The sequence below is a fragment of the Streptosporangium nanhuense genome (assembly GCF_059358815.1).
Window position 1 is genome coordinate 284,188 of sequence record NZ_JCADBG010000002.1, and the last position, 230,686, is coordinate 514,873.

Below are 230,686 nucleotides of genomic sequence, written 5' to 3' on the forward strand. Positions count from 1 at the left end.
GCTGGCACAAGTCCTACCTGGGCCAGCTCTACAACCCGATCTTCTTCAACGGGGGCATCGCCTTCCACGGCGCGCTCTCCGTGCCGCTGGCGCCCGCCTCCCACGGTTGCGTACGGCTGCCGATGCACGTGGCGGAGGTCCTTCCCGGCCTGCTCGGCGCGGGAGTCCCGGTGCACGTCCGGGGCAGGTTCGTCCGTTAGGGCGGTGGAACCGGCGACGCGGCGGGACTGAGCCCGCCGGTCGTGAACCGGGCCCCGGGAGGCGGTGATCTCCCGGGGCCTTTCGTGTTGACTCATGTGCCGATCTCTCCGGGCCTCACGCGCCCTCACGCGCCCTCACGCGCCCTCGCGTCCTCACGTGTCGGCCTTCCGATGGCCCTTCGCACGCTCCCGTGCCGATCTCCCGGGGCTTCGTGTGTCCTTACGCGCCTTCTCCCGGGGCCTCGTATGTCCTCACGCCTCGATCTCCCGGTGCTCCTTCGTGCGCTCACGCGCCGATCTCCCGTGGGGTCTTCCGCGCGCTCACACGTCGATCTTCCGACGGCCTTTCGCGCGCTCACACACCCGAAGATCGAACTTTTGTTCGCCGTTTTACTTGACAGTATTAGTGATCGAATTTATGTTCGATGTGATGACACGGGGCTCGCGGCTCGTGTCCAAGGGCGGCCGATCAGGTTCACGTCGTCGGCGGAGACGATCGGGCCAGGTCAGGACGGGCGGGGAGAGGGGAAGCTCCTCGTCCGGCCGTCCGGTGGATTTGTCGGTGGGGTCTGCGAGTGTGATACCGCCGGTGAAAACGCCGGAGCCGCTTGCGACCAAGGAGGCTGAAGCACTATGACCCCTCGGCTCAGCGATTCCGGTGGGCCCCGGTTGTCCCCCACGGTGCGGGCGCACCTCACAGACGCGCGCGACTGCCTCGAAGAGGCCGCCGCCGCCCGGACCTCCGCCGCGCGTTACGTCGCGGCCCACCTCGCCGCGCTCAGGGCGGCCGCTGCCGTCCTGGCGGCCCGTCCCCGTCCCATGCAGGGCCGCAGGCGCAGGCTGCGCAGCGCCTGGGAGCTGCTGCCCGAGGCCGAGCCCCGCCTGGCCGAGTGGGCACCCTACTTCGAGACGAGCGCGGCCAAGCGGGCCGCCGCCGAGGCGGGCCTGACCCGCACGGTGTCCTCGCGCGACGCGGAGGAGCTCCTCTCCGAGGCGGAGCGTTTCGTCACCACCGTCGAGAAACTGCTCGGCGTGCCGAGCCAGCCCATGCTCCCCGGCCAAGTCCCTCTAGCCGGTTAGAGCCGGAGCGGCCTCCCGTTCGGGGTCGCCGCCCGGGCTCACCGGCGCCGTCCCCGTACGTCCCGGTGCCACCGGTCCTCCCGGTCAGGCACGGGACGTACGGGGACGTTTTTCGCGTCGCCCGCCCCCAGGCCATTCGTCCCCGGGCCGCCCGTTCATGCGCGGCTCGTCCCCACGCCGGCCGTTCCCGTGCGGGCCGCTCTCACGCCGCCGTGGAGTTCTGGCGGGCGGCGCGGTGGCGCAGGAGGAGCATGGCGGCGTCGTCGCCCAGCGGCCTGCCCACGTGGCCGAGCAGGTCGGCGCGGAGGGCGTCCAGCGAGCCCTGGGGGTCGTCGCCGTCCAGCAGGTGCGCCCGCTCCAGCAGCGGGTAGAACTCGCCCTCCCCGTCGCGCGCCTCGATGACCCCGTCGGTGTAGAAGAGGACCTGGTCGCCCGGCTCGAACGGGATGTGGTGCGGCTGCGGCTCGCTGGCCTTGAGGGCGCTCATGCCCAGCGGGAGCGCCTCGTCCGGCGGGTCGGCGAACCAGATCCCGCCCTCGGCGTCGAGGACCATGGGCGCCGGGTGGCCGCAGTTGATGACGGTGATGGTGGAACCGCCGCTGATCTCGGCCAGCACGGCGGTCACGAACTGCTCGCCGGACAGCTCGCGGGTCAGGGCGTTCTCCAGGCGCGCCACGACGCCCTGGAGCGTTCTCTCGTCGTGGGCCGCCTCCCGGAAGGCCCCGAGCACCACGGCGGCCGTCTCCACGGCCTCCAGGCCCTTGCCCTGGACGTCTCCCACGATGATCCGCACCCCGTGCGGGGTGGTGACGACCTCGTACAGGTCGCCGCCGATCCTGGCCTCGGCCGTGGCGGAGGTGTACGAGACGGCCACGCCGATGCCCGGTCCCGCGCGGCGGGGCACCGGGCGCAGCAGCACCCGCTGGGCGGCCTCGGCCACCGAGCGCACGTCGGCGAGCTGCTGCTCGTGGCGCAGCCGCCCGGCGCTGGCCAGCACGCTGGCCACGGTGACGCCGAGGATGGCGAGGAGGGTGATGTCGGTGCGGGGCATCCAGAGGATGTCGTTGTAGAGGCCGAGGGCGAAGCACAGCACCAGGGCGACGACGCCGACCACCGTGGTACGGGCCAGGCCGCACGCCACGCTGGCGAAGGCCGGGCCGAGGGCGAGCAGCGGCAGGAGGCCGGCCGTGGGGCCCGAGCCGAAGTCGATCAGGGCGACCACGGCCATGACGACGAACGGCAGGAGTTTCAGGGCGTCCTGGGTCTTGGTGGTGCCGATCGAGGTCAGCAACCGCAGGAAGGCGCGAGTCTTGGTCGATCCCAGGGACGCCATGACGGCGCCGAGGCGGTTCTTCCGGCTTGATCGAGAGTGATCGAGCCGATCATCTCCCGAAGCCATGACCACCACATCTCGCTAAACGCATGTTTGCCTTTTCCTACCACAATGGCGGTGGCCAGGGGCGGGACGAAGAGCACGTTCTGCTGAGAGTCGGGAATCTCTGCGGGGTGGGCACGCCGGTTCCGGCGCACCCACGACCGGTCAGGGGTCGTCAGAAGGACTCGACGGCTCGGCGAGCCTCCGGGTCCAGGACGCCCCAGCTGATGAGCTCCTCGGTGAGCTCGCTGGGGGACTTGTCGTAGATCACGGCGAGGGAGCGCAGGTCCTCCTGGCGGATGGACAGCACCTTGCCGTTGTAGTCGCCACGCTGGCTCTGGATGGTGGCCGCGTAACGGGCGAGCGCGCCCGCCTTCTCCTTGGGGAGCTGGGCGAGACGCTCAAGGTCGATCACAAGCTTCGGTGTCGGGCCCAGGGGGCTGGGAGCGGCACCTCCCGGCAGCAACTCCGAGACCGGCACCCCGTAGAAATCAGCCAGTTCGGCAAGCTTCTGCACGGTGACGGCACGGTCGCCACGCTCGTAGGAGCCGACGACGACCGCCTTCCAGCGCCCGCGGGACTTCTCTTCGACTCCGTGCAGGGACAGGCCCTGCTGGGTGCGGATGGCGCGGAGTCGTGCACCCAGCGACTTGGCGTACTCAGACGGCATGGTGTGGCCCCCCGGCTCTGTTATGTGGTGCTCTCAACTTGATTGTGCTACCTCGCAACTTATGCCCCGTTCACCGGGTTGGCGCCCGGGGTAGGCACCTTCGGTGACCGATGCGTCGGGGTTCGCCCGATAACGCCACGAGGTGTGGTTACGGACAGTGACGGTAAAGCTGTGGGCGCCTAAGGTCAAGCTGATTGGAAAAAAGATGTCGAATCCGGTCCGGTGGGATCCGCCTCAAACGCCGCACTTGTCCTACCCCACGTCGCGAAACCTCAGGTTTTTCCGGCACTTCCGCGGGATTTCCGCCTCTTATCCGGGATCCGAGGGGACGTCGTTCCCGGCCCCCGCGACAGGCGTATGATCTTGAAAGGCGCGGCGGCGAGCGATACCCGGCGCGACGGTCTCGTATGGCCGCGAGCGTGCCCGCGCGCCGGTTCGAGCCGCCCGCCGGGCCCCGGTCACCGAGCGCCCCGGCCGAGGCGCGAGTGGCGGTGGCCGTGGAGGAAGCAGGCGAGCAGGCCGGCCGCCGTCCAGATCCCGAAGGCCGGCCAGGTGACGCCGGCCAGGCCGAGGATCACGAGGACGCCGGTGCCGAGGGTGACGCCGGCGCCGAGCAGGGGCAGCTGCCACAGGGTCATGGTCCTGCGCAACTCGCCGCCCTCGCCGTGGCCGCCCTCGGCGACGATCTGCTCGGCGGGCTTGGTACGGAGCAGGCGGCGAGTCAGGGAGGCCATCCGTTCCTCCCCCTCCACCGGGCCTGTGCGGTGACGGTCCGCCCCAGCGGGGGAGGGGCGTCGTGCTTCCCCGCCGGGTTCCGGCTTCCGGTCGAGGGTCCGCCCCGCGGGAGGAGGGCGTCGCGTTTCCCCGCCGGGTTCCGGCTCCCGGTCGAGGGTCCGCCCCGCGGGAGGAGGGGCGTCAGACGCCGTCGCGTTCGAGCGGGCAGCTCATGCAGCGCGGGCCGCCCCGGCCGCGGCCGAGCTCGCTGCCCCGGATCGTGATGACCTCGATCCCGTTCTCGCGCAGGTGGTTGTTGGTGGTGGTGTTGCGCTCGTAGGCCACCACCACGCCGGGACGCAGGGCCAGCACGTTGCAGCCGTCGTCCCACTGCTCCCGCTCGGAGGCGTACACGTCCTGCTTCGCGCTGAGGACCTTGATGTCGTCCAGCCCGATCGCCCGCGCGATGGCCCGGTGCATGTCCTCCGGGGGATGGTCGGTGATCTTGAGTTCCTTCTCGTTGTCGCCGGGCTCGACCGTGTAGGAGGGCAGCATGCCCAGCCCCGCGAACTTGGTGAAGACGCCGACGTCGACGTTGGTCATGACCGTGTCCAGGTGCATGAAGGCCCGCGCCTTCGGCAGGTCCAGCGCGACGATCTTCGTCGCCGCCCCTCGCTTGAACAGGCTGCGCGCGAGCATCTCGACCGCCTGGGGCTGGGTGCGCTCGCTGATCCCGACCAGCACCGCGCCCCGGCCGATGACGAGCACGTCGCCGCCCTCCATGGTGGCGGGAGCCGCGGGGATGCCGGGCATCCAGACGTTGTAGCCGCCCTCGCCGGGCCGGTCGTAGCCGGGCGCGAAGGCCGGGTGGTAGCGGTAGATCGCCTCCATGTTGACGGTCTCGCGGCGGCGGGCCTTCTTCCGCATCGCGTTGATCGAGACGCCGTCGTAGATCCAGCAGGAGGTGTCGCGGGTGAACAGGTGGTTGGGCAGCGGGGGCAGGACGAAGTCGTCCGGTTTGAGCGTGTGGAAGGCGAGGCTCTTGGGGTCGGTGCCCATCTCCACCATCTCGCGCTTGGTGATGCCGCCGGTGAGATAGCGCTGGAGCACGACGGAGTCCATCGAGTCCAGCGCGTTGCGGATGGCGTCGACGGCCATCGGGCCGAAGTAGCGCTCGTCGGCGACGCCGTCCAGGATGTGCTTGCGCGCCTCGGGGATCTCGACCGTCTCGCGGAGCAGGTCGGAGAGCATGTAGACGGTGACGCCCTGGTCGACCAGGAGCCTCTGCCACTCCTCGTGCTCCTCCACGGCGCGCTGCACCCACAGCACGTCGTCGAAGAGGAAGTCGTCCTTGTTCGACGGCGTGAGCCGTTTGAGGGCGAGTTCCGGCCTGTGCAGCAGGACCTGGCGGAGCCGGCCGACCTCGGAGTCGACGTGAAAGGCCATTTCTCTTCCTTCGCGGCTGGTACGGCTGGTGCGTCCGGTGACGGGCGCCTCCGGCGGCGGGACCGGCGACGAGGCCGCCGGACCGGCCGCGCCCGGGGCGTGATCGTCACGCTTCGCCTTGGTACGGATGTAAAGCGCATACCCGAAAGAACCAAGGGGAAGTCAGCGAAGATCGTGATATTTATCCTCTTTTGAGAAGATCGCCGGGCGGATCTTCGGCGTTCGCGGGGCGGACCCCTGTTCGGGCGAGTTTTCACCCGGCTGGTACCGTGAGGGCGTTGACTTCCTTTAAGACCCGTCCCGTGAGGCGGGAAAGGTGGTGTTTCTCCTTGGCCGAGGCCATTTCGCGTTCGCTCCCGCATGCGCCGGGCAACGCGCACGCCGTGCTGGAGGGGCCCGACATCAACAGGGCCCTCATCCGCATCTCCCACGAGATCCTCGAACGCACCAAGGGCGGCGAGAACGTCCTCCTCCTGGGCATCCCCACCCGCGGCGTCCACCTGGCCCGCCGCCTGGCCGCCCACATCAAGCAGTTCGAGGACCGCACGGTGCCCGTCGGCTCCCTCGACGTCACCATGTACCGCGACGACCTCCGGCTGCGCCCCGCCCGCGCGCTGGGCCGCACCGAGCTGCCCGCCGAGGGCATCGACGGCAGGGTGGTCGTCCTCGTCGACGACGTCCTCTACTCGGGCCGCACCGTCCGCGCCGCCCTCGACGCCCTCAACGACCTGGGCCGCCCGCAGGCCGTGCAGCTCGCCACCCTGGTCGACCGGGGGCACCGCGAGCTGCCCATCCGCCCCGACTACGTGGGCAAGAACCTGCCGACCTCCAAGTCCGAGAGCGTGAAGGTCTACCTGGAGGAGAACGACGGCCGTGACGCGGTCCTGCTGCTGAAGGAGGACGACCGATGAAGCGGCACCTGATCTCCGCGGCCGACCTGACCCGCGACGACGCCCTGCTCATCCTGGACACCGCCGACGAGCTGGCGAAGATCTCGGAACGTTCCATCAAGAAGCTGCCCACCCTGCGGGGCCGCACGGTGGTGAACCTCTTCTTCGAGGACTCCACCCGGACCAGGATCTCCTTCGAGGCCGCCGCCAAGCGCCTGTCGGCCGACGTCATCAACTTCTCCGCCAAGGGCTCCAGCGTCTCCAAGGGCGAGTCGCTCAAGGACACCGCGCTCACCCTCGAGGCGATGGGCGCCGACGCCGTCGTGATCCGCCACGGCGCCTCGGGCGCGCCGCACCGGCTGGCCGGCTGGGTGCGCGGCAGCGTCGTCAACGCCGGCGACGGCACCCACGAGCACCCCACCCAGGCCCTGCTCGACGCCTTCACCATGCGCCGCCGCCTGGGCCCGCTGGACGGCAGGAAGATCACCATCGTCGGCGACGTGCTGCACAGCCGGGTGGCCCGCTCCAACGTGCTGCTGCTGGCCACGCTCGGCGCCGAGGTGACCCTGGTCGCCCCGCCGACCCTGTTCCCGGTCCAGGTGGGCTCCTGGCCGTGCGAGGTCTCGTACGACCTCGACGCGGTGCTGCCCAAGTCCGACGTGGTGATGATGCTGCGCGTGCAGCGCGAGCGCATGAACGCGGCGTTCTTCCCCACCGAGCGGGAGTACAGCCGCCGCTACGGGCTCGACCGCGACCGCGTCGCCAAGATGCCCGACCACGCCATCGTGATGCACCCCGGCCCGATGAACCGGGGCATGGAGATCGCGGCCGAGGTGGCCGACTCGCCGCGCTCGACGATCGTCGAGCAGGTCGCCAACGGTGTGACCGCACGCATGGCCGTCCTTTATCTGCTGCTCGGCGGCGCCGACCTCGGGGGAGAGATCTGATGAACGACCGCATCGGGGCCACGCGTGACGGCATCGTCATCAGGGGCGCCAGGATCCTCGGCGGCGAGCCGGCCGACATCCTGATCCGCGACGGCCTGCTGGTGGAGATCGGCCGGGGGCTGACCGGCGGCGAGACCGTCGAGGCCGAGGGCCTGATCGCCCTGCCCGGCCTGGTCGACCTGCACACCCACCTGCGCGAGCCGGGCCGCGAGGACGCCGAGACCGTCGACACCGGCACCCGCGCCGCCGCGCTCGGCGGTTACACCGCCGTGCACGCCATGGCCAACACCGAGCCGGTCGCCGACACCGCGGGCGTCGTCGAGCAGGTCTGGCGCCTGGGCCAGGAGGCGGGCCACTGCGACGTGCAGCCCGTCGGCGCCGTCACCGTCGGCCTGGGCGGCGAGCGCCTCGCCGAGCTCGGCGCGATGGCCGACTCCGCCGCGCGGGTCCGGGTCTTCTCCGACGACGGAAAGTGCGTCTCCGACGCGGTGCTGATGCGCCGCGCCCTGGAGTACGTCAAGGCGTTCGACGGCGTCGTCGCCCAGCACGCCCAGGAGCCGCGCCTGACCGCGGGCGCGCAGATGAACGAGGGCGCGGTCTCCGGCAGGCTGGGCCTGACCGGGTGGCCCGCGGTCGCCGAGGAGGCGATCATCGCCCGCGACTGCCTGCTCGCCGCCCACGTCGGCTCGCGCCTGCACATCTGCCACGTCTCCACGGCCGGTTCCGTGGAGATCATCCGCTGGGCCAAGTCCAAGGGCTGGGACGTCACCGCCGAGGTGACCCCGCACCACCTGCTGCTCACCGACGACCTGGTCGAGGACTCCCCGGTCGGCTCCTACAACCCGATCTACAAGGTGAACCCGCCGCTGCGCACCCGCGCGGACGTCGAGGCGCTGCGCGAGGCCCTGGCCGACGGCACGATCGACTGCGTGGCCACCGACCACGCCCCGCACCCGGTCGAGGACAAGGAGACCGAGTGGGCCGCCGCGGCCATGGGCATGATCGGCCTGGAGACGGCGCTGGCCGTGGTCCAGGAGGCGATGGTGGACACGGGGCTGCTCGACTGGGCCGGTGTCGCCGAGCGGATGTCCGTCGCCCCGGCCAGGATCGGCAGGCTCCAGGGACACGGGCGGCCGATCGAGGCCGGGGCCCCGGCCAACATCACCCTCTACGACCCGTCGGTGCGTGCCGAGGTCGACCCGGCGGGCTACGCTTCCAAGAGCCGGAACACGCCCTACGAGGGCCTGACGCTGCCCGGCCGCGTCGTGGCGACCTTCCTGCGCGGCAGGCCGACCGTCCTGGACGGAAAGCTCACGTGAGGGCTCCCGTCCGCCGCCCCCGGGCGACCGCCGCGACCCCTGCGGCCCCCGGGACCCCCTCGGGACGCGGAGGTGTCCCGCTCGCCGGGGGGACGGCGACCCAATATGCCGGATATTTCATACTTTGCGGAGCTGTAACCGAGATTGATCGGGGTGTGTGAGTGACCGCAGTGCTAGTGCTGGAAGACGGCCGCGTCTTCCGCGGGACCCCCTACGGCGCCGAGGGCGAGACCTTCGGCGAGATGGTCTTCAACACCGGGATGACCGGCTACCAGGAGACGCTGACCGACCCGTCGTACCACCGCCAGATCGTCGCGATGACCGCGCCCCACATCGGGAACACCGGGGTCAACGACGAGGATCCGGAGTCGTCGCGGGTGTGGGTGGCCGGATACGTGGTCCGCGAGCCCGCCAGGACGGCCTCCAGCTGGCGCTCCAACCGTTCCCTGGACGACTACCTCAGGGAGCAGGGCGTCGTCGGCATCGCCATCACCGGCACCCGCGCCCTCACCCGCCACCTGCGGGAGCGGGGGGCGATGCGGGCCGGGGTGTTCTCCGGCAAGGCCCTGGCGCCGGTCGAGGAGCTGCTGGAGCGGGTGCTGGACAGCCCCGCGATGGAGGGCGCCGACCTGGCCGGGGCGGTCTCCACCCCCAAGCCGTACGTCGTGCCCGCGATCGGTCCCAAGCGGTTCACCGTGGCCGCCGTCGACCTCGGCATCAAGGCGATGACGCCGCACCGGATGGCCGAGCGCGGCTGCGAGGTGCACGTGCTGCCCGCCTCCGTCACCGCCGAGGAGATCCTCGCGCTCGGTCCCGACGGGGTGTTCTTCTCCAACGGCCCGGGCGACCCGGCCACCGCCGACGGCCCGGTCGAGGCGCTTCGCGGCGTCCTCGACGCCGGCGTGCCGTTCTTCGGCATCTGCTTCGGCAACCAGCTCTTCGGCCGGGCGCTGGGGCTGGGCACCTACAAGCTGCGCTACGGCCACCGGGGTGTCAACCAGCCGGTGCAGCACCGGGGCACCGGCAAGGTGGAGATCTCCGCGCACAACCACGGCTTCGCCGTGCGGGCGCCGCTGGAGGGCGCGTTCGACACGCCGTACGGGCGGGCGGAGGTCAGCCACGTCAACCTCAACGACGACTGCGTCGAGGGGCTGCGGCTGCTGGAGCGCCCGGCGTTCAGCGTCCAGTACCACCCCGAGGCCGCGGCGGGCCCGCACGACTCGGCCGGCCTGTTCGACGACTTCTGCGCGTTGATGGCGGGCGAGCGGGGAACGGTCGGTGGAGTGAGCGCTAACACCAGCGCGAGCGCGAGTACGAGTACGGAGGGAAGCAAGGGTGCCTAAGCGCACGGACATCCAGTCGATCATGGTGATCGGCTCAGGGCCGATCGTGATCGGCCAGGCCTGCGAGTTCGACTACTCGGGCACCCAGGCCTGCCGCGTGCTGCGCGCCGAGGGCTTCCGCGTGATCCTCGTCAACAGCAACCCGGCGACGATCATGACCGACCCCGAGTTCGCCGACGCCACCTACGTCGAGCCCATCACCCCCGACATCGTCGAGAAGATCATCGCCAAGGAGCGGCCCGACGCGCTGCTGCCCACCCTGGGCGGGCAGACCGCGCTCAACACCGCGATCTCCCTGTACGAGGCCGGGGTCCTGGAGCGCTACGACGTCGAGCTGATCGGCGCCGACGTCGACGCCATCCAGGCGGGCGAGAACCGCGAGCTGTTCAAGGGCATCGTGGCCAAGGTCGCCGCCGAGCGCGGCCTCAACGCCGAGTCGGCCCGCTCGTTCGTCTGCCACACCATGGACGAGTGCCTGGCCGCCGCCGGCGAGCTGGGCTACCCGCTGGTGGTGCGGCCCTCCTTCACCATGGGCGGGGTCGGCTCGGGCTTCGCGCACGACGAGGAGGGGCTGCGCCGCATCGCCGGCGCGGGCCTCGACGCCTCGCCGACCACCGAGGTGCTCCTGGAGGAGTCCATTATCGGCTGGAAGGAGTACGAGCTGGAGGTCATGCGCGACCGGGCCGACAACGTGGTGATCGTCTGCTCGATCGAGAACATCGACCCGATGGGCGTGCACACCGGCGACAGCGTCACCGTGGCCCCCGCCCTGACGCTGACCGACCGCGAGTACCAGAACATGCGCGACGTGGCCATCGCGGTCATCCGCGAGGTCGGCGTCGACACCGGCGGCTGCAACATCCAGTTCGCCGTCGACCCGCGCACCGGCCGCATGGTCGTCATCGAGATGAACCCCCGCGTCTCGCGCTCCTCGGCGCTCGCGTCCAAGGCCACCGGCTTCCCGATCGCGAAGATCGCCGCCAAGCTGGCCATCGGCTACACCCTGGACGAGATCCCCAACGACATCACCAAGGAGACCCCGGCGTCCTTCGAGCCCTCGCTCGACTACATCGTGGTCAAGGTGCCGAGGTTCGCGTTCGAGAAGTTCGCCGGGGCCGACCAGACCCTCACCACCCACATGAAGTCGGTGGGCGAGGCCATGGCGATCGGCAGGTCCTTCCCCGAGGCCCTGCAGAAGGCGCTGCGCTCGCTGGAGAAGAAGGGCGCCTCCTTCACCTGGGCCGGGGAGCCGGGCGACAAGGACGAGCTCCTGGCCGCCTGCCGGGTCCCGCACGACGGGCGCCTGTTCACCATGCAGCAGGCCGTCCGCGCCGGGGCCACGCTCGCGGAGCTGTCGGAGGCGACCTCCGTCGACCCCTGGTTCCTCGACCAGCTCATCGAGATCGACGAGGTGGCCGCCGAGCTGCGCGACGCGCCGCAGCTGACCGCCGAGGTGCTGACCCGGGTCAAGCGGTTCGGCTTCAGCGACGCGCAGATCGCCGAGCTGCGCGGCATGACCGAGCCGCGGGTGCGCGACCTGCGCCACGCGCTCGGCGTCCGCCCGGTCTACAACACCGTCGACACCTGCGCCGCCGAGTTCGCCGCCCAGACCCCCTACCTGTACTCCACCTACGACGAGGAGACCGAGGTCCCCTACGGGGAGCGTCCCAAGGTCCTCATCCTCGGCTCGGGGCCCAACAGGATCGGCCAGGGCATCGAGTTCGACTACGCGTGCGTGCACGCCTCCTTCGAGCTGTCGGCCGCCGGCTACGAGACCGTCATGGTCAACTGCAACCCCGAGACGGTCTCCACCGACTACGACACCTCCGACCGCCTCTACTTCGAGCCGCTCACCCTGGAGGACGTCCTGGAGGTCGTCCACGCCGAGCAGCAGACCGGTCCCGTGGTGGGCGTCATCGTCCAGCTCGGCGGCCAGACCCCGCTCGGCCTGGCCCAGTCGCTCAAGGACGCGGGCGTCCCGATCGTCGGCACCTCGCCCGAGTCGATCCACCTCGCCGAGGAGCGCGGCGCGTTCGGCAGGGTCCTCGCCGAGGCGGGCCTGCCCGCGCCCAAGCACGGTGTCGCGGTGACGGAGGACGAGGCGCTGGCCATCGCCGCCGAGATCGGCTACCCGGTGCTGGTGCGCCCCTCCTACGTGCTGGGCGGCGCCGGCATGGCCATCGTCTACGACGACGACACCCTGGCCGCCTACATGGCCAAGGCGGGCGCGGCCAGCGACCACCCGGTGCTGGTGGACAAGTTCCTCGACGAGGCCGTGGAGATCGACGTCGACGCCCTGTTCGACGGCGAGGAGCTCTACCTCGGCGGCGTGATGGAGCACATCGAGGAGGCCGGCATCCACTCCGGCGACTCGGCGTGCTCGCTGCCGCCGATGACGCTGGGCGGCCACGACATCAAGCGCATCCGCGCCGCCACCGAGGCCATCGCCAGGGGGGTGGGCGTGCGCGGCCTGCTCAACGTGCAGTACGCCATGTCGGCCAACATCCTGTACGTGCTGGAGGCCAACCCCCGCGCCAGCCGGACGATCCCGTTCGTCTCCAAGGCCACGGCGGTGCCGCTGGCCAAGGCGGCGGCCCGGGTGATGATGGGCGCCACGGTGGCGGACCTGCGCGCCGAGGGCCTGCTGCCCGCGACCGGCGACGGCGGCACCATGCCGCTGGACGCGCCCATCGCGGTCAAGGAGGCCGTGCTGCCCTTCAACCGCTTCCGCGGCGTGGACATCGTGCTCAGCCCCGAGATGCGCTCTACCGGCGAGGTCATGGGGATCGACGAGTTCTTCGGCACCGCCTACGCCAAGTCGCAGGCCGCCGCCTACGGCTCGCTGCCCACCAAGGGCCGGGCGTTCGTCTCGGTGGCCAACCGCGACAAACGCGCGATGATCTTCCCGGTGAAGGCCCTCGCCGACCTCGGGTTCGAGATCCTCGCCACCGAGGGCACCGCCGAAGTACTGCGCCGCAACGGCGTCCATGCCAAGATCGTGCGCAAGCACAGCGAGGGGACCGGCCCCGAGGGCGAGCAGACCATCGTCCGGCGCATCCTGGACGGGGAGGTGGACCTCATCGTCAACACCCCCTTCGGCAGCCCCGGCCAGGCGGGGCCGCGCCTGGACGGCTACGAGATCCGCACCGCCGCCGTGCTGCGCGCCATCCCCTGCATCACCACCGTCCAGGGACTCGCCGCGGCCGTACAGGGCATCCAGGCGATCGTCCGCGGCGACATCGGCGTACGGTCCCTCCAGGAGCACGCGAAGCGTTTGCGGAGCGGCTGAGGAGCGGGGCCGGTGCCTTAGCGGAGGTGAGGGAGACGCCTGTTACTCCGGTACAGGTGACCGGCACGGTGCTGACGACGCGCCGCGTCGACGCCTACCATGCGCTGACCGTGGTGGCGCCCGGCATCGCCGAGCGCTTCCGGCCGGGCCACTTCGTCGGGGTGGCCGTCGGCGGGGCGCGGACGTCGATGCTGACGCGCCGCGCCTTCTTCGTCCACGACGTCAAGCCCGACTACGGCGGCACGGTCGAGTTCGTCTTCTCCGTACGGGGTCCGGGCACGGCCTGGCTGGCCGAGCGCCGCGCCCGCGACACCCTCGACCTGGTGGGCCCGCTCGGCCGCCCGTTCCCGCTGCCCAGGGATCCGGTGACCTGCGTCCTGGTCGGCGCCGAGCACGGCTCGGCGACGCTGTTCACCGTGGCCGACGCCCTCCAGGGGCGCGGCTGCCGCGTCGACTTCGTCCTCGGCGGGGTCTCCGCCGACCGGGTGTTCGGCGCCCTGCGCGCCAGGAGGATGGGGGAGACCACCACGCTGACCACCGAGGACGGCTCCCTTGGCATGCGCGGCCGGGTGACCGACGTGCTGCCCGGGGTGATCGCCGACGTGCGGGCCGACGCCGTCTACGCCTGCGGCCCGATGCCGGTGCTGCGCGGCGTCACCGCGGTGGCGGTCGAGTTCGACATCCCCGTCCAGGTGGCCGTCGAGGAGGGCATGGCGTGCGGGATCGGCGTGTGCATGACGTGCGTGCTCCCGGTCATCGGCGACGACGGTGTAACCCGGATGGTGCGCTCGTGCGTCGAAGGACCGGTCTTCAGGGGCGAGCGCGTCCGCTTCGACGACGTCGGGACGATCCCGTTCGACGCGCTGGGAGCGCCCGGTGGGGGAACGCGGAATGCCGGTTGACATGCGGACGTACCTGGGGCACGTGGAGCTGGTCAACCCCGTCACCACGGCCGCCGGGTGCGCGGCGTCGGGCTCGGAGCTGGCCCAGTTCTTCGACCTGGCCAGGATCGGCGCGCTGACCACCCGATCGATCACGATGGCCCCCAGGGCGGGCCGCCCGACCCCCAGGATGGCCGAGACGCCCTCGGGCATGCTCAACGCCGTCGGGCTGCAGGGGCCGGGCGTGGACGCCTTCCTGGAGCGCGAGCTGCCCTGGCTGGCCCAGCGGGGCGTGCGGACCGTGGTGTCCATCGGCGGCGGCACCGTGGCCGAGTACACCGCGCTGGCCCGCAGGCTCACCGACGCGCCCGGCGTCACCGCGGTGGAGGTCAACCTGTCGTGTCCCAACATCGAGGACCGGGGCAGGGTCTTCGCCCGCGACGGCGCGGCCTCCGCCGAGGTGATCGCCTCGGTGCGCTCGGTCATGCGCTACGACGTGCCCGTGGTGGCCAAGCTCTCGCCGGACGTCGTGGACATCGTGAGCGTCGCCCGCGCGTGCGTGGACGGCGGCGCCGACGCGCTCTCGATGATCAACAACCCGCTCGGCATGAGCATCGACACCGAGGCCATGCGCCCCGCCCTCGCGGCCGTCACCGGCGGCCTGTCGGGACCGGCCATCCGCCCGCTGGCCGTACGCTGCGTGTGGCAGGTCCACGCGGCCCTGCCCAGCGTGCCCATCATCGGCATGGGCGGCGTGCTGACCGGCAGGGACGCCTTCGAGCTCATCCTCGCCGGCGCCTGCGTCGTCGCCGTGGGGACGGCGCTGTTCCACGACCCCTACGCCTGCCTGCGCATCCTCCGCGAGCTGGAGGAGATCCTGGCGGCCCGGGGGTTCCACCGGCTGGCCGACGCGGTCGGACTGGCCCACCGCCCGCCGGGGGCGTCCTCCCGGCACCGGATAGATCTTGAGGAGAGTTCCCTGTGACGCCCGCACCCATCGCCGTCGCCCTCGACGCGCCAGACCTCGAGACCGCGGCCCACTGGGCGAGCTTGGTGACCCCGCACGTCACGACCGTCAAGGTCGGGCTGGAACTCTATCTCCGCTACGGCCCCGACGTGATCGCCTCCGTCCGGGGGGCGAGCGGGGTGCGGGTCTTCCTGGACCTGAAGCTCCACGACATCCCCAACACCGTCGCGGGCGCCGCCAGGGCCGTGGCGCGCCTCAAGCCCGCCATCCTGACCGTGCACGCCACCGGCGGCCCCGCGATGATCCGGGCGGCCGTGGAGGCCATGCCCAACACCCAGATCGCGGCGGTGACGTTGCTCACCTCGCTCTCGGAGGCCGACCTGGAGCAGATGGGCGTCAACGGCCCCGCCGAGGACGCCGTGCGCCGCCTGTCGGCGCTGGCCGTCGCCGCGGGCGCCCAGGCCCTCGTCTGCTCGCCGCGCGAGGTCGCCGCGGTGCGCGCCGAGGTCGGGCCCGGCATCACCCTCATCACCCCCGGCGTCCGCCCCGCCGGCGCCGCGAGCCAGGACCAGGCAAGAGTAGCGACTCCCGAGCAGGCGCTGGCCGACGGGGCCGACCTTCTCGTGATCGGCCGCCCGATCACCGGCTCCGCCGACCCCGGCGCGACGGCCGCGGGCATCGCCGCCGCCCTCAGGCGCGTCTCCGCCGCCTCGGGCCGGAGTGCCTGACGCGGTCCGGAAACCCGCCGGGCGCCGCGCGTGGCGCGCCCCGGAGAGCCGCGTGGCGCCACGGGGCGCCACGGGGCGCCGCGTGTGAACCTGTCGGGCGTCATGTCCGGTGCGGCCCGGAAGCCGTAGGGCGCCGCACGTGGTGCTTGCCGGGCGTCGCGTGTGACGCGGTCCGGAAACCTGTCGGGCGCCGCGCGTGATGCGGTCCGGAAACCCGTTCGGCACCGCGCGTGATGCGGTCCGGAAACCCGTTCGGCGTCAGGTGTGGCGCGCCCCGGAGCCGTGGAGCGCCGCGCGTGGCACGGTCCAGAGGCCGCGGGTGTCGCGGGTGGCGCGCCCCGGAGGCCCGTGGGGCGCCGCGCGCGGCGCGGTCCGGGGCCGCGGGCGTCGCGGGTGGGGTAACGCCGGGAACCACCCGGTTTCGCGTGTGAGGGGACGCCGGGGAGCGCCGGGCGTCGCGGGTGAGACAACCCCTGAAAACTCGGCGTTGAGGGCAGTTTCGTCAACGTAGAGCGATGTGGCAAGCACGGAAAGTCACGAAGTAGATTTTCTAGGGGGATAAAGTGGCCTTGACGTTGCTTGAAGCGCCATGACCAGCTAGTTTCCCTTCCCGTCCGAGTACATCGACAGGAAATTCGAGGTGACCCGGCGTGGCTCTTCCTCCCCTTACCCCTGAGCAGCGCGCCGCAGCCCTAGAGAAGGCTGCCAAGGCCCGCCGAGAGCGTGCCGAGGTGAAGAACCGCCTGAAGCACGGTGCGGTCTCTCTGGCTGAGGTGCTCAAAGACGGGCAGGCCGACGACGTCATCGGCAAGATGAAGGTTTCGGCCCTTCTCGAGTCGCTTCCCGGCGTGGGCAAGGTCCGCGCCAAGCAGCTCATGGAGCGGCTTGGAATCGCAGAGTCCCGCCGCGTGCGGGGCCTGGGTACGAACCAGCGAGCTTCGCTCGAGCGTGAGTTCGGCGGGGCCGAGAGCTAGTCTCGGTTCATACGACCACGCTCGCCCCGCATGGGGGACGGCATCACGGGGGGTTTGGAGTGACCGCAACGTCGTGGTCCGGCGAGAGCCGGACTCCGGAGGCAACCGCCGAGGGCGGGGCCGGTCGCTTCACATCCCCAGCCGGAGGTCCGGAGGGGGCGCGAGCCTTCCCCGGACTCCCGGCCGGCAAGCGCCTGACGGTCCTGTCCGGGCCGTCGGGCGTCGGCAAGTCCACGGTCGTCGCCGAGCTTCGGCGGGCACACCCCGAGGTGTGGCTGTCGGTCTCGGTGACCACCAGGAAACCCCGTCCGGGGGAGACCCACGGCGTCGAGTACTTCTTCGCCGACGACGAGGAGTTCGACCGCCTCGCCGCCTCGGGCGAGCTGCTGGAATGGGCCGAGTTCGCCGGCAACCGGTACGGAACCCCGCGCGGCCCCGTGATCGAGAAGCTCGACGCCGGGGTGCCCACGCTGCTGGAGATCGACCTCCAGGGCGCCAGGCAGGTCCGCGCGACCATGCCCGAGGCGCTGCTGGTCTTCCTGGCCCCCCCGACCTGGGGAGAGCTGGAGAAGCGCCTGCGCGGCCGGGGCACCGAGCCCGAGGACGTCATCGCCCGCCGCCTGGCGGCCGGCCGGATCGAGATGGCGGCCGAGCAGGAGTTCGACCTGACACTCGTCAACACGTCCGTCCAGGGCGTATGCCATCGGCTGATAGCCTTGTTGGCTGATGCTCCCGAGGATTCGCGCCTCGGACGTTCACCTAGCTAGGGGAAATCACACGTGGCAACCAGCGCCGCCTACTCCGAAGGCATCACCAACCCATCGATCGACGCCCTGCTCGACATCGTCGACAGCAAGTACAGTCTCGTGATCTTCGGCTCCAAGCGGGCGCGTCAGATCAACGCCTACTACTCCCAGCTCGGCGAGGGCCTGCTGGAGTACGTCGGCCCGCTCGTCGAGACCCACGCGCAGGAGAAGCCGCTGTCCATCGCGCTGCGCGAGGTCAGCGAGGGCCTGCTGACCTCCGAGCCGATCGAGGGCTGAACCACCTCGTGCGGGCCCCAGAAGAAGCCGGGTCTCCCGGCAGACCCAGGGTCGTCCTCGGTGTGAGCGCGGGCATCGCCGCCTACAAGGCGTGCGAGCTGCTGCGCCTGTTCACCGAGTCGGGCCACGACGTGCGCGTGGTCCCGACCAGGGAGGCGCTCCGTTTCGTCGGCGAGCCGACCTGGGCCGCGCTGTCCGGCAACCCGGTCACGACCGACGTCTGGGAGTCCGTGCACGAGGTGCCGCACGTCCGCATCGGGCAGGGCGCCGACCTGGTGGTCGTCGCGCCGGCCACCGCCGACGTGCTCGCCAAGGCCGCCCACGGGCTGGCCGGCGACCTGCTGACCAACACCCTGCTCACCGCGCGCTGCCCGGTGGTGTTCGCCCCGGCGATGCACACCGAGATGTGGGAGCACCCCGCGACCCGCGCCAACGTGGCCACGCTCCGCGAGCGCGGCTCGATCGTCGTCGACCCCGCCGTGGGCCGCCTGACCGGCGCCGACACCGGCCCCGGCCGGCTTCCGGACCCGAAGGAGATCTTCGAGGTCTGCCGCCGTGTCATCGCCGGACGCCCCGCCGACCTGGCGGGGCGGCGCCTGGTGATCTCCGCGGGAGGCACCCGCGAGGCCATCGACCCGGTCCGCTTCATCGGCAACCGCTCCTCGGGCCTGCAGGGCTACGCGCTGGCCCGCACGGCCGTCGCCCGCGGTGCCGAGGTCACCCTGGTGGCCGCCAACGTCGCCCTGCCCGACCCGGCGGGGGCCAGGGTCGTCCGGGTCGAGTCGGCCCTGGAGCTGCGCACCGCCGTGCTCGACGCGGTGGAGGGCGCCGACGCCGTGGTCATGGCCGCCGCCGTCGCCGACTTCCGGCCCTCGGCGCGGAGCGGATCGAAGATCAAGAAGACCGCCGGCGAGCCTGACGCCATCCATCTCGTGAAAAATCCCGACATCCTGGCTGAGCTGGGTGAGCGGCGCCGCGAAGGTCTCAAGCCGTACCCACGGGTGATCGCGGGATTCGCGGCCGAGACCGACGACGTGCTCGCCAACGGGCGGGCCAAGCTCGCCCGCAAGGGCTGCGACCTGCTCGTGGTCAACCAGGTCGGTGACGGCCTCGCCTTCGGCACGCCCGACAACGCGGCCGTGGTCCTGGTCGCCGACGGGGAGCCGGTCGACATCCCCCGCGGCCCCAAGGAGGCCCTGGCCGACACGGTCTGGGACCTCGTCGCCGCGCGCCTGGCCTGACCACTCGCCGCGGGCGCCTCCCGGCGGGTCCCGGCCATTTCTTGCGGTGGGCCGGCTCCGGCGGGTCCTGGCCGCTCGCCGCAGGTCGTCCTTCGACGAACCCTGACCGCTTGCCGCAGGTCGTCCTCAACGGATCCTGACCGCTTGCCGCAGGTCGTCCTCAACGGATCCTGACCGCTTGCCGCAGGTCGTCTCCCGGCGGGTCCCGACCACTCGCCATGGGCCGGATCCGGTGGGTTCCCGGCACTTGCCGCGGGCCGTCTCCCGGCGGATACTGCCTCCGAGATGACCTGCGTTGTCGCGGCTGGGAGGGGTTCCGATCATGCCGGTCGCCGCCGCCGTCAGGGCTCGATGCCGGGCGCTGCTCCCTCCGGGTGAAGAGATCCACTACGTCCTGCCCGCGCTGTCGGTGGGAACCCCGGTCATGGCGACCTTCCTCATCGTGGTCACCGACCGCACCATCTGCGTGCTGTCCACCAAGTTCTTCGACCGCGACGCGCCGACCTCGGTGTACGCCACCCACTCCCGGCGCACCCGGCTCGGCCCCCTGGAGTTCTCCGCGGGCGCGGCCATCGAGTTCGGCGGCATGGTCTTCGAGATCGACGAGGAGTACGCCGCGGTGGTCGCCGCCGCCGACGCCGAGGTCTTCGCCCCCGAGACGCTCCCTCCGGACCCTCTGCCCGATTTGTGAGCTAATTTCCGCTTTAGTGTGATTTTCGTTTGTGCCGCGTTCGAGCCCTCCTCGCGTCGCGGGCACACGCGGCCCCGGCCCGGATCTCGGTGAGCGGAGGTTCTTTCCCGTACGTGATCTGAGACTTTAAGGTGACATGATCTGAGACGATTTCGCGGCTCCACATCAGGTGGGGCTAGAATTCGCGGAGCGCTACTGGCGTCCGCCGACGCCAGAGCCCCCAGACGCCAGCAGCCGCTGCATGAGGAGCCACTGACTTGTCCCGTCGCCTTTTCACCTCCGAGTCGGTCACAGAGGGCCACCCGGACAAGATCGCCGACCAGATCAGTGACGCGATTCTCGACGCCATGCTCAAGGGTGACCCCAAGAGCCGTGTCGCGGTCGAGACACTGATCACCACCGGCCAGGTCCACGTCGCCGGAGAGGTGACGACGGAGACCTACGTCGACATTCCCGGTCTCATCCGGGAGAAGATCCTTGAGATCGGCTACGACGCCTCGCACAAGGGCTTCGACGGCGCCTCCTGCGGCGTGTCGGTGTCCATCGGGGCGCAGTCGCCCGACATCGCCCAGGGTGTCGACGACGCCTACGAGAACCGCGAGGGCGAGGCCGGCGACGAGTTCGACCGCCAGGGTGCCGGCGACCAGGGCCTGATGTTCGGCTACGCCTGCCGCGAGACCCCCGAGCTGATGCCGCTGCCGATCCAGCTGGCGCACCGCCTCGCCGAGCGCCTGTCGCAGGTCCGCAAGGACGGCACGGTGCCCTACCTGCGTCCCGACGGCAAGACCCAGGTCACGGTCGAGTACGACGGCGACAAGCCCGTCCGGCTCGACACCGTGGTGGTCTCCACCCAGCACGCGGCCGAGATCGACCTCAAGGAGATGCTCGCTCCCGACATCAAGGAGCACGTGGTCGACCCGGTCCTGGCCGGCCTGGAGATCGCCACCGAGGGCTACCGCCTCCTGGTCAACCCGACCGGCCGCTTCGAGATCGGCGGCCCCATGGGCGACGCCGGCCTGACCGGTCGCAAGATCATCGTCGACACCTACGGCGGCATGTCCCGCCACGGCGGCGGCGCCTTCTCCGGCAAGGACCCGTCCAAGGTCGACCGCTCGGCCGCCTACGCCATGCGCTGGGTCGCCAAGAACATCGTGGCCGCCGGTCTGGCCGACCGCGCCGAGGTCCAGGTCGCCTACGCCATCGGCAAGGCCCACCCGGTCGGCGTGTTCGTCGAGACCTTCGGCACCGAGAAGACCGACGTCGAGAAGATCCAGCAGGCCGTGCTGGAGGTCTTCGACCTGCGTCCGGCCGCGATCATCCGCGACCTCGACCTGCTCCGCCCGATCTACTCGGGCACCTCCGCGTACGGTCACTTCGGCCGCGAGGGCTTCTCCTGGGAGTCCACCGACCGCGCCGACGCCCTGCGCAGCGCCGCCGGTCTCTGACCCGCACCGCGTCTTTCCCGAACGGCCCCCGTGATCTCCTTCACGGGGGCCGTTCGCGTTTCCGGCCTCATCTCGCCCGGCGGGATACCGGATCACGACCGCCGAAGTGTGTCCCTCGACAATGGGTGATATCTTTCAAGGCTTTGATTGATATCGTCGATGACGATCTTCATCAACGTATAACGCGAAGGGCCCGCCGCACCGGCCGCTCCATCAACGCGACCGCCGGGGAGATCCTCGCCCACGGCGTCTCCGACGAGGCGCTGGACGCCCGGGCGGAACTTCGCGCCCGAGCGCGAAGGCTCGGGGTGCTTGCCGAGCGCCGCCCCTCTCCTCCCGTGACCGAAGCCGACCGGGAGCGTGCGCTCGCGGCCACCGAGGGCGTGGGACCGGTCCTCGGCGACCTCTGGGCGGAAGGCCGCTGACCCCGTGCTCACCTACGTCGACTCCTCGGTCCTGGCCTGCGCCTACCTCCGCGACGAACCCGGTCACGACCGGGCCAGGAACCTCCTCGAAGACCCCGAACACCTCCTCGTCACGAGCACCCTGACCGTGGTGGAGGTGACCGGGGTGCTGGTCCGTGCCTCTCGTGCCAGGCGACTGCTGGAACTGGACACCAGGCTTGCCATACTGGCGGCAGACCTTGGAGAGAACGGCCCGGTCACGTTGCTGAGCGCTCCGCGTGACGCCGTGGAACGCCGGGCGGTGGAGATCGTCCACACCCATGCCATTCATGCGCTCGACGCCATGCACCTCGCCACCGCAGGACTTGGTTTCACCTCCGTCTAGAAGACCGGGGAACGTGCCCCGAGGAGACATCACAGCAAGGTCTTGACTGGGCTTCTAGGGCCCGGAGGCCATGCTCCAACCCGGTTGCAAATCATGTCCAAGGGGTGTCGCCTAACGTCTCCCTGGACGTTAGGCCGGGGGCGTCCGGGTATCGAGACGCGTACGCAATACGCGCCTCGGTTCCCCCCGGCTTTCCATGGCGAAGTATCAAGGAGCATCCCATGCAGATCGGATATACAGTCCCGCAGTACGGCGCCTTCGCCGACCCGGATTTCATCCGGCAGGCCAGCACGGATCTGGAGGCCATGGGTTACAGCAGCCTGTGGGCGGGGGATCGGATCATGGTGCCGCTCGCACCCAGCGATCCCTACCCGGGAGGAGACGGCGAGATCCCTCCGGCCTTCGCGACGTTCTTCGACCCGCTGACCGCATTGACGCTGGCCGCCGTCAGTACTCGGGAGGTCCGGCTGGGAACCAGCACGCTCAACGCGCTGTGGCAACCGCCGGTCCTGCTCGCCCGCATGCTGACCTCGCTCGACCTGCTCAGCCACGGACGGCTGGACGTCGGCATCGGTCTCGGATGGCTGCGTGACGAATACACCGCGACCGGGGTGCCCTGGCAGGGAAGGGGAGACCGGCTCGAAGAGACGCTCGACGTGATGGAGGCCGCCTGGAGCAGTGAGGTTGTCGAGCACAAGGGCACGCTGTGGACCGTGCCGCCGTCGCACATCGACCTCAAGCCCTTCCAGCGGCCGCGCCCCCCGATCCTGCTCGCCGGTTACACGCCCTCGTCCATGGAGAGGATCGGCAGGCGGGCCGACGGCTGGCTGAGCGCGGCGATACCCATGCCCTATCTGACCTCCCTGTGGGATATGGCGCTGCAGGCCGCGGCACGCGTCGAGCGGGACCCGTCGGCCCTGCGAATGGTGGTGCGCGTCAATCCGAAGATCACCGATTCTCCCGCGCCCGACGACCAGGTACCGCACGCCGGAACCGTGCGGCAGATCGGTGACTACTTGCTGACCCTCGCCGAGGCCGGTGCCCACGAGGCGTTCGTCGACCTGCAGACGACGACGTCCTCGCGCGATCAGTTCATGGACGTCGCGCATGAGCTCATCACCAGGCTGCACGCCGGCTGAGCTCGCCCGTCCAGCCCACGCTGGCACCGTGGCACCGCAGGCGCATCCGCGTCCCTTCCTTGTCAGGCCGTTTTCGACAAGACGCCGGAGAGCCGGCCGGCGGAACTCCGTCCGTGCGGCCCGCCCTGTGGATCCGGAGCCTCCGACCAGCTGAACATCCGAACTTCGAGCAGGCCCTGAGTGCTCATGACGGCCCGTTCGTCATGAGCACTCGGGGGATGCGGGGTGCTTCTCGCCGGTGAACTGGGCCCAGACGGCGTGGCCGTGGGACCGGGTGCCCTGGCAGCCGACCCGGGAGGCGAGGGCGACGACCAGGGGAAGCCCTCGGCCGCCCTCGCGGAGAAGGGTGGGGTGGAGGAGGGTGGGAACGGCGCCCTGGCCGGAGTCGTAGACCGTCACGCGGGTGACCTCGGGCCTGCGGACGACCTCGACGACGAACGTGCCGTACGGCCGTCCGCTCGCGGTGTGGCGGATCGCGTTGGCGGCGAGCTCGGCGACGACCTGCTCCGCGTCCTGGCCGAACGGGGAGTCGACCAGGAGAAACCGGACGAAGCGTCGAGCCTCGGGAACCTGGGAAGGGCGGCCCGGGAAGGTTCGCCGCCAGGTCATGCCGCCGGGGCGGAGCCGCACCATCGCCTCGATCAGCTCCGGGGCCACGCCGTCGTGGGTGGTGGTCATATGGCCTCCCCTGGTCAGGGGAAAATCGTTGACAGAACAGTGGCCCAGCGCTCCCGTGCGGTAGCCCTCCGGGACGCCGACGGCCAGATGCTCCGCGCACAGCGGCTCTGACCTGCGAGAACGCCACACCCGACGGTCGAGGATCCCCACTTCCCCCACGGTCTGTCATTCTCCGTGATCGTGCGCATACGATCCGTGTGTGCTCGGAGAAGGGGGTCGAGGATGCCCGGAGAGGGACACCGGATCCTGCTGGGATGCAGACGGCGCAGTGAGGCATTGCGGGCCTGCCGCCTCACGTTCGACCAGATCGCCGACGTGTTCGCCCTCGATCACCAGGTCAGCCCGCTGCGGCTGCACCGCTATGCCCAGGGGCGCACGGCGGGCGACGTGGTGGCCGCCTACAACGACCTTGACCCGGCGGGCACCGCAACCCTGCGTGCCGCGCGCTTCTACGACTACGAGGCCTGGCCGCAGGCCGGGCGGCGTCCCGGCGCCGGGGCGGTCGCCATCTTCGCCCGCGTCTACCAGACCACCGCCCGCCGCCTGGTCACCGACGAGGTCTACGCCTCCTACGGGGTGCGCGACCGCGACCTGATCGACCAGACGGATCACCGTCACCTCGACGCGCACTACCGCCGCGAGGTGTCCGCACCGGCCGTCCCGGGCACCAAGGGAACGAAGGCACTTCCCCCACTCGTTCCCGCGCCCGCCCGCTGTGCCGACCTGCTGCGCGCGGTCGGCGCAGAGGAGGCCGACGTGAAACGCCGCGAGCTGCTCTTCGAACTCGCCCTGCTGCTGGGCGGGACCCCGGCCCTGGGCCTGCTGCGCCACCTCACCCCGCCGGAACGGGAACGCCTGGCCGCGGCCGCCCGGCACCAGAGCCCGATCGACGCGGCCACCGTCGACGTGCTGGAACGGCTCACCGCCCGCCTGTGGACCATGGACGAGTCATCGGGCCCCCGGCGGATCCTGCCGGTCGCCGAGGCCAAACGCGCCATGGTCGACGACCTCCTCAAACGGGGCTCCCTCACCCCGGCCCTGCGCGAACGCCTGCTCCGCGTTTATTGGAGCCTGAGCCACATGACGGGCTGGTGTCACTACGACCTGATGGATTACGCGAATGCCACCCGTCGCTACGGAGAGGGGCTGGCGGCAGGTCATGAATTGAGTGATCCAGCACTCTTGGCCCATCTACACGGGCTGATGGCTGACATGGCGATTTTTCAAGCCAAGCCGACCATGGCAATGGATCATGCCTTCGCGGCCGAGGGGTGGGCCAAGAACAGCGGCAACGGACTGCAGCAGGCGGCGACCTTCTCAATCGTCGCCCGGGTGCTCTCGAATACGCGACGTGACGGGGAAGGGCTTCGGATACTCGATCGTGCCGTCAGGCTGGCGGACGGAAGCCGGAGCGGAGCGGAACTCCGGCACCTTTTCTGGCTCGAACCGGATCGCATCGCTCGCCACGCCGTGTTCTGCTTCATCAAGGCCGGACAGTTCGATCGGGCGATAACCGAAGTGGAGCAAAGACTCGCGAAGATGAGGCCCGGTTTCGTCCTGGGCAAAAGCATGCTTCAGCTCGAATATGCGACCGCGCTCATCAAAAAGCAGGAGATTCCGGCGGCCACCATCATGATCGACAAGGCCGCACAGTTCGTCGTGGGGCACAGTTCCGCCCGTTTGGTCCACTCCGTACGGCAGACTCGTGCTCGGCTTCAGCCGTGGGAGGGCAACAAGCACGTCCGGGATCTGGATGAACGGTTGCGGTTGCTGTCCATCCCCGTTTGACACATTCCGGCACTTTTCCCGGTGATCGCTTGATTATCGGACATCATTGAACCTGGGCGAGGTTGGCCGACGTGAACGGAGATTTCCACGATGCATCTTGCTTCCGCTCGTGCCGGATCAGTTGTGATCGCCGTCTTGGGGACCCTGACTCTGGGCGAGTGTTCGTCTGATCCGCCTGGGCCGACGGCGGCTCAGGCGGAGGCGACGTTGAAGACCGACGTCGACTGGCTGATGAAGCTGCTTCATGCGAAAGACGTCAAAGTGACGGATGCGGGGGGAAGGGACATCCCCTGCGGGGAAGGGAAGGCGAAGAGAACCTATGCCGTTAACGGTGTCAATACTTCTGGAATAGACGGTTCGGTCAACACGCTCAACATGTTGGCCGGCGGTCTGGGCAGGCGGGGCTACAAGGTTTCTTCCGTTGACTGGAACGCGCCGAGGGACGAGCTGGTGAAGAAGGAGGCGTACGTCAAAATAGTGGCTACATCTTCCCGTGAAAAAGATTTCGTGCTTTCAGGGGAAACGGAATGTCTGAGAATAAGTTGATGTCGGTCTCATCCGAACGGGACGGGTGTGTTCTGGGTCTTGTCCTTGGCGCCTCCGAAGGAAACGTCGAGCAGCGTTGCTGCTTCTCCGGCGGTGCTCAAATCGCCGCTCCCGGATCCGTTGCGGATCATCCAGTCGGCGAGGTTCTTCAGCGCCTTCGGGTCCTTGGCCAGCTTGTCGAAGGGGAGCAGGTTGCCGTCCTTCCCGGTGATGGGGGGCCGGCTGAAGGCCGGATCGTCCGGGGGCACCGGGTAGGAGAACCCGTAGCGCTTCAACTCGTGGAAGATCCAGTATTCGCGCCCGAGGGTGGCCAGGCGATTACGTTCCTTGAGAGTGTCCAGGCGGGTCTTGTCGAGGTCCTTGTGCGAGTCGACGGTTTCGCTCGCGGACTTGCCGATCAGCATCCAGATCAGCTCGCCGGCCGGGTCGAACGCCATGCTCGCGCCCGAGGCGTCCAGCGTCGCGGCGGCCAGTTGTGAGCCGCCGAATCCCGTGAAGTCGACTCCCAGGCCCAGGAGGAGGAAGAGCCGATCCCTCATCTTCTGGTCATACTCATCCATTTCCCCCTGAACCTCGTTCGCCGCGGCGAACTGCACGCCGGAGACGTAACCCAGGCTCGCGAAGGTTCTTCCGAGGTGCTTGATGCCCGCCCCGCGGTCCTTGGCTCCCGCCGCGTCCATGAGATGCCTGGAGAACCGGCCCATTCCCGCGTCGAACGGTTTCATCCGTTCCACCGAGTCGGCGAAGGTCTTGATGAAACGGTAGGTGTCGCCGGGGCTGAGGCGGAACTTCGGATGCAGGCCGGCGGTGAGTGTGGCGGTCTTCTCGAACGCGCTGTCCTTCGTCCGGTTGGCGTCCCCGGCGTCGGCGCCCTCGATGATCTCGGCGGCGTAGGCGCCCGCGAGCATCGACATGAAGATTCTCGCGCCCTTCGCCACTTCCAGCGGCTGCCCCTCCGGGTTGCGGAAGTCCGCTTCGGTCCGAAGGTTGCCCATCATCGTCATGGTGTTGAAGGCGAATCGCACCGCCTCGGGGCCGGGGGAGCGCTTCTCGAAGACACCGGATCCGGCCGCGAGCATCCGGCCGAACTCCTTCTCCAGGTCGAAGGCGATCGCGTCGTGTTCGTTGGGATAGAGCGAGACCTGCTCGTTGAGTCCGGAGAACAGGTCCCTGAGATCTCCAGGAGACAGGTCGTTGAACAGCGCCCTGGCCGTTTCCGGATTGTTGGCCAGAGCCGACAGGAAGTGGCTCAGGTCGGCGGTCCAATGTGCCGGAACCCTGCCCTCGGAGGCCTTCTGGACGCGAGGACGGACCACCTCGGCGAACCACCTGGCAGGGAACCTGCCGTGGCCGAGCACCAGGCCCAGGTCGGATCCCCGAATCTTTCCGAGGAGTAAGGGGTCGGGTGTCCCGAAGCGATGAGGGTCTCCGCGAGCTTCTCGCCCTCGTCGGTGGCGAGAGCACGCGTCGCGAGAGCCTTCTCGTCGAATACCGTGAACCCCTCGCCGCCGGGCCCAGGGGTGAGTCCCGGCAGGCCCGGTCCTGTCGGGCCCGCGGCCCAGTCCTCCAGGAGATCGGGCTCCTGGATCAGCTGGTTACGCCTGCGCAGTCGCGGTATCTCCTGGTCCAGCCAGCCTTCGATCTCGCGGATCCGCAGGGCCGCCGATCGGTCGACGTCCACCGAGGAAAGCGCGTTGAGGATTTTCGGGAGCTTCTCGCCCAGTGTCTTCCGCGCCTGCTCCAGCGACGCGATGAATCGCTCCATCAATTCCGGGTTGATTCCCGAGTATTCATCCGGAGATGACCCGTTTTCCGATGACGCGGGCGGTGTCGACCCCATATTGAAAGTCTCCTGCCGAAGGCGATCCACGTTTACTTTAAGCACCCGGATCGCAGTCTGATAGGAGTTCGATCGCCTGGGAACGTGGGCCACAGGTTCCGGCCTCTCGTACGGGCGACGGGCGCGGTGCGTGACGATGCGGGGAAACGGTGGCCGGTACAGGAGAAGCGCCGGTACAGGAGAAGCGTCGGTACGGGAGAGGAACGGTGGCCGGGAAAATCCGGTACGCGGGAGAACGCACGTCGGCCAGCCGCCTAATCTCTGCGTCATGTCCTCACCGTCTCCCCGCCTGCTGCTGCGCAACGCGCGGCTGGGCCCCGGCGGCCCGCTCCGCCACGTCCTGATCACCGGCGGCCGGGTCGCGGAGGTGGCCGTGGAGCCGCCCTCCTGCGACGAGTCGGTCAACGTGGCCGGCGGCACCCTCCTGCCGGGCCTGTGGGACGCGCACGTGCACTCCGCGCAGTGGGCGCAGGCCCGGCGCAGGATCGACCTGTCCTCGGCGCGGTCGGCGCGGGAGGCGGTCGACCTCGTCGCGTCGCCGCCCGGCGGGTCCGGTTCGTCCGGGGTGTCCGGCGGGTCCGGGTTCACGGTCGGCTACGGCTTCCGCGACGGCCTGTGGCCGGACACCCCCCACAAGTCGATGCTCCAGGTGGCGGCGCCCGACCGGCCGATCGTCCTGGTCAGCAACGACCTGCACACCGCCTGGTTCAGCCCGGCCGCGCTGGCGGCGATCGGCAGGGGCGAGCACCCGACGGGAGTGCTGCGCGAGCGCGACTGCTACGACGCGATGGCGGAGATGCCTCCGCCGCCCCGGGCGGAGCTGGACCGCTGGGTGGCCGAGGCCACCACCGCCGCCGCGGCCAGGGGCGTCGTCGGCGTGCTGGACTTCGAGTTCGCCGACAACGTCACCGACTGGACCCGCCGGGTCGGGTCGGAGCGGATCGACGTCCGGGTCGGCTGCTCGATCCCGGTGAACCGGCTGGAGGAGGCGATCGGCCGCGGGCTGCGCACCGGCGATCCCGTCGCCGGTTCGGGAGGCCTGCTGGAGGTCGGGCCGGTCAAGACGTTCGTGGACGGGTCGCTGAACACCAGGACCGCCTACTGCGAGGACCCCTACCCCGGCGACGGCGCGCGCGGGCTGCTGGAGACGGCGCCGGAGGAGTTGTACGGCGTCATGACCCTGGCCACCCAACACGGGATCTACCCGGCGGTGCACGCGATCGGCGACCTGGCGGTGGACATCGCGCTGGACGCCTTCGAGCGGGCCGGCTGCCCCGGCCGGATCGAGCACGCGCAGCTGGTCCGCCCGCAGGACTTCGGGAGGTTCGCCCGGCCCGGCCTGGTCGCGGGCGTGCAACCCGCCCACGCGCCCGACGACCGCGACGTGGCCGACCTGCACTGGCCGGGGCGGACCGCCAGGGCCTTCGCCTACGCCGACCTGCTGGCGGCCGGGGCCGTCATCGAGCTGGGCTCCGACGCCCCGGTGGCGCCGCTCGACCCGTGGGACGGGATCGCCTCGGCGGTGGCCAGGACCGACGACGAGCGGCCCCCGTGGCACCCGGAGCAGGCGATCCCGCTGCCGGTGGCGCTCGCGGCGGCGGCCAGGGGACGCGCCGGCGTACGTCCCGGCGACCCCGCCGACCTGATGGTCACCGAGTACGACCCGGCCGGGCTGGACGGCGACGGCCTGCGCGGCATGCCGATCCTCGGCACCATGCTCGGCGGCCGCTGGACCCACCGCCGCTCCATCTGATCCGCCCGGCCCGCTGCGGTGGCGATTCCGGCGGGCCCGGCCCGTGCCCTCCCGGCGCGGGAGCCGCTCACCTTCCCCGCCGCAGTCTGGGCGGGTGCCCGGGTCTGGTAGGACAGGTGGGTGACCCACGCCAGCCCCTCGCCGGACGACGACGCCCTGCTGCCGCTCGACGCCGTCCGCGAGCGGCCCGCGCCCGGTGGTCCCGCGAGGGCGCGGGCCGGGCGCGCCAGGGTCGTCAGGGCCGCGGGAACGGCCAGGACGGCGGAGGTGGCGGCGTCGGTCAAGGGGCCGGTCAAGCGGCCGATCAAGGGGTCGGCCAAGGGACCGGTCGAGGGGCCGGCCAAGGGAGTGCCGGAGCCGGCCGCCGAGCTGCCGGTCGCCCGGATCGTCGTCGACACGCCGCTGTCGCACCTCGACCGGTTGTTCGACTACCTCGTCCCCGCGCCCCTGGACGCCACCGCGGTGCCGGGCGTCCGGGTCCGCGTCCGGTTCGCGGGCAAGCTCGTCGACGGCTTCCTGCTCGAACGGGCGGAGAGCACCGAGCACGAGGGCAAGCTGACCCGCCTTGAGCGGGTCGTCTCCGCCGAGCCCGTGCTCACCCCGGAGATCTCCGCGCTGGCCCGCGCCGTGGCCGACCACTACGCGGGGACCATGGCCGACGTCCTGCGCCTGGCCGTCCCGCCCCGCCACGCCAGGGTCGAGGCCGAGACCCCCGCCATCGTCCCCCCGGACCCGGCACAGGCGGCGGGAACGGGAACGGGCCCTGGACCGTGGGCCGACTACCCGGAAGGGGAGGCGTTCCTGGCCGCCCTGGCGAAGGGCGGCTCCCCCCGCGCGGTGTGGACCGCCCTGCCGGGAACGGGGGAGAGCGGGCCCGGGTGGCCGGAGGCGGTCGCGGTCGCCGTACGGGAGACCCTGCGCGGGGGCAGGGGGGCTCTCGTGGTGCTTCCCGACGGTAAGGACGTGGCCCTGCTCGACGCGGCCCTCAGCGCCGTCCTGGAGCCCGGCGCGCACGTGGCGCTCACGGCCGACCTCGGGCCCGCCGAGCGCTACCGGCGGTGGCTGCGGGTGGCCAGGGGACAGGTGCGGGTCGCCGCCGGGACCAGGGGCGCGGCGTTCGCCCCTGTCAGGGACCTCGGGCTGGCGGTCATCTGGGACGACGGCGACGACCTGCACTCCGAGCGGCTCGCCCCCTACCCGCACGCCAGGGAGGTCCTCGCCCTGCGCGCCCACCGGGCGCGGGCGGGCCTGCTCATCGGGGGGTACGCCCGCACGGCGGAGGCCACCCAGCTCATCGCGGCGGGTTGGGCCGGGCCCATCGCCCCGGCCCGCGGGACGGTCAGGACCAGGGCGCCGAGGGTCCGCCCGGCGGGGGAGGACGCGGAGCTGGCCAGGGACGAGGCCGCCAGGGCCGCCCGGCTGCCCAGCCTCGCCTGGCGGACCCTGCGCGCCGGGCTGGAGAGCGGCCCCGTGCTGGTGCAGGTCCCCCGGCGGGGCTACCTGCCCGCGCTGGCCTGCCAGAGCTGCCGGGCGCCCGCCCGATGCGGGCACTGCGGCGGCCCGTTCGCGCTGCGCGCCGGCCACGTGGCCCCGTACTGCCGCTGGTGCGGCCGGATCGCGGGCGAGTGGCGCTGCCCGTCCTGCGGCGGTGCCCGGGTGCGGGCCCTGGTGATCGGTGCCCGGCGCACCGCCGAGGAGCTGGGACGGGCCTTTCCCTCGGTGCCGGTCAGGACCTCGGGCAGGGACGGGGTGCTCGCCACGGTCGGCGCGGGCCGCGCCCTGGTGGTGGCCACCCCGGGGGCCGAGCCGGTGCCCGAGGGCGGGTACGCCGCGGCGGTGCTGCTGGACGGCTGGGCGCTGCTCGGCCGCCCCGACCTGCGCGCCGCCGAGGAGACGCTGCGCCGGTGGATGAACGCGGCGGCCCTGCTGCGGCCCTCGGCCGAGCTGGTCGTGCTGGCCGACTCCTCGCTGGCCGCCGTGCAGGCTCTGCTGCGCTGGGATCCGGTCACCCATGCCGAGAGGGAACTAGCTGACAGGACAGAACTCGGTTTCCCCCCGGCGGTGAAAATGGCGACGCTCACCGGATCCCCGGCGGCGGTCAGGGAAATGCTCGGCGAGATGGCCCTGCCCCCCGAGGCACAGGTGCTCGGTCCCGTCCCGGTGGCCTCTCCCAAGGGGGACCAAGTGCGAGAACGCGCCATGCTGCGGATCACGCGAGGCTCCGGATCGGCACTGGCCGCGGCGCTGAAAGGGGCCGCCGGAGTACGCTCCGCGCGCAAGGCTCCGGAGGTGGTCAAGGTATGCATTGACCCTCTAGACGTGATTTGAGTTGTTTCCCCGATTCGCGGTGCTGGCAGTAAGCCGTTAATTTTCCCCTGTGTCGATCGAATGGGTGAATCGGGCCGTAGACGACCTGCGCGCGTGGGGGCGTGCGCACGGCCTGGACGTTGACGTGGACGAGGTACGGCTGCTCTGCGACTACGCGAGCGACTATCTGGACGTGAACGAGCTGGGTGACTTCACCCCCGTCGCCTTCGAGGAACTGCTGCTCAACATCTATCCGCGCAAGGTCATCGCCCCCCCCGGAGAGCGCCCCGGAGACCGTCGCCGCCGCCCGTACCCTGGTCGACTTCCTGCTCGCGACCGAGGAGATCGGCGGCAAGATGGCGGTCCGGATGAGGAGCGTCCTCGACCGGATCGAGCCCGAGATGCCCATCGCCCTCGCCGACACCTCCCGGTTCGGCATGGCCAAGAGCCTCTTCAGCGCGATGGGCGCCGACTCGCTGGAGCGGGCCACCGAGGGCGCCGAGAGCGCGATCCTCTCCGTCTCCGCGGCGACGGAGGAACCCGCGGTCGAGCACTGCGACTGCCCCGGCTGCTCGCCCCTGCCCCCCGTGCGCCTGGCGCCCCGCGAGGCGCTCGGCCACAGCGCCCTGCGGGTGCCGCTGCTCACCGACGCGCGCAGGCTGGTCCAGTGGATGCTCGCCGGGGGCCGCACCCCGACCGTCAAGGGCCGGCTCAGGGTGCGCGACGCCGCCGAGGCGACCGCCCAGCTCTCGGTGGCCGATCCCGGCCTGCTGTGGGAGCTCGCGGTGCACACCGGCCTGGTCACGGTCGAGGGCACCGCCATCTTCGACGGCGAGGACTTCGACCCGCTCGACATCTGGGCCGCGACGGTCGAGTTCGTCGTCGAGAAGGAGACCGGCGGCGCCGTGACGGGCGACGTCTCCCTCGACGAGGAGCTCTACGGCCTGTGCGACATGCTCTACCGCCTCCAGGCGCCCGTGCCGATCTCCCTCGTCAGCGACTACCTGGAGGAGATCGGCCTGGTCGAGGACGGCGAGATCGACATCCCAGAGGCCGTCAGGCGGCTCGCCTACTGCGGGATGGCCGAGGAGAGCGACGAGCTGCTGGAGCTCACCCCGCTGGCCCTGTGGGGGCTGCACGAGCTCTACACCGACCTGGGCATCGAGGCGCCCGAGGCGCCCGACCTGACCACCGCCGACGCGCCCGAGCTCATCGAGGGACTACTTTCCGGCATGCCCGCCGAGATGGCAGAGGCCGACATCGGGGGCTGGCTGGAGAACAGGACCCCGGTGCAGGCGGTCACCGAGCTGCTCGGCTCCGTCTCCGGCGCGCCCTCGGTCGCCAGGGGCGTCGCGGTGACGATCGTCGACCGCCTCGGCCCCGACGCCGAGGAGGCGGTGCGCGCCTTCCTGGAGGAGCCGGAGCTGCGCCCGCACGCCATCCACTGGCTGAGCACGCGAGGCCTGGCGGCCCCCGTCCTCACCCAGGAGGAGGTGCTCTGGATGAGCGTGGACATGCTCGCCCTGGCCATGCCCGCCGCCGAGGAGGATCCGGAGACGTTCGCCGAGAACATGTCCGCCTCCGGCCCCCCGTCACATGTGATCGAGGAGATGTGGCGGGTCGACCATCCCGAGGTCGTCGACGTCCTTGAGCTGCTCGGACGCTCCCTGAGAGATCACGGAGCGGCCAAGGCGGCCCGCAAGGCGGCTTTCAAGGCACGTTCCCGCGCCATCGGCTGAGCCGTGTATGCGTGAGGCGCGAGTGCAGTAAGTTTCACGGGTGGCAAAGAGCGGGAACAGTGGGAACGTCTTCGACATCGGCGAACTGCGCAGGCTGGTCGACGAGCTGGGAACGGCGCCCCGCGAGCTGCGGGCGGCCGTCCTGGAGGAGTCCGTCACCGCCGCGGGCCGCGAGTGCCCCCCGCGCGGCGACGCGCTGAGCTTCCCCCCCGTCGACCTCGCCCCCGACGAGGAGCTGGCCTCGTACGTGCCGCACGTGCCGCTGGTGATCGACGCCCAGCGCCTGGCCGCCTGGACCGGCGCCCGCCAGGTGACTCCCGAGGGCCTGCTGCCCGACCCGTTCGCGCCGTGCGCCGAGCTCGACCTGCCGGGCCCCGCGCGGCTGCACCTGCTGTGGGTGGTCGCCGTCAACACCGGCATGCTCCGCATCTCCCGGGGCCGGGTGACGCCCGGCCCGCTCGTGCTCTCCCCCGACCTGCCGCCCCGGGCGCTGCTGGGGTTCTGGGACGGCGTGGTCATGGACGTCCTCGACCGCGCCGACGACGACCTGACCGGCTCCCCGGTGATCGACGACCACCTGGCCGAGATGCTCGCCACGCTGTACGCCGTGCGCGAGGGCCTGTCCACCGCGACCCTCGTGAAGGGCGTCCTGCAGTCGCACCAGGTGGCCTGCGGGGCGCGCCAGGCGGAGATGCGGGTGCTGGCCCGCGAGCTTCCCGCCCGGCTGGAGTCGGCCCTGTCGCTCCTGGCCTACTGCGGGCTGGTGGAGACCTCGCGGGCGGGCCGGCCCCGGCTCACCCCGCTCGGCGTGTGGGCCGTCCGCCAGGACCTGATGCGCGAGGGCCACGACGCGCCGACGGGCGCCGAGGTCGCCGTCTTCACCGACCTCGGCGCGGCCGAGCTGGTCGAGGCGATCATGAAGGGCTCCGCAGCGCCCAGCGCCGTCACCGTGTGGCTGGAGTCCCGCCACCCCGAGGCCGCCGCCCGCGAGCTGGTCAAGGTCGCCGCCTCGGGCACGGCCGGCCGCCGCGGCGCCGCGGGCACGATCCTGGAGGAGCTCGGCCCCGAGGCCGAGGCCCCGCTCAGGGAGGCGCTCTCCGAGCCCGCCATGTGGCGCTACGCGGCCTCCTGGCTGCACATCCGGGACCTGCCCGCCCCCGCCCTCACGCCCGCCGACAACACCTGGCTGGCGGTCGACTCGCTCGCCTCGCTGCTGGAGCGCGGCGACGCCTCCGAGGCGATCTGCGAGTTCGACGCGCTCGAACCCGGCGAGGACCTCGTCCGCGTGATCGAGGAGATGGCCCTGGTGGACCACCCCGACACCTTCGCCGTCCTGGACCTGCTGGGTTCGCGCCACGGCGACGCGGCGGTGGCCAAGTCCGCCCGCAAGGCCGCCATGAAGGCCCGCTCCCGCTGACCCGCCCCGGGCCGCTCTTCCGCTGACTCGCCCCGGGGCCGCTCTCCCGCCCGGTCCCCGCCCGCTCTCCCGTCCGGTCCGGGAGAGGCCCGGCCTCCGCCCGCTCTCCCGCCCGGTCCTCGCCCGGTCCGGGAGAGGCCCGTGCCCCGCGGCCGGAGAAAGGCTCGGGGCCGGGGCGGGGGACGACCCGTGTCCCGGTCCCGGAGAAGGCTCGGGGGAGGCGGCCGTCGCCCTTAGACTGGGGCAATCCCCTGAAGCGTGAGGAGATCCCTGTTGGCCATTCAGCCGATCCGCCTTTTCGGCGACCCGGTGCTGCGCACTCCTGCCGAGCCGGTCAAGGACTTCGACAAGGAGCTCCGCAGGCTCGTCAAAGACCTCACCGACACGATGATGGACGCGCCCGGGGCCGGGCTGGCGGCGCCGCAGATCGGGGTCGGCCTGCGGGTCTTCACCTACTACGTGGACGACCAGCTCGGGCACCTGATCAACCCTGATCTCGACCTGTCGGACGACAAGGACGAGGAGGGGGAGGAGGGCTGCCTGTCGTTCCCCGGCCTGTCCTTTCCCACGCCCAGGTCGCTGAGGGCCGTGGCGACCGGTTTCGACATGCACGGCGAGCCGGTGACCCTCGAGGGCACCGACCTGATGGCCCGGTGCTTCCAGCACGAGACCGACCACCTGGACGGCGTGCTGTTCATCGACCGGATGGACCTCAAGCAGCGCAAACTCGCCATGAAGGCGATCCGCGAGGCCGACTGGAACGGCATGGCCGCCCCCACATTCAAGATCTCCCCGCACGTCACCCAAGGGAAGGCTCTGTAGGAACCTTGCGCCTGGTCTTCGCCGGAACCCCGGACACCGCCCTGCCCTCGCTGCGGGCACTGATCGACTCGACCCGCCACGACGTCGTCGCCGTCGTCACGCGCCCGGACGCCCAGTCGGGCCGGGGCCGCAAGGTCCATCCGAGCCCCGTCGCCGAGCTCGCCGAGGAGGCGGGCATCGAGGTGCTCAGGCCGCCCAAGGCGGGTGACCCGGAGTTCCTCGACCGGCTCAGGGAGATCGGCCCCGACTGCTGCCCGGTGGTCGCCTACGGCGCGCTCCTGCCGCAGGCCGCCCTGGACATCCCCCGGTACGGCTGGGTCAACCTGCACTTCTCGCTGCTGCCGGCCTGGCGCGGCGCGGCACCGGTGCAGCACGCCGTGCTCCACGGTGACGCGATCACCGGCGCGGCCACCTTCCAGATCGTCAAGGAGCTGGACGCGGGCCCGGTCTACGGTGTGGTCACCGAGGAGATCCGCCCCGCCGACACCAGCGGGGAGCTGCTCGCCAGGCTCGCCGAGTCCGGCGCCGGGCTGCTGGCCGCCACCCTCGACGGGATCGAGGACGGCAAGCTGGAGGCCGTGCCGCAGCCCGCGGAGGGGGTGAGCCTCGCCCCGAAGATCGGCGTCGACGACGCCAGGGTCGACTGGGCCGCGCCCGCCATGCGGGTCGACCGCCTGGTCCGGGCCTGCGCCCCCGCCCCGGGGGCGTGGACCGAGTTCCGCGGCCAGCGCGTCAAGATCGGCCCGGTGCGGCCGGCACCCGACGCCTCCGGACTGGCCCCCGGCCAGATCGCGGCGTCCAAGAACTCCGTCCTGGTGGGCACCGCCACCTACCCGGTCGAGCTGGGCGAGGTGCAGCCGCAGGGCAAGCGCCTGATGGGCGCGGGAGAGTGGGCCCGCGGCGTGCGGCCCACCGACGAGGATCGGCTGGCCTGAAGATCATGAGCAGTGGTAACGGCCGTAACGCCCCGCGTGGCGGCAATCGGGGCTCGGCGGGCCGCCCGCGCGGCGCCGGAGGCGGGGGCAGGGGAGGGCGCCCGCCCAAGCCGGTCCGCGACGAGGCGCGCAACGCCGCGTACGACCTGATGCGCGCCGTCGACGAGCGGGACGCCTACGCCAACCTGCTGATGCCCGCGCTGCTGCGCGAGCGCCGCCTGTCGGGGCGCGACGCGGGCCTGGCCACCGAGCTGGCCTACGGCACCCTGCGCGGCCTCGGCACCTACGACGAGATCATCGCGGCCTGCAGCGACCGGGCGCCGGAGGACGTCGACCCGCCGCTGCTCGACGCCGTCCGCCTGGGCGTGCACCAGCTGCTCAAGACGCGGGTCCCCCCGCACGCCGCCGTCGGCACCACGGTCGACCTGGTGCGGCTGCGGGTGGGCATCGGCGCCTCCAAGTACGCCAACGCCGTGCTGCGCAAGGTCTCCACCCGCTCCCTGGAGCAGTGGATCCCGATCGTGGCGCCCGACCCGGCCGACGACCCGGTGGGGCATCTGGCGGTGGCCCACAGCCACCCGAGGTGGATCGTCGACGCCCTGCGCGACGCCGTGGGCGGCGACTTCGACGAGACGGCCGCGCTGCTCGCGGCCGACAACGAGCGTCCCAAGGTGACCCTGGTCGCCCGTCCCGGCCGCTCGTCGGTCGAGGAGCTCCTCGACGCGGGCGCCGAGCCCGCCAGATACTCCCCGTACGCGGCCTACCTGCCCGAGGGCGACCCCGGTGCGGTCCTCGCCGTGGCCGAGTCGCGCGCGGCCGTCCAGGACGAGGCGAGCCAGCTCGTCGCGCTGGCCCTGACGCGGGTCCCGGTGGAGGGCTCCGACTCCCGCTGGCTCGACCTGTGCGCGGGCCCCGGCGGCAAGGCGGGCCTGCTCGACGCCATCGCGACCCGCGGCGACGAGGCGGGCCTGGGCGGTCCCGGCGCGGGGGAGCCCGTGCCGGTCGCGGCGCCCGCCGCGGGGGCGGGCACGGCCGCGGGCACGCGTACGGGCACGGTCGCGGGTTCCGGTCCGGGTGCCGGGCCGGTGGCCTTCCCCGGCGGGGCGCGGCTGCTCGCCGCCGAGCTGCAGTACCACCGGGCGCGGCTGGTGTGGCAGACGACCCGGCAGGCCGCGGTGGTCACCGCGGACGGCACCGTGCCCGCCTGGCGGCCCGGGGCCTTCGACCGGGTGATGCTCGACGCCCCCTGCACCGGCCTGGGCGCGCTGCGCCGCCGCCCCGAGGCCCGCTGGCGCCGCGACCCCCGGAGCCTTCCCGAGCTGAGCGGGCTCCAGCGCGCCCTGCTCGACTCGGCGGTCGAGGCGGTCCGGCCCGGTGGCGTCGTCGCGTACGTGACGTGCTCGCCGCACCTGGCCGAGACCGTCGCCGTGGTCGGCGACATCCTGCGCCGCCGGGACGACGTCGAGGCGCTGGACGCCCGCGAGCACCTCCCCGAGGTGGAGGGGCTGGGCGAGGGGCCGTACGCGCGGTTCTGGCCGCACCGGCACGGCACCGACGCCATGTTCCTGGCCCTGCTGCGCCGTCGCTGATCGGGTTCCGGCCCCCTCCCGGCGGAGGGCGGCCGGGGGCATTGTCGCAGGTCAGGGCGCGTGCCCTGGGCATATATGGGCGGTTTGTGCTGTTCGACTGGATATAACTGCTTCCGACGGGACGCGGGGGTGTCCAGATGTGCGGAATCTGTGGGTGGGTGGACTTCGAGCGCGATCTTCGGCAGTCACGGGCCGCCGCGCAGGCCATGACCGACACCATGGCCTGCCGCGGACCCGACGACGAGGGGCTGTGGATCGCCCCGCACGCCGCGATGGGGCACCGGCGCCTGGCCATCATCGACCTCGAGGGCGGGCGCCAGCCGATGATCGCCGACGAGGACGGGCAGCCGCTCGCCGTCCTCACCTACAGCGGCGAGATCTACAACTTCGTCGAGCTACGCGCGGAACTGACCGCCCACGGCCATCGCTTCCGGACCCAGAGCGACACCGAGGTCCTCCTGCGGGCCTACCTCGAATGGGGGGAGGACCTCGCCGAACGGCTGAACGGCATGTTCGCCTTCGCGATCTGGGACACCCGCCGCGAGGAGCTGCTGCTGGTCCGGGACCGGATGGGGATCAAGCCGCTCTACTACTACCCGCTCCCCGACGGCGTGCTGTTCGGCTCCGAGCCCAAGGCGATCCTCGCCAACCCGCTCGTCGGGACGCCCACGATCGACGCGGACGGACTGCGCGAGCTGATCGCCTTCGTCAAGACCCCGGAACGCGCCGTCTACCAGGGCATGTACGAGGTCCGCCCCGGCACCACCGTCCGGGTGACCCGCGAGTTCCTGTGCCGCCGCCCCTACTGGCACCTGGAGTCCCACGAGCACCCCGACGACCTCGCCACCACCGTCGGGACGGTACGCGAGCTGCTGGACGACATCGTCACCCGCCAGCTCATCTCCGACGTGCCGCTGTGCACCCTGCTCTCCGGCGGGCTCGACTCCAGCACCGTCACGGCGCTCGCCGCGCTCGGCCTGGAGGGGCAGGGGGCCGGGAAGATCCGGTCGTTCTCCGTCGACTTCACCGGGTACAGCGAGAACTTCAAGCCCGACGAGATGCGCGACACTCCCGACACGCCGTACGTGCACGACGTCGTGCGGCACATCGGCTCCGACCACACCGACATCGTCCTGGACTCCGCCGATCTCATGGATCCCGTGGTGCGCGCGGCGGTCCTGAGGGCGCGCGACCTGCCGATCGGCATCGGCGACATGGACACCTCCCTCTACCTGCTGTTCCGCGCCATCCGGAGCCACTCCACGGTGGCGCTGTCCGGCGAGTCCGCCGACGAGGTCTTCGGCGGCTACCGGTGGTTCTTCGATCCCGAGGCGGTCTCGGCCGACACCTTCCCGTGGCTGGTGTCCCCCGGGTTCGGTCGGTTCGCCGGGGTGGGGGCGCTCCTCGACGAGGACCTGACCCACAAGCTGGACATCCCCGGCTACCGCGCGGACAGCTACCGGCAGGCGCTCGACGAGGTGCCCCGGCTGGCGGGCGAGGAGGGCCTGGAGCGGCGCATGCGGGAGATCTCCTACCTGCACCTCACCCGGTTCGTGCAGATCCTGCTGGATCGCAAGGACCGCATGAGCATGGCCGTCGGGCTGGAGGTCCGGGTGCCGTTCTGCGACCACCGGCTGGTGGAGTACGTCTTCAACGCCCCCTGGGCGATGAAGACCTTCGACGGGCAGGAGAAGAGCCTGCTGCGCGCCGCCGCCGCGGACGTCCTGCCGCCCTCGGTCGTCGGGCGCCGCAAGAGCCCCTACCCCTCGACGCAGGACCCCGCCTACGAGGAGGCCGTCCGCGCCGAGGCCGCCCGGCTGCTCGGCGACGGGAACATGGCCGCCGCGCCGCTGGTCGACCAGGCCAAGGTGCGGGCCATGATCGACCGCCCCGAGGCGGCCGGTGGCCCTCCGGGCAGCCGGGCGTCGCTGGAGGGGCTTCTCCAGTTCAACTCCTGGCTGGAGAGGTACCGCGTCCGGGTCGACATCTGACCCGCGCCCCCGCCTCCCGGGCCCCCGGCCGGCCGGTCGGCCGGGGGCCCGCCCCGTCTCCGGCCTCCGGCGCGGGGAAGATCCCATCGGAAGGAGGTCGTCCCATGGCCGACCTGGGACTGCCCGAGCTGCTCATCATCGTGGCGGTGTTCATCCTGCTGTTCGGTTCCGCGAGGCTGCCCGACGCGGCCAGGTCGGTGGGCCGCTCCCTGCGCGTCTTCAAGACCGAGGTGAACAGGCCCGACGAGACCCCACCGCCTCCCGGCGAGACCGGCGGGACCGGCGGACGGGACGAGCCACCGCCCGTTCCGCCCGCTTCCCCCAGATGACCCCAGATGACCCCAGATGACCCCGGGTGACCACGGATGCCTCGGATGGCTCTGATGACCACCGATGGTCTCGGTCGTCAGCGCGGCCGGGGCGTGTAGAGGAGTCTCGTCCCGTCCTGGCCGGGGGAGCCGCCCCGGGCCAGGTCGGTGAGGATCCAGCCGTGGAGATCCATCACGCTCGCCGCGTGGCCCCCGCCGTGGCGGCGCCACACCAGCAGATGGTCCTCGTCGTACCAGCGGATCGGATACTCCAGGCTCGCCTCGATCCGGACGAGCGGGGTCCCGGTGGCGGCGTCGTGAACGCAGAGATCCTTGGGACGGTCCGGGCACCACCCGGCCAGCCGCCGTCCGCTGGGGGAGTACGGATCGAGGATCCTCTCGTCCGGCCTGCCCAGGCCGGGCACGACGGACAGCGGGGCGCTGCCGACGCCGAACGTGCGCAGCTCGTAGGAGTCGTACCCCTCGCCCAGGCGGGTGTAGGAGTCGCCGAGGCCGAAATGACCGCTCACCCCGGTCCCGTCGGCGTTCCACCGGTACGGGGGCTCGTGGGGCAGGTCGTTCCCGACGAGGGTGACCGCGAACGTCCTCCGCACCGGATCGACGACGACGAACCCGCGCGCGGTCGCGTAGTCCCGCTCGTCGGTGTGCCACAGGGTCAGCAGCACGCGGCCGTCGGGGGACCAGACGGGGGCGGTGTTCGACCAGGGGCGCCGCACCGTGGTGATGTGCCGGACCCCGCCGTCACGCCGGTCGAGGAGGACGACGCCGTCACGGCCGCCGACGTGGTCACCGAAATCGCTCACCGCCCACCGGCCGTCCCGGGAGACGGCCTTCACACGCTCCCGGCTCACGGTGAAGCCGTCGCCGATCCCGAGATAGGTGGGACCGTCCTTCCCGGGCTCGTACGCGGAGAGCGAGAGCGGCGAGCCGGGGGCGTCGCGCACCTGGAACCGGGCCCCCGGCAACCCGCGGATCCGGCCGGACGGCGTCGCGCCGTACTCCGGCGGGGGTGACCAGCTCGGCGGCACCGCCCATCTCAGCGCGCCGAGCCGCCTGGCGAGCACGCGGGCGACGGGGACCAGCCTGTCGCGCACGGTGAGGTACGGTGACCGGATCCGGAGAAGATCGCGACCGGCGCGCACGACGACCGCCCGCCCCCGGTCGTCCAGCAGCCGGGCCTCGTCCCCCACCCCGGGGACGGCCGCCCCTCCGCTGTCCGCGCCGAGTTCCGTCATGACGCGGGCGGCCTCCGCCTCCGTGGGCAGGCGCCAGAACTCGGCCGTCATCGGCTCCCCGCGCGCCTCGCCGAACTCGCAGCCGGTGAACGGCGGGACCGCCCGCCCCCGGTGCCGTACTCCGCCGAGCACGGTGAACCCGGCCGCGCGGAGCGGGCCGCACAGGTCGGCCCCGGGCACCACGACGGGCTCGGTCACGGGGGAGGAGGCGGTGAACCGGTCGGGGACGCGCAGCGCGGTGACTTGCAGCCGCGCGGGCAGGGCGGCCGGTCGTACCGTCCGGGTGAAGTAGAGCCGGTCGCCGTCGGCGCCGAACAGCGAGCCCGACACCGGGATCATCGTCCGCCGTAGCAGTCCCGTCGGCGCCTGGATCACGTCCAGGACCATGCCCAGGTCGTCGCTGTACGGCGTCACGTAGACCGCCGCGCCGAGGGGGACGAGCCGGTCGTAACGCGGCCCGTTCCGCTGGACCCTCCGCCACGCGACCGAGCCACGGGCCGAGCCGTGGGCCGAGCCACGGGCTGAGCTGCGGGCCGAGTCATGGGTCGAGGTACGGGCCGAGCCGTGGGCTGAGCCGGGGGTCGAGGTACGGGCCGAGTCATGGGTCGAGCCACGGGCTGAGTCGCGGGTCGCGTCACGGGTCGGGCTGGGGGTCGAGTCGCGGGCTGAGTCATGGGCCGGGCCGTCGTGGGTGAGGTCGATCCCCTCGACGGACGTGGCGCCGTCCTGGTCGCGGGCGACCACGATCCGCCCGCCGGCGTGCACCGGCACGCACCCGTCCCAGCATTCCCCGCGTTCGGTGACCACGCGCCCCGTCGCGGCGTCGTGGACCGTCAGGTTCTCGGGGCGGGAGACGACGACCGTGCCGCCCCCGACGTACAGGGCGGAGAAACTCGGGAGCCTCGTGCCCCACCGTTCGGCGCCTCCGGCCGGGTCGAGCGCGACGACCCGGATCTCGTGCTCGCAGAGCGTCGCGATCGCCGCGGTCCGCGCGTCGGAGTCCGCCCCGATCATCCGATCGCACGACGGGGAGAGCGGGAGGGTCCACCGGGTCCGCCCGGTCGCGGGGTCAAGGCCGAGCAGGGCCCCGGAGGAGGGATCCCGGGCGAGCCCGACGGGCGGGGCCTCCTCCGCCCCCGCATGGGCCGACATCGGCGCGCCGAGTCCGAGGCCCTCCCGGTGCCAGAGCACAGCGCCGGTCCGGCGGGAGAGGCCGGTCAGGGCGGTGACGTCCCCGGACGGCGTCGGGCGGCGGGTTTCCGCGACCACCGCGGATCCCGTCGGCGCCCACTCCCGTACGGCGGCTCCGGCGGGGGCGTACCTCCACCGCTCGGCGCCGGTGGCGGGATCGTGGACCCGCAGCGCCGTACGGGTGGGCACGATGAGGTCCCCGCCGAAGAGCCTCACCGCGGAACCGTCCAGCGGGCCGGGTGCCTCCAGGCTCCACACCTCGGGAAACCCGGTGCGGGCCGGGCTGCCACCGGGGAGGGCGGCGCGGGGCACGGCGACGAGCAGGACGAGGACGGCGAGGATCGCCGCCCCCCTGCGACCTCTCCCGGGTCCCGTCAGCATCTCTTCACGTTCCTGCCGATCTCGCGGAAACGGGTGAGCGTGGGATTCCCGTAGCCGATGGCGTATCTGCGGGCGGGGCCGGTGAGCCGGAAGGGCTCGCCGTCGGCGGTGAAGTGGTCGCGCTGGACCTCGGAGGAGTCGCCGTAGACGTAGGAGACCTCGATGTCCCATGCGTAGCTGCGCTTCCGCGCCGTCACGGTCAGCTCCACCGACGCCCGTTCCCCGTAGACGAGGTCGAGGTTTCTCTCCAGGAGCCGCCCGGAGGAGCCGCGTCCGGAGGCCAGCCGGTCGAGGTCGGCCTTCACCGGGAACACGGGCGAGTCGCCGGCGTTGGACAGGTAGAGGCAGGTGCCGGCCGCGACGGGTCCCGAGGACAGGATCCGGGGGCGGACGTCCAGCACGCGGATCGGGTCGTTGCGCCGCCCCCGCAGCACCAGGAGGATCTTCGTCTCGCCGACGCGCGCCCCCTTGCCGGACCTGAGCACCTTCTCGTGGTCGCCGGAGAGCAGGCGGCGGCGGTCGGGGCCGGAGGTGACGGCGCGGGGGAGGGCGAACATGATCCCGTGCTTCTCCGGGGAGTAGACGATCGCGCCGATCCGGGGCTCCCGGTGGAAGTCGCGCCATTGGTCCTGCGCCCACGACCAGCCGGTCACCACGGCACCCGCGATGATCGTCGCGAGCCCTCCGGCAATGGTGAGCCCGAGCCACTTGAACGGCCGTGCGGCCTTCGCCAGGGGCGTCTCCTCGGCGGCGTCTCCGGCGGGTCGCTCGTCTCCGGCGGGTCGCTCGTCTCCGGCGGGTCGCCCGTCCCTGACCGGTCGCTCGTCTCCGACGGGTCGCCCGTCCCCGGCCGGTTCTCGTTCTCCGGTGGGCTGTCCGTCTCTGGCGGGTTGCCCGTTCTCGGCGGGTCGCCCGTCCCTGACCGGTCGCTCGTCCCGGGTCGGTTGTCCGGCTCCGGCCGGTCGTTCGTCCTCGGCCGGTTGTTCGGAGGATGTCCGTGTCGTCACGAATTTTCCCTCCCCGCCGGGCTCTGCTCGCGCAGGCGCCCGCTCACGATCCGTCCGGCGTGCCGGAGCAGGGTACGGTCGCCGAAGGCCTCCACCGTGACGATGACACGGCCCTCCCTGAGGGTGACCGCGTCCTCGTCCGCGTCGAAGTAGGTGGCGTGCTCCGCCACCTCCGGGGCGTGCTCCTCGCTGGAGAGCTCCTCCATCCTCTTCGCCGCCTTCCTCGCCGACGCGTACACGCACACGACGGTGACGGTGACCGGGGTTCCTCCTCGCGCCGGAGTGAGCTCGCAGGACATGGGGGTGGTCAGTCTCATCTCGGGGGGCGCGGGGATCGGGGTGGCGGCGTACGGGCCGGTGCCGGCGCGCGAGGCGAGTCCGGCGGGGGGCAGCAGCGCGCAGGGGTCCGGCCAGGCACCCGCGGGCACTCCGCCGCGCTCGCCCCAGCCGGGCGGGGCGGCCAGGGCGGCCTCGACGTCCTTCTCGGTCAGCGGCGCGGAGATTCGCACGAGCGTGCGCCCGTCGGCGGGTTCGAGGACGGTCAGCCCCTCGCCGAGCCAGGGGTTCACCCCGTCGCCCCTCACGTAGATCTTTCCCGTGGTGACGCCCACCTCGCCCGACACCTCGGGACGGGACCACAGGACCCGTCCCGACGACCGGCTGATCGACCTGACTCCCACGCGATCGCCCAGCCCGTCGTCCGAGAGGATCACCGCCTCGTCGGTGATCGCCCAGGAGGGGGTGTGGCGGACGAGGGTGTCGGCGAGGACCAGGCCGCTCCGGTCCACGACCGTGATCGCGCCGGGGAACGTCACGAAGGAGACGCCCTCGTCCAGGACCAGCTCCGGGTCGCCGGGCGGGGGGAGCCGGTGTCGCCAGCGGACGCGTCCGGTGGCGGGGTCGAGGCCGGTGAGCGAGGTGTGGCGGTCCTCGCACCGGCCCATCGCGACCGCCAGCCTCTCGTCCGCGAGCGAGTACGACTGGACGTCGTCGTCCTCGCCGGTCCCGGGCAGGGCGGCGCTCACGCAGTCGCCGGGCAGGGCGGTCTCCCAGACGACCGTCCCGTCGCGCGGGTCCAGCGCGCGCATTGTCCGCAGGGCGGGAACCTCGACGAGGACCTTCCCCGCCGCCGCGCCCACCAGGTGGAAGAACGGCCGTGCCGGGCCGTCCCCGGCGTAGCCCGAGAGGAGGCTCCAGGTCCGCAGGCCGGTCAGGGCGTCGATCACGGTGATGCGCCGCCGGTTGTCGGGGCGGTGCGGGTTGCCCGACTCGGACGTGGTCTCGATCACGAGGTGGCGGCCGGTGGAGGCGGTGCTCGGCTCTTCCGCCCAGCGGTCGTGCCCCGAGTTCATGGACTTCCCGGAATTCCCCACCAGTACGTCGAACGCGCCCGGAGACTCGCCTTCCCACGTGCTTTTCCAGAGGACCCGGCCGGTGCCGGAAACCGTCGCGCTGACGATCCCGTCCTTCTCGGAAACGCGGATTCCGGCGATCGGTGACGGTTCGACCGTACGGGGCCGGGACGCCGGGGCCCCGGCGGGCACGGAGGCGGGCACGGCGAGGACGGCGACGGCGACGGCCGCGAGGGTGAGGGCCGAGCGCGGGGGGCGCCGGGAAAGCGGGTGGTGTCGGGAAAGGGGCATTGCCGTCCGGTTCCGTTGGGCGAGACGAGATGGAGGCCGCCGGACCTCGCGCCCGTCTCTTTCGATGGCTTTCGGATAATCCGGAAGGGAAATTACCCCAGTGGTTCGCGGCCCGCCGGGAAAGTTGTCAAATCGCACCTGGCGTAATTTCCGGCCACGAGTTAATTCGGCAAGAAGAATGTCTTGATTATGCTTGTTTCAGGTAAACAAGAGATTATGGGACACGGTCGTCCACCCGCCGCACCGCCCGGCCCGCAAGCTCCCCGCCCCTCGGCACGGCTCCGTCCCGGTGGGGTCTTCGCACCTCGCCCGGCTTCGCCCCGGCAGGGTCTCCGTTCCTCGCCCGGCTTCGCCCCGGCAGGACCCTCGCGCCTCGGCACGGCTTCGTCCCACGGGCCGGACGGGCGGCGGGCCCTCGCCGCTAGAATCGGCCAATCATGGCCGTACAGATCTCGCCCAGCATCCTGTCCGCCGACTTCGCCCGCCTCGCCGAGGCGGCCGCGGCGGTGCCCAACGCCGACTGGCTGCACGTGGACGTCATGGACAACCACTTCGTGCCCAACCTGACCCTCGGGCTGCCGGTCGTCGAGTCCCTGCTCAAGGCGACCTCGACGCCACTCGACTGCCATCTCATGATCGAAGACCCGGACCGCTGGGCCCCCTCCTACGCCGAGGCCGGGGCCGGGAGCGTCACCGTCCACGTGGAGGCGGCCAAGGCCCCGGTCCGCACGCTGCGCCAGATCCGTCAGGCGGGCGCCCGCGCGGGCCTGGCCCTGAACCCCGCCACCCCCGTCGAGCCGTACGAGGACCTGCTCGGCGAGCTCGACATGCTGCTGCTGATGACCGTCGACCCCGGTTTCGGCGGGCAGCGGTTCCTCGACATGGTCCTGCCCAAGATCCGCAGGACCCGCGAGCTCGTCGACCGGCACGGTGGCCAGGTGTGGCTCCAGGTCGACGGCGGCGTCTCCGAGGCGACGATCGAGCGCTGCGCGGAGGCGGGCGCCGACGTCTTCGTGGCGGGCAACGCCGTCTACGGCGCCGAGGACCCGGCCCGCGCGGTCGACGCCCTGCGCGCCCTGGCCGCCAAGGGCTGACCGGAGGACCGGTCGTCCGACGCCGAGACGAAGAGACGCCGAGACGACGACACCACGACATGACGAAGGGCGGGCCCGGACGGGCCCGCCCTTCGGCGTCGGAGACTCACCGTGGCCTTCGACGGCCGCGGGGGAGAGGCGGAACGGTCAGCCCTGCAGCGCCGGGTCCAGCACCACGTCCTGGCCGTGCACGGTCGGCTGCTCGGGGAAGTGGCAGGCGGTCAGGTGACCCTCCTTGTTCCCCTCCAGCCTGACCAGCGGGGGCTCCTCGGTCGCGCACTTGTCCTGGGCCTTCCAGCAGCGGGTGCGGAAGCGGCAGCCGGACGGCGGGTTGATCGGGGAGGGCACGTCACCGGCCAGGCGGATGCGCTCGCGCGGCTCCTCGTCCTCCAGCACCTCGGGCACCGCCGACAGCAGCGCGTGGGTGTAGGGGTGGCGGGGGCGCTCGTACAGGGAGGCGCGGTCGGCGACCTCGACGATCTTGCCGAGGTACATGACCGCGACCCGCTGGGAGAAGTGCCGCACGATCGCCAGGTCGTGCGCGATGAACAGGAACGCGATGCCCATGTCCCGCTGGAGCTGCTGGAGCAGGTTGACGACCTGCGCCTGGATGGAGACGTCCAGGGCGGAGACCGGCTCGTCCGCGATGATCAGCTTGGGGTTCAGGGAGAGCGCGCGGGCCACCCCGATGCGCTGCCGCTGGCCGCCGGAGAACTCGTGCGGGAAGCGGTTGAAGTGCTCGGGGTTGAGCCCGACGATCTCCAGGAGCTCCCGGACCCGGTTGTCCCTGCCGCCCGGCGGGTTGATGCCGTTGATCTCCATCGGGCCGCCGACGATGGTGCCCACGGTGTGCCGGGGGTTCAGCGACGAGTACGGGTCCTGGAAGATCATCTGGATCTCGGCCCGGATCGGCTTCAGTTCCTTGCGCTTGGCGTGGCCGATCTCCCGTCCGGCGTACCTGATGCTGCCCTCGGTGGGCTCCAGCAGCCGGGAGGCCAGCCGCCCGGCGGTGGACTTGCCGCAGCCGGACTCGCCGACCAGGCCGAGCGTCTCGCCCGCGTGCACCGTCAGGTCGATGCCGTCCACCGCGTGGACCTTGCCGACCTGGTGTTTGAAGACGACACCGCCCATCACCGGGAAGTGCTTCTTCAGGCCGGACAGCTCCAGCAGCGCCTCGCCGCGGGGTTCACCGGTTGTCTCGCTCACTTTTGGATCTCCCTCTTCTGGGCGAGGGTCAGGTAGCACGCGTCGCCGTGGCCGCGGTGCGGGGACAGTTCGGGCCGCTCGGAGCGGCACAGCCCGGGACCGGCCAGCTCCATGAAGTCGCACCGGGGGTGGAAGGGGCACCCCGGCGGGACGTTGATCAGGCTGGGCGGGGTGCCGCGGACCGGCCGGAGGGGGATGTCCACCGGGGCGTTCAGGCGGGGCATGGAGGCCAGCAGGCCCCAGGTGTAGGGGTGGCGGGGCTCGTGGAGGACCTCCCTGACGGTGCCGCGCTCCACCGCCCGCCCGGCGTACATCACCAGCACGTCGTGCGCGGTGTTGGCGACCACGCCGAGGTCGTGGGTGATCAGGATGATCGAGGCCCCCGTCTGGTCCTGGAGCTCCTTGAGCAGGTCCAGGATCTGGGCCTGGACGGTCACGTCCAGGGCGGTGGTGGGCTCGTCGGCGATCAGCAGGTCCGGGTCGCACACCAGTGCCATCGCGATCATCGCGCGCTGCCGCATGCCGCCGGAGAACTGGTGGGGATAGTCGTCCACCCTGGTCTTCGGCTGGGGGATGCCGACCCGCGTCAGCATCTCGATCGCGCGGTCCCTGGACTCGGCGCGGCTCGCGCCGGTGTGCTTGCGGTAGACCTCGGAGATCTGCTTGCCGATGGTGTGGTACGGGGAGAGCGAGGTCAGCGGGTCCTGGAAGATCATCGCGACCTTGTTGCCGCGCAGCTTCTCCATGGTGGACCGGGAGGCGCCGATCAGCTCCTCGCCGTCCAGCCGGATCTCCCCGCCGATCTTGGTGGTCTCCGGGTTGTGCAGGCCGAGCACGGTCAGGTTGGTCACCGACTTGCCCGAGCCCGACTCGCCGACGATGCCCAGCGTGGTGCCCTTCTCCACGTCGAAGGAGAGCCCGTCCACCGCGTGGACGACGCCGTCCTCGGTGTGGAAGTCGACGGTCAGGTCACGGACCGAGAGGAACGGAGTTGACACTTTCTTCAAGGCTCCTAGCTCAGCCGCACGCGGGGGTCGATGAAGGCGTACAGGATGTCGACGATGATGTTGAAGACGACGATCGCGGCGGCCGCGACGAGCACCGTCGCCATCAGCATGGGCAGGTCGGAGTTGGTGACCGCCTTGACCGACAGCTGGCCGAGCCCCTGGAGGCCGAAGGTCTGCTCGGTGATGATCGCGCCGCCGATCAGCGCGCCGAGGTCCACGCCGAAGATCGTGATGATGGGGGTCAGCGTGCCGCGCATCGCGAAGCGCATCACCACGCTGCGGCCGGACATGCCCTTGGCCCGCGCGGTGCGGACGTAGTCCTCGCTGAGCTGCTCCACCATCGTCGAGCGGGTCATGCGGGTGTAGTTGGCGGTGAAGATGATCGCCAGCACCAGCCACGGCAGCAGCAGGCCGGTGGCCCAGCCGACGGGGTCCTGGGTGAACTCCACGTACTTGGGCCGCCAGAAGATCTGGTTCTGGTAGACGAGGAAGTACAGGGCGAGGGTGCCGATGAAGTAGATCTGCACGGAGGCGCCGATGAGGGACGACACGCTGGCGATCTTGTCCAGCGGCTTGCCCTGCCGGAGCGCCGCGATGATTCCGGTGGCCACGCCGAAGGTGAGGAAGACGGCCGCCGCCCCGATGGTGAGCGAGATGGTCAGCGGGAGCCGGTCCAGGATCGTCTCGAACACCGGCGCGCGGTTGACGAAGGAGAAGCCGAGGCAGGGGGCCGGGCAGTCGCCCAGGCCTCCGTAGTCGCGGCCGACGAAGATTCCGGCCAGCCAGGCCACGAACTGGGCGAACAGGGGCTGATCCAGTCCCAGGTTGTGCCGCGCCTGCTCCAGCAGCTCCGGCGGGCAGACCTTGCCGCAGGCGAGTCTCGCCGGGTCGGCGGGCACGGCGAAGAAGAGGAAGAACGTGACCGCGGAGATGATCACAAGTGTGACCGCGGCGCCGAGCATGCGGCGAGTGATGAATGGAAGCATTGCCTGTTTTCCCGAGGTGGCTGGGACCGATGGGGCCGGTGAGGCCCCTGGCCGCGGCCTCGCGGGGATGTCGTCATCCCCGCGAGACCACGGCCGCCGGTTCTCCTACGGTTTCGTGGGCCGCTACGGCTTCACGAAGATGCTGTTGGGCGAGACGACCCAGGACTGCGGGTCGATCTCGGCGCCACCGACCTTGGAGCCGTGCAGGGTGTTGGCGATCCGGTTCTCGGCGACGACCAGCGGGGTGATCGTCTCCTGGATCTTCTTGTCGAGCGCCATCCACGCCTTGTTCTGGGCGTCGATGTCGGTCAGGGCGGTGATCTCGTCCATCTCCTTAGTGATGGCCTCGTCCTTCAGGTGCGAGTAGTTCGGCGCACCGTCGGCGACCGGGCCGAAGATGACGGGCAGGACCGTCGTGCCGGACGGCCAGTCGGCGCCCCAGCCACCCCAGTAGAGGTCGAACTCGTTCTTCACCTTGCCGATGGAGTCGTAGTAGGTCTTACGGTCCAGGGGCTTGACCACGACCTTGATGCCGGCCTTCTCCAGGGCGTTCTTGATCACGACGGTGACCTGCTCCTGGACGGGCGTCTGGTTGTAGGCGTAGACGATGGTCGGCGTCGCGTTGCTCGACTCGGCGAGCAGCTGCTTGGCCTTCTCGACGTCGCCCTCGGGCTTGGCCTCCTTGCCGAACAGGTCGTAGGACTCGTAGCCGACCGTGGTGTTCTCGTTCAGGATCGTGGTGGGCAGCGCCGCCGCGGCGGGTCCGCCCATGACCTGCTGGATCTGCTTGGACGGCCACACGTGGTTGATGGCCTGGCGGATCTTGACGTCCTTCACCCGGTCAAGGTTGAAGTAGTAGTAGTTGCCGTACGGCGAGGGGCTCTTCATCAGGCGGGGGGCCAGGCTGGCGTCGCCGAGGACCTGCTGCAGACGCTCCGGCGGGACGGTCGCGTAGAAGGTGAACGCGGTCTGGTCCGGGCCGGTGTCGGCGATCAGACGGTCGGTGATCTGCAGGTTCTCCTGGCCGAACTCCAGGCGCCAGTTGTCGGGGTAGGCGCCGCGGATCGGGTCGGTGGCCGGGTCCCAGTTCGGGTTGCGCTCCAGCTCCATCGACTTGTCGACGACGTGGCTCTTGATGATGTACGGGCCGCTGGAGACGGGCTCCTTGTCGTACTTCTCCTTGGTGTCCTTCTCCTTGGGCACGATGCCGTAGCCGCCCATGGCGAAGGCGTAGTTGGCGTCGGCGTGCGGGGTCTTGAACTTGTAGACGATCGTCTTGTCGTCCGGCGTCTCGATGTTGTCAAGGCGCTTGCCGTCGTACGGGCCCTGGTAGGCCTTCTTGTGGTCGACCTCGGTCAGCCACTGCTGGATGTAGGTCGGGCCCTGGGTGACGAACGGGGCGAAGGTCCGCTCCATGCTCCACTTCACGTCCTCGGACGTGATCGGGGTGCCGTCCTGCCACTTCACGCCGTCCTTGAGGGTGAAGGTCCAGGTCTTGCCGCCCTCGGAGGAGGTGCCCGAGTCGGTGGCCAGGTCGCCGACCAGCTTGTAGTCGCCGGGGCCGACGCGCTTGTAGCCGGTCAGGGTACGGCCGATGAGCAGGCCGAAGTTCGACATGGTGTTGACGTAGACCTGAGCGGGGTCGAGGTGACCGATGTCGTCACGGTCGATCATCGTGACGGTGCCGCCCTTGACGACGCCCTCGGGCTCGATGGCCGGGCCCTTGGAGTCGTCGGCCGTGCCGACGGTGATCGTCGGCGGCTTGTAGGACGCTGCGGGGGCCGGCGCGCCGGGCTCGCCGGACGCCGCGCCGCTGGGGGCAGCGGGCGCGCCCTGGTTGCCCTGGGCGCAGGCACCGGTGAGTGCGAGGGCGCCTATGGCGAGTACGGCCATCGCTGACCGCGTACGGACTTTCATCTTTCTCCTATTTCCGATCTAGCGCTTGAGCTTGGGGTCGAAGGCATCGCGAACCGAGTCACCCAGGAGGTTGAACGCGATCACGAAGATCAGGAGGGCGACACCGGGGAAAATCAGATAGGTGATGTCGTTCTGATAGATCTCGGTGCCGCGGCGGAACATGCGGCCCCAGTCGGGGATGGGCTCGATCATGCCGACGCCCAGGAAGGACAGCGCCGCCTCGGCCGTCACCAGCGCGGGCAGCAGCAGCGTCGACTGGATCAGGATCGGGGTCCACAGGTTCGGCAGCAGTTCCTTGAAGACGATCCGGGCGGGGGAGGCCCCGGTGACCTTCGCGGCCTCGACGAACTCCCGCTCGCGCATGGAGAGCACCTGGCCGCGCAGCAGCCGCGCGAGGCCGGCCCACTGGAACACCGTCAGCGCGATCACGAGGGTGACCGCTCGCAGCCAGATCGGCGTCTCCTCGTCCGGCCGGACGAACAGGTTCTCCACGACCGGCATGAACGCGATGATGAAGAGCACCGAGGGGAACGACAGGACGATGTCGATCAGGCGGCCGATGAAGTAGTCGGTCTTGCCCCCGGCGTAGCCGGCGACGATGCCCATCACGATGCCGATCGCCGTCGCGATGATCGTCGCGGTCACCGCGATCGACAGGGAGGTCCTGATCCCGTAGACGAGCTGGGTGAACACGTCGCGGCCCAGGCCGGGCTCGATGCCGAACCAGAACTCCGAGCTGATGCCGCCGTTGGGCAGGATCGGGTAGCCGTAGTCGTTCAGCAGACCCGGCATGTCCTGGCCGTACAGGGCGTAGGGGTCCTTGCCGTACAGCCAGGAGATCACCGGCGCGAGGAGCGCGACCAGGAAGAAGAAAATCACCACCACGGCCGAGACGATGCCGGTCCGGTCGCGTCGGAAGCGCAGCCACATCAGCTGCCCGGGGGAGCGGCCCACCGTCTCCGGTGTCTTCGCCGCCAGTGCCTCCCCGGTCGTGGTTGTGGCTGGTGCAGGGATGGTCATCGTGCGGAGGCTCCCAACGAGCATGACTGAGCGGGATCCCTGGAACCATTGCAAAACAGTCCATGACAATCAATGGCCTGGTCATTACTCATTTTTTTGTTGTATAACGTCCACCTGTTTGTGGCTGCAATTCCGTTGACGTGGACAGGGGGTGACGTGGGAGGATAGGGCTCCCGAAGGCCGGTATTCACGGATTTGTGACACATTCATGACGTGCCCGTGACGGCTTTGTCCGGGTCTGACCCTGCTTGTGTCACAAGTCCCGTACAGTGTTACAGACTCAATACAACAGGGTGTGTCTGACCGTTTTGCGGGGTAACCCTCCTCTAGCCGGGAGGTGAAGGCATGGATAACGGCCTGTTCGGACCGGAGTCGGTGACCTGGAGGGTGATGGGCGAGCCCATCCTGCTCGTCGGGGGCTTTCGCGCGCTGCTCATGCAGGGCCTGCACCCCAGGGCGATGCGAGGGGTCGCGCAGAACTCCGCGCTGATGGATCCGGCGGAGGCGTGGTCCCGCTTCGTGCGCACCACCGAGTTCGTCCGGGTGCGCACCTACGGCACGACCGAGGAGGTCGCCCGCGCCGGGGCCAGGGTCAGGAAGATCCACGCGAGCCTCACCGCCCTCGACCTCGACACCGGCGAGCGGTTCCGCCTCGACGACCCCGACGCGCTGGCCTGGGTCCACGTCGGCGAGGTCGACTCCTACCTGTCGGTCGCCCGTCGCGCGGGGGTGCGCCTGACGGACGAGGAGGCCGACAGGTTCGTCGCCGAGTGGCGCCGCGCGGCCGAGGTGGTCGGCCTGCGCGCCGAAGACGTGCCCGGCTCGGTCGGCGAGATGGACGACTACATCCGGGCCTGCCGCCCCCGCCTCTACTTCGCCCCCGAGGTGCCCCACCCGCTCAGGCAGTCGCTCAACGCGCCGCTGCCGGTCCGCCTGGCCCCGCTCAAGCCGATGTTCCCCATGCTCACCGTGCTCGCCTTCGCGACCCTGCCGCGCTGGGCCCGCCGGCTGTACGGCCTGCCCGCCACCCCGCTGGGGGACCTGTGCGCGACGGCCTCCCTGCGGGCCCTGCACACCGGGATCGGCCTGGTGCCCGCGCCGGTGCGCTACTCCCCGGACGCGCGCAGGGCGCGGAGGGCGGTCGCCGAGCGCGCGGCGTGACCACCGCGTAACCGCGGCGGCGTAACCATGACGACGTGCCGCGGCGGCGTGGCCGCACCAACCGCTCGCTTGTTCCACATCATGGAAGGCGTACCGTCCGGTTTTCCGGACATGGCACACTGGTAGTGGTAGAGGAGGGTGAACCGTCCGCGGTGCGCCCTCCGTGGAACGAGAAAACGAAGCAGCGTGCTCCGGGGTCGGTGAAATTCCGAGCCGGCGGTTACAGTCCGCGACCCGGTCGAAGCCATCGACCGGTTGACCTGGTGAAACTCCAGGACCGACGGTTAAAGTCCGGATGGGAGGAAGCGCGCGAGCGGAGAGTGTCTTCGGGCACCCTCCGCTTATCGGGTGTACGCACCCGTTGATCCCCCGGGGCCCGCCGTGGCAAAAAGCTACTGGCGAGTAGGAGACCTCGGGTGACTGATCCGGCGCGGACGCGCCAAGCGGTCGGGCGCGCCCCTCACGGGCGAAGCGTCGGCCCCCATCATTTCCCGTACCGCCCGTGTTGCCCGTCCGGCCGTGTCCGGTCCGGGTACGCCGGCCCATCCCTCTTCCCGGGCGCGCCCCCCTTCCCCCGCGCCCGCACTTGCGGACCCCGGACGGCCTCGCCGTACCCGGCCGCCCGGGTGGTTCCCGTTCCCGGACCCCGGACGACTTTCCCGTGCCCGGCGGTGCCCGCCTCCGGAGCCCGGACGACCTTCCCATGCCCGGCCGCCCGAGTGGTCCCCACTCCCGGGCGCCGGGCGACTTCCCCGTGCCCGGCCGTCCGGGCGGTCCCCCAGAAGGAGCAGTGAATGTTCACCGGAATCGTCGAAGAACTGGGAGAGATCGCCGGGATCGAGCCGCTGAGCGACGCGGCCCGGCTGTCGATCCGCGGCAGGACGGTCACCTCGGACGCCGGGCACGGCGACTCGATCGCCGTCAACGGCGTCTGCCTGACCGTGGTGGACGTCGAGGGTGAGGTGTTCACCGCCGACGTGATGAAGGAGACCCTCGACCGCAGCTCCCTGGGCGCGCTCAGCCCCGGCTCCCCGGTCAACCTGGAGCGCGCGGTCCGCGCCGACCAGCGGCTGGGCGGCCACATCGTGCAGGGCCACGTGGACGGGACGGGCGTCCTGCTGTCGCGGGAGCCCGCCGAGCACTGGGAGGTCGTCCGGATCTCCCTCCCGCCGGAGCTCGACCGCTACGTGGTCGAGAAGGGCTCGATCGCGGTCGACGGCATCAGCCTGACCGTCATGAGCGTGGGCTCCGGGGGCTTCGCGGTCAGCCTGATCCCCACGACCCTGAGCCTGACCACCCTCGGCGCGAAGCGGCCCGGCGACCCGGTGAACCTCGAGGTCGACGTGATCGCCAAGCACGTGGAGAAGCTCGTCGGCGCGTACGTCCCGGCCGGCGGGCCCGCCCAGGACACCGCGACGGGTCGGGTGTGAAGGCCGTGAGCCACCTTGAGACAGAACCCGAGACCACCGAGACCGGAAACCTCCGGGAAGACCCGGCCGCGGGTGCCGGCCGGGTCCGTCGACCGGCCCAGGGAGTACCGGTCGAGGGCCGTGCTCGTCACCGAGGAGACCTTGTGATCAAGCTGGACCCGATCGAGCGGGCGATCGCCGACATCCGCGAGGGCAGGGCCATCGTGGTCGTCGACGACGAGAACCGCGAGAACGAGGGCGACATCATCTTCGCCGCGTCCAAGGCCACCCCCGAACTCCTGGCCTTCACCATCAGGCACAGCAGCGGCGTGGTCTGCGTGCCGATGCGCGGCGAGCACCTCGACAGGCTCGGCCTGCCGCTGATGGTCCACGACAACAAGGAGCGCCTGCGCACCGCGTACACGATCAGCGTGGACGCCAGGGACGGCGTGAGCACCGGCATCTCCGCCGCCGACCGGGCCCACACGATCCGCACCCTGGCCGACTCGGCGACCGAGCCGGCCGAGCTGGTACGGCCGGGGCACGTCTTCCCGCTGCGCTACCGCGAGGGCGGCGTCCTGGCCCGGCGCGGCCACACCGAGGCCTCCGTGGACCTGGCCAGGCTCGCCGGGCTGAGCGAGGCGGGCGTGCTCGCCGAGGTCGTCAACGACGACGGCACCATGATGCGGCTGCCGGAGCTGCGCGACTTCTGCGACGAGCACGACCTGGCGCTCGTTTCGATCGAGCAGCTGGTGGAGTTCAGGCGCCGGACCGAGCGGATGGTGACCAGGGTCGCCGAGACGCGGCTGCCGAACAGGTACGGCGAGTGGCGGGCCTACGGCTTCGCGAGCTCCCTGGACGGCGGCGAGCACCTGGCCCTGGTCCTCGGCGACATCGAGGACGGCGAGAACATCATGGTCCGGGCGCACTCCGAGTGCCTGACCGGCGACGTGCTCGGGTCGCTGCGGTGCGACTGCGGGGTGCAGCTGGACCACGCCATGTCGCGGATCGCCGCCGAGGGCCGGGGCGTGGTCGTCTACCTGCGCGGCCACGAGGGGCGCGGGATCGGGTTGCTGGCCAAGCTCAAGGCGTACAGCCTCCAGGACAACGGCAGCGACACCGTCGACGCCAACCTGGAGCTCGGGCTGCCGGTGGACGCCCGGGAGTTCTCCAACGCCGGGCAGATGCTCGCCGACCTGGGCGTGAAGTCGGTCCGGCTGCTGACCAACAACCCGGCCAAGCTGCGCGGCATGGACGGCTACGGCATCAAGGTGCTCGGCCGCGAGCCCATGCCGGTGTCGATGAACCCGTACAACGAGAAATACCTGTCGGCCAAGCGCGACCGCCTCGGCCACGAGATTCCCAGGGAAGAAGAAGCATGAGCGAACGATCGGGCCAGGCGGAGCGGAGCGGGTACGGGGTGATCGCGTGAGCGGGGACGGGCGGCCGGTGGCCGAGGCCGTGAAGGCGAGCGGGCTGAGCGTCGGCGTCGTCGCCGCGCGCTGGCACGAGAAGATCACCGATCAGCTCGTGGCGCGGGCCGAGCAGGCCGGCCGGGACAGCGGCGCGGAGGTGACCGTGGTGCGGGTGGCCGGATCACTGGAGATCCCGGTCGTGGCGCAGGTCCTGGCCAGGAAGTACGACGCGGTCGTCGCCCTCGGGGTCGTGATCCGCGGCGAGACCCCGCACTTCGACTACGTGTGCGACTCCGTCACCTCGGGCCTGACCCGGATCTCCCTCGACGAGGAGGTCCCGGTCGGCAACGGCGTGCTGACCTGCGAGTCCCTCGACCAGGCCCTCGACAGGGCGGGGCTGCCCGGCAGCCACGAGGACAAGGGCTACGAGGCCACCGTCGCCGCCCTGGGGACGGCGCTGCTGCTGCGGGAACTCCGCTCCTAGCCGGACCGCCCCGGCCCCGCCCCGCCTGTGATCGGCCCGGCGGGGCCGTGCGGTAGGTTTCCCTCGGCGTCGTGACCAGCCGTCACAGCCGTTCCGACCGGTGGTTTTCCAAAGGATCGTGATCGAGAGTGAGCCCGGAGAGCGTCTCCCCGCCCCCGCTGCCCGTCGTGTGGCGGCCCAAGAAGGGAAGGATCGCGGCCTACGGCTTCGCGGGCCTGATCATGCTCGGCGCGGTGCTGATGGGGCTCTTCCTGGCCGAGCCGTTCACCCTGGCCGACAGGATCGCGATGGTCGGGCTGGGCGGGCTGGTCGCCGGGGTGTTGCACCTGCTGGGACGGGTCCGGGTGGAGGCCGACGAGGAGGGGATCACCGTCGTCAACCCGCTGCGGATCTTCCGCTACGAGTGGCCGGAGGTGCTCGGGGTCACCCTGGTCGACCACGAGCCCTGGGCGAAGATCGACTTCACCGACGGCGCCACGGTCGGGGCGATGGGCCTGCAGGGGTCGGAGAAGGACCGTACCGTCCGCCAGGTCCGCGAGCTCGCCGCCCTCATCAAGGAGCGCGGCGAGGCGTCGGAGACCGGCTGAGCCGCCGTACGGGGCTCGGGGCCCCGGACCGGCCGTACCTGCCGTACCTGCCGGGCCGGGCCGCCGCGCGGAGGCCCGGGAGGCCCGGGAGTCCCGGCGCCGGCCGGCACGGCGGGGTGCGCGAACGCGACCTCCCGGCGGGGACGAGGACGCGTGCGGTCCGTGGGGGAGGCGGTGACGCCGAGATCCCGCCAATCGCTGGGACCTCGGTGAAAGTTACAGGGTCATTCGCCGGAAGTATCGCCGTGAGCTGCACGAAGCGCTTCCTGCGTTGGCGGCGGCTGTCTTTTTCCGACCTGAGGGTTCCAAGATGCGAAGCCCACGCAGCACAGGTCGAGAGGACTCCCCGTGAACTCGTCAGGCCGGATCCGGCTGTGGGCGGCGGCGCTGGCCGCGGCGCTGGCCGCGGCATCGATCACCGCGGTCGTCACCACAGGAACCGCCAACGCCGTCGTCCGACCGGCGCTCGGCCAGAACATCAAGGTCAACCAGGTCGCCTACGCGCCCGGCGCGGCCAAGCAGGCGACCGTGATCAGCAGCTCGGGATCGCCGCTGGCCTGGAGCCTGCTGGACGGGTCCGACCAGGTGGTGGCCAGCGGCACCACGACCGTCTTCGGCGCCGACTCCCCCTCCGGTGACTCCGTCCACAAGATCGACTTCTCGTCCTACACCGGGACCGGCACCAACTACGCGCTCACCGTGAACAACGAGTCCAGCCACCCCTTCGACATCGGCACCGCCGCCTGGAAGAAGCTGCCCTACGACGCGCTGGCGTTCTTCTACCACCAGCGCAGCGGCATCGCGATCACCTCCCAGTACGCCGGCGGCGGCCAGTACGCCCGCGCCGCCGGCCACCTGAACGTCTCCCCCAACCAGGGCGACGACAACGTGCCGTGCCGCAGCGACTGCGGCTACCGGCTGGACGTGCGCGGCGGCTGGTACGACGCCGGCGACCACGGCAAGTACGTGATCAACGGCGGCATGTCCGCTTGGCAGCTGGTCAACGCCTACGAGCGGGCCATGAACATCCCCGGCGCCGACACCGGCGCCTTCGCCGACGGCACCATGTCCATCCCCGAGCGCGGCAACGGCGTCCCCGACATCCTGGACGAGGCCCGCTGGGAGATCGACTTCATGCTGAAGATGCAGGTCCCCGATGGCCGCCCGCTGGCCGGCATGGCCCACCACAAGATCCACGACGCCAACTGGACCGGGCTGCCGCTGCTGCCCGCCCAGGACCCCCAGGCCCGGGTGCTGTCGGCGCCCAGCACCGCCGCCACCCTGAACCTGGCCGCCTCGGCCGCCCAGTGCGCCCGGGTGTGGGCGTCCATCGACTCCACGTTCTCCGCCCGCTGCCTGACCGCGGCCGAGAAGGCCTACGCCGCGGCCAAGGCCAACCCCTCGCGGCTCGCCCCGGCCTCCGACGGCACCGGCGGCGGCTCCTACGCCGACGGCAAGGTGACCGACGAGTTCTACTGGGCCGCCGCCGAGCTGTACACCACCACCGGCAAGCAGGCCTACCGCACCGACCTGACCTCCTCCTCGCTGTACCACGGGCGCAGTTTCACGAGCGAGGGCGCCCTGTGGGCGGAGGTCGGCAGCCTGGGCGACATCACCCTGGCGCTGGTGCCCAACGGCCTGACCTCCTCCATCGGCCAGCAGCTGCGGGCCTCCTTCGTCTCGGCCGCCGACGGGCTGCTGAACGTGATGCGCGGCCAGGGCTACCCGGTGCCCTTCCAGCCGTCCGGCGGCGGCTACATCTGGGGTTCCAACAACCTGATCCTCAACAACACCGTCCTGCTGGCCCTGGCCCACGACTTCACCGGCGCCGAGCGGTTCCGCACCGGGGTGTTCGAGACGATGGCGTACCAGCTCGGCCGCAACCCGACGGGCTACTCCTACGTCACCGGCTATGGTGACAAGCCCTCGCGCAACGTCCACCACCGGTTCTGGGCCAACCAGATCAACTCCGCCCTGCCCGTCGCACCGGCCGGCGCCCTGGCCGGCGGCCCCAACAGCGGCCTGGAGGACCCGGTCGCCCAGCAGCGCCTCAGCGGCTGCCGGCCGCAGAAGTGCTACCTGGACGACATCGAGGCCTGGTCGGTGAACGAGGTCGCCGTCAACTGGAACGCGGTCCTGGCCTGGGTCAGCGCCTGGACGGCCGAAAAGGCCGGCACCGGCGGCCCGACCCCCACGCCGACCCCGACTCCCACGCCGACTCCGACCCCGACCCCCACGCCGACTCCGACCCCCACGCCCACGCCGACTCCGACCCCCACGCCAACACCGACTCCCACCCCGACTCCGGGCGGAAAGACCTGCGCCGCGACCTACACCGTCACCAACCAGTGGCACGACGGCTTCGGAGCCAGTGTCGAGGTGAGGAACACCGGCACCACCGCGCTCACCGGCTGGACCGTCGCGTGGGCCTTCCCCAGCGGCCAGACCATCACCCAGCTGTGGAGCGGCTCGCACACCGCGAGCGGTTCGGCCGTCACCGTGGCCAACCTGTCCTGGAACGGCGCGCTGTCCTCGGGCGGCACCACCTCCTTCGGCTTCAACGGCGCCTGGTCCGGGGCCAACACCGCCCCCGCCGTGGTGACCTGCACCGCCCGGTAGGCGGCGGGGCGGGAACCCGCCGGTGCGAGACGGAGCCGAGTTCCGCTCCGCACCGGCGCGGTCCCCGCCGCGAGGGTCCGGGGACTCGTGCTCAGGTCTCCTCGGCGAACCGCTCGACGTTGTCGGTCTCGCCCGCCACGAGCAGGGTGTCGCCGCTGTGGATCACCGTGTCGGAGGTGGCGTAGGTGAACCTGCCACCGGGTTTCTTGACCCCGACCACGGTGACCCCGTACTTGCTGCGGACGCCCAGGCTGCCCAGGCTCTTGCCGTCCGCCCACCCGGGCGCCATGGTCTTGATCATGGCGTAGTCCTCGTCGACCTCCACGTAGTCGAGCATCCGCCCGGTGACCAGGTGCGCGACCCGCTCGCCCATGTCGTGCTCGGGCTGCACCACGTGGTGCGCGCCGACCCGCTGCAGGATCCGGCTGTGCTGCAGGCTGATCGACTTGGCCCAGATGTCGGCCACCCCCAGGTCGGTCAGGATCGAGGTGGTCAGGATGCTCGCCTCGATGTCGGTGCCGATGCCGACCACGGCCCGGCCGAACTCCCCGATGCCCAGCTGGTCGAGCGCGTCGGGATCGGTGGAGTCGGCGCACACCACGTGGGTGAGCCGCCCGGAGAACTGCTGCACGTTCTTGGGGTCGCTGTCGACGCCGAGCACCTCGACGTCGCGGCCCGCCAGCTCCACCGCCAGCGCGCCGCCGAACCGGCCGAGACCGATCACCACGACCGCGTCGCCGCGGTTTCTCTTGTCAACCAACGAGGGGACGCTCCTCCGGGTATCGGAACCGACGGGTCTGGACGTGCAGCGCCAGCGCGGCGCCCAGGGTCACCGGGCCGAGCCGCCCGACGAACATCAGGATGGTCAGGATCAGGTGCCCCGCGGTGCCGACGTCGGCGGTGATCCCGGTCGACAGCCCGACCGTGCCGAAGGCCGAAATCACCTCGAACAGTACGCGGTCCAGCTTGAACGGGGTCACCGTTATCATCGCGAACGTGCCCACGGCGACCGACGCCACACTCAGCAGGGCGATCGTCAGCGCCTGCCGCTGCAGCTGCTCGGGAATGCGGCGGCGCCCCGCCGAGACGTCGGGCTCGCCGCGCAGCTCGGCCAGGATCACGAACCCGAGGAGCGCGAACGTCGTCACCTTGATGCCGCCCCCGGTGCTCGCGCTGCCCGCCCCGATGAACATCAGCACGTCGCTGATCAGCCAGGAGTTCTCGCTCATCTGGGAGGTGTCCACGGAGTTCAGGCCGCCGCTGCGGGTCATCGCGCTGTGGAAGAACCCGGCCATGACCCGCAGCCCGGGGGAGAGGCCGCCCATCGTGCCGGGGTTGTTCCACTCGGTGACGGTGACGGCCACCGCCCCGCCGAACAGCAGGACGGCGGTCATCCCCAGCGTGATCTTGGCGTGCAGCGTCCAGCGCGACGGTCGGCGCCAGTTCTGCCGCAGCACGGCGTAGACGGGGAAGCCGAGACCTCCGGCGACCACCGCCATGATGAGCGGGAGGCAGATCCACGGGTCGGTGACGAACCTCATCATGCTGTCCGGCCAGAGCGCGAACCCGGCATTGGTGAACGCCGAGATCGCATGAAAAATCCCGTAATAGGCGGCGCGGCCGACCGGTTCCCCGTACCCGATCACGAAGCGGGCGGCGAGCACCGTGGCGGTCAGCGCCTCGGCGATCAGCGTGACCTTGGCGACCCCCACGATCACCTGTCGCACGTCGCCGGGACCGAGGGTCTTGGTCTCGGCCTGGGTGTTGAGGCGGGCGCGCAGGCCGAGCTTGCCGGAGACGACCACCGCGAGGATCGAGGAGAGCGTCATGATCCCGAAGCCGCCGATCTGCATCAGCACCAGGAGCACCACCTCGCCGAAGAACGACCAGTGCGCCGCGGTGTCGTGCACGGCGAGCCCGGTCACGCACACCGCGGAGGTGGCGGTGAACAGGGCCGACGTCCACGAGGCGCTCTGGCTCCCCTCGACCGCGACCGGCAGCGACAGCAGCCCCGTGCCGGTGAGGACCACCGCCAGGAACGCCATCACGACGACCCTGGACGGAGTGTTGATCTGGTCGAGCAGGTTCTTCACAGGGGGTGACAATACTTCTTCGCGGGGGACGGCAGCATGCCCGTCGCCGGGAGGCCGGGAGCGGGCTCCCGGGATACGCCGGATCCGGGGGCGGTGTGATCATGCGAGGACCCGGTCGCCGGGCGTAACCTGAGGTGGTGGTGAGGCGGACAATCGAGACATCTGATGTGGAGTCGCCCGCGCGGCTGGCGGAGCTGCTCGACGAGCGGTCGTACCTGGCCGGCGCGGGGCTCGCCACGGCCGCCTTCCTCGCGCTGCGGATGGGCCGCCCGCTGCTGCTGGAGGGCGAGGCGGGGGTCGGCAAGACCGAGCTGGCCAGGACCCTGGCCGAGGTGCTCGGGGCACCGCTGATCCGCCTGCAGTGCTACGAGGGCCTCGACGCCTCCCAGGCGCTCTACGACTGGGACTTCGCCCGCCAGCTCCTGCACCTGAAGGCCGCGGAGGCGGGCGGCGTCACCGACGCAGCCCGGCTGGAGGGCGAGGTCTACGACCGCAGGTTCCTGATCGCCAGGCCGCTGCTGAAGGCGATCGAGACCCAGCCCGCGGTGCTGCTCATCGACGAGGTCGACCGGGCCGACGTGGAGTTCGAGGCGATCCTGCTGGAGGTGCTGTCGGACTTCGCGATCTCCGTCCCCGAGCTCGGCACGATCCGCGCCGCGCGGCCGCCGGTGGTCGTGCTGACCTCCAACCGCACCCGCGAGGTGCACGACGCGCTGAAGCGGCGCTGCCTCTACCACTGGCTGGAGCACCCCTCCTTCGAGCGGGAGGTGGCGATCCTGCGCAGGCGGCTCCCCGAGTGCTCGGGAAGCCTGGCCGAGCAGGTGGCCACGGCGACGGGACGGCTCCGCGAGGCCGGCCTGATCAAGCCGCCGGGCATCGCCGAGACCCTCGACTGGACCGAGGCGCTCCTCGCCCTCGGCGCCCGCGAGCTCGACCCCGACCTGGCGGCCGCCTCGCTGGGCGCCCTGCTCAAGCACAAAGAGGACCACGAGACGGTGCTCGGGAACGGGTTCTTCGGTGCGTCCCGGCGCTGACGACCCGCCCCCCGCCACCGCTCCGGGGGGTACGGGGGAGGACCTGGTGGAGGTGATGACCGGTTTCGCCAGGACCCTGCGCGCCGCGGGGGTGCCCGCCGACCACGAGCGCACCCAGAACCTGCTGCGCGCGCTGTCCCACCTGGACGCCTCCAGGCCCGACGACGTCTACTGGGCGGGCCGGGTCACGCTGTGCGCCTCGGCCGACGACCTGCCCCGCTACGACCGGGTCTTCCGCGCCTACTTCGGGGGGCTGCGCGCGGGCCGCGCGCGGGCGTCGGCGACCACCGTCACCCGGCCCGCGGCGGCGCGGCCGGGAGCGCGCGCCGACCGGGGGGAGGGCGGCGAGCCCCCGGCCCTCGCGGCGACCGCGAGCGCGACGGAGGTGCTGCGCACCCGGGACGTGGCCGCGATGACGGCGGCCGAGCTCGCCGAGGCGCACCGATTGCTCGCCCTGCTGCGGGCGGGCCGGGAGCGGCGCGCGTCGCGGCGGTTCCGGCCCGCCCGCCGCGGGCGGCTGGACGGCAGGGCGACCATCCGCGAGACCCTGCGCAGGGGCGGGGAGACCGCGGGCCTGCGCTACCGCACGCACCGGACCAGGCCGCGCGGGGTCGTGCTGCTGATCGACGTCAGCGGTTCCATGACCCCGTACGCCGACACGCTGCTCCGCCTCGCCCACGCGCTGGTCAGGTCGGAGCCGAGGGCCACCGAGGTGTTCAGCGCGGGCACCCGGCTGACCCGGATCACCGCCGAGCTGCGCCACCGCGACCCGGCGACCGCGATGGCCGCCGTCTCCCGGGCCATCCCCGACTGGAGCGGCGGCACCCGCCTGGGGGAGGAGCTCCGGCGGTTGCTGGCGCTGAACGACGCGGCGGGGGCGGTGGTGGTGATCGCCTCCGACGGGTGGGAGCGCGGCGACGTCTCGCTGCTGGGAGCGGAGATGGCCCGGCTCTCGCGGACGGCCCACCGGGTGATCTGGGTGAACCCGCACAAGGGCAGGGAGGGCTACGAGCCGCTCACCGCCGGGATGCGGGCCGCGCTTCCCCACATCGACGACTTCGTGGCCGGGCACAGCCTGGCCGCGTTCGAGGAACTGGCGAAGCTGCTGGGAGGCACGCATGCGTGACGTCTTGTCACAGATCCTGAGGTGGTGGGAGGCCGGGGAGACGTTCGGCCTGGCCACCGTGGTCGACACCTTCCGCAGCGCGCCCCGCCCGCCGGGGGCGTCCATGGCGGTGCTCGGCGAGGAGGCCGAGGGCAGCGTCTCCGGCGGCTGCGTCGAGGGCGCCGTCTACGAGCTGGCCCGGGAGGTGGTCTCCTCGGGCGAGCCCGTCCTGCAGCGGTACGGCGTGAGCGACGACGAGGCCTTCTCCGTCGGCCTGACCTGCGGCGGCATCCTGGACATCCTCGTCGAGCCCGTCTCGAAGGAGACCTTCCCCGAGCTGGGGGCGGTCGCCGCCTCGGTGCAGCGGCGCGAGCCGGTGGCGGTGGCGACCGTCCTGTCGGGGCCGGGGGTGATCGGCACCCGCCGGGTCATCTGGCCGGACCGCTCCTCGGGCTCCCTGGGCGTGACCCGGCTGGACGACGCGGTGGACGACGACGTCCGGGGCATGCTGGCGCAGGGGCTGACGGGCGTGCGCCGGTACGGGGCGCGGGGGCAGCGGCGGCTCGACGAGCTGTCGGTCTTCGTGCAGTCCTTCGCGCCGCCGCCCCGGATGCTGGTCTTCGGCGCGATCGACTTCGCCGCCGCGGTCGCCAGGGTCGGCAAGTTCCTCGGCTACCACGTGGTCGTGTGCGACGCCCGGCCGGTCTTCACCACGGCCAAGCGCTTCCCCGAGGCCGACGAGGTGATCGTCAAGTGGCCGCACGACTATCTCACCTCGACCGTCGTGGACGAGCGGACCGCGATCTGCGTGCTCACCCACGACCCCAAGTTCGACGTCCCCCTGCTGGAGGTCGCCCTGCGCACCCCGGCGGGCTACGTCGGCGCGATGGGCTCGCGCCGCACGCACGAGGACCGGCTGGCCCGCCTCGCCCAGGCGGGGCTGGGGGAGGCCGAGCTGAAGAGGCTCCGCTCGCCGATCGGGCTGGACCTGGGCGCCCGTACGCCCGAGGAGACGGCGATCTCCATCGCCGCCGAGCTGATCCAGCTGCGCTGGGGCGGCTCCGGCCGGCCGCTGACCGACGGTTCCGGCAGGATCCACGGCGAGGGGCCGGGCGCGTGAGCGAGGAGCCGGGATCACCGGCGGGGGCCGCGGGACCGGCGAGCGCCGGGCTGCTGCTGGCCGCCGGGTCCGGCTCGCGGCTCGGCACGCCCAAGGCGCTGGTGGACTTCCACGGGGAGCGGCTGGTGGACCGGGGGGTCAGGGCGCTGCGCGAGGGCGGCTGCCGTCCGGTGGTCGTGGTGCTCGGCGCGGCCGCCGTGGACGTGCGGGGAGCGGTGAGCGTCCACAACCCGGAGTGGGACTCGGGGATGGGCTCCTCGCTCAGGGCCGGCCTGGTCGCGGTGCCCGCGACCGCGGAGCATGTGGTGATCGCCCTGGTGGACCAGCCGTTCGTCGGCCCGCGGGCGGTGCGGCGGCTCATCGGGGCGGCGGCGGAGGGCGCCTCGGTCGCCGTCGCCACCTACGGCGGCGCGCGGCGGAACCCGGTGCTGATCGCCAGGGAGCACTTCGAGGAGGTCGCCCGGCTCGCGACCGGCGACGCCGGTGCCCGCCCGTTCCTGAGGGCCCACCCCGAGCTGGTGGTCGCGGTGCCCTGCGACGACGTCGCCGACCCCGCCGACATCGACACCCCGGCCGACCTGTCGGCCCTGCGGGCCCGCCCGGACCTCGCCACCTGAGCCACCCGGGCGCCCAGGGGGGCCGGCGGTCAGGCGCTAGGCGGCCAGGCGCAGCGAGGCGACGGCGGCGCGGTGGTCGCTGCCCGCGGCCCGCTCGACGCCCGCCCGGGTGGCGACCATGCCGCGGTAGAGGATGTGGTCGGGCCGGGTGACGGGGAAGGACGCGGGCCAGGTGAAGCCGAAGCCCGTACCGGCCTCCTGCTGGGCGTCCGACAGCGGCGGCACCAGGCCGGAGCGCTTGCGGTCGGTGGTGGCGGTGTTGAGGTCGCCGAGCAGCAGCAGGTGCGCGCTGTCGTCCCTGTCGACCATCCTGCGGGCGTGGGCGAGGGTCTCGTCGCGCTGGGCGGTCTGGCCGGGGCGGGCGGAGGCGAGATGCATGACGTACACGGTCAGCCTGCCCTTGGGGGTCACGACCACCGCGCGCAGCGCCCGTGCCCAGTCGAGGCCGATGTCGGCCTTGCGGGCCTCGGCGATCGGGAAGCGGCTCCACAGGCCGACCGTGGCGATCCGGTAGCGGTAGGGGAAGCGGTCGTCGAGGACCTTCGCCGCCGGGCCGCCGGCGGTCAGCTCCTGCACCGCGACCATGTCGCGGCCCCTGGAGACGGACCGTATGGCGTCGGCCGAGTCGGCGTTGGCCGCGCCGACGTTGAGCGTGGCGACCGACAGGTCGCTGGGCCCGCCCGGCGGGCTGCGCAGCAGCGTCGGGCCGAACATCAGGCCCCACACGGTCGCCGGGACCAGCGCCGCGACGATCACCTGCCACGAGCGGGTGGCCAGCGCGCAGACCAGCAGGATCGGTACGGCGACCCCGAGCCAGGGGAGCAGGCTCTCCAGCACGGGCGTGAAGCCGCCCAGCTCGGGCAGGAGCCGGTGCCCCCCGAGGGTCAGGGCCAGCGCTCCCGCCGTCACGACGATCGACTGCCTCAGCACACCGCTCCTCGCCCATCCTCCGGCGGTCACCCGCCCCTGGAACGTCCGCCCCGCCGGGTTCCCCTACCCCGGAATGCGTAGGCTACCGGCCCGGCGGCGGCGGCGCGGGGCTTGGTGCTTCGGCGGTGAGTCGATAGCCTTTGTTGCCGAGACAACGGAACAACATTCGGTTTAGTCGGCACCGCGGAAGGACGATCTCACGATGCGCATCGGTATGGCCCTGAACTACTCGGGGGGCTTCAAGGAGACGGTGGCCGAGCTGGCCGACTACGAGAAGGCCGGGCTCGACATCGTCTTCGTCGCCGAGGCCTACAGCTTCGACGCGGTCAGCCAGCTGGGCTACATCGCCGCCAGGACCGAGAGGCTGCAGATCGCCTCCGGCATCCTGCCCATCTACTCCCGCACCCCCGCCCTGCTGGCCATGACCGCCGCGGGCCTGGACTACGTCTCCGACGGCCGCTTCACCCTCGGCCTGGGCGCCTCGGGCCCGCAGGTCATCGAGGGCTTCCACGGCGTCCCGTACACCGCGCCGCTCGGCCGCACCCGCGAGGTCATCGAGATCTGCCGCCAGGTCTGGAAGCGCGAGCGCCTGACCTACGAGGGCAGCCACTACACCGTCCCGCTGCCCGCCGGCCAGGGCACCGGCCTGGGCAAGCCGCTGAAGCTCATCAACCACCCGGTCCGCGACCGCATCCCCGTCGTGATCGCCGCCATCGGGCCCAAGAACGTCGAGCTGTCCGCAGAGCTGGCCGAGGGCTGGGAGCCGATCTTCTACATGCCGGAGAAGGCCGCCGACGTCTGGGGCGCCTCCCTGGCGGCGGGCAAGGCCAGGCGGGACCCGGCGCTGGGCGAGCTGGACGTGATCGCCCAGGCCGCGCTCGCCATCGGCGACGACGTCTCGGGCTGGCTGGAGCTCGGCCGCCCGATGGCCGCCCTCTACATCGGCGGCATGGGCGCCAAGGGCAAGAACTTCTACAACGACCTCGCCCGCAGGTACGGCTACGAGAAGGAGGCCGAGCAGATCCAGAACCTCTACCTGGAGGGCAAGAAGGACGAGGCCGCCGCGCTCGTGCCGCACGAGCTGCTGGAGAAGATGTCGCTGATCGGCCCCGAGGGGCACGTCCGCGAGCGGCTGCAGGCCATGCGCGAGTCGGGCGTCACGACCGTCAACGTCGCCCCGCTGGCCGGTACGCACGAGGAGCGCGTCCGGCTCATCGAGAAGGTCAGGGAACTCGCCTCCTGACCCCTCCTGACCCCGTCGTCCCCGCCTCGCCGGGTGCCGGGCACCCGGCGAGGACGAGCACGCGCACGACCGGGTGGGAGGACGGCGGGATCGGCGCGGCCGGTGTGGCGACATCCGGTCAGAACGGTTAATAGCATGCGTGCCATGACCGCCACCCACGCCCGTCGCCGCGCGAACCTCGCGGCCCTGCTGCCCGCTCACGAGGTAGACGCGATCCTGGTCACCGGCGGCGTGAACGTGCTCTACCTGACCGGCCTGGCCAGCTCCAAAGCGGCCGTCCTGGTCAGTGCCGACGCCACCGCCACGCTGGCCACCGACTCCCGCTACATCGGCACCGCCCGGCGCGTCTGCGCCGACATCGAGGTGATCGAGGAGAACGACGTCACCGGCGCCCTGCTGCCGCGGAGCGGCCGGACGGGCGTCGAGGCCGACCACATGTCCGTCGCCGGCTACTTCCGGCTGGGCGGGGACCTGCCGCGGCTGTCCAAGGTGGTGGAGTCGGTGCGCATGGTCAAGGACGACGACGAGCTCGACCTCGTCCGCACCGCGTGCGAGCTCACCGACCGCGCCTTCGCCGAGGTCCTGCCCGAACTGCGCCCCGGGCTGACCGAGAAGGAGGTCGCCAGGGCGCTGGAGCGCCGCATGGCCGACCTGGGCGCGGACGGGCCCGCCTTCGACTCGATCGTCGCGAGCGGGCCCAACGGCGCGATCCCGCACCACTCGCCCTCCGACCGGCCGCTGGAGCGCGGGGACCTGGTCACCATGGACTTCGGGGCGCTGTACCGGGGCTACCACGCCGACATGACCAGGACCGTGGCGATCGGCGAGCCCGCCGGGTGGCAGCGCGAGCTGTACGACCTGGTCCGGGCCGCCCAGCGCGCGGGCACCCTGGCCGCATGGCCGGGCGCGGCGCTGCACGAGGTGGACGCCGCCGCCCGGGGCCTGATCGGGGAGGCGGGCTACGGGGAGTTCTTCAAGCACGGCCTCGGCCACGGCGTCGGGCTGCAGATCCACGAGGAGCCGTTCCTGTCCGCGAGGAAGCCGGAGAACCCCCCGGAGCCGGAACGATCTTCACGAAAGCCGGAGCGCGACCATGGGCACGCTAGACTTGAGGATCGAGTTCCGGTAACCGTTGAACCTGGGGTTTACCTTCCCGGCAGGGGCGGCGTCCGCATCGAGGACACGCTCGTGGTGCGAGATGGCGGGCCGGAACTTCTCACACGGACGACCAAAGAGCTGCTCGTCCTTTAAGAGCGGCCGTACGCAGGAGAGACTAGTGGCGACGACGAACGACCTCAAGAACGGCCTGGTGCTCAAGCTCGACGGCGGTGAGCTCTGGGCCGTCGTGGAGTTCCAGCACGTCAAGCCCGGCAAGGGCGGCGCGTTCGTCCGCACCAAGCTCAAGAACGTGCTATCGGGCAAGGTCGTCGACAAGACCTTCAACGCGGGCGTCAAGGTCGAGGTGGCCAACGTCGACAAGCGCGAGATGCAGTTCTCCTACATGGACGGTGACGACTACGTCTTCATGGACACCGAGAACTACGACATGCTCCACGTCACCCGGGTGGCGGTCGGCGACTCGGCCAACTACCTGCTGGAGAACATGCTGGCCACCGTGGCGATCAACGAGGGCAACGTCCTGTACGTCGACCTGCCCGCGGCCGTCGAGCTGATCGTCGCCGAGACCGAGCCCGGCCTCCAGGGCGACCGCTCCACCGGCGGCACCAAGCCCGCCAAGCTGGAGACCGGCGCCGAGATCAAGGTGCCGCTCTTCATCACCACCGGCGAGAAGGTCAAGGTCGACACCCGCACCGGCGATTATCTCGGCCGCGCCTGATGTCGGCACGGGGTAAGGCGCGCAGGCGCGCGCTGGACATCCTCTTCGAGGCCGAGGCACGTGGCGAGGACCCGCTCAGCGTCCTCGCCGAGCGCCTCCAGCGGGCCGAGCCGCCCGTGAACGAGTACACCACGACGATCGTCGAGGGCGTGTGCAGGCACCGGGCGCGCATCGACGAGCTGATCACCACCTACTCCGAGGGCTGGACGCTCGACCGCATGCCGGCGGTCGACCGAAACCTCCTGCGCGGAGGCACCTACGAGCTGCTGTGGATGCCCGACGTCCCCGAGGGCGTCGTCATCAGCGAGTGGGTCAGCCTGGCCTCGGAGCTGTCGACCGACGAGTCGCCCCAGTTCGTCAACGGCCTGATGGCCCGTTTCAAGCAGCTCAAGCCCTCCCTGGCTCTCTAGGCCGTCCGCACGGGGAGCCCGGGGTCCCCGGGTCTCCCCGCCCCGGCGGGTCTCCGCCTGAGACGTCCGCTTTCCTCCTGGCTTGCCCACGGGATCGGTCCGCGCCCGGAAAAAGACTCGACCAAATACGAGTATGGATGGCCCTTGGGCCGCGCCGGGGGGTGCGCGACGTAGGCTGGGCTTGTCGTTGGACATTCAGGGCGAACGCCCTGTCCTTCGGGCAAGGAGGAAAGCCTTCTCGCCCTGTCGGTTCAACCCGTTAGGGTTGGGGTGTCCCGCGACGGCCGAGCGGGACCTGTGGTTTTCGAACGCGGCAGGGCGTGCCGTGTCCGCGCGGGCGGGCTCCGGGGCGACCCGGGCCGCCGGGTCGCGAACCCGCGGACCCTGCCGGCGCTCAGGTGCTGGAATCCGGGGCCCTCGGGCCGCGGAGGACGTCAACCTACGAGGAGGCGATCTGAAGTTGCACGCCGTAGGCATCTCACGGCAGGCGGGCACGCCCGCGGTCCGCACAGCGGTCGTATGGGACGTCCTGAGTGCCGTGCTGGCCGAGCGGGTGGCCGCGACAGGCCGTGAGCGGCTCGACATCGTCGACGCCGGAGGTGGCACGGGCGGTTTCGCCGTCCCCCTGGCAGACCTCGGGCACGCCGTGACGGTCGTCGACTCCAGTCCCGACTCGCTCGCCGCGCTGGAGCGTCGCGCGGCGGAGGCGGGGGTGGAGGTCCGCGCCCTTCAGGGCGACGCCGCGGACCTTGAGGAGCTGCTCCCGACCGGCGGCGCCGACCTGGTGCTCTGCCACAGCGTGCTGGAGTACGTGGAAGACCCGGCCGGCGCGGTGAAGGCCATGGCCGGCCTGCTGCGCGAGGGCGGCGTGATCAGCGTCCTCGCCGCCAACCCGCTGGCCGCCGCGCTCCACCGCTCCATCGCCGGAAGGTTCGACGAGGCCCGCCAGGTCCTGGACGACCCCGAGGGCCGCTGGGGCGACCGCGACCCCACGCCCAGGCGCTTCACCCGCGAGGCCCTGGAGCGTCTGCTGGCCGTGACGGGCTTCGAGCCCGGCGAGGTCCACGGCGTGCGGGTCTTCGCCGACCTGGTGCCCAGCAGGCTGCTCGACGGCGAGCCCGGAGCCGCCCGCGCCCTGGTCGCCCTGGAGCAGGCGGCGGCGGCGCACCCGGTGCTCCGCGACATCGCGACCCAACTGCACGTGCTTGGACACCGGTGAACGCCGCGTCGAACGCCTGTTCCCGTAGGATGGCGTCGTGTCGAGAAAGCAGCAGATCCCGCGCCCGGGCTCCGATCTGGGGGCGGACGACACCGGCTGCCCGATCCTCCACGTCGACATGGACGCCTTCTACGCGGGCGTCGAGCTGCGCGACCGTCCCGATCTCCGGGGCACCCCCGTCATCATCGGCGCGCCCGGGGCGCGCGGGGTGGTGCTCAGCGCCACCTACGAGGCCCGGAGGTTCGGGGTGCACTCGGCCATGCCCATGACCCGGGCCCGACGGCTCTGCCCCCAGGCGGTGATCATCCCGCCCAGCCGCGGCAAATACGCGGAGGTCTCCCGGAGCGTCATGGAGATCTTCCAGACCTTCACCCCCGAGGTCGAGCCGATCGCCTCCGACGAGGCGTTCCTCGACGTCGGCGGCGCCCGCAAGCGTCTCGGGCCTCCGGCGGCGATCGCCCGGATGATCCGCGAGCAGGTCGAGCGCGAGCAGGGCATCACCTGCTCCGTCGGGGTCGCCAACAGCAAGTTCGTGGCGAAGCTCGCCTCCCAGCACTGCAAGCCCGACGGCCTGTTCGTGGTGCCCGCGGCCCGGGTGGTCGACTTCCTGCACCCGCTCCCCGTGGCGGCCCTGTGGGGCGTCGGGGAGCGCACCGAGCAGTCCCTGGCCCGCCTCGGCGTCAGGACCGTCGGCGACCTCGCCCGGACCCCGGTGGACACGCTCCAGCGGGAGCTGGGCCAGGCGGCGGGCGCGCACCTGGCGGCGCTCGCCTGGGGGCGCGACGAGCGCCCGGTGACCCCCGACGTCCCCGACAAGAGCATCGGCGCGGAAGAGACTTTCGCCACAGACATCGCCGACCCGGCGGAGATCCGCAGGGAGCTGCTCCGGCTCTCGGAGCGGGTCGCCGCCAGGCTCAGGAAGGGCGGCAGCGTCGGCCGCACGGTCAGCGTCAAGCTCCGCCGCGCCGACTTCACCACCCTGTCCCGGTCCCGGAGCCTGCGCGAGCCCACCGACGTCGCCAAGATCCTGTACGACGTCTCCTGCGCCCTCTACGCCGCGTCCGGCCTGGAAAACGTCCATCTGAGGCTGGTCGGCGTGCGGGTGGAGAACCTCAGCCCGGCCGCCGGGGCGACCCGGCAACTCGGCCTCGGAGAGCGCGAGACGGGCTGGCGGGAGGCCGAGCAGGCGATGGACCGGGCGGTCCGCAGATTCGGTCAGGACGCCGTCCTCCCGGCCTCCCTTGTTCGCCCTCCGTTTGATGGAATAGATCCATGAATCCGCCTCCGGTTTGGACTACGTTGGACGTTTTCTTTCGTCTACGTCTACAGCCTCGTATTCTGGGGATAACCGACCGCGAGGTTCGGACACCCCGTGTCGTCCGTCACCGTCTTCCCCGTCCTGGGGCTGTCCTTGGGAGGCGCCGTGCCGCTCTCTGAGCACGAGCAGCGCTTGCTCGACCAGATCGAGCAGGCCCTCTACGCCGAGGACCCGAAGTGGGCCAATACCGTCAGGATCAGTGATCCTCGCAGCCATTACAGGCGCCGCCTGGTGAAGGCCCTCGTCGGCTTCATCCTGGGCGTCGTCCTGCTGATGGTCGGCGTCGTGATCAACAACGTCCCGCTCGGCATCCCGCTCGGCGTCGGCGGTTTCGTGGTCATGCTCGCCGCGTGTCTGTGGGGGCTGTCCAGCTGGAAGCGGATGAACGGGTTCGGCGAGGCCAACGCGGCCACGCCCACCGATCAGCCGCGAGGTAAGGGCGGGCGCCGTGCGGGCTCCCGCCAGAGCTTCATGGAGCGCATGGAGGAGCGCTGGCGCCGTCGCCACGACGAGCGCTAGCCCGGCGGGGCCAGCCGTCCGCGGCGGTCTCCCCTGACGATCCCCCTGTGACGACGAGGGTCACTCCCTGTGCGGGAGCGGCCCGCGTCACCTTTCGAGTCCATCCCCGCGGGCCTCTCCCGGAGGCCCCCGCGAGCCTCTCCTCAAGGTCACTGTTCCGTACCCTCCGGCGGCCGGGGATCGCCGTTCCGCGCCGCCGAAACCGCCCCGGCCGATCGGGACGCGGTCGTGCGTCCCGATCGGCCGGGGCGGTCCGGAGAACCGGGTGACCCGGAGGAGCCAGGGGAGTCAGGCGCCCTTCCTGGCCGGCCTGCGGAGCCGGATGTTCTCCAGACGGTCGAAGCCGTCCAGCACCCGCCCGCCCAGCGCCCGCATCCGCAGGAGCGTGGAGGGCGGCAGCAGCACCGCCCTGATCCGCCTGCCGCGGCTCACGGTGGCCGCCAGCGCCCGTCGCACGCTCCGCATGTCCTCGCGCAGGGTGGCGATCTCGCCCGGGGTCCTGGCGTAGAGCATCCGTTCCACCGCCGAGGCGATCCTCGCCAGCGCGGCGGCGGCCTCGGGCTCGAGCCTGTACTGCTCGGCCAGCCGCCCGGCCAGCGCGCGCGGGCTCTCGCTCGCCTGCCGGGACATCCCGTAGTCGCACAGGGCGTCGTCTAGCTCGGCCCACGCGGCCGTCACGGCGGGCTCCCAGCGGATCACCCTGACCGCCGAGGGGGCGGACGGCTCCCCGCCCGCAGGGTTTCCGGTCCGCACGGAACGGGAGCCCTCGGGGTCTCCGGTACGCGAGTAGGCCCTGTCGCGGCGGAGCCGCAGCTGCCAGCGGATCAGCGCGGGGATCAGCAGGACCAGCAGCGCGATCGCGACCCCGATCCCGATCTTCCCGGCCAGCGGCATTCCCTCGTCCACCGGGGTCAGCACGCCGCCGAACTCCCTGTCGAGCATCTCCTCGCGGCGGTCGTTCGCCGCCCCGGTCGGCGAGTCGGAGGCCGCGGGGCCCGACGACGGTGCCGCGCTCGGCTCGTCGGGGGTGTCCGGTGCCACCTCGGGGCGGGTGTAGGTCGGTATCGTCGCGCTGCCCTGGCCCGCTCCGCCCGCCGGGGTGGGCTCGAAGCGGAGCCACCCGGTGCCCTCGAAGTACAGCTCGGGCCATGCGTGCGAGTCGTGGGTGCGCACCTGCCACCCGTCGGAGGTGACGCTGCCCCCGGTGTAGCCGATGGCGACCCGGGAGGGGATGCCCAGGACGCGCGCCAGCACCGCCATGGAGGCGGCGAACTGCTCGCAGTAGCCGGTCCTGTTGCGGATCAGGAAGTCCGTCAGCGCCGGGCCGTTGTGCCCCTGGGTGGCCAGGCTGTAGGTGAACCCGCCGGTCTCGGTGAAGAACTCCTGCAGCTGGATCGCCTGCTCGTACGCGCTGGAACCCCGCTCGGTCTCCTGGAGGGCGAGCTGCCTGATCTCGTCGGGCAGGTTCTCAGGCAGCGCCAGGTAGCGTTCCCTGATCGCCGTCGCGGGCGGGGCCGCGGCCTTGAGCCGGTCCGCCGTGGGCTCGGGCTCGGCGGTGACGGCCTGGTACGTCAGGCCCCCCGCGGTGTTCCGCGTGGAGAAGACCATGAGCGTGTCGCGGTCGGGCCGCCAGTCGCCCGCCACCGTGACCTTGGAGACCGGGTAGGGCAGGGGGAGGAAGCTCAGCCTCCTGACCTGCTCGCTCACCGTGACGGTGACGTTCGCGGGCGTGACGGGCACGCCCGGGCTCTGCCCAGGGGGCGGGGGCATCGGCGCGTCGGAGGTCCGGTCCTCGGGGCGGCCCCTGGGCTCCGACATCGTCCACTGCTCGCCGTCGAAGATGTCGAGCGAGTACATCCTCAGGTAGCGCGACGTGCTGTCGCTGGCCTGGTAGGTCAGGACGGTGGAGTTCTCCGGCAGCGACAGCTGGCCGCGCAGGTTGACCATGGGGTTCGGGATGCTGATCGAGTTGCCGCCGCCCCTGCCGTTGCCCACGCCGAAGCCGAACAGCGGGTTGGGCTCCATGGTGGGCAGCAGCGCGGGCAGCAGGACGGCGAGCGCGATCGCGGTGAAGCCGATGCGCCTGCCGGAGAGCCGCAGCGCCCCGCCGTCGGAGGGCGTGGGCCGGGTGACGGTGAAGGACGAGCTGCGGCGCACCAGCACCGCGCGGCCCCAGTGGCTGACCCGCTCCCGCCCGTCGGCGACGAGGATTCCCAGGTAGCCCAGGGCCCCGACGATGAACGCCGGCCAGCTGATCGGATCGGCGACCACCGCCGCCGGGACCGTGAACAGCGCCAGCAGCGGCAGCCCGGTGAGCGCCGCCCTGCGCAGCCGCGCGGCCAGCAGGTCGACCAGGAGGGCGATCAGGCCGACGCCGCCGCAGGTGAGCAGGACGATGCCGGTGCTGTCGGGCACCGGGGCGGCGAACCGCTGGATGTCGGCGAAGCCCGTCGTCAGCAGCCGGTCGAGCCTGGCGATCGAGTCCCAGGTGGGGAAGATCTTCCCCCACGCCTCGTCCCCGGCGAACACCGCCGTCAGGTAGATCCACACGGCCAGCAGCTGCGCGGGCGGCGCCAGCCAGCCGGGCAGCGCGTAGCGGCCGGCCAGCACGCCGATCCCGGTCACGACCAGGATGACGCCCACGCTCGACCAGAACCAGGCGCCGCCCTGGAAGAGCGGGTAGAGCGCGATCGCGACCGCTCCGGTGGCCACGCCCGACGCGATGGAAAGTCTCATGAGCCACCCCTGCTCGCCGCGAATCGTCCGCGTTGCGCGACGTCCTGCCACACGCTCGCGACGGAGGCGCCGGCGGGCAGCCGCACGACGCGCCAGCCCGTCCCGGTGAGCACCGACCGCGCCGCCTGGAACTCCTCGTCCTCGCCCTGCTCGGGATGCTCCCACGCCTCCACGTCCAGCATCACGGCCACGCCGGTCACGTTGCCGTGCCTGGCCCTGGACAGCTCCTGGGCCTGGTCGAGGTCCATCTTGCCGAGCACGGCCACGATCAGGCCGTCGCCGCCGCCCTGCCGCAGCGCGCCGACGCCGTACTCCAGCGACCGGGCCGTGCTGGCCCGTACGACGGCCAGGGTGTCCAGCAGCGACAGGCTCAGCCCGGTGTCGGTGAGGTGCTCGGCCCCCTGGTCGGTGACCAGGCGCAGGCCGAGGCCCTCGTGGGCGAGGTGCACGCCGATGGAGGCCGCGGCCGAGACCGCCGCCTCGAACGACGAGCGCGGGCCCTCGCCCCGGTGGGCGTAGCGGCGGGTGTCCAGCAGCAGCGCGCCCCTGCTCTGCCACTGCTGTTCCTCGCGCCGCACCATCAGCTCGCCGTGCCTGGCGGTCGAGCGCCAGTGCACCCGCCGCAGGTCGTCGCCCTGGCGGTACTCGCGCGGCGCGACGTCGTCGTCCCCGGCCGCGGCCACGCTCCTCGTACGGCTGTCGCCCCCGCCCGTCCACTCGCCCGCCAGGCGGACGTGGGGCAGGGCCACCACCTGGGGCGTCACCATCAGCGTGTCGCTGATGGTGAACGACCTGGTCAGCTCGACCAGGCCGAAGGGGTCGCTGATCCGGATGGAGAGCGGCCCGATGGTGAAACGCCCGCGCAGGTCGGAGCGGACCCGGTAGTCGATCTCCCGGATGCCCTGCGCCTCCACCCGGTCCAGGACGAACCTGGGCCGGGCGCCGAGCGCGTAGGGAACGGTGTCCTCGATCATCAGCAGGCCGGTCGGCAGCCGGGTGACGTTCTCCAGCCGCAGCGTCACGGTGGACTCGTTGCCCACCTCGGCCCTGGGCGGGTCCAGGCGCCGGGCGCAGCTCAGCCGGTAACGGGTGCGGGCGACCACCATCGCCGCCAGCAGCGGCAGCGAGATGATCAGCACGCCGATCCTGATCAGGTCGTGCTCGCCGAGGATGAAGGCGCACAGCAACGCCGCGACGCCGGACGCCAGGAAGGACCGGCCGCGGGCGGTGAGCGCCTTGAGGCCGGAGGTCACCGGGCCTGGGCCTCGGGCACGGGCACCCGGCGGACCAGGTCGGCGATCACCTGCTCGGGCGGGCGGCGCTGCCCCTGGGCCTCGATGCTGGGCAGCAGCCGGTGGGCCAGGACGGGGACGCACAACTCCTGCAGGTCGTCGGGGATGACGTAGTCGCGGCCCGCGAGCGCGGCGTGCGCCCGCGCGGCCCTGACCAGCTGCAGGGTCGACCGGGGGGAGGCGCCCAGCCGCAGGTCGGGGGACTGGCGGGTGGCGGTCACCAGGTCGATCGCGTACTTCTTGATCGGCTGGGAGACGTAGACGCCGCGCACCGCCTCGATCAGCGCCTTCACCTGCTCGGTGGTGGCGACCGGCTCCAGCTTGTCCAGCGGGGAGGCGGCGCCGTGCACGTCGAGCATCTCCAGCTCCGCGGAGGGGGCGGGATAACCCATCGCGATCCGGGCGGTGAACCGGTCGCGCTGTGCCTCGGGAAGGGGGTAGGTGCCCTCCATCTCGATCGGGTTCTGCGTCGCGATCACCATGAAGGGGGAGTCCAGGCGGTAGGTCGCGCCGTCGACGGTGACCTGGTGTTCCTCCATGCACTCCAGCAGCGCCGACTGGGTCTTCGGCGACGCGCGGTTGATCTCGTCACCCACCACGATGTTGGCGAAGACCGGGCCGGGCTTGAACTCGAACTCCCTGGTCTGCTGGTTGTAGGCGCTCACCCCCGTGATGTCGCTCGGCAACAGGTCGGGGGTGAACTGCACGCGGCGCACCGGGCAGTCGATGGATCGCGCCAACGCCTTGGCGAGCATGGTCTTGCCCACTCCTGGCACGTCCTCGATGAGGAGGTGCCCCTCGGCGAGGAGTACGGTCAAGGTCAGGCGGACGACGTCGCTCTTGCCCTCGATCACCGATTCGATCGACTGGCGGATCCGGTGCGCGGTGACGACGAGATCATCGAGCTGTGGTGAGACGTCATGGGTTACTGCCACCAGGCCTCCATGAGGGTGCGGCGGTTGCGCGCCGGGGGGTTGCCGTTGCGGAATCTTTGCGATCCCGTTACTCATTCTGCCTACCGACACTACGGCGCCGTACGTTCCCTCGGCGACTTTATGCGGTCATCAGGGCTGATTCCGGTTAAACAGTCATAGTGCGGCCACGACGGTCGCGGTGCGGTACGGATGAGGTGCCGATCCCGTGACGGGCGCGAGGATCCTCACCTTCCTCCATTCTTCACCGCCCTCCGGTTTATTTCATGATCTTCGGGCTATTCGGGCGGCCTTCCCGACACGCCCGTGGCGTACGAGGGGCCGCTTACCCCCTCCACTCCGCACCACCCCATTTGAACTGGGGAAATGTCGGCGAAACCCGTCGTGAAGTGGCACGGAATCAGTTGACGGTGGAGAGAAGTGGAGTATGGTGGTGCGCAGTGGAGGGCAGGGCTGCGACGCCTGGCGCTCCGCTGGGCACGGGAGGTGAGGCCGGTGTTCCTCGGCACCCACCACCCGCGTCTCGATGACAAGGGACGGCTGTTCCTGCCGGCGAAGTACCGCGAGGAGCTGGCGGAGGGTCTGGTGATCACCAAAGGCCAGGAGCGCTGCCTCTACGTCTTTCCCGTAGAGGAGTTCCAGCGCATAACCGAGGCTCTGCGCACCGCGCCGGTCACCGCCAAGGCGGTCCGTGACTACAGCCGCGTCCTCTTCGCCAGCGCGTCCGACGAGGTCGCCGACAAACAGGGCCGGATCACCGTGCCGCAGGCTCTGCGCGAGTACGCCAGCCTGCGCCGCGACTGCGTGGTCATCGGGGCCAACACCCGGCTGGAGATCTGGGCCGCTGACGCCTGGAGCGCCTATCTGGCCGACCAAGAGCAGGCTTTTGCCGATCTGTCGGAGGAGGTGCTGCCAGGGATTCTGTGACTCCACGGTCGACTCATCGGTAAAACGTCGTTCGGCGAGGTCTCCACCCGCAACCACCTGCCCGTCAGCTGATGCACCTTCCCCGGTGTCAGGTGACAGGCGGACACGCGGGTGCGGATGGGGACCTGGCCGGACGGCCCCGAGGGTGGGGGCCAGTTTTCAAGACACCGGTGAGCGTCCGCCGCGCGTCCACGGGACGAGGCGGGAAAGAGGGGGGTTGCGCTTCATGCGCGCCGAGAACCACAACCATGATCTCCAAACGCCTGGGGGTCACGTCCCCGTCATGCTCGACCGGGTGCTGGAGTTGCTCGCTCCGGCGCTGGCCCGCCCCGCCCCCGTCCTCGTCGACGCTAACCTCGGCCTCGGCGGCCACGCCGAGGCGCTGCTCGCCGCGCATCCCTCGCTCCACCTGATCGGGATCGACCGCGATCCCACCGCCATCGAGCGCTCCACCGCCAGGCTCGCCCCGTACGCCGACCGGATCACGCTGGTCCGCGCGGTCTCCGACGAGCTTCCCGAGGTGCTGGCCGAGGCGGGCCGTCCCCGCGTCGACGCCGCGCTGTTCGACCTGGGCGTCTCCTCCCCGCAGCTGGACGAGGCCGAGCGCGGTTTCGCCTACTCCTACGACGCGCCGCTGGACATGCGGATGGACCGCGACGAGGAGCTGACGGCCGAGGTCGTCGTCAACACCTACCCGGCCGCCGCGCTCATCCGGATCCTGCGGGATTACGGAGAAGAACGATTCGCCCCGCGTGTCGCGCACTTAATCATCAAGGAAAGGGCCAGAGAGGCCATAACGTCTACCAAGCGGCTTGCGGAGATCGTCAGGACGGCGATCCCGGCCGCTACTCGCAGGACCGGGGGAAACCCCGCCAAAAGGACTTTTCAGGCGTTGCGGATCGAGGTGAACGCGGAGTTGACAGCGCTGGAACGCGCGCTCCCGGCCGCGCTCGACGCATTGACGCTGGGCGGGCGCGTCGTCGTGCTCGCGTACCACTCCCTTGAGGACCGGCTGACGAAGCAGGTCATCACCGCGCGGACCAGGGACACCGGCCCCGCCGGACTCCCCGTCCCGCTGCCGGCTCACCAGCCGCGGTTCGCGCTCCTGACAAGGGGAGCCGAGCTTCCGAGCGAAGAGGAGGTGGCCCGCAACCCGCGGGCGGCCTCCGCCCGGTGTCGGGCGGCAGAGAGGATCCGTGAGGCAGTTGACGAGGAGTGAGACAGACGTCCGACGCGCCGCGCCCAGCCGCGGCGCGCGCCCTGTGCGCGTCCCCCGCGCGGTGCCGCAGGGGTACGGGACCAGGCCTGCCAGGCCTGCGCCCGCCGCCGCTCCGGCCGCGCGGGTCAAGGCTGCGGCATCTGGGGCCCCCGGGGGCTCCGCGCCCCGTCGCGCCCGGCCGCCGAGGGCTCCCTTCCTGCTGCTCGTGGTCGGCCTGCTCTGCGGCGGCCTGGTCAGCCTGCTGCTGCTGAACGCCGTGCTCGCCAAGGACTCCTTCAGGGCCAACGGGCTGCGCAACGAGATCAACGGCCTGCGCATCGCGAAGGAGAGCAAGGAGAGCGCCATCATGCGGCAGGAGATGCCCGAGGCGGTCGCGAGGAGGAACGAGCTCCAGGGGCTGGGGTCCGACTGGGACAGGATGCACGTCATCGACCCCGACAAGCCCTCCGCCGGTGTCGCCGGTGACGTCCGGACGCCCGCGGGGCAGGAGCGAGTGCCGGGCACGGGCCAGTGAGGGAGAGCGGCGGCCAGACCGGCGGCCCAGGCCCCGGACAGGGCCCCGGACAGGGCCGCGGTGGTTCCGCCGGGGGGCCGTCCGGAGGTTCGGGCCGCCGCGCTCCCGGCGGCCCCGGCCGTACGGCCGGGCCGGACGGTTCACCGGAGGTTCCGGGCAGGCAGGGGAGACCGGGGAGGCCGGCAGCGTCCGGGGACACCGGTGCTCCCGGCGTGCCCGGCGGCCCCCAGGGGCCCGCCTCCCCGCGCAGGTCCCCGGCCCCCGGTTCGCCGGGCAGGCCGGCCGGTTCCGGCTCCTCCGGCGGTTCCGGCCGCGCGGGTTCCTCCGGCGCGGCGCGCAAGGCCGACGGGACGGGCAGGTCCGGTGCGCCGGGCAGGCCGTCCGGCTCCGGCCGCGCGGGTTCCCCCGATGGGCCGGGCTCCCAGGGCAGGCCGTCCGCCGCCTCCGGCAGGGGAGGCTCTCCCGCCAGGGGGCAGGGGTCCGACAGGGGGCGACCGTCCCCCGCCGACGGTCCCGGCAAGGGGACCGGCAGGCCCGGTCCGGCCGGGAGGCCGCCCGCCCAGGGCGGTTCCGGCAGGGCGTCGGGCTCCGGCGGTTCCGGCAGGGCCGGCTCGTCCGGGAGGCCCCCGGCGCCGGGAGGGGCCGGCAGGTCCGACAGATCTGACAAATACGATAAACCGGCTAGGCCGGGCTCCTCGGCGAGGCCGCCGGCCGCCGGCCCGTCCGGCAGGTCCGGGGCCCCGGGCAGGCCGGGTCCCGCGGGCAGGTCCGGTCCCGGCGCGCGACCGTCCGCCTCCGACGGGCCGGGCAGGACCGCGCGCCCGGACGGCAGGAGCGGTGTTCCCGGCTCCCACGGGGCTCCGGGCAGGCCCGCCCGCCCCGAGACGCCGGGCAGGACCTCCGCCCCCCGGCCCGGCAGGCCGCCGGGCCCCGAGGCCCCGCGCGGGCCGGTGCGGTCCCCGCGGCCGGAGGGGCCGCCGGACCCGCTGGGCTGGGTACGGTCCGTGCCGAGGCGCGGGGGCGACCGCCCCGGTGACCACGAGCACACCCGCACGGTGACGCGCGGCGGTGGTGGTGCCGGCGGCAGGCCGCCGCGGCCTCCGGCGCGCCCGTCCGCGGTGCTGCGCCTGGGCAACCCCCGCAGGCGCATCGGCATCGGCCTGATGGCGATGACCTTCGTGCTGTCCATCTTCGCGGGGCGGCTCATCCAGCTCCAGGGCCTCGACTCGAAGGTCTACACGGCGGAGGCGGCCAAGCAGCGCGTGCAGGGCGAGAAGCTGCCCGCCAGGCGAGGGGCGATCACCGACGTCAACGGCCACGAGCTCGCGCTGACCCTGGAGGCCCGCGAGATCTTCGTGGACCCCTCCGAGGTCTCCGCCTCCCAGCGCGACCGGGTGGCTACGGTCCTGGCCAAGGAGCTGGGCACGCCCAAGGAGCCGATCGTCGCCAAGCTGGCCCAGAGCACCAGCCACTACCAGCAGCTCGCCTCGGCCGTCGACCCGGCGCTCGCCCAGCGGATCATGGCGTACGACCTCAAGGGCGTCGGCAGCAAGCACCGCTACCGGCGCGACTACCCGGGCGGTGACCTGGCGGGAACCCTGCTGGGTTTCGTCGGCACCGACGGCACCGGGCTGGCCGGGCTGGAGAGCACCTACGACAAGCTGCTCGCGGGCCGCGACGGCGAGCAGATCATCGAGACGGGCGCCAGGGGGCAGCGCATCCCGATGACCCGCAGCACCGTCCGGGCGCCCGTCGAGGGCAGGGACGTGCGGCTCACCATCGACCGCGACGTCCAGTGGGCCGCGCAGAAGGCGATCGGCGAGCAGGTGAAGGCGACCGGGGCGCGCACCGGCAGCGCCATCGTGATGGACGTGCGGACCGGCCGGGTGATCGCCATGGCCAACGCGCCCGAGCTCGACCTGAAGAACTGGATGAACGCCCCCGGCGCCGACCGGGTCAACCGGTCGGTCACCGACGTGTTCGAGCCGGGCAGCACCAACAAGGTCATCACCGCCGCGGCGGCCCTGGAGTCGGGAGCCGTGCGGCCGGAGAGCCTGTTCACGGTCGCCGACGAGATCAGGTGCGCCGACCGGGTGCTGAAGGACTCCCACCCCCACCCCACCGAGCGCCTGACCTTCTCGGGCATCGTGGCGACCTCCAGCAACGTGGGCACGATCCTCGCCACCCAGAAGATCGGCGACGAGAAGCTCCACTCGATGCTCCAGCGGTTCGGGTTCGGCGCGAAGCCCGGCACCGGGCTGCCGGGGGAGGAGGCCGGGCTCCTGCCCGACTGGAAGGACTGGTCGGGCAGCCAGCGCTGCACGATCGCGTACGGCCAGGGGGTCTCGGTGACGGCGCTGCAGACGGCGAGCGTCTACCAGACCATCGCCAACGGCGGGGTGCGCGTCACCCCGCAGGTCGTGGCCGGAACCACCGGGGAGAACGGGGCGTTCACGCCGTCCCCGCCGGGCAAGCAGACCCGGGTGGTCGGCGAGCGTACGGCGCGGGAGGTGGCCACCATGCTGGAGGCCGCGGTGAGCGAGGAGGGCACCGGCAACCTCGCCGCGATCGACGGCTACCGGGTGGCGGGCAAGACGGGGACCGCGATGCGCTACGACACCAGATGTCAGGGCTATTGCGGATACACCGCGACATTTGTTGGTTTCGCCCCCGCGGACAAGCCGCGGCTGGTCGTCCTGGCGGTCCTCCAGGACCCCCAGGAGGGCCACTACGGTGGGGAGATCGCCGCTCCGGTCTTCAAGAAGGTGATGACGTTCGCGTTGAAGAGCGGGAAGATCCCGCCGACCGGAACCAGGCCCTCCCCGGTGCGGATACGCGCCGGAGAGTGACGAGTGAAGGTACGCTCTCGCCGTGCATCCCCCGTCGTCAATGCGACCCTCAACCAGTTCACCCCGACCGCTCTCGGGGCTGGCGAGCCTGATCGGCGCGCCCTCGGGCACCTCGCGAGCCCCGCTGGCCGCGGTGTCCGGAATCACCATCGACTCGCGCCAGGTGTGCCGGGGAGATCTCTACGTCGCGCTGCCGGGGGCCACGGCCCACGGGGCCGACTTCTCCGCCCAGGCCCTCGCCGCGGGTGCCAGCGCGATCCTGACCGACGAGGCGGGCAGGCGGGCCGCGGTCGCGACCGGCCTGCCGGTCCTCGTCGTGCCGAATCCGCGCGGTCTGCTCGGGCAGGTCTCCGCCTGGGTGTACGGCAATCCGGTGGCGGACGTGATGGTCGTCGGGGTCACCGGCACCAGCGGCAAGTCCACGGTCAGCTTCATGCTGGAGGCCGGTCTGCGGGCCGCCGGGCACAACCCCGGGCTCGTCGGGGGCGTGGAGATCCACGTCGGTGACCTGCGCTTCACGCCGAAGCTCACCACGCCGGAGGCCAGCGACCTGCAGGGCCTGTTCGCCCTGATGCGCGAGCGGGGCGTCACCGCCGCCGCCATGGAGGTCTCCAGCCACGCGCTGGCGCTCGGCCGGGTCGACGGGGTGTTCTACGACGTGTCGCTGTTCACCAACCTGTCCCAGGACCACCTCGACTTCCACCGCGACCTCGACGACTACTTCGCGACGAAGGCCCGGCTGTTCACGCCCGAGATGAGCCGCGTGGGGGTCGTCAACATCGACGACGCCCACGGGCGCGAGCTCCGTGTCATCGCGAAGATCCCGATGACCACCTTCTCCGCCGAGGGCGCCATCGAGGCCGACTGGCGGGCCGTGGACGTGCGCCTGGGCCCCGAGGGCAGCACCTTCACGGTCGTGGGCCCCGGAGGCGTCGAGGAGGCCGCGTCGGTCGCGCTGCCCGGCCCCTTCAACGTGGCCAACGCCCTGGGCGCGATCGTCGCGCTGGTGGAGGCGGGTGTGCCGCTGCGGGCCGCGGTGGCGGGCGTCGGTACGCTGGCGGGGGTTCCCGGCCGGATGGAGCGGGTGCCCGGCGGCGAGGACTTCCAGGCCATCGTCGACTACTCGCACAAGCCCGGCGCGGTCGAGTCGGTCCTGCGCTCGCTGCGCGAGATCACCGACGGCAGGCTCATCGTCGTGCTCGGCTGCGGGGGTGACCGTGACCGTGGTAAACGCCCAATGATGGGAGAAGCCGCCGCAAGACTGGCAGATGTGGCTATTCTCACCAGCGACAACCCCCGCTCTGAGGACCCCCTGCGGATCCTCGCGGAGATGATGGACGGAGTTCTCGGCGTGTCCCAGGACGGGCGCGCACATGTGATCATTGAGCCGGACCGCGCCGCGGCCATCGACCTGGCCATCGGCCAGGCGGACCCCGGTGACGTCGTCGTCGTGGCCGGCAAGGGCCACGAGCAGGGTCAGTACGTCGGCGACCGGGTGCTTCCCTTCGACGACAGGCAGGTCGTGGCCGACGCGATCGTCAGGCGCAGGGACCGCACCGGGCGCCGAAGCACGTATGGAGAGTAGGGAAGACGCATCATGATCCCGTTGCCGCTGGCCAGGATCGCCGAGATCACCTCGGGGGCCCTCGCGGGCATGGCCGACCCACGCGCGGTGGTGCGCGGCCCGGTCGTCACCGACTCCCGCGCCGTCGAACCGGGGTCGCTCTTCGTCGCGATCAAGGGTGAACGGGTCGACGGGCACGACTTCGCCGCCCAGGCCGTCGCGGCCGGGGCGGTCGCCGTGCTGGCCTCCCGGCCCGTCGACGCCCCCGCCGTCATCGTCGGCGACACCGTGGCCGCCATGACGGTCCTGGCCACCGCGGTCTGCGCGGCCCTGCCGGCGACCACGGTCATCGGCCTCACCGGCTCCGCGGGCAAGACCACCACCAAGGACCTGCTCGCCAGGCTCACCGCCAGGATCGGCCCGACGGTCGCCACGGCCGGCTCGTTCAACAACGAGATCGGCCACCCGCTGACCGTGCTGAGGTCCGGCGAGGACACCCGCTACCTGGTGCTGGAACTCGGCGCGAGGAGCGCGGGCCACATCACCCACCTGACCCGCGTCGCCCCGCCGAGGATCGGCGTGGTCCTCAACGTCGGCACCGCCCACCTGGGCGTCTTCGGCGGCAAGGAGGAGATCGCCAGGGCCAAGGGCGAGCTGGTCGAGGCGCTGCCCGCCGAGGGCGTGGCCGTGCTCAACGCCGACGACCCGCTGGTGGCCGCCATGGCGCGGCGCACCGGCGCCCGCGTCACCTGGTACGGCCGGAGCGAGGGCGTGACCGTGCGGGCCGAGAACGTCACCGTCGACGAGCGCGGACGCGCCTCCTTCACGCTGCGCACCCCCTCGGGCGCCGCCCCGGTGGCCCTGCGCCTGTACGGCGAGCACGCGGTGGAGAACGCGCTCGCCGCCGCCGCGGCCGCCTACGAGCTCGGCCTGCCGGTCGCCACCATCGCCGAGGAGCTGTCGGAGGCCGAGCCGCGCAGCCGCTGGCGGATGGAGGTCACCGACCGCGCCGACGGCGTGACCGTGATCAACGACGCCTACAACGCCAACCCCGACTCCATGCGGGCCGCCTTCGGCGCCCTGGACGCCCTCGCGGGCGACCGCCGCCGCTTCGCGGTCGTCGCCGCCCTGCGCGAGCTGGGCGACGAGAGCGTCGCGCTCAACGAGGGGCTGGGACGCCTGGCCGGGGGCGCGGGCCTCGCGGGCCTGTTCGTCGTCGGCCCCGACGCCGACCCGGTCCTGGCCGGGGCCAGGGCCGCCGTGCAGGCCGGTGCCCTCGCTGTCCCCGCTGTCCCCGCCGTTCCCGCCGTTCCCGCCGTCCCCGCGCACGGGGCGGCGCTCCACGGACCGCCGGGCGACGGCACGGGCGAGCCGCCCGGCCGCCTCTCGCCCGTCGCGGCGTTCGGGGAGGCCCCTGAGTCCTACGCGACCGGCGGCGGGGCTCAGGCCGCCACCCGGGTCTCGCACGCCGCCGACGCGGCCCAGGCGAGCGCGGAGCTGTCGGCGCTGCTGGCGCCCGGCGACGTCGTGCTGGTCAAGGGACCGCGCGCCGCGGGCCTCGAACGCGTGGCCGCGGCGCTGCTCGGAGGTGACCGCCGATGAGGGAGATCCTCGTCGCGGCCGCGGTCAGCCTGCTGCTGTCCATGCTGGGCACGCCGCTCGCGATCCGCCTGTTCTCCCGGCGTGGCTACGGGCAGAGCATCCGGGAGGAGGGCCCCTCCGGCCACCACGACAAGCGCGGCACCCCCACCATGGGCGGCACCGTGATCGTGATCGCCGCGCTGGTCGGCTTCGCCTGCGCCCACCTGTACAGCTTCACGCCCCCCACGGTCTCCGCCGTCCTCGTGCTGTTCCTGATGACGGGACTGGGCGCGGTCGGCTTCCTCGACGACTTCATCAAGATCTACAAGCAGCGCAGCCTCGGCCTGCGCAGCGGCGCCAAGGCGCTGGGCCAGCTCATCGTCGGCGCGGTCTTCGCGGTCCTGGTGACCCGCTTCCCCAACGCCTACCTGATCACCCCGGCCGAGACGCGCCTGTCGTTCCTGCGGGACTTCGGCCCCTCCATCGGCCTCATCGGGTTCACGATCTGGGTGCTGATCATGATCGTCGGGTTCTCCAACGCGGTGAACCTCACCGACGGCCTCGACGGCCTGGCCAGCGGCGCCACCGGCGTGGTGCTGGCCTCGTACGTGCTGATCGGCAACTGGCAGCTGCGCAACAGCTGCACCACCCAGCTCGGGCCCAACTGCTACTGGGTCCGCGACCCGCTGGACCTGGCCGTGGTCGCCGCGGCGGTGCTCGGCGCGCTGGTCGGGTTCCTGTGGTGGAACGCACCGCCCGCGAAGATCTTCATGGGCGACACCGGCTCGCTGGCCCTGGGCGGCGTGCTCGCCGGGCTGGCCATCACCACCAGGACCCAGCTCCTGCTGATCATCCTCGCCGGGATGTGCGTGCTGATCACCATGTCGGTGATCATCCAGGTCGGGTCCTTCAAGCTGACCGGTAAACGGGTCTTCAGGATGGCCCCGCTCCAGCACCACTTCGAGCTGAAGGGCTGGGCCGAGACGACCATCGTGGTCCGCTTCTGGCTGATCGCCGCCCTGTGCGCCGCCGGCGGGCTGGGAATCTTCTACGTGGAATGGATGCCCAGGCTGTGAACGGTTCGACGGGGCGGGCGGGCGCGGCGGGGGAGGGCGCGTGATCTGCGTCGCGGGACTGGGGGTCTCGGGCACCGCCGTCGCCCGCACGATGGCCGGGCGCGGCGAGGAGGTCGTCGTCCTGGAGGGCCGGGACGGCGAGCGGGCCAGGGCGGTCGCCGCCGAGCTGGCCGCGCTCGGCGTCGAGGTCCGCTTCGGCGAGCCCGCCGAACCTCCCGCGGGCACCTCCCTGATCGTCACCACGGGCTGGCCGCCGCACCACCCGCTGCTCGCCGCCGCGGCGGCGGCCGGGATCGAGGTGATCGGCGAGGTCGAGCTGGCCTGGCGGCTCCGCCCCGAGGGCGCCGCCCCCTGGCTGGCGCTGACCGGCACCAACGGCAAGACCACCGCGGTGCGCATGCTCACCTCGATGCTCCTGGCCGCGGGCCACCGGGCGCTCGCCGTCGGCAACGTCGGCACCCCCGTGGTGGAGGCCGTGACCGGGCCCTCGGACGTGCTGGCGGTGGAGCTGTCCAGCTTCCAGCTGCACCGCGCGCCCGGCATCGCCCCGTACGCGGCCGCGGTGCTCAACGTGGCGCCCGACCACCTCGACTGGCACGGCTCCATGGAGGAGTACGCCCGCGTCAAGGGCGACATCTTCGCCAGGGCCGGGACGGTCGTGCACAACGCCGACGACGAGTGGGCGTCCCGCCTGGCCGCGCCGTACGGGAGCGCCGGTGCGGTGCGGAGCGTGGGCTTCACCCTCGGGGTCCCCCGGCCGGGCCAGCTGGGCGTGGTCGAGGACCTGCTGGTGGACCGGGCGTTCGTGGCCGACCCCGAGCGCAACGCAGAGGAGCTCGCCTCGCTCGCCGACGTCCGCCCGTTCGCCCCGCACAACGTGTCCAACGCGCTCGCCGCCGCCGCGCTGGCCAGGGCCTACGGGGTGCCCGCCGCCGCCGTGCGCCAAGGGCTGCTGGACTTCGTGCCCGACCCCCACCGGATCGCGCACGTGGCCAGGGTCGCCGAGGTCGACTACGTGGACGACTCCAAGGCCACCAACCCGCACGCCGCCGCCGCCTCGCTGGCCGCCTACCCGTCGATCGTCTGGGTCGCCGGAGGGCAGCTCAAGGGCGCCGACGTCGGCGAGCTGGTGCGCCGCGCCGCGCCCCGCCTGCGCGGCGCGGTGCTCCTGGGCGCCGACCGCGAGCGAATTCGCGAGGCTCTGGCGCGACACGCCGGGAATGTTCCGGTGGTGGAGGTCGCGGGGCAAGACACTGGGGTCATGGACCGTGTCGTCACCGAAGCCGCCAGGCTCGCCGCCCCCGGAGACACCGTGCTGCTGGCCCCGGCCGGCGCCTCTCTGGACATGTTCGCCGGTTACCCCGCCCGAGGGGAGGCGTTCGCCCGGGCCGTGCACCGTCTCGCCGAGGGGCACGACGGGGGAGCGGCGTGAGCGCGACGACCCACGAGGGCGCGCCCGCCCGCAAGGACGCGCCCGCGCGGGAGGGCGCGCCCGCGCGTCCCGACGGGTTCCGCGAGCACCTGCTCGCCTTTCGCGAGCTGCTCAACCGGCCGCTGACCTCGTACTACCTGATCCTGGGGTGCAGCGCGCTGCTGCTCACGCTCGGCCTGATGATGGTGCTGTCGGCCTCCAGCATCGAGGCGCTCCAGGAGATGGGCGACCCCTTCTACTGGTTCTTCAAGCAGTCGATCTCGGCCGCGCTCGGCCTCCCGCTGATGTGGATCTGCGCGCAGCTGCCGCCGAGGTTCTTCAGGCTCGCCGGATACCCGCTGATGGCGCTGTCGATCCTCGGGCTGGTGCTGGTGCTGTTCGTCGGCACCTCCCAGCTCGGCGCCCAGCGCTGGATCGACCTCGGCCCCATCTACCTGCAGCCGTCCGAGCCCGCCAAGCTCGGCCTGATGCTCTGGGGCGCCGACCTGCTGGCGCGCAAGGCGCGCAACGGCATGATCGAGTGGCGCAGCCTGTTCATCCCGCTGATGCCGGGCACCGCGATCCTGGCCGTCATGGTCATGCTGGGCAGCGACCTGGGCACCACGCTGGTGCTGATGCTGATCTTCCTGGCGCTGCTGTGGGTGGTGGGGGCGCCGCTGAAGCTGTTCGGCGGGATCCTCGCGGTGGCGACGCTCGCGACCATCGTCATGATCAGCACGGAGGGATACCGCTCGGCGCGGATCGCGGGGTGGCTCGACCCGTGGGGCAACGCCCAGGGCTCGGGCTTCCAGGCCGTGCAGGGACAGATCGCCATCGGCAGCGGCGGCTGGTTCGGGCTGGGCCTGGGCTCCAGCAGGCAGAAGTGGAGCTGGATCCCGCACGCCGAGAGCGACTTCATCTTCTCCATCCTCGGCGAGGAGCTCGGCCTGATGGGCACGCTCGTCGTGGTGGCCCTGTTCGGGCTGCTGGGCTACGCGGGGCTGCGGGTGGCCACCCGGGTCAAGGACCCGTTCGTCAGGCTCGCCTCCGCCGCCGCGGTCGCCTGGATCGTGGGCCAGGCGATCGTCAACATCGGCGCGGTCATCGGCGTGCTGCCCATCACCGGCATCCCGTTGCCGCTGGTCTCCTACGGCGGATCGGCCCTGCTGCCCACCCTCGCCGCCCTCGGCATGCTCCTGTCGTTCGCCAAGCACGAGCCCGGCGCCCGCGAGGCTCTCGCGGCCCATGGCCCCGGACCGGTGGCGCGGGGCCTAAGCTGGCTTGGCCTGGGTGGTCCGGCCCGGATACGACGGCCGGGCCGCGGAAGACGATAAGCGAAAGGACCGACATGAGGGTGGTCCTCGCCGGTGGCGGGACGGCCGGTCATATCGAACCGGCGCTGGCTCTGGCCGACGCGTTGCGCCAACTCGACCCGAACATCGGGATCACCTGCCTCGGCACCGAGCGCGGCCTGGAGACCAGGCTGGTGCCCGCCCGGGGGTACGACCTGCAACTGGTGCCCGCGGTGCCGCTGCCCCGGTCCCTGACGCCCCAGCTGCTCAGCGTGCCCGGACGCCTGGCGGGCGCCATCAACGCGGCCGCCGGCATCATGGACCACGTCCGGGCCGACGTCCTGGTCGGCTTCGGCGGCTATGTCGCGACCCCCGCCTACCTCGCGGCGCGGCGGCGCAACGTGCCGATCGTGGTGCACGAGGCCAACCCGCGCCCGGGCCTTGCCAACCGGCTGGGCGCGCGCCTCACCGAGCACGTCTTCACCGGCCACCCGGACACCCCCCTGAGCCGCGCCGAGCACATCGGGATCCCGCTCCGCAGGGAGATCGTCAACCTGGACCGGCTGTCCATGGGCGACAAGGCCCGGTCCTGGTTCGGCCTGGAGGCCGACCTGCCCACGCTGCTGGTCACCGGCGGCTCCCAGGGGGCCCGCTCGCTCAACCGGGCGGCCCTGGCCGCCGCCCCCGCGCTGCGCGGGGCCGGGGTGCAGGTGCTGCACGTCATCGGCCCGAAGAACACCCTGGAGGAGGAGCCGCCGCCGGGCGACCCGCAGTACGTCGTGCTGCAGTACGTCGACCGGATGGACCTGGCCTACGCGGCGGCCGACTTCGCCCTGTGCCGCGGCGGCGCGATGACCTGCGCCGAGATGACGGCCGTGGGCCTGCCGGCCGCGTACATCCCGCTGCCGCACGGCAACGGCGAGCAGCGGCTCAACGCCACCCCGATCGTGCAGGGCGGCGGCGGTCTGATGATCGACGACTCGGAGCTGTCGGCGGACTGGATCGTCCGGAACGTGCTGCCCATCCTGTCCGACCCCGAGCGCGTGGTCACCATGTCCGAGGCGGCCTCCAGGATGGGCAGGAAGGACGCCGACGTGACGCTGGCGCGCAGGGTGCTGCAGATCGCGGCGCGGGGGAGGGGCTGAATGAGCACGAAGGGGATCTCGCGCGGCGAGCGCGAGCCCGCCGGAGACGGACGACGGCCTGACGCGGGGCGGACGCCCCCGCGCGGCGAACGAGGAGGGGTGGGCGGCCGATGAGCCTGGTCAAGCTGGTGGATCCGGTCGCGGCCGGTGACCTGGGACGGGTGCACTTCATCGGGATCGGTGGTTCCGGGATGTCCGGGATCGCGCGCATCCTGCTCAAGCGGGGCGTGCCGGTCTCCGGCAGCGACGCGCGAGGGTCGGACATGGTGACGGAGCTGCGCGACCTGGGGGCGAGGGTCAACATCGGCCACGCCGCCTCGCACGTCAAGCACGTCGACACCGTGGTGGTCTCCACCGCGATCCGCGACTCCAACCCCGAGCTGGGCGAGGCGCTGCGCCAGGGACTGCGGGTCATCCCCAGGGCCGCGGCGCTCGCCTCCGTCATGGCGGGCAAGACCGGCGTCGCGATCGCCGGCACCCACGGCAAGACCACCACGACCTCGATGCTCACCGTGGCGCTGCAGAAGTGCGGCACCGACCCCTCGTACTGCGTGGGCGGGCAGCTGGTGACGACGGGCCTGGGCGCCGACGAGGGCTCGGGCGGGGTGTTCGTCGCCGAGGCCGACGAGAGCGACGGCTCCTTCCTGATGCTGGCCCCCGACATCGCCGTGGTGACCAACGTCGAGCCCGACCATCTGGACAACTACGGCGACCCGCGCGCGGTCCACGACAGCTTCGCCAGGTTCGTCGAGCGCGTCACCGGCACCATGGTGGTCTGCGCCGACGACCCCGGCTCGGCCGCGCTGGTCCCGATCGCCCGCGCCCGCGGGCTGAAGGTGATCACGTACGGCGAGGCGGAGGACGCCGACCTGCGGGTGAGCGGGATCGTTCCCGAGGGGCTGGGCATCACCTTCACGATCGCCGGGCGCGGGGAGGTCAGGCTCGCGGTGCCCGGCCGCCACAACGCGCTCAACGCCGCCTCGGCCATCGCCGTGGCGGGGGAGCTGGGCGTCTCCTTCGACGAGATCCGCGACGGCCTGGCGGCCTTCACCGGCGCCAAGCGCCGCTTCGAGGCCAAGGGCGAGGCGGGCGGGGTGGCGGTCTTCGACAGCTACGCCCACCACCCGACCGAGCTCGCCGCCGACCTGCGCGCGGCGCGGGACGTGGTGGCGTCCTTCTCAGGGGACGGCAGGGTCATCGCGGTCTTCCAACCGCACCTGTACTCGCGCACGCGCTTCTTCGCCGACGAGTTCGGCGCCGCGCTGGGGCTGGCCGACGAGGCCGTCGTCCTGGACGTCTACGGGGCCCGCGAGGACCCCGAGCCCGGCGTGTCGGGGGCGCTGGTGGCGGGCAAGGTGCCGCTGCCCGCGGAGCGGGTGGCCTACGTCCCCCACCGCGACAGCGTCCCGGCACTGGTGGCGGGCCGGGCCAGGCCCGGTGACATCGTCCTGACCATGGGCGCGGGCGACGTGACGGAGCTGGGCCCCAGGATCGTGGCGGAGCTGGCCGCGCGGTGACCCACGTCGGCGGGCGCGGGTCGCCGGAGGGGGAGTGGCGATGAACGGGGTGTGGCGGTCGGCCTTCCTGGCCCTGCTCACCGTGGGGGTGGTGGGCATCGCCGCGTGGCTGGTGTTCTTCTCCCCGGTGCTCGGGGTGCGGGAGATCCAGGTGGCCGGCAACGCGGGCCTGTCCGCGGAGCAGATACGCCAGGCCGCGGGGGTGGCCGCGGACATGCCCCTGGCCACCGTCGACGTCGCCGAGGTCGAGGGCAGGGTCGGCAGGATCCCGCAGGTCGAGTCGGTGACGGTCAGCCGCGCCTGGCCGAGCACCCTGCGCGTCGAGGTCGTGGAGCGCGAGCCGGTGGCGGTGGTGCCGGTCGGTGAGAGGTCCGCGCTGATGGACCGCCACGGGATGGTCACCGAGCTCAGGGACGTCGCGCCCCCGGCGCTGCCCGTGCTGCGGGTGTCCCGGCCGGGGCCCGCGGATCCGGCGACCGCGGCGGCGCTCGGCGTCATCACCGCGCTGCCGGCCAATCTCGCCCGCAAGGTCGCGGAGGTGCTCGCGCCGTCGGCGGAGACGGTCTCGCTGCGCCTCAAGGACGGCCGCGCGATCGTGTGGGGCGGCGGCGACCGTCCCGCCGACAAGGCGCGGATCCTTGTTACGCTGCTCAAGCGTCCGGCCGACACCTATGACGTCAGTTCGCCTGACGTCGTGACGGTCAGGTGATCTCATCGGATGGCGGGCGTTCCCGGAAGGTTCCCGGAAAAGGGCGGCCCGCGACACGCTGGACGCGCTGCGGCGCGGTTAGTTGACCCGCCAGGAGCGCAACTCCTACTGTCCGTATCACTCCTCAGGTTGACATAAAGCTAAATCTCAACTTGAGGGTGAGGGTTTTGGAAACGACGGCACGGCCCCGTGCCGCATGAAATTGCAAGTCAACGAGCGGAAAGGCCCCTCGTCGTGGCAGCACCGCAGAACTACCTCGCGGTCATCAAGGTTGTAGGAATCGGCGGAGGCGGAGTCAACGCCGTCAACCGGATGATCGAGGAGGGACTCAAGGGCGTCGAGTTCATCGCCATCAATACCGACGCCCAGGCGCTGCTGATGAGTGACGCCGACGTCAAGCTCGACGTCGGGCGCGAGCTCACCCGCGGCCTCGGCGCGGGAGCCAATCCCGAAGTCGGGCGCAAGGCGGCCGAGGACCACCGCGAGGAGATCGAGGAGGTCCTCAAGGGGGCCGACATGGTTTTCGTCACGGCCGGTGAGGGCGGCGGTACGGGCACCGGCGGCGCCCCGGTGGTGGCCAACATCGCCCGCACGCTGGGCGCGCTGACCATCGGTGTGGTGACCCGGCCCTTCAGCTTCGAGGGGCGGCGCAGGGCGATGCAGGCCGACGCCGGCATCGAGACCCTCCGCGAGGAGGTCGACACCCTCATCGTGATCCCGAACGACCGGCTGCTGTCGATCTCCGACCGGCAGGTGAGCGTGCTGGACGCCTTCAAGGCGGCCGACCAGGTGCTGCTCTCCGGTGTCCAGGGCATCACCGACCTGATCACCACGCCCGGCCTGATCAACCTCGACTTCGCCGACGTGAAGTCGGTCATGTCCGGGGCGGGCTCCGCCCTGATGGGGATCGGCCACGCGCGCGGCGACGACCGCTCGGTCGCGGCGGCCGAGATGGCCGTCTCCAGCCCGCTGCTGGAGGCCAGCATCGACGGCGCGCACGGCGTGCTGCTGTCGATCGCCGGCGGCTCCGACCTCGGCCTGTTCGAGATCAACGAGGCGGCCCAGCTGGTCTCCACCGCCGCCGCGCCGGACGCCAACATCATCTTCGGTACGGTCATCGACGACGCCCTCGGCGACGAGGTGCGCGTCACCGTGATCGCGGCCGGGTTCGACGAGCCCGCTCCCGAGCCCAAGCCGCTCTCGCAGCCGGCCGCCCGCCCGCAGCCCGTCTCGCGCCCGGCCCAGCCGCCCTCGGCGGCACCCCCGGTCCGCCCGCTGGCGCCCACGGTCAAGGCCGAGCCCCGCCCCGAGCCCAGGGTGGAGCACGCGCCGCCCCCGCCGGTGCGGCCGGTCTCCGGCCCGCAGGCGGAGCCGGCGCCCCAGCCGCAGCAGATCTACCCGGTCCAGCAGGCGCAGCCCCCGGCGGAGCACGCCGAGCCGCAGCGCGCGGAGGAGCCGCACTCCCCCCCGCTGTCGATCCCGCGCCCGGCTCCCGAGCCCTCGCAGCCGACGCCGATCTCGGCCAGGGCCGCCGACCCCGCCCGGCGCCGACCGGTGATCTTCGAGGAGCAGGAAGAGGAGCTGGACGTCCCCGACTTCCTGAAGTGACATCTCTCACGGTGGGGGCGGCCACGGACCGCCCGGCCGTGCCGGGAAGAATGGGCTCCGCCGGTTTGCCAGTGTCCGAGCGGCGGAGATGTGACGGAAACAACACGACGTGATGAGATCGCGGCCGGGCTGGCCCGGGTCGAGGCGCAGATCGCCGAAGCCTGCCGGGCCTCCGGCCGTCACCGCGAGGAGCTGACGCTCATCGCGGTGAGCAAGACCTACCCCGCCTCCGACGTACGGCTGCTGGCCGAACTCGGGATCACCGACGTCGGGGAGAACCGCGACCAGGAGGCCTCCGACAAGGCGCGCGAGTGCGCCGGGCTCGGCCTTCGCTGGCACTTCGTCGGCCAGCTGCAGACCAACAAGGTCCGCTCGGTGGTCGGCTACGCGGACGTCGTCCACTCGGTCGACCGCCCGCGCCTGGTCACCGCGCTGAGCAGGGAGGCGGCCGGGGCGGGACGCACGATCACCTGCCTGGTGCAGGTCGCGCTCGACGGCGACCCCGGGCGGGGCGGGGCGAGACCCGCTGAGGTGGAGGCCCTGGCCGACGCCGTCGCCGGAGCCGAGGGGCTCGAGCTGGGCGGGGTGATGGCGGTCGCGCCGCTGGGCGAGGAGGCGGGCGGGGCGTTCGCGAGGCTGAGGGAGATCGCGCGGTCCGTCCGCAAGGCCCACCCGGGCGCGGGTGTCATCTCGGCGGGGATGAGCGGGGACATGTCCCAGGCGATCGCCAACGGCGCGACACACCTGCGTGTCGGTACGGCGTTGCTCGGTCGCAGGAAGCCCTTAGTCAGGTAATGTCCCTTCAAGTGGACCTTGGCGTCCGCGTATCCGGACAGCGGTGGAACGGTGGTGAGCTCAGGGCGGTCGGGCTGGCCCCTCGGGCACATCTGACGTAAGACGGAGGAAGAAGTAGCGATGGCCGGCGCGATGCGCAAGATGGCGGTCTACCTCGGTCTTGTTGAGGACGACCGCTACGAGAGATACGACAGCTACCCCGACGACGAGTACGAGGAGTTCGACGACGCGCGCCGCGAGGGCGACGAACGCCCTGGCACGGTCCACGACCTCCAGGACGACACCGACCCCGGCGTGCCCGCTCCGAGGCCCGCGACGGCCCTCCTGGAGCGCCGCACGACCGATCTGGCGCGCATCACCACACTCCACCCCCGCACGTACAACGAGGCGCGGACCATCGGCGAGCACTTCCGCGACGGCACCCCGGTCATCATGAACCTGACCGAGATGGTTGACAGCGACGCCAAGCGGCTGGTCGATTTCGCGGCAGGTCTCGTCTTTGGCCTACACGGCAGCATCGAACGTGTTACCAACAAGGTGTTCCTGTTGTCCCCAGCCAATGTCGAGGTGACCGCCGAGGACAAGGCCCGAATCGCGGAACGCGGATTCTTCAACCAGAGCTAGAGTTCCACCATGAACAGTGACCGGCCCGACAGGTCCCGACGGGACAGTGGACGGCAGAGCGGAGTGGAGGCGGGTACGGACCGTGGGGATCGTTAGCGGGATCTTGGTCTTCATCCTGTCCATCTATCTCATCCTGCTGATCGGCAGAATGATCTTCGAGACAGTACAGGCGTTCGCACGTCAGTGGCGCCCCACCGGCATCGTCCTGGTGCTGGCGGAAGCCATATACACGGTGACCGACCCACCTCTCAAGTTCCTCCGCCGTTTCATTCCACCACTCCGGTTGGGTACGGTGGCCTTTGACCTAAGCTTCACAGTGCTGTTCATTGTGGTCTTGGTCTTGATCCAACTCGTGTCCGCGCTTCGTTGATCGGGTACCGTCCCCCCGGACAGACTCCAAGCGCGCCAAGGAGACCGAAATGCCGCTGACGCCCGCCGACGTGCGGAACAAGCAATTCAGTACGACCCGCCTTCGGCCGGGTTACGACGAGGAAGAGGTAGACGCTTTCCTCGATGAGGTCGAGTCCGAGTTGGACCGTCTCATACAGGAGAACGAGGAGCTCCGCGCCAAGCTGGCGGAGTGTCTGCGGGGCAAGGTCCCCGGCGGTATGGGCATGGCCATGGCGCCCGCCCCCATCGCCGAGCCCAAGCCCGAGATGATGATGCAGCAGCCGGAGCCGATGCGCGCTCCCGAGCCGGTGCAGCATCAGCAGCCCGTTCCCGTCGGAATGGGAATGCCTCCGGCCGAGGACAACATGGACACCGCGGCCCGGGTGCTCGCCCTCGCGCAGCAGACCGCCGACCAGGCCATCGCCGACGCCCGCCGGGAGGCGGACGAGACGGTGACCCGGGCGCGCCGCGAGGCCGACGACATCCTCGGCAAGGCACGCCGCCAGGCCGAGCAGGTCATCGGTGACGCGCGTGCCCGCGCGGAGACGCTGGAGCGCGACGCGCAGGAGCGGCACCGTCAGGCCATGGGCTCCCTGGTGCAGACCCGCGACGAGCTCGAGCGCAAGGTCGAGGAGCTTCGCAGCTTCGAGCGCGAGTACCGCAGCCGCCTGAAGCTGTACCTCGAGAACCAGCTCGCCGAGCTGAACGTGGCCGCCGAGGGCAGTGGCGGGTTCCCGATCGTGAGCGGGCCTCCGGCCATGTCCCACGCGGTGGCTCAGGGCGGTCAGCCGACCCTCCAGAGCGCGCCCAACCCGTTCGGCGGCGACCCCTCGCAGCATTCTGGCGCCTTCCAGGGCGTTGACGGTCCTCACAACGACCGCCGCTAAGGTGTCGGGTCATCCTCTTGACCCGCATCCGGGAGTCTCTCTGTGATCCTCATCAGCGCCGGTTTGGTACTCACGGCCATCGTCCTGCTCATCGCGGGGTTCGTGCTGGCCAAGCCATTCCTGGTCATTTGGTCGATCGCGGTCAGCATGCTGTCCGCAGTCTTCCTGGTGATCGGGGCGTTGCTGCGCCGCCACGAGTTGTTCCCCGGCGGAGCCGCCGGGGCCTCTCAGCCGCTTCCCCCGAAGGGGCCGATGCCGGCCGGGCCACTGCCCGCGCCGCACGGCATGCCGACCCAGCCGCACGGCATGCCGCACCAGGTGCCGGGCCGGCCTCCCGCGCCACAGCAGATGATGGTGCGGCCCGGGACGCAGCAGGTGCCCGCCGTCTCGGCCCAGCCGCGACGCGGCCCGGCGGCAGGGCCGGCCACCGCCGCCGCGGCGAGGCGGGGCGCCCTGGACCCCGAGGCGATCGTGCTGGTCATCCCCGGACGCAAGCGCTATCACGTCGCGGGGTGCCGCCAGCTGGCCGGCAGGGAACACGAGGAGCTCACCTACGAGGAGGCGCGGGAGGAGGGCTTCACGCCCTGCACCACGTGCCTGCCCGCCGACCCCACCTCCGGGCCCCAGCAGCGTGAGACCCCGTCCGGGACACGCCGGCCCGAGGCGCCGCTGAACGTCTCCCACGAGTCCGGCCCCCTCGGCGACGCCCGGGAGCCCGGCCCCCAGGAGGCCACCGCCCGCTTCACCGCCCCGTACCGGCCCGTGCGGCCCACGGCCCCGACCGGCGGGCAGCAGGCCCCCGGAGCGCGGCCCGAGTCCCAGCGGCCCGAACCTCAGGGGGCGGAGCCTCAGCAGTCTCAGCGATCCGAGTCCCAGCGATCCGAGTCCCAGCGGCCCGGGGCCGAGGCCTCGCGAACCAGGGCTGATTCCCCGGCGTCCCCGACATCTTCGGTGCCCCCGACGTCTCCGGCCGCCGGACGCGACGGCGCACCGGCCGGGCAGGAAACCTCCGCGACCAGGAGCGAGGGCACCGCGTCCCGCCAGGAGGTCCGGCGCTCCGCGCAGGAGCCCGTCGTCCCGGTGGCCCGGCCCTACATCCAGTCCCCCGAGCCGCAGGCGCGGCCCCAGGAGCCCGCGGGCTCCTCGCCCCGCCCGGCGGAGCAGCCGGCCCGTCCGGCCGCGGAGCAGCCGGCCCGTCCGGCCGCGGAGCGGCAGGCTCGCCCGGCCGCGGTCCAGCTGCCGCGGATCCCCGAGATCCCGCACGCCGCGTCCGAGGCCACCAGCTGGTTCAGCCGCGACGTGGTCGCGCAGGGGAGCACGGGCGCCTCCGCCGGGTCCGAGGACACCTCCGCCAAGGCCGCGTCCAAGGCCGCCGGGCCCGCCGAGGCCGCAGCCGCAGCCTCGGACGCCTCCGATTCCTCCGGGACGTCCGCCACGGCCGCCCCCGCGAGCCGGGCGGGGGCGTCCGAGACGGCCAAGCCGGCCGCGCCGGCGAAGTCCGGGCCCACCGAGGCCGAGGACGCCGAGGCCGAGCCCACCAGGCCCGCCACGCCCAGGCCCGCGAAGGCCGAGACGGCCGGGAGCGGACCCGCCGACCCCGCGAAGGCCGAACCCACCGCAGGGAAGGCCCGCGCCGAGGCCGTCCCCGGCGAGAGGACCTCACCCGAGGACGCGGAGAGCACGACCGCCCCGCGGGACACCTCCCCGGAGCCCTCGGGCTCCTCCGGGCGAGAGACCCCCGCCAAGGGCGACACCCCCGAACCGGTGGAGCCGGCCGAGACCGCACCCGGGCGCGCCGGGCGGCCGGTAGCGGCCGACTCCACCTCCGCGGAGCCCGCCTCGACTCCCGAGGCGGCCTCGACCGGCGCGGCGCCGGAAGCCGCCGCCACCGGCCCCTCCCGCGGCGACGGCGACGCCTCCGACGACGACCGCGGCGACGACACCTCCCCCGGCGGTATTCCCGCCATCAAGGACCGGCCGCGTCCCGAGGCCCAGAAGGACGAGACGGACGAGGCCGGCGGCGAGACGGTCACGGTCATCGCCGGCACCCGCCGCTTCCACGACTCCGACTGCCCTCTCGTCAAGGGCGCCAGCGTGGGCGGCAGCGGCGTCGAGACCACGTCCCGGGCCGAGGCCGAGAAGGCCGGTCTGAGCAACTGCCCGATCTGCCGCCAGAACCGGACGTGAGCTCACCTTTCACCAGGCCGGACTCCTTCGTGTGTCCGGCCTGTCCTCGCGACGCGGCCCGGCCGGGTCCGCCGTCGTCGGGGAAGCCCGGGAAGCCGGGGAAGCCGGGGAAGCCGGGGAAGCCGGGGAAGCCGGGGAAGTCTCGGAGAAGTCGTTAAAGTCGTGGAGGTCGTGAGACGGGACGGCCGGGGTCGCGGGGAGGACATCCCCGCGATCCCGGCCGTGTCGCGTCGGTGGCCGATCTCGTTCTCGCCGGTCCTTCCCGGCCGTTCTGATCCGGCCCGGTAGGGCCGGATCATCAGGACAGCAGGTCAGACCGTCGTCGTCGCGCGGCGGAGCTGGAAGGTCAGGCCCAGCTCGGCGTCGCTGTGGGCGGGGAGGTCGTCGGCGCCGCCCTCGGTGAGGGAGACGGCGAGGACCTCGTCGGCCACCGCCTGCCCCTGCGTCCGCAGCGCCTCGGCGAGGTCGGCGTCGCCGGTGGACCACCACACGTCGATCCGGTCGGTGATCGACAGGCCGGTGGACTTGCGGGTGTCCTGGAGCAGGCGGATGACGTCGCGGATCAGGCCCGAGCGGCGCAGCTCGTCGGTGATGGTCAGGTCGAGGGCGACGGTCTCACCGGCGCCGGCCTCCACCGCCCAGCCGGACCTGGGCTGCTCGGTGACGATCACGTCGTCGGCGCCGAGCTCCACGCCGCCCAGCTCTCCCGCGTCCACCGAGACCGGCGAGCCGGTACGGAGCGCGCGGGCGAGCTCGGCGGGGTCGGCGGCGGTGACGGCCGAGGCGACCAGCTTGGTCTGCGAGCCGAACCGCTTGCCCAGCGCGCGGAAGTTGGGCTTCACGGTGAAGGACACCAGGTCCGCCCCGATCCCCGACAGGTCCTCCAGGTCCTTCACGTTGAGCTCGTCGGCGATGAGCTCGCGCAGCTCGGGGGAGAGCGCGGCCCAGCCGGGGGCGCCGACCAGGGCGCGGCCGAGCGGCTGGCGGGTCTTGACCCCGCTGGAGGCGCGGGCCGAGCGGCCCAGCTCCACCAGGCGGCGGACCAGCGCCATCCGCTCGGACAGCTCCGTGTCCAGCAGCTCGCCGTTGACCTCGGGCCAGCCGGCCAGGTGGACCGAAGAGGGGGCCTCGGCGTCGCGGAGCACGTCCCAGACGTAGTCGGTGGTGAACGGCACCACCGGGGCCATCAGCCGGGTGACGGTCTCCAGGCACTCGTACAGCGTGGCGAACGCGGCGGGGTCGCCGGTCCAGAAGCGGCGGCGGGAGCGGCGCACGTACCAGTTGGACAGGTCGTCGAGGAACTCGGCGAGGCGCCGGCCGACGCGGGCGGTGTCGAAGACGTCCAGCGACGCGGTGACCTCGGCCACGGTCCGGTGCAGCTCGGCGAGGGCCCAGCGGTCGATCAGCGGGCGCTCGTCGTAGGCGGGCGCCTCGGCGAGCCGGGCCGGCGACCAGGACTCGGTGTTGGCGTACAGGGTGAAGAACGACGTGGTGTTCCAGTAGGTGAGCAGGACCTTGCGGACGATCTCCTCCAGGGCGCCGTGTCCCACCCTGCGGGCCGCCCACGGCGAGCCGGAGCAGGCCATGTACCAGCGCAGCGCGTCGGCGCCGTGCTGGTCCATCAGCGGCATCGGCTTGAGCACGTTGCCCAGGTGCTTGCTCATCTTGCGGCCGTCCTCGGCCAGGATCAGGCCGAGGCAGAGCACGTTCTCGTACGAGGACCTGCCGAAGACGAGCGTGCCGACCGCCATCAGCGAGTAGAACCAGCCGCGGGTCTGGTCGGTGGCCTCGCAGATGAACTGCGCGGGGTAGGCCTTGGCGAGCATCTCCTCGTTCAGGTACGGGGCGCCCCACTGGGCGAACGGCATCGAGCCGGAGTCGTACCAGGCGTCGATCACGTCGGGCACCCGGCGCGCCTCCTCGCCGCAGGTGGGGCAGGGCAGCGTGACGTCGTCGACGTAGGGGCGGTGCGGGTCGAGCGCGGAGACGTCCTGGCCGGACAGGCGGCCCAGCTCGTCCAGCGAGCCGACGCAGGTGACGTGCGACTCGTCGGCCGTGCAGACCCACAGGGGCAGCGGGGTGCCCCAGTAGCGCGAGCGCGACAGCGACCAGTCGACGTTGTTGCGCAGCCACTCGCCGAAGCGGCCCCACTTGATCGTCTCGGGGTACCAGCTGGTCTTCTCGTTCTCGGCGAGGAGCTGGTCCTTGATCGCGGTGGTGCGGATGTACCAGGCGGGGAGGGCGTAGTAGAGCAGCGCGGTGTGGCAGCGCCAGCAGTGCGGGTAGCTGTGCTCGAAGTGGCTGCCCCGGTAGAGCAGGCCGCGCTCGCGCAGGTCGGCGGTGAGCCCCTCGTCGGCGTCCTTGAAGAACTCGCCGCCGACCTGGGGCACGTTGTCGAGGAACCGGCCGTCGGGGCCGATCGGGTTGACCACGGGCAGCCCGTACCGCTTGCAGGTCGTCATGTCGTCGGCGCCGAAGGCGGGCGCCTGGTGGACCAGGCCGGTGCCGTCCTCGGTGGTGACGTAGTAGCCGAGCACCACGTAGTGCGCGCCGGGGATGTCGACCAGCTCGAAGGGCCGCGTGTAGGTGGTGTGCTCCAGGTCGGCGCCCTGGAAGGCGGCCAGCACCTCGGCGTCCTCGCCCAGCGCGGCGGCCAGCAGCGGCTCGGCCACCACCAGGACCTCGTCGGACCCGGCGGGGCGGGCCGCGACGTAGGTCACGTCGGGGTGGACGGCCACGGCGGTGTTGGAGACCAGGGTCCACGGCGTGGTGGTCCAGATCAGCAGCGAGGCGCCGAGGTCGGCGAGCGGTCCCGAGGTCGCGGGCATGCGGACGTAGACCGACGGGCTGGTGACGGTCTCGTAGCCGCCCGGCTGGCCCAGCTCGTGGTCGGACAGGCCGGTGCCGCAGCGGGGGCAGTACGGGGTGATGCGGAAGTCGCGGGTGAGCAGGTCCTTGTCGAAGATGACCTTGAGCGACCACCAGACGGACTCCACGTAGGCCGGGTCCATCGTGCGGTAGGCCTGGGACAGGTCGATCCAGTACCCCATCCGCTCGGTCATCTCCTCGAAGGCGTCCACGTGCTTCAGCACGGACTCGCGGCACCGGTCGTTGAACTCGGCGATGCCGTACGCCTCGATCTCCTTCTTGCCGGAGAGGCCGAGTTCCTTCTCGACGGCGACCTCGACGGGCAGGCCGTGGCAGTCCCAGCCCGCCTTGCGGGGCACGTTGAAGCCGCGCATCGACTTGTAGCGGGGGAAGAGGTCCTTGAAGACGCGGGCCTCGACGTGGTGGACGCCGGGCATGCCGTTGGCGGTGGGCGGGCCCTCGTAGAAGACCCAGTTGGGGCCGCCGGCGTTCTGCTCGACCGAGCGCTCGAAGATCTTGCCGTCCCGCCAGCGGTCGAGAACCTCGTGCTCAAGCGCGGGAAGATCGACCTGCGCAGGGAGAGAACGGAAATAGGCGGACATGATGGGCTGGACCTCCACGCTGGAACGGCTGTGGCGTGGAGGGACGAGGCCGTCGGACCCCGCGGTACCACCCTCCTTGACCTCGCGCGCGCAAGGCCCTCTTCCTTCGGTCTGCTGCCGGGTCTACTGGGCCGCCGCGAGCCTCTGGCGGGTCGTCGCGGCCGTTCTTCCGGCGGCTCCGGGGTGATCGTGCCTTCGCGCCTCGCCCCGGGCTCGCACCGTCCCCGGGTCGCTCGTGCGAGGTGATGCGGAGGTTGCTGTCCCCATCAACGCCTTGCAGGCTCCACACGATAACGCACCCGACCCCCGGAAGCTTCCCCGTATTGAGGTCCGCTGGGCGGAATCAGGGGGAAGCGACCGGATGTTACGGGAGTGGTAAAGATTGCGGCGGGTCGTTTGCCGTTCTGTTATGGGCGACCTAAGCTGCCCGCACCGTTTACCACATTGGAGACGGTCCATCGAACAAGGAGGCCGCCATGGCCGCGACCGTGCGCGCAGACAACAGCGCGGTGGCGCCGTCCCAGGACGGCGCCGTCGTCACCTGGTCGGCCGAGGAGCTGAAGGAGGTCCGCGGGCAGCTCGCCGCGGAGATCCACGAGCTCACCGCGGAGATCGCCAAGGCCGAGACGGAGATCGCGTCCAGCGACGTCACCGACGGTGCGGGAGACGATCAGGCCGACGCCGGAGCCCGGACGTATGAACGCGAGCGCGAAATCGCCCTTACCCTGAACTCGCGCGACCTGGTCGCGCAGAACGAGCGAGCGATCGCCCGGATCGACGCGGGGACCTACGGAGTGTGCGAATCGTGCCATCAGCCGATCGGAAAGGAGCGCCTGCAGGCGTTTCCGAGGGCGACGCTGTGCGTGGCCTGCAAGCAGCGGGAGGAGCGCCGCTGACCGGCGACATCGAGGAGGGGGCGGCTCCGGCCGCCCCGCTCCCGAGGCGGCGGCGGATCGCCGTGCTCGCGACGATCGTCCCCATCGTCTACGCCCTCGACCTCGCCACGAAGACCCTCGTGCTGAGGACCCTGGAGGGCAGGGAGCCGCTCGTCGTCATCCCGGACCTCCTCCAGTTCCGGGTGATCTTCAATTCGGGGGCCGCCTTCAGTCTCGGCACCGGGATGACGATCGTCTTCACCTGTGTCGCGGCCGTCGTCGTGGTGGCGATCCTGCGCACCGCGCGCAACCTGCGCAGCCTGCCCTGGGCGATCACGCTGAGCCTGCTGCTGGGCGGGGCGCTCGGCAACCTCACCGACCGGATCTTCCGCTGGCCCTCGGGCTTCGGCCCCGGCAGGCCCTCGCCGCTCCAGGGGCACGTGGTCGACTTCATCGAGACCTTCCCCGGTCACTTCCCGGTCTGGAACATCGCCGACTCGGCGATCGTCTGCGGCGGCATCCTGGCGGTCCTCCTCGCCTGGCGGGGCTACCAGATCGACGGCACGCGCGACACGGGATCCGCGAAGACCACCAAGACCGCCACAACCACGAAGGAAGGCAAGGAGAACAGCGATGGCTGACCGGCGAAGCCTCCCCGTCCCCGACGGGCTGGAGGGCGAGCGCCTCGACGCCGCCCTGTCACGCCTGTTCGGCCTCTCCCGCACGCGCGCGGCGGAGCTGATCGTCGCTGGCGACGTGCTGGTCGACGGCTCGACCGCGATCAAGTCCGACCGGGTCCACGGCGGCGCGTGGCTGGAGGTCACCCTCCCGCCGCCGCCCACCACGCCGATGCCGGTGGCCGAGCCGGTGCCGGGCATGCAGATCGTGTACGAGGACGACGACATCGTCGTCGTCAACAAGCCCATCGGCGTGGCCGCCCACCCGACGACCGGCTGGACCGGGCCCACCGTGATCGGCGGCCTGCTGGGCACCGGCCACCGGGTGTCGACCAGCGGCGCGGCCGAGCGCCAGGGCATCGTGCACCGGCTGGACGCCAACACCACCGGCGCGATGGTCGTGGCCAAGAGCGAGCACGCCTACTCCCACCTGAAGCGGGCCTTCAAGGAGCGTACGGTCGACAAGCGCTACCACGCGCTGGTCCAGGGCCACCCCGACCCGCACCGCGGCACCGTGGACGCGCCGATCGACCGCCACCCCGTCGGCGACGGCCGCTGGGCGGTCGTGGCCGGGGGCAAGGACTCGGTCACCCACTACGACACGATCGAGGCGTTCCGCGCGGCGTCGCTGCTGGACATCAAGCTGGAGACGGGCCGCACCCACCAGATCCGGGTCCACATGTCGGCGCTGCGCCACCCGTGCGTCGGCGACATGCTGTACGGGGCCGACCCCACCCTGGCCGCGCGCCTGGGGGTGGGCCGGCAGTGGCTGCACGCGGTCTCGCTGGCCTTCGAGCACCCCACCACCGGAGAGTGGGTCTCCTTCAGCACCGCCTACCCCGACGACCTGGCCCGCGCCCTGGAGATCGTCGCCGCCGAGTCCTAGCGCGGCTCACCGGTCACGGCCTCGACGCGCCCCGGGGGTCGTGCCGGGCGCGGCCGTCGCGGCGTGGTCCGCTGGTCTTCGCGTCGGCGTGCCTCAGGATTCGGCGTGCCTCAGGGGTCGGCGTGCCTCAGGGGCTCGTGTCGAGCGCGGCCGTCCCGGCGCCGGGGTCGACCTGGTCGGGTGAGTCGCCCTGCTGACCCTCGCCCGGGGTGTCTTCCTGCCCCGAGCCCTCGCCGCTCCCGTCGCCCTGGTCCCCTTCCGGCTCCTGCTCGGCGGGGTTCTCCTCGGGCTCCTGGGAGGGCTGCTGGGAGGGTTTGCCCGTCGGCTTGGACGAGGGCTCGCCCGTCGGCCTGTCCCGTGGGGCGGGGTCGCCGTTCCCCGACCTCTCCGGGGCCGGACGGTCGTAGGTCCCCCCGTCCTGGCCGTTCCGGGTGGGTTCGTCGCGCGCGGGGACCTTCGCCTGCTCCGCCTCCTTCGATGGCTTCCCCTTGTCGGGTGCCACGCTGGAGGAGGTCGGCGGCTCCTTGGGGCCCTGGGACGGGGAGTTGGCGGCGACCCACGCCAGTCCTCCCGCGGTCACGGCGATGGCGAGCGCCGCCGCGACCAGGGCGGCCATCGCCGGGCGCCGTCTCCCGGAGGAGGCCGGGACCGGCTCGGCTTCCGGCCCGGACCAGGTCGACGCGGGCGGCATGGGCGGCATGGCCCCGGCCGGAGCGGTGGGAGCGCCGTTCGGGATCGCGGCGGCCACGGGGACCACCGGGTAGGGCCCGCTCGACCGCCCAGAGCGCGCCTCGGCCGGCGTCTCGACGGGCAGCTCCGCGGACAGGTCGACGGGCAGCTCGATGGGCATGGTCGGCTGCGGCGCGGTGCCGTTCACCAGCGAGGTCAGATGGACCTGCACCTCGCGGGCGGACATGCGCCGCGCGGGATCCTTGTGGAGCAGGCCGTAGATCACCGGGGCGAGCGGTCCGGCGAAGCGCATCGGTGACGGCTCCTGGTGCATGACGGCGCTGAGCGTCGCCAGCGGGTGGGCCCGCTCGAAGGGGGAGCGCCCCTCGACGGCCACGTAGAGCGTCACTCCGAGCGACCACAGGTCGGAGGCGAACTCGGCCGGACCGCCGCTCGCCCGCTCCGGCGCGATGAACGCCGGGGTGCCGATGAGCGAACCGGTCCTGGTGATCGACGAGTCGCCCTCCAGGACGGCGATGCCGAAGTCGGTGAGCACGGCCCGCCCGTCCGCGGCGATCAGCACGTTGTCCGGCTTCACGTCGCGGTGCAGGACGCCCGCGTGGTGGGCGGCGAGCAGCGCGCTCATCACCTCCAGCCCGATCCGCGCCACCCGCATCGGCGGCAGCGGCCCGTCCTCCCTGATCACCGCTCCGAGCGTGCGGGAGTCGACCAGCTGCATGACGATCCAGGGGCGCCCCTGCTCCTCGATCACGTCGTAGACCGTCGCCACCCCCGGGTGCCCGATCCGCCCGGCGGCACGGGCCTCCCTGAGGGTTCGTACGGTGAAGACCTCGCGTTCGGGGCCGGTGAGGTCGGGGGAGGGGATGACCTCCTTGATCGCCACCTCGCGGCCGAGGACCTCGTCGCGCGCTCGCCAGACCGTTCCCATGCCTCCTCGTCCGATGCGTTCGAGCAGGCGGTAGCGGGCTCCGATGATTCCCTGAGAATCGGTCATGTGGTGGCGAGTACCCCGGATTTACGATGGCATTCAGAAAAGTTTACGCAGACCAGCGTATATGTCCTCGTTCGCTCATGAACGCGGCCACGAATCCGGTGCTGTGCTCACCGGCCGCGAACCCCGGTTGTGCGAGCAGGTCGCGCAGCAGCGGGATGGTGGTGACCACCCCCGGCCCCTCCACGGCGAACTCGGCGAGCGCGCGGTCGGCCCTGGCGATGGCCTCCCGCCGGGTGGGCGCCCAGACGACCAGTTTCGCGATCAGCGAGTCGTAGTCCGGCGGTATCGCGTCGCCCTGGGCGAACCCGGAGTCGACCCGCACGCCGGGCCCGCCGGGCGGGCGGAAGACCGCCAGGCGGCCGGGGGCGGGACGGAACCCCGCGCGGGGGTCCTCGGCGTTCACCCGGCACTCGATAGCCGCGCCGGTGAGGCGGACCTGCTCCTGGGTGAAGGACAGGCGCTCGCCCGCGGCCACCCGGATCTGCTCCCTGACCAGGTCGATCCCGGTGAGCATCTCGGTGACAGGGTGCTCGACCTGGATGCGGGCGTTGATCTCCATGAAGGTCGCCTCCCCGCCCCGGCCGACCAGGAACTCCATCGTCCCCGCGCCGGTGTAGCCGACGTGCCGCGCGCCGGCCACCGCGTACTCGCCGAGCCGCGCGCGCACCTCCTCGGGCAGCGCGGGGGAGGGCGCCTCCTCGACGAGTTTCTGGTTGCGCCGCTGCAGCGAGCAGTCGCGCTCTCCCAGGTGTACGACGGTCCCGGCGGAGTCTCCCAGCAACTGCACCTCCACGTGGCGGGCCACGGGCACGAACCGCTCGATGTAGACGTCGCCGTTGCCGAACATCTGCCGGGCGAACGCGGTGGTGCGCCGGTGGACGTCGCGAAGCTCGGCCCGGTCGCGCGCCACCTCGATGCCCCGCCCGCCGCCGCCCGCGGCGGCCTTCACGATGACCGGGTAGCCGATCTCGGCGCCGATCCGCTCGGCCTCGGCCACCGAGGGCACGGCGCCGTCGCTGCCGGGCAGGACGGGCAGTCCGGCCTCGGCCATCAGGGAACGCACCCGGGCCTTGTCGCCGACGCACTCCATGACCTCGGGAGCGGGACCGACGAAGGTGATCCCGTTGTCCGCGCAGACCCGGGCGAAGTCGGCGTCCTCCGACAGGAAGCCGTAGCCCGGGTGGATCGCCTCCGCCCCGGTCTGCAGCGCCGCCTCGATGACGGCGGGCACGGAGAGGTAGCTGCGCCGCGCCGGGGCCGGGCCGATGTGGACGGCCCTGTCGGCGTAGGCCACGAACCGGGCGTCCCGGTCGGCGGTGGAGTACACGGCGACGGTCTCGATGCCCATCTCGCGGCAGGTCCTGGCCACGCGCAGCGCGATCTCACCCCGGTTGGCGATGAGCATCCTCGAGAAACTCATGCGTCGCCCGTCCGCAGCCGTACCAGGACCTGCCCGTACTCCACCGGCTCGCCGTCGCCCGCGACCACCTCGACGACCTCGCCCGCGTGCCCGGCGACGACCGGGTTCATCAGCTTCATCGCCTCGACGACGCCGACCGTCTGACCGGCGTCCACCCGGTCGCCCGGCTGCACGAAGGGCGGGGCCCCCGGCTCGGCGGCGACGTAGAAGGTGCCGACCAGGGGAGCGGTCACCGCGTACGGCGAGGAGTGCTCCCGCGTCCCGTCGAGGGGGCCGGGCCCCGCAGGTCGCGTGGCCCGCCCGGTGACGGCCTGTTCTGGGACGGCCGCGGCGACGGGCCGCGCGTCCGGCGCGGCGGGCCGCGGGAAGGCCCAGGTCACCTCCAGGGCGCACTCGCCCAGGCGCAGGGAGATGGCCGCCAGCGGGCCGGGAACGGTCTTGACGAGGTTGCCGGCCTCCTCGCGCAGCAGCCGCATCGCCGCGTGCGGGTCCTCCCCGGAGCCGGATCTCCCGGCGGCCTCGGAGGCCGGCCTCCCTGTGGTGCCGGAAGCCGGTGTCCCGGCCGTCTCGGGGATCGGTCTCACCGCCGTCTCGGGGGCCGGTCTCCCGGAGGTCTCGGGGGCCGGTCCGCGGGCGGTCCGCTCATCCACCTTCGATCACTCCCAGCCCGCGGAACCTCTCGTGGCGGTGCTTGCGCAGCTCGTCGCCGCTCAGCCCGGACAGTTCGCGCAGCGACTCCAGGACGGCCGCCTTGAGCGCGTCCATCGCAGCCACCGGATCCTCCTGCGCGCCGCCCCGCGGCTCGGGCACGACGCCGTCGACGACGCCGAGCCGCAGCAGCTCCGGCGCGGTGATCCGCAGGGACTCGGCCAGCTCGGGAGCGTGCGAGGGGTCGCCGTACAGGATCGTCGAGCAGCTCTCCGGGCTGATCACCGAGTAGACGGCGTGGCGCAGCATCAGCACCCGGTTGGCCACCGCCAAGGCGAGCGCCCCGCCGCTGCCGCCCTCTCCGACCACGGTCGCGACCACCGGGACCGACAGCTCCGACATGCCGGCCAGGCACTCGGCGATCGCCCAGGACTGGCCGCGTTCCTCGGCTCCGACGCCGGGGGCCGCGCCCTGGGTGTCGACGAGGGTCACCACCGGCAGGCCGAGCCGGTCGGCCAGCGACATCAGCCGCAGCGCCTTGCGGTACCCCTCGGGGTGGGCGAGGCCGAAGTTCCTGGCGACCAGCTCCGAGGTGTCGTGGCCCTTCTGGTGGCCGATGACCATCACCGGCGTCCCGTCGATCAGGCCGGTGCCGCCGACGATCGCCGGATCGTCGCCGTGCGCGCGGTCGCCGTGGAGCTCCACGAAGTCCGAGCACAGGTGCCAGATGTAGTCGAGGGCGGTCGGGCGCCGGGTGTCGCGGGCCAGCCGCACGGTCTCCCGGGCGGACGGCGCGCCGGACAGCTCGCCCGGGTCGCGGATCACCGCCGCGGGCCCGCCGGAAGGCGGCTCGGGGGCGTGCCCGGGAGAGGCGGCTCCGCCGGTCGTGGAGAGCAGCCGGGCGAGCAGGGGGCGCAGGCCGTCGCGGGGTTCGACCCGGTCGAGCATGCCTCGCGCGGCGAGGTATTCGGCGCTCTGGAATCCCCGGGGGAGCTTCTCGCGGGTCGCCGAGGCGATGACGCGCGGCCCGGCGAAGCCGACGAGCGCGCCGCGCTCGGCGACCAGCACGTCCCCGAGGGTGGCGAACGAGGCGGTGACCCCGCCGAAGGTGGGGTCGGTCAGCACGCAGACGCTGAGCACGCCCGCTCGCCGCAGCCGCCGCATCGCCTGGGCGGTCTTGCCCATCTGCATCAGGGACAAGCCGCCCTCCTGCATGCGGGCGCCGCCGGAGGCGACCGCCAGGACCAGCGGGACGCGCTCGTCCAGGGCCCGCTCGCAGGCGCGGGTGACGGCCTCGCCGACGGCCGAGCCCATGCTGCCGCCGAGGAAGGAGAAGTCCATGACGGCGACGACCACGCGGTGGCCGCCGACGGTCGCGGTGCCGTGCAGGACGGCGTCGTCCAGGCCGGTGCGCACGCGCGCCTGGGCCAGGCGCTCGGGGTAGGGCCGGGAGTCGGTGAAGCCCAGCGGGTCGCCGCCGCGCACCTGCGCGGCGGCGCGGAAGGAGCCGTCGTCCACCAGCGTGCGAAGCCGCTCGACGGCGCTCAGCCGGTGGTGGTGACCGCACTCGGGACAGACGCGCTGCGTGCGGGCCAGGCGGGGGGCGTAGACGATGGCCGCGCAGCCGGGGCAGCGCGCCCACAGTCCGGGAGCGGTGGCCGGTGCGGCGGGTGCGGCGGCGGGTGAGATCGTCACAGGGCGCGCTCCTCGGGGGTCCAGTGGTAGAACCGCCGCGCCATCGCGTCGGCGGGGCCGCGCCAGGTGTCCGGGTCGTACGGCCTGACGTGCGGGTCGAGGTCCCCGCTCAGCCGCAGGAAGTCCTCCCGCCCGCGGGCGAGCGCCATCGCCTCGGCGGCGGAGCCCTCGAACTCGACGTGGTGAAGGTAGAGGTCCCGGTAGAGGAACAGGTCGCGACGCGTCACCCCGAGCGCGCGGGGGAGCTCGCCGGCGTCGGACTCGCCGAAGAGGCGGGAGACCTCGCCGGAACCGCCGGGGCTGAGGCGGGCGACGATCAGGATCTGGTCGGGCACGGGCACTCCTCGGTGGCCGGTCGATCGGGTCTGTCCCACCGTAGGAACGCGGCCCGGCCGGTGTCGCCCGCCGCCGGCGTGAACCCGGCGCTCCTCCGGGGAGGGGACCGTCTCCCTCCCCGAGGGGAGCCGGGCCGCTTCCGTGAGGGCCCGGGGGGAGCCGGTCGGCCTGTGTGCGCGCCGGGGAGCCGGGTTGCCCGTGTGGGGCTCCGCGAGGAGCCGGGCCGCCCGCGTGGAGTCGCGGGGTCTCGAGAGAGCCGGTTCGCTTTCGCGAGGGCGGGACGGCCCGCGCTCGCGGGGGGCCGGGCGCGGGACGGCCGCCTCCCTCCGGGGGGCGGCCGCCTTCGGGCGCCGGGGTCGCGTCAGCCCCGGGGGGTGGCCGCGACCAGGCCGTTCTCGTACGCGAAGATCACGATCTGCACGCGGTCGCGCACGCCGAGCTTCTGGTAGAGATGCTGGACGTGCGACTTGATCGTGCTGTCGCCGAGCACGAGCGCGCGGGCGATCTCGTCGTTGCCGTACCCCCGTACGAGCAGCTGGAACACCTCGCGCTCCCGCTCGGTGAGCTGGCCGAGCACGGCGGTCGGCGCGGCCGAGAGCACCGGGCGCCTGGCGAACTCGTCGATGAGCTTGCGCGTCACCGAGGGCGACAGCAGGGCGTCGCCCTCGGCGACCTCGCGCACGGCGTCGACCAGGCGGTCGGTGGGCGTGTGCTTGAGGATGAAGCCGCTGGCCCCGCTGCGCAGCGCCTCGAAGACGTGCTCGTCCTGGTCGTAGATGGTCAGGATGACGACCTTCGCGGGATAGTCGGCACCCAGCTTGCAGATCTCCCTGGTGGCGGTGATGCCGTCCATGCGCGGCATGTTGATGTCCATCAGCACGACGTCCGGGCGGAGCGTCTTGACCGACTGCACCGCCTGCACCCCGTGCCGTGCCTCCCCGACCACCACGATGTCCGGCACCCCGTCGAAGATGGCGTGCAGGCCGCTGCGGATCAGCGGCTGGTCGTCGGCGATCAGGACGCGGATCTTCCGCATGGCTGGTCCTCTCCGGAGATGGCGGAGGTCACCGGAATGACGGCCCGGGTGACGAAACCGCCCCCGGTCAGCGGCCCCGACTCCAGGTGGCCTCCCTGCTCGGCGACGCGTTCCGACAGGCCGTGCAGCCCCGTGCCGCCCTGCGTGCGGGGGAGGGGCATGGCCACCGCCATCACACCGGGGGAGCGCGTCTCGTTGATCACCGAGACGCTCAGCTTCTCGCCGAAGCCGACCTCCAGGTGGACCGGGCCGGTGTTGTGCTTGAGCGCGTTCGTCAGGGCCTCCTGGGCGACGCGGAACGCCGTCCGGGCGACCTCGGGCGGCACGTGGCGTTCGGCGGCGACGTTGCGCAGCCGCACGACCAGGTCGGGAAAGGGATAGTGCCCGGCGAGCTCGGTCAGCCTGGTCGACAGGAGCACGCCGTCGTCGTGGTGCCGCGGTTCCTCCCCGAGGGGGAGGCCGGGCCTCCCCCTCGGGGGAGACGGCTCGTGCCGCAGGTCGGCCAGGGTCCCTCGCAGGTCGGCCAGGGTCGCCTGGACCGTCTCCTCGATGATCTGGGCCACGTGGCGGGCCGTCGCCGGTGAGCCGGTCAGCCGCCGGGCCTGGAGGGCGATGACGGTCAGGCCGTGGCCCACGCCGTCGTGCAGGTCGCGGGCGATCCGGCGCCGTTCGTGAAGTGTCGCGGCGCTCTCGCTCCTGGCCAGCATGGACCTGGTGTGCCGGCGGGTGCCGAGTGTGGACGACACGACGGCCAGGAGCGCCGCCACCGTCGAGCACAGCAGGTCGGTCCAGCTCAGCTCTGAGATGAGGTAGCCGAGGAAGGTGCTCATCGGACCCACCCCGTTGGGATCCGCTGAGATCGGCTACGTGCTGAAGATGAGAGGTGCTTGCTTTCTTGGGTTGTTTTGCCCCGTCGTTCCCCCATGAAAGGTGAGCGTAGTCAGAAAAAGTGACTATATCAAGCAAATTATATGGGCTGTCACAGACTCCATTAAGATTCTATTCTTTGACTAATGAGGGCGTCTACCGGGCTTCAGCCGGATGTCTTCGGCCGCACGTCGGGGGTGTGACGGTGCCTCTCTGGTACGCGTCACCCGGCCGTTCTATGGGTTCTCACAGGGTTACCTCAGGGGTTCCTAAGAAATAGCCGGATAAATCACATCATTTGCGACCGTTCGGCGCGCGGGCGAGATATTCGCGAGTCCCGGCGCCCGCGATTTCGTCAACAAGCTTTTCAGTAGAAAGAAAAGCAAATGGTTGCTTGGTGAACGTGGCCCTGTCCCGCGCGGGCAGGCGGCAGGGGAGGAGCCGCGGGCTCCCGCCCGTGGCGGAGAGGGCCCCACCACCGGGGGAGCGCAGGTCCGGCCGCGGGGCGGAAGACAGCCGGGCCCCCCGCGAACAGGCTGTTCCCGAAGGCGGCGGACGGCCGCCCCCGACCCAGGGAAGCCCGATGCAACGCTACGCGATCACCTTCCAGATCAGGCCCGGTGCGGAGGCGGCGGTGAGGGAACTGCTGTCGAGCTACGACCCTCCCGAGTGGGAGACCCCCGACGGCACCCGGCTGCTGAGCACCTCGATCTTCATGAAGGGCACCACGGTCATCCGTGTCATCGAGATCGACGGCAACCTGCCGAGCGTGATGGCACACCTGTCCAGGCAGCCGGGCATCCAGAGGCTGGAGCGCGAGCTGGACGGCTACCTCGCGGTCCCGCGCGACATGGGCGCCCCCGACGGCGCGAGGGCCTTCTTCCTGTCGGCCCTGATGGACCACGTGACCACCCGGGTCGCGGAGCCGGTCCGATGACCGCCCCCGCCCTCATCGTCACCGGGGCCACCGGGCAGCTCGCCGAGGCTGTGGTCGAGCTGCTCGGCGCCAGGGGCGACCGGCTGCTGCTCACCGGCCGCGACAAGGACCGCCTCGCCCTGCTGGAGGGGCGGCACGGCGTCGCCGGGCGCGTCGAGACGCTCGCCACGGACGTCTCCGACCCCGAGGGCGCCCGCCTGGCCGCCGAGGAGGCGGTCAGGCGCTTCGGCAGGCTCGACGGGCTGGTCCACATGGTCGGCGGCTTCCGGGCCGGGCCGCTGTTCCTGACGGACGCCGGCGTCTACGAGCGGATGCTGCGCGACAACTTCCTGTCGGCCGTCACCGCCACCCAGGCGGTCCTGCCGCACCTGACCGAGGGCGCGCGGCTGGTCTACTTCAGCACCCCGCTCGCCGGCGAGCCGCTGCCCGCGCTGTCGGCGTACGCCGCGGCGAAGGCGGCCCTGGTCGCCTGGGTCCGCTCCATCGCGCACGAGGTGAAGCGGGGCGGCATCCACGCCAACACGATCGTCATGACCATGGCCGACACCCCCGGCAAGCGCCGGGAACGCCCGGGGATGAACTTCGACCACACCGTCACCCCCGACCTGGTCGCCAGGGTCGTGGCCTTCCTGACCAGCGAGGCCTCCGACGGCCTGTACGGGAGCTGCGTGCCGGTGCTGGGCAGGTTCGAGTTCGGCTCGGAACTCGGAGGCGGGCCGCCGCCCGGGGTGGGGGGTCCCCGGTGAGGGCCCGGATCGTTTTCCTGGTCAGGGTGCTCGCCGGGCGGCGGGAGGACTTCCTGGCCGCCTACGAGAAGATCCGGTACGAGGTCTCCGGCGGCGTACCGGGGCACCTCAAGGACCAGGTCTGCCAGTCGGCCACCGACCCCGAGCAGTGGCTGATCACCAGCGAGTGGCGCCGGTTGGCCGACTTCCTCGCCTGGGAGGCCACCGAGGAGCACCGCGAGCTCGTCCGGCCGATGCGGGAGTGCCTGAGCGGGGCCCGCTCCCTGCGCTTCCTGATCAGGGCGGAGACGGAGGCGGGCGCGCCGGCCGGAACCTCACCCGAAGCCGGAACCTCACCCGAAGCCGAAGCGGAGACGGAGGCGGAGGCGGAGGCGGAGGCCGAGCCCGCCGCGGGGGCCGTCGCGCGGGGGCCCGCGTGAGGGTGGTCGTCGTCGGGGGAGGCATCGGCGGGCTGACCGCCGCACTGGCGCTGCGGGCCGCGGGAGCGGAGGTCAGCGTGCACGAACGCGCCCCCGGGACGCGCGCGGCACGGGCGGGGCACGGGCTGGTGCTCTGGCACAACGCCGTGCTGGCGCTGCGCGGGCTCGGGCTGGAGCCCGGGGTGCGCAAGATCGGTCACGAGTTGCACCGGCACCTGTTCAGGGACGCGCGCGGACGCCGGATCGCGGAGTGGTCCATGGCGCGCATGGCCGGGCCTCTCGGCGCCCCCGTCTACGGCGTCAGCCGCCCCGGACTGCACGACCTCCTCGCCGGCCAGGTGGGGGACGACCTCGTGACGGGCTCCCGCTTCACCGGCCTCACCGTGGAGGGCGACCGTGTCGTCGCCCGGTTCGGCGACGGCCGCGAGGAGCGGGCCGACCTGCTCGTCGGCGCGGACGGGCTGCGCTCGGCCGTACGCGCCGCGCTGCTCCCCGGGGACCCGCCGCCCCGCTACGCCGGGTTCACCGCCTTCCAGGGGGTGATCCGGCTGCCGGGTTCCGGGGTGCCCGCGAACACTTTCCTCAGCACGTGGGGACGCGGCCGGTGGTTCGTCTGCTACCGGCTCGCCGACGACCACGTCTACTGGGACGGGGTGCTCGGCGACCGGATCGCCCCGAGGCTCGGGGTGAGCGCCCTCGACATGCTGGCCGCGGAGTTCGCCGGCTGGCCCGATCCGGTTCCCGGCCTGATCGCGGCCACCGGGGCGGACGACGTCACCCCGGTGCACGTCTTCGACCGGCCCCCGCTGCGGCGCTGGAGCCACGGCCCGGTGACGCTGCTGGGCGACGCGGCCCACCCCATGACGTTCAACCTCGGCCAGGGCGCGGGCCAGGCGATCGAGGACGCCCTCGTGCTGGCCGACGAGCTCACCGGCGGCGACGTGCCGCGGGCGCTGGCCGCCTACGAGGCGCGGCGGGTGGACCGCACCGCCCGCATGGTCCGGCGGTCGCGGGCCAACGGCGAGCTCACCCGCTGGCGGCACCCGCTCGCCTGCGCGGCGCGCGACGCGTTCATGCGCCTCACCTTCGACCGGCTGGTCTACCGCGAGACCTACCGGCTGACCATGGCCGTCGACTTCACCGCAGACAGGAGCGAGGAATGACCCGACCCACCGGACACCCCGGCCCGCCCGCCGGCGTGAGCCGCACCGCGGTGGTGACAGCCCAGGCCAGGGAGGCCGAGAGCGCGCGCCCCGACCGGCTCTTCGACGACCCGCTGGCCGGACCGCTCGCCGACGCCGCGGGGCGGGTCACCGGGATCAGCGAGGCGGGCCGCCGCGCCGGGGAGCACTTCGTCCTGCGCACCCGCTTCTTCGACGACCGGCTGCGCGAGGCCGCGGCGGCGGGACGGCGGCAGGTGGTCCTGCTCGCCGCAGGCCTCGACACCCGCGCCTTCCGGCTCGAATGGCCCGAGGGCACCCGCCTGTTCGAGCTCGACCTGCCGGACCTGGTCTCCCGCAAGGAGAAGGCGCTGGCCGGCCAGGGCGCCCGGCCCGCCTGCGACCGTACGGTCGTCCCCGCCGACCTGCGCGAGGACTGGTCGTCGCCGCTGCTGGCCGCGGGCCTCGACCCCGGCGAGCCGATCGCCTGGCTGATCGAGGGCGTGCTGATGTACCTCACGCCGGAAGACGGCGCGCGCGTCCTCGGCGAGGTCTCCGGGCTGTCGCTCCCCGGCAGCAGGCTCGCCGTCGAGCACGTCAACCGGGCGTACGCCGACCTGCCGCAGATGCGGCCCGCGATGAGCAGGCTCGCCTCCACCCAGGCCGCCTGGCGGTCCGCCGTGGAGGACCCGGAGACGTGGCTCGCCGGGTACGGCTGGCGTGCCACGGTGACCCACCAGGCCGACCTCGCCCGGAGGCTGGGGCGTCCGGTCCCCGCGATGGCGGACCCGCGGGAGGTCGGCTCGGCACGCATCTGGCTCGTCGACGCCGTACGCGACGACGGCCGGCCCCCGGGGGCACCGGCCTGAGCCTCCCGGTACGCCTTTCGGCACCACCGCGACGGCGGCGGGCACCGCAGAGACATCGACCCGCACCGCCGCGACGGCGGCAGGCACCACCGCGACACCTCCCGCACCACCGCGACGGGCGGGGCCCAAGACACCGGCAGGCACCCCACAGACACCGACACCGACCGACGACAGGAAGCGACGACGATGCCATTCACCGACGAGAACGTGCGCGAACTGCTGCTCGCCGTGGGCCTGGACCCCGCGGCCGGGGACGACGCCCTGGAGCTCAGCTTCGACGAGCTGGACCTCGACTCGCTGGCCCGGGTGGAGATCGCCACCCGGATCCAGGACCGGTTCGGCGTGGACGTGGAGGAACAGCTGACGGCCGAGGCCACGCCGTCCCTGATGAGAGCACTCGTGACCGAGCGGCTGGCCGCGACCGGCGTCTGAGAGGGAGAACGCACATCATGATCGGACACACCGACAACGCGATCGAGATCGACGCGCCCATCGGATTCGTCTGGGACCAGACGAACGACGTCCGGAGCTGGCCGGAGCTCTTCTCCGAGTACGCCAAGGTGGAGGTTCTCGCCGAGTCGGACGACTCGGTGACCTTCCGGCTCACCATGCACCCCGACGAGCAGGACCGCGTCTGGTCGTGGGTGTCGGAGCGCTCCTGGGACCGCGACACCTGGACGGTCCGGGCGCGCAGGGTGGAGACCGGGCCGTTCGAGTTCATGAACATCACCTGGGTCTACGAGGAGCTCGGCCCCGACCGTACCCGCATGCGCTGGGTGCAGGACTTCCACATGAGGCCCGAGGCCCCGGTCGACACCCGGGGGATGACCGACCGGATCAACGCCAATTCCGCGGTCCAGATGTCGCTGATCAAGGAGAGGGTGGAGCGGCGCCGCCGCCGCGTCGTGGGTTTCCACGACGTGCCGTCCAACACCGGGCGCGGCGGCGACCTGCGCACCCTGGTCTCCCCGGCGACCTGCGGCTCCTCGTCGGGCTTCTGCGGGGCCGTGCGGCTGGCGCCGGGGGAGGGCGTCTCCGAGCACTACCACCCCTACTCGGAGGAGTACGTGTTCGTCGCGACCGGGACGCTCAGGGTGGAACTCGACGGCGAGCCGCTCACCGTCGGCGCCGAGCAGGCGCTGCTCGTCCCCCGCCACGTCAGGCACCGCCTCACCAACGTCGGCGAGGACGACGTGCTCGTGGTCTTCCAGCTCAGCCCGCTCGCCCCGAGGCCCGAACTCGGGCACGTCGACACCGAGTCCCACCCGGAGAGGGCGGGAACGTGAGGCGCGTCGTCGTCACCGGCATCGGGGTGATCGCCCCGGGCGGGGTGGGCCGGGAGGAGTTCTGGAACCGGATCGTGGACGGCAAACCGGCCGTCCGCCGGATCACCGCCTTCGACCCGTCCCCGTTCCGCTCCCAGATCGCGGCCGAGGTCGACTTCGACCCGGCCGCCTGCGGGCTCACCCCGCGCGAGGTCCGGCGGATGGACCGCTTCGCCCAGCTCGCCGTCGCCTGCGCCGACGAGGCGGTGGCCGACTCCGGCCTCGACCTCGGCGCGGCCGACCCCGAGCGGGCCGGGGTCAGCCTCGGCTCGGCGGTGGGGGCCACCATCACCCTGGAGCAGGAGTACGTCGTCGCCAGCGACCACGGCAGGGACTGGGAGGTGGACCACCGCCACCTCAAGCCGTTCCTCTACCAGTCGCTGGTGCCCTCCAGCGCGGCGGCCGAGCTCGCGGTCCGGTTCGGCGCGCACGGCCCGGCCGCCGTCGTCTCGACCGGCTGCACCTCCGGCATCGACGCGATCGGCCGGGCCTACCGGCTCATCCAGGACGGCGAGGCGGACATGATGATCACGGGGGCGTCGGACGCGCCGATCTCCCCCATCACCGTGGCGTGCTTCGACGCCATCCGCGCCACCAGCCCGGCCAACGGCGAGCCCGAGGCGGCCTCGCGGCCCTTCGACGCCGGGCGCAGGGGCTTCGTCCTCGGCGAGGGCGCGGCGGTGCTGGTGGTGGAGGAGCTGGAGCACGCCCGCCGGCGCGGCGCCCGCGTCTACTGCGAGGTCACCGGCTACGCCGCGCGGGCCAACGGGTTCCACATGACCGGGTTGCGACCCGACGGGTTCGAACTGGGCGAGGCCATCGCCGACGCGCTCGGCCAGGCCGGGCTCAACCCCGAGGACATCGGTTACGTCAGCGCCCACGGGTCGGGGACCAGGCAGAACGACCGGCACGAGACGTCGGCCTACAAGCGGAGCCTCGGCGACCACGCCCGGCGGGTGCCGATCAGCTCGATCAAGTCGGTGATCGGCCACTCGCTCGGCGCGGTCGGCTCGATCGAGATGGCCGCCTGCGCCCTGGTGCTGCAGCGGGGCGTGGTCCCGCCCACCGCGAACCTGACCGTCCCCGACCCCGAGTGCGACCTCGACTACACCCCCCTGGTCGCCCGCGAGGTGTCCGCCGCGCACGCGCTCTCCGCGGGCAGCGGCTTCGGCGGCTTCCAGTCCGCGATGATCTTCTCTGAGCCGGAGGCGAGCAGATGATCTTCTTTGATCCGGAGGCGAGCCGATGACCTTCTCTGAGCCGATGATCTTCTCTGAGCCGGAGGCGGGCCGATGAGCGACCGCAGAGCGGTGATAACCGGGATCGGCGTGGTCGCCCCGACGGGGATCGGCGTGGCCGAGCACTGGGAGGAGTCGCTGACCGGGCGGAGCCGGATCGCCCCGGTGACGTCGTTCGACGTCACCGGGGCGCCGATCCGGCTCGCGGGGGAGGTCACCGGTTTCGACGAGCGCGAGTTCGTCGACAGCAAGCTGCTGGTGCAGACCGACCGCTGGACCTGGTTCGCCCTCGCCGCCACCGGGCTCGCTCTGGCCGACGCCGCCCTCGACCCGGCGAGGGAGGACCCGTTCGACCTGTCGGTGGTGACCGCCGGGGCCTCCGGGGGGAACGCCTTCGGGCAGCGGGAGATCCAGGCGCTGTGGAGCAAGGGCCCCCGGGCGGTGAGCGCCTACCAGTCCATCGGCTGGTTCTACGCCGCCGGCAGCGGCCAGCTGTCCATCAAGCACCAGCTCAAGGGTGCCTGCGGGGTGCTGGTCGCGGACGCGGCCGGGGCGATCGACGCGCTGGCCGAGGCGGCCCGGCTGATCCGCCGGGGCACCGAGGTCGTCGTGACCGGGGGCACCGAGGCGCCGCTGTCGCCGTACGCGCTCGCCTGCCAGGCCGGCGAGGCGACGGTCAGCCGCGCGAGCGACCCGGCCGCGGCCTACCGGCCCTTCGCCCCCGGCGCGGGCGGCCACGTCCCCGGCGAGGGCGGCGCGATCCTCATCGTGGAGGACCGGCACAGCGCCCTCGGCCGGTGCGCCCCCACGGTCTACGCCGAGATCGCCGGGACCGCCTCCACCCACGACGCCCACCACGTGGCCGACCCGGCTCCCGGTCACCGCCAGTACGCCAGGGCCATGCGCGAGGCGATCGCCCGCGCCGGGCTCGGCCCGGACGACGTCGGGGTGGTCTTCGCCGACGGAGCCGGTGATCCGGTCAGGGACGCGCGGGAGGTGGCGGCGCTGCGGGAGGTGTTCGGCGCTCGCCGCGTGCCGGTGACGGTGCCCAAGACGATGACCGGCCGCCTGTGTTCCGGCGGCGCGGCCCTCGACGTCGCGTGGGCGGCCCTGTCCCTGGCCCACGGGGTCATCCCGCCGACCGCCGGCACCACCGCTCCCGAGGGCGTGGACCTGGTCACCGAGGCCAGGGCCGCGGACGGGCTGTCGGCCGCGCTGGTCGTGGCCCGAGGCTCCGGCGGCTTCAACTCCGCGGCCGTGCTGACGGCCGCCTGACGGGCTGGGCGGCCGGGGAGACACACGAACGGCCACCGCCTCCGGGAGGCGGTGGCCGTGTCGCTGTCCGCGTGACCGGCCTCCGGAGCCGGTCCCGGGGTCCTGGACCGGCTCCGGAGCCTGGACCGGGACTCGCGGGACCGGTTCCGGGGTCCTGGACCGGTTCCGGGGTCCTAGACCGGTTCCGGGATCCGGACCGGCTCGGGGTTCTCGTCCCTCAGCGGCGAGGGCTTCACCCGCAGGATCCGTGCCGCCCAGACGGGCAGCCACCAGTTCCAGCGGCCCATCATCGCGACCACCGCCGGGACCAGGATGCCGCGGATGAGGGTGGCGTCCAGGAAGATGCCCAGGGCGAGGCCGCTGGCGAACACCTTCACGTCCAGTTCGGGGGTCATGGCCAGCGCGGTGAAGGAGATGAACAGGATCAGCGCCGCCGAGGTGACCAGCCGCCCGGTGCGGCCCACGCCCTCGATCACCGCGTGCTCCGTGCTGCCCGACCTGTCGTACTCCTCGCGCATCCTGGCCAGGATGAACACCTCGTAGTCCATGCTCAGGCCGTACAGGAAGGCGAAGATGGTGAGCGGCACGAACTCGCCGATCGAGCCGGTGGGCTGGATGTCCAGCAGTTCCCTGGTCCCCCAGCCGAACTGCCACAGCACCACCATCGCGCCGATCACCGCGCCCAGCGAGAGCAGGTTGAGGACGATCGCCTTCAGCGGCAGCAGCAGCGAGCGGAACGCCCGCGCCAGCATGACGAACGTGACCAGCGCGATCAGGCCGAGCATCCAGGGGAACGCCCCGTAGGTGCGCTCCTGGAAGTCCATGCTCTGCGCCGCGTTGCCGCCGACCCGCGCGCCGGCCGGTGCCGCCTCGCGTACGCGGGTGATGGTCGCCTCGCCCTCCACGGTGCCGTTCTCCGCCGCAGGGAGCACGGTGACGACGGCGGTGCCGTCGCGGCGCCAGGACGGGTCGTCGGGGGCGAGCACGGCCGACACGCCCTCCACGCCCCGCAGCCTCTCGGCGGTCCGTGCGGGGTCGCCGGTCACCAGGACGTCGAACGGGGTGATCGAGCCGGCGGGCACGCCCGCCTGGCGCAGCGCGGAGAGCCCCTCATGGCCGGGGCCCGAGGTCAGCAGGTTCCTGCTCTCCGGCAGGCCGAGGTTGACGCCCAGGGCGGTCACCGTCAGCGCGACCAGCACCCCGCCGGTGAGCAGCGCGGCGGGCCATCGCAGCCGCACCACGCCGCGCGCCCACGCCGACCAGGCCCGCCCGGCCCGCGCCTCGCGCCGGAAGGGGAGCCCGCCCCGGCCGTCGCGGGCGCGCCTGCGGTCGAGCCGCTGCCCGGTGAGGGCGAGCAGCACCGGCAGCACGGTCAGCGTCGTGGCCACGCTCACCGCCGCGATGATCATTCCGGCGAGGCCGAGGCTGCGCAGGAACGGCACCGGCAGCACCACCATGGTCACCAGGCCGATCGCGACCGCGACGCCGCTGAACAGCACCGCCCGCCCAGCGCCCGCCATGGCCCGGTGCACGGCCTCGTCGCCCCGGTGCCCGCCGGCCCGCTCCTCCCGCCAGCGGGCCACCAGCAGCAGCGAGTAGTCGACCGCGATGCCCAGCCCCAGCAGGGGCATCGTGGTGAGGGCCACGTCGTGCACGGTCGTCACCAGCGTCAGCGCCAGGATCACGATGAACGACACGAAGATGGACAGGACCGCGATGAGGAGCGGTACGAAGGCCAGCGCCGAGCGGAACACCAGCAGCAGGACGAGCACCGCGGCGACCACCCCGATGCCGATCTTGGCGGGCACGTCCACGCCGCCCGCGTCCACGCTCGGCGCGAGGGTGTCCAGCCCCGTGACGTGGACGCTCGTGCCCGGCGGCAGCACGGGGGTCATCGCCTCGACGATGACCGGGCTCTCGTTCGGCGTCTCGCCGAGGCCGCCGCCCGGCGGGCTGCCGTCGGAGTAGGTGCCGGGGAAGACCAGCCCGAACGTGGTCCGGCCGTCGGAGCCGACCAGCCGGGGGTCGCCGGTGCCGGCGTACGAGACCACGCGGGCCTGGGGAAGCCTGGCGGAGACGGCGGCGAACGCGCGGCCGAGGGCCTCCTTCCGCTCGGTGGCACGCATTCCCTCGGGGAACACGATTACCGGGACGAACGGCCGCTGGTAGCCGCCATTCCCGTAAATTCTGACAATTTCCTGATTGGCCTCGAAAGCGGGCATTCCTGGATGTGAGTATTGCTCGGAGAGCCGCTGGATCGCGAACGGCGTCGCGCCCATACCCACCAGGAACCCCAGCACGGCCAGCAGGGCGACCAGCCCTTTGCGTCGCAGCACGAAAACCGAGATTCTCTCCATGCCGCCCAGTGCAACAAAAAGATCTTCGATCCCTGTGTGTCCGCCCTTGGAGAGGCCTGTGAATCGCTTTTCACAGAGTTTTCTATGGTCTTTCAAAGATCTGCCGGGTGAGACTTGTCGGGTGAGCCGCATACTGGTCGTAGACGACGAGCCCTATCTCGTCGATCTGGTCGCAACCGCCCTCCGCTACGAGGGGTTCGAGACGGCGATCGCCGCAACCGGTGCCTCGGCGGTGTCGCTGGCCGCGAGCTTCGACCCCGACCTGATCGTCCTGGACGTGATGTTGCCCGACGTGCTCGGCACGGAGGTCTGCCACCGGATCAGGATGACGGGGTCGGAGGTGCCGGTGGTCTTCCTCACCGCGCTCGACGCCACCGAGGACAAGATCGGCGGGCTGACCGTGGGAGGCGACGACTACGTCACCAAGCCGTTCAGCCTGGAGGAGCTGATCGCCAGGGTCCGCGCCGTGCTGCGCCGGACCCGGCGGACCGGCGCCGAGGGCGGCAGGGTGACCTTCGCCGACCTGGTCATCGAGGAGGACGCCCACGAGGTGTGGCGCGACGGCCGGCGCGTCGACCTCACCCCGACGGAGTTCAAGCTGCTGCGCTTCCTGGTGGCCAACGCGGGCAAGGTCGTCTCCAAGCGGCAGATCCTCGACCACGTGTGGGAGTACGACTTCGGCGGCAACGACGGGGTCGTGCAGACCTACATCAGCTACCTGCGCCGCAAGGTCGACGCGTCCCACCCGCCGCTCATCCACACCGTCCCCAGGGTGGGATACGTCGTGCGCCTGCCCAGGGAAGACTGATGTCGCTGCGGACCCGCCTCGTGCTCACCGTCGTGGGCCTGGTCGCCCTGGCGCTCGGGACGGCGGCGGGGGCGACGTTCGGCGCGCTGCAGGACTGGCGCGGCCACGGCGGCGCCCGGCTGCTCGCCCTGACCACCCCCGAGGCGCTGATGGCCGCCTCCGACGAGCTGACCGAACGCGTCGCGCTGGTCATGATCGGCTCCTCGGTGTTCGCGCTCGCCTGCCTGACCCTGCTCGCCACCCACCTGATCGGCCGCGGGCTGCGCCCGCTGGACCGCATCGTCGAGACCGCGGCGGCCATCGGCGAGGGAAACCTGGAGCGCCGCATCGAGGCGGCGCCCCCCACCGGGGAGGTGGGCCGCCTGGGCCACGCGCTCAACCAGATGCTCGCCCAGATCGAGGAGGCGTTCCGCGAGCGCGAGGCGTCGGAGGACCGGCTGCGCCGTTTCGTCGCCGACGCCTCCCACGAGCTGCGCACCCCGATCGCCTCCATCCGCGGCTACGCCGAGCTGTTCCGGCGCGGCGCGGCCACCCGGCCGGAAGACCTGGCCAAGGCCATGCGCAGGATCGAGGCCGAGGCCACCCGGATGGGTTCCCTGGTCGACGAGATGCTGCTGCTGGCCCGCCTCGACCAGGGCCGCCCCCTGGAACGCTCCCCGGTGGAGCTGACCTCGCTCGCCGCCGACGCGGTGGCCGACACCCTCGCCATCGAGCCGCTCCGGCCGCTGTCGCTGGAGTGCGAGGGGCCCGTCGAGGTGCCCGGCGACGCCGCCAGGATCCGCCAGATCGTCGGCAACCTGCTGGCCAACGTGCTCAGCCACACCCCCGAGGGGACCCCGGCGGTCGTCAGGGTCCGGGCGGACGGCGAGCACGCCGTGGTCGAGGTGACCGACGAGGGCCCCGGCCTCACCGAGGAGCAGGGCTCCCTGGTCTTCGAGCGTTTCCACCGGGCCGGTCCCCCCCGCGACGGTGCCCGCCACGGGGGCGCGGGCCTCGGGCTGTCCATCGTCGCCGCCGTCGCCGCCGCGCACGGCGGCGACGCCACGGTCGTCTCCCGCCCCGGCGCGGGCGCCACCTTCCGCGTACGGTTCCCGCGCGCCACCGGCCCCGCCCCGGACGTGGCGCGAGGTGACGACCTCGGCCCGGGGCGTGGCACGGTGCGACGGTGAGGGGCGTGGGGCGAGGTGACGGCCTCGGCTCCAGGGGGCGGGGCGGCGGTGAGGGGCTCAGCCCAGCAGGTGGCGCAGCGCGGCGGTGACGACGGCCGCCGCCGCGAGGACCACCAGGAAGGGGGCGCGCAGCAGCAGTGCCACGACGGCGGCGCCAATCCCCGCGGTGCGCGGCCAGTCGACGTGCAGCGCCTGCCCGTCGCCGAAGGTCTGCACCGCGATCAGCGCCGCCAGCAGCGCCACCGGGACCAGCGTCGCGAAGCGCTGCACCCCCGGGTGGTCGAGGACGCGGCGCGGGGCCGACAGCCCGGCGAGCTTCAGCGCGTAACAGGCGGCGCAGGTGGCGACGACGGCCCACCAGACGGTCACTTCGGCCTCCTCAGGATCACCGCGAGCACGGCGACGGACGCGAGCAGCACGGGCACGCCCGGCGGGGTGAACGGGGTCGCGGCCAGCGCGACCGCCGCGCCGCAGCCCGCGATCAGGCGCAGCGCGCGGGCCTCGGCACCCTTCCCGGTGAGCCGGGGCCACAGGATGGCGAGGAACGTCGCGGGGCCGACAGCGTCCAGGCCGAACACCGAGGGGTCGGCCACCCGGGAGGTGCCCAGCGCGCCGGCCAGGGTGGTGGCGTTCCAGGTCAGATAGAGGGTGGCGAAGGTGACCAGGAACGCCGTCCTGGCCGACTCCTCGTCCGGCTGGGCCAGCGCGACCGCCGTCGTCTCGTCGATCACCCCCTGGGCCGTCAGCGGCCTGCGCCAGCCCCGGATGTCGAGCACCCCGGCCATCCGGAGGCCGTACAGGCTGTTGCGGGCACCCAGCAGCATCGCGCCGGCCGCGCCCGCGACCAGGTTGCCGCCGCCCGCGACGACGCCGACCAGGGCGAACTGCGAGGCGCCGGTGAAGGCGAACAGGCTCAGCACGCACGCCTGCGCGACGCTGAGCCCCGCGGTGACCGCCGCCGCGCCGAAGGCCACCCCCGACAGGCCGACGGCGATCCCCACGCCCAGTCCGTCCCTGATGGCGGAGGAACGAGTGGTTGTTTCCATGGCGGTGAGCTTATGTACGGTTCAAGCCCTGGTCTTGTACGTTCCTGCGCGCTGGTACGCGGCCGGTGGCACGCCCACCGTCCGGGTGAAGTGCCTGCTCAGGTGGGCCTGGTCGGTGAAGCCCACGTCCCCGGCGACCTGCGCGGGAGGGGTTCCCGACTGGAGCAGCCGCCGGGCCCGGATGATCCGCAGCGTGTTCAGGTAGGCGTGCGGGGGAAGCCCGGTGGCCGCCTTGAAGGCCCGGATCAGGGTGAAGGGCCTCGTGTCCACCGCCCGCGCCAGGTCCTCGATCGTGGGCGGGTCGACGAGCCGCTCGTGCAGGATCTCCCGGGCACGCCGCACCGCCGGGTCGTCGTCCCGGTGCGGCGCGTCCGCGGGGTGGCGGGAGGCGTGCCGGCTGAGCAGCGCGGCGAAGGCCGTGCGGGCCAGTGTCGAGGAGGCGAGGTCGTCGCCCCTCTCCGCGGCGTCGTGCGCGGCCCGCAGCAGCGCGACGGTGGGCCGGTGGTAGGTGACGGTCTCGGGGAAGCAGGGGGTGCCGTGCCCGGCCATCAGCTCGGCGGCGATCCCGGAGACGAACTCGACCGAGGGGTACAGCACCCGGTAGGACCACCCGCCGGGGACGCCCGCGTAGCCGTCGTGCGCCTCCTCGGGGTTGAGCGTGCTCAGGCTGCCCGGCCCCGCGCGGTGGACGGTGCCCCGGTAGGCGAACTCCTCCACCCCCGACAGGACCATCGCGATCGCGTAGCTCTCGTGCGCGTGCGGCGGGAAGCGGTGGGTCACGTACCTGGCCTTGAGGAGGTCCACCCCCGGCAGGGCCGGGGTGCGCCAGAAACGCGCCCTCTCCTGGCCGCTCATGTGCCGCTCAGGTGGCCGCTCACGGCCGGAAGGTCCTGGCGAACGTGTCGAAGAACGAGCGGTCCCACCCCGCGGCGGGGCTCTCCCAGTAGATCGCGTACGGCCTGTCGGCGAGGGTGCGGAAGCCCCGGTCCAGGACGCGTGTGCGGACCCCGTTCTTGAGGTAGGTGAACTCCCAGTCGGCGGCCGGCACCCCCCGGTAGACCAGCGAGGTGATGCCGATCCGCCGGTAGCCGGGCCAGACGTTGTCGGCCGTCCCCGCCTTCTCCACCTTCTGCCAGTGCCTGACCGGGTTCTTCTCCGGGTCGTCGGTCGACTCGATCCACAGGAAACCGCTCGCGCCGGGGGCGCGGAACTCCACCCTGTCACGGCCGGCGAACCGCTTGACCCGCCAGTCTTTGGGCACCGCGACGGAGAAGCCCATCGGGTCGCGGTGCAGCCGCCAGCCCGCGGGGACGGCCCGGGTCGGGCGCGGCGTCGCCGTCGGGCTCGGCTCCGGGGTGGGGGTCGCCTCCGGCGTGGGGCCGGTGGGGCCGGTGGGGCCGGTGGCCGGGGCCGTGACGTCGGCCCGGTCGTCACCGGTGTCGGCCGTGCCGCCGAGATTCTGCAGCAGCAGCCACGCGCCGACCCCGACCGCCACCACGAGCGCGCCCGCCCCGGCCAGCAGCGCCGTCCGTCCCGCCCCCGCCCGCCGCGCGGGCGCGGCCCCCGCGTCCGTGGACTGCTCCAGCCCCGGCCAGGAACCGGGCGTCGGAGACGGGCCGCCGTGGGCCGGTCGCTGCCCGGCATGGGGGTACGAGGGCTGTCCGTGGGGCGCGTACGCCTCGGGATGGGTGTACGGGGACTGCTCGTGGCGCGCGTAAGCCTCGTGGTCCGCGTACGGGGCCTGCCCGCGCTGCGTGTACGCCTCGGGATGGGTGAACGACGCCTGTTCCTGGCGCGCGTACGCCTCGGGATGCGTGTGCGGGGACTGTTCGTGGCGCGCGTGCGCCTCGTGGTCCGCGTACGGCGGCTGCTGGGGCCGCGTGTGCCCGGACGCGTACGGCGACCACCCCGGTGGCGTGGGCGCGACGGGGGCGGGCGTGACGGGGTGCGAGGGCCGCCCCGGACCGCCCGGGGGGTCACCGTGTCCCTGCTGCCACGCGCCCCGCGCAGCGTCCTGACGCCACGGTGGCGGGTCGGCGCGCGGCGGGTCGGCGGGGAGCCCGGGGGAGGCGTACGCCCGCCCGGAGACAGGCCCGGGACGCGCCGCCCGCCCGGAGGCCGGCCCGGTGGAGGAGGCGCGGCCGAGCAGGGCCTCGGCCTGGTCGGCGGCCGTCCGGGCGGCGGGGTCCCTGGCCATCAGGCCGAGGATCGCCGTCGCCAGCGGCCCCGAGTGGGCCATGGGGCTGGGCTCGCCGTGCAGGACGGCCATCATGGTGGCCGCCGCCGTGGCCCGCTCGAAGGGGGGACGGCCCTCCAGGGCCGCGTACAGCGTCGCCCCGAGCGACCACAGGTCCGACTCGGGGGTGGCGGGCAGCCCGTGCAGCCGCTCGGGAGGCAGGAACGCCGGGGTGCCGACCATCGCGCCCGTACGGGTGATGCCGGTCTCCTGCGTCATGGAGGCGATGCCGAAGTCGGTGAGCACCACCCGGCCGTCGTCGGCCAGCAGCACGTTCTCCGGCTTGACGTCGCGGTGCAGCACCCCCGCGGCGTGCGCGGCCCGCAGCGCGCCCAGCACGTGCAGCCCCACCGAGGCGACCCGCTCGGGCGGGAGCGGCCCGCCCGTACGGACGATCTCGCCCAGCGACCGGGACCGGACCAGCTGCATGACGATCCAGGGACGCCCGTCCTCCTCGACCACGTCGTGCACGATGACCACGGAGGGGTGGTCGAGGCGCCCGGCGGTCCTGGCCTCGCGGATGGTGCGCCGGTTCAGGTCGGTGCGCGCGGCCTCGTCGACCCCCCGGTAGCGGACCTCCTTGACGGCCACCACCCGGTCGAGGAGCTCGTCGTGGGCGCGCCAGACGATGCCCATGCCGCCCTCGCCGATGTGTTCGAGCAGCCGGTAGCGGCCCGCCACCTTCCGTTCCGCCATCCCCCGCCCTCCCAAGCTCACCGACCGCAGGCGGTGGGGCTCCCGCTCACTTTTTCGAGGAGAAGGTCGCGGTGAACCCTTCGAAGAGATGCATGTTCTTCTTCCAGTCCTTGGACAGGGTATGCCAGTAAATCGCATACCCCCGGCCGCCCTTGGTGACGAACCCCCGGTTGATCACGCGGGCCTTGCCCGAGTTGGTGTTCCAGGTGAACTCCCAGTCGGCGGCCTTCACCATGTACTTGACGTTCGCGATCCGGACCCGGTCGTAGCCGGGGAAGTTGCCCCGGACGACCCTCTCCTGGTTCTCCCAGTCCTTCTTCGGGTCGGGGCCCGCCTTGTCGACGTACTCGACGAAGACGAAGCTCGTCCGGTCGGGGCCGCGGAACCACACCTGCTGGCCGGGCCGCTTCTCCACGCCCCACCCCTTGGGCAGGCCGATCGAGAAGCCGTTGGAGTCCTTGTGCATCTTCCAGCCGGAGGGGAGGGGGGACTTCTCCTCCTCCTTCTTGGTGGGGCTCGGGCTGGGGGAGGGGGACGCCGAGGGCGACCCCGACGGGGAGTCGGAGGACGGCGAGGCATCCGGGGCCGGCGAGCCCTCCGGGGTCGTCTCGGCGCTGCCGCTCGGGGCGTTCGAGGCGCTGGAGGCGCTCGGCTCGCCCGGCCTGGCCTGCGGGGTCTCGTCGCCGTCGCCGCTGCGCATGCCGATCCAGCCGGCGATCCCGCCGACGATCAGCAACGCGGGCAGGAGGACCAGCAGGCCCCGCTTCAGCGGGGAGTTGCCCGACCCGCCCGACCCGCGCGAGGCGAGCGTGTCGTTCCCTTCGGAGTAGCCGTCGACGTACGTGCCGCGGTCCCCGCCGTAGGGGGGCGAGGGCTCGCGCGAAGCGGGCTCGGCCCTGGAGGCGGAGACGGGCTCCCCGGCGGGCTCCGGCCTCGGCGCGGGCTCGCGTCCCACGGGCGGGAAGGGGTTGGGGCGAGCGGCGGGCCGCTGCCGCCCCCCGGCCGGAGGGGTGCCCTCACGGCTCGCCTGGGACGCCTTCCCGGCCGCGGAGCCGGGAGCGGAACCGGGAGCCGCCGTGCCCGGCTTCGCCTCGCGGGCCGGTGCGGCGCCGGAGGACGGTCCGGGCTTCGGCTTGGGGGCGAACCTGGCCAGGATCGGGGCCGCGGCGGCGGGCTTCGGGTCGGACCCGGGTTCGGGCTCGGATTCGGGCTCGGGCTTGGGTTCGGGTTTGGGGTCGGCGGCCGGTCTCGGCTTGGGGGCGAACCTGGCCAGGATCGGGGGCGCGGCCTCGGCGGCCGCCGGGGGAGCGGGCGTGTCCTTGCCGGGCTTCGAACCCGCCTCCGCCCCGGAGGCCTGCGCGCCGGCCTTCGCCTCGGGAGCCGGCGAACCCGCTCCGGCGTCTCCGGCGTCTCCGGTGTCCTGTACGGGGGAGCCGGTCCCGGACTCGGGGGCCTGGCCACCCTTCTCCGGTGCCGCCCCGGCCCTCTCCGCCGAACCGGCTTCCGCCGAACCGGCCGCCACGGCACCGGCCGCGGCGAAACCGGGCACCGCGGAACCGGGCACCGCGCGGGCGGGTGCCTCGGGAGCGTCCTGCGCGGGGGCGGGCCTTCGCCGCGCGTCCGCGGCGGGCGCCTTCGCGGCCTTCGCGCCGCTCTTCGGCTTCTCCCCGCGCGGCGCGGGCACGGGCGGGGCGTCGCTCTTGGCCCCCGGAGGTACGGGGTCCAGCTTCGCGCCCGTCTCGGGGACGCCGCCGGTCCGGAAGGCGATCCCGGGGTCGGTCTCGTCCGACGGGTCCACGGCCGGCATGACGGCGGTCCTGGCGGGCCGGTCCCGGGTGCCCTCGCCCTCGGCCACCCGGCGCAGCAGCCGCTCGGCCTCCTTGTAGGGCATGCGCAGCGCCGGGTCCTTGCGGAGCAGCCCTTCGAGGACCGGGGCCAGCAGCGGACCGGCGTTGGCCGGGGGCTCGGGCTCGTCGTTCAGGATGGCGTGCATGGTCGGCAGCGCCCCGCCCCGGTCGTGCGGGGGCCTGCCCTCGACGGCGGCGTACAGGGTCGCGCCGAGCGACCACAGGTCGGACTCGCGCTGCGCGCTGCCGCCCTTGATGCGCTCCGGCGGGATGAACGCGGGGGTGCCCGCGATGCCGGTCATGGTCAGCGCGGTCTCGGCCTCCAGGGTCGCGATGCCGAAGTCGGTCAGCACCACCCGGCCGTCGTCGGCCAGCAGCACGTTCTCCGGCTTGACGTCGCGGTGCAGCACCCCCTGGGCGTGGGCGGCGCGCAGCGCCTCCAGCAGCTTGAGGCCGATCTCCGCGACCCGCCGCGGCGGCAGCGGCCCGTCCTGGCGCATCACCTTGCCGAGGGAGCGCGACTCCACCAGCTGCATGACGATCCAGGGACGCCCGTCCTCCTCGACGACGTCGTGGACGACCACCACGTTCGGGTGCGTCAGGCGCCCGGCGGCACGCGCCTCGCGCTTGGTGCGCCGGTTGAAGTCCTCCTGGTTGTCCTCGCCGAGCATGTCGGCGTAGCGGACCTCCTTGATCGCGACCTCACGGTCGAGGAGCTCGTCGTGGGCCCGCCACACGATGCCCATGCCACCCCGGCCGATGGCTTCGAGCAGGTGGTAGCGGGAGGCGATACGGCGCCCCTCGGGCTGTGCTTCGGCCATCAACCGGCTTACCTCCTTCTGAACCCCCGAATACTCTCATAGCCCGGTAAAGTGATCGACTCACACGCCGGAGAAAGGTCCACATCGTGAGATCCGGTGTCCAGTACGTGGCGGATGTCGGGAAGGCGATCTGAGAATCGCCGTGTGACCTGCACCTTTGTATCGGATGAACCGGCCGCGCGGAGCCGATCGTGACAGTGTCGAACCGGTGACCGGCCGGAACACGTGCGGGGCGGGGACGTGAGGTCCCCGCCTTTTCGTGAAACTCCCGCAGGAAACCCCTGCCGGAGGTCCCCGGCCGATCCCGGCGGCTCATCGGGCGGGGCCGACGGGATCGGATGGCTCCGCTCGCGTAGTGCCGTGGGCGACATATGTCGTCACCCGTACTATGTGGTCAGGGGCAGGCCTCGCGCCGGGAGGTCCGGGACGTCGCCGGGGAGAGGCGACCCGGAGCGTGAGGGGCGCTTCCGAAACCCAACTTGGATACGCTTTCCCCGCCGACGGTGCGACTAGGGGAGGACGGGGCCGCATGTCAGACTCGTTTGTGCATCTGCACGTTCACACGGAATACTCCATGCTGGATGGGGCCGCCCGTTTGAAGCAGATGTTCAAACAGGTCGGTGACCTGGGGATGCCCGCCATCGCGATCACCGACCACGGCAACATGCACGGCGCCTACGACTTCTACCGGCAGGCGACCGGCGCCGGGATCAAGCCGATCATCGGCATCGAGGCCTACGTCGCCCCGGCCTCCCGGCACCAGAAGAAGCCGGTGCTGTGGGGCGAGCCGCACCAGAAGCGCGACGACGTCTCGGCGGGTGGCTACTACACCCACATGACCATCTGGGCGAAGAACGCCACGGGCCTGGGCAACCTGATGAAGCTCTCCTCGCGCGCCTACACCGAGGGCTTCGTCCGCAAGTGGGCCAGGATGGACGCCGAGATCCTCGCCGAGCACGCCGAGGGCCTGATGGCCACCACCGGCTGCCCGTCGGGCGAGGTGCAGACCCGCCTGCGCCTGGGCCAGTACGACGAGGCGGTCGCCGCGGCGGCCAGGTTCCAGGAGCTGTTCGGCAAGGACAACTACTACCTGGAGATCATGGACCACGGGCTCGACATCGAGCGCCGGGTCCGCGACGGCCTGACCCGCATCTCCAAAGAGCTGAACATCCCGCCGCTGGTCACCAACGACTCCCACTACACCTACGAGTCGGACGCGACCTCGCACGACGCGCTGCTGTGCATCCAGACAGGCAAGCAGCTGTCCGACCCCGACCGCTTCCGCTTCGACGGCAGCGGCTACTACATCAAGAACGCCGACGAGATGCGCGCCGTCGACTCCTCCGACCTGTGGGCCGAGGGCTGCCGCAACACCCTGCTGGTCGCCGAGAAGGTCGACCCGAGCGGCATGTTCGGCTTCAAGAACCTGATGCCCACCTTCCCCCTGCCCGAGGGGGAGACCGAGGAGAGCTGGTTCCGCAAGGAGATCTGGTCGGGCATGGAGCGGCGCTTCCCCGAGGGCGTCGACGAGGAGCACCGCGCGCAGATCGAGTTCGAGATGAGCGTCATCCTGCAGATGGGGTTCCCCTCCTACTTCCTCGTGGTCGCCGACTTCATCATGTGGGCCAAGAACAACGGCATCCGCGTCGGCCCCGGGCGAGGCTCGGCCGCGGGCTCGCTGGCCGCGTACGCGCTGGGCATCACCGACCTCGACCCGCTGCCGCACGGGCTGATCTTCGAGCGGTTCCTCAACCCCGACCGCGTCTCCATGCCCGACGTCGACATCGACTTCGACGAGCGCAGGCGCGGCGACGTGATCCGCTACGTGACGGAGAAGTACGGCGCCGACAAGGTCGCCATGATCGCCACCTTCGGCACCATCAAGGCGAAGGCCGCCATCAAGGACGCGGCTCGCGTCCTCGGGCATCCGTACGCGCTGGGGGACAAGGTCTCCAAGGCGTTCCCGCCCGCGGTGATGGGCAAGGACATCCCGCTGTCGGGCATCTTCGACTCCGAGCACCCGCGCTACAACGAGGCGGGCGAGCTGCGCAGGCTGTACGAGGAGGACGTCGACGTCAAGTCGGCGATGGACCTCGGCAGGGGCCTGGAGGGCCTGATCCGGCAGACCGGCGTGCACGCGGCCGGGGTCATCATGTCGGCGGAGGTGCTGACCGACTACATCCCGATCATGCGCCGCGACTCCGACGGTGTGATCATCACGCAGTTCGACTACCCGACCTGCGAGACGCTCGGCCTGCTGAAGATGGACTTCCTGGGCCTGCGCAACCTCACGATCATCGACGACTGCCTGAAGATGATCGAGGCCAACACCGGCGAGGCCATCGACCTGCTCAAGCTGCCGCTGGACGACCGCAAGACGTACGAGCTGCTCGGCCGGGGCGACACCCTTGGGGTGTTCCAGCTGGACGGCGGCGGCATGCGGTCGCTGCTGCGGCTGATGAAGCCCGACAACTTCGAGGACATCTCCGCCGTCGGCGCGCTGTACCGCCCCGGCCCGATGGGCGCCAACTCCCACACCAACTACGCGCTGCGCAAGAACGGCCTGCAGGAGATCGTCCCGATCCACCCGGAGTTCGAGGAGTCGCTCCAGGAGATCCTCGGCACGACGTACGGCCTGATCGTCTACCAGGAGCAGGTCATGGCCATCGCGCAGAAGGTCGCCGGGTTCTCGCTCGGCAAGGCCGACCTGCTGCGCCGCGCGATGGGCAAGAAGAAGAAGTCGGAGCTGGACAAGCAGTTCGAGTCCTTCGAGCAGGGCATGAAGGACAACGGCTACTCGGCCGCGGCGATCAAGACGCTCTGGGACATCCTGCTGCCCTTCTCCGACTACGCCTTCAACAAGGCGCACAGCGCCGCCTACGGCCTGGTCTCCTACTGGACCGCCTACCTCAAGGCCAACTACCCGGCCGAGTACATGGCGGGCCTGCTCACCTCGGTCAAGGACGACAAGGACAAGTCGGCCCTCTACCTCAACGAGTGCCGCCGGATGGGCATCAAGGTGCTGCCGCCGGACGTCAACGACTCCGACTTCGACTTCACCCCGCGCGGCACCGACGTCCGGTTCGGCCTGTCGGCCATCCGCAACGTCGGCGGCAACGTGGTCGACGGGATCATCGCCGCGCGCCGGGAGAAGAGCCGCTTCGCCGACTTCAAGGACTTCCTGCGCAAGGTTCCCATGGTGGTCTGCAACAAGCGGGTCATCGAGTCGCTGGTCAAGGCCGGCGCCTTCGACTCCTTCGGGCACGTGCGCAAGGGCCTGGTGATGATCCACGAGCAGGCCGTCGACAGCATCATCGGGATCAAGAAGAACGAGGCCCAGGGACAGGACTCCCTGTTCGGGGCCGTCGAGGGCGCCGAGGACGAGACCTTCGACGTACAGATCCCGCTGGGCGAGTGGGACAAGAACACCCTGCTGCAGTTCGAGCGGGAGATGCTCGGCCTGTACGTCTCCGACCACCCGCTCTTCGGCGTGGAGCACATCCTGGCCTCCGGCGCCGACTGCTCGATCGCCGCGCTGCAGGACGAGCACCGTCCCGACGGCCAGGTCGTCACCGTCGGCGGCATCCTGAGCGGCCTGCAGCGCAAGGTCACCAAGAAGGGCGACACCTGGGTCCTGACCCAGCTGGAGGACCTGGAGGGTGCCATCGAGGTGATGATCTTCCCCTCGGCGTACCAGCTCTGCGCGACGGTGCTCGCCGAGGACGCCATCGTGTTCGTCAAGGGCCGCCTGGACAAGCGCGAGGACGTCGGGAAGATCATCGCCATGGAGGTGACGGCCCCCGACCTGACCCGCGAGGCCGGTGGCCCGCTCGCCGTCAGCCTCGCCCTGGCCCGGTGCACCCCGCCGGTGGTCGGCCGCCTCAAGGAGGTGCTGACCGCGCACCCCGGCACCACCGAGGTGCACCTTCAGGTCCACAACGGCCCGAAGACCACCATCGTGCGCCTCGACGACCGCCTGCGGGTGTCGCCGTCCCCGGCGCTGATGGGCGACCTGAAGCAGCTGCTCGGCCCCGCCTGCCTCGGAGCCTGAGCCAGGGCCGGAGCCAGGGCCAGAGCCAAGGCCGGAGCCGGAGCCTGAGTCGAGGTCTGAGCAGGGACCTGAAAGCGCGCGGGTCGCGTCGGACGCGACGGCCGTGGTGGCGGCGACGGCGACGGTGACGGGTCGAGCCGGCGCCCGCCTCGCGCCGGCCGCCGCCCGGATTCGCCGGCGACCGTTGTCGCGCCGGGTGAGAAGCCGGATCGCCTCAACGGCTTCCAGGCTGCCAGGGAGCCGTTCCGGTTCTGCGAAGACCTGCGCCGGCCGCTCTCTCCCGGAATGCGGCCCGCCCCCGGTGCCGGCCGCATTCCGGCGGGATTCACGAACGAAAAGCGAACGCCCGGCGTCGTTTCCCCCGTCGGCTGGACATTTGTCATTCAAAACGTATTCAAGGGTCACCGCCCGGCTGTGATCTCGGCAACCTGTTAGGTCGCGGGGTGTCGCCGGGTTCTCGATGTGGTGCGGAAACGCGCGGTCGGGCGGTTGCCGGGCCTGAGGGCTCCCGCGTTGTTCGTCAAATGCCCTCCTCGCGAATCCTCCGCCCTTCGACGGGCGCTTCGGAGGGTGCTTGAAGGCGGTCGCTCATTCGGGGATCGATCGTCGGATCATCCGTGAACGCGTTTCCCCGACGACTCGGTGCCCGATGAGTTCTTGGGAGTTGTTACGGCGCGTGGTCCCGACGACCGCGCCACCGTCGACTCACCGGATATGTCGTCGGCGAAACCCGGCGATCCCTGATCCACGCGACCCAGGGTTGGCCAATTCCATCAGAAACTATCGGAATCTTGCCGAAACTTCTAGGTGGGAATCGGTGCATGTGACAGCGGCGTCCCATGATCATATTTGGGGGCTGCCGCCCTCCGTCCGACGCGCCGCCGCCCTGTCCGCTACGAAAGTTTCATCCTGTGCGCCGGGGGCGGGCACCGGACCTTCCCTGGCCGGCGCGCGCGGGGGCGCGCCCCGAGGGCCCGGCGTCCGGGGTTACGAATCAAGTTACTTGACATCCGCGATCAGGTCGTATTTGCTCCCTTGCATTAACCCCCATGCGGCGTGCAAGCGGCATACCGATGAGCGTTAGCGCTCACATCTCGATTCCGGTTTCGCAGCCCCGGGCATTCGATGCCGCTGACGGAGAGGAACGCAGAAAATGTCTTTATCGTCGGCCCGGTCCCTATAACCGGAGGAATCGCAAATGTTTAAGCACAGGTCCGTCCTCGGGGCCGTGGCGCTCGCGGCGGTTTTCGTCCTGGTGACGGGGCACGCGGCGATGAGCAGCGGCAGCAGCACAGGAGCCCCGGCGTCCACCGCCGCCGCGCTCGCGGGAACCGCGGGATGCGGAAAGAGCCCGACGCTGAGCAGCGGAACACACACCATCCAGTCCAGCGGAAAGAACCGCAGCTTCATCCTGCGAATTCCCGCCAACTACAACAACAACAATCCCTACCGTCTGATCTTCGGCATCCACTGGCTGAACGGCACCATGAACGACGTCGACTCCGGTGGGAGCAGCGGGGCCTCCTGGTCCTACTACGGACAGCGGCAGCTGTCGAACAACACCGCGATCTTCATCTCGCCGCAGGGCCTCAACAACGGCTGGGCCAACTCCAACGGCGAGGACGTCACCCTCTTCGACGACATCATGCGGCGGGTGGAGGCGGATCTCTGCGTCGACCCCTCGCTGCGTTTCGCCATGGGGTTCAGCTACGGCGGCGGCATGAGCTTCTCCCTCGCGTGCAGTCGCGCGACGGTCTTCCGCGCGGTCGCGGTGTTCGCCGGCGCGCAGCTCAGCGGGTGCAGCGGCGGCAGCCAGCCCATCGCCTACATGGGACTGCACGGCATCACCGACAGCGTCCTCAACATCTCGCAAGGACGGGCGCTGCGGGACAGGTTCGTCCGCAACAACGGCTGTAGTGCCCAGAACCCGCCCGAACCGGCCTCGGGCAGCCGGACGCACGTCGTCACCGCCTACTCGGGGTGCCAGGCCGGATACCCCGTCGTCTGGGCCGCGTACGACAACGGTCACACGCCCGCCCCGGTGGACGGGACCTACACCGAGAACGGCGCCCAGACCTGGACCAAGGGAGAGGTGTGGAAGTTCATCTCCCAGTTCCAGAGCACCTCCACGCCCGGCCCGACGCCCACCCCGACCGTCACACCGACGGTCACCCCGACCCCCACGACCAGCTTCCGCCTGCGCAACGAGGGCGCCGGGCGCTGTGTCGACTCCCCCAACAGCGCCAGCGCCAACGGCACCCAGTTGCAGATCTACGACTGCCACACCAACGCCAACCAGCTCTTCGGCTACGCCTCCGGCAGACTCCAGATCCTCGGCAAGTGCCTGGACGCCCCCACGAACGCCGGCTCCGGCACCCGCGTGCAACTGTGGGACTGCCACACCAACAGCAACCAGCAGTGGACCTTCAACTCCAACGGCACCGTGACCAGCGGCGCCGGCAACCTCTGCCTCAACGCCACCGGCACCGGCAACAGCTCCACCGTGACCGTCGCCACGTGCAACGGCCAGGCCGCCCAGAGATGGACCAGGGCATGACCACCCGCTAGCCGATGGCAGACGTCGGGTCCAGGCGACTCCGCCTGGACCCGACGCGTCCGGTTGTGACATTTTGCATCGGAACGCGTCCCCGGCCTTCGTCCTGGCGGACCAGGACAGGTCGTCCGCGGTGAGGAGGACGGGCCGGGCCGGAATTGCGATGATCGTCATGTCGTACATTCCGGATCTGAGGAGCTGACAGCCGATGACTCTCGCGCGACCTCCGCACCGTGGACGGACGATCGCCGGCCTCGGGTTGAGCGCGATGCTCGTGACCTGGGCCGTCGCGCCCCCCGCGTCCGCCGGACCCGTGCCCGCGCCCTCGGCGCCGGCCGCCCGGGAGGCCGGGCCCGACCGGGAGGCGCTGCGGCGGAGCCTCGACGCGGTCCACGAGGCCGGCATGTACGGCATCTACTCCGCCGTCAGGGACGGCGGCGCGCGCTGGCTCGGCGCGGCGGGCGTCGCCGACGTGCGGACCCGGCGGCCCGTCCACCCCCGGATGGTCCACCGGGTGGGCAGCATCACCAAGACCTTCACGGCCGTGGCGATCCTGCAGCAGGTCGGGCGGGGCCGCGTCGAGCTGGACGCGCCCGTCGCCCGCTACCTCCCCGGCCTGCTTCCGGACGAGCTCGGCCAGAAGATCACGGTCCGGATGCTGCTCAACCACACCAGCGGCATCGGCGACTACGTCGCGGGCGCCTTCCCCTCCCTCGTCGAGGCTTCCCCGCGGAGCCTCGACGAGCACCGGTTCCGCAGGATCAGCCCGTCGGAGCTGGTGGGGTACGGGCTGCGGGCGCCGCGCACGGGCGAGCCGGGGCAGGTGTGGTCGTACTCCAACACCAACTACGTGATCGCCGGCCTGCTGCTGGAGAGGGTGACCGGCACCGGCGCGGAGGCCTACATCACCCGCCACGTGATCCGCGCGGCCGGGCTGCGCGACACGTCCTTCCCCCGCACCCCGGTCATCCCCGGGCCGCACTCCAGGGCCTACGAGGCGCTGTACGGCTACATCGACCCGCCGCGCGACTACAGCGTCTACGACATGTCGTGGGCGGGCACGGCGGGCGCCGTCGTCTCGACCATGGAGGACCTCAACCGGTTCTACCGGGAGCTGCTGGGCGGCGGGCTGCTCGCCCCCGCGCAGCTCGCCCAGATGCGGACGACGGTGCCGGTCGCCGACGCCCAGGGCGACGTCGTGATGAACTACGGCCTCGGCATCTACGCCCAGGACCTGCCCTGCGGCCGGTTCTGGGGCCACGACGGGGGCGTGTTCGGCATGGGCACGATCTCCATGTCCGGCGAGGACGGCCGGCGCCAGCTCTCCCTGGGGTTCAACCTCATGAAGTACCAGCAGCTCGACGCGAACGGCTACCCGCGGCCGCACGCGATCGACTACGCGATGGGCGCCCACTTCGTGGGGGCGCTGTGCGGCCCGTCCGCGGCGACGGCGAAGAGCTTCCGGCCCCCGGTGCTCCTTCCGACGCAGCAGGTGCTGGTCAAGCGCTGAGCCGACGGGCGGCCGGTCGGGAGATGGTTCGCCGGTCGAGCGCCGAGCCGACGGGCGGCCGGTGGGGCGGTGGTTCGCCGGTCGAGCGCCGAGCCGCTGGCCGGCCGGTGGTTCAGCGCGGGCGGTCGTGCCGGCGGGGGGCGCGCCACCCGGGGGCGCGGTAGTGGCGCTCCTGCCGGTACCCGCGCTCTCCCCGGTACCGGCGCTCCTCGCGGAAACGGCGCTCCCCCCGGTACCTCCGCTCCTCGCGGAAGCGGCGTCCGTGCTCTCCCCGGGCGCCGCGACGGCCCTCGCCCTCGGCGTCTGTGCCCTCGGCGCCCTCCTCCTCGCGTTCCCTGGCCAGTGCCTCCTCCATGCCGGGGGTGAACCCGCCGCCGAAACGGCCCATGTCGGGGCGGTGGAAGCGGCTCTCGCGCGTACCGTCGAGGGCCGCCGACATCGACGAGACCCAGATCGGGCCCGGCAGGGAGGCGCCCTGGACCGCGCCGAAGTACTCGTCGCCGATCTCGACATCGGTCAGCGGGTAGCGGTAGGAGCCCCGGATGTCGCCCACGCTGACCGCGGCCGCCAGGTCGGGGGTGTAACCGGCGAACCAGGCCGACGTGTAGCCGTTGTTGGTGCCCGTCTTGCCCGCGGCCGGGCGGCCGATGTCCTGGCCGGTCATGGTGCCCTTGGTGAACACCCCGGCCAGGAGGTGGTTGACCGCGTCGGCCACCTCGCGCTCGATCGCCCGCGCGCAGCTGGGCGGGACCTTGAAGCGCCTGCCGTCCCGCTCGACGATCTCGACGATGGCCATCGGGCGGCAGTAGCGGCCCCGCGCCCCGAACGCGGCGAACGAGGCCGCCACGGTCACCGGGTCCATCTCGTTCACGCCGAGGGTGAAGGTCGGCACCTCCCGCAGCGGGGTGCCGTCGGCGCGGGCGATGCCCAGCGCCCTGGCGGTCGTGACGACCGGGCACAGGCCCACCCGCTGCTCCAGCATCATGTAGAAGATGTTCACCGACTTCCAGGTGCCGGTGGACAGGCTCTGCGGGCCGCCCTTGCCCTCGCCGCTCGCGTTGTGGATCTCCGCGCCGGGGTCGTTGACCTTGCGGCCCCTGCAGTCGACGAACCCGCTGTCGGGGACGAAACCGCCGGGCGTCATGAACCCCTGGTCGAACCGCCACCCCTGGGCCAGCGCGGTCGCCAGGGTGAACACCTTGAACGTCGACCCCGCCTGGAAGCCCTGGCCGCCGCCGTGCGCCATGTCGGCGACCAGGTTGTAGGTGGTGTCGGGGCCGTTCTTGGCGTTTCCGGTGTTGCTGCCGTACCGCTTGCTCGCCGCCATGGCCCGGATCCGCCCGGTGCCCGGCTGGATCATGGCCTCGGCCGCGACCTCGGTGTCCTTCCTGCCGACCCGCGCGGAGATGGCGCGCTGCGCGGCCCGCTGCGCCTTCGGCGCCAGGGTGGTGCGCAGCACGATGCCGCCCCTGGCCAGGCGGCGCTCCCGCTCCGCGCGGGTGGGGCCGAAGGCCGGGTTGGTCAGCAGCTCGCGGTGCACGTAGAGGCAGAAGTAGGGGTAGTCGCTCCCCTGGCAGCCGCCGGGCTCGGGCTTGAGACGGATGGCCAGCGGGCGCCTCTTGGCGGCCTCGGCCCGCGCCGGGGTGACGTACGACAGCTGGGCCATCCGGTCCAGGACGATGTCCCTGCGCTCGCGCAGCCGCTCCCTGCGCTTGACGTCCAGCGACGGGTCGGTGGCGTACGGCGTGCGGACCGCGCCGGCCAGCGTCGCCGCCTGGGGCAGGGTGAGCCGGGCGGCCGGGACCGAGAAGAACCGCTGGGCGGCGGCCTCCACCCCGAAGGCGCCCGCGCCGAAGTAGGCGATGTTGAGGTAGCGCTCCAGGATCTCGGCCTTGCTGTACTTGCGCTCCATCGCCAGCGCGTACCGCAGCTCGGTGATCTTGCGCTGGACGCTCGGCGCGCGGGCCTGGGCGCGCTCGGTGTCGCTCTCGGAGTTCTCGACCAGGATGTTCTTCACGAGCTGCTGGGTGAGCGAGGAGCCGCCCTGGCGCACCTCGCCCGCCTTGGTGTTGGTGATCAGGGCGCGCAGGGTGCCCTTGACGTCCAGGCCGGCGTGCTCGTAGAACCGCGAGTCCTCGATCGCCACGATCGCGTCACGCATGACGGGGGCGACCTGGGCGAGCCTGACGACCGTCCGGTTCTCCGTGTAGAACTGGGCGAACCGCTTGCCGTTCCTGTCCAGCAACACGGTGCGCTGGGGGAGCGGGTTCTCCCGGGGGCTCGGGGGCAGGTCGGTGAGGGTCCGCGTGACGTTGTTGACGGTGAGCCCGGCCGTGCCGACCAGGGGCAGCGCGGCCAGGGCGGCCAGCAGCCCGCCGAACACCCCGCAGGCCGCCAGCCGGCGCAGGCACGCGCCGGGACCACGTCTCACCTCTGGGCGCGATGTCACACTTGGTAACGTGCGACCGGGTGATCACCTACAAACGCCCGATTGCCAATCCTTACCCGTCCTGCACCTTTTCTCGACTGATCTTCAGCCCGAGCGAGGCGAACTGCTCGAACGGCCGGTGGTAGCCCCGCTCGATGTGGTGCACCCCGCGCAGCGTGGAGGTGCCCTCGGCGGCGGCGGCGGCCAGCACGGCCGAGAACCCGGCCCGGATGTCGGGCAGCGTCACGTCGGCGCCGCTCAGCCTGGACACGCCGCGCACGACCGCCGAGTGCTTGGCGTTGGTGTCGTGGTAGCGGCAGGCGGGGCCGCCGAGGCAGACGTCGAACACCTCGATCTCGCAGCCCATCTTCTGCAGCGCGGGCACGTAGACCAGGCGGTTCTCGAACACCGTCTCGTGCAGCACCGACATGCCCTGGGCCTGCGTGAACAGCACCATCAGGGGCGTCTGCCAGTCGGTCATGAACCCCGGGTGGGTGTCGGTCTGCACCGCCGCGGCCCGCAGCCCGTGCGGCGCGGAGGCCGACAGGTAGTCGTCGGTGATGTCGACCTCGGCGCCCATCCTGGCCAGGGTGGTGATCGCGGTCACCAGCCGGTCCTGGGGGCAGCCGTGCACCCGCACCTGCCCGCCGGTGATCAGGCCGGCCGCCAGGTAGGAGAACGCCTCGATGCGGTCGCCGTTGAGCCAGGTGGAGGCGCCGTGCAGGCGCTCGACGCCCTCGATCACGATGCGCCGGTCGGGGCTCAGCTCGATGCGGGCGCCCATGCGCTGCAGGAACAGGGCGAGCTCCACCACCTCGGGCTCCATCGCCGCGCCCTTCAGCACGGTCTTGCCCTCGGCCAGCACCGCCGACATCAGGATCGTCTCGGTGGCCCCGACACTGGGGTAGGGCAGCTCGATCCGGGTGCCGCGCAGCCGCTTGGCCTTGGCGTACACCCCGGTGTCGCTCACCTCGACCTCGGCGCCCATCGCGCGCAGCGCCTCGACGTGGAAGTCGACGGGACGGCGGCCGATCGGGTCGCCGCCCACCAGCGGCACGAACGCCTCGCCCGCCAGGTGCAGCAGCGGGCCGAGCATCAGGATCGGGATCCTGTTGAGCCCGGTGAACGCCGCGGGGACGTGCGGGTTGATCTGCTTCCCCGGGGCGACGGAGATCTCCCCAGAGCTGATCTCCACGTCGATGCCGAGCGCCCTCAGCATCTGCGCGGTGATCCCCACCTCGCCCACGTCGGGGGCGTTCTGGATCGTGCTCTCACCGGTGCCCAGCATCGCGGCGACCATGTGCTTGGAGACGCCGTTCTTGGAGCCGCGGACCTCGACATCACCGCGGAGCGGCCCGGAGGGTTCGATCAGCCATACCTCTTCATTCACACCGCCAGAGTAACGGGGTTCGGTCGAAGCCTCGGATGGCGCCGGGCCGTGTGATGGGTAACATCGGGCACATCTGCACAGACGGTGAGGGAGCCATGGTGCGCGGTGTACGCGATTTTGTGATCACCGTGCTGGCGCTCGCGCTGGTCGGAGCCGCCGCCGGGCTCCTGTGGTCGCTGGCCGCTCCGCGCCCCCCGTACGTCGTGATCGACGGCGGGCCGCTGCTGGCCGACCCCTCCACGCAGGCGCTGATCGCCGCCGACGGCTGGTTCGCCGTGATCACCGGCACGCTCGGGCTCGTCTGCGGGGCCGTCGGTTACAGCGTGTCACGCGGGGGCCGCCCGCTGCCGGTGGTGGTGGGCCTGGCCGCGGGCGGCCTGCTCGGCGCGCACCTGGCGCTGCTGGTCGGGGTGGCGGTCAACCTGGGGGCCGTGAGCGTCACCGCCTCGGGGACGTCCACGCCGCTGATCGCGGGACCGCTGGCGCTGACCGCCAGGGGGGTGCTGTTCGCGTGGCCGACGCTGGCGGCGGGCCTCTTCTTCGCCCTGGAGGGCATCGCGGGCTACCGCGACTCGCCGCTGCGCCGCCCGTTCGGCGGGAACGACCCCTACGGGCCGCTGTCGTCGTACGACATCAGCGACCGGCTCGGCGACCGGTAGGGCGTCACCGGTCCGCGTGAGCGGGGGCGAGGGCGGTCGGAGGGCCGTCAGAGGGGTGGTCTGCGCGAGCCGTGGCCGGTGGCTCGCTCGAACGCGTGGGCCAGCCGCAGCACCGCCATGTCGGCGAACGGACGCCCGATGATCTGCACGCCCACCGGCAGCCCGCCGGGGGTGAACCCGCACGGCACCGACGCCGCCGGGGCGTGCAGCACGCTGACCCAGTAGGCCGAGCGCATCCACGCCAGATAGTCGGGAAGCGCCTCCCCGTTGATCTCCGAGACGTAGGGGGCGTCCACCGGGAACGGCGGCACCTGGCTGACCGGCGCGATCAGGAAGTCGTAGGTGTCGAAGAAGGAGTTCATCCGCCGGTAGAGCCCGCTGCGCAGCCGCTCGGCGCGGGCCAGGTCGGCGCCGGTCACCTCGCGGCCCCGCTCGACGTTCCAGCGCACGTTCGCCCCCAGGCTCTCCTGCGGCAGGTCGCCGAAGGACAGCGCGTAGTACCACGCCCGGTAGATCCGGAATGCGTCCTCGGCGGCTGACAGGTCCAGATCCACCCGCTCCACCCGCGCGCCCAGCCCCGTGAGCACGGATGGGGCGTCCGCGGTGACCTTGGCCGTCTCCGCGTCGACCGGCAGCCCGCCCAGGTCGGGGCTCCAGGCCACGCGCGTCCCGGTCAGGTCGAGGTCCAGCGGCGCGGCGAAGGCGGAGCCGCTCTCGGCGATCGACAGGGGGGAGGAGGCGTCGAACCCCGCCACCGCGCTCATCAGCAGCGCCAGGTCCTGCGCGGTACGGGCCATCGGCCCCGGCACGCCCAGGGTGAACCAGGCCGCGACGGGCGAGGGCGAGGGGACCCGGCCGGGGGTGGGCCGCAGTCCCGCCACGTTGCAGAAGGAGGCCGGGTTGCGCAGCGAGCCGCCCATGTCGGAGCCGTCGGCCAGCGCCACCATGCCGGTCGCCAGCGCCGCCGCGGCCCCGCCGCTGCTGCCCCCGGCCGACCTCGACAGGTCGTAGGGGTTGCGGGTGGCGCCGAAGATCTCGTTCACGGTGTGCGAGCCGGTGCCGAACTCCGGGGTGTTGGTCTTGCCGACCGTGATCGCCCCGGCCTCGCGCATCCGCCGCACGATCGGCGCGTCGGCGCGGGGGACGTGGTCGGCGAAGATCGGGGAGCCGTACGTGGTGCGGATCCCCGCGGTGTCGGCCAGGTCCTTGTGCGCGACGGGCAGCCCGTGCAGCGGTCCCCGCCACCTGCCGCGGGCCAGGTCCCGGTCGGCCTCCTCGGCCTCCCGCCTGGCACGCTCGGCCACCAGCGTGACGATCGCGTTGACCTCCGGGTTCACCTCCTCGATCCGCCGCAGGTGCGCGTCGAGCAGCTCGACCGCGCCGACCTGCCGGGTGCGCAGCAGTTCGATCATCTCGGTGGCGGTCAAATAGTGCATCGTCCCCCCGATGTCCCTGATCCCGATGTCCCCGTTCAGGTGTGACCTGTCGTACCGAGTCTGGCCGAACGTCACCGCGCGCCGCGTCGGCAACCTTCGACAGGACCTGGTGGGGGAGCGGGTCCGGTCTTGTGGGACCTCACGAGGCGCTCGGCCGGTTTTGCCAGTGAGGGCTGGGGTCTCGTGAGGTGCTCGGCCGGTCTACCGGTGGTGGCCGGAGCCTCGTGAGGTGTTCAGCCGGTCTTGCCGACGGGGGCGGTGACGGCCTGGGTGAGCCGTACCAGCTCCGCGGGGGCGGTCTCGATCTGCAGCCCGCGCCGTCCGGCGGAGAAGTAGATCGTCGCGAAGTCGAGCGCGGAGGCGTCGATCACGGTCGGCAGGCGCTTGCGCTGCCCGAGGGGGCTGATGCCGCCGACCACGTAACCGGTGACCCGCTCGACCTTGGCCGCGTCGGCCATCGTCGCCCGCTTGCTCCCCAACGCCGCCGCGAACGCCTTGAGGTCGAGCTTCCCGGCCACCGGCACCACCGCGACGGCCAGCCCGCTCTCCACCTCGGCCACCAGGGTTTTGAAGATCTGCCCGTACGGCACCCCGAGGGCGTCGGCGGCCTCCTCGCCGTAGGCCTGCGCGTTCGCGTCGTGCTCGTAGGGGTGCAGGGTGAAATCGACCTTGGCCTGGGTGAGGGCCACCGTCGCGGGGGTTCCCTGGCCGCCCTTGTTCTTGCTCTTGCTCACGGGAGAAGCGTAGCGGCTGGTTAAAATCTACATAGTAAAGGCGTCGTCCGGATAATGGACGAGACGATATCGGGTGGCGGACCTCCGTAGACTGAACGGGTGATTTCGCGTACCGACCTGCGAGGGCCTCTGCCTGAGGACCTTCGCGACGTGCTGCCCCGTGCCGAACTCGACGTCGAAGCCGCCCTGGAGAAGGTGCGGCTCATCTGCGAGGACGTGCATCATCGCGGGGTCGCCGCCGTGCGCGAGCTGACCGCGAGGTTCGACGGTGTCGAGCTGGAGTCCACCCGGGTGCCCGCCGAGGCGATCACCGGGGCGCTGGAGAGGCTCGACCCGAAGGTCAGGGCGGCGCTGGAGGAGTCGATCCGCCGCGCCCGCCTCGTCCACCGCGACCAGCGGCGCGCCGACGTCACCACCCAGGTCGTGCCCGGCGGCACCGTCACCGAGCGCTGGGTGCCGGTCGACCGCGTGGGGCTGTACGTCCCCGGCGGCCGGGCGGTCTACCCCTCCAGCGTGGTCATGAACGTCGTCCCGGCCCAGGAGGCGGGGGTGCCCTCGCTGGCGGTCTCCTCGCCCGCGCAGCGCGAGTTCGGCGGGCTGCCGCACCCGGCCATCCTGGCGGCGTGCGCGCTGCTCGGCGTGGACGAGGTCTACGCGGTCGGCGGGGCCCACGCGGTGGCGATGTTCGCGTACGGCACCGAGGAGTGCCCGCCGGTCACCATGGTCACCGGCCCCGGCAACATCTGGGTGACCGCCGCCAAGCGCCTGCTCAAGGGCCGCATCGGCATCGACTCCGAGGCCGGTCCCACCGAGATCGCGATCCTCGCCGACTCCACGGCCGACCCGGTGCACGTCGCCGCCGACCTGATCAGCCAGGCCGAGCACGACACGATCGCCGCCGCCGTGCTCGTCACCGACTCGGTGGAGCTGGCCGGGGCCGTCGAGCGGGAGCTGCCCCGCCAGGTCGCCGCGACCAAGCACGCCGAGCGGATCACCGAGGCCCTGTCGGGACGCCAGTCGGGCATCCTGCTGGTCGACGACATGGAGGCCGGGCTGCGCGTCGTCGACGCGTACGCCGCCGAGCACCTGGAGATCCACGCCGCCGGGGCGCGCGCCCTGGCCGCCCGGGTGCGCAACGCCGGAGCGATCTTCGTCGGCTCCTACGCGCCGGTCTCGCTCGGCGACTACATGGCCGGCTCCAACCACGTGCTGCCCACCGGCGGCTGCGCCTGCCACTCCTCGGGACTGTCGGTGCAGACGTTCCTGCGCGGCATCCACGTCGTCGACTACAGCCGCGAGGCCCTCGCCGGCGCCGCCGCCCACGTGTGCGTGCTGGCCGACACCGAGGACCTGCCCGCGCACGGCGCGGCGATCCGCGCCCGTTTCGACTGGGAGGTGCCCTCGTGAGGACCTCCCAGGCCGTGCTCACCGTGCTCACCGGGGGCACGTTCCGACCGGACGGGGCATTCCCGCCGGTGTCCACCGAAGACGTTCGTGCTCGATTCGACCGGGAGACCTCGTCGTGAGGCTTGAAGATCTGCCGATCCGCGACGACCTTCGGGGGCGCACGCCGTACGGCGCCCCGCAGATCGACGTCCCGGTCAGGCTCAACACCAACGAGAACCCCTACGGGCCCTCCGCGTCCCTGGTCGCCGACCTGGCCGAGGCCGTACGCGCCCAGGCGGGCGAGCTCAACCGCTACCCCGACCGCGACGCGCTCGTCCTGCGCGGGGAGCTGGCCGCCTACCTGGGGCACGGCCTGTCCGTGGAGCGGGTCTGGGCGGCCAACGGCTCCAACGAGGTGCTCCAGCAGATCCTGCAGGCCTTCGGCGGCCACGGCCGGGTCGCGATGGGCTTCGAGCCCTCCTACTCGATGCACCCGATCATCACCACCGGCGCGTCGACCGAGTGGATCTCCGGGGCTCGTGAGGACGACTTCGGGATCGACCCGGACAAGGCCGTCGCCGCGATCGAGGAGCACCGGCCCGACGTCGTCTTCCTGACCTCGCCCAACAACCCGACCGGCACCGCCCTGGACCCGGCGGTGATCGCCAGGATCGTCGAGGCGGCGCCGGGCATGGTGGTGGTGGACGAGGCCTACTTCGAGTTCGCCCGCACCGGTACCCCGTCGGCGCTGACCCTGCTGCCGGACAATCCCCGGCTGATCGTCACGCGGACGATGTCCAAGGCGTTCGCGATGGCCGGGACCAGGCTCGGCTACCTGGCCGCCCACCCCGCGGTGATCGAGGCGCTGCTGCTGGTCCGGCTGCCGTACCACCTGTCCACGCTCACCCAGACGGCGGCGCGGGTCGCGCTCGCCCACGGCGGCGAGCTGCTCGGCGCGGTCGACGCGCTGCGGGCCGAGCGGGACGCCACCGTGGAGTGGCTGCGCGGCCGGGGGCTGACGGTCGCCGACTCGGACGCCAACTTCGTGCTGTTCGGGCTCTTCGAGGACAGGCACGCGGTGTGGCGGGGCATGCTGGAGCGCGGGGTGCTGATCCGCGAGGTGGGGCCGCCCGAGTGGCTGAGAGTTTCGATCGGTACCCCTGAGGAGATGGCGGCGTTCCGTGCCGCCCTGGAGGAGATCCTGTGAGCAGCATCACTGGCGGCACCGGCGGCGTCGGCGGCACCTACGACCCCGACGCCGTGACCGTGCCGCGCCGCGGCCGTGTCGAGCGTGTCACCAAGGAGACCTCGGTGCTGGTCGAGGTCGACCTCGACGGCACCGGGAACGTCGAGGTGGCCACGGGTGTCGGGTTCTTCGACCACATGCTGAACCAGCTCGGCAAGCACGGGCTGTTCGACCTGACCGTGAAGACCGAGGGCGACCTGCACATCGACGCCCACCACACGATCGAGGACACCTCGCTCGCGCTGGGGGCGGCGTTCCGCGAGGCCCTGGGCGACAAGTCGGGCCTGCGGCGGTTCGGCAACGCGTCCTGCCCGCTGGACGAGTCGCTCGCGGAGGTCACGGTCGACCTGTCGGGGCGCCCCTACCTGGTGCACAGCGAGCCCGAGGGCATGGCTCCCATGATCGGCCCCGACTACGACACGACGATGACCAGGCACATCCTGGAGTCGTTCGTCGCCCAGGCCGCCATCTGCCTGCACGTGCGCGTCCCGTACGGCCGCAACGCCCACCACATCGTGGAGGCGCAGTTCAAGGCGCTGGCCAGGGCGCTGCGGGCGGCCTCGGAGCGCGACCCGCGCGCCACCGGGGTGCCCAGCACGAAGGGCGTGCTGTGATCGTTTCCCGTTCTCGCCGGGGGAGGGGCGGCGCCGGTGAGTGACAACTGGACGGCCGTCGCGATGGCCTTCGTGGCCCTCTTCCTCGTCGGCGGGATCGTCTCATTCCTCAAACAGGGTCTGAAGAAGGGCGCGGTGCTGCTCGCCGCCCTCGCGGCCCTGGCGACCACGGCGGCGGTGCTCTGGTGGTGAAGAAGAAGGTAACCGTTCTCGACTACGGCTCGGGCAACCTCCGTTCGGCGGAGCGCGCGCTGGCCAGGGTCGGCGCGGAGGTCACGGTGACCGCCGACTACGAGGCGGCGATGGAGGCCGACGCCCTCGTCGTGCCGGGCGTGGGGGCGTACGCCGCGTGCATGGCGGGGTTGCGCGCCGTGCGGGGCGAGCGGATCGTCGCGCGGCGCCTGTCGGCGGCGCGGCCGGTCCTCGGCATCTGCGTCGGCATGCAGATCCTCTTCGAGACGGGCGTCGAGCACGGCGTCACGACCGAGGGCTGCGGGGAGTGGCCGGGCACGGTGGAGCGCCTGGAGGCCCCGGTCCTGCCGCACATGGGCTGGAACACGGTGAAGCCGCCCGCCGAGACCGTGCTGTTCGCCGGGCTCGACGCCGACACGCGCTTCTACTTCGTGCACTCGTACGGGGTGCGGTCGTGGGAGCTCCAGGCCGGACCGGGTTTCGACGATCCGCTGATCACCTGGTCCGAGCACGGGGTTCCGTTCGTCGCGGCGGTGGAGAACGGCCCGCTGGCGGCCACCCAGTTCCACCCGGAGAAGTCGGGCGACGCCGGAGCGCACCTGCTCACGAACTGGCTCGGGACCGTCGCGTGATCTCGCGGGTCTCGTCAGGGGTTTCCCCCGGGGTGCCGGGGAGTGCCCGATGAGCAAGGAGCGGGCCAGACGCAGGGCCGAGCGGGAGGCCGAGCAGGCGCGCCAGGCGGCCCTGCGCGCCGAGCGGGAGGCGCGGCTGGCGCGGCGGCGCGAGCGGGTCGGCAGGCTGGTCGCGCTGCTGCCGGGCAGGCCCGTCCGCATCGCGTCCCAGGGCGGCATCATGGCCCGCCGCCGCCGGGCGCAGAACGGTGTCGCGGTGGTGCTGTTCCTGATCGTCCAGGTGATCGTCTGGTTGCTGTGGTCCTCGTGGGCGGCCCGGTTCGGGGCGCTCGTCATCTCTTTGTTGTTCGTACCGCTCTTCCTCACCCTTGTCTTCGACCGGAGGTCTTGAACCGATGTCGCTTGAGCTGCTTCCCGCCGTGGACGTCGCCGACGGTCAGGCGGTCCGCCTGGTCCAGGGCGCGGCCGGCACCGAGACGTCGTACGGCGACCCCCTGTCCGCGGCGCTCGCCTGGCAGGAGGCCGGTGCCGAGTGGATCCACCTGGTCGACCTCGACGCCGCCTTCGGCCGGGGCAGCAACCGGGAGCTGCTCGCCACCGTGGTCGGCGCGCTCGACGTCAACGTGGAGATGTCCGGGGGCATCCGTGACGACGCCTCCCTGGAGATCGCGCTGGCCACCGGCTGCCGCCGGGTGAACATCGGCACCGCGGCGCTGGAGAACCCCGCCTGGTGCGCCAAGATCATCTCTGAGTACGGTGACCGGATCGCGATCGGGCTGGACGTGCGGGGGACGACCCTGGCCGCCCGCGGCTGGACCCAGGAGGGCGGCGACCTGTGGGAGGTCCTCGAGCGCCTGGAGGGCGACGGCTGCCCCCGTTACGTCGTCACCGACGTCACCAAGGACGGCACGCTGCGCGGCCCCAACCTCGACCTGCTGCGCGAGGTCTGCTCCCGCACCGACAAGCCGGTGGTCGCCAGCGGCGGCGTCTCGTCCCTGGACGACCTGCGCGCGCTGGCCTCGCTGGTCCCGATCGGCGTCGAGGGGGCCATCGTGGGCAAGGCCCTGTACGCGCAGGCCTTCACCCTCGAAGACGCCCTTGCCGCCGTGAGCTCGTGAGGGGTTCGCAGATGACTGTCGCGGTGCGAGTGATTCCCTGCCTGGACGTGGACGCCGGGCGGGTGGTCAAGGGCGTCAACTTCGACAACCTCCGCGACGCGGGCGACCCGGTCGAGCTGGCCCGCCGCTACGACGCGGAGGGGGCCGACGAGCTGACGTTCCTGGACATCACGGCCTCCAGCTCCGACCGGTCGACGATGTACGACGTGGTTAGCCGGACGGCCGAGCAGGTGTTCATCCCGCTGACCGTGGGCGGGGGGGTGCGCGCGGTCGAGGACGTCGACAAGCTGCTGCGGGCGGGCGCCGACAAGGTGAGCCTGAACACGGCCGCGATCGCCCGGCCCGAGCTGCTGACCGAGGCGTCGCGGCGGTACGGGGCGCAGTGCATCGTGCTGTCGGTGGACGCCCGCCGGGTCGTCGACGGCCCGCCGACGCCGTCCGGTTTCGAGGTGACCACGCACGGCGGCCGCCGGGGCACCGGCATCGACGCGGTGGAGTGGGCCCGGCGGGGCGAGGAGCTCGGGGTGGGGGAGATCCTGCTCAACTCCATGGACGGTGACGGCACCCGCGACGGCTACGACCTGGAGCTGATCCGGACCGTGCGGGCCGCGGTGTCGGTTCCGATCATCGCCAGCGGCGGGGCCGGTTCGGTCGACGACTTCCCTCCCGCGGTCGAGGCGGGGGCGGACGCGGTGCTGGCGGCGTCGGTGTTCCACTTCGGGCAGCTCAAGATCGGTGACGTCAAGGAGACGCTGCGCGGGGCGGGGTATCCCGTCCGCTGACGTCGTCCTCTCACTCCACCTCCTCGGGGGCGAAGTAGTCGCGTAGCAGGGCGATCTTCCCGTCGCGGAGGCGGAAGATCTGCGCCAGCGACACGGTCGTGGGCCCGGCGTCCCCGTCGAAGACGGTGTCGATCTCGGCGATGAACACGTCGGGGTCGGCGGTGGTGTGCAGCGCGTTCCGGGTCATGGCTCCGGCCCGGACGTATCGCTCGAAGATCTCCTGAGGGGTTTCGGGCACGGCGTGCTCCTTTGCGCGGGGGAAACGCGGGAATTGTCATCACCCGGCCTGACGGCGGTGTTTTCGACCGTACCGGATCTGCGGATCGCCGAATGATTCGCCGGCGTCACGAAGGGTTCGTGCGCGACGTTCGGTGAATGGCTTTCGTCTCGCCCGCGACCTCGTCGCGTCCCGGGGCGCCGCGTGGCGTCGGGTGGCGTCGGGTGGCGCGGCCCGCCTTCGCGTGGCCGAGCGCCTCGGCGGTGCGGGATGGCCGGGTTCGGCCTGGTCGGCGTCGCGGAACCGCCGGTCGGGGCGAGGCGGGGCGGCGTATCGTGTGCTGTGCCGGAATGGTGATGACCTCGGCCGGGTGATGTCGTCTCCGGCGATTCTTCGGACGCCCGTGTTTCTCGTCCGATGATGTCAGGTGCGATTATATATGCCTGCTCCAGCGAATTCCAGAAAGAAGGGATGATTCGTGTGGGGTCGACGCTTTGTCGATACCGGGAAATACGCGCTCGTCATTACTCTGGGCGCTCTGTTCGTCAACTGGACGACCGGTGACGTCGAGTTCCGGGTCGAGTTCTTCCTCTGCGCGCTGATCCTGGCCGGAGTCCTGGCCCGGTGGCAGGAGCGGGATCGGGCCGGCCCCGAGGCGGTGGCGGGGGCCGGGGCGGTGGTGCCGGTGTCGTTCGGCGTGTCGCGCCAGGGCGCCGTCGCGCTCTGCGTCGCCGGGGCGGTGGCGTTCACGCTGTGGGGTGCGGTCGCCGTGTACGGGTCGCTGTCCGCGCCCGACTTCGAGGCGCGGGGGGTCACGGTGGTCTCCCGGTTCGCGGTGGGGCAGCCCATGGTCTACGGCGGCGAGCCGGTGAAGCGGGTCCGGCTCGGCGAGTCGCTGGCCTACAGGGAGCCGGACCCCGCACGCAGCTGGGATCTTCGGCCCGTCCGGCACGAGGGGATCCTGCACCATCGGATCGTCAACGCCGAATCGAGGCTCTGCCTGGACGTGGAGGCCAGGCTCCCTCGCCGGTCCTCCCATCTCACCAACTCCCTGTGCGACGAGGCCTCCGACGGGCAACTGTGGCGTCTGGTCGACGGCACCTCCCGGAGCAGGATCGCCTCCCACGGCGGCGAACTGTGCATCGACATCGAGAAGACGGTCCGCGATCCCGGGGTCGCACTGGTCCTGCAGGACTGTTCCGACCGGATCGGCCAGTACTGGCAGATCACCCGGGGCCTGCCGCCCGGTACGGGCAGCGCGATCGCCAGCGCCCAGAACGGCGACTGCGTCGACGTTCCCTTCACCGGCGGCCGGCTCCTGCGCTGGGACTGCCACGGCGAGCCCAACCAGGCGTTCACCTACCAGGAGGTCTCCCCGGGGCCGGGGGCGTACGTGATCCGCAACGGGTCCGGCTGCGTGGTCCCCCAGGCGGGCGACGACGCGGCGGGGGTCGTCCGGCGGCCGGTCTGCCCGACAGGGGAGCCTCCGGCCGACGCGATCTGGGACTTCGAAGCGCGGGACACCAGGAACGAGTGGCAGTACTGGGGGATCAGGCATCGCCTGACCGGCCGCTGCCTCCGGGTGGAGGGCGAGTCGTACGAGTCCGGAACGGAACTCACCCTCCGGGCCTGTGATCGCACGGACAACTATCAGCAGTGGCGCACCCCCCTGTGGGCCCGCTACCCCGACGCGCCCCGCACGTGATCGGCCCGCGCGCGGCGGGGACGTGACGCGCCCGCCTGTCAGGCGAGCGTACCGGGGTCGATCGTCAGGGGAACGGGGCCGGGCGGGGTGGCGGCGGTGCCGGGGACGAGGGCGGCCACCTGCCGGTGAAGGTCGCCGTCGAGCCTGGGGATCTGTATGCGGTTCCTACGCATCTGGACTTTTGATGGGCTGAAAGTCTTGGTTCGCCTGACTTCGTGGACGGCTACGACAGTCGTGGTCACCACGACCTGAAGATGATCTGTTCGATGCGGTGTCGCAGCTCGTTCGCTGGCATCATTGGACGCGGGCGCAGCGAGGAGGGGTCGAGATGTCAGATGATTCGAAAACGTTCAGTGAGCTCCTCGCCCTGGCGGCGGAGCGTGACGGCTACAAGGTCGAGTGGTATGCCGGGAAGATCGTGATGCAGGCGTCCGCGTCGGCCTTTCACAATTTGATCGTCAGCGAGACGATCCGTCAGATTCCCTCCGACAGCTGGTGGGCCCTTCCCGACATGGGAGTCGGGACCCCGGGTGACCATCGGGGACCGCAGCCCGACATCGTGATCATCCCTGCGGGAAGCCTCAGTGACGACGAGAACCCGGTACGCAAGGAGATCGTGGCGGCGGTCATCGAGGTCGTGTCGAAGAACACCCGCTCCGAGGACTACGGCGACAAGCCGGAGGCGTACGCCTCGATGAGGATCCCCGTCTACGTGATCATCGATCGTCAGCGCGAGACCATCAGGGTGTTCAGCGAGCCCGACGTCAACCGCTACACCCGCGAGAACGTCAGCCCTTTCGGCAAGCCGTTCACGATGCCGGAGCCGGTGCTGCTGACGATCGACACGTCGGGTTATCCGGCCGCCTTGTAGCGGTGGTGGTGCGGCGGGCCCGGTGACCTGCCCTACCAGTTACCGGTGTCGAAGGTGTTCTCGTCGCGGCCGCCGTCCGTCACCCACCACGGGGACGTCGCCGAGCCCCATTCCGGGACGTGGTTGACGGGGCGCCAGTTCAGCAGCAGTTCGTCCCGTCCGTCGCCGTCGTGGTCTCCCGCCACCATCGTCCGCGGGGCTTCGACGTTCCCGAACACCTGTGGCGCGCGCCGGGCCCCGCCGAAGCAGACGGTCATCACGGCGTCGACCCGGGGCGGCTCGGTCTCGTACCCCGACTCGTTGTTGCGGCCGCCGCTGTCGGCGACCACGACGTCGCCGGGGTCGCGGCCGCCCTTCCCCTCGGCGGGCGGTGACCCCCGCGGCCGCCGCGACGCGGGCCGGGGGGACGACGACGGTGACGACGGCGGTGGCGACGACGATGACGCCGGCGGTTCGGGGAGCGGCGCCGACGGTGTCACGTACGGGACCGGAGTCGCCTCCCGCTCGCCTCCGGAGGTGCACCCGCCGAGCGGGAGGGCGAGTGCCAGGGCCGTTCCGGTCGTGCTTCTGTCGCGCACTCCCACATACGTGCGGATATTAGGACCTAGAAGACCCGGAAGTGGTGGAACAGCTCGTAAGCGGCGTCCTGGGCGGCGAAGGTCCGGGCCTCGGAGCGTTTGACGGCCAGGTAGGCGGAGGCGCGCAGGGGGCCCAGAGCGTTCATGAGGACCTCGTCGGCCTCCAGGGCGTCCAGCGCCTCGTCCAGGGAGGACGGGAGGCGGGGCACGCGTCCGGAGGGCAGGGTGGCGGGGTCGATGTTGACGGGGTCGCCGGGGTCGAGGCCGCGGCGGATGCCGTCCAGGCCCGCGTGGATGACGGCGCCCAGCGACAGGTAGGGGTTGGCCGAGGAGTCGGAGGGCTTGAGCTCCAGGTTGGCCGACGCCGCGGCGTCGCGTCCCGTGGGGGAGCAGATCCGCACCGCCGCCTCGCGGTTGTCCATGCCGTAGCAGGCGTACGCGCTCGCCCACGACCTCGGCGCCAGGCGCCGGAAGCCGTTCACCGAGCCGCAGGTCAGCGCGGTGAGCGCCGGGAGGTGGGCGAGCAGGCCGCCGATGAAGCGGTAGGCCGTGGCCGACATGCCGTAGCGGTCCGAGGGGTCGGCGAAGGCGTTGGCCCGCAGTCCGGGATCCCACAGGGAGACGTGGAGGTGGGCGCCGTTGCCCGCCTGGTCGGCGAGGGGCTTGGGGGCGAGGGAGGCCCACATCGACATGCGGGCGGCGACGCCCCTGACCGTCTCGCGGTAGATCACCTGGTTGTCGGCGGCGCGCAGGGCGGGGGCGTGGTGGATCGACAGCTCGTGCTGGCCGTGGCCGAGTTCGGGATGGTAGTGCTCGGGCCGCAGCCCCTGGCTCTCCAGGGCGCGGACCAGGGCCATCGTGTAGTCGTGGACCTGGTTGAAGCCGACGGACGAGTAACACAGGCTGTCGTCGGCGGGGACCAGGCGGTCCAGGCCGCCCGCGGGGTCGGGCTCGCGGTGGCCCAGGGTGAACTCGGGCTCGTAGGCGGCGACGAGGGCGTGGCCCTCGGCGGCCAGGGCGGCGACGGCCTCGCGCAGGAAGGTGCGCGGGCAGACGGGCCAGGGGGAGCCGTCGACCTGGCGCAGGTCCGCCAGCATGGCCGCGGCGCCGGGAGCGTAGGGCAGGTGGACGAAGGTGGCCGGGTCGGGGACGAGGCGGACCTCTCCCACCGGGCCGAGGCCCTCGACGTCCTGGAGCTCGTCGAGCATGTTCATCGCCATCATCGCCACGGTGTGCCCGATGCCGGTACGGAGCCGCTCGGCCAGCCGGGAGCGGGAGGCGGCCTTGCCCCTGATCACGCCGCCGTGGTCGGCGTACAGGAAGCGGACCAGCTCTACGCCCTCGGTGTCGGCCCGTTCGGCGACGCGGTGCGCCGCGGCGGCGTCGAACGGGTGGGGGCCGGTCATGACCTGCTGATCTCCCATGCCTCCTGCGTAACACGTCCTCGGGGGGAGGGGAAGCACCCGGGACGCTCGCCCGGAGGACGATCCGGGACGAGTGGGGGATTGGGGCAGGTGGTCATTCGGTGGTCACGTCACCGGCGGAGCAGGGCGCGCCGGTGAGGGAGGGAGACGGGGGGAGCGGGCGGGCGCACTCGCAGGTGATGGCGATCGTCACCGTGCCGGCGGTGCAGCGGCCGGAGGGAACGCACGCCTCGACCGGGACCGTCCAGGTGCCGGGCGTCCGGGAGGTGCCGCCGAGCAGGCCGTCGGCGTCGAGGGTGATCCCGGCGGGCAGCAGGGTGGGGTCGAGCACCTTGAAGCCGATCCTCTCGCCGGTCGGGTTGGCCAGCGTGACCCTTCCCCGCAGCGGCCGGTCGACGGGGCCGCCGAAGTGGCCGAGGGACGGGTGTGCCGAGAGGCCCGAGGAGTCTGCCCTGACAGGGCCTCCTGCGACGGCGCCCGCCGCGACGGGCCGCCCGGACTCGCCGCCGACCGATGTCTGGGCGGAGGCCTGAACGGGGGGCGGCGCCGGGGGCGGGTCCGGTGCCGGGGTCGCGAGGGCGACTCCCGGGGTCGCCTGCACGCCGCACACGACGGCTCCGGCGACGATGACCCCGATCCAGGGAGACCCCTGCTTGCCGCGCATGAACGATCCCCCGTACGAGAAACGGACTTTCCCCCAAGGGTGCCGGAGAGGTCATCAAGGAAGTGCCGTGATGTCTTCCGGGGTCATCCATGATCGGGTCAGGACGTTCGCCGTACGGGTGGCCTTCGTGTCATGTCACGCGGGTGTCTCTCACCACCCTGTTTCCGTACCACTCTGTACGGCGGGGCCGCGCGGCCTCGGAGGGCGGGGCGCGGATGTGACCTCGTGGACGGTTCGGGGGACGAGGGGGCCGTGGCGGCTTCCGGTGATCGTCGGGACACGTCTCCGTGATCAGCGGAGCCGGATACGTTTCCGGGATCGGCGGGGCCGACGGCATGGCGTTCGACGCGAGGTGCGCTCCCCTGTGGGGCAGCCGGGAGCGCGGGTGACGCGGTTCGGGGCGGGGAGCGAGCCCGCCTGACGATTAGGTGAGCACGCGGGTGAAGAACAGGGCCAACTGGTCCGCTCCTCTTATGATCCCGTCGAAGACTCCGTTGACCGCGCTCGCCGCCTCGGCGGGCTTGGTGAACAGATAGAAGACCACGAAAGCTACCGCGAGGTAGGTGACGATCTTCTTGACCTGCATGGGGGCCTCCTGGCAGTTCCAATCCCAGCCGTATATACCCGAATTTTATCGATCTTTGGCATCTGCGGCCCGGGTGGCTCCCGGATTTTGATGATCATACCCGTCCCGCGGTGGCGAGCCGCGGTCCAGTGACGAGTTTGGCATAGGTCACACTCGCCATCGTGCGGTCGCGAGAGGCTCCTGTCCAATCTTCAATGCCAGGTATACCGGTAGGGGTAGCCCGGTGTTGTGCGTACGCCGATCACGGGGGTGGTTTTTGCTGGTCATCGCCGATCCGGTGACCGGCTGGACGCGTCGTTCGTGCCCGGGGTTCCGGTATGACGATCGGTGTCGGCAAATGCGTGATCTCGCCGTCGGACGGGTTCGAGGGCGGCCGGGAGACGCGCCGTTCGAGGGTGTCGGGCGGGCCGGGGGCGGTCGGGGAGGCGCGCCGTTCGAGGGTGTCGGGCGGGCCGGGAAGGGGTGTCGTCCGGGGGCCGGGAAGGGCGTGCCGTTCGAGGGTGTTCGCCGGCTCTTCGGGGTGCTTCGCACCGGCGACCCCCTCACCGGCGCGCGCGTCTGCTCGATCTTGGGTGGCCGGCGCGGCGTTTGTGACGATAAAAGGGGGGAATTGGTCGATGTATCGTAACTATGAGTAATTATTCAGAAGCAAGGAGTGGTGACGATGACATCGTCCGTCGGATCAGGCCAGCCCGGTGACCGACCGCGGAACGTCGGCGCTCGCGGGGTGAGCACAGAGACAAAACCGGCATTTCAGACGACCGAGTTCATCGCCTACATCGTCATCCTGGTCGCGATCGTGATCACGGCCTTCGCGGTCGGCGGCGACTCGCGCGGCTACGGTGACCCCTTCGGGGCGGAGCACGCCATCAAGTACATCACCATCCTCACGGTCGGCTACATGATCGCCCGAGGCCTGGCGAAGGCCGGAAGCCGGGACCGGGGCGACGGCGTCCGCTAGCCTTCCCGGCTCCCCGCCCCCTCGCCCCCTCGGCCCCTTCCGCCGCCGGCCGGTGGCCGATCGACGGCCGGCGGAGGGTCGGCCGGCGGCCGGGCCGGTGCGGTCGCGCACCGCCGGCGTCCGGGCCGCGGGGTCCGGGACGTCGCCCGCGACCTCTTCCCGCTTCCGGGAAGCGGCCCACACCCGGGTGCCCGCCCGGACGTCCGCTCAGACCCTGAAGGGGCAGACGCCCAAGGGTCAGACGCCCAGGGGGCAGACGCTCAACGGTCAGATGCTCAAGGGCAGACGCTCAACGGTCAGACGCCCAAGGGTCAGACGCCCAGGGAGGCGTCCATCAGCTTCGCCACGGCCTCGTCGTCGCCGCTCACGTCGACCTTGGCGTGGGACTGGCGGCCGAAGCAGAACAGCAGCAGTTCCCCGGCCGTGCCCGTCACCTCGACCTGCGGCCCCTCCTTGGGCCCGCCGATGGCGACACCCCCGCCGACGCGGTGCAGGACCACCCGCACGGGAGAGCGGCGCAGGAAGATCCGGGCGCCGCGGTGGACCTGCTTCCAGAACCTCTCCTCCAGCTCGGCGGGCAGCTCCCGCGGCTCCCAGACCCGCTGCGCCCGCCGTACGTCCTCGTGGTGGACGAAGAGCTCCGTCGTGTTGACCGCCTCGTCCAGGCCGGGCAGACGGTAGGGCCCCAGGGGCCCGGAACGCACGAGCTCGACGAGGCCCGCGTACCCCTTCCTGGTCTTCGTGGACTCCTGCACCCTGGCGGTGTGCCCGGCCAGCGACTTGAGCATGATGCCTCCGGCGGCGTCGGGGCGGCTCTCGCGGACGACGAGGTGGGCGGCGAGGTCGAAGGTGGTCCAGCCCTCGCAGAGCGTGGGAGCGTCCGGGCCAAGCTGGGCGAACAGGTCGCTGAGCGCGGATCGTTCGGCGCGGGCGTAGTTCATTTCAGATCCTAACGAGCCGTTGTACGAGCAACCGGAGGTGTGAACGTGACACTAACCGAAGGTGGTTCGGGAATAACCGGATGATCCACAGTGATAGGGACTTAGGTAACAACGTTCCCCGTCGAAAGGACACCCCCCGCGTGGCGAGCAAGATGACCACCGCAGTCATGCGCAGGGGACTGGGGGTTCTGGGGGTGGCCGTCCGGGCGGAGAAGTCGATCTTCTCCGCCGCGGTGCTGTCCAGCGCCCTGTACGGCGTGATGACCGTCGCCGCGGCGTGGGCACTGGGCTGGGCCACCGACCACGTCGTGCTCCCGGCCTTCAGGGACGGGCGGATCACGACCGGCACCCTCACCCTCGGCGCGCTCCTCATCCTCGGGGTCTCCCTGCTCAAGGCGCTGGGCGTGGCCGGGCGACGATACTTCGCCGGGGTCATGCAGTATCGGATGCAGGCCCGCTCGCGCCGCGACGTCACCCGCCAGTATCTGAGGCTCCCCCTGTCCTGGCACCACAGGCACCCGACCGGGCAGCTGCTGTCGAACGCCGGGTCCGACGTGGAGGCCGCCTGGGCCCCGCTCGCCCCGCTGCCGATGGCCGTCGGCGTGGTCGTGATGCTGGTGACCGCCGCCGTCGCGATGGTGATCACCGACCCGGTCCTCGCTCTCGTCGGGTTCCTCGTCTTCCCCGCGATCGCCGTGCTCAACCTGGTCTACCAGCGCAAACTCAACCCGCTGGCCACCCGCGCCCAGCAGCTGCGCGCCGAGGTCAGCGAGATCGCCCACGAGAGCTTCGACGGCGCCCTGGTCGTCAAGACCCTCGGCCGCGAGGACGAGGAGACCGCGAGGTTCCAGGCCAAGGCCGAGGAGCTGCGCGACGCCAACATCGCCGTGGGCCGGGTCCGCGGCCTGTTCGATCCGATGCTGGAGGCGCTGCCCACCCTGGGCGTGCTCGCCGTGCTGCTGATCGGCGCGATGCGGCTGCAGAGCGGCGCGATCGGCTCGGGCGTGCTCGTCCAGGTCGCCTACCTGTTCACCCTGCTGGCCTTCCCGATCCGCGCGCTGGGCTGGGTGCTCGCCGAGCTGCCCCGGGCCGTGGTCGGCTACGACCGGATCCGGGCCGTGCTCGACGCCACCGGCTCCATGGAGCACGGCGCCGTCGAGCTGCCCGGCACCGACCCCGCCAGGCTGGAGGTCCGCGCCCTCGGTTACGCGTACGGCGACGGAGAGTTCCCCGTCCTGCGCGAGGTGAGCCTGGAGGTCGGGCCCGGCCGCACCGTCGCCCTGGTCGGCCCCACCGGGTCGGGCAAGTCGACGCTCGCCCAGGCCCTCGTCCGCCTGGTCGACCCGGCGGAGGGCGTCGTGCTGGTGGACGGCACGGACCTGCGCGACGTCGCCAGGAACGGGGTGAGCGACGCGGTGGCGCTGGTGCCGCAGCAGACGTTCCTGTTCGACGACACCGTACGCGGCAACGTCACCCTCGGCCGGCCGGTCGGGGACGAGGACGTCTGGGAGGCGCTGCGCCTGGCGCAGGCCGAGGGGTTCGTCAGCGCCCTGCCCTCGGGGCTGGACACCCGGGTCGGCGAGCGCGGCACCACCCTGTCGGGCGGCCAGCGCCAGCGGATCGCCCTGGCCCGCGCGCTGGTGCGCCGCCCGAGGCTGCTCGTCCTGGACGACGCCACCTCCAGCGTCGACCCGCAGGTCGAGGCGAGGATCCTGTACGGGCTGCGGGACGCGGCCCAGGTCTCCACCGTGGTCGTCATCGCCTACCGGATGGCCACCATCGCCCTGGCCGACGAGGTCGTCTACCTCGACCACGGCCGGGTCGTCGACCGGGGCGGCCACGCGGAGCTGATCGCCCGCTGTGAGGGCTACCGCAACCTGGTCACCGCCTACGAACGTCAGGGCGCCGAGCGCGAGGCGCTCGACGCCGAACGAGACGAAGCCGGACGAGAAGAAGAGGTCAGCGCGTGAGGAAGCACAACCCGCCGGGAGGGCGGTGCCGGTGAGCTCGTTCCAGGGGGTCGAACGCTCGGGCCTGGCCACCGTCAGGCACGGCCTGTCGCTCACACCGGAGTTCCGCAGGGGGCTGGCCGGGACGCTCGCGCTGGCCGTGGTGGCCACGGTCGGCAAGATCATCGTGCCGATCGCCGTCCAGCAGACCATCGACAGGGGGCTCGGGGGAGGGGCCCCGGACGTGGCCTACATCCGCACCGCCGTGCTGCTGTGCGCCGCCGCCGTGGTGCTCACCGCGCTGTGCGCGTACCTGATGAACGTCCGCCTCTACCGGGCCACCGAGTCCTCGCTCGCCACGCTCAGGGTGCGCGGCTTCCGGCACGTGCACGACCTCTCCGTGCTCACCCAGAACTCCGAGCGGCGCGGCGCCCTCGTCTCGCGGGTCACCGGCGACGTCGACCAGATCAGCGTGTTCATGCAGTGGGGCGGGCTGATGATCATCATCGCCCTGGGCCAGCTCCTGGTCGCCACCGTGCTGATGTTCGTCTACTCCTGGCAGCTCGCCCTGGTGGTGTGGCTGTGCTTCCTGCCGCTCATGGTCGTCCTGCCGCGCTTCCAGCGGTGGCTGTCCGGCGCCTACACGCGGGTTCGCGAGCGCACCGGCGACATGCTCTCGGCCGTCAGCGAGTCGGTCGTGGGCGCGGCGGTGATCAGGGCCCACGGCTCCGAGGCCCGTACGGCCGAGCGGCTCGACGTCGCGATCGACGCCAACATGGCGGCGCAGGCCCGCACCCAGCGGATCGTCGCGACCGTGTTCCCGCTGACCGAGATCGTCGCCGCCGTCACCCTGGCGGCCGTGGTGCTGGTCGGGGTACGGCTCGGGCTGGCCGAGGACATCACCGAGGGGCGCCTGGTCGCCTTCCTGTTCCTCATCACGCTGTTCGTCTCGCCGATGCAGATCGCCACCGAGGTGCTCAACGAGGCGCAGAACGCCGTCGCCGGGTGGCGGCGCATCCTGGGCGTGCTCGACACCCCCGCCGACGTCGCCGACCCGGGCCCGGAGGGCGTCGAGCTGCCGCGCGGCCCCATCTCGGTCTCCTTCCAGGACGTGGAGTTCTCCTATCCCGGAGGGGTCCCGGTGCTGCGCGAGGTCTCGGCGGACATCCCGCCGCGCTCGCGGATCGCCGTGGTGGGGGAGACCGGTTCCGGCAAGACGACCTTCGCCAAGCTGCTCACCCGCCTGATGGACCCGGTCTCGGGGCGGATCACGGTCGACGGCCACGACCTGCGCGACGTCCGGTTCTCCTCCCTGCGCAGCCGCATCGTGATGGTGCCGCAGGACGGCTTCCTGTTCGACGGCACCCTGGCGGAGAACATCGCCTTCGGCCGCCCCTCGGCGACCGAGGCGGAGATCCGGCTGGCCATGACCGAGCTGGGGCTCACCGACTGGCTGGAGGGGCTGCCCGCCGACCTGTCGACCAGGGTCGGCCAGCGCGGCGAGTCGCTGTCGGCGGGCGAGCGCCAGCTCGTCGCGCTCGCCCGCGCCTACCTGGCCGACCCCGACCTGCTGCTGCTGGACGAGGCCACCTCGGCGGTGGACCCGGCGACGGAGGTGCGGCTGGCCCGCGCCCTGGAGGGCGTGACCCGGGGCCGCACCGCCGTCTCCATCGCCCACCGGCTGTCCACCGCCGAGGCGGCGGACGAGGTGTTCGTCTTCGACAAGGGGCGGATCGTGCAGCGCGGCCCGCACGCCGAGCTGGTACGACGGCCCGGTGTCTACGCCGACCTGCACGCCTCCTGGGTCTCGGCCGCCCGCTCCTAGCGGCCCTGAGGGACGATCTTCTCGAAGGGGTGGGGGCCGACCGTCTCGGGGTCGGCCGCCAGGTCGTAGAGCGGGGTGTACCCGGTCGAGAGATACAGCCCGGCCGCCTCCGGCTGCCGGGGGCCGGTGGTCAGGTAGATCCTGCGATAGCCCTGCCGCGCGGCCTCGCGCTCCAGCTCCCGTACGACGACGACGCCCAGGCCGCGCCTGCGGTGGTCGGGGTGGGTCCAGATCCGCTTGAGCTCGGCGGTCTCCTCGTCGTGACGGAAGAACGCGCCCCCGGCGACGGTCCGCCCGTCCTCGACGAGGATGAGGAACGCGCCCCCGTGCTCCGGGGCGAACCGCTCGTCGGGGTAGCGGTTGATCTCCTCGTTGGGCCCGTACCGGCTGGTGTACTCGTGGTGCAGGTCCTCCAGGAGCGGTCTGACCGCGGGGTCGCGGACGGCCACGTGCCGCACCTCGAAGGGTTCGTCCGGGGCAGGTGGGGCGTTCCTCGTGTACGGGGCCGGTGCTGGGCGAAGGGGACGGCCGGTGCCCGGGGCGGCGGGCCTCGCGGAGCCGATCGTCACTTCGGCTGCCTCGGCAGGCCGGGCGGGTTGATCTTCGAGGTGGGCAGCGCCTCGTTGTCCAGGCCCCAGCGCTTGAGCACCTCGGCGTACTTGCCGTTCCCGATGAGCGTGTTGATCGCCTCGTTGACCGGCTGGACCAGGCCGTTGCCCTTCAGGGTCATGACCGCGATCAGGCCCTCGACCGACCCGCCGCCCGAGAGCGTGCCGACGATCCTGCTGTCGCCGCCCACCGCGACCTGGTAGGCGATGGGAGGGTTCGGGCCCAGGTAGGCCTGGATGCGACCGGACTTCAGCGCGAGCAGGACGTCGCCGTACTTCTGGTAGTACTGGATGTTCGCGGCCTTGAGCCCGGCCTTCTGGTTCTGCGCGTCCCACTCCAGCAGGATCTTCTCCTGGTTGGTGCCGGAGCCGACGGAGACGTTCAGACCGGCGATGTCGGCGGGCTTCTCGATCTTGGTGATCTGGCTGTCCTCGCCGACCTGCCAGGCGAGCTGGTCCACCCGGTAGGTGGCGAAGTCGTAGATGTCCTTGCGCTCCTCCGTCACCGTGACGTTGTTGAGCACCAGGTCGTACTTGCCTGACTTGACCGCGAGGAACAGGTTCTCCCAGGAGGTGTTGTCCTCCTTCAGGGGCAGGCCCAGCACGTCGGCGATCAGGTGGGCGAGGTCGGTCTCCACGCCGACCAGGGTGGTGTCGTCGTCGGCCAGGAACACCAGGGGCGGCGCGCCCTCGCCGTTGAACCCGGCGGTCAGCGCGCCCTTGGACCGGATCGCCTCGGGGACCTTGGCGGCGATCGCCTCCACCTTCTCGGCGCGGACGCGGTTCTGCTCGGGCGAGGTGTTGATCCTTGTCCCGCCGGTTCCGGACGGGGCCGCGGCCGGGGCGGCCGCGCCGGCCGCGTCGGCCGCGGCCCTGTCCGTCGTACCGGCCGGGGCGGCGGTGCCGCCGCAGGCGACGGCGAGGAGGAGAGGCAGGGCGGCGACGGCGGGGGTGAGCCTCGATATGAACGACATGTCGGTCCTTGCTCGGGTGAGTGGTGGGTCGTGCCGGGGGTTCGCGCGGGAGCTTCGCGAAAGGGCGTCGCGCGGGGGTTTCGTGAGAGGTCTTCGCGGGGGTCCTCGTGAGAGGGGTTCGCGCGGGGTCCTCGTGAGAGGTCTGTGCGAGGAGTCAGAGGACCTTGCTGAGGAAGAGGCGGGTGCGCTCGTGCCGGGGGGCGTCCAGCACCTCGGCGGGAGTGCCCCGCTCGACGATCCGGCCCTCGTCCATGAAGACCACGGTGTCGGCGACCTCGCGGGCGAAGCCGACCTCGTGGGTGACGACGATCATGGTGGTGCCGCTCCCGGCGAGGCCCTTGACCACGTCGAGCACCTCGCCGACGAGCTCCGGGTCCAGCGCGGACGTCGGCTCGTCGAAGAGGATGACCTTGGGCTCCAGGGCCAGGGCGCGGGCGATGGCCACCCGCTGCTGCTGCCCGCCGGAGAGCTCGCGGGGGTAGGAGTGCGCCTTGTCGGAGAGCCCGACCCGCTCCAGCAGCCGGGTCGCCAGCGCGTCCACCTCCGCCTTCGGCCTGCGCTGGGCCGACCGGGGCGCCTCGGTGACGTTCTGGTGCACGGTCAGGTGCGGGAAGAGGTTGAAGTTCTGGAAGACGAAGCCGATCTTGGTGCGCTGCCGGAGGATCTCGCGCTCGGGCAGCTCGTACAGCCTGTCGCCGGACCTGCGGTAGCCGACCAGCTCGCCGTCGACGCCGACCGAACCGCTGTCCACCTTCTCCAGGTGGTTGACGGTACGCAGGAGCGTGGACTTCCCCGATCCCGACGGGCCCAGGATCACCGTGACCTCGCCCGCGGCGACCCGCAGGTCCACTCCGCGCAGCACCTCCAGCGACCCGAAGCTCTTGTGCACGTCCCGCAGCTCGACCATCGTGGCGCTCATGCGCGCCCCCTGCCGTAGTAGCGCTCGATGTAGTGCTGGGCGAGGGACATCACGGAGGTCATGACGAGATACCAGATGGTCGCCACCAGCAGCAGGGCGATGACCCTGCCGTTGCGGTTGTAGATCACCTGGACCTGGTAGAAGAGCTCGGGCAGGGCCATGATGTAGACGACCGAGGTGCCCTTGACCAGGCCGATGATCTCGTTTCCGGCGGTCGGCACGATCGAGCGCATGGCCTGCGGCAGGATGATCCGGAACAGCTGCCTGGTCTTGGGGATGCCCAGCGCCGCGGCCGCCTCCCGCTGGCCGTGCTCCACCGAGAGCAGCCCGGCCCGGACGATCTCCGCGGCGTAGGCGGCCTGGTGCAGGGCCAGGCCCAGCGCGGCGGCGGTGACCGGGCCGATCAGGTCCATCGTCCCGATGTCGAAGAACGCCGGGCCGAACGGCACGCCGAAGGAGAGCCGCGGGTACAACAGGGCCAGGTTGTACCAGAACAGCAGCTGCAGGATCAGCGGCACCGATCGGAACAGGGCGATGTAGCCCCAGGCGACCGAGCTGAGCAGCGGGTTCCCCGACAGCCGCATGAGTGCCAGGACCGTGCCGAGCAGGAAGCCGAAGACGATTCCCAGCGCGGTCAGCTCCAGGGTGAACACGACCGACCGCAGCACCGAGGGCGCGAACAGGTACTCCCCGACGACCTCCCACTCCCAGGCCGGGTTGGTGACCAGCGCGCTGACCGCCATGGCCAGCAGCACCGCGACGCCCAGGGCCGCCACCCACCGCCCGGGGTGGCGGGTGGTGACCACCTTCGGCGGGGGCTCGCCGGCGGCCGCGTCTCCGGGGCCGTCCGGGAGGCCGCCCGCCGGGGGAGTGGCGGCCAGGATCACGCGGGGCCCGCCGGGTCCGCGGGGGGCGGGCGCGGGGCCGGGCCGGGTCCGGCCCCACGCGGACCCGCGCCCCCGGCCGTTCGTCACCGGGGGCGGTGCCTTCGCGAGGGTCGCGGGGAGATCGTGTGTGTCACCGCCGTCGGCGCCTGAGAATTCGACGGGCATGGTTGAGGCCTTTCTGGCTGGTCGTACCGGGTCGTACCGGGTGGAGGGGGGGTGCCGGGGCGCGTTCCGCCGGCGGAGTGCCGGAAGGTCGGAAGGGCGGCGGCGGCGCGGGTCAGCGGCGACAGGGGAGGGGGCGGGCGCGGCGGCAGGCGAGGTGCTCGCCCGCCGCCGGCTGGAACTCTGGGCGCACGGCATCACTTCAACACACGTTCACAATCCCGTCAAGACCTACTTGTTTAGTAGGTTTTTGGTCGAAGCGGATCGTCACCCGTGACGGCGGGATGGATCACCCGCGGAGAAAGGGGCGTCCGGGGAGGATTAGCCTGCTCAGGGGGAGGTAGAGGCAGGGCGGAGGCGGGTCTCACACCCGCCCGAGGGAAGGGACCGAATGTCAGAGTTGGTTGGCGGGGAGCCGTCGGACAGCCAGTTCCCCGTGGTGGACGTCCACGCGGCGATAGACCGCAGTGACCTGCTCGACGAGCTGACCGATCTGCGGGTCAACGACGATGACGACGACGACCCCGTTCTGGTCCGCAAGGACGGCAGCCCGGTCGACACCTGGCGGGAGAAGTATCCCTACGGCGAGCGGATGGATCGGGCGGAGTACGACCGGGTCAAGCGGCTGCTCCAGATCGAGCTGCTCAAGCTCCAGTACTGGATCAAGGACACCGGGGGACGCATGATCGTCCTCTTCGAGGGGCGCGACGCCGCGGGCAAGGGCGGCACGATCAAGCGCTTCATGGAGCACCTCAACCCCCGGGGCGCGAACGTGGTGGCGCTGGAGAAGCCGAGCGAGCGCGAGAGCACCCAGTGGTACTTCCAGCGCTACATCTCCCACCTGCCCGCCGCCGGGGAGATGGTCTTCTTCGACCGCTCCTGGTACAACCGCGCCGGGGTCGAGCGGGTGATGGGCTTCTGCACCCCCGAGGAGTACCTGGAGTTCCTGGAGCAGGCCCCCGAGTTCGAGCGGATGCTCGTCCGCGACGGCATCCACCTGGTGAAGTTCTGGTTCTCGGTCTCGCGGTCCGAGCAGCGCACCCGGTTCGTGATCCGCCAGGTCGACCCGGTACGGCAGTGGAAGCTGTCGCCGATGGACCTGGAGTCGCTCGACAAGTGGGAGGACTACACCGCCGCCAAGGAGGACATGTTCATCCACACCGACACGGAGGAGGCCCCGTGGACGGTGATCAAGAGCAATGACAAGAAGCGGGCCAGGATCGAGGCCATGCGCCACGTCCTGAGCCTGTTCGAGTACGACAACAAGGACCACGAGATCGTCGGCACCCCCGACCCCAGGATCGTCGTCCACGCCGCTGACGTGCTCGACGACGACCGCAGCCACTGAGCCGCCACTGAGCCGCCACTGAGCCGCCACTGAGCCGCCTGCCGGGGGAGCGAAGGCCGGTCGCGACCCCTCCCCCCGGTTGCGGCACAATTGCCGCATGTCCCTTGACCTCGCCATCGCGGCCCGGCTGAAGCGCACCGCCGACGGGCTGGTTCCCGCCGTCGTCCAGCAGTACGACACCGGCGAGGTGCTCATGCTCGCCTGGATGGACGACGAGGCGCTGCACCGCACGCTCACCACCGGCAGGGCCACCTACTGGTCGCGCAGCCGCGGGGCCTACTGGGTGAAGGGCGACACCTCCGGCCACGTCCAGCACGTCAAGTCCGCCGCGCTCGACTGCGACGGCGACACCATCCTGCTCAAGGTCGACCAGGTGGGCGCCGCCTGCCACACCGGCGACCGGACCTGCTTCGACGCCGACGAGCTGACGGTGACCCGGGCGTGACGGCCAGGCGGGAACTGTTCACCTGGCTGGCCGTGTGCGCGGCGGGCGCCGCGCTGGTGCTCCTCGCCGCCGGGCGCGACTGGTTCACCGTGACGTACGACACCCGCGAGGTGGCGGTCTCCGCGGCCGAACTGGCCCCCGCGCTCGGCCCCGCCGCCTGGGCGGCACTCGCCGCGGTGGTCGCCGTCCTGGCCACGGGGGGCGTGTGGCGCGGGCTCGTCGGAGCGGTGATGGCGCTCGGCGGGGTCGGGATGATCGCCGGTTCCTGGTGGGGGAGCGGCGCGAGCGCCGCGCTGCGGATCTCCGCCGAGCAGGCGCCGATGTCCGCGGGCACCGCCCCGCAGGTCGCGCAGGCCGTCGTCTGGCCGATCCTCGCCTCCGCCGGGGGGCTCCTGCTGCTGGCCGGAGGGGTGGCGGCGATCCTGCGCGGCGGGCGCTGGCCGGGCATGTCCGGCCGCTACGACCGTCAGGGAACGGAACCCGGCGGCGCCGCGAGCCGTCCCGCTCCCGCTCGGAGCGCCCCCAGCGAGCGGGCACTGTGGGACGCCCTCGACGAGGGCACCGACCCCACGGTCGACCCGGACCCCCGCGAGCGCTGACCCCCGCGAGCGCCAGGGAGGGACGCCGCGGGCGTGCGCTTTCGGCTACGACTTGCTCACAACGCGCTCACAAGCGTGGGCGGAGCCTCTCCTTTCCGGAGCATTTTCGCTAGGATTTCGCCCGCAACTCGGATAATTGGGGGTCATTCATGAGCTATGGCAATCACTCGGATGGCTATGGCCAGACCCCAGGGGCCGGCGGCTACGGCCCCTCGGGCGGCCACGATTCGTCCGGCGGTTACGGCGCCGGAGGGTACGGCGGTTACGGCCAGCCCGGTTACGACCAGTCCGGTTACGGCAAGCCCGCTGGCGGCTACGACCCCTACGGGGGGTACGGCGCGCCGCCGCCGCCCAGGGGCAACAACGGCATGGCCATCGCCTCGCTGATCATGGGCATCGCGGGACTGTTCATCTGCGGCCTCCCCTCGCTCGTGGGCGTGGTGCTCGGCCACATCTCGCTGGGACAGATCAAGCGGACGGGCGAGGAGGGCCGGGGCATGGCCATCGCGGGCCTGGTCCTGTCCTACTTCAGCGTCCTGTGCTGGGTGGGCGTGGCGTTGCTTTTCTGGCTGATCGGGGTCGGCGCCCTCATCGGCAGCGGCACGGGCTACTGACGCGGGCACCGGACGTCCGGTGCCGGTTCACGACCCGCCCCGATGCCGTCACCGGCCCGCGAGCGGCGCCGATCCCGCCTCATGACCTGCTCCGACTCCGTTGACCGGCCCGTGAGCGGCGCCGATCTCGCCTCGTGACCTGCTCCGACTCCGTTGACCGGCCCGTGAGCGATGCCGATCCCGCCTCGTGGCCGGGCTCCGATCCCGTCAAGGGCACGCGACCGGCTCCGGCCCCGTACAGGGGGCCGCGAACGCTGTCGGTTCCGCCAGGTTCCCGGGACCGTTTCCGGTTCCCGCGAGGTTCGCGCCCGACAGTCCTGACGGCCCCGGAAGCCCCGCAAGCCCCGAAAGCCTCGAAGGCCCGATGACCCGGGGGTGGCGTGGGCCGTGGGTAGGGTGGCCGGTGAAGGGCCGGACACCGGTGAGGGGTGCTGACGGGCCCTGATGGCAGCGGGGTGGCAGCATGGTGACGGCGTGGTGACGGGCAAGATCGAGGGTTCGCGCGGGTCGCGCGCGACGGCCGTGCTGGCGCCGCTGGGCACCGCGCTGGCGGCGGGCGCGGCGGTGGCGTTCGTGGGGGCGGTGGACCCCAACGAGCCCGGCCACTACCCGACCTGCCCGTTCCTCATGCTCACCGGCCTCTACTGCCCCGGCTGCGGTGGCCTGCGGACGGTGTACGCGCTCGTCCACGGCGATCCCGTGACGGCCCTGGGGCTCAACCCGTTCGTCGTACTCGCGATCCCGGTGCTGGTCGTGCTCTGGGGCCGGTGGGCGCTGCGCGCCTGGTCCACCGGCGGGTCCGCCGGGAAATCCGGCGGCGCGCCCGCCAGGAAATCCATACACCCGGCCTACGTGTGGTTATTGCTCGCTTTGATGGTCGTGTTTTGGATAGTGCGAAATCTTCCTTTTGGGGAATTCCTGGCCCCATAGTCACCGATAGGTCTCACCCCGTGGCCGGGCAACCCCGGCAGGGCCGATAGCATCGGCGGAACAAGGGCAGTTGATTCGGGAGGGGCCTAACTCGTGAGTGAGCGGAGCGAGCGAACTACGGACACGGCAGCGTCCGCGAACCTGGCCCCGGAACTTCGCGAGGAGGGCAAGTGAGCGTGCTCGAGGAGATCCTCGAAGGAGTCCGCGCCGATCTGGCCGAGCGGCAGGAGAGGGTGACGCTGGCCGAACTCAAGGAGCGGGCCGGGCGGGCACCCGCCCCCCGCGACGCGTACGCGGCGCTGGGCGGCGACCAGGTGGCGGTCATCGCCGAGGTCAAGCGCTCCAGCCCGTCCAAGGGCGCCCTGGCCGCGATCGCCGACCCCGCCGCGCTGGCGGGCGACTACGAGTCGGGCGGCGCGCACGTCATCAGCGTGCTCACCGAGCGGCGCCGCTTCGGCGGCAGCCTCGACGACCTGGCCGCCGTGCGCGCCGTCGTCGACATCCCGGTGCTGCGCAAGGACTTCATCGTCACCTCGTACCAGCTGTGGGAGGCCCGCGCCTACGGTGCCGACCTGGCGCTGCTGATCGTCGCGGCGCTCGACCAGAACGCGCTGGTCTCGCTGATCGAGCGGGCCGAGTCGATCGGGCTGACCCCGCTGGTCGAGGTGCACACCGAGGAGGAGCTCGACCGGGCGCTCGCCGCCGGAGCCAAGATCATCGGTATCAACGCACGGAACCTCAAGACCCTCGAGGTCGACCGCGAGGTGTTCGCCAAGCTGGCTCCGAAGATCCCCGACGGCGTCATCAAGATCGCCGAGTCGGGCGTGCGCGGCCCCCACGACCTGCTCGCCTACGCCAGGGCGGGCGCCGACGCCGTCCTGGTCGGCGAGAGCCTGGTGACCGGCAAGGACCCGCGGGCCGCCGTGGTCGACCTGGTCACCGCCGGTGCCCACCCAGCATCCCGACCCGAGGGGCAGTAAGCAGTGACAACGCACGAGGGAACCCTCATCACCACCGCCGACCTCGCGGGGAACGCCGCCCACGGCAACGACCCCGACATCCACGGCAAGTTCGGCGTCTTCGGCGGACGCTACGTGCCCGAGGCGCTCATCCCGGCGCTGGACGAGGTCGCCGCGGAGTACGACAGGGCGAAGAACGACGTGGCGTTCCTGCGGGAGTTCGACCACCTGCTGCGCACCTACGCCGGGCGGCCGACCACGCTGACCGAGGTCCCGCGCTTCGCCGAGCAGGCGGGCGGCGCCCGGATCATCCTCAAGCGCGAGGACCTGACCCACACCGGCGCCCACAAGATCAACAACGTGCTCGGCCAGGCCCTGCTGACCAAGCGCCTGGGCAAGACGCGGGTGATCGCCGAGACCGGCGCCGGCCAGCACGGCGTCGCCACCGCGACCGCCGCCGCCCTGATGGGCCTGGAGTGCGTGATCTACATGGGGGCCGTCGACTGCGAGCGCCAGGCGCTCAACGTCGCCCGCATGAAGCTGCTCGGCGCCACCGTCGTCCCGGTCACCAACGGCAGCCAGACCCTCAAGGACGCCATCAACGAGGCGTTCCGCGACTGGGTCGCCAACGTCGACCGTACGCACTACCTCTTCGGCACCATCGCCGGGCCGCACCCGTTCCCGGAGATCGTCCGCGACTTCGCCCGCATCATCGGCGTCGAGGCCCGCCGCCAGACGCTGGAGCTCACCGGCAGGCTGCCCGACGCGGTCACCGCCGCCGTCGGCGGCGGATCGAACGCCATCGGCATCTTCCACGCCTTCCTCGACGACAAGGACGTCCAGCTGCACGGCTACGAGGCGGGCGGCCGGGGCCTGGAGAGCGGCGAGCACGCCCTCACCCTCACCGAGGGCTCCATCGGCGTGCTGCACGGCTCGCGCACCTACGTGCTGCAGGACGACGAGGGCCAGACGGTCGAGTCGCACTCGATCTCGGCCGGGCTCGACTACCCCGGCGTCGGTCCCGAGCACGCCTGGCTCAAGGACAGCGGCCGCGCCACCTACCACGGCATCACCGACGCCGAGGCGATGGACGCCTTCTCGCTGCTCGCCCGCACCGAGGGCATCATCCCCGCGATCGAGTCCTCGCACGCGCTCGCCGGAGCCCTCAAGCTGGGCCGCGAGATGGGTCCCGAGGCGACGATCCTGGTCAACCTCTCGGGCCGGGGCGACAAGGACATGGGCACCGCGATGAAGTACTTCAACCTCTGAACCTCTGACGACCGACTTGCTTCCCCTCCGGCGGCCGGCGGGGACGAACCGCAACGGAAGTAAACGATGACGACTCTCCAGACGGTGTTCGCCAAGGCCAAGGCGGACGACCGCGCCGCCCTCATCGGCTACCTGCCCGCCGGGTTCCCCAGCAAGGAGGGTGCGATCGCCGTCGCCACCGCGATGGTGGAGGCGGGCTGCGACGTGATCGAGATCGGCCTGCCCTACTCGGACCCCCTGATGGACGGCCCGACGATCCAGGACGCCGTCCACCGGGCGCTGACCAACGGCACCCGCATCGCCGACGTGCTCCGCACGGTCGAGGGCGTGGCCGCCACCGGTGCCGCCACCCTGGTCATGACGTACTGGAACCCGATCGACCGCTACGGCGCCGACCGCTTCGCCCGGGACCTGGCGAACGCGGGCGGGGTGGGCACCATCACGCCCGACCTCACCCCCGAGGAGGCCGGTCCCTGGCGCGAGGCCAGCGCCTCGGCCGGGATCGACACGGTCTTCCTGGTCGCGCCCAGCTCCACCGAGGCCCGCATCAAGGCCGTCGTCGACAGCTGCACCGGCTTCGTCTACGCGGCGTCGCTGATGGGCGTCACCGGCGCCCGCGAATCGGTCGGCGAGGCCGCGCACGGCCTGGTCGAGCGCACCCGCCCGCACACCTCCCTGCCGGTGTGCGTCGGCCTGGGCGTCGGCACCGGGCGGCAGGCCGCCGAGGTCGCCGGCTACGCCGACGGCGTCATCGTGGGGTCGGCGTTCATCCGCCGCGTCCTGGACGCCCCCGACGAGAACTCCGGTCTGGCGGCCGTCCGCGAGCTGGGCGCCGAGCTGGCGGCGGGCGTCAGGCGCTGAGGACCCGCCCGGGCGCGCTCCCTCCCACGGAGGGGGCGTGCCCTGTTTCATGCCCGCCGGACAGGCTTATTCGACGCTTATCCAATCCGTGATGAGGTTTCCCTCGGATACCTTGCGTTCGCCGGAGACGTCCGCGCCCGGGGCCTGGAATAGGAGAATGGTGCTCGTGACCTCTGATAACCCCGCGCCCAATAGACCGCGTATCGTGATTTCGGCGCTACCCTGGGTAACGACCGTCTCGCGGCTGGTGCTGGCGGGCGTGCTGATTGTCGCGGGTTGGGGCAAGATCGGCACCCCGGTGCTCTCGGTTCAGGCGGTCGAGGCATATGAACTGCTCCCTGAATCGCTCGCCACGGCGGTCGGCTACGGCCTGCCGATCCTGGAGATCGTCGTGGGGGTGTTGCTGGTCGTCGGGCTGCTCACCCGGGCGGCGGGTGTCATCTCGGCACTGCTCATGCTGGCGTTCGTCATCGGGATCGCCTCGGCGTGGGCGCGCGGGCTGCGCATCGACTGCGGCTGCTTCGGCGGCGGCGGTCAGCTGGCGGCCGGGGTGGAGCCCGACTACCTGATCGACATCCTCCGTGACCTCGGTCTCTTCGGACTCGGCGTGCTCGTCGCCTGGTTCCCTCCGGGCCGCTTCGCGCTGGACTCCGCCCTGGGGCTCACCCCGGGACGGGAGCCCTACGACGACCCCGAGAGCGACGACGAGGAGGAGCACCAGGAAAAGGAGACGGACTGATGGGCAAGGCCGCGCGGGAGCAGTCGGCGCGTGATCGGATCAAGGCACAGCGTGAAGAGCAGTTGCTGAGGGAAAGGCGCAAGCGCATGGCGACCATCGGAACGGTCGCCGTCGTCGCGATCGCCGCAGTCGGGGCGGGGTGGTGGTTCGCCGCCCAGAGCAGCAGGTCCGAGGAGGTCGGCACCGCGCTCGCACCGGTCACCGTCGCCTCCGACGGGTCGGTGGTCATGGCCAAGGCGGGCGTGGAGAAGCCGGTCCTGGACGTCTTCGAGGACTTCCAGTGCCCCGCGTGCGAGGCGCTGGAGAGGACCAGCGGCGCCACGATCAAGAACCTGGCGGCCGAGGGCAAGGCCAAGGTGGTCTACCACCCGATCACGATCTTCTCGGAGCAGACCAACAAGGGGATCACCCGGGGCAACTCCGTGCGTGCCGGGGCGGCCTCCCGCTGCATCGCCGGGGGCGCCCCCTGGAGCGAGTTCCACGACAAGCTGTTCGAGGAGCAGCCGTCCGAGACCGCGGAGGGCTTCGCGATCCCCGACCTGATCGCCTGGGGCAAGGACGCCGGGGTGACCGACCCCGCCTTCGAGAAGTGCGTGACCGGCCAGGAGAAGGCGTCCGCGCACCTCGCCTACAGCGCCGAGGTCCTGAAGACCCAGAAGCTCACGGGCACCCCGACGCTGAAGCTCAACGGCACCGAGGTGGACACCGCGGTGGCTTTCAAACCGGCCGAGCTACGTCAGGCCGTTCTTGATGCCGCCAAGTAGCGCGCGACACGGTAACGTCACCTGACATGCCCCTCGCCTCGATTCCCAGCCCCTCCCAGGGGGTCTGGCACCTCTTCGGCGTGGTCCCCATCCGGGCCTACGCACTGTGCATCGTGCTTGGTGTCGTCGTCGCGGTCGCCATCGGCGAACGTCGCTGGCGCGCCCGCGGCGGTGTCCCTGGAACGATCGTGGACCTCGCCGTCTGGGCCGTGCCGTTCGGCCTGGTCGGTGGTCGCCTCTATCACGTCATCACCGACTGGCAGCTCTACTTCGGGCCGGACGCGCCCAACGAGCCGATCGAGGCGCTGTTCATCTGGAACGGCGGCCTGGGCATCTGGGGTGCCGTCGCGCTCGGTGGCGTGGGCGTCTGGCTGGGCTGTCGCGGGCGGGGCATCTCCCTGACCGCGGTGGCCGACACCGTCGCCCCCGGCATCGCGGTGGCCCAGGCCATCGGCCGCTGGGGCAACTACTTCAACCAGGAGCTGTTCGGCAGCCCCACCGACCTGCCGTGGGGTCTGGAGATCGACCCCGACCGGCCGGGCACGGTGCCGGGCGAGGACACCTACCACCCCGCGTTCCTGTACGAGTCGATCTGGGACCTGGGCCTGGCGCTGGTCCTGATCTGGCTCGGCCGCAAGTTCGTGATCCGCCACGGCCGCCTGTTCGCGCTCTATGTCGCCGGCTACACCGTGGGCCGCTTCTGGATCGAGGGTCTGCGGGTCGACACCGCCCACCACATCCTCGGCCTGCGGCTCAACCAGTGGACCTCGATCATCGTGTTCATCGGGGCGATGGCCTACTTCTGGTACGTCAGGAACAAGACCACCGAGGAGCGGGTCGTCCCGGTGACCGATCTCGACGGTCTCTCCGGCGGGGCCGCCGTTCCGGGTGACGACGAGAGCGCGGACCCGGCTTCGCCGAAGGCCCTGGTCACGTCGGACACGGCAGACGGGGCGGTGGATCCCGTCGATCCGGCTCATCCGCCGGACCAGGCCGACCGGACGGAGAACGACGGCGAGACGCGGACCGCCTCGGCGACGCTCGCGGCCGACGGCCCGGGCGAGACCGGGGAGGAGGGCACGGCCGGAGGCTCGGTCGACCCGGCTCACCCGTCGGACCAGGCCGAGCCGGTGGAAAGCGATCGGGACAGGGGCGAGCCGGACGCGGTTCCGGCCGCGACCCCGGGCAAGGTCACCCCGGAGAGCGCCGCCTCCGGCGGGACCGTACCGGACAAGTCAGATGAGTCGGATAAGGCCGTCGCGGAGAGTGCCGCCTCCGACAAGGCCGTCCCGGCCGGCGGTGCCGTCCCGGACGGGGCCGCTCCGGTGGCCGAGAAGGGCGAGCTTCGCGAGGGGCCCGCGACGAAGGGCGTTTCCGAAGGCGAGAAAGAACGACGTTGACGTTCTTCCCACGGTCGAGGCCCCGGGGCCCCGGACGCGCCGCCGGATCGTCCGGCGCACCGGCGCGCCCCCTCTCCGGGGCCGAGATCGGCGGCTCGCCCCCCTCTGACGCCGAGTCCCACGGCTCGTCTCCCGAAGGACCGAAGTGAGCTCGGACGCCTCCGGGGGGCGTGCCGAGATGCACCACCGGCACCGCGACGTCAACGGCGGCTGGCTGCGGCCGTCGGTGTTCGGCGCGATGGACGGCCTCGTCTCCAACTTCGCCCTGATCGCCGGTGTCGCCGGCGGTGCCGCCGGCACCAGGGTCATCCTGCTGGCGGGCATCGCCGGCCTGGCCGCGGGCGCGTTCTCCATGGCCGGCGGCGAGTACGTCTCGGTGGCCAGCCAGCGCGAACTCGCCCTGGCCGAGATCGACGTCGAGCGGCGCGAGCTCGAACGCCATCCCGAGGCCGAGCTGGAGGAGCTGGCCAAGCTCTACGAGGAACGGGGCGTCGACCCCGCGGTGGCGGCCGAGGTGGCCAGGCAGATCTCGATGGATCCCGACAGGGCCCTGGAGGTGCACACCGAGGCCGAGCTCGGCGTCACCCTGCGTGACCTGCCCTCGCCCAGGACCGCCGCGATCTCCTCGTTCCTGTCGTTCGGGGTGGGCGCGCTCCTGCCCCTCCTGCCGTACCTGCTCGGCGTCACCAGCCTGGTGGCCTCGGCGGTGATCTCCTGCCTGGCGCTGTTCGGCGCGGGCGCGCTGGTCTCCCGGGTCACCGCGCGCAGCTGGTGGTACAGCGGGCTGCGCCAGCTCCTCGTCGGCGCCGTCGCCGCCGGCCTGACCTTCGCCCTGGGCACCTTCCTGGGAGGAACCGCACTGTGACCCCGCCACCCCCGACCCCGGCCCCGCCTTCGCCGGCCTCCGGGCGCAAGCGTCGCCGTACCTCCGGCAAGACGCAGACCTGGAGCATCCCCCAGCTGGAGGAGTGGGGGCTGACAACGACCCAGCAGCGGCTGGTGGTGGTGTTCGGATCGCTGGCGGGCGTGCTGGTCGCCGCGGTCGCCCTCACCCTGGCGATCTCCGCGATCGGCAACGACTTCGTGCCCGAGCGGGCCACCGCCTCGGTCATCGGCACCGAACCCCGGCCGGACGTCTACCGGGGATGGCCCTCCTCCAAGGTGTTCGCGCCGATCGCGCAGAGCAAGGCCGACCCCAAGCCGCTGACGGTCAAAGACCTCTTCGCCAAGACCCTCAAGGAGGGCAGGATCACGCTGAGGCTGGCGGGCGCCCCCCGGCTGGAGACCGACTGCGTGGCGGCGGTCTGGGGGCAGGGGCTCGCCGACCTGCTCACCCAGGGAGGGTGCACCCAGGTGGCCAGGGGCCTGTACAGCAGTGCCGACGGCCGTTACGTCGCCCAGTACACCATGTTCAACCTCCGCGACACCGCCTCCGCCGACGCGCTGGCGAACACGCTGACTACCCTGCACCGGGGCGGCTGGGTCCGGCCGCTGCAGGCCTCCAGGGCCGCCTTCCCCGCCGGGGGGCACACCGAGGCCAGCGGGCACGCCATGGGGCACTACGCGGGCCTGGTCTGGATCGGGAAGACCGACGGGACGGAGCCGGGCCCGAGGGACGACTTCGTCTCGCTGTCCCTGACGGTCCGTGCCACGGAGAAGGCGATCTTCCGTCGCATCGTCGCCGCCTCCCCGCCACCCGCCCCGGCCAAGTAGTCCCCGTACGCCGCCCCGCCCCCGGGCGGGGCCACGGACGGTGAGCCTCCGGTTCCGGTCGGGAATCCCGGTTCTTCGAGGACCGGCGGGATGTCGAAGTAAGCTTTTTCCCCATGCGCAAGTGGATCATCATCATCGTCGTGCTGGCCGGGATCGCCGGCACGGGAGCCTTCCTGTGGCTGGGCGACGAGCCCGCCCCGCGCCCCGCCGTCCTGCGCGCGGAGCCCGGTACGGCCCACTACGCGCCCATCGCGACCCGTGCCCTCGATCCCCGGCCGCTGACCGTCGCGGAGATGTTCCCCGGCCCCACGGTGTCGGCGGGCACGACCAGGCTCGCGCTCAGGAACACCGAGGCCCTCGCCGACTGCGTCGAAGCGGCCTGGGGGAGCGCGGAGGAGGCGCTCGGCGGGTGCACGCAGGTGCTGCGCGCCCGCTACGAGACCGAGGACGGAGCGGTCTCCGGCCAGTTCCTGATCTTCAATCTCGGAGACTCCGCCGCCGCCGACAGGCTCGTGGCGGCGCTGCGGGGCGGCGGCTTCGTCCGGCCCGCCCCCGGCACGCCCGACGGCTTCGACGGCTCGCACGGCTGGGCCCAGGTCCGCGGCCTCGGGCACTACGTCACGGTGAGCTGGGTCGCCCCCGCCGTACCGGGGAGCAAAGTGGACCTCACCTACCCGCAGGTCGCGGTGGACGGTCTCGGCCTGGTCATCCAGCGTCGGCTGGTCCGCTGAGGGGCCTCATCCGGCGTCGGCTGGTCCGCTGGGGGAGCCTCATCCGGCGTCGGCCGGTGCGCCGAGGGAGCTCTCCACCGCGGCCCGCAGCTCCAGCAGCCGGTGGGCGGGCAGTTCGAGGACGGTGACGTCGCCCGCCCACGGGGCCACGGCGGCGACGACCGCCCTGGCCTGTTTCTTCGTCAGGTCGCCCCTGACCCTGATCAGGGCCTCGCGCCAGGTGTTGGCGAGCTTGCCGTGCGCGTTGTCCAGGACCCGGCGCAGGATCCTGGCAGCGTCACCGGTGTCACCGGTGTCACCGGCGTTCCCGGCCGGTGGCGCCACCCGTACGGCGCGCACGGACGCGCCCTCGGCGGTGAGCTCGTAGACGGGGGCGAGCAGGTCGGCGGGGAGGTCCTTCGGGGGCGCGGCCAGCGTGACCCGGACCTCGGCGGCGCGGGTGGCGAGCAGCAGCCGGGGAAGCGCGGCCTCCAGACCGGCGGGCACGGAGATCGCCACCCTGGCCGGGTCGCTGGCGTAGGGCTTGGCCAGCCAGGTCGTCAGGCGCGCCCTGGGGGCCCTGGGCAGCACGTCGCGGGGCCAGTCGCCCACCAGCACCTCCGGGACGAACCCGTCGCCGGGGTCCGCGGCCGGGGCGGCGGCGGAGGGGGGCGCCGACTCCACGGACTGCGGGCCCTGCGTGTAGATGGCGGTGCCGGACGCCTCGACGCGGGCGGTCGCGGCGGGCCAGGTCCTCGTCGTGGGACGCAGGACGTACAGGTCGGCGGCCGACCCGATGGCCTCGGCGCCGAAGTAGCGGTTGAAGTCGGGGTAGATCGCCTCGTTGACGAGGTTGAGCTGCGACAGGGCCTGCTGCACCTTGAGGGCGAGCGCGGGGGTGCGCTCACTGGCGCCGTACGCCAGCATGATCCGGCCCTGCTCGCGGTCGCGCAGCCCCTCCGCGCAGCGGGCGACGAACAGCCCGACGCCCTCGGGGGTGTAGGGGGGATCGGTGATCGCCAGGTCGGCCCACGACTGCGCGGAGGCGGGCAGCCCCAGGCGCAGGTCGGCCCAGCGGGTCCGTACGGGCAGGCCGAGCAGGTCGGCCTGCCCGGCGATGTAGGCGAGGATGCGCTCGTCGACGTCGACGACGGTCACCTCGACGCCCGGGTGCAGCATCGCGGTGGCCAGCGAGGTCAGGTCGTGGTCGCCCACGCACAGCAGCCGGGCACCCTCCAGCCAGAAGCGGGCGTCCAGCAGCAGCGCCCGCCTGACCACGGTCTCGCCGGTCGCGGCGACGTGGTCCAGGGTGTGGCGGCCCCGGGGCGCCTTGGCGATCAGCTCGTCCATGCGCGCGACCAGGTCCGCGTGGCCGGGGAGCAGGTGGGCCACGGGGTCCGCCGGGGCCGGGGGCCTCACCACCGCTCGGGCCGGTGTGGGGGCGGTCACCTGCGGGCCGGCCGGTGTGGGGGCGTCCTGCTCCTGCCCGGCAGGGTCCTGCCAGGAGGGAGCCGGGCGGACCGGATTCCGGCTGTCCGAATTCCGGCTGGCCGGATCTTGCCAAGCGCGGTCCCGCCTGGCAGGACCCTGCCGGGCCGGCTCCAGCCAGGCCGGAGGGGCCGGGAGCCTGAAGCGGTCGCCGGACCGCTCCAGCTCCCCGTCCACCTCGCGCAGCAGGGCCTCGATGGTCCGCCGCGAGGTCGCGGTCTCCCTGACCAGGTCGGCGAGCGTCCACCAGCGGCCGCCCCCCAGCGCCACCAGCGCGTTCCGCAGCCGCCTGCCGTCGACGCCCGCCCGCGCGACGAGCGCCTCCGCCCCGGTTTCTCCGGGAATCTCCGGTGCGCCGGGTCGTCCCGACACGCCCGGGATGTTGGGAGTGTTGCCGTCTGTCAGACCGGTGGGGCCACCCGGGCCGGCGGGGTCGCTCGGTTCCATTGGGCCACCTTAGAGCCCCGACCTGGAATGTTGCGCCACCGTTATGTGTTAAACGAACCGGGCGAATCGGCACTAATTCGGCGCGACCTCACCGGGTAGGTAGGTATCCGGCAGGGTACGGTAATCTCTACCCACCACGCAGCAGGGCCAACGTCGTCCCTTGCTTGTTCCAAAGAAGCAAGACGACGGGAGGGATTCAATGCCTGCTGCCCACCTCGGCTTTCCCGAGCCCCAGGGCCTGTACCACCCCTCACATGAGCACGACGCCTGCGGTGTCGCCATGGTCGCGGACGTTGCCGGTCGCCGTAGTCACGACATCGTCGCGAAGGCATTGACCGCGCTGTGCAATCTCGACCATCGGGGAGCCCAGGGAAGCGAACCGGACACCGGCGACGGGGCCGGGATCCTGACACAGATCCCCGATGCCTTCTTCCGCGTGGTGACGGACTTCACCCTGCCCGCGGCCGGCTCCTACGCCGCCGGGATGGCCTTCCTGCCCGCCGAGGCGCAGGCCCGCGAGACCGCGGTGCGGCTGATCGAGGAGATCGCCGCGGAGGAGGGCCTGACGGTCCTCGGCTGGCGCGACGTCCCGACCACCCCGGACCTGCCCGGCCCGAGCGCCCGCGCGGTGATGCCGTTCTTCGGCCAGCTGTTCGTGGCCTCCCCGGACGGTGAGAGCGGCCTGGAGCTAGACCGGCTGGCCTTCTGCCTGCGCAAGCGGGCCGAGCACGAGGCGAAGGTCTACTTCCCCTCGCTGAGCTCCCGGACCATCGTCTACAAGGGCATGCTCACCCCGCTGCAGGTCGAGCAGTTCTTCCCCGACCTGAGCGACGAGCGCTACGAGACCGCGATCTCGCTGGTCCACTCGCGTTTCTCCACCAACACCTTCCCCTCGTGGCCGCTGGCGCACCCGTACCGCTACGTCGCCCACAACGGTGAGATCAACACGGTCAAGGGCAACCGCAACTGGATGCGCGCCCGCGAGGCGATGCTGAAGACGGCGAACCTGCCGGGCGACCTGTCGCGGCTCTTCCCGATCTGCGACCCGGCCGGCTCCGACACCGCCTCCTTCGACGAGACCCTGGAGCTCATCCACCTCGCGGGACGCAGCCTGCCGCACGCGGTGCTGATGATGATCCCCGAGGCGTGGGAGAACCACACCGAGATGGACCCCGCGCGGCGGGCGTTCTACGAGTTCCACTCCACGATGATGGAGGCCTGGGACGGCCCGGCCTCGATCACCTTCTCCGACGGCACCCTCGTCGGCGCGGTGCTCGACCGCAACGGCCTGCGCCCCGGCCGGTTCTGGGTGACCACGGACGGCCTGGTCGTGCTGGCCTCCGAGGCGGGCGTGCTGGACATCGCCCCCGAGGACGTGGTCCGCAAGGGCCGCCTGCAGCCCGGCAAGATGTTCCTGATCGACACCGAGCTCGGCAAGATCATCGAAGACGACGAGATCAAGGCGGAGCTGGCGGCCGAGCTGCCGTACGCGGACTGGCTGCACGCCGGGCTGGTCCGCTTCGAGGAGCTGCCCGCCCGCTCGCACGAGGTCCCGTCGCACGAGGCGCTGATCAGGCGGCAGCAGACCTTCGGCTACACCGAGGAGGAGCTGCGGATCATCCTGGCGCCGATGGCGAGGGCGGGCATCGAGCCGATCGGCTCGATGGGCACCGACACCCCGGTCGCGGTGCTCAGCGAGAAGCCCCGGTTGCTGTTCGACTACTTCAGCCAGCTGTTCGCGCAGGTCACCAACCCGCCGCTGGACGCGATCCGCGAGGAGCTCGTCACCTCCCTGGCCAGCACCATCGGCCCCGAGGGCAACCTGCTCGACCCGGGCCCGGCCTCCTGCCGCCAGCTCGTGCTGCCCTACCCGGTGCTCGACAACGACGAGCTCGCGAAGATCATCCACATCAACGACGAGGGCGCGCTGCCGGGCTTCCACCCGCACGTGGTCTCCGGCCTGTACGAGGTCGCGGGCGGCGGAGAGGCGCTGCTGCGCCGCATCCAGGAGATCCGCGCCGAGGTCTCCTCGGTGATCGAGGGCGGGGCGCGGATCATCGTGCTGTCCGACCGCGGCTCCTCCGCCACCCTGGCGCCGATCCCCTCGCTGCTGCTCACCGGTGCCGTCCACCACCACCTGATCGCCGAGAAGACCCGTACCAAGATCGGCCTGGTCGTCGAGACCGGCGAGGCGCGCGAGGCGCACCACATGGCGCTCCTCGTCGGCTACGGCGCGGGCGCGGTCAACCCCTACCTCGCCATCGAGACCGTCGAGGACATGGTCGACTCCGGCGCCCTGAAGGCCGACCGGCACAAGGCCGTGCGCAACCTCATCAAGGCGTACGGCAAGGGCGTGCTGAAGGTCATGTCCAAGATGGGGGTCTCCACGGTCGCCTCCTACACCGGGGCGCAGATCTTCGAGGCGCTCGGCCTGAGCCAGGAGGTCGTGGACGTCTGCTTCACCGGGACCACGTCCCGCCTGGGCGGCGTCGGCTTCGACGTCCTGGCCGAGGAGGCGGCGCAGCGCCACCTGCGCGCCTACCCCCGGGCCGAGAACGCCCACCGCCGCCTGGAGGTCGGCGGCGAGTACCAGTGGCGCCGCGAGGGCGAGCCGCACCTGTTCAACCCCGAGACCGTCTTCAAGCTGCAGCACGCCACCCGCTCGCGCCGCTACGAGATCTTCAAGGAGTACACCGGCCTGGTGGACTCCCAGGCGGAGAAGCTGATGACGCTGCGCGGCATGTTCAAGCTGCGCGAGGGCGTGCGCGAGCCGGTGCCGATCGACGAGGTCGAGCCGGTCAGCGAGATCGTCAAGCGCTTCTCCACCGGCGCGATGTCGTACGGCTCCATCTCCATGGAGGCGCACGAGACGCTCGCCATCGCCATGAATCAGCTGGGCGGCAAGTCCAACACCGGCGAGGGCGGCGAGGACCCCGAGCGGCTGCACGACCCGGCCCGCCGCTCGGCGATCAAGCAGGTGGCCTCCGGCCGGTTCGGCGTGACCTCGGAGTACCTGGTCAACGCCGACGACGTGCAGATCAAGATGGCCCAGGGCGCCAAGCCCGGCGAGGGCGGCCAGCTGCCCGGCCACAAGGTCTACCCGTGGATCGCCAAGACCCGGCACTCCACCCCGGGCGTCGGCCTCATCTCGCCGCCGCCGCACCACGACATCTACTCGATCGAGGACCTCGCCCAGCTCATCCACGACCTGAAGAACGCGAACCCGGCCGCCCGGGTGCACGTCAAGCTCGTGGCCGAGGTCGGGGTCGGCACGGTCGCGGCGGGCGTGTCCAAGGCCCACGCGGACGTCGTGCTCATCTCCGGCCACGACGGCGGCACCGGCGCGTCCCCGCTGACCTCGCTCAAGCACGCGGGCTCCCCCTGGGAGCTCGGCCTGGCCGAGACCCAGCAGACGCTGCTGCTCAACGGCCTGCGCGACCGGATCGTCGTGCAGGTGGACGGCCAGCTCAAGACCGGCCGCGACGTGGTCATCGCCGCGCTGCTCGGCGCCGAGGAGTTCGGCTTCGCCACCGCGCCGCTGGTCGTCTCCGGCTGCGTGATGATGCGCGTCTGCCACCTGGACACCTGTCCGGTCGGCGTCGCCACCCAGAACCCCGAGCTGCGCAAGCGCTTCACCGGCAAGCCCGAGTTCGTGGTCAACTTCTTCGAGTTCGTCGCCGAGGAGATCCGCGAGTATCTCGCCGCGCTGGGCTTCCGCAGCATCGAGGAGGCCGTCGGCCACGCCGAGCTGCTGGACACCACCCCGGCCGAGAACCACTGGAAGGCCTCGGGGCTGGACCTGGCGCCGATCCTGCACCAGCCCGAGCTGCCCGCGGGCACCTCGCTGCGCCGTACGGTGGAGCAGGACCACGGGCTGGCCAAGGCGCTGGACAACACGCTGATCCAGCTCGCCGAGGGCGCGCTCAAGGGCGGCTCCCGGGTCACCCTCGACCTGCCCATCCGCAACGTCAACCGCACGGTCGGCACCATGCTCGGCCACGAGGTGACCAAGCGGTACGGCGGCGCCGGGCTGCCCGACAACACCATCGACGTGCGCTTCACCGGTTCGGCGGGCAACTCCTTCGGGGCCTTCCTGCCCAGGGGGATCACCCTGCGGCTGACCGGCGACGCCAACGACTACGTGGGCAAGGGCCTGTCCGGCGGCCGAGTCTCGGTCCAGCCGCACGACGCGGCCCCGCTCGACGGGCACATCATCGCCGGGAACGTCGGCCTGTACGGCGCGACCTCCGGTGAGGCCTTCATCCGCGGCGTCGTGGGGGAGCGGTTCTGCGTCCGCAACTCCGGGGCCACCGCGGTGGTCGAGGGCGTCGGCGACCACGGCTGCGAGTACATGACCGGCGGCAAGGTGGTCGTCCTCGGCCCGACCGGCCGCAACTTCGCGGCGGGCATGTCCGGCGGCGTCGCCTACCTGCTCGACCTCGACGCCGAACGGGTCAACCGGGAGATGGTCGAGATCGAGAAGCTGGACGAGGCCGAGTCCGAGGCGCTGCGCGAGCTCGTCGAGGCCCACCTGACCGAGACCGGCTCCACGGTGGCCAAGGCGCTCCTCGCCGACTGGGACCCGTCCCGGTTCGGCAAGATCATGCCGACGGACTACAAGCGGGTCCTGCGGGCCGCCGAGTCCGCCCGGCTGGAGGGCCGCGACATCGACGAGGCCGTCATGACCGCCGCGGTCCAGGGGTGAGGCCGATGTCCTTCTCCACGCCGAAGACCGCTCATTTCGCCCATGTTTCCTCGCTTCTCCCGGGTTCCCGGGCTTCTCACGGATTTCACGGATAAGGGAGGTACGACCGATGGCTGACCCCAAGGGTTTCCTCGCTCACGGACGCGAGCTGCCGGCGCGCCGCCCGGTGGACGTGCGCATCCGCGACTGGCGGGAGGTCTACGAGGACTTCCCCAAGCCCGCGCTGACCAAGCAGGCCGCACGGTGCATGGACTGCGGCATCCCGTTCTGTCACAACGGCTGCCCGCTGGGCAACCTGATCCCCGAGTGGAACGACCTGGTCTACCGGGACGACTGGCAGGAGGCCATCGAGCGCCTGCACGCCACCAACAACTTCCCGGAGTTCACCGGCCGCCTGTGCCCGGCTCCGTGCGAGGCGGCGTGCGTGCTCGGCATCAACTCCGACCCGGTCGCGATCAAGCGGGTCGAGGTCGAGATCATCGACCGCGCCTTCGACGAGGGCTGGGTCACCCCCCAGATCCCCGCGTCGAGGACCGGTAAGAAGGTCGCGGTCGTCGGCTCGGGGCCCGCGGGCCTGGCCGCCGCGCAGCAGCTCACCAGGGCCGGGCACGACGTGGTCGTGTTCGAGCGGGCCGACCGGATCGGCGGCCTGCTCCGCTACGGCATCCCCGAGTTCAAGATGGAGAAGCGGCACATCGACCGCCGTCTCGACCAGATGCGGGCCGAGGGCACCGAGTTCCGTACCGGCGTCAACGTCGGCGTGGACATCACGGCGGCGCAACTGCGCGAGGAGTTCGACGCGGTCGTCCTGGCCGGCGGCGCGACCCAGTGGCGGGACCTGCCCGTCGCCGGACGCGACCTCAAGGGCGTCTACCAGGCGATGGAGTTCCTGCCGCCCTCCAACAAGGTCCAGGAGGGCGACTTCCCGGTCTCGCCGATCAACGCCGAGGGCAAGCACGTCGTCGTGATCGGCGGCGGCGACACCGGCGCCGACTGCATCGGCACCGCGATCCGCCAGGGGGCCGCCTCGGTCACCCAGCTGGAGATCATGCCCCAGCCCCCGGCGGCCCGCCCCGGCAGCCAGCCGTGGCCCACGTTCCCCATCCTGTTCAAGATGGAGAGCGCCCACGAGGAGCTGGCCGACGGCGGCGGCGACCGGGTCTACGCGGTCTCCACCACCGAGTTCGTCGGCGACGCCGACGGCAACGTCCGGGCGCTGCGCCTGGTCGAGGTGGAGGGTCCCGGAGCCGGGTTCAAGCCGGTGCCCGGCTCCGAGCGGGAGATCCCGGCCGAGCTGGTCACGCTGTCGATGGGCTTCGTGGGACCGGAGAAGAAGGGCCTGCTGGAGGAGCTCGCCGAGGTCGCCGGAGGCGAGTTCTTCGACCCCAGGGGCAACGTCGCCAGGGACAAGGGCTACATGTCCTCGGTCGACGGCGTCTTCGTCGCCGGGGACATGGGCCGCGGCCAGTCGCTGATCGTGTGGGCGATCGCCGAGGGCCGCTCGGCCGCCTCGGCCGCCGACCGCTACCTCACGGGCCGGACGGCCCTGCCGGTGGCGATCCCGCCGACGGCGCGGCCACTGGTCTGAGCGTGCGAGGGGCCGGTCCGCCGGGCGGGCCGGTCCCTCGCGTGCTCTCGCGTGCTGGAGCGCATCGGTACTCCGGCATCCCACCCCGGCCGACCGGCGCCGGGCTCCTCCCGCCGGACTACCGCAACTCGTCGATCCGCTCCAGGGCGAACGAGCGGATCTCCTCCTCCTCGACGGTCGCCGCGTGCGCCAGGAGGTTCGTGTCCTGCGCGCCGGACAGGCGCGCGGCGGCCGCCGTGGCGAACAGCCGGGTCACCTGGTCGTCGCCCTCGAGCATGGCGACGATGCCACGCGGGTCGACCTCCTCGGTCTCCAGGCGGGCCAGCCACCCGGTCAGCTCCTTGAGCCGGCCGTCCGGCAGGCTCTCCGCGCCGGTCGCCAGCTGCTCGGGCGAGGCGTCGGCCAGGAACCCGAGGGCCTTCCACCGGACGGCGGAGTCGGGGTCCCGGGTCAGGGCCAGCGCCTGGGCGATGAGGGGCCCGTCGTGTTCGCCGCCGTTCGCGAGCACGACGTCGATCGCGAAGAACCGGACCTGGCGGAGGGGATGGGCGAGGAGCGCGGGGATCTCGCCCATCAGCGGAGCGGCGAGATCGCCCAGCTCCGACAGCAGCCAGGTGCCGGTCCGCACGGTCTTGTCGTCCCCGCCGTGGAGAAGCCTGCCGAGGTTCTCCACCGGATAGCCCGCGAAGAACTCGCTCAGCAGGTCGTTGGCCGCCGGGCCCACGACGTCGTCGTCGGCCGAACGCGTGCGGATGAGTTCCACAAGGTCGTCGCCCGCCTGCACCCGCATCACGCTCCCTTGCCTTTGAAGAGTTTGTCGTAGGCCGCCTGTTCCCGGCGGATTCTCTCCGCGTGCCCGGCCTCGTAGCCCAGCCGTTCCTCCTCGGCCCTTCGCCGCGCGAGGCTGGCCTCCAGATCCTTCTTGAGCTTTTCCTTCTCCGCGGCCGTCATGCCTCTCGTGCTCTGGGGGATGATGCCGCCGTGGAACTTGCCGCTTCCGTCCAGGCGGCCTACTCCCCGGCCTCCGCCCCGGCCCCCGCCCCGTCCTCGGCCTCCGCTGTCGGGTTTCTTGCGGCCGAACGCGACGGACGTGCCGCCGACGGGAGAGGGGGTGGACGGCTTCAGGGCCAGGGGCCGCATCGGGACCCCGCCGTGGGGGCCGGCCACCGCGAGGCGCGGGCCCATCGGGCCACGCGGCTTGAGATCGTCCAGGATGCCGCGCATCGGATCGGTGATTTTGCGCTGGAGCAACGGCGCCAGCACCTTGCCGGTGCCCTCGCTCCCCTCGCGCAGGATCTTCCCGACCGCCTGACGTCCCAGGAGGATCCGCGCGGTGGCGGCCGCCGCCCCGAGCACCCCGCCGGTCGCCAGCAGCCTGGCCACGTCGACCGTGGTGAACACCGCCTGCGTGGCCGCCGCGACCTTCACGCCGGACACCACCGAGGCGGTGCCCTCCAGCGCCGGGGGAATCCATCTCATCGCGGTGTTGGCCTGGGCGACGTGCCCGCTCTGGGCGCCGTTCCTCTCCCAGTAGGCGGCCAGGGCGGCGGCGGACCGGCCGTGGTGGACCTGCTGCGTGCCGCGGACCGCCGACTCGGATCCCGCGGACGCGAGGACCGTGGCGGCGTGGGCACGCCGTACGGTGCCGGCCTCCGCCCTGATCTGGTCCTCGTCGATGTTCGGCCAGGGGCCGAGCAGCGACATCATCCCGGCGGCGACCGGGGGGAGCATCACAGCCATTGCCGGCCGAGATTCTCCGCGCCTGCGGCGTTGGCCGTCTCGGCGTCACGGATGTTCCCCACCGTCTCGTGCAGACCGTCACCGACACCGTCGATGACCGCGTGGAGCCCTTCGAGCGCGGCCAGGGACGTCTCGCGGCATTCGGCGTAGGTGTTGGTGATCACGGAGAACAGGCCGCAGTCTCCCCAGGAGGACACGCCGTCACCGCGTGCGCGAAGGTCGGCGGGCGCCGCTCCGTACTCCTCACCATGGATCTTGATCCGCGCGGCGAACTGCTCCACCGCCCCAGAGACAATCTCAAGTCCCATCATGTCCGATTATCATATGGACATAGATCCGTTCCGCGCGCACACCTCGTGGACATGAGCCGCACATTTCGTCGCCAGGGCCGGGAGATGTGACGTTCAGACCATGTCACCCGTTGTTCATCCGAGTTCATCCGATCGCACCGCCGGAGGTCGACATGCCGTCACCGGCGCCCGAGGACGACACCGAGTACCTGGCCGGCTATCTCGCCAAAGGCCAGAGCGTCATGCGTGACCTCCTGGAGGCGCGTGCCGCGATCCGCCGGGTGGAGGGCCGGGCCCGGAGCGAGGACGGGCTGGTGGAGGCAGCCGCGGACGGCCAGGGCGGCCTGACCCGGCTGCGCATCGACCCCCGGGCGCTGCGGCTCGGGGAGGCGGCCCTCGGCCGGCAGGTCACGGAGGTGCTTCGCGCGGCGCAGGCGGACGCGGAGCGCAAGGCCCTGGAGATCGCCGAAAAGGTCTCGGGCAGCGCCGAGGCCATGCCAGAGCCGCTGGACGAGACCTTCGTCCGCGGGCGGGTGGAGCAGGCGGCCCGCGACCTTCTCTAGATCCGGAAGGCAAGTGTGTTCGAGCATCGGTACGACCCCGCCGACATCAAGGAGCGGGACCTCGACGAGGCCGGCCTGCAGGGTGAGCGGATGCTCGCCTGGCTGGAGACGGCCCAGGAGGAACTCGACCGGATCGTCGGGGCCGGCGAGGCGCCGTCGCGCCATGTCAAGGCGACGGTGGACGTGAACGGGCGGGTCCTTCAGATCGTCTACGGTCCCCGCGCGAAGCGCCTGCACAGTCACGAGCTGGCCGAGGAGACGCTGGCGGCGGTGCGCGAGGCGTGTGCGGACGCCCGGCGCCAGACCTATGACCTCATGCGCGAGGCGGTGCCGGGCTATGACCCGGAGGAGGCGAACGCCCGTCTCGAGGACATGCTGAGCGAATGGGGCTGACCGGTCGTCCCTGTGAGCTTCGTCCCCGTGAGCTTCGTTCCCCTGAGCTTCGTTCCCCTGGGCACAGCCGTGGCAGACGATCACGTCCTCATGCCCGATCGAGTGATCGTCGGCCTTGGACGGCCGCCGGCTGATATGTCATGGCCGTCTAGGTGTGTCATGGTTGATTCGTGCACATCCAGACTGGTTCCTGCATGTCAGGGCTGGTTCACGGGTGACATGGCCGACCCGGTCAGGCCGGGGCGGTCCGGTGGGAACGCGGCGGGTTCGAGCACGTCACGACCCTCCCGGGTGCGGCGCTGCCTGTCGTGTCCGGGAAACGTCTGGCGTGCCAGGTGTCTTAGCGGCGGCTTCAGGTAAAAATGCGCAGAGTGGGTGTTCAAATTGCTTTGTCGTACATATGCCTGAAAGATAATTCTTCTTGATCAGGCCAGGTGCGGAGGATCGATGAATCGCGGGATCAAAAGCCTGACGGGCACGGCGACGGTGCTCGCCCTGGCGGCGACCCTCACGGCGGGAGCCCTGGGCGGCGGGGCGACGACAGGTGCGGGCCAGACCCGCGAGTACCTGGTCTTCTACGCGGACGGAGCCCACGACCGGGCGGTCGACGCGATCGTCGCGAGCGGCGGTACCGCCCTGTCGACCGACACCAGGATCGGCTACGTCCTCGCCGACGGCCCCGGCCCCCGCTTCGTGGAGAGCCTGGCCGGAAGCGACGCCGTCGAGGGGGTCTCCTCCGACCGCAGGATCGGCTCCGCCGCCGCGATCGCCCCCGCGACCGCCTCCACGGTCAAGACATCCGCGGGCAGGACATCTGCGGGCAGGACATCCGCGCTCAAGACGTCCGCGGGCAGGACGCCCGGCGGCGAGACCGCCACCCAGGTCAGGACCCCGCTGGTCTTCCCCTCCGCCGACGCCCTCGGGCGGGCGGGCACCCCCAGCGCCCCCACGGCCTCCACGGGCACGCCCTCCACCGGCACGCCCGAGCCGCTGGCCGGACGGCAGTGGGACATGAAGATGATCGGCGCCACCGTGGAGGGCTCCTACGCCGCCGAGCCCGGTGACAAGCGGGTGCTGGTCGGCGTCATCGACACCGGCATCGACGGCAAGCACCCCGACATCGCCCCCAACTTCAACCGCGCCCTGAGCCGCAACTTCGTGACCGACCGGCCCAAGGACCCCAACGGCAAGACCCTCGACGGGCCCTGCGAGTTCAAGAGCTGCAAGGACCCGGTCGACTGGGACGACGACGGCCACGGCACCCACGTGGCCAGCACCATCGCCTCGCCGATCAACGGCGTGGGCATCGCCGGGGTCGCCCCCCAGGTGTCCCTGGTGAACCTGCGCGCCGGCCAGGACTCCGGCCTGTTCTTCCTCAAGCCCAGCATCGAGGCGCTCACCTACGCCGCCGACGCCGGGATCGACGTGGTCAACATGAGCTTCTACGTCGACCCCTGGCTGTTCAACTGCAAGGCCAACCCCGCCGACTCCAAGACCGAGCAGCTGGAGCAGCGCGGCATCATCACCGGCATGCAGCGCGCCCTCGACTACGCCCGCAAGCGCGGCGTCACGCTCATCAGCGCCATCGGCAACGGCGCCACCGACCTCGGCAGGCCCACCAAGGACGCGACCAGCCCCGACTACCCCAAGGACGCCGAGCGCACCCGCAAGGTCGACAACTCCTGCCTGAACGTCCCGGCCGAGTCCAAGGGCGTCATCTCGGTCACCTCGGTGGGCCAGAGCGGGCGCAAGGCCTACTACTCCGACTACGGCGTCGAGCAGGCCGACCTGGCGGCCCCCGGCGGGGACGAGTTCGACGGCGGCGGCACCTACGACCCCGCCAGGGGCATCCTGGCCGCCGCGCCGGAGAACGCGCTCAAGGCCAAGGGGCAGCTCTCCGCCGACGGCACGCCGAAGTCCGGGTCGATCGTCAGGGAGTGCGACGGCGGCACCTGCTCCTACTACCAGTACCTCGTCGGCACCTCCATGGCCGCTCCGCACGCCACCGGTGTCGCCGCCATCCTGATCAGCCGCTTCGGCAAGCCGGGCAAGGGCGGTCTCGCGATGCCCCCGGCGGACGTCCAGCGCCTGCTGTACTCCACCGCCACCGAGAAGTCCTGCCCCTCGCCGCGCGAGTACGCGTACAAGATCGATCTTGTGGTGGACGAGGTCCACAAGTGTGAGGGTTCCAAGACGCACAACGGCTTCTACGGCAACGGTGTCGTCAGCGCCGGGAACGCCGCCAAGGCCGCGTCCCTCAGTCCCTGACGGCCCTGCCCGTTCCTGAGGGACGTCGGCCCGGTGAGATTTGTGAGGTTGCTCTCCATGGCGGAGATCACCCTCGGACGGCCCCGCCGGTCCGGTCGTGGAGGAGAGCGTCCGCGACCGACCGGCCCGGGCCCGCTCCTCCCAAGGGGCCGGGCATCGTATGGCATATCCCCATATGGGGTGACATAAGGGGCGATTCGCAACCTCCCGTTCACCCGGGGTAGCTTTGTGTCACCGAATTTTTCATCGGCGCTATGACCAACGTCACGACCAAGTGGTCTGTACCAATTAGGGTGGGATCCGTGACTCGTCGCGCGAAAATCGTCTGCACTCTCGGCCCTGCCACCTCCTCTCCCGAACGCCTCCGCGAACTGATCGCGGCCGGGATGGACGTGGCCCGTTTCAACCTCAGCCACGGCAGCCACGAGCTGCACAAGGAGGTTTACGACAGGGTGAGGGAGGCCGCCGCCGAGCTAGGGCGTGGTGTGGGTCTGCTGGCCGACCTCCAGGGTCCCAAGATCCGGGTCGGCAAGTTCGGTGAGGGCCCCGTCCGCCTCGGCTTCGGTGACGTCTTCACGATCACCACTGAGGAGGTCCCCGGCGACCGTGACCAGGTCTCCACGTCCTACCTGGGCCTTCCCAAGGACGTCAACCCCGGTGACAACATCCTGGTCGACGACGGCCGCGTCCGGCTGGAGGTGACCCGGGTCGACGGCCAGCGGGTCACCACCCGCGTGATCATCGGCGGCATGATCTCCGACAACAAGGGCCTCAACCTTCCCGGCGTCAACGTCAGCGCCCCCGTCCTGACCGACAAGGACGAGACCGACCTGCGCTGGGCTCTGCGCACCGGCTTCGACCTGGTCGCCCTCTCCTTCGTCAGGCGTCCCTCCGACGCCGACGTGGTGCGCAACATCATGGAGCAGGAGGGCATCCGCCTCCCGCTGCTCGCCAAGATCGAGAAGCCGCAGGCCGTGGAGCGGCTCCCGGAGATCATCGAGGCCTTCGACGGCATCATGGTCGCCCGCGGCGACCTCGGGGTCGAGCTGCCGCTGGAGGAGGTGCCCATCGTGCAGAAGCGCGCCATCGAGCTCTGCCGCGAGAAGGCCCGCCCGGTCATCGTCGCCACCCAGATGCTGGAGTCGATGATCACTGCCCCGCGCCCCACCCGCGCCGAGGCCTCCGACGTCGCCTACGCCGTCATGGACGGCGCCGACGCGGTCATGCTCTCCGGCGAGACGTCGGTCGGCAACTACCCGATCGAGGTCGTCGAGACGATGAGCCGCATCGCCACGACCGCGGAGAAGAGCTCCCTGCAGGCCACGCACAGCCTCGACCGGCTGCCGGAGACCACCGGCGGCGCCATCGCCCGCGCCGCGGCCGAGGTCGGCGCCATCGTCGGCGCCAAGGCGCTGGTGGCGTTCACCATGTCCGGTGAGACGGCCCGCCGCCTGGCCCGCTACCGCTCGCCGATCCCGCTGCTTGCCTTCACCTCCGCCAGCCACGTCCGCAACCAGCTCGCGCTGACCTGGGGCGTGGAGACCTTCGAGGTGCCGTTCGTCCACCACACCGACGACATGGTCCGTCAGGTGGAGGCCTCGCTGCTCGCCAACTCCCGCCTGGAGAAGGGCGACAAGGTCGTCATCGTCGCCGGTTCGCCTCCCGGAACCGCGGGTTCCACCAACGCCCTGCGCGTGCACACCATCGGTGCGGCGGTCTCCAACCCCGGCTGATCCGCTCGATCGTGTACGGCCACCGCCACGGCGGTGGCCGTATGTGTTTCCGGTGCCTTTCGCATTGCTACCGATTCAAAAAAGCCGAAAAATACGCTCTTGTCGTGTCCGAATAGGTGTCAGAGGATCGGTGCATGGCGTGCCCGGACGGGGCTCGTCTCATAAACCGGACAAATCCAACGAAAGGCGCCGGATGATCCAGGGCAGTCGGCCGGTGGGAGCGGAACGGCAACGCGAGGAGGTCGAGGGGCGACCTCCTGGCCCACCGGGGCAGCGCGTGTCGGCCGCCGACACGGTCGCGGAGATGATCGAGGCCCGCCTGGGCCGGCCGGTCGACCCCGACGAGAACTTCTTCGAGGCCGGGCTCAACTCGATGGCACTGGTCGAGCTGCACGCGGACATCACGGGGGTGCTCGGCATCGACATCCCGGTCACCTCGATGTTCACCCGGCCGAACGTGCGGGCGCTCAGCCGCCTCGTCGAGGGCGCGCAGGAGCCCGTCAGGAGCGAGCCCGCGCGCCTGCGCCCCGTCGGGGGCAGCCGCAGGGACGTGCGCGCCCGCATCCGCCGGGACGGCGGGGCGCCTCGGTGACCGATACCGCGTCGATCGCCGTGATCGGCATGGGCCCGCGTGTCCCGCTCCCCCCTTCCGGTGCCGTCCCGGCGGAGATCGTCGAGGGCGCGCTGGAGAACGCCGGACACGACCTCACGCGCTCCCCGGGCGTGTCCGCCGAGTACGAGCCCGCCGAGGATGCCTGTTTGGCCCTCGCGCTCGGTGACCGCGACCTCGTGGTCACGGTCTCGGGACCGAGCCTCGACGCCCTCGCGGGACAGGGCACCACGATCGTGCTCAAGCGCCTGGACGACGCCCTCCTCGACGGTGACCTCGTGAGCGCCGTGATCGAGGCAGTGATCGAATTCCCGCCCGGCGCGCCTCCCGCCCGCGTCGTCTCCCCCAGGACCGTTCCCGCCCGCCCCCTCCCCGCCGGCACCGTTCCCACCCGCAGTGGGCGCGGTGGTCCGCGCGGAGGCGGCTCGGCCGCGCGCCTGCGGGAACCGCTGAGGCTGAGGAAGGGCTTCCCGCCGGTCCACCTGCCGGGGGACTCCCGGCCCCGCGTCGTCGCCTGGTCGGGACGTACGCCGGAGGAGGCCGACGCCGTACGGGAGAGCCTGGCGGGGTTCTTCGCCACCCTCGGCGCCGACCGGTTCGCCGACGCCGTGGCCGTCCTGCAGCTGGGCCGCCCCCAGCGTCCCGTACGGGGCGCGGTCGTGGCGGCCACCCCCGCCGAGGCGTCCGCGGCCCTCGCCGTGACTCCGGCCCCCTCACCCGAGGAAACGGAGCTCAGGTACGAGCCGCCTCTCAAGGACGCGGCCCGGGAGGTGAGGTTCGTCTTCCCCGCCGGAGGGGCCGGACGGCTGGGGGCCTCGCTGTACGGGGCCGAGCGGCTGTTCAGCGAGGCGATGGACGTCTGCCTGGAAGGTTTCGAACGGCACGGCGTCGATCTCCACGACGCCTGGCTCGCCGGGGAGCGTGACGACCACCCGGTGACGTTCGCGGTGACCTACTCCCTGGCGGCGACCCTGGCCGGCTGGGGCGTCACCCCTTCGGGTTGCGCGGGAGACGGTGTCGGCGAGCTCACCGCCGCCGCCTTCTCGGGAACGCTGGAACTGGACGAGGCGATCGCCCGCGTCGCCACCTCCGCCGCCGACGCCTCCGCCACGGTGTCTGAGCAGGTGCCCGAGCGGGCGGCAGGGCAGGTGCCCGAACCGGTGGCGGACGACGCGATGGCGGTGTCCGAGCCGGTGCCGGACGACCTGGCGGTGCCCGAACCGGTACCGGCCGACATCGTGGCGCCCGAGCCGCTGCCGGGGCATGAAACGTTCCACGAACCGGAGACTCCCCGCGAGGCGGGAACCGCCGGTGCGGGAGACACGCTGTTCCTTTTGATCGGGACGGCGCAGGCGCCCCCGGACGAGGGGACGATCGACTGCGGGGACGACCGCCGGGGCCTGCTCGCGGCGCTCGCCCGGCTGTGGACGCTCGGCTGCCCGGTGGACTGGGCCGCCCTCGACCCCGACCATCCCCTGCAGCGCCTGCCCGTCCCCGGAGGGCACCGCCCCGCCCCGGCGCCGCCCTCGCCGCGTCCCCCCGCACCGGCTCCCGTGTCGGCTTCCGCGTCGATTCCCGGGTCGGCTTCCGGTTCGGCTCCTGTGCCGGTTTCCGGGTCGGCTTCCGCGTCGCCGGTCCCGGAGGGCCTGCCCGAGCCCGCCGAGCCGCTCCGCAGGCCCGGGGCGGTCCCGTACTCGTTCTGGGTGCTGGAGCAGCTCGCCGGGTCGAGCGGGGTGTCCAACCTGGCGGTGGCGTTCAGGACCCGCGAGCCGCTGCGCAGGCTTCCGCTGCAGATCGCGGTGAACCGCCTGCTCAAGCGGCATCCGGCACTGCGCCTGCGGTTCCCCGTGGTGGACGGCGCGCCCGTGCGGCACCTCACCGCCCCGCAGGACGCGCAGATCAAGCTGACGAACGGGACGACCACCGAGGAGACGCTCGTCCCCGACCTCCAGGGGTTCCTGGACGAGCCCTTCGACCTGGGCCGAGACCTGCTCTTCCGGGCCGGGCACTTCGCGCTGCCCGACGGTGGCGGGAGCGTGGTCTGCCTGGTGGCCCACCACATCGTCATCGACGCCACCTCGATGCAGTTCCTCGTCGAGGAGCTGGGCGGCTTCTACGACGCGCAGACGAGCCAGGAGCCGCTCCCCGCCGCGCTCTCCGGCGTCGCGCCCATGCTGGAGCCGGGGGAGGCGTCCCGGGAGTCGCTGGACTACTGGCTCGAACGGCTCGGGGACGTCGACCCGGCCGCGATGGTGCTCCCCGGCAGCAGGCCGTCGCCCACCCGGCCCACCTTCGCCGGGCACACATGCTCCTGGGAGGTGGACGCGGACACGCGGCGGGCGCTCGACACGCTGCGGACCGGCCTGCGCACCACCGACAACATCGTGCTGGCCGCCGCGTTCATGCTCACCCTGCGCGCCCACGGCGCGGGTCCCGAGCTGGTGGCCGCGATGCCGGTCACCACCAGGACGGCCGCGATGCGCGGCCACGTCGGCTACGGCGTCAGCACCCTGCCGATGCGGGTGCGCGCCGACCCGGACGAGGGTTTCGCCGCCCTGGTCAGGCGGGTCGAGGACGTCTTCTTCGAGGGGGTCGAGCACGCGGACGCCTCGGTGGAGGCGGTGCTGGTCGAGCGCGGGCACGGCACCGGCGACTGGAGGGTGCCGCTGTTCCGGCACATGTTCAACTACCGGCCGTGGACCGACGACCAGGTCAGCATCCTGGGCTCCGTACCCGAGTACGTCGAGGACCTGTTCGACCGCAGCCGCCTGGACCTGCAGTGCATCGCGGTGCAGGAGCCCGGCAGGCTCACGCTCAGGGTCTGGCACAGCACGGAGGTCCACGACGAGGCCGAGATCGCCGCGTTCGTCGCGCGGATGACCGCGCTGCTGCGGCGGGCCGCCGAGGACGCGCACCGGCCGCAGCGGGAGCTGGACTCCCTCTCCACGGCCGACCGGGGGCTGCTCGACCGGCTCAACGACACCGCGCGGACCTGGGAGGGCCCGGCCACGCTGCTGGAGCGGATCGCCGGCCGTACCGGTGGCGGCACGGCGATCCGTGACGGCGACCGGGAGGTCACCCACGACGAGCTGCTCGCCTGGGCCGCCGCCGTCAGGGACACCCTCGTCTCGCACGGCACGGGCCCCGGCGACATCGTGGCGCTCGGGCTGAGCCGGTCGGCGGAGATGGTCGCCGCGGTGCTCGGCGTCTGGGCGGCCGGGGCCGCCTACCTGCCGCTGGACCCGCGCCAGCCCGAGCTGCGCCTGGCCTACCAGGTGGAGGACTGCGGGGCCCGCCTGGTCGTCGCCGAGTCCGAGGCTCCGTGGGCGGGGGAGGTCCCCGTGATCCCCATGCCGCAGGCCCCCCGGGCCGGTGGCGGCGCGTTGGATCCGGCCGGGGTCGCCGCGGCGGTCACCGGGGGGTCGATCGCCTACGTGATCTACACCTCGGGGTCCACCGGCAGGCCCAAGGGGGTGGCCGTCACCCACGGCAACCTGGCCAACCTCGTCCTCGACTTCGCCGACCGGCTCGGCGCGGGCGCGGGCGACGCGGTGCTGTGGTCCACCACGACCTCCTTCGACATCTCGGCCCTGGAGCTGATGCTCCCGCTCACCGTCGGCGGCACCCTGGTCGTCGCTTCCGACGACGACCAGCTCCAGCCGCGCAGGTTCCTGGAACTCATCGCGGCACGGGACGTGCGCGTCGTGCAGGCCACCCCGACGGCCTGGCGGCTCATCGCCCCCGAGGCGCGCGGCGAGCTGGCCGGGCGCATCGTGCTCTGCGGCGGGGAGCCCATGCCGGCCGCGCTCGCCACGGACCTGCTGGGCCTGGGCTGCCGGTTGTTCAACGTCTACGGGCCGACCGAGACGACCATCTGGTCCACCGCGGCCGAGATCCTCGGCCCCCCGGGCGACCCGGTGCCGATCGGGGTGCCGCTCGCCAACACCCGGATCTTCATCAGGGACGCCGACGGGCGCGAGGCCCCGCCGGGCGTACCCGGCGAGCTGTGCGTGGCGGGCGACGGGGTGAGCGCCGGGTACGTCAACCGGCCCGAGCTGACCGCCGAGCGGTTCGGTGAGCACCCCCGTCACGGGCGTTTCTACCGGACCGGGGACATGGCCAGGCTCAGGCACGACGCGGCCCTGGAACTGCTGGGCCGCGACGACCGCCAGATCAAGCTGCGCGGGCACCGCATCGAGCTGGGCGAGATCGAGGCGGTGCTGCACCACCACGACGCCGTCAAGGTCGCGGCCGTCATCGTCCACGACGACCGGCTGGTGGCGTTCGTGCAGCCCACGGACCTGCCCGACGGGGAGAGCGGCGCCGCGCTGCGCGAGGAGCTGTGGCGGTACGCGGGGACGCGGCTGCCGGACTACGCGGTCCCCTCGGGGATCGTGCTGGCCGACGAGTTCCCGACGACCGCCAACGGCAAGATCGACTATCGGGGGCTGACCGTACCCGAGGACGAGTCCTCGCCCGCCTCCCGCGCCCCGGCGAGCTCGGAACTCGCCGAGGGGGTGCTGCGGCTCTGGCGCGAGGCGTTGCGCCGCCCGGGGCTCGGCGAGCACGACAACTTCTTCCTGAACGGAGGCCACTCGGTGCTCGCCGTACGGCTGATCGCCCCGCTGGAGGAGCTCGCGGGCCGGGCGATCAACGTCCGCGCGGTCTTCGACCATCCCACCCCGGCCGAGCTGGCCGCGTTCATCCAGGAAGGGGCGGGCTCTTGACCTCCTCTCCGAGACCGGAGCCCACCCCCGACGTCCCCGCGCTGGAAGGACCCAGATGACCGCGCCGTGGTTCGTACCGGTGGGGGAGCGGCCGGGGGGCCGGATCCGCCTGTACACCTTCCCCAACGCGGGCAGCGGCCCCGCCTCGCTCACCGACCTGGCCGAGCGGTTCCCCGACGAGGTGGACGTGTGGGCGGTGAACCTCCCCGGCCGCCAGGCCAGGCTGGCCGAGCCGCCGGTCGAGGACCTCGACGCGCTCGTCGACGACCTGGCCCGCGACCTGCTGGCGACCGCCCGCGAGCCGTACGCGCTGTTCGGCTACTGCAGCGGCGCGCTGCTCGCCTACCTGGTCTGCCGCCGCCTGACCGAACTCGCCCCGGACGGGGCCGGACTTCCGGACGGCTCCGGGGGGCGGTGGCCGGAAAGACTGCTCGTGGGGTCCTTCGCCGCGCCGGACGTCACGCTCCTGCTGCGCAGGCTGCCGTCCCTGCCGTCGTGGCTGTTCTGGGACCAGCTGATCGAGCTGGGCGGCGTACCGGCGGAGGTGGCCGAGCGCGAGGTGCTTCGGCCGATCCTCGAACCGGCCCTGCGCGCCGACTTCGGGATGCTCGCCCGGTACCGGCACAGGCAGGGGCCGCCGCTGCCCGTGCCCATCACCGTCCTGTACGGCAGCCGCGACGGCTCCATGTCGCGCGGCGGGCTGCTCGGCTGGCGCAGGCAGAGCGTCGCACGGCCGTCGATGCGCGAGCTCGACGCATCGCACTGGCTGGCCGAGGAGACCCCCGACCTGCTCGCCACCGTCATCGCAGAGGAGATCGGATGCGTCTCGGTTACAGCATGAGCTACTGGGGCGGCGCCGGGCTCGGTCCCGCCGACCACCTCGCCCTGGTCCGCGAGGCCGAGAGGCTGGGCTACGAGTCGGTGTGGGCCGCCGAGACGTACGGCACCGACCCGGCGAGCCTGATGGCGTGGATCGCGGGCCGGACCGAGCGCATCGCGCTGGGCACCGGGGTGCTGCAGATGTCGGGCCGCAAGCCCGTGGTGGCGGCGATGACGGCCGCCACCATCGACCAGGTCTCCGGCGGACGGGCCCGGTTGGGCGTGGGCGTGTCGGGGCCGCAGGTGGTGGAGGGCTGGCACGGGGAGCGCTTCGACCGGCCGGTGGCCCGCGCCCGCGACTACCTGTCGGTGCTGCGGCTCGCCCTGGCCGGGCGCCCGGTGAGCTACTCGGGACAGACCATGACGCTGCCGCTCCCCGGCGGGCAGGGCAAGGAGCTGTCCCTGGGCGTCTCCCCGGTCCAGAAGCACCTTCCCGTCTATCTCGGCGCGATGGGCCCGGAGACGACCGCGCTCGCCGGGGAGCTGGCCGACGGCTGGCTCGCGATCCACTTCCCGCCCGAGCACCTGGCCGAGCGCACGGCCCACCTGCGCGCGGGCGCGGCACGGGCGGGCCGCAGCCTGGACGGCTTCGACGTCGCGCCGATGATCCTCACCCTCGTCGACGACGACGAGGAACTGGCCTACGACATGATGCGGCCCATGCTCGCCCTCTATCTGGGCGGCATGGGCTCGCGCCGTACCAACTTCTACAACCGCCTGGCCCGCTCCCTGGGCTTCGAGAAGGAGGCGGAGGCGATCCAGGAGGCGTTCCTGGGCGGGCGCCAGGGCGAGGCGATGTCGCTGCTGCCCGACGGCCTGGTCGACGCGATGACGATGTGCGGGCCGCCCGGCAAGCTCCGCGAACGCGTCGCCGCCTACCGCGAGGCGGGCGCGACCTCCCTGGTCGTCGGCCTGGTCACCCCGACCCTCAGGCTCCGGATGGAACAGCTGGAACTGGTGGCGGACCTGGTGAGCTGACCTGCCAAGACCCCGCCGCCGTCAACAGACCTGGGCGGCGGCGGGGATCCGGCGGACGAAGGCGCAGGCCGGTAAGAGGTCATGCGTCACGAGACCTGCCTGGCGGCTGGGGACACGCTCGGGGGCGGAGAGCCTTCATGTCGCGGAGGTAGGCCGGGCCACTCAGCGACAGGATGAGCACCTACAGATAGGTGTACGGCTGCGGCACCCGGTTGCCGGGATATCTCCTGACGATCGCGTAGCAGGCGGCCAGGACGCCCAGCAGGGCCAGGGGCCAGGCCTTGCTTTCACCGGGCGGTCGGGGGCCACGACGACCGCGGTCAGCAGTCCGTACAGCATTCAACAGACGGTGTTCCACCGCTGGAGGGTCCTTTCCCGGAACGGGGCGGTCACGGTGCCCAGGACGGGCATCGTTCGCCGATCACCGGCGCTCGGCCACCACGTCATGGCGTTCGACGTACTTCGGCGGCCTGGCCCTTGGGCATGTCGCTTCGGAGGCGAGATAGAGGTGGCGGGCGCGCCGGGGGCCTTTGGGATAGTGGTCCGCGTGGCTGAACTCGTCGAGCGCGTGGATGATCAGGATCGGGTCGTCGGGGTCGTGGAGCGGGGGCAGGCCGTTCGGCGGGGGTGGTTGCACCGGATCGCCACGACCGTCTGCAGGGACCCTCAGGGCCGCTTCCTGGTGTACCGGCGTCCAGGAGAGGCGCGGCGCTTCCCGGGACACTTCGATGTGATGTTCGGCGGGGCGGTGGAGGTGGGTGAGTCCTATCCTGCGGCGGCGGCCAGAGAGTTGACCGAGGAACTGGGCGTCAGCGTGCCCGTGCGACTCTTGTTCACGTTCCGGTGCCATGGCGCGATCAGCCCGTACTGGCTCGGGGTGCACGAAGCCGTGATCCCCGGCGAGGTCGCCCCCGATCCCGCGGAGATCGCCTGGCACGGCTGGCTGACAGGTGCCGAGCTGCGACGATCCGTTGAGAGGCGGCTGTTCGTCCCGGACGGTCAGGAAGCCTTCCGCCGGTATCTCGCCTTCGGGGGGTCCGGGTCGGCGGACGGCGCTCCCAGGGGGGCCTGAACCACGGTCTTGGCCCGCCCGTCACGCTCGGGACGACGCGCCGGTGTGCTCAGGGAGCACGGCGAGAAGAGCCGCGCGTGGCCGGGGGAGATCGGCGGTTAGGTGGATGTAACAGCCGGGCGCGGGCATCTGTGACGTCCACGTAACGCGTGTTTCTTATGTTTCCGTCGTTGGATCCGCCCGATGCGGCTTCGGTGTCCCCGCTGTCCGGCGGAGGGTGTCACGGGCCCCTGCTTCAGGGGAAGGGACCTATGACGGCGTCAGAAAAAGTGAAGACGGTCTGCTCGTACTGCGGTGTCGGCTGCGGGATCGTGCTGGAGGTGGACGGGCGGCGCCGGGTCGTCAAGGCGTCCGGCGACAAGAGCCACCCGGCCAACGCCGGTCGGCTGTGCACCAAGGGAGTCACCACCGCGGACATGCTCGCCGCCCCGGGGCGTCTCGAAGGCGGCCTGGTCAGGCCGGACCGGGGAGCCGAGTCCGTAGCGGCGAGCGTGGACGCGGCGATCAGTGAGACCGCCCGCAGGCTGCGGGGGATCCTGGACGAGCACGGGCCGGACGCGCTGTCGTTCTACGTGTCCGGCCAGATGACGCTGGAGGCGCAGTACCTGGTCAACAAGCTCGCCAAGGGCTTCGTCGGCACCAACCAGATCGAGTCCAACTCCCGGCTGTGCATGGCCAGCGCGGGCAGCGGCTACAAGCTGTCACTCGGGTCGGACGGCCCGCCCGGCTCCTACGAGGACTTCGACCGCGCCGACCTGTTCCTCGTGATCGGCTCGAACATGGCCGACTGCCACCCGATCCTGTTCCTGCGGATGATGGACCGGGTCAAGGCCGGGGCCAAACTCATCGTGGTCGATCCCCGCCGCACCGCGACCGCCGACAAGGCCGACCTGTTCCTTCAGGTCAGGCCGGGCACAGACCTCGCCCTGCTCAACGGGCTGCTGCACCTGCTGGTCGAGGGCGGCCACGTCGACCACGAGTTCGTCGAGCGGCACACCGACGGCTGGGAGGCGATGCCGGACTTCCTGCGGGACTACCCGCCCGAGACGGTCGCCGCGCTCACCGGCGTCCCCGAGGACGACCTGCGCCGGGCGGCCGGGTGGATCGGCGCGGCGGGGGAGTGGATGAGCTGCTGGACGATGGGGCTCAACCAGAGCACGCACGGCACCTGGAACACCAACGCGCTGTGCAACCTGCACCTGGCCACCGGCGCGATCTGCCGCCCCGGCAGCGGCCCGTTCTCCCTGACCGGCCAGCCCAACGCCATGGGCGGGCGCGAGATGGGCTACATGGGGCCCGGCCTGCCCGGACAGCGTTCGGTGCTGGTGGAGGAGGACCGCCTCTTCACCGAGGAGCTGTGGAACCTGCCGCCCGGCACCCTGCGCACCGAGGTGGGCCAGGGGACCGTCGAGATGTTCTCGCGGATGGCCGAGGGCGAGATCAAGGCGTGCTGGATCATCTGCACCAACCCGGTCGCCAGCGTCGCCAACCGCCGGACCGTCATCGCGGGCCTTGAGGCCGCCGAGTTCGTCGTCACCCAGGACGTCTTCGCCGCCACCGAGACCAACGCCTACGCCGACGTGGTCCTGCCCGGCGCCATGTGGGCCGAGACCGAGGGCGTGATGGTCAACTCCGAGCGGAACCTCACCCTGCTGCGGCAGGCCGTGGAACCGCCGGGACAGGCGCTGCCCGACTGGCTGATCATCGCCCGCGTCGCCTGCGAGATGGGCTTCGAGGACGCCTTCTCGTACGGCAGCGCGGAGGAGGTGTTCGAGGAGATCAAACGGGCGTGGAATCCCAAGACGGGCTACGACCTGCGGGGCGTCACCTACGAGCGGCTGCGCGAGACCCCCGTCCAGTGGCCGAGCGCGCCGGGAGGCGGTGACCGCAACCCCGTCCGCTACCTGAACGACGGCACCAGCCAGGCGACGCTCACCCGGCCCGACGGCAGCCGCCCGCGCCTCGCCTTCGCCACCGCTAGCGGCCGGGCCGCCTTCTTCCCCCGCCCGCACCTGCCTCCCGCCGAGCTGCCCGACGACGCCTACCCTTTCGTCCTCAACACCGGACGGCTGCAGCACCAGTGGCACACCCTGACCAAGACGGGAAGGGTCGCCAAGCTCAACAAGCTCAACCCCGGGCCCTTCGTCGAGATCCACCCCGGGGACGCGGCCGAGCACGGGATCGGCGAGGGCGACCTGGTGGAGATCGCCTCCCGGCGCGGCAGGGCCGTGCTGCCCGCCCGCCTGACCGACCGGGTCATGCCGGGCAACTGCTTCGCGCCGTTCCACTGGAACGACCTGTTCGGCGAGTACCTGAGCGTCAACGCGGTCACCAGCGACGCCGTCGACCCCGTCTCCTTCCAGCCCGAGTTCAAGGTCTGCGCGGTCTCGCTCACCAAGGTCGTCGTCTCCGAGGCGTCCCCCGTATCTCCGGCGTCCTCGGCGTCCTCGGCATTTTCGGCGCCTCCCGAGCACGCCGGTACGGCGGGGTTCCCCGTGGTTCCGGGAGACGTGGTCTCCGGGCACGCGGGGGCGGTGCCGGGGGCCGCCCCGCCCGCCCGGGTCGCCGCGCTGGCCGCGCTGGCCGGTCTGCTCGGGGTGGCCGACCTGACGCCGCCGGTGCTCGCCGACCACGAGCGCCGCTACATGGCCGGTTTCCTGTCCGCCCTGGACAGCTCGGCGTCCGTTCTCGACGGCTCGTCGCCCGCTCCGGACGGTACGGCGTCCGCTCTCAGCGGTACGGCTCTCAACGGCGCGGTCGTGCCGGTCCTGCCGGAGCACGCGCCCGTCGATCCCGCTCACGCGCTGTGGATCAACGGGGTGCTGGCCGGCATGTTCTCCCGGACCCTCGCGCCGCCGCCCCGGCGGGCGGCCGGCGATCCGGTGCCGCCGGCGCGCGACATCGTCGTCCTGTGGGCCTCCCAGACCGGGAACGCCGAGGAGTTCGCCGCCGCCAGCGTCGACCGGCTGACCGGCGCGGGACGGGCCACCCGGCTGGTCAGCATGGCCGACTGCGCCCCGGACAGCATTCCCCGTGGCGCGGACCTGCTCGTCATCTCCAGCACCTTCGGCGACGGCGAGGCGCCCGACAACGGCGTCGGGTTCTGGGAGGCCCTCATCGGGTCCGGCGCGCCCCGGCTCGACGGCGTGCGCTACGCAGTCCTCGCCTTCGGCGACTCCAGCTACGACGACTTCTGCGGCCACGGGCGACGGCTCGACCAGCGCCTGGAGGAGCTGGGCGCCCTGCGCCTGGCACCCCGCGTGGACTGCGAGCCCGACGACCACTCGCGGGCCCTGGGGTGGCTCGATCACCTGCTCACCACCCTCGCCGAGCCCCCTCCCTCGACGGCCCCGTCCTCCCCGCCTTCCTCACTTTCCTCGCCTTCTCCGGCGGGCCCGCCGCGCCCGGGCCCTGGCTCACCTTCCTCGCCTTCTCCAGCGAGCCCGCCGCGCCCGGCTCCTGAGCCGACGTCGTCCCGGGGCTCCGCGTCGGCGCCGAGCCCCGGGACGACGTCCTCGGACCCCGAGCCGGAGACCGGGTCCGGCAGGGCCGCGCCCTTCCACGCCCCCCTGGCCGGTAACCGGCTGCTCAGCCTGCCCGGGTCGGCCAAGGAGGTGCGGCAGTTCACCTTCGACACCGGTGGCGAGCTGGACTACCGGGCCGGTGACGCGCTCGGGGTGATGCCGGTCAACAGCGCCGGACTGGTCGCCGAATGGCTCGCCGTGACCGGTCTCGACCCCGCCGAGGACGTCGAGATCCCCGGCCTCGGCTCCTTCCCGTTCGGCGAGGCGTTGCGAGGCCACCTGGAGATCACGAAGATCACCTCCGGCCTGCTCAGGTTCGTCGCCGAACGTACCCGCGACCGCGACCTCACCCGGTTCCTGCGTTCGGGCAACGGGGGAGAGCTGGCCAAGTGGACCTGGGGCCGGCAGGCCGTCGACGTGGTCGGCGAGCTTCGCGTCCGGGCCACGGCCCAGGAGTGGGCCGACGTCCTCAAACGCCTGCGGCCACGCCTGTACTCCATCTCCTCCAGCCCGCTGGTCGACCCCCATCGGGTGCGCCTGACGGTCTCGGTCGTCCGCTTCGACAACCCGCGCGGCACGGCGCGCAAGGGAGTGTGCTCGTCCTTCCTCGCGGACAGCCCGGAGCGCGCCCGCGTGCCCGTCTTCGTCCAGCGCAACAGGCACTTCCGCCCTCCGGCCGATCCGGCCACCCCGATGATAATGATCGGCCCGGGTACGGGCGTCGCGCCCTTCCTCGGTTTCATGGACGAGCGCCGGGCCCTGGGCCACTCCGGCCGCAACTGGCTCTTCTTCGGCGAGCAGCGGCGTTCCACCGACTTCTACTACCGCGACGAGCTCAACGATTTCTACCAGGACGGGCTGCTGACCCGGCTGGACCTCGCCTTCTCCCGCGACCAGCGCGCCAAGGTCTACGTCCAGGACCGGATGCGCGAGCACGGCGTCAAGCTCTGGTCGTGGCTCCAGGACGGCGCCCACCTGTACGTCTGCGGCGACGCCAGCCGGATGGCCAAGGACGTCGACCGGACCCTGCGCGAGATCGCCACCGTCCACGGTGGTCTCGGCGACGACGAGGCCACCGTGTACGTCAAGCACCTGGCCACCAGCAGGCGATACGTCCGCGACGTGTACTGATCGTCGCCGTTCGTGCGGCCGGGCCGTGCGGGGTGGCCGTCAGAGGCCGGGGAACACCCGGCGGAGGTCGTCCAGGGTGACGCCGTCGCCGGTGACGGTCACCGACGGCGGGGTGTGCTCGGGGGCCAGCCTGCCGCTGAGGAGGCGCGACCAGGCCTCGCCGGGAAGTGACAGGGTGACGTCGGCCGGGTCCGGCACCTCGCTGAAGCCGACGGTCTCCCCGAGGGTGAGCCCCAGGACGCGCTCGGGGCCGGTCGTCTCGACCCGGAGGGTCGTGGCCAGGCGCGGGTCCAGCTCGTCCGGCCTGCCGAGGAAACCGATCAGGAAATCGAGCGGCCCGGCGTACAGGTCGGTCAGCACCCCGGCGGCGTCACGCCCGACGGTGGCCTTGGGGTCGAAGGCGACCCTGACGTCCCAGGAGTGCAGGGCGGCCTCGTTCAGGCGCATCCCGCCCACCAGCGCGACGCCGCCGGGCCGGGGGAGGAATCCCAGCTTGACCCGCAGCCGCTCACGGGCGTCGGCGTCGAGGCTCTCGAATGCCGCGACGATGTCGGCGTCGGCGGCGAGGAAGTCCTCGGCCTGCTCCTTGGGCTCCTTCGCGTTCCAGCGGTCCCATACCGAATGGTTGAAGTCCTGGCCGGGAGTTTCCCGGCCGTCCTGGGCCGCGCGCAGCGTCGCCAGGCCGATCTCGGCGCCGCTGCCGAGGTGGCTGAGCACCTGGGCGACGGTCCACTCCGAACAGCCGGAGGGGCGGGTCAGGCCGGCGGTGTCCAGCTCCCGGACGAAGGGCGCCAGCTCGTCGTGGGTGGTACGCAGGGCCGCGATGGTCCTGTCGGCGAGTGTGGTCATTGTTCTCCTACCGGATGGGAGCGGGATGGGGGCGACACGAGCCGTCGCGATCGAGCCGGACGGCCACGCGGGGCCTCCCTCGATCGTGCCCGCTGCCGCCCGGCCTACCATCTTCCTCCTCCGCGCCGGTGCCCGTCCCCGTCCCTGGCAGGGCCGGGGACGGGCACCGGTCGCGCGACCGCTCAGGTGCCGGGGATCTCCTTCACCTTCGGGATCGGGGAGAAGACCAGCAGCAGGATCGGCAGGATGGCCCCGGCGATCACCGCGAGCAGGATGGCCGGGCGCAGGCCGAGGGTCTCGCCGAGCAGGCCCGCGCCCAGGGCGCCGAGCGGGGCCGGGATCAGCCCGAGCGAGTAGATCGTGCCGATCACCCTGGCCTGCAGGTGCGGCGGGGTGATCGACTGCACCAGGGTCATGTTGCTGACGAAGAACACCTGGTTGCTCGCCCAGACGACGAACTGGGAGAGGCCGAGCATCCCGGCGGCCAGCCAGACCGGTCCCGACGAGAACGGGACCAGCAGCAGCGCGCAGTTGCCGATGATCGTGCTCCACAGCAGCGTCGGGCCGATCCCCATGCGGCGCATGGTCCGCACCGACAGGGTCGCGCCGAGGATGGCGCCGACGCCGCCGGTCGCCATCACGATGCCCACCCACTCCACCGGCAGGTTGGGCCCGCCCCGCAGCAGGAACAGCACGTAGATCGACTGCATGGCGCCCATGACGAAGAACGAGTACAGCCCGCTCGCGATGGCCAGCGGCCGGATCATCGGCTGGTCCATCACCCACCGGAAGCCCGCCCAGATCGCCCGGTGCACGCTCACGGCCGTCTCGTCGTCCGGGGCGGGCACCTCCTCGCGCTTGCGGATGAGGAGGATGGCGATCGCGGAGAACAGGTAGGAGAGCACGTCGATCATGATCAGCAGCGGCGCGGCGACCACCTTGATCAGCGCCGCCGCCGCACCGGGACCGGCGGTCTGCGCCAGCGACTCGCTCAGCTGCAGCTTGCCGTTGCCGTCACCCAGGTGCCGCAGCGGGACCAGCGACGGGAAGTAGGAGCGGTACGCGACCTGGAACAGCACCGACAGCAGGCTCAGGACGAACACGACCGCGTACAGCACCCCGAGGGTGAGGCTGTCCATCACGTACAGCAGCGGCACCAGGGCCAGCACCGCGGCCCGGCCCAGGTCCGACCAGATCAGCACGGGCCGCTTGCGCATCCGGTCGATGTAGACGCCGAACAGCAGGAAGCCCAGCATCGGCAGCCGGATCAGCGCCCCGAGGACGCCCATCTCCGTCGCGCTCGCGCCCAGCGTCACGACGGCGATCAGCGGGATCGCCACGTACGAGATCTGCGAGCCGAACTGGGAGAGGGTCTGGCCGGTCCACAGCCGCAGGAAGTCCTGGTTGCGCCACAGGCCGTCGTCGTCGCCGGCCCCCTCGGGCCGCTTCTCGCCCCCGGGGGCGCCGGGGTCCCCGGACTCCCCGGGCCCCCCGGGCCCCCCGGGTCCTCCGGGGCCCTCGGAGGTCTCGGGGCCCACGGGGGTTTTCGGGTTCCCGGCGACCGGGGCGTCCTGGGGGACGTCGAGGACCTCGGGGCCCGCGGCGGGCTCGCCGTTCCCGGGCGCTCCGGCCGTCGCGCCGTTCCCGGTGCTCCCGGTGCCCTGTGGCGGCCCCGCGCTCTTGGGGCTCTCAGTGTCCGGTGACGCCATGGTCGATCCAACTCCTCAGCTTGGCGGCCGCCTCGGCGACCAGGGGTTCGAACAGGATGACCACGCGCTCGCCGGGGATCGCCTCGATCGCGAGGTTCCCCTTGACCACGCCGTTCCAGCCCAGATCGGGCCGGTCACCGGCGGGGGCGAACAGCGCCACGTCACCGTCGTACGGTTCGTGCCGGTAGCGGCCGACCGCGTGGGCGTTGGCCCGGAACACCCGAAGGAAACGCCGGGCCTGCTCGACGTCGGCGGTGTCGGGCGCCAGCCGCTGCTCCCGCCCGGCGGCGGCGATGACCGCCATCAGCATCTCCTCGGGGTCGAGGCAGGCGAACTCCGCGGTGTCCACCTCCAGCGGTCCTCCCGCCAGCGCGTGGGTCATGAGCGAGGCGTCGTCCTCCAGCGAGCTGGTGATCACCGGCTCGTCCGCGTCGGAGTAGAACAGCACCAGCAGCGGGACCTCCTCGCCGAGGTCACGCAGCCGCCTGGCCATCTCCATCGCGATGTTCCCGCCGATGCAGAACCCGCCCAGGACGTACGGCCCGCTGGGACGGACGGCGCGCAGCCGGTCGACGTAGTCCTCGACCATGTCGGCCATCGTGGTGTGCGGGTCCTCGCCGGGCGCCAGGCCGCTGGCCGCGATCGCGTAGACGGGCTGGTCGGGGCCGAGCCTGCGGGCCATCGGGTGGTAGCGGAAGACCTGCCCGCCCAGGGCGTGCACCAGGACGATCGGGGTACGGTCGCCGTCCGCGTTGAGCGTCACCACCCGCTGCTCGCCCAGGTCCTCCGGGCGGCGCAGCACGTCCGCCAGGCCCGCCACGGTCGGCGAGGCCAGCACGGTCGCCACCGGCAGTTCCCTGCCGAACTCCTGCCTGATCCGCACGGCCAGCCGGAGCGCCAGCAGCGAGTGCCCGCCCAGGTCGAAGAAGTCGTCGAACACCCCGACCATGGGGACGTCGAACAGCTCCTCCCAGATCGCCGCGACCCGTCCCTCGACCGGGTCCCTCGGCGGCACCCGGAACTCGTCCGCGCCCGTCCGGCCGGGGGCGGGAAGGGCGGCGCGGTCGAGCTTGCCGTTGGGGGTGACAGGCAGGGCGTCCAGCGTCACCCACGCCGACGGGATCATGTGCTCGGGAACCCTGACGCGCAGTCGCGCCCGCCAGTCGATCGAGGCGTCGCCGACGGCACCGTCGGTGACGTCGCCGGTGGCACCAGCGGTTACGTCGCCGGTGGCACCGTCAGCGGCCCTGCCGGTGGCACCGCCGGTGACGACGTACCCGATCAGGCGCTCGCCGTCGGCGACGACCGCCGCGGCGCGGACCTCGGGCTGGTCGAGCAGGGCGGCCTCGATCTCGCCGAGCTCGACGCGCATGCCGCGGATCTTGATCTGAGTGTCGAGGCGGCCGAGATACTCGATCTCGCCGTCCGGCCGCCACCTGGCCTGGTCCCCGGTGGCGTACAGGCGCGAGCCGGGCGGGCCGTAGGGGTCGGGGACGAAGCGCTCGGCGGTGAGGGCCGGGCGGCCCAGGTAGCCCCGGGCCAGCTGGACCCCGCCGATGAACAGCTGCCCCCGGGTGCCCACCGGGGCCCGCTCGAACCGGTCGTCGAGCACCTCCAGCCGGGTGTTGTCACCCGGCCGGCCGATCGGGACCACCTGCTCGGCCGGGTCGCACCGGTGCGTCGAGACCTCCACGGCCGTCTCGGTCGGACCGTAGAGGTTGTGCAGCTCCACCTGCGGCAGCCGTTCGGCGAAGCGCCGCACCAGGTCGGCGGGGAGCGCCTCGCCCGAGCAGACGACCCTGCGCAGCTCACCCGTGGCGAGCTCGGGCGTGTCGAGGAAGGGGTCCAGCATGGAGGGGACGAAGTGGGCGGTGGTGATCCGTTCGGAGACGATCAGCCTGGCGAGGTAGGAGGGCTCGTAGTGGCCGCCGGGTTTGGCGACCACCAGCCCGGCCCCCGTGACCAGCGGCCAGAACAGCTCCCACACCGAGATGTCGAACGAGATCGGGGTCTTGTGCAGGACCCGGTCGGCCGGGGTGATGGCGTGGTCCGCCTGCATCCAGTGCAACCGGTTGACGATCGCGCGGTGCGACACCCCGACGCCCTTCGGCCGCCCGGTCGACCCCGACGTGAAGATCACATAGGCCAGCGCGTCCTCGTGGCCCGGACCGTCCGGCGCGCTCAGGGCGTCCGGCGGGCCCAGGCTGTCCGGCGGGCTCAGGCTGTCCGGACCGGCGGGTGCGGGCGGGCCGGACGGCAGCAGCACCGTGCGCTCGGCCCGCGGAGCCTGGTCGGCCAGGGCCGCGGACGTGAGCAGCACGCCGGCCCCGGCGTCGGAGAGCATGGTCCGCAGGCGCTCGGCCGGATGGCCGGGTTCGAGCGGCAGGTAGGCGCCTCCGGCGGCGAGGATGCCGAGCAGGGCGACGGGAAGGTCCGTGCTCCGTTCGAGGTAGACGCCGACCGGCTGGTCGCGCCCCACCCCCGCCGCGCGCAGCTCCACCGCGATCGCGACGGCCCGGGCGGCCAGCTCCCGGTAGGTGATCCACGTCCCCTCGAACCCGACCGCGGGCGCGTCGGGCGTCAGGGCGGCCCGGGCGAGGATCAGCCCGTGCAGGGTGCCGCCCGGATGGTCGCGGCCGGTGGCGTTCCACCGGGTGATCGCCTCGGTCTCCGCCTCGCCGAGGCCCGGCTCGCCGGTCAGGGCTGCGAGCACCCGGCCGGCGAGGGCCTCGATCTGGTCGCGGGGGAACTGGGTGCGGTCGTAGGAGATCGTGAGGGTCAGCCCGCCGCCGGGCACCCGGACGAAGGCCACCGTGCACGGCATGTCGGTCTGCTCGAAGAACTCCTGCCCGGTGATCGCCGCGCCCCCGCCGGGCAGCCCGCCGTACACGTGGAAGTCCCTGAAGTCGAACAACGTGTCCAGCAGCGGCGAGCGGCCCGCGGCCCGCTGGATCTCGAACAGCGGGTAGCTCCGGTGCGGGACGGCGGAGATCTCGGCGTCGAACACCCGCCGCACCAGGTCGGCGCGGCTCGCGGCGTCCAGGCGCACCCGGATCGGCAGCGAGTTGAGGAACAATCCGAGGACCTCGCCGCCGCCCTCGTTCTCCGGCCTGCTGTGGCTGAGGACGCCGGTCATCACCTCGCGCTCGCCGGTGACCAGGCCCAGCGCCCGCAGGTGCGCCGTCAGCAGGATCGTGCGCAGGGGAACCCGCAGCTCGCGGCTCTCCCGTTCGAGGGTGTCCACCGTCTCGCGCGGCACGGGCATGGCCAGCACCGTGACGTCACGCGGCCCGTCGACGGGGAACCCGGGCAGCCGGGGCAGCCGGCTCTCCGGGGCGTCGGTGACCCGCTCCCGCCAGAACTCCCTGGTCTCCGCCGAGGCCGTCGCCGACCGCTCGGCCGCCACCATGTCCCGGAACCGGGCCGGCGGCGGCGTGAGGGGAGCGGTCCCCGGAGGGGCGGCGTAGCGGTGCAGGATCTCGGTGACCAGCGTGGCGACGCTCCAGCCGTCGAGGAGCGCGTGGTGGAAGCTGAGGCTGAGGGCGAACTCGTCGCCGTCCAGGACGTGGACGTGGACCCGCAGCAGCGGCGGGGACGACCAGTCGAACCCGGTGTGCTTCTCCTTCTCCCGCCACGCCGCGAGCCGTTCCCGCGATCCCCTCCCGTCCGCGTTCTCCGCGTTCTCCGCGTTCTCCGTGTTCTCCCGCAGGTCGGCGACCTCCAGGGGTATGGTCACCGTGTCGTGGACGAGCTGGAGCGGCTCGCTGAACCCGGTCAGGTCGAACGAGGTGCGCAGCACCGGGTGCCGGGCCGCGACCTCGGCCAGCGCCCTGGTCAGCGCGGGGACGTCCGGCTCGCCGCGCAGGGTGATCGTCATCAGGTCGTGGAACGTGGGACTGTCCGGTTCGAGCTCGCTGTGGTAGAGCATGCCGCCCTGTAGCGCGGCCAGCGGATACGCGTCCTCGATCATCGGCCGTCTCTCCTTAGCTTGGCCAGGTCGGCCGGATTGAGCAGGCCGAACGCCTCGACCGCGGGTTCGGGCGCCTGTCGCGCCTCCGCCGGGGGCTCGTGGCCGGGTGGGCGCAGCACCCCGGCCAGTTCGGCCACGCTCTGGTGGGTGAACAGCTGCTGCAGGTCGAGCCCGTAGCCCAGGTCGCGCAGCCGGGCCACCACCGAGAGGCTGCGGATCGAGTCGCCCCCGACGCCGAAGAACCCGTCGTGACGGCCGACCTTGTCCAGGCCGAGCACGTCCTGCCACACCTGGGCGACGGCGCGCTCCGCGTCGGTGCGCGGCGGCTCCCAGGGGAGGTCGCCCCGGCCGGGCGGTGGCGGCAGGGCGGCCCGGTCGAGCTTGCCGTTGGGGGTGAGCGGGAGCGCGTCCAGCGTCACCCAGGCGGTGGGGATCATGTGCTCGGGCAGCTCACCCCTGAGCCACTCGCGGGGATCGGCGTCCACGGCGTCCACGGCGTCCGCAGTATCCGCGGCGTGTGCGGCGTCCGCGGCGCCCCGCGCCCCTTCGCGCCGTACCCCGTACCCGACCAGCCGGGCTCCGGCGCCGTCGTGCCACACGCCGACCGCCGCCGCGCTCAGGTCCGGGTGCCCGCCGAGTACGGCCTCGATCTCGCCGGGTTCGACGCGCATGCCGCGGATCTTGACCTGGGTGTCCAGGCGGCCGAGGTATTCGAGCTCGCCGTCCGGCCGCCACCGGGCACGGTCCCCGGTGGCGTACAGGCGCGAGCCGGGCGGGCCGTGGGGGTCGGGGACGAAGCGTTCGGCGGTGAGGGCCGGGCGGCCCAGGTAGCCCCGGGCCAGCTGGACCCCGCCGATGAACAGCTGTCCCGGCGTCCCGACCGGCACCGGGCGCAACGCCTCGTCCAGCACGTACAGGCGGGTGTTGGCCACCGGGCGGCCGATCGGCACGACCTTCTCGCCCGGCGTGTGACGGTGCCAGGAGACGTCGACCGCGGCCTCGGTCGGGCCGTAGAGGTTGTGCAGCTCCACCCCGGGCAACCGCCCGGTCAGCCGCTCCGCGGCCACGGCCGTCAGCTCCTCGCCACTGCAGATCACCCGGCGCAGCGAGCGGCACTCCTCGATCCGCTCCTCCGCCGTGAAGGCGGCGAGCATCGAGGGGACGAAGTGGACCGTGGTGATCTCCCGCTCGGTGACGAGGTCGCGCAGGTAGGCGGTGTCGCGGTGGCCGTCGGGCCGGGCGAGCACCAGGCGGGCCCCGGTGATCAGCGGCCAGAAGAACTCCCACACCGACACGTCGAACCCGGCGGGGGTCTTCTGGAGCACGGCGTCGCCCGCGTCCAGGCCGTAGGTCTCCTGCATCCAGCGCAGCCGGTTCACGATCGCCCGGTGCGGCACCCCGACGCCCTTGGGCCTCCCCGTGGACCCCGAGGTGAAGATCACGTAAGCGAGCGAGTCCGGCAGGTCCCGCGCGGCAGGACTCGCGTCCCCGGGTTCCGGCGAGGCGTCCAGGGCCGCGGTGAGCTCCACGGCCCCGGCGTCGGCGAGCATGGCCTCGACCCGGCGCTCGGGCAGCCCCGGATCGAGGGGGAGGTAGGCGCCGCCGGCCTTGAGCACGGCGAGCAGCCGCACGGGCAGGTCGAGCGAACGCTCCGCCCGTACGGCGAACACCCTGTCCGCGGCCGGGTGGACGCCGGCGCGCAGCCGCGCGGCCAGCAGGCCGGCGCGGTCGTTCAGCTCGGCGTAGGTCAGCGTCTCGCCCTCGAAGACCACGGCCGTGGCGTCGGGGGTCCGCGCGGCCTGGGCCTCGACGAGCCCGTGCAGCGTCTCCTCCGGCGGGTACGCGGTCCCGGTGGCGTTCCAGCCGTTCAGCACCTGGTCCCGCTCCCCGGGGGAGAGCAGTTCCAGGTCGCCCACGCGGGTCTCCGGAGCGGCGACGGCCGCGCGCAGGAACGTCTCGAAGGACGCGGCGAGCCGTTCGACGGTCTCGGGCAGGAACAGGTCGCGGTTGTAGACGAACCTCGCCGCGAGGCCGTCACCGGTCTCCGAGACGTACAGCTCCAGGTCGAAGCGGGTCGAGGTGGTGTCCGGCGCGAACGGCTCGGCCACCGGCCCTCCCGCCCGACCGGCCGCCGCCCCGGTCGCCGCCGGGGACCCGGCGTGTTCCCCGGCCGTGGGCGCGGACCGCCACGGCGGGACCGTGCCGCCCAGGTAGTTCTGCAGGGCGAAGAGCACCTGCACCACCGGCGGGCGGGTGGCGTCCCTGGCCAGGTCCAGCTCGGCGACCAGTTTCTCGAACGGCAGCTCCTGGTGGGCGTAGACCTCCAGGGCCGCGTCGCGGGTGCGGCCGAGCAGCTCGGTGAACGCGGGGTCGCCCTCCAGACGGGCCCGGAGCGGCAGCAGGTTCACGAACAACCCGACCACGTCCTCGAACTCCGCCAGGTCGCGACCGGCGACCGGCGAGCCCACCGCGAAGTCGTGCTGTCCCGACCAGCGGGAGAGCACGGCCTGGAACCCGGAGAGCAGCGCCATGTAGAGGGTCGCCCCGCGTTCCCGCGCCAGTTCGCCGAGCGCCCCTGTGAGCCCGGCGTCCAGTCGCAGGTCGTGCCACGCGCCCCGGTGCCCCTGCCTGGCCGGCCTGGGCAGGTCGAGGGGAAGGTCGAGCGGGGGCAGCGCGGCCAGCTCCTCCCGCCAGAACTCCAGGTGCCGTTCCAGACGCGGCCCGGCCAGGCGCTCACGCTGCCACAGCGCGTAGTCGCCGTACCCGGCACGCGGCTCCGGCCGAACGGCCTGACCGGCATGACCGGCCTGAGCGTTGTGAGTGTCGTGGCCGGCGAGCAGTTCGTTCAGCAGGAGCTCCGCCGACCAGCCGTCGGCCACGATGTGGTGGACGGCGACCAGCAGCACGTGGTCCGCGGGGGCGAGCCTGACCAGGGTCACCCGGAGCAGCGGGCCGTCGCCGAGGTCGAAGGGGCGTGCCGCGTCGGCACTGACGATCCGCCGCGCCTCCACCTCCGCGTGCGCCGCCTCCGCGCGGGGAGTCTCCGTGTACGTCGCCTCCGGGCGGGGAGTCTCCGTGTGCGTCGCCTCCGTGTGCGTCGCTCCCGCGTACGTGGCCTTCGCGTGTGTCGCTCCGGCCCTCTCCACCTCCTCCGTCTCCGCGCGCGTGTCGACGACGCGGATCGCGATCCGTGCCTCCGGGGTCCCGGCCCGGACGACCCGTACCTCGGGCCGCCCGTCGGGGGAGGCCGGGAAACGCATCCGCAGGCTCTCGTGCCGCGTCACGGCGGCGTCCAGCCGCGCGTCCAGCGCCGCGAGGTCCAGCGGGCCGCGCAGCCGTGCCGCCGCGGGCAGCACGTAGGCGCCGGTCCCCGGGCTGAACTGCTCCATGAACCAGAGCCGTTCCTGCGCGAACGACAGCGGCGGCGCCGTGCCCTCCGGGCGCCGCACCGGCCCGGTCCCCGCCTCGGGGCCCGCGCCGGGACCGGTCTCGGCCAGCGTGTCCAGCGCCTGCGCCAGCCTTCGTACGGAGGGGTGACTGAAGGCCAGCTTCAGCGGCACGTCCAGCCCGGTCGCCGCCGAGAGCCTGGCGATCGTCCTGGTCGCCAGCAGCGAGTGGCCGCCGAGCTGGAAGAAGTCGTCGAGCGCCCCCACCCGCTCCACTCCCAGCACCTCGGCCCACACCGAGCACACCAGCTCCTGCGTGGGGGTCTCCGGGGGCAGGTACCCCTCACCCGAGCGGTGCTCGGGGGCGGGCAGCGCGCCCTGGTCGACCTTCCCGCTCGGGGTGAGCGGGATGCGCCCGACCTCCACCACGGCACTCGGCACCAGGTGCGGCGGCAGCTCCGCCGCGAGGTACTCCCGCAGCTCCCCGGTGTCGGCGACCTGCTCGCCGGCGGCCGGTTCGTGCCGTACGACATAGGCGACCAGGCGGCGGTCGCCGGGGGTGTCCTCCCTGACCGTCACGGTCGCCCGGCCCACCCACGGGTGGGCCAGCAGGCGGGCCTCGATCTCACCGGGTTCCACGCGGTAGCCCCGGATCTTCACCTGGCGGTCGAGGCGGCCCAGGATCTCCAGGCGCCCGTCGGGCCGGAACCTGGCCCGGTCGCCGGTGCGGTACAGGCGCGAACCGGCCGGACCGTACGGGTCGGGCACGAAGCGTTCCGCCGTCAGGGCGGGCGACCCCAGGTAACCGCGGGAGAGCCCGTCACCGCCGACGCACAGCTCGCCGGGCGCCCCGGCGGGCACCCGCGCGCCGTGCTCGTCCAGCACGTGCACGCGGGTGGCGGACAGCGGGTGGCCCACGGTCGGACGCCTGGACGCCTCGGCCGGGTCGAGCTCCCCGGCGGTGGCGATGATCGTCGTCTCGGTCGGCCCGTAGCTGTTGACCAGGGTGACGCGCTCGCCGTGGGCCTCGTACCAGGTGGCGAGCGCCGGTCCGGGCAGCGGGTCGGCGCCCAGGATCAGCAGGCGCAGCGCGGGCGGCCAGGAGGTCCGGGCGGCGACCAGCTCCTGCCAGTAGGAGGTGGGCAGGTCCATCACCGTGAGCGACGCGCCCCGCGGGGTCCGCAGGAAGTCGGGCAGCGGCTCGTCGGGGGCGAGCACCAGCTCGGCCCCCGAGGTGAGCGCCGGGTAGATCTCCTCGGCGTGCGTGTCGAAGCCCACGGAGGCGAACTGCAGCACCCGGTCCTGCGGCCGGATGCCGTACTCGGCGCGCATCCAGGCCACCCGGGCGTCCAGCGCCCGCCGCTCGACCTGCACGCCCTTGGGAGTGCCGGTCGAACCGGAGGTGTAGATCACGTACGCCAGGTTCCCCGGCCCGCCCGGCCTCGCCGTCACCTGGCTGTCAGCGCTGTCGGAGGCGTCCGCGACGCCGTCGAGCGAGATCGTCGGCAGGTCGCACTCCGGCAGGCCGTCCTGGGACAGCAGCAGCGCGGCCCCGCTGTCGCGCAGCATCCAGCGCAGGCGTTCGGCCGGGTAGGCGGGGTCGAGCGGGAGGTAGGCGCCTCCCGCCATGGCCGTCGCCAGCAGTGCCACGACCAATTCGGGACCGCGCCGGGCGCACACCGCGACCACGGTCTCGGGGCCGGCCCCCTCGGAGGACAGCCGCGCCGCCAGCCGCGCGGCGCGCTCGCGCAGCTCGGCGTAGCTCAGCCGCCGGTCGCCCTGGCTGACCGCCACCGCGTCCGGCGCCAGCCGCACCCGCTCCTCGAACAGCTCGACGACCCCGGCGGGGGAGTCGAGAGGCGCGGGAAGGGAGGTGGACAGGGACGCGGTGACGGCGGGCAGGCGGTCCTCGGGCAGCAGCATCGCGGCCCGCAGCCGCGACAGCGGGATGTCGGGGTCGTCGGCCACGGCCTCCAGGACGCGCTCGTACCTGCGCAGCATCCTGGCTATCGTGTCCGGTTCGAACAGGTCGGCGTTGTAGGACAGCAGCGCGTACAGCGAGTCCGAGCGAGGTGTCACGTCGAGCATCAGGTCGAACTTGGCCTGCCGCGCGCCCGGATCGAACACGTCGGTCTCGATGCCGGACATGACCAGCTCGGAAGCCTCCTTGTCCTGCATCACGAACATCGCCTGGAACAGCGGCGTGGTGCTCAGGTCGCGTTCGACGCGCAGCTCGTTGAGCAGCCGCTCGAACGGGATGTCCTGGTGTGCGAAGGCGTCGAGCACCGTCGCCCTGACACGGCCGAGCAGCTCCCTGAAGCCCGGATCGCCCGACAGGTCGCCGCGCAGCGCGAGCGTGTTGGGGAAGAACCCGACGATCTGCTCCAGCTCGGGACGCTCCCGCCCGGCGATCACCGAGCCCACGCACACGTCGTCCTGCCCGGAGTGGGCGCCGAGCAGCGTCTGGAAGGCGGCCAGCAGCACCATGAACTGGGTGCACCGCTCGTCCCTGGCCAGCCGGTCCAGCCGGGCGGTGAGCTCCCGCCCGATCCGCCGCCCCGCGTAGTCGCCGTTGGACGACTTCACCGCCGGCCTGGGCCGGTCGGCGGGGACGTCCAGCACGGGCACCCCGGCCAGCTGCCCGCTCCAGTAGTCGAGCTGGCCGCGCACCCGATCCTCGTCCAGCAGCCCGCGCTGCCAGGCCGCGTAGTCGGCGTACTCCAGCACCGGCGCGGGAAGGTCCGGCTCGCGTCCCTCCAGGTGCGCGCCGTAGCAGGCGGCGAGCTCGCCCAGCAGGATCTTCAGCGACCAGCCGTCGGCCACGATGTGGTGCAGCACCACGCACAGCACGTGGTCGGTCCCCGACATCGTGATCAGGTGGACCCGCAGCAGCGGCCCGGCCGCCAGGTCGAACGGCCGGTTGGTGAGGTCGGCGACCAGCTCGGTCGCGCGGGTCTCCCGCTCGGTGACGGGCAGCCCGGTGAGGTCGATCAGGTCGGGCTCGACCGGAATGGGCGGCCCGATCTCCTGCACCGGGCTGCCCTCGTGCGAGGTGAAGCGGGCGCGCAGGGTCTCGTGCCGCTCCACCAGCCGGTCGAGCGCGTACCCGAGCGCCTCGATGGAGACGGGCCCGCGCAGCCGCTGCACCATGAACATGTTGTACGAGGCGTCGGACGGGTCCAGCTGCTGCAGGAACCACAGGCGCTCCTGGCCGAACGACAGCGGGGCCGGCCCGCCGCCGTCCGCGCGCCGGGGGATGCCCGACGGCCGCCGCGGCGGCGGTTGCCGCCGCAGCCTCTCCTCCAGCGCGGCCCGCTGTTCGGGGCTGAGCCGCGCCAGTTTCGCCCTCAGGTCACTCATCCGCACTCCTCAGCGCCGCGAGCAGCGCCGCCGGTGCCTCTTTCGCCCTCAGGTCACTCATCCGCACTCCTCAGCGCCGCGAGCAACGCCGCCGGTGCCTCTTTCGCCCTCAGGTCACTCATCCGCGGGGTCCTCCAGAGCGGCGAGCAACGCCGCCAGCTCCTCGTCGTCGTCCCCCAGCTGCAGTTCCAGCACGGCGAGGGCGTGCTCGGCCACCGTGGCGATCTCGAAGCACCGCCGCAGCGGCATCTCCACGCCGTACGTCTCCCGGTAGCGGGTGACCAGCAGCACCGCCAGCAGCGAGTGGCCGCCGAGCTGGAAGAAGTCGTCCTCCACGCCGATGCGCTCCCGGCCGAGCAGCTCGCTCCACAGGGCGCACAGCTCGGTCTCCAGCGGGGTGCGCGGCTCGGTGTACGGCGTGCCGAGGTCGCCCCGGCCCGAACCGGTCGGCGCGGGCAGCGCGCCCCGGTCGAGCTTGCCGCTCGGTCCGAGAGGGACGGTGTCGATCCCGACGAACGCCTGCGGGATGAGCGCGGCGGGCAGCTTCTTGGCGAGCGTCCTGCGCAGCTCCCCGGTGAGCGCCGAGGCGTCCCCGGACCAGTCGACGTAGCCGACCAGCCCGCGCCCGCCAGGGGCGTCGTCGCGCAGCGCCACGACCGCCTGCCGCACCTTGGGGTGCTCGGCGATCACGGCCTCGATCTCGCCGAGCTCGACCCGCCAGCCGTGCACCTTCACCTGGTCGTCGAGCCGTCCCAGGAACTCGATGTCCCCGTCGGCGCGGACCCTGGCCAGGTCGCCGGTCGCGTACAGCCGCGAGCCGGGCGGCCCGTACGGGTCGGGCACGAACCGCTCGGCCGTCAGGCCGGGCCGGCCCGCGTAGCCGCGCGCCACCTGGACCCCGCCGATGTGCAGGTGCCCGGGCACGCCGACCGGCAGCGGCCGGAGCAGCTCGTCCAGGACGTGCAGGCGGTTGCCCGGCATCGGCGGGCCGATGGGCAGCGTGTGCAGCGCGTTCAGCGCCTCCGGCGTCTCGCCCGGCTCGACCCGCCAGGCGGTCACGTCGACCGCGGCCTCGGTCGGCCCGTAGAGGTTGTGCAGCTCCACCCCGGGCAGCCGCTCGCGGAAGCGGGCGGCCAGGCGCGGCGGCAGCTCCTCGCCGCTGCAGATCACCCGCTTGAGCGAGTGGCACGACTCGATGCCGGTCTCCTCCAGGAACAGGGCCAGCATCGAGGGGACGAAGTGCGCGGTGCTCACCGAGTGCGCCTTGATCAGGTCGCGCTGGTGGTTGGGGTCGCGGTGCCCGCCCGGCCGGACCGGCACCAGGGACGCCCCGGTGACCAGCGGCCAGAAGAACTCCCACACCGACACGTCGAAGCTCGTCGGGGTCTTCTGCAGCACCGCCTCGGCCGGCGTCAGGCCGAACCGCTCCTGCATCCAGGCGAGCCGGTTGACGATGGCCCCGTGGGTGTTGACGACACCCTTGGGACGCCCCGTCGACCCCGAGGTGTAGATCACGTACGCGGCGTCGTCCGGGCCGGTCACCGGAAGCGGCGCTCCTGGGGGCTGCGGTCCCCAGGTGTCGGGCGCGTCCAGCAGCACCGGCTTGACGGCGCCCTCGGGGAGCAGGTCGCGCAGGTGGCGCTGGGTCAGCATCACCCGGGCCCCGCTGTCGGCCAGCATGAACGCCAGCCGCGACGGCGGGTACTCCGGGTCGAGGGGGACGTACGCCCCGCCCGCCTTGAGCACCGCGAGCAGGCCGACGACCAGCTCGGCCGACCGCTCGGCGCACACCGCCACCGGGCTGCCCCGCCTGACCCCGATCCCGCGCAGCCAGCCGGCCAGGGCCGTGGCGCGCTCGTCCAGCTCCGCGTACGTCAGCGTCGCGGCACCGGTGACCACGGCCGGAGCGTCCGGCGTCCTGGCCACCTGAGCCTCGATCAGCGAGGTCAGCGAGGTCAGCGAGGTCAGCGAGGTCAGCGTCGCACCGTCACCGGCCAGGACCTCCAGCGCACGCGCGGGGTCCTCGCCGGCGCCGAGCGCGAGGACGCGGTCGCGCTCCTCGGGGGCCAGCAGCGGCAGCCGGGAGATCGGCGTCCCCGGGGCGGCGACCGCGGCCTCGACCAGCGTCTCCAGGCAGGCGCCGAACCGCTCGATCGTGGGCCGGTCGAACAGGTCGGTGCTGTACTCCAGGCGGGTGTGCAGCCGCCCGCCGCGCATGTTGAGGTCCAGCTGCAGGTCCACCTTGGCGGTCCCGTTGGCGATCTGGCCCTCGTTGGTGTCGTGGGCCAGGTTGAACATCACCTGGTAGATCGGCGGCACGCTCAGGTCCCTGGCCGGCTGCAGCGCCTCCACCAGCCGCTCGAACGGCAGCTCCTGGTGGTCCAGGGCCTCGGCGACCGTGGTGCGCACCCGCCCGGCCGCCTCGGCGAACGTCGGGTCGCCGGTCAGGTCGGCGCGCAGCGCCACGGCGTTGACGAACATGCCGATGACGGGTTCGGTCTCCGGCAGCAGCCGCCCCGCGATGGGGGTGCCCACCACCACGTCGTACTGCCCCGACCAGCGGGCCAGCACGGTCGCGAACGCGGTGAGCATGACCGTGAACAGCGTCGAGTTCAGGTCCTTGGCCATGCGCTCGATCCCGGCCGACACCTCCGGGGAGAACGCGCCCAGCTGCGCCTCGCCCCGGTAGGACCGGCTGCGCGGGCGCGGCCGGTCGGCGGGCAGGGCGAGGTCGGACGGGATCCCGGCCAGCCGCTCCCGCCAGTGCGCCAGCTCCTCCTCGACGAACGCCCCGGTCAGCCGGTTGCGCTGCCAGACGGCGAAGTCGGCGAACTGGATGGGCAGCTCCGCCAGCTTGGGCTCGCGCCCCTCGCCGATGGCGTCGTAGCACTCCTCCAGCTCGTTGACGAAGACGTGGCTGGAGACGCCGTCGAACACGGTGTGGTCGAACACGCAGATCAGCCGCAGGTCGTCGTCGGCCATCCGCACCTGCCGCAGCCGCCACAGCGGCGCCTGGTCCAGCACGAACGGCGTGACCGAGTCGGACTTGGCCAGCCGGGCGAGCTCGGCCTCCCGCTCGCCGCCGGGCAGGTGGGTGAGGTCGGTCTCGGTGAGCCGCACCGGGGGGACGGCGCCGTTGACGATCTGCACCACCTGGCCGTCCCTGAACTCGAAGACGGTGCGCAGCACCTCGTGGCGGCGTACCACCTGGGTGACGGCGGCCTCCAGCCGGCGCGGGTCGACCGGCTGGCGGGCGCTCATCGGCATGAGCATGCCGATGTTGTAGACGGCGAGTTCAGGTTCGAAGCGGGCGAGGAACCACATGCGCTCCTGCCCGGAGGAGGACGGGAAGACGTCCACCGTCTGGTCGGTCCGGTCGGTCATCCCGCGTCTCCCGCTTTCATCGCCTCGCGCAGGCTGCGCGGACGCATGTCGGTCCAGACCTGCTCGATGTGGGCCAGGCACTCGTCCTTGGTGCCGGTGAAGCCCGCGTCGTGCCAGCCGTCCGGGTTGTCACGGCCCGAGGGCCAGATGGAGTACTGCTCCTCGTCGTTGAGGACGACCTTGGTGTCGGGAAGGGACTCGCTCACTGCTGCTCACTCCTGCGGGGGAGACGGGGAATCATGGTCTGGCTCGCGGCCGGGGCGGCCTCCGCCGCGGGCGCGGCGGCGCGCGCCTGCTCGATCAGCGCGGTGACCCCGGCCACCGTGGGCTCCTCGAAGAGGCTGCGCATCGGCAGCCGCACGCCCAGCTCCTTGCGGATCAGGGCGATGAGCTGCACGGCGATCAGCGAGTTGCCGCCGAGCTCGAAGAAGTCGTCGTCGACGCCGATGCGCTCGCCGCCGAGCACCTCGCTCCACAGCCGGGCGATGGCCGTCTCGACGTCGCCGCGCGGCGCCACGTAGTCGTCGGACGCCGCGCCGCCGGGACGGGGCCGGTCCGAGACGGCGGCCGGGTCCAGCTCCGTCTCGACCGTCTCCTGGGTGACCGACCCGACACCGGCCAGGTAGGCGGCCACCGGGGTCGCGGCGATCACCACCTGCGCGCCGAGGGGGGTGGCCAGCAGCCGGTGGAACGCCTCGGCGCCCTCGGCGGGGCGGATGCCGACCGCGTCGGGGCCCCCGGCGGTCGTCGCGACCTGGCCGCCCTGGTCGGGGACGGCGACCGTGCCCGCCTTCTGGGCTCCGGCGTCGGCCGTCACCCCGGCCACCACGGCGTCGGTGTTGATGCGGCGCAGCACGTAGTCGGAGATCTCGGTGACGATCACGCCGTCCGCGTCGATGAGCGTCACGTCGACCGCCAGCACCTCGTCGGTGCCGCTGTCGCGGAAGCGCATGTGGCTCCAGAACCTGCCGGGCAGCCGGTCCTTGACGGTGATGCGGCCGTAGCCGAGCGGCAGGTAGTGGCCGACGACGTCGATCCAGGTGAAGGAGGTGGCGCTGTCCAGCAGCGCCGGGTGCAGGCCCCAGCCGTCGAGGTCCTCCGACAGCTCCTCGGGCAGCTCGAACAGGCCCAGGGCCTCGTTCTGGCCGATGTACCACTTGCTCATGTGGCCCCAGTGGGGGCCGAGCGTCAGCAGCCCGGACAGCGGCACGCCGCCCTGCTCCTCCGACGCCGGGGTGCAGCGCTCGATGATCGCCGCCACGTCGGCCCGCCCGGCCGGACCGGGGTCGACCTTGGCCGCGGTGCCGCGTGCGTGGGTGCGCTGCTCGCCGCCGATGACGCTGCGCACCTGGAAGTCCGCGCCGTCCGCCTCGGTGCTGAACGTCACCCGTACCTCGGCGGAGGCGCCGTCGGCCACCGAGAGCGGCTCGACGAACACCACGTCGCGCAGCTCGACGACGCCGGGGCCGGTCAGGACCGCCTCGCTGGCGCAGCGCGCCAGCTCCAGGTGGCCGGTGCCCGGCAGCACCGGCACCCCGGAGATGCGGTGCCCGTCGAGCGCCCAGTGGGTGTCGGGGGAGAGGCTGCCCCCGGCCCAGCCGAGCTCCTCGCCGTCGGCCTCGTGCCAGGCGGAGATCACCGGGTGGTCGACGGCCCTGATCCGGTCGCCGCGCTGCAGCGCCACGAACCCGGCGGGCGCGGCGACCTCGGCCGCCATGCCGACCTCCAGCCACTTGCCCCAGTTGGCGGAGACGACCGTGGCCGCGCCCCATCCGTGATCGCCCCTGGCGTGCGCGTCGAGGAAGTTGTTGGCCGCGCAGTAGTCGACCTGGCCGAAGCCGCCCGCGACCGCGGTGATCGACGAGCAGAGCACGACGGCCTCCAGGTCGAGGTCGGCGAAGGCCTCGCGCAGCGCGAGCGTGCCGACCACCTTGGGCGCCAGCACCTCCTCGGCGGCGGCCCGCTCCTTGATCTCGGCCATGCCGCCGCCGGGCAGTCCCGCGGCGTGCACGATCACGTCCACCCGGCCGAACCCGGCGACCGTCTCCTCCCGCACCCGGCGCATGTCGGCGGGGGAGGTGACGTCGGCGGCGAGCACCAGGACCTCGGCCCCGGCCTCCTCCATCCTGCGGATCGCGGCGATCGCCCGGCCCGCGCGCCCGGCCTCGTGCGCGTCCCACTCCGCCCGGTCCGGCAGCCCGGTCCTGGACAGCAGGACCAGCCGCACCCTGGCCCGCGCGGCCAGGTCCTCGGCGAGGGAGATGCCGATGCCGCCCAGGCCACCGGTGATCACGTAGACCTGCCCGTCGCGGGGACCGGCCTGCCCGCCGACCGCCTCGGCCGTTTCCACAGACGAAGCGGGCACCTCCAGCTGCTCGTAGTGCTGCAGCCAGCGGCGGCCGCCCCTGACGCTCACGGTGGGCAGCAGCCCCGCCTCGTCCGGCTCGGGCCTCCTGCCCAGCTCCGCGGCGGCGTGCCTGACCCAGTCGCGTCCGTCGACGTCGACGTGGCGCACCCGCAGCCACGGCGTCTCCAGCGGCACCACCCGGGGGAAGCCGGCGAGGGTCGCGTGCTCAGGGCGGAGCAGGTCGCCGCCGGTGACGTCCTGGGCCCCCGAGGTGAGCAGCGTCAGCTCCACCCCGTCGGCGGGCTGCGCCGCGGTCAGCGCCTGCACCAGGGCCAGCACGCTGAAGAAGCCGCGGTCCTGGGCCTTCCAGGTGCCCTCGGTCCCGTGGGCGGGCTCGCCGCCGACGGTCCACGCGTGCACCACCCGCTCCGGCACCGAGCCCACGGCCGACAGCAGCGCGTCGTAGTCGGCGCGCTCGGCGGGGCGGACGGTGTAGACGCCTTCGGGGTTCTCCGCGGAGAACCCGTCGCCGGGCCGAACCTCGACCACCTCGGCGCCCGTCGCGCGCAGCGCGTCCACCAGCCCGGCCGAGCCGTCGTCGGCGAACACCAGGGCCCGGGTGACCGGGGCCAGCGGCGCCGGTCCCGGCGGGACCTGCCGCCACACCGGCACGCTGAACCA

General features: G+C 72.1%; 186 protein-coding genes and 1 riboswitch (2 of these 187 running past the window's edge). Of the genes, 123 read left to right on the top strand and 63 right to left on the bottom strand.

The features are described from left to right. Positions 1–200 carry the 3' end of a L,D-transpeptidase family protein gene (locus AC5L38_RS06175; protein WP_495241776.1) on the top strand. The gene continues 613 nt to the left of window position 1, outside the view, so the window shows 200 of its 813 coding nt (coding positions 614–813); the start codon falls outside the window, past its left edge; the stop codon is at positions 198–200. A gap of 633 nt (positions 201–833) precedes the next feature. Next, the gene (locus AC5L38_RS06180) at positions 834–1,280 is read left to right on the top strand and encodes an SAV_6107 family HEPN domain-containing protein (RefSeq protein WP_495241777.1); all 447 of its coding nucleotides are present in this window, start codon (positions 834–836) and stop codon (positions 1,278–1,280) included. A 202-nt stretch (positions 1,281–1,482) separates the two neighbouring features. Here the strand turns inward: AC5L38_RS06180 and AC5L38_RS06185 are convergent, their stop codons facing one another. From AC5L38_RS06185 to AC5L38_RS06200, 4 genes are all read right to left on the bottom strand, one after another. Next, the gene (locus AC5L38_RS06185) at positions 1,483–2,613 is read right to left on the bottom strand and encodes a PP2C family protein-serine/threonine phosphatase (protein ID WP_495241778.1); all 1,131 of its coding nucleotides are present in this window, start codon (positions 2,611–2,613) and stop codon (positions 1,483–1,485) included. Between the two features lie 217 nt (positions 2,614–2,830). After that, positions 2,831–3,325: a transcriptional regulator BldD gene (bldD, locus tag AC5L38_RS06190; protein WP_329424589.1), complete on the bottom strand. Its 495-nt coding sequence runs from the start codon at positions 3,323–3,325 to the stop codon at positions 2,831–2,833. Positions 3,326–3,783: 458 nt separating this feature from the next. Next, a complete protein-coding gene (locus AC5L38_RS06195) occupies positions 3,784–4,059 on the bottom strand; it encodes a hypothetical protein (protein ID WP_495241779.1) in 276 nt (91 codons plus the stop codon). A 181-nt stretch (positions 4,060–4,240) separates the two neighbouring features. Then, positions 4,241–5,485 carry an arginine deiminase gene (locus AC5L38_RS06200; protein WP_495241780.1) on the bottom strand — a complete coding sequence of 415 codons (1,245 nt, stop codon included), beginning with the start codon at positions 5,483–5,485 and terminating at the stop codon, positions 4,241–4,243. A gap of 329 nt (positions 5,486–5,814) precedes the next feature. Between AC5L38_RS06200 and pyrR the strand changes: the two genes are divergently transcribed. The 17 genes from pyrR (at position 5,815) to AC5L38_RS06285 (ending at position 23,171) form a co-directional block, all read left to right on the top strand. Further along, entirely contained in the window at positions 5,815–6,396 is a 582-nt protein-coding gene (gene pyrR, locus AC5L38_RS06205; protein WP_495241781.1) for a bifunctional pyr operon transcriptional regulator/uracil phosphoribosyltransferase PyrR, read from the top strand. Then, positions 6,393–7,322 carry an aspartate carbamoyltransferase catalytic subunit gene (locus tag AC5L38_RS06210; RefSeq protein ID WP_495241782.1) on the top strand — a complete coding sequence of 310 codons (930 nt, stop codon included), beginning with the start codon at positions 6,393–6,395 and terminating at the stop codon, positions 7,320–7,322. The genes pyrR and AC5L38_RS06210 overlap by 4 nt, the downstream gene beginning before the upstream one ends. Next, complete coding sequence (locus tag AC5L38_RS06215; protein WP_495241783.1) at positions 7,322–8,641, top strand: dihydroorotase; 1,320 nt, start codon at positions 7,322–7,324, stop codon at positions 8,639–8,641. The genes AC5L38_RS06210 and AC5L38_RS06215 overlap by 1 nt, the downstream gene beginning before the upstream one ends. 161 nt (positions 8,642–8,802) lie before the next feature. Next, the gene (carA, locus tag AC5L38_RS06220) at positions 8,803–9,984 is read left to right on the top strand and encodes a glutamine-hydrolyzing carbamoyl-phosphate synthase small subunit (RefSeq protein WP_495241784.1); all 1,182 of its coding nucleotides are present in this window, start codon (positions 8,803–8,805) and stop codon (positions 9,982–9,984) included. Next, positions 9,977–13,273: a carbamoyl-phosphate synthase large subunit gene (carB, locus tag AC5L38_RS06225; protein WP_495241785.1), complete on the top strand. Its 3,297-nt coding sequence runs from the start codon at positions 9,977–9,979 to the stop codon at positions 13,271–13,273. Before carA ends, carB begins: the two co-directional genes overlap by 8 nt. 26 nt (positions 13,274–13,299) lie before the next feature. Beyond that, positions 13,300–14,175 carry a dihydroorotate dehydrogenase electron transfer subunit gene (locus tag AC5L38_RS06230; RefSeq protein WP_436756973.1) on the top strand — a complete coding sequence of 292 codons (876 nt, stop codon included), beginning with the start codon at positions 13,300–13,302 and terminating at the stop codon, positions 14,173–14,175. Continuing rightward, positions 14,165–15,139, top strand: a complete 975-nt coding sequence (locus AC5L38_RS06235) for a dihydroorotate dehydrogenase (RefSeq protein ID WP_389906824.1) — start codon at positions 14,165–14,167, stop codon at positions 15,137–15,139. The genes AC5L38_RS06230 and AC5L38_RS06235 overlap by 11 nt, the downstream gene beginning before the upstream one ends. Beyond that, positions 15,136–15,849, top strand: a complete 714-nt coding sequence (pyrF, locus tag AC5L38_RS06240; protein WP_495241786.1) for an orotidine-5'-phosphate decarboxylase — start codon at positions 15,136–15,138, stop codon at positions 15,847–15,849. Before AC5L38_RS06235 ends, pyrF begins: the two co-directional genes overlap by 4 nt. Before the next feature lie 650 nt (positions 15,850–16,499). Further along, positions 16,500–16,823 (top strand): integration host factor, actinobacterial type, encoded by a 324-nt coding sequence (mihF, locus tag AC5L38_RS06245; protein WP_030909986.1) that lies wholly within the window; start codon positions 16,500–16,502, stop codon positions 16,821–16,823. A gap of 194 nt (positions 16,824–17,017) precedes the next feature. Further along, complete coding sequence (gene gmk / locus AC5L38_RS06250; protein ID WP_472747588.1) at positions 17,018–17,590, top strand: guanylate kinase; 573 nt, start codon at positions 17,018–17,020, stop codon at positions 17,588–17,590. Between the two features lie 12 nt (positions 17,591–17,602). Then, positions 17,603–17,866 carry a DNA-directed RNA polymerase subunit omega gene (gene rpoZ, locus AC5L38_RS06255; protein WP_030909981.1) on the top strand — a complete coding sequence of 88 codons (264 nt, stop codon included), beginning with the start codon at positions 17,603–17,605 and terminating at the stop codon, positions 17,864–17,866. Positions 17,867–17,874: 8 nt separating this feature from the next. After that, positions 17,875–19,107 (top strand): bifunctional phosphopantothenoylcysteine decarboxylase/phosphopantothenate--cysteine ligase CoaBC, encoded by a 1,233-nt coding sequence (coaBC, locus tag AC5L38_RS06260; RefSeq protein ID WP_495241787.1) that lies wholly within the window; start codon positions 17,875–17,877, stop codon positions 19,105–19,107. 322 nt (positions 19,108–19,429) lie between these two features. Continuing rightward, positions 19,430–19,798, top strand: coding sequence for a hypothetical protein (locus AC5L38_RS06265; RefSeq protein ID WP_389906828.1), 369 nt, complete (start codon positions 19,430–19,432; stop codon positions 19,796–19,798). A 257-nt stretch (positions 19,799–20,055) separates the two neighbouring features. Continuing rightward, positions 20,056–21,243, top strand: a complete 1,188-nt coding sequence (gene metK / locus AC5L38_RS06270) for a methionine adenosyltransferase (RefSeq protein WP_495241788.1) — start codon at positions 20,056–20,058, stop codon at positions 21,241–21,243. A gap of 143 nt (positions 21,244–21,386) precedes the next feature. Continuing rightward, positions 21,387–21,668, top strand: a complete 282-nt coding sequence (locus AC5L38_RS06275) for a hypothetical protein (protein WP_495241789.1) — start codon at positions 21,387–21,389, stop codon at positions 21,666–21,668. A 4-nt stretch (positions 21,669–21,672) separates the two neighbouring features. Continuing rightward, entirely contained in the window at positions 21,673–22,032 is a 360-nt protein-coding gene (locus tag AC5L38_RS06280; RefSeq protein WP_495241790.1) for a type II toxin-antitoxin system VapC family toxin, read from the top strand. Between the two features lie 221 nt (positions 22,033–22,253). Beyond that, entirely contained in the window at positions 22,254–23,171 is a 918-nt protein-coding gene (locus AC5L38_RS06285; protein WP_495241791.1) for a TIGR03619 family F420-dependent LLM class oxidoreductase, read from the top strand. Between the two features lie 201 nt (positions 23,172–23,372). Here the strand turns inward: AC5L38_RS06285 and AC5L38_RS06290 are convergent, their stop codons facing one another. Then, positions 23,373–23,849, bottom strand: coding sequence for an ATP-binding protein (locus AC5L38_RS06290; RefSeq protein ID WP_495241792.1), 477 nt, complete (start codon positions 23,847–23,849; stop codon positions 23,373–23,375). Between the two features lie 222 nt (positions 23,850–24,071). Between AC5L38_RS06290 and AC5L38_RS06295 the strand changes: the two genes are divergently transcribed. Both AC5L38_RS06295 and AC5L38_RS06300 read left to right on the top strand, forming a co-directional pair. Then, positions 24,072–25,637 (top strand): NsdA family TPR-like regulatory protein, encoded by a 1,566-nt coding sequence (locus AC5L38_RS06295; protein ID WP_495241793.1) that lies wholly within the window; start codon positions 24,072–24,074, stop codon positions 25,635–25,637. A gap of 207 nt (positions 25,638–25,844) precedes the next feature. After that, positions 25,845–26,183 (top strand): hypothetical protein, encoded by a 339-nt coding sequence (locus AC5L38_RS06300; RefSeq protein ID WP_495241794.1) that lies wholly within the window; start codon positions 25,845–25,847, stop codon positions 26,181–26,183. A gap of 8 nt (positions 26,184–26,191) precedes the next feature. Here AC5L38_RS06300 and AC5L38_RS06305 read toward each other — a convergent pair whose 3' ends face one another. Beyond that, positions 26,192–27,499, bottom strand: a complete 1,308-nt coding sequence (locus AC5L38_RS06305; protein WP_495241795.1) for a hypothetical protein — start codon at positions 27,497–27,499, stop codon at positions 26,192–26,194. Next, positions 27,433–27,948, bottom strand: coding sequence for a hypothetical protein (locus tag AC5L38_RS06310; RefSeq protein ID WP_495241796.1), 516 nt, complete (start codon positions 27,946–27,948; stop codon positions 27,433–27,435). Before AC5L38_RS06310 ends, AC5L38_RS06305 begins: the two co-directional genes overlap by 67 nt. Before the next feature lie 343 nt (positions 27,949–28,291). Here AC5L38_RS06310 and AC5L38_RS06315 point away from each other — a divergent pair, with 343 nt between their 5' ends. The 9 genes from AC5L38_RS06315 (at position 28,292) to AC5L38_RS06355 (ending at position 40,905) form a co-directional block, all read left to right on the top strand. Beyond that, positions 28,292–29,776, top strand: a complete 1,485-nt coding sequence (locus AC5L38_RS06315) for an amidohydrolase (protein ID WP_495241797.1) — start codon at positions 28,292–28,294, stop codon at positions 29,774–29,776. A 120-nt stretch (positions 29,777–29,896) separates the two neighbouring features. After that, positions 29,897–32,104 (top strand): primosomal protein N', encoded by a 2,208-nt coding sequence (locus tag AC5L38_RS06320; protein ID WP_495241798.1) that lies wholly within the window; start codon positions 29,897–29,899, stop codon positions 32,102–32,104. 185 nt (positions 32,105–32,289) lie between these two features. Continuing rightward, positions 32,290–33,822, top strand: coding sequence for a hypothetical protein (locus AC5L38_RS06325; RefSeq protein WP_495241799.1), 1,533 nt, complete (start codon positions 32,290–32,292; stop codon positions 33,820–33,822). Positions 33,823–33,862: 40 nt separating this feature from the next. After that, on the top strand, positions 33,863–35,239 hold the full coding sequence (locus tag AC5L38_RS06330; protein WP_495241800.1) for a hypothetical protein: 1,377 nt from the start codon (positions 33,863–33,865) through the stop codon (positions 35,237–35,239). A gap of 273 nt (positions 35,240–35,512) precedes the next feature. Continuing rightward, entirely contained in the window at positions 35,513–36,061 is a 549-nt protein-coding gene (def, locus tag AC5L38_RS06335) for a peptide deformylase (protein WP_495241801.1), read from the top strand. A gap of 5 nt (positions 36,062–36,066) precedes the next feature. Then, positions 36,067–36,996 carry a methionyl-tRNA formyltransferase gene (gene fmt / locus AC5L38_RS06340; RefSeq protein ID WP_495241802.1) on the top strand — a complete coding sequence of 310 codons (930 nt, stop codon included), beginning with the start codon at positions 36,067–36,069 and terminating at the stop codon, positions 36,994–36,996. Positions 36,997–37,001: 5 nt separating this feature from the next. Beyond that, positions 37,002–38,585, top strand: a complete 1,584-nt coding sequence (locus AC5L38_RS06345) for an RsmB/NOP family class I SAM-dependent RNA methyltransferase (RefSeq protein ID WP_495241803.1) — start codon at positions 37,002–37,004, stop codon at positions 38,583–38,585. 137 nt (positions 38,586–38,722) lie between these two features. Further along, positions 38,723–40,576, top strand: coding sequence for an asparagine synthase (glutamine-hydrolyzing) (gene asnB / locus AC5L38_RS06350; protein ID WP_495241804.1), 1,854 nt, complete (start codon positions 38,723–38,725; stop codon positions 40,574–40,576). A 104-nt stretch (positions 40,577–40,680) separates the two neighbouring features. Beyond that, positions 40,681–40,905: a twin-arginine translocase TatA/TatE family subunit gene (locus AC5L38_RS06355; protein WP_495241805.1), complete on the top strand. Its 225-nt coding sequence runs from the start codon at positions 40,681–40,683 to the stop codon at positions 40,903–40,905. Between the two features lie 77 nt (positions 40,906–40,982). Here the strand turns inward: AC5L38_RS06355 and AC5L38_RS06360 are convergent, their stop codons facing one another. Genes AC5L38_RS06360 through AC5L38_RS06370 form a run of 3 tightly spaced genes read right to left on the bottom strand, consistent with a single transcriptional unit; the run spans position 40,983 to position 46,362 of the window. Continuing rightward, positions 40,983–43,712, bottom strand: coding sequence for an outer membrane protein assembly factor BamB family protein (locus tag AC5L38_RS06360; protein WP_495241806.1), 2,730 nt, complete (start codon positions 43,710–43,712; stop codon positions 40,983–40,985). Then, entirely contained in the window at positions 43,706–44,719 is a 1,014-nt protein-coding gene (locus AC5L38_RS06365) for a hypothetical protein (protein ID WP_495241807.1), read from the bottom strand. The genes AC5L38_RS06360 and AC5L38_RS06365 overlap by 7 nt, the downstream gene beginning before the upstream one ends. Continuing rightward, positions 44,716–46,362 carry an outer membrane protein assembly factor BamB family protein gene (locus tag AC5L38_RS06370; RefSeq protein WP_495241808.1) on the bottom strand — a complete coding sequence of 549 codons (1,647 nt, stop codon included), beginning with the start codon at positions 46,360–46,362 and terminating at the stop codon, positions 44,716–44,718. The genes AC5L38_RS06365 and AC5L38_RS06370 overlap by 4 nt, the downstream gene beginning before the upstream one ends. Before the next feature lie 437 nt (positions 46,363–46,799). Here AC5L38_RS06370 and rpe point away from each other — a divergent pair, with 437 nt between their 5' ends. Continuing rightward, positions 46,800–47,456 (top strand): ribulose-phosphate 3-epimerase, encoded by a 657-nt coding sequence (gene rpe / locus AC5L38_RS06375; protein ID WP_495241809.1) that lies wholly within the window; start codon positions 46,800–46,802, stop codon positions 47,454–47,456. Positions 47,457–47,603: 147 nt separating this feature from the next. On the opposite strand, the gene AC5L38_RS06380 is transcribed toward rpe, so the two are convergent. The 5 genes from AC5L38_RS06380 to AC5L38_RS06400 all read right to left on the bottom strand — a co-directional run bounded on the left by AC5L38_RS06380 (position 47,604) and on the right by AC5L38_RS06400 (position 53,592). Beyond that, on the bottom strand, positions 47,604–48,587 hold the full coding sequence (locus AC5L38_RS06380) for an ABC transporter ATP-binding protein (RefSeq protein WP_495242074.1): 984 nt from the start codon (positions 48,585–48,587) through the stop codon (positions 47,604–47,606). Between the two features lie 71 nt (positions 48,588–48,658). Beyond that, the gene (locus tag AC5L38_RS06385) at positions 48,659–49,660 is read right to left on the bottom strand and encodes an ABC transporter ATP-binding protein (RefSeq protein ID WP_495241810.1); all 1,002 of its coding nucleotides are present in this window, start codon (positions 49,658–49,660) and stop codon (positions 48,659–48,661) included. A 14-nt stretch (positions 49,661–49,674) separates the two neighbouring features. Continuing rightward, positions 49,675–50,655, bottom strand: a complete 981-nt coding sequence (locus AC5L38_RS06390) for an ABC transporter permease (RefSeq protein ID WP_495241811.1) — start codon at positions 50,653–50,655, stop codon at positions 49,675–49,677. 123 nt (positions 50,656–50,778) lie between these two features. After that, positions 50,779–52,572 (bottom strand): ABC transporter substrate-binding protein, encoded by a 1,794-nt coding sequence (locus tag AC5L38_RS06395; RefSeq protein ID WP_495241812.1) that lies wholly within the window; start codon positions 52,570–52,572, stop codon positions 50,779–50,781. Between the two features lie 18 nt (positions 52,573–52,590). Beyond that, positions 52,591–53,592 (bottom strand): ABC transporter permease, encoded by a 1,002-nt coding sequence (locus AC5L38_RS06400; protein WP_495241813.1) that lies wholly within the window; start codon positions 53,590–53,592, stop codon positions 52,591–52,593. 345 nt (positions 53,593–53,937) lie between these two features. Between AC5L38_RS06400 and AC5L38_RS06405 the strand changes: the two genes are divergently transcribed. From AC5L38_RS06405 to AC5L38_RS06430, 6 genes are all read left to right on the top strand, one after another. Next, entirely contained in the window at positions 53,938–54,753 is an 816-nt protein-coding gene (locus AC5L38_RS06405) for an oxygenase MpaB family protein (protein ID WP_495241814.1), read from the top strand. A 182-nt stretch (positions 54,754–54,935) separates the two neighbouring features. Next, positions 54,936–55,066: riboswitch (FMN riboswitch) on the top strand. A gap of 481 nt (positions 55,067–55,547) precedes the next feature. After that, the gene (locus AC5L38_RS06410; RefSeq protein WP_495241815.1) at positions 55,548–56,183 is read left to right on the top strand and encodes a riboflavin synthase; all 636 of its coding nucleotides are present in this window, start codon (positions 55,548–55,550) and stop codon (positions 56,181–56,183) included. A 143-nt stretch (positions 56,184–56,326) separates the two neighbouring features. Next, positions 56,327–57,544 carry a bifunctional 3,4-dihydroxy-2-butanone-4-phosphate synthase/GTP cyclohydrolase II gene (locus tag AC5L38_RS06415; RefSeq protein WP_495241816.1) on the top strand — a complete coding sequence of 406 codons (1,218 nt, stop codon included), beginning with the start codon at positions 56,327–56,329 and terminating at the stop codon, positions 57,542–57,544. Positions 57,545–57,590: 46 nt separating this feature from the next. Then, the gene (gene ribH / locus AC5L38_RS06420; RefSeq protein WP_495241817.1) at positions 57,591–58,061 is read left to right on the top strand and encodes a 6,7-dimethyl-8-ribityllumazine synthase; all 471 of its coding nucleotides are present in this window, start codon (positions 57,591–57,593) and stop codon (positions 58,059–58,061) included. Between the two features lie 128 nt (positions 58,062–58,189). Beyond that, the gene (locus tag AC5L38_RS06425) at positions 58,190–58,648 is read left to right on the top strand and encodes a PH domain-containing protein (RefSeq protein ID WP_495241818.1); all 459 of its coding nucleotides are present in this window, start codon (positions 58,190–58,192) and stop codon (positions 58,646–58,648) included. Between the two features lie 348 nt (positions 58,649–58,996). Beyond that, positions 58,997–61,267, top strand: coding sequence for a glycoside hydrolase family 9 protein (locus AC5L38_RS06430; protein WP_495241819.1), 2,271 nt, complete (start codon positions 58,997–58,999; stop codon positions 61,265–61,267). Positions 61,268–61,358: 91 nt separating this feature from the next. Here the strand turns inward: AC5L38_RS06430 and AC5L38_RS06435 are convergent, their stop codons facing one another. Both AC5L38_RS06435 and AC5L38_RS06440 read right to left on the bottom strand, forming a co-directional pair. Then, positions 61,359–62,027 carry a potassium channel family protein gene (locus AC5L38_RS06435; protein WP_495241820.1) on the bottom strand — a complete coding sequence of 223 codons (669 nt, stop codon included), beginning with the start codon at positions 62,025–62,027 and terminating at the stop codon, positions 61,359–61,361. Continuing rightward, the gene (locus tag AC5L38_RS06440) at positions 62,020–63,360 is read right to left on the bottom strand and encodes a TrkH family potassium uptake protein (RefSeq protein ID WP_495241821.1); all 1,341 of its coding nucleotides are present in this window, start codon (positions 63,358–63,360) and stop codon (positions 62,020–62,022) included. Before AC5L38_RS06440 ends, AC5L38_RS06435 begins: the two co-directional genes overlap by 8 nt. Positions 63,361–63,497: 137 nt before the next feature. On the opposite strand from AC5L38_RS06440, the gene AC5L38_RS06445 reads away from it, so the two are divergent. Genes AC5L38_RS06445 through AC5L38_RS06460 form a run of 4 tightly spaced genes read left to right on the top strand, consistent with a single transcriptional unit; the run spans position 63,498 to position 67,236 of the window. Further along, positions 63,498–64,394, top strand: coding sequence for an AAA family ATPase (locus AC5L38_RS06445; protein ID WP_495241822.1), 897 nt, complete (start codon positions 63,498–63,500; stop codon positions 64,392–64,394). Between the two features lie 55 nt (positions 64,395–64,449). Beyond that, positions 64,450–65,520, top strand: a complete 1,071-nt coding sequence (locus AC5L38_RS06450) for a vWA domain-containing protein (RefSeq protein ID WP_495242075.1) — start codon at positions 64,450–64,452, stop codon at positions 65,518–65,520. Further along, positions 65,513–66,619 carry an XdhC family protein gene (locus AC5L38_RS06455; RefSeq protein WP_495241823.1) on the top strand — a complete coding sequence of 369 codons (1,107 nt, stop codon included), beginning with the start codon at positions 65,513–65,515 and terminating at the stop codon, positions 66,617–66,619. The genes AC5L38_RS06450 and AC5L38_RS06455 overlap by 8 nt, the downstream gene beginning before the upstream one ends. Continuing rightward, positions 66,616–67,236 (top strand): nucleotidyltransferase family protein, encoded by a 621-nt coding sequence (locus tag AC5L38_RS06460; protein WP_495241824.1) that lies wholly within the window; start codon positions 66,616–66,618, stop codon positions 67,234–67,236. Before AC5L38_RS06455 ends, AC5L38_RS06460 begins: the two co-directional genes overlap by 4 nt. Positions 67,237–67,272: 36 nt before the next feature. On the opposite strand, the gene AC5L38_RS06465 is transcribed toward AC5L38_RS06460, so the two are convergent. Next, entirely contained in the window at positions 67,273–68,166 is an 894-nt protein-coding gene (locus tag AC5L38_RS06465; RefSeq protein WP_495241825.1) for an endonuclease/exonuclease/phosphatase family protein, read from the bottom strand. A gap of 202 nt (positions 68,167–68,368) precedes the next feature. Here AC5L38_RS06465 and AC5L38_RS06470 point away from each other — a divergent pair, with 202 nt between their 5' ends. The 7 genes from AC5L38_RS06470 (at position 68,369) to AC5L38_RS06500 (ending at position 74,712) form a co-directional block, all read left to right on the top strand. After that, on the top strand, positions 68,369–69,409 hold the full coding sequence (locus tag AC5L38_RS06470; RefSeq protein ID WP_495241826.1) for an LLM class F420-dependent oxidoreductase: 1,041 nt from the start codon (positions 68,369–68,371) through the stop codon (positions 69,407–69,409). A gap of 144 nt (positions 69,410–69,553) precedes the next feature. After that, a complete protein-coding gene (locus tag AC5L38_RS06475; protein ID WP_495241827.1) occupies positions 69,554–70,660 on the top strand; it encodes a M24 family metallopeptidase in 1,107 nt (368 codons plus the stop codon). A 25-nt stretch (positions 70,661–70,685) separates the two neighbouring features. Beyond that, the gene (efp, locus tag AC5L38_RS06480) at positions 70,686–71,246 is read left to right on the top strand and encodes an elongation factor P (RefSeq protein ID WP_362676412.1); all 561 of its coding nucleotides are present in this window, start codon (positions 70,686–70,688) and stop codon (positions 71,244–71,246) included. Then, positions 71,246–71,656 carry a transcription antitermination factor NusB gene (nusB, locus tag AC5L38_RS06485; protein ID WP_344747379.1) on the top strand — a complete coding sequence of 137 codons (411 nt, stop codon included), beginning with the start codon at positions 71,246–71,248 and terminating at the stop codon, positions 71,654–71,656. The genes efp and nusB overlap by 1 nt, the downstream gene beginning before the upstream one ends. Before the next feature lie 460 nt (positions 71,657–72,116). After that, positions 72,117–72,875: a class I SAM-dependent methyltransferase gene (locus AC5L38_RS06490; RefSeq protein ID WP_495241828.1), complete on the top strand. Its 759-nt coding sequence runs from the start codon at positions 72,117–72,119 to the stop codon at positions 72,873–72,875. 37 nt (positions 72,876–72,912) lie between these two features. Continuing rightward, positions 72,913–74,151, top strand: a complete 1,239-nt coding sequence (locus tag AC5L38_RS06495; protein ID WP_495241829.1) for a DNA polymerase IV — start codon at positions 72,913–72,915, stop codon at positions 74,149–74,151. 147 nt (positions 74,152–74,298) lie between these two features. Continuing rightward, complete coding sequence (locus AC5L38_RS06500) at positions 74,299–74,712, top strand: SCO2097 family morphological protein (protein ID WP_495242076.1); 414 nt, start codon at positions 74,299–74,301, stop codon at positions 74,710–74,712. Between the two features lie 288 nt (positions 74,713–75,000). On the opposite strand, the gene AC5L38_RS06505 is transcribed toward AC5L38_RS06500, so the two are convergent. The 3 genes from AC5L38_RS06505 to AC5L38_RS06515 are packed head-to-tail and all read right to left on the bottom strand — an operon-like array spanning position 75,001 to position 79,675. Then, positions 75,001–77,448, bottom strand: coding sequence for a transglutaminase TgpA family protein (locus tag AC5L38_RS06505; protein WP_495241830.1), 2,448 nt, complete (start codon positions 77,446–77,448; stop codon positions 75,001–75,003). Next, positions 77,445–78,701 carry a DUF58 domain-containing protein gene (locus tag AC5L38_RS06510; protein ID WP_495241831.1) on the bottom strand — a complete coding sequence of 419 codons (1,257 nt, stop codon included), beginning with the start codon at positions 78,699–78,701 and terminating at the stop codon, positions 77,445–77,447. The genes AC5L38_RS06505 and AC5L38_RS06510 overlap by 4 nt, the downstream gene beginning before the upstream one ends. Continuing rightward, positions 78,698–79,675 carry an AAA family ATPase gene (locus AC5L38_RS06515; protein WP_350973957.1) on the bottom strand — a complete coding sequence of 326 codons (978 nt, stop codon included), beginning with the start codon at positions 79,673–79,675 and terminating at the stop codon, positions 78,698–78,700. Before AC5L38_RS06515 ends, AC5L38_RS06510 begins: the two co-directional genes overlap by 4 nt. A gap of 492 nt (positions 79,676–80,167) precedes the next feature. Here AC5L38_RS06515 and mraZ point away from each other — a divergent pair, with 492 nt between their 5' ends. The 18 genes from mraZ (at position 80,168) to AC5L38_RS06605 (ending at position 101,967) form a co-directional block, all read left to right on the top strand. Next, a complete protein-coding gene (gene mraZ / locus AC5L38_RS06520; protein ID WP_344747384.1) occupies positions 80,168–80,599 on the top strand; it encodes a division/cell wall cluster transcriptional repressor MraZ in 432 nt (143 codons plus the stop codon). Positions 80,600–80,825: 226 nt separating this feature from the next. After that, positions 80,826–81,818, top strand: coding sequence for a 16S rRNA (cytosine(1402)-N(4))-methyltransferase RsmH (gene rsmH, locus AC5L38_RS06525; protein WP_495241832.1), 993 nt, complete (start codon positions 80,826–80,828; stop codon positions 81,816–81,818). A gap of 205 nt (positions 81,819–82,023) precedes the next feature. Beyond that, on the top strand, positions 82,024–82,332 hold the full coding sequence (locus AC5L38_RS06530; RefSeq protein ID WP_495241833.1) for a hypothetical protein: 309 nt from the start codon (positions 82,024–82,026) through the stop codon (positions 82,330–82,332). A gap of 1,118 nt (positions 82,333–83,450) precedes the next feature. Then, complete coding sequence (locus AC5L38_RS06535; RefSeq protein WP_495242077.1) at positions 83,451–85,181, top strand: peptidoglycan D,D-transpeptidase FtsI family protein; 1,731 nt, start codon at positions 83,451–83,453, stop codon at positions 85,179–85,181. Between the two features lie 40 nt (positions 85,182–85,221). Continuing rightward, positions 85,222–86,766 (top strand): UDP-N-acetylmuramoyl-L-alanyl-D-glutamate--2,6-diaminopimelate ligase, encoded by a 1,545-nt coding sequence (locus AC5L38_RS06540; protein WP_495241834.1) that lies wholly within the window; start codon positions 85,222–85,224, stop codon positions 86,764–86,766. A 12-nt stretch (positions 86,767–86,778) separates the two neighbouring features. Beyond that, a complete protein-coding gene (locus AC5L38_RS06545) occupies positions 86,779–88,347 on the top strand; it encodes a UDP-N-acetylmuramoyl-tripeptide--D-alanyl-D-alanine ligase (protein ID WP_495241835.1) in 1,569 nt (522 codons plus the stop codon). Continuing rightward, on the top strand, positions 88,344–89,402 hold the full coding sequence (gene mraY / locus AC5L38_RS06550) for a phospho-N-acetylmuramoyl-pentapeptide-transferase (protein WP_389906916.1): 1,059 nt from the start codon (positions 88,344–88,346) through the stop codon (positions 89,400–89,402). Before AC5L38_RS06545 ends, mraY begins: the two co-directional genes overlap by 4 nt. Positions 89,403–89,442: 40 nt before the next feature. Next, positions 89,443–90,834, top strand: coding sequence for a UDP-N-acetylmuramoyl-L-alanine--D-glutamate ligase (gene murD, locus AC5L38_RS06555; protein WP_495241836.1), 1,392 nt, complete (start codon positions 89,443–89,445; stop codon positions 90,832–90,834). Further along, entirely contained in the window at positions 90,831–92,147 is a 1,317-nt protein-coding gene (ftsW, locus tag AC5L38_RS06560) for a putative lipid II flippase FtsW (protein WP_495241837.1), read from the top strand. The genes murD and ftsW overlap by 4 nt, the downstream gene beginning before the upstream one ends. A gap of 14 nt (positions 92,148–92,161) precedes the next feature. Then, complete coding sequence (gene murG, locus AC5L38_RS06565; protein ID WP_495241838.1) at positions 92,162–93,250, top strand: undecaprenyldiphospho-muramoylpentapeptide beta-N-acetylglucosaminyltransferase; 1,089 nt, start codon at positions 92,162–92,164, stop codon at positions 93,248–93,250. Between the two features lie 110 nt (positions 93,251–93,360). After that, positions 93,361–94,767 carry a UDP-N-acetylmuramate--L-alanine ligase gene (murC, locus tag AC5L38_RS06570; protein WP_495241839.1) on the top strand — a complete coding sequence of 469 codons (1,407 nt, stop codon included), beginning with the start codon at positions 93,361–93,363 and terminating at the stop codon, positions 94,765–94,767. Positions 94,768–94,807: 40 nt separating this feature from the next. After that, positions 94,808–95,476: a cell division protein FtsQ/DivIB gene (locus AC5L38_RS06575; protein WP_495241840.1), complete on the top strand. Its 669-nt coding sequence runs from the start codon at positions 94,808–94,810 to the stop codon at positions 95,474–95,476. Positions 95,477–95,710: 234 nt separating this feature from the next. Beyond that, the gene (ftsZ, locus tag AC5L38_RS06580; protein ID WP_495241841.1) at positions 95,711–97,084 is read left to right on the top strand and encodes a cell division protein FtsZ; all 1,374 of its coding nucleotides are present in this window, start codon (positions 95,711–95,713) and stop codon (positions 97,082–97,084) included. A 90-nt stretch (positions 97,085–97,174) separates the two neighbouring features. Further along, complete coding sequence (locus AC5L38_RS06585; RefSeq protein ID WP_495241842.1) at positions 97,175–97,879, top strand: YggS family pyridoxal phosphate-dependent enzyme; 705 nt, start codon at positions 97,175–97,177, stop codon at positions 97,877–97,879. A 120-nt stretch (positions 97,880–97,999) separates the two neighbouring features. Continuing rightward, complete coding sequence (locus tag AC5L38_RS06590; protein ID WP_329093101.1) at positions 98,000–98,503, top strand: cell division protein SepF; 504 nt, start codon at positions 98,000–98,002, stop codon at positions 98,501–98,503. 82 nt (positions 98,504–98,585) lie between these two features. After that, a complete protein-coding gene (locus AC5L38_RS06595; RefSeq protein ID WP_495241843.1) occupies positions 98,586–98,873 on the top strand; it encodes a YggT family protein in 288 nt (95 codons plus the stop codon). A 49-nt stretch (positions 98,874–98,922) separates the two neighbouring features. Beyond that, positions 98,923–99,780: a DivIVA domain-containing protein gene (locus tag AC5L38_RS06600; RefSeq protein ID WP_350973933.1), complete on the top strand. Its 858-nt coding sequence runs from the start codon at positions 98,923–98,925 to the stop codon at positions 99,778–99,780. Between the two features lie 42 nt (positions 99,781–99,822). After that, complete coding sequence (locus AC5L38_RS06605) at positions 99,823–101,967, top strand: hypothetical protein (protein ID WP_495241844.1); 2,145 nt, start codon at positions 99,823–99,825, stop codon at positions 101,965–101,967. Positions 101,968–102,278: 311 nt separating this feature from the next. On the opposite strand, the gene ileS is transcribed toward AC5L38_RS06605, so the two are convergent. Continuing rightward, a complete protein-coding gene (gene ileS / locus AC5L38_RS06610) occupies positions 102,279–105,437 on the bottom strand; it encodes an isoleucine--tRNA ligase (protein WP_495241845.1) in 3,159 nt (1,052 codons plus the stop codon). 476 nt (positions 105,438–105,913) lie between these two features. Here ileS and AC5L38_RS06615 point away from each other — a divergent pair, with 476 nt between their 5' ends. The 3 genes from AC5L38_RS06615 to AC5L38_RS06625 are packed head-to-tail and all read left to right on the top strand — an operon-like array spanning position 105,914 to position 107,875. Further along, on the top strand, positions 105,914–106,333 hold the full coding sequence (locus AC5L38_RS06615) for a TraR/DksA family transcriptional regulator (RefSeq protein WP_495241846.1): 420 nt from the start codon (positions 105,914–105,916) through the stop codon (positions 106,331–106,333). After that, positions 106,297–106,953 (top strand): signal peptidase II, encoded by a 657-nt coding sequence (locus tag AC5L38_RS06620; RefSeq protein WP_495241847.1) that lies wholly within the window; start codon positions 106,297–106,299, stop codon positions 106,951–106,953. Before AC5L38_RS06615 ends, AC5L38_RS06620 begins: the two co-directional genes overlap by 37 nt. Beyond that, positions 106,946–107,875, top strand: coding sequence for an RluA family pseudouridine synthase (locus tag AC5L38_RS06625; protein ID WP_495241848.1), 930 nt, complete (start codon positions 106,946–106,948; stop codon positions 107,873–107,875). The genes AC5L38_RS06620 and AC5L38_RS06625 overlap by 8 nt, the downstream gene beginning before the upstream one ends. Positions 107,876–108,002: 127 nt before the next feature. Here AC5L38_RS06625 and AC5L38_RS06630 read toward each other — a convergent pair whose 3' ends face one another. The 7 genes from AC5L38_RS06630 to AC5L38_RS06660 form a co-directional block, all read right to left on the bottom strand. Further along, positions 108,003–109,559, bottom strand: a complete 1,557-nt coding sequence (locus tag AC5L38_RS06630) for a serine/threonine-protein kinase (RefSeq protein WP_495241849.1) — start codon at positions 109,557–109,559, stop codon at positions 108,003–108,005. A gap of 43 nt (positions 109,560–109,602) precedes the next feature. Beyond that, complete coding sequence (locus tag AC5L38_RS06635) at positions 109,603–110,979, bottom strand: acetyl-CoA carboxylase biotin carboxylase subunit (protein WP_495241850.1); 1,377 nt, start codon at positions 110,977–110,979, stop codon at positions 109,603–109,605. Continuing rightward, positions 110,976–111,629 (bottom strand): acetyl-CoA carboxylase biotin carboxyl carrier protein, encoded by a 654-nt coding sequence (locus AC5L38_RS06640; RefSeq protein WP_495241851.1) that lies wholly within the window; start codon positions 111,627–111,629, stop codon positions 110,976–110,978. Before AC5L38_RS06640 ends, AC5L38_RS06635 begins: the two co-directional genes overlap by 4 nt. Then, positions 111,622–113,322 carry an acetyl-CoA carboxylase carboxyltransferase subunit alpha gene (locus AC5L38_RS06645; RefSeq protein WP_495241852.1) on the bottom strand — a complete coding sequence of 567 codons (1,701 nt, stop codon included), beginning with the start codon at positions 113,320–113,322 and terminating at the stop codon, positions 111,622–111,624. The genes AC5L38_RS06640 and AC5L38_RS06645 overlap by 8 nt, the downstream gene beginning before the upstream one ends. Beyond that, a complete protein-coding gene (locus AC5L38_RS06650; protein WP_495241853.1) occupies positions 113,319–113,657 on the bottom strand; it encodes a TcmI family type II polyketide cyclase in 339 nt (112 codons plus the stop codon). The genes AC5L38_RS06645 and AC5L38_RS06650 overlap by 4 nt, the downstream gene beginning before the upstream one ends. Positions 113,658–114,019: 362 nt before the next feature. Continuing rightward, positions 114,020–114,694 carry a response regulator gene (locus tag AC5L38_RS06655; RefSeq protein WP_495241854.1) on the bottom strand — a complete coding sequence of 225 codons (675 nt, stop codon included), beginning with the start codon at positions 114,692–114,694 and terminating at the stop codon, positions 114,020–114,022. Further along, complete coding sequence (locus AC5L38_RS06660) at positions 114,673–115,524, bottom strand: sensor histidine kinase (RefSeq protein WP_495241855.1); 852 nt, start codon at positions 115,522–115,524, stop codon at positions 114,673–114,675. Before AC5L38_RS06660 ends, AC5L38_RS06655 begins: the two co-directional genes overlap by 22 nt. 620 nt (positions 115,525–116,144) lie before the next feature. Between AC5L38_RS06660 and AC5L38_RS06665 the strand changes: the two genes are divergently transcribed. From AC5L38_RS06665 to AC5L38_RS06705, 9 genes are all read left to right on the top strand, one after another. Continuing rightward, positions 116,145–116,498 carry a SchA/CurD-like domain-containing protein gene (locus AC5L38_RS06665; protein ID WP_495241856.1) on the top strand — a complete coding sequence of 118 codons (354 nt, stop codon included), beginning with the start codon at positions 116,145–116,147 and terminating at the stop codon, positions 116,496–116,498. Continuing rightward, positions 116,495–117,244: an SDR family oxidoreductase gene (locus tag AC5L38_RS06670; RefSeq protein ID WP_495241857.1), complete on the top strand. Its 750-nt coding sequence runs from the start codon at positions 116,495–116,497 to the stop codon at positions 117,242–117,244. The genes AC5L38_RS06665 and AC5L38_RS06670 overlap by 4 nt, the downstream gene beginning before the upstream one ends. Next, positions 117,241–117,663 carry an antibiotic biosynthesis monooxygenase family protein gene (locus tag AC5L38_RS06675; RefSeq protein WP_495241858.1) on the top strand — a complete coding sequence of 141 codons (423 nt, stop codon included), beginning with the start codon at positions 117,241–117,243 and terminating at the stop codon, positions 117,661–117,663. Before AC5L38_RS06670 ends, AC5L38_RS06675 begins: the two co-directional genes overlap by 4 nt. After that, complete coding sequence (locus AC5L38_RS06680) at positions 117,660–118,826, top strand: FAD-dependent monooxygenase (protein WP_495241859.1); 1,167 nt, start codon at positions 117,660–117,662, stop codon at positions 118,824–118,826. The genes AC5L38_RS06675 and AC5L38_RS06680 overlap by 4 nt, the downstream gene beginning before the upstream one ends. Further along, complete coding sequence (locus tag AC5L38_RS06685; RefSeq protein WP_495241860.1) at positions 118,823–119,692, top strand: SAM-dependent methyltransferase; 870 nt, start codon at positions 118,823–118,825, stop codon at positions 119,690–119,692. Before AC5L38_RS06680 ends, AC5L38_RS06685 begins: the two co-directional genes overlap by 4 nt. A 186-nt stretch (positions 119,693–119,878) precedes the next feature. Beyond that, positions 119,879–120,124: a phosphopantetheine-binding protein gene (locus AC5L38_RS06690; RefSeq protein ID WP_495241861.1), complete on the top strand. Its 246-nt coding sequence runs from the start codon at positions 119,879–119,881 to the stop codon at positions 120,122–120,124. A gap of 17 nt (positions 120,125–120,141) precedes the next feature. Next, on the top strand, positions 120,142–120,978 hold the full coding sequence (locus AC5L38_RS06695; RefSeq protein WP_495241862.1) for a cupin domain-containing protein: 837 nt from the start codon (positions 120,142–120,144) through the stop codon (positions 120,976–120,978). After that, positions 120,975–122,237: a beta-ketoacyl-[acyl-carrier-protein] synthase family protein gene (locus AC5L38_RS06700; RefSeq protein WP_495241863.1), complete on the top strand. Its 1,263-nt coding sequence runs from the start codon at positions 120,975–120,977 to the stop codon at positions 122,235–122,237. Before AC5L38_RS06695 ends, AC5L38_RS06700 begins: the two co-directional genes overlap by 4 nt. A gap of 72 nt (positions 122,238–122,309) precedes the next feature. Beyond that, positions 122,310–123,530 (top strand): beta-ketoacyl synthase N-terminal-like domain-containing protein, encoded by a 1,221-nt coding sequence (locus AC5L38_RS06705; protein WP_495241864.1) that lies wholly within the window; start codon positions 122,310–122,312, stop codon positions 123,528–123,530. A 173-nt stretch (positions 123,531–123,703) separates the two neighbouring features. Here AC5L38_RS06705 and AC5L38_RS06710 read toward each other — a convergent pair whose 3' ends face one another. After that, entirely contained in the window at positions 123,704–125,887 is a 2,184-nt protein-coding gene (locus AC5L38_RS06710) for an MMPL family transporter (protein ID WP_495241865.1), read from the bottom strand. Between the two features lie 121 nt (positions 125,888–126,008). Here AC5L38_RS06710 and AC5L38_RS06715 point away from each other — a divergent pair, with 121 nt between their 5' ends. Together AC5L38_RS06715 and AC5L38_RS06720 are read left to right on the top strand one after the other, a co-directional pair. After that, positions 126,009–126,695, top strand: a complete 687-nt coding sequence (locus AC5L38_RS06715) for a response regulator transcription factor (RefSeq protein WP_495241866.1) — start codon at positions 126,009–126,011, stop codon at positions 126,693–126,695. Further along, positions 126,695–127,864 (top strand): sensor histidine kinase, encoded by a 1,170-nt coding sequence (locus tag AC5L38_RS06720; protein WP_495241867.1) that lies wholly within the window; start codon positions 126,695–126,697, stop codon positions 127,862–127,864. The genes AC5L38_RS06715 and AC5L38_RS06720 overlap by 1 nt, the downstream gene beginning before the upstream one ends. A 57-nt stretch (positions 127,865–127,921) precedes the next feature. Here AC5L38_RS06720 and AC5L38_RS06725 read toward each other — a convergent pair whose 3' ends face one another. From AC5L38_RS06725 to AC5L38_RS06745, 5 genes are read right to left on the bottom strand one after another with little or no spacing between them, the layout of a single operon-like run. Further along, positions 127,922–128,233, bottom strand: coding sequence for an AzlD domain-containing protein (locus tag AC5L38_RS06725; protein WP_495241868.1), 312 nt, complete (start codon positions 128,231–128,233; stop codon positions 127,922–127,924). Further along, positions 128,230–128,910, bottom strand: coding sequence for an AzlC family ABC transporter permease (locus AC5L38_RS06730; protein WP_495241869.1), 681 nt, complete (start codon positions 128,908–128,910; stop codon positions 128,230–128,232). Before AC5L38_RS06730 ends, AC5L38_RS06725 begins: the two co-directional genes overlap by 4 nt. Positions 128,911–128,931: 21 nt before the next feature. After that, a complete protein-coding gene (locus tag AC5L38_RS06735; RefSeq protein WP_495241870.1) occupies positions 128,932–129,765 on the bottom strand; it encodes an AraC family transcriptional regulator in 834 nt (277 codons plus the stop codon). Between the two features lie 19 nt (positions 129,766–129,784). Further along, the gene (locus tag AC5L38_RS06740) at positions 129,785–131,842 is read right to left on the bottom strand and encodes a serine/threonine-protein kinase (protein WP_495241871.1); all 2,058 of its coding nucleotides are present in this window, start codon (positions 131,840–131,842) and stop codon (positions 129,785–129,787) included. 46 nt (positions 131,843–131,888) lie between these two features. After that, positions 131,889–134,510: a serine/threonine-protein kinase gene (locus AC5L38_RS06745; protein ID WP_495241872.1), complete on the bottom strand. Its 2,622-nt coding sequence runs from the start codon at positions 134,508–134,510 to the stop codon at positions 131,889–131,891. A gap of 529 nt (positions 134,511–135,039) precedes the next feature. Between AC5L38_RS06745 and dnaE the strand changes: the two genes are divergently transcribed. From dnaE to AC5L38_RS06760, 3 genes are all read left to right on the top strand, one after another. Further along, positions 135,040–138,561: a DNA polymerase III subunit alpha gene (dnaE, locus tag AC5L38_RS06750; RefSeq protein WP_495241873.1), complete on the top strand. Its 3,522-nt coding sequence runs from the start codon at positions 135,040–135,042 to the stop codon at positions 138,559–138,561. A 1,198-nt stretch (positions 138,562–139,759) separates the two neighbouring features. Beyond that, positions 139,760–141,118: a ricin-type beta-trefoil lectin domain protein gene (locus AC5L38_RS06755; protein ID WP_495241874.1), complete on the top strand. Its 1,359-nt coding sequence runs from the start codon at positions 139,760–139,762 to the stop codon at positions 141,116–141,118. A gap of 205 nt (positions 141,119–141,323) precedes the next feature. Beyond that, positions 141,324–142,625 (top strand): serine hydrolase domain-containing protein, encoded by a 1,302-nt coding sequence (locus AC5L38_RS06760; protein ID WP_495241875.1) that lies wholly within the window; start codon positions 141,324–141,326, stop codon positions 142,623–142,625. A gap of 112 nt (positions 142,626–142,737) precedes the next feature. On the opposite strand, the gene AC5L38_RS06765 is transcribed toward AC5L38_RS06760, so the two are convergent. Then, the gene (locus tag AC5L38_RS06765) at positions 142,738–145,056 is read right to left on the bottom strand and encodes a transglycosylase domain-containing protein (protein WP_495241876.1); all 2,319 of its coding nucleotides are present in this window, start codon (positions 145,054–145,056) and stop codon (positions 142,738–142,740) included. Positions 145,057–145,126: 70 nt separating this feature from the next. Further along, positions 145,127–146,443: a UDP-N-acetylglucosamine 1-carboxyvinyltransferase gene (gene murA, locus AC5L38_RS06770; protein WP_344744426.1), complete on the bottom strand. Its 1,317-nt coding sequence runs from the start codon at positions 146,441–146,443 to the stop codon at positions 145,127–145,129. 98 nt (positions 146,444–146,541) lie between these two features. Here murA and AC5L38_RS06775 point away from each other — a divergent pair, with 98 nt between their 5' ends. Further along, positions 146,542–147,102 carry a hypothetical protein gene (locus AC5L38_RS06775; protein WP_495241877.1) on the top strand — a complete coding sequence of 187 codons (561 nt, stop codon included), beginning with the start codon at positions 146,542–146,544 and terminating at the stop codon, positions 147,100–147,102. A gap of 47 nt (positions 147,103–147,149) precedes the next feature. Here the strand turns inward: AC5L38_RS06775 and AC5L38_RS06780 are convergent, their stop codons facing one another. Both AC5L38_RS06780 and ybaK read right to left on the bottom strand, forming a co-directional pair. Next, the gene (locus AC5L38_RS06780) at positions 147,150–148,538 is read right to left on the bottom strand and encodes an amidase (RefSeq protein WP_495241878.1); all 1,389 of its coding nucleotides are present in this window, start codon (positions 148,536–148,538) and stop codon (positions 147,150–147,152) included. A 233-nt stretch (positions 148,539–148,771) separates the two neighbouring features. Next, the gene (gene ybaK / locus AC5L38_RS06785) at positions 148,772–149,272 is read right to left on the bottom strand and encodes a Cys-tRNA(Pro) deacylase (protein WP_495241879.1); all 501 of its coding nucleotides are present in this window, start codon (positions 149,270–149,272) and stop codon (positions 148,772–148,774) included. Positions 149,273–149,371: 99 nt separating this feature from the next. Here ybaK and hisD point away from each other — a divergent pair, with 99 nt between their 5' ends. From hisD to hisF, 8 genes are all read left to right on the top strand, one after another. After that, on the top strand, positions 149,372–150,679 hold the full coding sequence (gene hisD / locus AC5L38_RS06790) for a histidinol dehydrogenase (RefSeq protein WP_495241880.1): 1,308 nt from the start codon (positions 149,372–149,374) through the stop codon (positions 150,677–150,679). A 115-nt stretch (positions 150,680–150,794) separates the two neighbouring features. After that, positions 150,795–151,865, top strand: a complete 1,071-nt coding sequence (locus AC5L38_RS06795) for a histidinol-phosphate transaminase (RefSeq protein ID WP_495241881.1) — start codon at positions 150,795–150,797, stop codon at positions 151,863–151,865. Between the two features lie 59 nt (positions 151,866–151,924). Next, a complete protein-coding gene (gene hisB, locus AC5L38_RS06800; protein WP_472747580.1) occupies positions 151,925–152,518 on the top strand; it encodes an imidazoleglycerol-phosphate dehydratase HisB in 594 nt (197 codons plus the stop codon). Positions 152,519–152,554: 36 nt separating this feature from the next. Further along, on the top strand, positions 152,555–152,710 hold the full coding sequence (locus AC5L38_RS06805) for a CG2302 family histidine operon protein (RefSeq protein ID WP_350950340.1): 156 nt from the start codon (positions 152,555–152,557) through the stop codon (positions 152,708–152,710). Then, a complete protein-coding gene (gene hisH / locus AC5L38_RS06810; protein ID WP_495241882.1) occupies positions 152,707–153,342 on the top strand; it encodes an imidazole glycerol phosphate synthase subunit HisH in 636 nt (211 codons plus the stop codon). Before AC5L38_RS06805 ends, hisH begins: the two co-directional genes overlap by 4 nt. Before the next feature lie 49 nt (positions 153,343–153,391). Continuing rightward, complete coding sequence (locus AC5L38_RS06815) at positions 153,392–153,733, top strand: hypothetical protein (RefSeq protein ID WP_389907005.1); 342 nt, start codon at positions 153,392–153,394, stop codon at positions 153,731–153,733. Between the two features lie 4 nt (positions 153,734–153,737). Then, entirely contained in the window at positions 153,738–154,460 is a 723-nt protein-coding gene (gene priA / locus AC5L38_RS06820) for a bifunctional 1-(5-phosphoribosyl)-5-((5-phosphoribosylamino)methylideneamino)imidazole-4-carboxamide isomerase/phosphoribosylanthranilate isomerase PriA (protein WP_495241883.1), read from the top strand. A gap of 11 nt (positions 154,461–154,471) precedes the next feature. Beyond that, the gene (gene hisF / locus AC5L38_RS06825; RefSeq protein ID WP_495241884.1) at positions 154,472–155,242 is read left to right on the top strand and encodes an imidazole glycerol phosphate synthase subunit HisF; all 771 of its coding nucleotides are present in this window, start codon (positions 154,472–154,474) and stop codon (positions 155,240–155,242) included. A gap of 10 nt (positions 155,243–155,252) precedes the next feature. On the opposite strand, the gene AC5L38_RS06830 is transcribed toward hisF, so the two are convergent. Further along, entirely contained in the window at positions 155,253–155,480 is a 228-nt protein-coding gene (locus AC5L38_RS06830) for a nuclear transport factor 2-like protein (RefSeq protein ID WP_495241885.1), read from the bottom strand. Positions 155,481–155,937: 457 nt separating this feature from the next. On the opposite strand from AC5L38_RS06830, the gene AC5L38_RS06835 reads away from it, so the two are divergent. Next, positions 155,938–157,164, top strand: a complete 1,227-nt coding sequence (locus AC5L38_RS06835) for a ricin-type beta-trefoil lectin domain protein (protein ID WP_495241886.1) — start codon at positions 155,938–155,940, stop codon at positions 157,162–157,164. 38 nt (positions 157,165–157,202) lie between these two features. Here AC5L38_RS06835 and AC5L38_RS06840 read toward each other — a convergent pair whose 3' ends face one another. Then, positions 157,203–157,337, bottom strand: coding sequence for a hypothetical protein (locus AC5L38_RS06840; RefSeq protein ID WP_495241887.1), 135 nt, complete (start codon positions 157,335–157,337; stop codon positions 157,203–157,205). A 155-nt stretch (positions 157,338–157,492) separates the two neighbouring features. Between AC5L38_RS06840 and AC5L38_RS06845 the strand changes: the two genes are divergently transcribed. Further along, positions 157,493–158,035 (top strand): Uma2 family endonuclease, encoded by a 543-nt coding sequence (locus tag AC5L38_RS06845; protein ID WP_495241888.1) that lies wholly within the window; start codon positions 157,493–157,495, stop codon positions 158,033–158,035. Positions 158,036–158,067: 32 nt separating this feature from the next. Here the strand turns inward: AC5L38_RS06845 and AC5L38_RS06850 are convergent, their stop codons facing one another. The 4 genes from AC5L38_RS06850 to AC5L38_RS06865 all read right to left on the bottom strand — a co-directional run bounded on the left by AC5L38_RS06850 (position 158,068) and on the right by AC5L38_RS06865 (position 161,287). Then, a complete protein-coding gene (locus AC5L38_RS06850) occupies positions 158,068–158,619 on the bottom strand; it encodes a hypothetical protein (RefSeq protein WP_495241889.1) in 552 nt (183 codons plus the stop codon). Between the two features lie 20 nt (positions 158,620–158,639). Next, on the bottom strand, positions 158,640–160,037 hold the full coding sequence (locus tag AC5L38_RS06855; protein WP_495241890.1) for a glutamine synthetase family protein: 1,398 nt from the start codon (positions 160,035–160,037) through the stop codon (positions 158,640–158,642). Between the two features lie 94 nt (positions 160,038–160,131). Beyond that, complete coding sequence (locus tag AC5L38_RS06860) at positions 160,132–160,701, bottom strand: hypothetical protein (protein WP_495241891.1); 570 nt, start codon at positions 160,699–160,701, stop codon at positions 160,132–160,134. Positions 160,702–161,125: 424 nt separating this feature from the next. Further along, positions 161,126–161,287, bottom strand: coding sequence for a hypothetical protein (locus AC5L38_RS06865; protein WP_495241892.1), 162 nt, complete (start codon positions 161,285–161,287; stop codon positions 161,126–161,128). A gap of 727 nt (positions 161,288–162,014) precedes the next feature. Here AC5L38_RS06865 and AC5L38_RS06870 point away from each other — a divergent pair. Beyond that, on the top strand, positions 162,015–162,248 hold the full coding sequence (locus tag AC5L38_RS06870) for a hypothetical protein (protein WP_495241893.1): 234 nt from the start codon (positions 162,015–162,017) through the stop codon (positions 162,246–162,248). A gap of 311 nt (positions 162,249–162,559) precedes the next feature. Here AC5L38_RS06870 and AC5L38_RS06875 read toward each other — a convergent pair whose 3' ends face one another. After that, positions 162,560–163,189, bottom strand: a complete 630-nt coding sequence (locus AC5L38_RS06875; RefSeq protein ID WP_495241894.1) for a TIGR03085 family metal-binding protein — start codon at positions 163,187–163,189, stop codon at positions 162,560–162,562. Positions 163,190–163,341: 152 nt separating this feature from the next. Between AC5L38_RS06875 and AC5L38_RS06880 the strand changes: the two genes are divergently transcribed. Both AC5L38_RS06880 and AC5L38_RS06885 read left to right on the top strand, forming a co-directional pair. Beyond that, positions 163,342–165,159 (top strand): ABC transporter ATP-binding protein, encoded by a 1,818-nt coding sequence (locus tag AC5L38_RS06880; protein ID WP_495242078.1) that lies wholly within the window; start codon positions 163,342–163,344, stop codon positions 165,157–165,159. A 31-nt stretch (positions 165,160–165,190) separates the two neighbouring features. Continuing rightward, a complete protein-coding gene (locus tag AC5L38_RS06885) occupies positions 165,191–166,963 on the top strand; it encodes an ABC transporter ATP-binding protein (RefSeq protein WP_495241895.1) in 1,773 nt (590 codons plus the stop codon). Here the strand turns inward: AC5L38_RS06885 and AC5L38_RS06890 are convergent. The 4 genes from AC5L38_RS06890 to AC5L38_RS06905 all read right to left on the bottom strand — a co-directional run bounded on the left by AC5L38_RS06890 (position 166,960) and on the right by AC5L38_RS06905 (position 170,516). Beyond that, on the bottom strand, positions 166,960–167,412 hold the full coding sequence (locus AC5L38_RS06890) for a GNAT family N-acetyltransferase (RefSeq protein WP_495241896.1): 453 nt from the start codon (positions 167,410–167,412) through the stop codon (positions 166,960–166,962). The two genes, AC5L38_RS06885 and AC5L38_RS06890, sit on opposite strands and share 4 nt — an antisense overlap. A 116-nt stretch (positions 167,413–167,528) precedes the next feature. Beyond that, positions 167,529–168,545, bottom strand: a complete 1,017-nt coding sequence (locus AC5L38_RS06895) for an ABC transporter substrate-binding protein (protein WP_495241897.1) — start codon at positions 168,543–168,545, stop codon at positions 167,529–167,531. A gap of 154 nt (positions 168,546–168,699) precedes the next feature. Next, entirely contained in the window at positions 168,700–169,464 is a 765-nt protein-coding gene (locus tag AC5L38_RS06900) for an amino acid ABC transporter ATP-binding protein (RefSeq protein WP_495241898.1), read from the bottom strand. Continuing rightward, entirely contained in the window at positions 169,461–170,516 is a 1,056-nt protein-coding gene (locus AC5L38_RS06905) for an amino acid ABC transporter permease (RefSeq protein WP_495241899.1), read from the bottom strand. Before AC5L38_RS06905 ends, AC5L38_RS06900 begins: the two co-directional genes overlap by 4 nt. 388 nt (positions 170,517–170,904) lie before the next feature. On the opposite strand from AC5L38_RS06905, the gene ppk2 reads away from it, so the two are divergent. From ppk2 to AC5L38_RS06975, 14 genes are all read left to right on the top strand, one after another. Further along, complete coding sequence (gene ppk2, locus AC5L38_RS06910) at positions 170,905–171,861, top strand: polyphosphate kinase 2 (RefSeq protein WP_495241900.1); 957 nt, start codon at positions 170,905–170,907, stop codon at positions 171,859–171,861. 97 nt (positions 171,862–171,958) lie between these two features. After that, the gene (gene hisI / locus AC5L38_RS06915; RefSeq protein WP_344743796.1) at positions 171,959–172,306 is read left to right on the top strand and encodes a phosphoribosyl-AMP cyclohydrolase; all 348 of its coding nucleotides are present in this window, start codon (positions 171,959–171,961) and stop codon (positions 172,304–172,306) included. Beyond that, on the top strand, positions 172,303–172,905 hold the full coding sequence (locus AC5L38_RS06920) for a TIGR02234 family membrane protein (protein WP_495241901.1): 603 nt from the start codon (positions 172,303–172,305) through the stop codon (positions 172,903–172,905). Before hisI ends, AC5L38_RS06920 begins: the two co-directional genes overlap by 4 nt. A 149-nt stretch (positions 172,906–173,054) precedes the next feature. Continuing rightward, complete coding sequence (locus AC5L38_RS06925) at positions 173,055–173,519, top strand: DUF4190 domain-containing protein (RefSeq protein WP_495241902.1); 465 nt, start codon at positions 173,055–173,057, stop codon at positions 173,517–173,519. Positions 173,520–173,963: 444 nt separating this feature from the next. Beyond that, entirely contained in the window at positions 173,964–174,449 is a 486-nt protein-coding gene (locus AC5L38_RS06930; RefSeq protein ID WP_495241903.1) for a DUF2752 domain-containing protein, read from the top strand. Between the two features lie 170 nt (positions 174,450–174,619). After that, positions 174,620–175,429: an indole-3-glycerol phosphate synthase TrpC gene (gene trpC / locus AC5L38_RS06935; protein ID WP_344743800.1), complete on the top strand. Its 810-nt coding sequence runs from the start codon at positions 174,620–174,622 to the stop codon at positions 175,427–175,429. 27 nt (positions 175,430–175,456) lie between these two features. Continuing rightward, entirely contained in the window at positions 175,457–176,677 is a 1,221-nt protein-coding gene (trpB, locus tag AC5L38_RS06940; protein ID WP_495242079.1) for a tryptophan synthase subunit beta, read from the top strand. 66 nt (positions 176,678–176,743) lie between these two features. Further along, on the top strand, positions 176,744–177,538 hold the full coding sequence (gene trpA / locus AC5L38_RS06945; RefSeq protein ID WP_495241904.1) for a tryptophan synthase subunit alpha: 795 nt from the start codon (positions 176,744–176,746) through the stop codon (positions 177,536–177,538). 205 nt (positions 177,539–177,743) lie between these two features. Continuing rightward, positions 177,744–178,277, top strand: coding sequence for a MauE/DoxX family redox-associated membrane protein (locus tag AC5L38_RS06950; protein WP_495241905.1), 534 nt, complete (start codon positions 177,744–177,746; stop codon positions 178,275–178,277). Further along, positions 178,277–179,041 carry a DsbA family protein gene (locus AC5L38_RS06955; protein WP_495241906.1) on the top strand — a complete coding sequence of 255 codons (765 nt, stop codon included), beginning with the start codon at positions 178,277–178,279 and terminating at the stop codon, positions 179,039–179,041. Before AC5L38_RS06950 ends, AC5L38_RS06955 begins: the two co-directional genes overlap by 1 nt. A 26-nt stretch (positions 179,042–179,067) precedes the next feature. Further along, a complete protein-coding gene (gene lgt, locus AC5L38_RS06960; RefSeq protein ID WP_495241907.1) occupies positions 179,068–180,441 on the top strand; it encodes a prolipoprotein diacylglyceryl transferase in 1,374 nt (457 codons plus the stop codon). A gap of 145 nt (positions 180,442–180,586) precedes the next feature. Then, positions 180,587–181,306, top strand: coding sequence for a VIT1/CCC1 transporter family protein (locus AC5L38_RS06965; RefSeq protein ID WP_495241908.1), 720 nt, complete (start codon positions 180,587–180,589; stop codon positions 181,304–181,306). Next, entirely contained in the window at positions 181,303–182,154 is an 852-nt protein-coding gene (locus tag AC5L38_RS06970) for a hypothetical protein (RefSeq protein WP_495241909.1), read from the top strand. Before AC5L38_RS06965 ends, AC5L38_RS06970 begins: the two co-directional genes overlap by 4 nt. A gap of 113 nt (positions 182,155–182,267) precedes the next feature. Then, positions 182,268–182,885 carry a hypothetical protein gene (locus AC5L38_RS06975; protein ID WP_495241910.1) on the top strand — a complete coding sequence of 206 codons (618 nt, stop codon included), beginning with the start codon at positions 182,268–182,270 and terminating at the stop codon, positions 182,883–182,885. A 39-nt stretch (positions 182,886–182,924) separates the two neighbouring features. Here the strand turns inward: AC5L38_RS06975 and AC5L38_RS06980 are convergent, their stop codons facing one another. Further along, entirely contained in the window at positions 182,925–184,724 is a 1,800-nt protein-coding gene (locus AC5L38_RS06980) for a bis-aminopropyl spermidine synthase family protein (protein ID WP_495241911.1), read from the bottom strand. Positions 184,725–184,998: 274 nt separating this feature from the next. Here AC5L38_RS06980 and gltB point away from each other — a divergent pair, with 274 nt between their 5' ends. Together gltB and AC5L38_RS06990 are read left to right on the top strand one after the other, a co-directional pair. Next, on the top strand, positions 184,999–189,504 hold the full coding sequence (gene gltB, locus AC5L38_RS06985) for a glutamate synthase large subunit (RefSeq protein WP_495241912.1): 4,506 nt from the start codon (positions 184,999–185,001) through the stop codon (positions 189,502–189,504). A gap of 109 nt (positions 189,505–189,613) precedes the next feature. Beyond that, positions 189,614–191,092: a glutamate synthase subunit beta gene (locus tag AC5L38_RS06990; protein WP_495241913.1), complete on the top strand. Its 1,479-nt coding sequence runs from the start codon at positions 189,614–189,616 to the stop codon at positions 191,090–191,092. A gap of 118 nt (positions 191,093–191,210) precedes the next feature. On the opposite strand, the gene AC5L38_RS06995 is transcribed toward AC5L38_RS06990, so the two are convergent. Genes AC5L38_RS06995 through AC5L38_RS07005 form a run of 3 tightly spaced genes read right to left on the bottom strand, consistent with a single transcriptional unit; the run spans position 191,211 to position 193,140 of the window. Then, positions 191,211–191,882 (bottom strand): hypothetical protein, encoded by a 672-nt coding sequence (locus AC5L38_RS06995; protein ID WP_495241914.1) that lies wholly within the window; start codon positions 191,880–191,882, stop codon positions 191,211–191,213. Continuing rightward, positions 191,882–192,832 (bottom strand): hypothetical protein, encoded by a 951-nt coding sequence (locus tag AC5L38_RS07000; protein WP_495241915.1) that lies wholly within the window; start codon positions 192,830–192,832, stop codon positions 191,882–191,884. The genes AC5L38_RS06995 and AC5L38_RS07000 overlap by 1 nt, the downstream gene beginning before the upstream one ends. Then, a complete protein-coding gene (locus AC5L38_RS07005; protein ID WP_495241916.1) occupies positions 192,823–193,140 on the bottom strand; it encodes a hypothetical protein in 318 nt (105 codons plus the stop codon). The genes AC5L38_RS07000 and AC5L38_RS07005 overlap by 10 nt, the downstream gene beginning before the upstream one ends. Before the next feature lie 155 nt (positions 193,141–193,295). On the opposite strand from AC5L38_RS07005, the gene AC5L38_RS07010 reads away from it, so the two are divergent. From AC5L38_RS07010 to AC5L38_RS07045, 8 genes are all read left to right on the top strand, one after another. Then, positions 193,296–193,685 (top strand): YbaB/EbfC family nucleoid-associated protein, encoded by a 390-nt coding sequence (locus tag AC5L38_RS07010; protein WP_495241917.1) that lies wholly within the window; start codon positions 193,296–193,298, stop codon positions 193,683–193,685. A gap of 15 nt (positions 193,686–193,700) precedes the next feature. Beyond that, entirely contained in the window at positions 193,701–194,078 is a 378-nt protein-coding gene (locus tag AC5L38_RS07015) for a YbaB/EbfC family nucleoid-associated protein (RefSeq protein WP_495241918.1), read from the top strand. Positions 194,079–194,525: 447 nt separating this feature from the next. Continuing rightward, a complete protein-coding gene (locus tag AC5L38_RS07020) occupies positions 194,526–196,346 on the top strand; it encodes a S8 family peptidase (protein ID WP_495241919.1) in 1,821 nt (606 codons plus the stop codon). Positions 196,347–196,648: 302 nt separating this feature from the next. Next, positions 196,649–198,079, top strand: coding sequence for a pyruvate kinase (gene pyk, locus AC5L38_RS07025; RefSeq protein WP_436756841.1), 1,431 nt, complete (start codon positions 196,649–196,651; stop codon positions 198,077–198,079). 193 nt (positions 198,080–198,272) lie between these two features. Beyond that, positions 198,273–198,671 carry an acyl carrier protein gene (locus tag AC5L38_RS07030; RefSeq protein WP_495241920.1) on the top strand — a complete coding sequence of 133 codons (399 nt, stop codon included), beginning with the start codon at positions 198,273–198,275 and terminating at the stop codon, positions 198,669–198,671. Then, on the top strand, positions 198,668–203,416 hold the full coding sequence (locus AC5L38_RS07035; RefSeq protein WP_495241921.1) for a non-ribosomal peptide synthetase: 4,749 nt from the start codon (positions 198,668–198,670) through the stop codon (positions 203,414–203,416). The genes AC5L38_RS07030 and AC5L38_RS07035 overlap by 4 nt, the downstream gene beginning before the upstream one ends. A gap of 55 nt (positions 203,417–203,471) precedes the next feature. Then, positions 203,472–204,257 carry a thioesterase II family protein gene (locus AC5L38_RS07040; RefSeq protein WP_495241922.1) on the top strand — a complete coding sequence of 262 codons (786 nt, stop codon included), beginning with the start codon at positions 203,472–203,474 and terminating at the stop codon, positions 204,255–204,257. Next, positions 204,236–205,273, top strand: a complete 1,038-nt coding sequence (locus AC5L38_RS07045) for an LLM class F420-dependent oxidoreductase (protein WP_495241923.1) — start codon at positions 204,236–204,238, stop codon at positions 205,271–205,273. Before AC5L38_RS07040 ends, AC5L38_RS07045 begins: the two co-directional genes overlap by 22 nt. 181 nt (positions 205,274–205,454) lie before the next feature. Here the strand turns inward: AC5L38_RS07045 and AC5L38_RS07050 are convergent, their stop codons facing one another. Together AC5L38_RS07050 and AC5L38_RS07055 are read right to left on the bottom strand one after the other, a co-directional pair. Then, on the bottom strand, positions 205,455–205,631 hold the full coding sequence (locus AC5L38_RS07050; protein WP_495241924.1) for a hypothetical protein: 177 nt from the start codon (positions 205,629–205,631) through the stop codon (positions 205,455–205,457). Between the two features lie 63 nt (positions 205,632–205,694). Continuing rightward, positions 205,695–205,910 (bottom strand): hypothetical protein, encoded by a 216-nt coding sequence (locus tag AC5L38_RS07055; RefSeq protein ID WP_495242086.1) that lies wholly within the window; start codon positions 205,908–205,910, stop codon positions 205,695–205,697. Between the two features lie 45 nt (positions 205,911–205,955). On the opposite strand from AC5L38_RS07055, the gene AC5L38_RS07060 reads away from it, so the two are divergent. Together AC5L38_RS07060 and AC5L38_RS07065 are read left to right on the top strand one after the other, a co-directional pair. Then, positions 205,956–206,345, top strand: a complete 390-nt coding sequence (locus AC5L38_RS07060; RefSeq protein ID WP_495242080.1) for an NUDIX domain-containing protein — start codon at positions 205,956–205,958, stop codon at positions 206,343–206,345. A gap of 251 nt (positions 206,346–206,596) precedes the next feature. Then, positions 206,597–211,000, top strand: a complete 4,404-nt coding sequence (locus tag AC5L38_RS07065; protein WP_495241925.1) for a bifunctional nitrate reductase/sulfite reductase flavoprotein subunit alpha — start codon at positions 206,597–206,599, stop codon at positions 210,998–211,000. A gap of 39 nt (positions 211,001–211,039) precedes the next feature. On the opposite strand, the gene AC5L38_RS07070 is transcribed toward AC5L38_RS07065, so the two are convergent. The 7 genes from AC5L38_RS07070 to AC5L38_RS07100 all read right to left on the bottom strand — a co-directional run. Further along, entirely contained in the window at positions 211,040–211,849 is an 810-nt protein-coding gene (locus AC5L38_RS07070) for a maleylpyruvate isomerase family mycothiol-dependent enzyme (protein WP_495241926.1), read from the bottom strand. 182 nt (positions 211,850–212,031) lie between these two features. Next, positions 212,032–213,558: an MFS transporter gene (locus AC5L38_RS07075; protein ID WP_495241927.1), complete on the bottom strand. Its 1,527-nt coding sequence runs from the start codon at positions 213,556–213,558 to the stop codon at positions 212,032–212,034. Further along, positions 213,539–217,528 carry an amino acid adenylation domain-containing protein gene (locus AC5L38_RS07080; RefSeq protein WP_495241928.1) on the bottom strand — a complete coding sequence of 1,330 codons (3,990 nt, stop codon included), beginning with the start codon at positions 217,526–217,528 and terminating at the stop codon, positions 213,539–213,541. Before AC5L38_RS07080 ends, AC5L38_RS07075 begins: the two co-directional genes overlap by 20 nt. Further along, positions 217,525–224,274: an amino acid adenylation domain-containing protein gene (locus AC5L38_RS07085; RefSeq protein ID WP_495241929.1), complete on the bottom strand. Its 6,750-nt coding sequence runs from the start codon at positions 224,272–224,274 to the stop codon at positions 217,525–217,527. The genes AC5L38_RS07080 and AC5L38_RS07085 overlap by 4 nt, the downstream gene beginning before the upstream one ends. A gap of 114 nt (positions 224,275–224,388) precedes the next feature. Beyond that, entirely contained in the window at positions 224,389–227,658 is a 3,270-nt protein-coding gene (locus AC5L38_RS07090) for a non-ribosomal peptide synthetase (protein ID WP_495241930.1), read from the bottom strand. Further along, a complete protein-coding gene (locus AC5L38_RS07095) occupies positions 227,655–227,864 on the bottom strand; it encodes an MbtH family protein (protein WP_495241931.1) in 210 nt (69 codons plus the stop codon). The genes AC5L38_RS07090 and AC5L38_RS07095 overlap by 4 nt, the downstream gene beginning before the upstream one ends. Next, positions 227,861–230,686 carry the 3' portion of a type I polyketide synthase gene (locus AC5L38_RS07100; protein ID WP_495241932.1) on the bottom strand. Its footprint extends 2,709 nt past the window's final position, so 2,826 of the gene's 5,535 nt are visible here — the last part of the coding sequence; its start codon lies beyond the right edge, outside the window; its stop codon occupies positions 227,861–227,863. Before AC5L38_RS07100 ends, AC5L38_RS07095 begins: the two co-directional genes overlap by 4 nt.

Coding starts and splice junctions, on each gene's coding strand:
- AC5L38_RS07080 (WP_495241928.1), bottom strand. CDS start 217,528: ATGATCGAGGACGCGTATCCGCTGGCCGCGCTACAGGGCGGCATGCTC.
- AC5L38_RS07005 (WP_495241916.1), bottom strand. CDS start 193,140: ATGGGACTTGAGATTGTCTCTGGGGCGGTGGAGCAGTTCGCCGCGCGG.
- AC5L38_RS06600 (WP_350973933.1), top strand. CDS start 98,923: ATGCCGCTGACGCCCGCCGACGTGCGGAACAAGCAATTCAGTACGACC.
- rsmH (WP_495241832.1), top strand. CDS start 80,826: ATGCGCGCCGAGAACCACAACCATGATCTCCAAACGCCTGGGGGTCAC.
- AC5L38_RS06995 (WP_495241914.1), bottom strand. CDS start 191,882: ATGCGGGTGCAGGCGGGCGACGACCTTGTGGAACTCATCCGCACGCGT.
- AC5L38_RS07020 (WP_495241919.1), top strand. CDS start 194,526: ATGAATCGCGGGATCAAAAGCCTGACGGGCACGGCGACGGTGCTCGCC.
- priA (WP_495241883.1), top strand. CDS start 153,738: ATGTCGCTTGAGCTGCTTCCCGCCGTGGACGTCGCCGACGGTCAGGCG.
- AC5L38_RS06380 (WP_495242074.1), bottom strand. CDS start 48,587: ATGGGCGGTGTCGTCTTCAAACACCAGGTCGGCAAGGTCCACGCGGTG.
- AC5L38_RS06345 (WP_495241803.1), top strand. CDS start 37,002: ATGAGCAGTGGTAACGGCCGTAACGCCCCGCGTGGCGGCAATCGGGGC.
- nusB (WP_344747379.1), top strand. CDS start 71,246: ATGTCGGCACGGGGTAAGGCGCGCAGGCGCGCGCTGGACATCCTCTTC.
- AC5L38_RS06265 (WP_389906828.1), top strand. CDS start 19,430: ATGCCGGTCGCCGCCGCCGTCAGGGCTCGATGCCGGGCGCTGCTCCCT.
- AC5L38_RS06210 (WP_495241782.1), top strand. CDS start 6,393: ATGAAGCGGCACCTGATCTCCGCGGCCGACCTGACCCGCGACGACGCC.
- AC5L38_RS07000 (WP_495241915.1), bottom strand. CDS start 192,832: ATGGCTGTGATGCTCCCCCCGGTCGCCGCCGGGATGATGTCGCTGCTC.
- AC5L38_RS06710 (WP_495241865.1), bottom strand. CDS start 125,887: ATGGAGAGAATCTCGGTTTTCGTGCTGCGACGCAAAGGGCTGGTCGCC.
- AC5L38_RS06195 (WP_495241779.1), bottom strand. CDS start 4,059: ATGGCCTCCCTGACTCGCCGCCTGCTCCGTACCAAGCCCGCCGAGCAG.
- AC5L38_RS06925 (WP_495241902.1), top strand. CDS start 173,055: ATGAGCTATGGCAATCACTCGGATGGCTATGGCCAGACCCCAGGGGCC.
- AC5L38_RS06635 (WP_495241850.1), bottom strand. CDS start 110,979: ATGAGTTTCTCGAGGATGCTCATCGCCAACCGGGGTGAGATCGCGCTG.
- AC5L38_RS06815 (WP_389907005.1), top strand. CDS start 153,392: ATGAGCAAGGAGCGGGCCAGACGCAGGGCCGAGCGGGAGGCCGAGCAG.
- AC5L38_RS06470 (WP_495241826.1), top strand. CDS start 68,369: ATGCGCATCGGTATGGCCCTGAACTACTCGGGGGGCTTCAAGGAGACG.
- AC5L38_RS06685 (WP_495241860.1), top strand. CDS start 118,823: ATGACCCGACCCACCGGACACCCCGGCCCGCCCGCCGGCGTGAGCCGC.
- AC5L38_RS07070 (WP_495241926.1), bottom strand. CDS start 211,849: ATGACCACACTCGCCGACAGGACCATCGCGGCCCTGCGTACCACCCAC.
- AC5L38_RS06505 (WP_495241830.1), bottom strand. CDS start 77,448: ATGAGACTTTCCATCGCGTCGGGCGTGGCCACCGGAGCGGTCGCGATC.
- AC5L38_RS06655 (WP_495241854.1), bottom strand. CDS start 114,694: ATGCGGAAGATCCGCGTCCTGATCGCCGACGACCAGCCGCTGATCCGC.
- AC5L38_RS06590 (WP_329093101.1), top strand. CDS start 98,000: ATGGCCGGCGCGATGCGCAAGATGGCGGTCTACCTCGGTCTTGTTGAG.
- murC (WP_495241839.1), top strand. CDS start 93,361: ATGAGCCTGGTCAAGCTGGTGGATCCGGTCGCGGCCGGTGACCTGGGA.
- AC5L38_RS06310 (WP_495241796.1), bottom strand. CDS start 27,948: ATGGAGCGATTCATCGCGTCGCTGGAGCAGGCGCGGAAGACACTGGGC.
- AC5L38_RS06855 (WP_495241890.1), bottom strand. CDS start 160,037: ATGGGAGATCAGCAGGTCATGACCGGCCCCCACCCGTTCGACGCCGCC.
- AC5L38_RS06780 (WP_495241878.1), bottom strand. CDS start 148,538: ATGCACTATTTGACCGCCACCGAGATGATCGAACTGCTGCGCACCCGG.
- AC5L38_RS06185 (WP_495241778.1), bottom strand. CDS start 2,613: ATGGCGTCCCTGGGATCGACCAAGACTCGCGCCTTCCTGCGGTTGCTG.
- AC5L38_RS06360 (WP_495241806.1), bottom strand. CDS start 43,712: ATGCTGACGGGACCCGGGAGAGGTCGCAGGGGGGCGGCGATCCTCGCC.
- AC5L38_RS06745 (WP_495241872.1), bottom strand. CDS start 134,510: ATGGCCGAAGCACAGCCCGAGGGGCGCCGTATCGCCTCCCGCTACCAC.
- AC5L38_RS06880 (WP_495242078.1), top strand. CDS start 163,342: ATGACCACCGCAGTCATGCGCAGGGGACTGGGGGTTCTGGGGGTGGCC.
- AC5L38_RS06575 (WP_495241840.1), top strand. CDS start 94,808: ATGAACGGGGTGTGGCGGTCGGCCTTCCTGGCCCTGCTCACCGTGGGG.
- dnaE (WP_495241873.1), top strand. CDS start 135,040: ATGTCAGACTCGTTTGTGCATCTGCACGTTCACACGGAATACTCCATG.
- mraY (WP_389906916.1), top strand. CDS start 88,344: ATGAGGGAGATCCTCGTCGCGGCCGCGGTCAGCCTGCTGCTGTCCATG.
- AC5L38_RS06395 (WP_495241812.1), bottom strand. CDS start 52,572: ATGAAAGTCCGTACGCGGTCAGCGATGGCCGTACTCGCCATAGGCGCC.
- AC5L38_RS07030 (WP_495241920.1), top strand. CDS start 198,273: ATGATCCAGGGCAGTCGGCCGGTGGGAGCGGAACGGCAACGCGAGGAG.
- AC5L38_RS07045 (WP_495241923.1), top strand. CDS start 204,236: ATGCGTCTCGGTTACAGCATGAGCTACTGGGGCGGCGCCGGGCTCGGT.
- AC5L38_RS06975 (WP_495241910.1), top strand. CDS start 182,268: ATGCGCAAGTGGATCATCATCATCGTCGTGCTGGCCGGGATCGCCGGC.
- asnB (WP_495241804.1), top strand. CDS start 38,723: ATGTGCGGAATCTGTGGGTGGGTGGACTTCGAGCGCGATCTTCGGCAG.
- AC5L38_RS07075 (WP_495241927.1), bottom strand. CDS start 213,558: ATGGCGTCACCGGACACTGAGAGCCCCAAGAGCGCGGGGCCGCCACAG.
- AC5L38_RS06290 (WP_495241792.1), bottom strand. CDS start 23,849: ATGACCACCACCCACGACGGCGTGGCCCCGGAGCTGATCGAGGCGATG.
- AC5L38_RS06410 (WP_495241815.1), top strand. CDS start 55,548: ATGTTCACCGGAATCGTCGAAGAACTGGGAGAGATCGCCGGGATCGAG.
- AC5L38_RS06180 (WP_495241777.1), top strand. CDS start 834: ATGACCCCTCGGCTCAGCGATTCCGGTGGGCCCCGGTTGTCCCCCACG.
- AC5L38_RS06540 (WP_495241834.1), top strand. CDS start 85,222: ATGCGACCCTCAACCAGTTCACCCCGACCGCTCTCGGGGCTGGCGAGC.
- hisI (WP_344743796.1), top strand. CDS start 171,959: ATGTCCCTTGACCTCGCCATCGCGGCCCGGCTGAAGCGCACCGCCGAC.
- rpe (WP_495241809.1), top strand. CDS start 46,800: ATGGCCGTACAGATCTCGCCCAGCATCCTGTCCGCCGACTTCGCCCGC.
- AC5L38_RS06730 (WP_495241869.1), bottom strand. CDS start 128,910: ATGGAAACAACCACTCGTTCCTCCGCCATCAGGGACGGACTGGGCGTG.
- AC5L38_RS06695 (WP_495241862.1), top strand. CDS start 120,142: ATGATCGGACACACCGACAACGCGATCGAGATCGACGCGCCCATCGGA.
- AC5L38_RS06875 (WP_495241894.1), bottom strand. CDS start 163,189: ATGAACTACGCCCGCGCCGAACGATCCGCGCTCAGCGACCTGTTCGCC.
- lgt (WP_495241907.1), top strand. CDS start 179,068: ATGCCCCTCGCCTCGATTCCCAGCCCCTCCCAGGGGGTCTGGCACCTC.
- AC5L38_RS06545 (WP_495241835.1), top strand. CDS start 86,779: ATGATCCCGTTGCCGCTGGCCAGGATCGCCGAGATCACCTCGGGGGCC.
- AC5L38_RS07090 (WP_495241930.1), bottom strand. CDS start 227,658: ATGACCGACCGGACCGACCAGACGGTGGACGTCTTCCCGTCCTCCTCC.
- hisF (WP_495241884.1), top strand. CDS start 154,472: ATGACTGTCGCGGTGCGAGTGATTCCCTGCCTGGACGTGGACGCCGGG.
- AC5L38_RS06315 (WP_495241797.1), top strand. CDS start 28,292: ATGTCCTCACCGTCTCCCCGCCTGCTGCTGCGCAACGCGCGGCTGGGC.
- ppk2 (WP_495241900.1), top strand. CDS start 170,905: ATGTCAGAGTTGGTTGGCGGGGAGCCGTCGGACAGCCAGTTCCCCGTG.
- ileS (WP_495241845.1), bottom strand. CDS start 105,437: ATGTCCGCCTATTTCCGTTCTCTCCCTGCGCAGGTCGATCTTCCCGCG.
- AC5L38_RS06735 (WP_495241870.1), bottom strand. CDS start 129,765: ATGAGCGGCCAGGAGAGGGCGCGTTTCTGGCGCACCCCGGCCCTGCCG.
- AC5L38_RS06760 (WP_495241875.1), top strand. CDS start 141,324: ATGACTCTCGCGCGACCTCCGCACCGTGGACGGACGATCGCCGGCCTC.
- trpA (WP_495241904.1), top strand. CDS start 176,744: ATGACGACTCTCCAGACGGTGTTCGCCAAGGCCAAGGCGGACGACCGC.
- AC5L38_RS06285 (WP_495241791.1), top strand. CDS start 22,254: ATGCAGATCGGATATACAGTCCCGCAGTACGGCGCCTTCGCCGACCCG.
- AC5L38_RS06215 (WP_495241783.1), top strand. CDS start 7,322: ATGAACGACCGCATCGGGGCCACGCGTGACGGCATCGTCATCAGGGGC.
- AC5L38_RS07065 (WP_495241925.1), top strand. CDS start 206,597: ATGACGGCGTCAGAAAAAGTGAAGACGGTCTGCTCGTACTGCGGTGTC.
- AC5L38_RS06845 (WP_495241888.1), top strand. CDS start 157,493: ATGTCAGATGATTCGAAAACGTTCAGTGAGCTCCTCGCCCTGGCGGCG.
- AC5L38_RS06295 (WP_495241793.1), top strand. CDS start 24,072: ATGCCCGGAGAGGGACACCGGATCCTGCTGGGATGCAGACGGCGCAGT.
- AC5L38_RS06400 (WP_495241813.1), bottom strand. CDS start 53,592: ATGACCATCCCTGCACCAGCCACAACCACGACCGGGGAGGCACTGGCG.
- AC5L38_RS06405 (WP_495241814.1), top strand. CDS start 53,938: ATGGATAACGGCCTGTTCGGACCGGAGTCGGTGACCTGGAGGGTGATG.
- AC5L38_RS06755 (WP_495241874.1), top strand. CDS start 139,760: ATGTTTAAGCACAGGTCCGTCCTCGGGGCCGTGGCGCTCGCGGCGGTT.
- AC5L38_RS07040 (WP_495241922.1), top strand. CDS start 203,472: ATGACCGCGCCGTGGTTCGTACCGGTGGGGGAGCGGCCGGGGGGCCGG.
- AC5L38_RS06670 (WP_495241857.1), top strand. CDS start 116,495: ATGACCGCCCCCGCCCTCATCGTCACCGGGGCCACCGGGCAGCTCGCC.
- AC5L38_RS06720 (WP_495241867.1), top strand. CDS start 126,695: ATGTCGCTGCGGACCCGCCTCGTGCTCACCGTCGTGGGCCTGGTCGCC.
- gltB (WP_495241912.1), top strand. CDS start 184,999: ATGCCTGCTGCCCACCTCGGCTTTCCCGAGCCCCAGGGCCTGTACCAC.
- AC5L38_RS06355 (WP_495241805.1), top strand. CDS start 40,681: ATGGCCGACCTGGGACTGCCCGAGCTGCTCATCATCGTGGCGGTGTTC.
- AC5L38_RS06690 (WP_495241861.1), top strand. CDS start 119,879: ATGCCATTCACCGACGAGAACGTGCGCGAACTGCTGCTCGCCGTGGGC.
- AC5L38_RS06660 (WP_495241855.1), bottom strand. CDS start 115,524: ATGAGCACCTTCCTCGGCTACCTCATCTCAGAGCTGAGCTGGACCGAC.
- AC5L38_RS06705 (WP_495241864.1), top strand. CDS start 122,310: ATGAGCGACCGCAGAGCGGTGATAACCGGGATCGGCGTGGTCGCCCCG.
- AC5L38_RS06930 (WP_495241903.1), top strand. CDS start 173,964: ATGGCAGCGGGGTGGCAGCATGGTGACGGCGTGGTGACGGGCAAGATC.
- AC5L38_RS06390 (WP_495241811.1), bottom strand. CDS start 50,655: ATGCTTCCATTCATCACTCGCCGCATGCTCGGCGCCGCGGTCACACTT.
- murG (WP_495241838.1), top strand. CDS start 92,162: ATGAGGGTGGTCCTCGCCGGTGGCGGGACGGCCGGTCATATCGAACCG.
- AC5L38_RS06235 (WP_389906824.1), top strand. CDS start 14,165: ATGCCGGTTGACATGCGGACGTACCTGGGGCACGTGGAGCTGGTCAAC.
- AC5L38_RS06740 (WP_495241871.1), bottom strand. CDS start 131,842: ATGGCGGAACGGAAGGTGGCGGGCCGCTACCGGCTGCTCGAACACATC.
- AC5L38_RS06665 (WP_495241856.1), top strand. CDS start 116,145: ATGCAACGCTACGCGATCACCTTCCAGATCAGGCCCGGTGCGGAGGCG.
- AC5L38_RS06475 (WP_495241827.1), top strand. CDS start 69,554: ATGACCGCCACCCACGCCCGTCGCCGCGCGAACCTCGCGGCCCTGCTG.
- AC5L38_RS07085 (WP_495241929.1), bottom strand. CDS start 224,274: ATGAGTGACCTGAGGGCGAAACTGGCGCGGCTCAGCCCCGAACAGCGG.
- AC5L38_RS06630 (WP_495241849.1), bottom strand. CDS start 109,559: ATGACCGATTCTCAGGGAATCATCGGAGCCCGCTACCGCCTGCTCGAA.
- AC5L38_RS06200 (WP_495241780.1), bottom strand. CDS start 5,485: ATGGCCTTTCACGTCGACTCCGAGGTCGGCCGGCTCCGCCAGGTCCTG.
- AC5L38_RS07010 (WP_495241917.1), top strand. CDS start 193,296: ATGCCGTCACCGGCGCCCGAGGACGACACCGAGTACCTGGCCGGCTAT.
- bldD (WP_329424589.1), bottom strand. CDS start 3,325: ATGCCGTCTGAGTACGCCAAGTCGCTGGGTGCACGACTCCGCGCCATC.
- AC5L38_RS06990 (WP_495241913.1), top strand. CDS start 189,614: ATGGCTGACCCCAAGGGTTTCCTCGCTCACGGACGCGAGCTGCCGGCG.
- AC5L38_RS06905 (WP_495241899.1), bottom strand. CDS start 170,516: ATGCCCGTCGAATTCTCAGGCGCCGACGGCGGTGACACACACGATCTC.
- AC5L38_RS06455 (WP_495241823.1), top strand. CDS start 65,513: ATGCGTGACGTCTTGTCACAGATCCTGAGGTGGTGGGAGGCCGGGGAG.
- AC5L38_RS06370 (WP_495241808.1), bottom strand. CDS start 46,362: ATGCCCCTTTCCCGACACCACCCGCTTTCCCGGCGCCCCCCGCGCTCG.
- AC5L38_RS06900 (WP_495241898.1), bottom strand. CDS start 169,464: ATGAGCGCCACGATGGTCGAGCTGCGGGACGTGCACAAGAGCTTCGGG.
- AC5L38_RS06625 (WP_495241848.1), top strand. CDS start 106,946: ATGGCTGACCGGCGAAGCCTCCCCGTCCCCGACGGGCTGGAGGGCGAG.
- AC5L38_RS06895 (WP_495241897.1), bottom strand. CDS start 168,545: ATGTCGTTCATATCGAGGCTCACCCCCGCCGTCGCCGCCCTGCCTCTC.
- AC5L38_RS06840 (WP_495241887.1), bottom strand. CDS start 157,337: ATGCGTAGGAACCGCATACAGATCCCCAGGCTCGACGGCGACCTTCAC.
- AC5L38_RS06450 (WP_495242075.1), top strand. CDS start 64,450: ATGACCGGTTTCGCCAGGACCCTGCGCGCCGCGGGGGTGCCCGCCGAC.
- AC5L38_RS06865 (WP_495241892.1), bottom strand. CDS start 161,287: ATGCAGGTCAAGAAGATCGTCACCTACCTCGCGGTAGCTTTCGTGGTC.
- AC5L38_RS06955 (WP_495241906.1), top strand. CDS start 178,277: ATGGGCAAGGCCGCGCGGGAGCAGTCGGCGCGTGATCGGATCAAGGCA.
- AC5L38_RS06860 (WP_495241891.1), bottom strand. CDS start 160,701: ATGCGCGGCAAGCAGGGGTCTCCCTGGATCGGGGTCATCGTCGCCGGA.
- AC5L38_RS06615 (WP_495241846.1), top strand. CDS start 105,914: ATGGCCGCGACCGTGCGCGCAGACAACAGCGCGGTGGCGCCGTCCCAG.